This window comes from Sporolactobacillus kofuensis (assembly GCF_024125425.1).
GTDB classification, from domain to species: domain Bacteria; phylum Bacillota; class Bacilli; order Bacillales; family Sporolactobacillaceae; genus Sporolactobacillus; species Sporolactobacillus kofuensis.
This window is the reverse complement of the sequence record NZ_JAMXWN010000003.1, coordinates 1-230,686: the sequence shown is the minus strand read 5'-3', so window position 1 is coordinate 230,686 and position 230,686 is coordinate 1. Positions and strand designations below refer to the sequence as shown.

The window sequence follows — 230,686 nt, the reverse complement described above, 5'->3', positions numbered from 1 at the left end:
AGAATCGAGACGACAATACCTGCAACCGGATCACCATAATGGGTATAGGGAAGTTGAAAAATACTGCCCATCCAACTGATGCCGAGTCCAAGAGCTGCAGCAATAGAAGCATAAATATCCGCTAAATGATCGGCGGCAGTTGCGTGTAAGCTCTTGCTATGATACCGGTCTGCAGCTCTCTTCGTGTAACTATATAAAAGCCATTTCCATACTGCGGATATAAGAGCAGCACCAAAAGCCCAAACGCTAACTGAAGATGCAGGACCGAACAAAGCCTTGATTGCTTCATAAGTTAAGAACGAAGCGGCAAGAATAAGGATAATAGAAATAAAGGCTGTTGATATATCTTCTGCTTTGCCATGTCCGTAAGGGTGTTCACGATCGGCAGGATGATTGGACAACTTCATTGAGCCAATAGTCGCAATGGACGCAATGACATCACCACCATTGTGGACACCGTCAGCGACAAGCGCAGTACTATGGAAAATCATTCCGAAAATGATTTTTATTAATGTAAGAAGCAAGTTACTTACCAAACTGACCCATGCAGTAAATAGTGCTTTTGGTCCTTCATAAGTCATAATGATTCACACCCCTCAAATTGTTTGCCGGAGGCAAGAAACGGAAAAGGCAATCCGCAAGCGGATCGCCTTTTAAAAAAAAATGTATAATAATAAGCAAAGTTCTCATCACGGTACCAACTCTCGTTGATAGATTAGTCAATAATTTGGGAGGGTAAGTAGATACCCTTATATCGTTATTAATAAGCATAGGGGCAAAAATAAAAACGCTTTCTTTTTTCTTGAATAGAACATTTTCATTATATGAAGAGCGCTTGTAAATTGCAAGCCAAAGATCTCTCTTTCAATGAAAAGAACTTTTGTATTATAATAAAATTTATGAAGTTCTTAGAAAATGATTGCTTGACGATGCAAGAGATCTTGTCCAATAAGGTTGTCGAGCAACAGAAAAAATAGAAATGGATTATGATTTGGGGAACGTGGAACTTACGGCGATTCCCTACTTTTTGAGAGGTGTCAACATGACTGATCGGAACGCTCTGAAAAGAGGAGCGCTTGCACTACTAGTTCTCTATGTACTCATTGCACTCACATTCTTTGTACCCTATGTTTCACTCGTGTCGACCTGGTTTATTCCCCTGCCAATTATGTACGTAGTGGCGCGGGATGGTTGGAAGAATGCACTAGTGACTATGGGACTTGGACTGATCCTTCTCGTCATTATTGATCAGTCCTTCTATTTATTGTTCCCTTTATTTTTTATGATACTTGGTTTTGTACTCGGATTTATGATTCGTCTCAAAAAGTCTGCATTTGCGCTCTTGCTTGCCGGTAGTTTGACAAATAGTGCAGTATTGATTATTTATTTGGCAATATCGGTACTGGCTTACCATTTTAATCCTGTGTCGGCGGCTCAAGCAGCACTAAATGATTCACTGCAACAGACAATCGCTCAAATTCAACCGTTGGTGGAGCAAGATACAAGCGAGATCGTTAGTATCTATAAGAGTCAATTGGATATTCTTGTACGTTTGGCACCAACGTTATTGATTATGATTGGCGTGCTCTACGCATTAATTGTTGAACTGATTAGTTTACCAATCTTAAAGCGTCTTAAGGTGGAGACTCCGCGATGGGTACCCTTTAGGTTGTGGCAAGTACCAAAAAGCGTGATCTGGTTCTATCTAGTCGTTCTGTTTATCGGCCAGATAGGTATGGAGAATGGGACACCGTTAAATACGGCTGTAATTAATATTAGTTTTATTCTTCAAATGTTACTGGCAATTCAAGGCTTTAGCTTTATCTATTACTTTGCACATGAAAAGAAATTCCCGGTGATTGTACCGATTACGTTGACCGTACTGTTTTTGCTGCTGGGCGCTTTGCTACTGCAATTGGTATGGATATTGGGTATAATTGACCTGGGTTTCAATCTCCGGAAACGTATCAGTCAGAAGAAATCATAAGAAGCCGCGTAGACGTGCATGATAGAATCAGTTGCTCATCGGAAATCAACAATCGACATTTCAGAGAAACGAAACTGAAAACATCGTAGTGAATCAAATTGTTATTTTCTGTTGATGTTTGCTTGATCGGTATCTACTTTTTCAGAATAAAGGTAGACAAATGCGGCCACAGGAGCTGAATAATTTTGGCGAATCAATTTAAACATCGGTGGCGCAGCGATCTACTCAGTATGATCGGCCTGCTCTTTCTCCTTTTTCTTGTTTTTATCGCATTTTTAAACTGGATGCTGGCGATTGCCGGTCTTTTACTTCTTGCTCTGTCCGCATTATGGTTCTTGCTCAATGAACGGCAATTTGATAAAGAATTGATTCAATATGTGGCAGGCTTGTCTTATCGATTAAAAAAGGTTGGCAATGAAGTGCTGCTCAATATGCCGATTGGCATTTTACTCTATGATGAAGCAGAGCATGTCGAATGGGTAAACCCTTATCTTAATCAAATCGTTGATGGCGAATCGAAGACGATTATTGGAAGATCTTTGAATGAAATTTCCGAGGCAATAGAAAAATTGGTTGCTTCGGACAAAGAGTCAATGATTGTTGCATTAAATGATCGACAATATAGAGTACGGCTGAAACGTTCAGAACGCTTACTTTATTTTACCGATATTACCGATATATTAGAGATAAAAAAACAGTATTACAACGAGAAAACGGTGCTTGCGTTAATCTTTCTTGATAACTACGATGAAGTGACTCAAGGGATCGAAGACCAAGTGCGCAGCACGATCAACAATGAAACAACCACAATTATTAAGACATGGGCGACGCAACATGGCATCTATTTGCGACGTACAGCATCTGATCGTTTTCTTGCCATATTAAACGAACGGCTACTAAACGCGATTGAGGAAGAACATTTCTCGGTATTGGACAAAGTACGTGAAATCACGGTGCCCCATAGTCATATCCCGCTAACTTTAAGTATCGGCGTCGGCGCGGGGACGGCCGCATTGGAGGACTTGGGAAGCTATGCTCAGTCTGCGCTTGACCTCGGACTTGGACGAGGTGGTGATCAGGCAGTAATTAAACGTCCTGATGGTGATGTCCGATTCTATGGTGGAAAATCAAATCCTGTGGAGAAAAGGACACGAGTACGTGCGCGTGTGATTTCTCATGCCTTATCAGAGCTTATGCTCGAAAGTGATCAGGTGATGATTATGGGACATCGGGCACCTGACCTTGATTCAATCGGTTCCTGTATTGGCATATTGAAAATTGCACATGCCAATGGGCGAAGCGCCAAAATTATCTTGGATCAATCGAACAATGTCTCTGGGGTCGCCAAACTCATGGATGAACTAAAGAAACAAAAGAATCTATGGTCTAATTTTATTACTGCGGATCAAGCGGTTGATCAAGTCACAAAGAGGACGTTATTAGTTATTGTCGATACGCATCGACCATCGCTTGTTGTTGACCCGGCGTTGCTTGCCGGTGTTCCGCGTGTTGTAGTTATAGACCATCATCGAAGGGCAGAGGAATTCATTAAAGATCCGGTACTTGTTTATATGGAACCTTATGCCTCTTCAACATCCGAGCTGGTCACAGAGTTACTGGAATACCAACCTAATGAACGACCGCTCGATTTGATTGAAGCCACCGCAATGCTTGGCGGTATTGCAGTGGATACGAAGAATTTTACACTCAGAACCGGATTTCGTACCTTTGATGCGGCGTCCTATTTACGCGCGCATGGTGCAGATACAATCTTAGTCCAGAAATTCCTCTGTGATGATCTGGATCAGTTCAATCAACGTGCAGAATTAATTCGTCAGACAAAAATTTATAAGAACACGATCGGAATTGCAGTCGGTAGTAGCAAACAGAATTATGATCAAGTATTGCTTGCACAGACCGCGGATACGATGCTGATGCTTGAGGGTATCCGAACTTCATTTGTCATAGGGAAAAGGACCGATGGACTTATTGGGGTTAGCGCACGTTCACTTGGTGATATGAATGTGCAGGTGATCATGGAGAGTATCGGAGGCGGCGGCCATCTTAATAACGCAGCGACTCAGATGGCAGATGCAACTATTGAAGAAGCACTCGAGCGTGTTCACCATGCAATTGATGAATATCTTGAAGGAGGTTTAACATAATGAAAGTAATTTTCTTAAAAGATGTTAAAGGAAAGGGAAAATCCGGAGAAATCAAGGACGTCTCAGAAGGCTATGCACGTAACTATCTCCTTCCTAAAAAATTTGCGGTAGAAGCAAATAAAGGAAGTTTAAATCAGTTGGAAGCGCAAAAGAAGAAACAGCATGAAATTGAGGAAAACGAGCATAAAGAAGCGGAAGTACTCAAGGCAAAAATTGAAAAAATGACAATTGAGCTTAAAGCAAAATCCGGTGAGGGCGGTCGCCTGTTTGGGTCTATAACAAGCAAACAAATTGCTCAAGCACTCAAAAAAGCCAATGTCTCTATAGATAAACGCAAAATTGATTTACCTGAACCGATCCGAACACTTGGTTTCACAGATGTGCCGCTGAAGCTACATCCCCAGGTGACCGTCAATGTTAAGGTGCATGTGACTGAGGAATAAAGAAGCATTTTTCAACTTGCAAGTGACGAATGCATACGTAAGGAAGGGGGCGCCACATGAGCGACTTATTTGCTGATCGGATTCCTCCGCACAATATGGAGGCGGAGCAGGCCGTTCTAGGGGCCGTTTTTCTGGAACCTTCGACGGTCATTACTGCTTCGGAATTGCTGATCCCTGAAGATTTTTATCGCACCAGTCACCAATTAATATTTTCTGTTATGTTGGATTTATCAGAACGTAATGATCCCGTTGATGTTGTGACTGTGACCAATGCACTTCAGACGGCCAAACGTCTTGAAGAAATTGGTGGAGTCTCCTATTTGGCTGAGCTGGCGAATTCAGCACCAACGGCTGCAAATATTGAATACTACTGTACTATTGTTGCCGAAAAAGCGACACTTAGACGTCTTATCCGTACAGCAACACAAATTGTTTCTGACGGATACACCCGTGATGATGGCGTGGAAGGTATTCTTGACGATGCTGAACGTCAAATTCTCGAAGTTGCTGAACGTAAACGAAGCGGAGAATTCCAGTCAATCAAGGATATCCTAGTTGAAACCTATGACAATATTGAGCTGCTTCAAAGCCGTCACGATGATGTTACCGGAACACCGACAGGCTTTCTTGAACTTGACCGAATGCTCGCTGGTTTTCAGAAAAGTGATTTGGTCATTGTTGCCGCACGTCCGTCTGTTGGTAAAACTGCGTTCGCTCTAAATATTGCACAAAATGTAGCAATAAAAAACGATGCAAATGTTGCCATTTTCAGTCTTGAAATGGGTGCTAAGCAACTGGCGATGCGTATGTTATGCGCAGAAGGGAATATTAATGCACAGAAACTGCGGACAGGCAGCCTGGAAGATGAAGATTGGCAAAAATTGACGATGGCAATGGGGAGTCTCTCCCGTGCCGGGATCTATATTGACGATTCGCCAGGTATACGCGTGAACGACATTCGTTCAAAATGCCGACGGTTGAAGCAAGAAAAAGGCCTGGATATGGTCATGATCGATTATTTACAGTTGATTATGGGCTCAGGTGGTGGAACTAGGCAGGAGAACCGTCAGCAAGAGGTTTCGGAAATATCGAGAACGCTAAAAGCAATGGCTAGAGAATTGGATGTACCGGTAATCGCCCTATCACAGCTGTCTCGTGGTGTTGAATCAAGACAAGATAAGCGGCCGATGATGAGCGATATTCGTGAGTCAGGAAGTATTGAACAAGATGCCGATGTCGTTGCGTTTCTCTATCGTGACGACTATTACAATAAAGAGAGTGAAAAACAGAATATTATTGAAATCATTATTGCGAAGCAGCGTAATGGCCCAGTGGGTACTGTAGAACTGGCATTTGTTAAGGAATACAGCAAGTTCGTGAACATTGATCGGAAACACAGTGATGACGACGTACCAAGAGGAGCATGATCTGCTGCTAGGTTCTTGATTCCGAACGTTAATAAAAATTGGTTGTGGAATGTTCGTCTCTTCATTGACTTTTAAAACCATTACCTGTTAGACTAAACAGTGGCTTTAGTGAACTAAAATATTATTTGTAGAAGTAGGGGGCTAAATGAATGTCTTCTGTTGTTGTTGTTGGCGCACAGTGGGGCGATGAAGGAAAAGGAAAGATTACCGACTACCTTTCGGAAAACTCGGAAGTGGTCTCACGTTATCAAGGTGGAGACAATGCTGGTCATACGATCGTCTGGAACGGAAAAACATATAAATTACGCTTGATGCCTTCAGGTATTTTGTATAAAGAAAAAATCTGTGTCCTTGGCAACGGTATGGTTGTGAATCCGAAATCACTGTGCAGAGAGCTGGACTACATGAAGGAAAGCGGTGTGAGCACGAGCAATCTGCGTATAAGCAACCGTGCACACGTCATTCTCCCTTACCATCTGAAATTGGATATGCTCGAAGAAGAAAGTAAAGGAACGTCAAAAATTGGAACCACCCAAAAGGGTATTGGACCTGCTTATATGGATAAGGCGGCACGTATCGGTATTCGAATGGCCGATCTTTTGGAACCAAAAACCTTCCGGGAAAAATTGGAGAAGAACCTTAAGGAAAAGAACAGGCTTCTTGAGAGAATGTATGACAGTGAAGGTTTTCAGATTGATGATATTTACGATGAATATCTGGCTTATGGAGAACGCCTCAAACCGCTGGTCTGCGATACATCCGTTGTCTTGAATGACGCACTTGATTCTGGCAAACGTGTTCTCTTTGAAGGTGCGCAGGGGTGCATGCTTGATATTGATCAAGGAACCTACCCATTCGTTACATCATCCAATCCGGTAGCCGGTGGTGTAACCATCGGTGCGGGTGTCGGACCAACGAAAATAAACCATGTGGTTGGTTGTGCTAAAGCATATACAACACGTGTTGGTGATGGACCTTTCCCGACAGAATTAAATGACGCTATTGGCGATCAGATTCGTGAAGTCGGTCATGAATACGGCACCGTTACTGGACGTGCCCGTCGTGTCGGTTGGTTCGATAGTGTCGTTGTTCGTCACTCACGTCGTGTCAGTGGTCTGACGGACCTATCTTTGAACTGTGTCGACGTACTTACCGGACTTAAAACGGTAAAAATCTGTAAGGCTTATAAATATAACGGCAAGCTGGTCGAGGAATTCCCAGCAAGCTTGAATATCTTGGCTGAGTGCGAACCAGTTTATGAAGAAATGCCTGGTTGGACTGAGGATATCACACAGGCGAAATCCCTTTCTGATCTTCCGGCCAATGCACGTCATTACATGGAACGGATTGCACAACTAACCGGAGTCGCATTGTCGCTCTTTTCGGTAGGTCCTGATCGAACACAAACGATCGAAGTACGCAGTCCATTCGCTTAAGTTTATAATCGGTAAAAATCCAATTAAGGAAAACGTTGTGGTCACATAAATGATGCCGCAACGTTTTTTTGTGTGTAAAAATGCAGCAAAGATGCGTGATGCCTGCGGGATCGCTCCTGGTGATCGCGTGCTAAGACCCCGCAGACTTTTGCCTTCGAGGGGGATTCCGGTGTACCCGCGGTAAGCGAGCATGCGCAGCATAATTGATACACAAAGAAGCATTAAGCGGTTATTTACCCAGTTTTTCAAACCCATTAAATCATAAAAATGAAATATCAGTTGCGTTAATAGAATGATCATGGTAAAATGTTTCTTGTGCCGCAAAAAGGTACTTCGTTTTTAACTGCATAATATCGCGGGGTGGAGCAGTCTGGTAGCTCGTCGGGCTCATAACCCGAAGGTCGTAGGTTCAAATCCTGCCCCCGCAACCAATGGATCCGTGGTGTAGGGGTTAACATGCCTGCCTGTCACGCAGGAGATCGTCGGTTCAAATCCGATCGGATCCGCCATTATTATGGCTCGATAGCTCAGTCGGTAGAGCAGAGGACTGAAAATCCTCGTGTCGGTGGTTCGATTCCGCCTCGAGCCATGTTTTGTCAAATATAAGCGATGTACGCTCTTAATAGAATATGTTTTATTAGAGGACAAGACTTTCGGAACTTTCTGAAGGTCTTGTCCTTTTCGCTTGATTAGGACAGTCATCATGATTATGTTAAAATAAAAAGGTAAATGTGCGGGTACGAGCGAAATGATTAAGGGGATGCGAATGCTATAGAGAGCCCTTTTAGAAATTCATGGTCATCGCATCGATCGAGCCATCACGATTAACGCAATTCTTTATTAATTAGGAAGAACATTAAATAGGACCTGAATAAACGAAAATACATGAGAAATACATCACAAGATTTGAGAAGGGGGTTTACCCTATGGAAAATAAAATTCTTGTTGTCGATGATGAACAACCGATTGCGGATATCCTGCAATTTAATTTGGAAAAGGAAGGATATGAGGTTGTTTGCGCTTATGACGGTGAAGAGGCACTGGAAAAGGTAGAGCAGGAAAATCCGGATATGATTCTGCTCGATGTGATGCTACCGATCAAAGACGGCATGGAGGTATGCCGCGAGGTCAGGAAGACACATAATATGCCGATCATTATGTTGACAGCGAAAGATTCAGAAATAGATAAAGTGCTGGGTCTTGAAATGGGAGCAGATGATTATGTCACGAAGCCGTTCAGCAACCGTGAATTGATTGCCCGAGTTAAAGCGAACTTAAGGCGGCACAGGCAGGAAGGCACCGAAGAAGATAAGAAGCAGGAAAATAATATAGAAATTGGGGATCTGGTAATTCACCTCGACGCGTACGTGGTTACAAAGCGCGGAAAAATGGTTGAGCTTACGCACCGTGAATTTGAGCTGCTGCACTATCTTGCCGATCATATAGGACAAGTCATGACTCGTGAAAATTTACTTCAAACGGTTTGGGGTTATGACTACTTTGGCGATGTGCGGACAGTCGATGTTACAGTGCGCCGATTACGTGAGAAGATTGAAGATAATCCAAGTCGACCAGCATGGATTATTACGCGCCGAGGCGTCGGTTATTATTTGAAAGAACCAAATCAGGAGAATAGTGATGAATAAAGTCGGTTTTTTTAAATCGATTCAGTTTAAAATGGTTTTGATCTATACTCTGTTAATCTTGCTCGCCATGCAGTTGATTGGTGTCTATTTTTCTGATCGTGTTAAAACGATTACTTTGGATAGCTTTGAAAAGTCACTAGAAAGCCAGAGTCAGCTCATTTCCTGGAATGTAGGCGAGGCAATTCGCGAAGCCCGGGATACCAATGTCGATGATCCGAATCATGTGACCGATCAAATCCAAAATCAGCTTATGGAACTCGATAACAACATCAGAGAAGTAGAAGTTATTGATGAGAATACGGTGATTGTCGCCGCCGATGAGAAACACGAGGATGTTGTTGGGAAACGAACAACGAATCGGTTGATTATCCAAAACCTATCATCAAATGTGACGAATAAATATCGACGAACCGATCATAAAAGCGGTGAACGTGTGGATATTGTGACGACACCGATTAAAGTGGATAATCAGCATTATGGTATTCTCTACGTGGAAAAGAGCTTTGAAAGTGTCTACGCACAGTTGCAGCAGATTAATCAGATTTTGGCTTCTGCAACAATATTTGCCTTATTAGTGACTGCTGTACTTGGGTTCTTCCTGGCGCGAACAATTACTCGACCGCTTGTACAGATGCAACGGCAAGTTCTTGCTGTTTCCCAAGGTAATTTTACGCGAAAAGTACAGATGACTGAGCCGGATGAAATTGGACAACTGGCCACATCATTTAACAATATGACGATGAAGCTACGCGAGGCGAATGCCACGACTGAATCAGAGCGGCGTAAATTGAAATCGGTACTCACCTATATGACGGATGGCGTCATTGCAACGGATCGTAAGGGTAATGTTATTTTGATGAATAACCGGGCGGAACAATTGCTTGGGGTCTACCGCCATGATGTGACCGGCAATTCGATCCTCGACTTGTTGAAAATACGCAAAGAGCATAAGATTATGGACCTCTATGAGTTAACGGACTCGATCGTACTGGATTTTAGTACAGATGATGAAACAATCCTACTCAGAGCAAACTTTTCAGTTGTGAAAAAGGACAATGGAATTACAAATGGTCTCATTGCGGTCATTCATGACGTGACGGAACAGGAACAAGTAGACATGGAGCGTCGAGAATTCGTTGCCAATGTCTCTCATGAGTTGCGCACGCCGTTGACAACGATGAAAAGTTATCTGGAGGCACTTCAAGACGGTGCGGTGGAAGACGCTGCTCTGGCAACCAAATTTCTCGGGGTTACTCAGCGTGAAACCGAGCGTATGATTCGGTTAGTAAATGATTTATTGCAACTCTCACGACTTGATTCCAGAGATTATAAAATTCATTTAGAGCGAACGGAGTATGTCGAGTTCTGTCAAAGTATTATGGATCGTTTTGAGATGTCAAAGAAACAGAACATCGAATTTGTTCGTTATTTTCCAAGGGGATCGTTTTATGTCAATGTTGACCGTGATAAGCTGACACAAGTGATTGATAACATTCTCTCGAATGCAATCAAATACTCTCCAGAAGGCGGAACGATCACCTTTCGGATTACGCGCAGAGGACGCAACATCCGGACGATGATCAGTGACCAAGGAGTGGGTATTCCAAAGGAAAATCTGCCTAAGATTTTCAACCGTTTCTATAGAGTTGATCGTGCACGTTCACGAAAATTGGGTGGTACGGGACTCGGACTTGCAATTGCCAAAGAGATGATTGAAGCACAGGGCGGAGAAATTTGGGCGGAAAGTGACTGGAATAGAGGAACGACGATCCATTTTGTACTTCCGTTAGATAGAAGGGATAATTGAGATGCATCGCGAAGTGTTCAAATCCATATTGCTTGGCGCTCTTGTGCTTGCAAGTGTTACGATGACTTTTAACATATTATTCTATAAATCGGATTTCGAGAACTACAACCCGAATTCAACAAAGCGGGTTGCCATCGCTCAAGCGCGTAATATTCCCGAGGTCATTCGTCCAAATTTGATGCTGGAACATAATAGCAATGGTGAATTCGGACAAAACAGCACCAATCAGATTCAGAGAGTCTATACGCTGCTTCGCCAATCGATTTTTCGTGAATCAACCAATTATACGATTGGACAAGGCACGAATAACAACCCCCATTATACATTGGTCTTTCCGGCACCGCTCACGATTGATGCACTCAGTAAAGTATTTTCGTTTGATGATAACGACAAATCATTAACTAGAAGTAAGTTGCTCATTGATCGTGTTGAGGTATTCAGCTCACCTAATGGGCGAAATGTGAACGCAGTTTTTTATTCGCCTGATGAAAGAAGCAAGCTGTATACAACGGTGGACCATCTGAACATGAATAACTTGAAGGGGTTGTATGTAGACACCAATCTCCATCCTTATGATCGTCAAGCGTTAAATGGTAAGATTGTCTATTTGCCGGATAATAAGACCTATATGTACTCAGAGATCAGCTATTACCAACGCTTGTCACTCGAAGAATTCATACCGATACTCTTCACTGATCCGGATAATGTCTTTCCATCAAGAGGGAAGACAGAGTACACGGATAGTGAACGGCAGATGGAGCGAACCAATAATGTGATCCAATTTGTTAATCCGGGCATCACCAGCAGTTCAGGACAGAAGCAGGATCCGATTATTGGAAGCATTGAGTGGATGAACAATTTTAAAATATGGACAGACAATTATATTTACCAAGGTGTTTCTCTCAAGAATTCTCGAGGAGATGGCACGGCTACATTTCGGATGACCTTAGGTAATTATATGGTGTTCAATACAGAGACCTATCCTAATTGGTACTTGAGCTTGATCGAGTTGTCCTGGAAGAGCGGTGAGTTGAGCAACTATAGAGGAACCTTGCTTGATCTTAATCCTGTAGGTGGTCAAGGACGAATTGCACTCGACTCTGGTAAAGAAATACTTGATCAACTGAGCAGTAATACGAATGTACAAGTTAAGAAGATTGAAGATTTGACTATAGGCTATGAGCTGAAAAATCCAACATCTGATTCTGATCAGTCCATTTCAGCGACACCGGATTGGTTTTATAAGATAGGCGGTCGTTGGTACTCCGTGACGAGTGCGCTTATGAACGCTCGTGGCATCAATAGTGGGAAGGAGACTCCATCATGAATTGGAGCAGAACAAAGTCCATTTTTATCATTTGTTTCCTTCTTCTCGATGTTTTCCTAGTCTTTGAGATGTACATGAGGCAGCAGGACGAGAGTATTGAGGGCCTTCATGATGAAAAAAGACAATATAACTATAAAATTGACACAGTTATGCCCACATTGCCGAAAGATGTGACGTTTCTAAGAGGAACTCGAATTAATTTTACGCAAAAAAAAGAGGCGATCAGCGGTTTATCAACGGGTGACATTGTTTCTGGGAAACAGAAAATGACTGTTAACGAAAACGGACAACAGTTGACGGGTACTTTTGCAAAACCGTTAGCTCTTGGGGACATCAATAATGAGGATGTACAAAAAAATTTGCTTGCCAAGGTATACCAGGGACAAGATTATATTTATTGGCAATCCGCGGATGATAAAAGTTCGCTGAAGTTTGTGCAGTTGTATCAAAGCCGACCGGTCTTTATAAGTAGCCGCAACAAAACGCAGATGCTTGATTTCACCGTGCGCAACAAACAAGTCACTGGTTTTCATCAGAGCTATTTGAAGCTGAGCTCAAATAAACACAGCCACGTCGATCTGATTGAAGCCAGTCAAGCAATCAATTATCTAGCAGATCGAACCGATTTGGTGGGCTACAATTTGCTTCATATTAAAGCCATTCAGCTTTGCTACGTGAACACGGTAGGCGATGAGAGTGCCGAACCGTTGATTTTTGTACCTGCATGGCATATCGTGGTTCATACAGTGAGTGGAACAACGGACTATTTTATTAATGCAGTATCCGGGAATGTACAATCGATTAATTAAAAAAGAGATTGATCGTGATTTGTGAATCACCCTTGGGAGGGGTAGAAGTGGCTTTTAATTTTAGCGTACTGGCAAGCGGTAGTACGGGGAATTCTCTCTATATAGAGACTGAGCAGCAGCATCTATTAATTGATTGTGGATTAAGTGGCAAGAAAATGATTGAACTGCTCGGACAAATTGGTCGACGCCCAGAAGACATTGATGGGATCCTCGTCACCCACGAACATAGTGATCATATTAAGGGACTTGGTGTCTTCGCGCGGCGGTTCCATACACCTGTCTACGCAAACCCGAAAACTTGGCAAGCAATGGCCTCAGTGATTGGGGATATCCCTGTTGAACAGAAATTTGCGTTTTCTGCAAATACGTCAAAAACGTTTGGTAATTTAGACATAGAGTCTTTTTCTGTCTCTCACGACGCAGCTGATCCGATGTTTTATGTTGTGCGTCATCAGGAGAAGCAGTTAACGCTATTGACCGACCTTGGTTATGTCTCCGATCATATTAAAGGGTTAATTCGTGATTCGGATGCGTATATTATGGAGGCAAACCATGATACAGAAATGTTGATGATGGGACGCTACCCTTGGAGCGTCAAACGGCGTATTCTTGGGGATACCGGCCATATTTCGAATGAAGAGTCGGGACGCGCACTTACTGAGGTCTTTGGTGATCGCACGAAGAAGATCTATCTTGCACACCTAAGTAAAGACAACAATATGAAAGAATTGGCGAGAATGAGCGTGGGTCAGCGACTAGAGAGCATTGGATTAAAGTTAGGACGCGAAGTCGGTCTCTTCGATACGGATCCGGAACATTCAACCTCATTAACAGCTATTTAGGTTTATTCCCATTAGATTGTGGCTATTCTTTACATAGAAGAACGGTAATTTTGCGATGCTTATAGAAATAGTCACATAATTTTTATAATGGAAATATTAGGTGGTACATTAAGAGTACAGAATACAAGAGAGATCAGCACTTGAGAGCGGCACCTTTGTCAAAGAAAACCGAACTATTTGCGATGCTCAATTTGATGTGCCTTTTCATGTGCTGGAATGCTCTGTGAATGCATCAGAGGAGGAATAGGTATGGGGTATGACGACAACCAAATAGGGAATGATCCGGAATCAAAAGAAAAATCTCGCCAATCACATGAGACCCGCATCCGCGGGGGCTGGTTTTTTTCTGGTTTCGTTGGTGCCATTGTCGGCATGGTTTGCCTTCTGATCTTTGCTCCAATATTATCAGATCTAGGCGTATTTCCATATCAGGTTTCGACAGGCGCGCAAAATTCAAGTAATGTCAGCAACCCAACATTCAACCGTCAAATAAACGTCAACGTTACATCATCGGTAACCCAAGCTGTGGATAAGGTTTCTCCGGCGGTTGTTGCCGTAATTAACCTGCAGAAGGCGAACTTCTTCGACAATAAGTATACTGAATCAGGCATTGGTTCCGGAATTATTTATAAAAAAGACAATCAGTATGCCTATGTTGTAACCAACAATCACGTGGTTTCCGGGGCGGAGAAAGTGGAAGTCCGTTTGAATGATCAGTTAAAAACGAATGCCACAGTTCTTGGGAAGGATGCCCTGTATGATTTGGCGGTGCTCAGAATTCCAGCGAAGAATGTAAAGTCAGTTGCTGAATTTGGGAATTCTTCGGAATTGAAACGTGGCGAACCGGCAATTGCGATTGGCAATCCGCTTGGCTTTTCCGGTTCAGTAACCGAAGGGATTATTAGCTCTACGAATCGAACGATCCCGGTTGAAAGTAATAATGCATCGATTGAAGCTCAGGTACTGCAAACGGATGCGGCCATCAACCCTGGCAACAGTGGCGGTGCACTTGTGAATATAGCCGGGCAGGTCATTGGTATTAACTCATCGAAAATCGCTTCGACGGGCAGTGGTACCGATGAAGGGGTAGAAGGAATTGGCTTTGCGATACCAATTAATGTGGCCAAACCGGTAATTAGTAAATTGGAGAAGAACGGCAAGATTGAGCGCCCGATGCTTGGTGTAAGTATTGTTGACTTGTCAATGGTACCTAATGAAGAAGTAAATCAGCTGCAACTGCCATCGAGTATAAAAACAGGTCTGGTTGTCACCGATGTGCAAAATTCAAGTCCTGCAGCGAAAAGCGGGCTTGAGGCTGGCGATGTGATTACGAAAATTAACGGGCACGAAATCAAAAGCTATATTGAATTCTCCACATATATGTATACGCAGCTCCGTGCGGGTCAGACAGTTACGATTGACTTTTACCGAATGGGCAAGCTTCATCATTCGCATTTGAAACTTGGCAGCAAGACTTTTTCATAAATAAAGATTATTGAGGTGGATCGAAGGACAAATAAGTCTTTCGATCCGTTTTTTTTGGAAAGATAAGAAAGTAAAATGCTTATAACATAAAAAGGCGGCGAAGATGCGAGAAGCGAGCAATCGAAGTGCAAGTGATGCAAAATAAGGACCGAGTGTTAATTCGCCCGGTTTTCTTAGAAGAACAAGTAGAAAGGTGTATAAAAACGTTCATAATGTGGACAAGTTGTGCACATAGACGATAAGTTATCAACAAGTTATTCACATTTTAAGGTGAAATGTGAATAACTCTGAAAATTCACCTCATTTATCTATGATAAAATGAATGTGCCTAAGTTAGATTACTGAAAATAAAATGGGGAAAAATCTTGATTTGATGGGGAAAATGACTCTATGCAGAATCAAGTGTTCGTAAAAAGAAGCGGTATAAAAAAAATTTAGCAAAAGCGACAAAATTTGAGCCGTTTTGATAAAAATAGTTATCCACATTCGTCAATTTTCAACATTTTTCAATGTGCATATCTTGTGGCAAACGCGTGATTCCATACAGAATATAGCAATTGCCTGTGGATATGTGCATAACTTCTGTGTATAACTCCAAATAAGGTTGGGATAAGTTGTGAATATCAGCATTTTATCAGTGGGAAAACTGAAAGAAAAATATTTCAAACAAGGCATTGAAGAATATGCAAAAAGATTAGGGCCTTATGCTAAAGTGACGATGATCGAAGTTCCTGATGAGAAAGCCCCCGAGAACTTATCCGACGCAGAAATCGAACAAGTCAAGCAGGCAGAAGGTGATCGCCTATTGAAAAAGTTGCCCGAAACGGCTTATGCTATTGCACTGGCGATTCAGGGCAAACAAATGCCGTCGGAAACATTTGCAGCAAAGATTCAGGATCTTGCCACCTATGGGCACAGCGATCTCGCCTTTATCATTGGCGGATCGAACGGACTCAGCGATGAAGTCTTAAGACGGTCCGACTTCCAGCTCTCTTTCTCCAAATTCACCTTTCCTCATCAGCTTATGCGCCTCATCTTAATTGAGCAGATCTATCGCGCATTCAAGATCATGAGAGGTGAACCGTATCACAAGTAAATGAAGTTTTTTATCCCTGAAAAATGAGAAGCATTTTAGTCTACATTGGTGAAAGGAGAAGGAAGAATGCATAAGGGTAATCGTCTCATAATGTCTTTTAATAGTGACTCATTTGTGGCATCACCATTGAGAATTGCTACTGTTCTCTGGTCAATAGCTATATATATCGGATCTTTGATGCTCCAACATGTCTATGATCAGTCTATGATTGGCATTCTTGCTTTTACATTAATTCTTGTTGTTCCGTTAAATTGTTTTTTGTTTTGGTTTTCGTTTTTATTTACAAAAAAATGGGTTTGGTTGTACTTTATTCTTCATGGCGGACTCGTTTTCACTTCTGCACTTTTGATTCCGAATGGTTCTCCTGTTCTATTAATTGGTCTGATTCCTATAATAGTCGCTCAGAGTATGACGGTCTTTCACGAGAAAAGAAAAGCTTTGGTCATTTTTTGTATCTTTTATTCCCTCTATTGCATCGTTATTGGCGTAAACTATGGACCGCAAAGATTACCAATGTTTATTCTGATCTTCTTATTAATTTTAGTCATTGTTAGCTTCTATTCCATCATTTATAGCAGACAAGTTGATGCAAGGATGCGAATGGAATATTACGTGCGTGAATTAGAGGCGGCGCAGCTGAAAGTTGAAGAATTGACTTTAGCTAACGAACGACATCGTATCGCCCGGGATTTACATGATACATTAGCACAGGGTCTCGCGGGACTAATCATGCAGTTAGAGGCGGTCGATGCACATCTGCAGAAAGAAAATTATACGCGCGCCAAAGAAATTATTAAACAGTCAATGATTAGGGCAAGGGAAACGTTGAGTAATGCCAGATTGGCCATTGATAATTTACGAGCAGAGGTTATCGAAAAGGTTAGTTTCGAGCAGGCAACGCTAAAAAAGATAAAAGAATTTACGAATCTAACTTCGATCCAGACCGATTATAAAGTTGATCCTTTGCCGAAGTTGTCCTCTCTTAAGTTAGAACATATGTTATATATATTTAGTGAATGCTTGGCAAACGTGGCGAAACACGCGAAAGCGAAGAACGTAAAAATCGTGGTAAAAGTTCAAGACAGGAACGTAATCATGCGCATTGAAGACGATGGAATTGGGTTTAAGATGAGAGCGAGCGGCAACAATGAAGGAAAATATGGATTGTTGGGGTTAAGAGAAAGAACGCGATTGGTTGATGGTAAGATCGACGTGACGAGTGTACTCGGAAAGGGCACCAAAATTAAAATTTCTGTACCCATTTGATATGGAGTTGGTAATTTGAAATATAAGCTATTAATTGTTGATGACCATCTGGTTGTTCGCGAGGGTTTGAAGTTAATTTTAGAAACCAATGATCTATTTCAAGTCATAGGGGAATCCGAGAATGGTAAAGCGGCTCTATCTTTTTTAGAAAAACAAAAACCAGATGTCATTTTAATGGATCTTGTTATGCCAGTTATGGGTGGACTGGAGACCATGAAGGCCATAAAAGAAAAAGGCCTTTCGATCCCCATTGTTATATTGACCACCTATAACGAAGATGAGCTCATGCTGAAAGGGTTAGAATTAGGTGCTAAAGGCTACTTATTAAAAGATACTGGGCGTGAAGATCTTTTCAATTCTATTGTCTCTGCAGTCCATGGTGATACACTACTTAAGCCGGAAATTATGGCGAAATTATTGCAAGCAAAAGAAGGAGAATCAAACATTGAGTCTCAACCAGTTAATCTGACAAAAAAAGAATTGTTCATTTTAACGGCAGCAGCTAAGGGCGCTCAAAATCGGAAGATTGCCAGTGACCTGGGCATTGCAGAACGCACGGTTAAGGCCTATTTTACAAATATTTTTAACAAGCTTGGCGTGAGCACAAGAACAGAAGCAGTTGCAGTCGCTCTTGAACGGAATCTCATTCATCTCTAAGAAAAGACAGACTATGCCCTTTCGTACATTAGGAAGTTGCCCCAATGTACGATTTTTTTTTTACTTAGATCTTATAAAATAAAAACGAACAATTGTGTAGAAAGATGAACTTAGAGAGGAGATTATGATGGCAAAATATTTATATAGTCTAGGAAAATGGGCAGCAGATAATAAAAAGAAAGTGCTCTTGGGTGCATGTGGGGTATTAATCGCTCTTGTTGTTCTTGCTTTAAGTATGGGACCGTCCTTTAGTGATAAGATGACCATACCCGGTACGGAATCCCAAAAAGCATCGAAGCTTTTGACAAAGGCATTTCCTTCAACAAAAAATGCAAAAGCGCAAGTACAAGTACTATTTAAGGCACCAAAGGATAAGACACTGGAGTCTAAAAAAGAGCAAAAAATTATATCAGAAACAATAAATGCTATTAAAAAGGATAAGGCTGTATCTTCGGTTGCTGCTCCTGAAGTCCTTCAAAACTACAGTAAAAATAAAAGAATTGGTTATGCGCTTGTTACGTACAAATCTACAGCAACAAAAGTTAGCGAAGCATCCAAAGAGAAAATTTTAAAAGTCGTAAAAAAAGCAAGAAAAGCAGGTATGCAAACCGAATTAGCCGGTGATGTTTCATTTTCAAGTATTGAAGTTGGCGGAGTAACAGAAGGAATTGGTGTCTTGGTTGCTTTCTTGGTTCTCGCAGTAACCTTTACATCCTTTTTAGCAGCAGGTATGCCGATTCTTACCGCTTTAATCGGACTTGGTATTGGATTGATGGGCATTATCTTTGCCACCAATTACATGGATATCGCCTCCTACGCACTTTCGCTATCGGCGATGTTAGGATTAGCGGTCGCGATTGATTATGCTTTGTTCATTATCACCCGTTTTAGAAAAGAATTAGGCAATGGGTACTCCATTAAGGAATCTATAGGGATCGCCATTGGAACAGCGGGTAATGCGGTTGTCTTTGCAGGGATGACGGTAGTTGTTGCACTATTAGGCTTGTCCGTTGCCAAGATTCCCTTTTTAACCGTAATGGGTGTGTCGGCGGCATTCAGTGTGTTCATTGCTATATTGGTCGCCATCCTTGTTGTTCCTGCATTATTAGGACTAATTGGAGGAAAAATTGGTCCATCACGGCAAAATAAATTTTTGAAAAAAATAAGCCGGGGAAATAAAAAGGTGGGTTCAAATAGGTGGGGTAAGTTTGTCACGACGCGTCCACTCTTGGTCACCATTCTATTCGTCGCCATACTGATCAGTATTAGTATCCCTTTTTTCCACATGAATCTTGGGCTTCCTGATAATGGGATGAAGTCAAAAACAACAATGGATCGAAGAGCTTACGATTTGCAAACAGAAGCATATGGTGAAGGTGTTCATGCACCGCTCGTCATTTTAGCGCAAACAAACACTAAGACAAAGCATGCACAAGAAGCGATTAATCGTACAGTTAAAGCGATTAGTTCCTTGGCTAATGTCAAAAGTGTGACTCCGGCGATCCCAAGCTCATTACATGGTGTATACATGATTTCACTAACACCAAAAACAGGGCCAAACGATACGAAAACAAGCGATCTTGTTCATGCGATTAGGAAAAAATCACTGAGCCTACAAAAAAGTCAGCATGTGAAATTGTATGTAACGGGTGCAACTGCGGTTAATATTGATATTTCACAAAAATTAAGCGATGCATTACCAGGGTTTTGTCTCTTAATTGTAGGTTTTGCGTTTATCTTGCTCGTCGTTGTCTTTCGGTCGATTCTTATCCCTTTAAAAGCGGTACTTGGATTTATTCTCTCTCTCGCTGCAACATTAGGATTTTTGGTTTTTGCGATTCAGGATGGTCATCTGATCAACTTGTTCGGATTTCCGACGAGCACGCCGATCCTAAGCTTTTTACCCGTTATCGTGGTTGGTATACTGTTTGGACTAGCCATGGATTATGAAGTTTTTCTCGTCAGTCGAATGCGCGAAGAATTCATCCATTCGGGAGATGCAAAAAAATCGGTTCTGATCGGCATGAGAGAAAGTGGTAGTGTGGTCACGGCAGCTGGCCTCATCATGGTGGCAGTATTCGCAGGATTTATGATGACTCCGGAACCGATCATCAAGTCCATGGGTCTGTCTCTAACTGTAGGGGTTTTGTTTGATGCCTTCATCGTTCGCATGACCATTGTCCCTGCGGTTATCACGTTGATGGGAAAATCTGCTTGGTACTTGCCTAAATGGCTGGATAAAATTTTGCCCGATCTAGATATTGAGGGGAAATCAATTTTAGAAGAGGAACAAAAGAGAAAAATGATTAGTTAATCGGACGCTTCGTCATTTTCTGTGGGCTTCATACCTGCTTGCCGCTTAATAGCATTAAACCCAAATAAGGGTGCTGCTTTGGCGGCCCTAAAGGCGAACGGACGTCCCGTTTCCTTAAATACATTGAAAAACACATTTCTAAAGAAAAGGCAAAAGCTCTCTTGATGGGAACTTTTGCCTTATTCTTATTTATAAGATGTGACGAAAAGTAGGTGGACCTTAATCCGAAGCGTTTAACTGTGCATCTGCCCGGTCTCCATGAGCAATCTGACTTAACTGGCCATCAACGATGGTGAATACTTTATCACAATACTTTGTTAAACGGTGATCATGGGTCACCATAATCGCCGCCTTGTTTTTTTCTTTGACCTCTAGCGACAGAATAGACATGACTTCAAAGGCTCGATCTGAATCAAGAGAAGCTGTAGGTTCATCGGCTAACAGAAGGCTGGGCTTGGTGTAGAGTGCTTTAGCAATTGCTACTCTTTGCTTTTCTCCTCCTGAAAGATCAGCAGGATACTTCTTTACTAAATCGTCAATGCCCAACTGTTTGAGTAGTTTCTCTTTCTCATTTGGGTTCATCGTTCCCTTTTTAACTTTATCAAGCAGACGAAACTGATTCTCAACCGTTAAATAAGGGATGAGATTAGAAGCTTGTAGAATAAACCCAACTTCGCTGAGACGGATCCTTGATCTTTTTTTCTCGCTTAGTTTTGTTACATCCTGACCATTAATCAACACGGAACCTTCAGTTGGTCTTTGTAGTCCACCTGCGATTGTCAGAAACGTACTCTTCCCGGATCCTGAAGGCCCAATGACTGCAATCAATTCACCTTTTTCAGCGCTAAAATGGGTGGGTTTCAATGCGTTCACTTCAGTATGTCCGCTGCCGTAAATCTTTGAGGCATTCTGAATCTGTAAGATGCTCATCTTATTAGCCCCCTATCGCTTTAACAGGATCGATTTTCACAATCGTTTGAACAGAGAACAAACTACCAAGCGTTGCGACAAGGATAAAGATTATGCCGTAGACGAAGAGCGCTGGTATATTTAGTTGGATGGGGACAGCTGCGGGTAAGCATACGCCTGTGATTGTCGTCAATACCAATCCGATAAAAACACCGAATAGTGCGAGCAGGAATGTTTGCGCAATAACTGACCGGATGAGAAATCCTGAAGAAATGCCCTGAGCTTTCATCACGCCAAATATACTTACTTTCTGAATGGTGAGTACATAGAGAAAGATACCGATCGTCACGGAAACAATGACAAATAAAAAGTAAATCATGAAATCTAAGCTTATTTTTTGAGGCGTGTATCCGGGCATATTCTCAATAAACGTTTCGATCGGTGTCAGTTTAAGTTTAGGATCGACTTTTAAGTGAGCAAAGTGAGGATCGCGAAGGACAACACCGTTAATCAAGCCTTTTCCACTGGCATTTGCCTTACCGTATTTTATTTTTTGAACGGTTGATTGTGTTGTATAAAGTACGGGTGCTGCATTAAACTTAGCGTTTTTAGTAAAGCCAACAATAATCAGTTTCTGATCCGAGGATGAGATGTTTAAGTGATCCCCTATTTTTAATCCGTCTGCTTTCAATGAATCATCCGCAACCACTTCATTGTCTGTAGTAAAGGCGCGGCCTTCAGATATTTTGGGCATCAGAAATTGGTCCTTTTGAATGCCTGTAACGGCCACGCTTTCCTTAATTTTAGTACCACTTTTTCTTGCGACGAGAAGAATCTGAGCAATTTGAGCCTTATCTTTTGCTGAGATATTTTGGGCAGATTGGATGGTCATACTGGATTGTGGCAAATTAATGTTGGATTCATCGGATAAAACAATTGCATCTGCGCCCCATTGATCAACCGCTTCTCGGTTTAATTCAGCTAATCCGTTGGCTAGCCCGGATAAAAGAAAGACAAGATAAGACATTAAAGTTAGGACGCCAATAATGAGTAAAAAACGTAATTTGGCGCTTTTTAGTTCATTCCAGGCTAAAAACACACCAATCCCTCCTCGCTTGAAACACATTTGGATTCACTTATCAGGTGATAAGTGAAAGGAGTCAAAAAAAGTACTTTGACAATTCAAAATACATCTTTATTTTAGCAGGCCATGAAGTAAAAAATCAATCGTTGTGTTCAACTTGTTGGAGAGAGAGGGTTCCTGTGCACTTACTGAGTGTTTGGATGTAAGTGGAACAATAGATGAAAGGCAAAAGCGTGCAGCTGCATCAATGTCTAATTGTTCTCTGATTAGGCCATGCTTGGCCCACTCTGCAAATAATTCTTTAAAGGGCATTAAATAGGTTTGCTGCCAAAGTTCATAGAGGATGTATTGATTTTTTTGGTCGAATTCAGTAAAAATATCCTCAATCATCATCATTACATTTGTCGGATGTTTTTCAATTAAGATCAGCAACATTTTAGTTAATATCACTCGTGGTGATTCTCGAAGATTGTGGTCGTTTAGTCTTGAGAACTCTTGTTTAATATCAGCAGTAATCTGATGAATCACGGCTAAGTAAATACTTTCTTTGTCGTGAAAGTGATGGTATAACGCAGGTTGTGTTAAGCCACATTCTTTTGCAATTTTACGCGTGGACACAGCATTATAGCCCTTTTTCATAAATAGCCTGTTGGCGGTCTGAATGATTTTTTGCTGTGTGCGTTTATACTCTTCTGCCCGAGTCAACTTTTTCTCCATCCTTATTTGCTTCATTATGATCGTCATCCTAAACGTCGTTACGTCTCTTATCTATGATACAACGTCTACGCTTTTAAAGATATCCAGCAAACGGAAAAAAGTGAGAGCACAAAAGGATAAGAGAAGACTTGTCCGGATCTCGTAAACGTGGATCCGGTTTTTATTTGCCTAATTACCAATTACCAAGGTCAAAAGCGTTTAAACACTGGATCATGTGCTCATTGCCGGGTCGTTTCTTGTCCTGAATCATAGTCTGTAACAAAATGTTCAGAATTTGTTCATATCTCTGTAGTAATATTTAGAAACTGAATGATGTAAGAAAATTAACAAATCTGCAGTTTACTTAAAAAATAGAGTTTAGAGAGATAGAGAGGTGTGTTTACAAATGAACGGGAATCGTTCGGGGCTGATTTCTGAGCTATTATACCTATTCAAGATGAACAGAGCGTTTTTGAGTCACGCGCATTTACCTTATCATGTGGTGATTACGCATCATGAAGATCGTGAATCTCATGCGGGAAAATTACTTTTTACTGAGATGAATGCGTTTTTTTGTTTGTCCATAACGGAATCGGTGACTCTATTTATTTTTCCAAACGTGACGCAAAAAAATGTAAAGGATACCGATTGCTTCCGCTCAGATCAACCCGGTGTAAAAATTACTGTTTTTGATGACAGGACAGAGGATTTCGAAAAAAAGTTGATTAACTTGCTCAATGAGTATGAACCTGAAATTTTTTATGATGCAAATGGAGTCAGCAGTATGATAGCTGCCGGGTCATTTACAGAGCCCTTACATTTCTCAGTCATCGATGACGATCCGATTGCACGATCGTTCCTTAATGAATTTATTGAACGACAAGATTGGGACTGTCCTTCAGATGTTAAGACTTTTCGAGAAGGGCAATCGTTTTTTGAAAGTAAACGCCTTGAAGAACCTGGAAAGCACGTTGTACTTCTGGAGAATGTACTTCCCAGAATAACTGGCCTTGAAATTGTTAAGCAAATTAGGAAAAATTACGCTGATGATACAGTTTCGATCATGATGTTTTCGGGAAGAAAAAGAGAAGAAGATGCGCTCAGCGCGTTTAAATTCGGTGTCAATGACTTTATGGAGAAGCCGCTGAAACACCAAGAAATGGCGGTAAGAATTAAGAACATGACGAAAAGGATGAGAGAACTTGTTTCCTCTTTCAATTAAGATTGTTGTCTGGTCAGTGATCACTTTGTTTATTATACTGTCGGTTCTATTTATTATTCTTGTCGTGCATAAAATTTATGAAAACAACAGTCAGGCCAGTGTTGAACAATTAAAAAGGAAGATACAACCTCTGATCTTTCAGAATTTATTTTGGAACCAAGAGCATTCTCTGGAAATGTATTCTAAAAAAAGGCCATTTGGGGATTCAATCCTTGAATTAGTAAAAGAAATTAACAATCAATTCGATTTAAATTCGCTTAATTTCATTCAATCAAAGACGTTCGAAGAATACATTGTTCCAGTGATCAAAAAAAGATTAGGGGTACACAGCTGGAGTGAGCGAATGAATACCTTATATCTCCTTGAAAGTCTGGGACCTGCAGCGTCATGGATTAATCTATGGCAAGTCTATTACCGAAAGCACATTTCTCGTCAGGAACAATATATCATTTTAAGAATCAATGCACAGGCAAACGATCTGCGCGTCATTAGTCAATTAATGACAAAACCACCATATCATTCTGTTTATTTTTATAAACAAGTCATTTCAAAGATGGATGGGCGACTATTCAAACATCTCGTTGATCAATTCGATGAATGCACTCAAGAGTTGAGGATCTCTATACTATCTGTAATTGGGGAGAAACGTGAATTACACTATCTTCCCTTTGTTGAAAATCATTTGTCCGATCAAAGCATGGACATTCGTATTCACGCCCTTAAGACGATACGTGACTTTTCGTATATCAGTAAGAATGAGAAACTTCTTCCTTTTGCTAACTCGGATTACTGGATTGAACAGATGATTTTTTGCCAGATTGCAAAGGGGTTAAAAACACCTGAGTACCTTCCAGCACTTAAAAACCTTCTGACAAGCAGAAACTGGTGGGTGCGCCATTATTCGGGCGAGGCAATCGCTCACACACCGGGAGGGATGGACGTGTTAAGAAAAATAGCTTTTGGAAGCAAGGATAAATTTGCCCAAGATATGGCGGATCAATGGATTCAAAGGGCGGAACTCAACTTATGATGGATGTACTCAACCAATCGATATCAACGCTCTTCTATACGGTAGGGCTGCTGATTCTTATTTATATGTTAGGCGTTGTCTGTTTTTATTTCATTATATTCATTGTTTCAGCTTTCGAATTGAAAAAGCTTCAAGAACTGGATGAGGTCGACCCTTATGAAGAATTGATCAGGTCTTATGATACCAAGCCGATTTCGATTCTTGTCCCAGCACACAATGAAGCAATGGGCATAACGGAAAGTGTCAATTCCTTGCTGAGCCTTATCTATCCTGAATATGAAATTATTGTGATTAACGATGCGTCAACAGACGATACATTACGTGTAATGATTGACCAGTTTCAGATGGAAAAGGTTCCTATTGTAATCAGAAAAGTCCTGAACAGCGCACCAATTCGTGCCGTTTATAGGTCAAAGTCTTCCCCAAATGTGTTCATGATTGATAAAGATCATGGTGGAAAGGCGGATGCCTTGAACGCGGGGATTAATTTGTCCAAATACCCTTATTTCTGCACCATTGATGGTGATTCTATTCTTGAACGCAATGCGCTTTTAAAAGTGATGAAACCAATTATTGATTCAGACGAATCGGTCATCGCTGTGGGAGGATCAGTCCGTATTGCCAACGGTTGTTCAATTACTGCGGGTGAAGTCATGAAAATCAGTCTGGATCGAAACCCCATTGTTATTATGCAAGTGATTGAGTATCTGCGCGCTTTTCTGATCGGGAGAATAGGCTTAAGTAAATACAACATCCTGATGATTGTATCCGGAGCATTCGGTGTTTTTAATAAAAGCTGGGTAATTAAAGCGAAAGGGTACAACACAAAAACGGTCGGAGAAGACATGGAACTTGTTGTTCACCTTCACGAACTGATAAAGAAAGAAAAGCAAAAAAAGCAAGTGAAATATATACCCGATCCCGTATGCTGGACAGAAGCCCCTTCAAGCATGAGAATGCTATGGCGTCAGCGTGCGCGCTGGAACAGAGGGCTGTTCGAAGTGCTTTGGATGCATAAGAAAATGCTTTTTAATCCGAAATATAAGAGCGTCGGACTCATTTCATTACCCTACTTTTTCTTGATCGAATTACTTGGAACATTTGTTGAATTTATTGGTTATCTAATTCTGATTTTCGGAGCATTATTCTCGTTAATTTCAGTGAAAATGGCGTTACTTCTCTTTTGCTTCAGCTTGCTCTTGGGTTCTCTCTTATCCATGTGTGGCGTGCTTCTTGAAGAGTGGAGTTTAAAAAAATACCCTAAAGTTACGGATCTAGTGGCTTTATTCGTTCTTGCGCTTACAGAATCATTCTGGTATAGACCTCTGATCACGTTTTTCCGCTTTACAGGGATTTTGCAGATGTTCACTAAGAGTAACAAATGGAAGAGTATGGAACGAAAGGGTATTTCGTCAACAAGTACAGTAAATAGGTGAAAAATATGAAAAAATGGCTCTTAATTTCTACCTTGCTCTTGATTCCGCTCATCCCGGCGATCATCTGGTATTTCAAACCGGTCACGCCACTAAATGTCGTCATCTTGGACAAGACTGTGCCGACCGTTAATTATCGTGAACATCAATCTTTAACTTGGTTATTAAATTATTTAAAAATCGTCCCGACTACGAGTGCTAAGGACTATTCAGTAGTAGACTATGCGGGCTATCACCCCGAGAAGAAACGTGGCTCGAAAATCGTTCCACTCGAAAATGAGAAACAAAAGGCTGATCTGATCTATTTAGCCGATACCTATGGCGTATACCGTCACCAAGAAGAGCGCTACCAGAAGCCCATTTACGGGGGAACCACATCTAAAGAACTATCATGGATCGATCAGCAAATAAAAAAGAATCATGCCACAGTGATTGCTGAATATAACACATTACAAAGTCCAACCTCAGCAAAAACGCGTGCAGGTATGGAAGGATTATTTGGGATTCATTGGACTGGATGGATTGGCCGATATTTTCCTAATCTCCAGGCCAAAAATAATCCGGATCTGCCGTCATGGGTGCCCCGAGATTACAAAAATAAATACGGGAAAAAATGGACCTTTAAAGGGTCAGGATTTGTCCTCTCAAAAGAGAACGGGGATATTCTTGTCTTGCAGCAGAACAAACAAGTCAAAGGCCAAGGCATACAGGTCTCCTTTACTTCTGAGGGAAAAAATATTTTTCATTTGAAACAATCGCCTAATTACAATTATTGGTTTGATATTCTAAATACAAACGGTGCCGAAGAGTTGGCAACCTACCAATGGAAATTAACATCCAGCGGGAAAGAACTTTTGCAAAAAAATGAAATTCCACGTTCATTTCCTGCGATTACCATGCAAACATATAATCAAAGCAGAAACTATTATTTTGCCGGTGATTATGTTGATTCCGGCCAATCGCTGTTTCTTCATCAGTATGAAGGGATTCCGACAATGCGTCGCTGGTTTGCATCCGGGAGCAGAGGAGATACAGACGCTTTCTTCTGGAAAACATATGTTCCATTAATGACGACAATTTTGAAAGACAGACAAAAGGTCCACGTACAACAAACAAAGCTTAAGCAATCGAAGCTTAAGCAAGCAAAGCACATACAAACAAAGCCTTATTACGCAAAAGTTAATCAACGGTCTTTTTCTGTTCTTCAAAATGGAAAGTGGAAAAAGATTAAGATTAAGGGTGTCAATATAGGAATCAGCAAACCTGGAAAGTTTCCCGGGGAAACGGCCATAACACAAGATGAATATTACCGTTGGCTGACGGAAATCGGGAAAATGCATGCGAATACAATTCGCGTTTATACGCTGAACCCACCCGGATTTTATCGGGCACTTTATCAATACAATAAAAAACACTCAAAAAACCCAATCTATCTGTTTCAAGGTGTTTGGGTTAACGAGCCCGACATGATTAAGGCAAACGATGCCTATAACAGGGGTGTGTCGTCAGCATTCCGAAAGGCAATCAAACAGCAGATTGACGTGATTCACGGAAATGCACACGTGCCCTATGTACCCGGGAACGCCAGTGGTATCTATTCTGCTGATATTTCCAAATATGTCATCGGCTGGATTATCGGAATTGAGTGGGATCCCGATATGGTGATGCACACCAATGCATTGCATAAAAACGATCCACAATATAGAGGAAATTTTGTTTATACAAAAGGAGCAAATCCGTTTGAATCATGGCTAGCAGGGATGATGGATTCAACCATTAAATACGAGCAAACGCACTACCATGTGATGCGCCCAATCAGTTTTACGAACTGGGTAACTACCGACCTACTCAAACATCCTGGCGAACCTCTTCCAAAAGAAGACGAAGTGAGTGTGAATCCGGACCATATTTATCTTAATAAGAATATGCCGGCAGGCGAATTTGCATCCTATCACATCTATCCGTATTATCCGGATTCACTCAACCTTGAGAAAAAATATCTGAATTTCAAAAATAGTCGAGGTCAAAAGGACAATTATGCCGGCTATCTTAAGGAATTGGATAACGCCCAGCATTTACCTATCTTGGTGGCTGAGTTCGGGGTACCCAGTTCGAGAGGAAAAACACATAATAATCCATTTGGTATGAATCAGGGTCAATTATCAGAGGAACAACAAGGGAAGGTTGATGCCTCGCTTTTTCAGGATATAAAGGCTGAAAAGCTGCTCGGCGGATTAATTTTTTCCTGGCAAGATGAGTGGTTCAAACGCACCTGGAACACGATGGATTACGACGATCCTAACCGTCGTCCGTTTTGGTCAAATGCACAAACGAGTGAACAGCAATTCGGAATGCTAAGCTTTGACCGACTTAAAATAAAAGTTGATGGGCAGGATTCTGATTGGAAACATTCACCGTTCCTATACCGGCAGAAAGCTCAGAAAACATCAGGACCTCAACTTGTTAATATGCAAGCGGATCATGATGAGCGCTATCTCTATTTGAAATTTAAAGTAAACGGTCTTGAAAAGACTTCTGCCAAAAAGGGAGACAATCCGATCCTCATTTATTTTGATACGCGAAACAATGCCGGAAATCAAAAAATGGGTACTGTTGATTACCCGGGCGGTAGCGAATTTGTTCTCTATCTAGATAAAAAAAATAATTCCCGGATCCTGGTCGATAGTTACTACGACGTGACGTATTATCAATACAGCCGCTTGAATTTGATGAAGAAACAGCCGTACGGCGGGAAAGCTAATACAGGTATTTTTAATCCGGAAAAACTCGTTCTTAACAAAGTTGATTTGAAATCAGGAAAAAATGTGTTGGCCTATGAGACTGGAAAATTGACGTTTGGAAACGGAAATCCGGACAGTAAAAACTACAATTCCTTGTCCGATTACTATATAAATCGCTCTAATGGAATTATTGAGATTCGGATACCCTGGCTGATGCTTAATTTTAGAGATCCCAGTCAACTGGAAATCATGGGTGATATGTGGCAAACAGGATTGGCAAAGGGTGAAAAAATTAAGGGGATAAAGATTGGCGCTCTGCTTCTCAATAAGCCATTGAAGAATGGAAATCCTTTAAATTTACGTGCCTCATCAGTGATCAACAGTTTTCCAAAATTATCAAAGAATAAACTGAGCATAAAACAAACGCAAATGTATCGCTGGAAGCCATGGAATACGCCACAATACAGTGAACGTCTGAAGCAGACCTATTATATTATGAAAAAAGAGTTTGAAAAGCCCTAAGTAGTTACTTTTATGCTTGGCATGGTAAACCATACCTTCAGCATATAAGGATTATTGCAAAAAAAGTAACAGCACCCTGAACTGAACCCCCGAAGTTGGACAACGAAAGGCCAACTTTGGGGGTTCAAATCACAGAAAGGTGCTGTTTTGTTCTTTGAATGTCTTGATGTACACTTCGTGTGGCTGTTTTTGCCCTTTTGCTTGATTAATATTCTCCCTTAATGACAAAAAACGAGCCCCGAATGGTTCCAGCGAGTTTTGACTTCTGCCGAGCAAACTTAAACTTTTCTACTAACTCCTTCGGTACCTCCATCCCCTCTGAAAGCTTAAAACCAACAGCGCGCTTCTTAGGGTTATCGATCGTGTACATGACGTTAACCTCAAGCCCATCCTCATAAATGACGTAGGCAAATTTGATATTTTCTACTTGGAAACGTGACGTTTCTAAAGGCTTGGCCGCAAATTCAAGAGCACGTTCTTCTTTCAAAATCCGGTTCACATAATCAAGCGTTTCCTGGCTTTCACTGGCTGGCACAACCGTAAATTCATGCTTGTATTTGTTCATAAAATAACGGGCTTCATGAGCACGTAAACCGGCAAGCGTGTCTGCCACAGGCGAAGACTCTAAACCAACCGTAGACACATTTTTAAAATCAACGATATAGGACAATTCCATCCCTCATTTAACTTTTTATTTTTTTACATCAGAAATCCACAGTTCACCAAATACTCAATTGTTCCCCATGTGTTCTTCAGGCAGTGATGGGCATCATTTACTACTATTATTGCATAACCAAGCAGTAATCGTAGAATCAATGGGCAAAGGCCAAATAATTTATCAAATACGCCAACTAAATTTAGTGAACAGCATTTTTTGGAGTACGCATCGGCCATAAACTACCGATAAATGCACCAATAAGCGCTGGTAAAATCCAGCCAAGCCCAATACGGTAAAGGGGTAAATAATCCATGTAGAATGATCTAATGGATTCAAACAAAGTGAGAGACGCGCCGGGTAAACTGTTGACTAAACTGCTATACCCGTCCAACAAGCTCACGCAAAAAGTGAAGAACATTGTGGCTGCGTAAACACTTTGTTTATGTCGGAATAAAGGTGAACAAAGGGTCAATAAGATCAAAACAATGGCCAAAGGGTACAGTAACATTAATACGGGTACTGCATAGTGAATGATATTATTTAGACCGAAGTTGGCAATCACAAACGACGTGAGGCATAGTACCAAAACAAACAATTTATAGCTCACTTTTGGAAATGTACGATTAAAAAATTCGCTGCATGACGTAATCAGTCCGATGCTCGTTTTTAAACAGGCGAGAACGATAATAATTGCCAATAAAATGGAGCCGAATGATCCGAAATAATGTTTCGCCACTGCAGCAAAGATTAAACCCCCATTATCGTATGTTCCGATCGCCGATACACTCGATCCGCCCATATAGGTAATCAGTCCATAGATCAGCATCATCAGTACCATGGCGAAAACACCTGATTTCCAAGTGGCTTTCGCGATCTCCTTCGGATTAGTGATGCCTTGTCTCTTAATCGCCTGTATGACAACAATACCGAATGCAAGTGATGCAAGTGCATCCATCGTGTTATAACCTTCTTCAAAGCCCGTGATAAAAGCCAAGTGGCTGTAGTCACCCGTTGGTTTACCAAAGTGGCCCATCGGTTTGACGAGGGTAATAAAAATTAAGAGGAATAAAAACACTAAAAACGCAGGGGTTAAATATTTGCCGATATAGTCGATAATTTTTGCCGGATTTAACGATAAATAATAGACAACTGCAAAAAACTCAAAGCTAAAGAGCCCGAGATATATACGGATATGGTCTGGATTGATATACGGCTCAAAACCAACGACGAAAGGAACCGTTGCTGTCCGTGGTATTGCAAAAAGTGGTCCAATCGTTAAGTAAAGAGCCATGGCGAAGACGACGCCAAATAGAGGATGGACCCGACTGGCTAAATGACGCAATCCACTACTCCCGGATAAACCAAACGCTAAAATCCCCATAAATGGCAATCCGATTGCGGTGATGAGAAAGCCGAATAATGCCGGCCAAAAATTCGTGCCTGCGAGCTGTCCCATTTGGATCGGAAAAATTAAATTTCCTGCACCAAAGAACATTCCGAACAGCATCGTGCCAATGATGGCATAGGTAGAAAATGATCGTTTTTGTTGCATGCTTGTGCTCCTTCTTGATGCATTTCATCTATTTTAACATCCTTTTTGGCAGTCAGCTATATGCAACCAGAGAACAAACCATCCATTAGTGGCAAGTGGGTGATTAGACAGTTAGAGCCGCAAATGAACCTTATAAATCGTTTTAGACCTCATGTAGTTGCGAAAAATCCGCATCATAAGTAAGTGGGGTTCTTTTATTTCAGTGATTTATTGACATAAAGCCGAGATAAATTTATATTATAAAGGAACGATCGTTCCAATAAATGGTTGAACTTTGGAGTGAGGGCTTTGACAAGAACTCGTGACTTTGATCGGCAAAAGGTACTTGAGAAAGCCATGCTTGTGTTTTGGCGGAAAGGCGTCGATGGTGCCAGCATTGCCGATTTATTAAAAGAAATGAACATTAGTCGCTCAAGTATGTATGAGACGTTTGGTAATAAAGACAAGTTACTTCTTGAAGCGATTCAGTACTATATGGATGCCAGAAAGTCAGAACGCGAGGTGCTTAACGACTCCAGAGATGTTCGACTGAGTATCCTGCACTATTTTCAGAATCATATTGATCGTGTCTTCGATGAGCAGGCACCGGATGGCTGCTTAATCACGAGTACGACAGCTACTCTTGATCATCAGAGCACTTTTATTCAGGATGCGATAGAAACAAGCTTTAAGGATATTGAAAAGGCCTTAATGAACCTCTTGGAAAAGGGAAAAGCAAGTGGTCAAATCGATCCAACAATTGATTCGAAAAAATGGGCATTTCTTTTCCTTAATTTACACCACAGCATTAATATAACGTCCAAAATCAATCACAATAAAGAAGATTTTATTGAGATGATTCAACAGGTATTATCGCTATTGTAAGCCAATTTTTTTTGCACTTTATCGGAATGATCATTCCGATAATTAAATGAAAAGGAGTCTTAAACGATTATGATCTTTTTTATGTTGATTGCCGGTTTTTTATCTGGAATGACGATCCCCATTCAAACGTCGATTAATTCTCGGCTTGGCCAACAGGTGAAATCTCCATACATAGCATCTGCAATTTCGTTCTTGGTTGGTACGCTGGTCTTGCTCATCGTTTCTCTTCTAACAGGGTCATATGGTGTATCGGATCGTGAGCTTCTCACTTCTATTCCTTGGTGGATGCTCATTGGCGGCGGCTGCCTTGGCGTTTTTTATCTAACCTCTAACATTCTTTTGCTGCCGCGGCTTGGTTCAGCGTTAACGGTTGTCGTTACGTTGCTTGGTCAAATGATCATGGCGATCGCGATTGATCAGTTTGGGTGGTTTCACATACCCATTCATGAATTAAATGGTCCACGAATGATCGGTATTTTGCTTATGTTCGTTGGCGTCTACGTCATAAAAAAATATTAAGGAACAAGGGAGTTTTCCTCCATGAAAAACAAATCGTCCTATTTAATCATATATATGTTGCTTGGCCTGGTTGCAGGAATGCTGTCGCCGATTCAAACCTCGATTAATTCAGAGCTGAGAAGTGCTATCCAATCTCCATTGGTAGCCGCTCTTGTCTCTTTCTCAGTAGGAACATTAGCGCTAATACTTCTTGTGTTAATTCTTGAGCATCACCGATTAGTCAATACGAACCTCTTAGAAAAGGGAAAAATGATCATCTCAGGAAGTCCTTGGTGGCTCTGGATCGGAGGGATGCTTGGTGTTATTTTTGTTACCTCCAATATCTTTCTTTTACCAATCATCGGGGCGGCCTTAACCGTTGTTTTAGCATTATGTGGTCAGATGGTCATCGCACTCATTATTGATCATTTCGGCTGGTTTGGGGTACCCAAACATCCGATAAACAGACAACGTATTTTCGGTATCATACTGATGATTGCAGGCATATTTTTGATTCAGCATTTTTAATCTAAACTGTATTGTCTAAGGAAATGGCTTCCGGTGCTCCATGAGACAAAAGAGCAGTATCATCGTTGAAACAGCGGGAACAAAGCAGAACAATTGACAGGTGATACAATTGTAACTAGAATTGTTACAGCGACGGGGCTAGGATTGATGAAAAATGAGTATGCCTTTTCGTTTACTTCATCAAGCCTTTCTCTAACTGTCGTCCGTTCAAACCCTTGTATTCATGGTTTTCTCGTCCATATAAGTTCCGTGATCATCCGGAGAATAATGGGTATGCTGAGGAAAGTGGTTTCGAAAGGTTTAAGTTTTGGTGGAGCAAAGGTTGGCAAAACCAATGCACCCCAAAAATTTAACGAGTAAAGCGCTCGAATGAGTTCTTTGTCAATGAACCGAAATGGAGGATGAGGCTGATGAAATTATTAGTAACCGGAGCAACAGGAGATTTAGGTACTAAAATTGTTACATCATTATTGAATAGAGTACCGGCAAATCAACTGGTTGTCAGCGTTCGTAACGTTGAGAAAGCAAACAAATTTCAGGAGCGCGGCGTAGAAGTTCGCCAGGGGGATTTTGATCACCCGGAAACGTTGGATTCTGCATTTTCCGGTATTGATAGGCTGCTGATTATTTCTACGGATGGTGATAATGAGACAAGAACCAAGCAGCACAAAAATGCGGTAGCCGCTGCGGAGCGTGCTCAGGTGAAATTCATTGCCTATACAAGCATTGTCAACGCACAGAAAAGCAAGAACCTTTTCGCTTCGACGCATCAGGCAACAGAAGAGGCGATTTTAAAGACAGGTATTCCTTATTCTTTTCTCCGCAATAACTGGTATTTGGAAAACGAAATTTCCAATATTCAGGCTGTCTTGGCAGGAGGGCCTTGGGTAACCTCCGCTGGAACCGGTAAAGTGGGCTGGGCACTGAAACAAGATTATGCAGAAGCTGCAGCAGCAGTACTCTCCGGGCACGGACATGAAAAGACAGTTTATGAGCTTTCCGGAAAGTTAATGACACAGGACGAGCTTGCTTCGGTAGTTGGTGAGGTATTAGGAAAAGAAGTATCCGTGCAGCAGGTTGAGGACGACGTATATACCGATATAGTCAAAAAGGCCGGTGTACCTGATTTTCTTATTCCGATGCTTGTCGGCATCCAAAAAAGTATTCGCGAAAACACGCTGGAAGTCGAGAGCAAGGATTTTGAAAAACTGCTCGGTCATCCGGTGACCCCAATCAAAGAGGCAGTTGCTCAAATCGTAAAGCAAATTTCTAGTAAAAACTGATCTTTTGCTCTGTTGCTATTTTCGCATGGAGTGCTATAATGATAAACAAATTTTAAAAAGAAAGGATCTCAAAGATCATGAACCATTTGAAGCTCAGCAAGACTTATTATTATGCTTACGTTTACTTTAGATAAGTTCGTACCGGCTCACGGTATGAACGATTATTTCGTTTGTATCTGGAGTTGGGAAGCATAATGTACGTACCAGCCGGATGCACTACTATTAAGAATCTGGCTGGCAGCGAGCTCATCATGATTCTCTTGAGATTTTCGAAACCAGTCAGATTATCCAATCTGACTGGTTATTTTTTTTATATGAATGGGAGAGAAGACGATTGGAAAATCATAACTATTTCCGATTAAAAACGGTATTGTATTTAAATTACCTTGTTCACGGAATGGGGTTAATCATTCTGACACAAAACATGAACGCTTTGAGCCAAAGCTGGCATACACCGCTAGCCACAGTCTCTTATGTTATTTCTGGTGTCGGCATTGGGCGTTTGTTTGCCTACTATGTTTTAGGCAGTTTATCTGATAAATATGGACGGAAATTCTTTATTGCTACCGGGATGGTTATGTACACCATTTTCTTCATTGGTATGGCATTCACAACGGATTTTAGAATCGCGTATGGACTAGCCATTCTCGCCGGTATCGCAAATTCAGCATTAGATTCCGGAACCTACCCAACATTTCTTGAATTGAAAGGAGAAAATGGATCTGCCAATATTCTGATCAAAGCAGCGATGTCTCTTGGCGAATTTGTTCTGCCGATTCTGATTGGATTGAATGAAACGATCAAAGGTTGGTATGGCATCATTTTTATTCTGGTTGGAGTCATCCTTGTGGCTAATTTACTCATGCTTATTCGACTGCAATTTCCGCAGCAAACCCAGCTTCGAGCAAATGCAAATCAGCAAAGTGCACAACCCGTCAAAAGGTCCGGAGCTCGGGTAGGCTTATTCATGATCTTGTCTTTCTACGGCTACAGTTCTATGGCCTTAATGATTCTCTTCACACAATGGATTACCCTCTATGGTACCGAGGTCTTACACATGAGCAATATGGCGGCTCATTTTCTGCTGTCGCTCTACAGTATCGGTTCGATTACAGGTGTACTGCTCATTTTTGTTCTGCTGAGACGATCGATTAATCCAATGAAGCTCGTTGCCGTTATGAATGGTCTTTCATTCTTACTTATGCTGATGATTTGTTTTTCAGGAAATTCCTTCATTGTCAGCATTTGTTCCTTACTGTTTGGGGTGACTGCAGCGGGTGGTGTGATGCAGGTTGGCTTGAATGTTTTCGGAAGTCTCTTTCCTGAGAAGAAAGGAAAAATTACCGGCATTTTCTTCTCGTTTGGAAGCCTTGCTTCATTTACGATTCCCATTATTACAGGGATGTTGTCTCAAATCAGCCTGTCGCTTGTCCTGCGCGTCGATGTAGTGATCGCACTCCTGTCATTTATATTCTGTCTAATTGGGCAGCATCTTATGCTGTTGGTCGATCATCCGGCACCCTATGAGAAGGAACGCCGTCAAATTAATAGGATCGACTATTGGATCATTCGCCTGCTGAATAGACGATTTAGATTAACACAAGAGATCGGCATCAAGAAACTGGAACAGCAAAGGGATGTATATGATCCGGAACGCGAACAGGTAATCATGGACAGAATAGATCGGCAGGTCGCCGATACGGAGAACAGGCAATATTGTAAGGAAATCTATCAAACGATTATCAACCGATCGAAAAACAATCAAATTCATGTGCGGGAGAAAGGGCAGATCAAGTGATTGCTCGAACATAGCACATAGCCAGAGCTCGCTTGGATACGTTCCATTCTCTGATGAAAGTAACCATTTTAAAAAAGGAAGAAGTCCTGAGCAGATGAAAACAATAGTCATTGATGGGTTGGGACTGATTGGCGGTTCGCTTGCTTTAGCGATTAAAAGGCAATCGCCGGAATGGAAAATTTTCGCTGTGGATATCAACCAGGAATCTTTGGCTTTTGCAAAAAGCCGGGGTTTTATTGATGAAGGCTTTGAAACTTTGGATTCAATTGCTTCACAGGCAGATCTTATTCTGTTGGCAACCCCAGTTGATCGGATTCTTTCCCATATAAAATTGTTGTTGGGGATGAAGTTGAAGAATGGTGTCATCGTTACAGACGTTGGGAGTACGAAGCAACAGATTATGGAGCAGTCAAAGTCACTCGTTCATGAAGGCGTTACGTTTATCGGCGGGCATCCGATGTCCGGCTCGCATAAAAGTGGACTCCGCTCAGCACGACCAGATCTTTTTCAAAAGGCTAATTATTTTCTGGTTGCCCTGATGGTAGCCTGAAAAGTCGACGGGCAATTGCTGAATTGAAAACACTCTTGTCCGGATTACAGGTGTGCTGGCAGCAGATTACAGCTGAGGAGCATGACCAAGTGGTCGGCCAATTGAGCCATCTCCCACATATTATTGCCGCCGGTCTGGTCAATATGACAAAATGTGCAGCAGAGCAAAATCATTTTTCTCTCGATTATGCAGCAGGTGGTTTTAAAAGCACGACACGTATCGCTGCGTCGGATCCGCAACTATGGACGGCGATTTTGCAAAGCAACTCGTCTATACTCATTCAACAAATTGAACAGTTTTGTCGTTCTCTAGATAAAGTTAAAAGGGCACTTCAAAAGGACGACAGGGAAGGCATCAATCAATTTTTTGAACAAGCCAAAGCAGTACGGACAATTTTGGATCATGATTCTCAATAAACGAATCGAAAAACTTAAAGAAAAATTCAGGTGATAAGAATGGTAGAAGCAATTCTCACCGGATTCATGGGAAGTGGGAAGACAACGATTGGTAAATTACTGGCTAGGACGGCTCATTGCACACATCTAGATCTCGATGACCTGATTGTCAAGTACGCCAAAAAAACGATTAATCAACTCTTTGCTGAACAGGGTGAAAAATATTTTAGGGATTTGGAAACAGAGCTGCTGGTAAAGGTTCTTGAACAACCCGGAATTTTATCAACAGGAGGAGGGACGATCGGGAGCGTCCAAAATCGACAGTTGTTAGAGAAAAATACTGCGCCAGTCATCTATCTCAAAACTTCTTTAGACTCAGTCATTTGTCGGTTACATGGGGACAATACGCGTCCACTTTTCCAGTCCTATGCAGCGTTTTTTACGCTTTATCAGCGGAGAATGTACGCTTATGAACAATCAGCCGACTTCACGATCATCACGGACAACAAATCTCCAGCAAGGATAGCGGAAGAAATACAAAGCTTATTGACTTTTGAGCATGCGTAATCCGCAATATGACACGCACATCAATTAGCCATGGAGAATTTGTACGTAAAGGTAAATGAACACGACTTAAAGGGAGTTATCTTCGTATGACTACGTATAATAGTGATGTACGTCGTTATTAAAGGAGCTGCGCACTGCATTTTGTATGTTGTATGCAGAGCGCACGCAGAGTATGAACGAATCACAAGGATAGAACAAGATGAAAAGGAGAAACGATGACAAGGAGTAAAGAAACAGGATGGAACTTTGACAACAGCTACGCTCGTCTGCCAGCAACATTTTTTTCCAGAATTAATCCGACTCCTGTACGCGCACCTAAATTAATGATTCTTAACCATTCTTTGGCCGAATCCCTGGGCTTGTCTGTTGAAGCACTGCAAAGTGAAGAGGCCATCGCTGTATTTGCCGGAAACCATATTCCTGAAGGTGCTGCACCCCTTGCTCAAGCCTATGCAGGGCATCAGTTTGGACATTTTACCATGTTAGGGGACGGACGAGCTGTGCTGCTCGGTGAGCAAATAACGCCTCAAGGTGAACGGTATGACATTCAGCTTAAAGGGCCAGGCAGAACGCCATACTCTCGCGGCGGCGATGGTCGCGCAGCGCTCGGCCCGATGCTCCGCGAATACATGATTAGTGAAGCAATGCATGCACTTGGTATTCCAACTACCCGTAGTCTAGCGGTCGTGACCACCGGTGAGTCAATCATGCGTGAAACGGAACTTCCGGGTGCTGTTCTGACTCGTGTCGCTGCCAGCCATTTGCGCGTTGGTACGTTCGAATATGCGAAAGCATGGGGCACGAAAGATGAACTTCAGGCACTGGCTGATTATACAATCAGGCGTCATTATCCCCACATAGAAAATGAGGAGCATCAATATCTTTCGCTACTTCAGGAAGTCGTGAAGCGTCAGGCTGCGTTAATTGCTCAATGGCAGCTGGTTGGCTTTATTCACGGAGTCATGAACACCGACAATATGACTATTAGTGGAGAAACCATCGATTATGGTCCTTGCGCCTTCATGGATGCCTATGATCCGGGAACAGTATTTAGTTCAATTGACCGCCGTGGGCGCTATGCTTATGGGAATCAGCCGCGTATTGCCGGCTGGAATCTTGCACGATTTGGGGAAACGTTGTTGCCGCTTTTGCATGACCATCAGGAGCAAGCCATTGAACTTGCGCAGGAAGAAATATCAAATTTTGCGACGCTTTATCAATCCCATTGGCTGGCAGGGATGAGAGCGAAACTGGGGCTATTTAATGAAGAGGAACAGGATGAAGCGTTGATTGATCGACTGCTCAGTTTGATGAAGAAGTATCGTGCAGACTATACCAATACCTTCCGTGCGTTCACTTTAAATACACAGGCTGGCTCCAAGCTCTTTGGAACCCCTGAATTTGCAGAATGGCATAAGCTTTGGCAAGAACGATTAGCCAGGCAGCAGGAATCGAAAGAGGATGCGAATGCGTTGATGCGGAAGAACAATCCTGCACTTATACCAAGAAATTATCGTGTGGAAGAGGCACTGAAAGCTGCAGTAGAGCAGGGAGACGACAGTGTGATGAAGCGGTTGTTGGCTGTTCTTTCAAGTCCTTATGCTTATTCAGCCGAACAGAATGAATATGCGACACTTCCCGTGTCAACAAGGCCTTACCAGACTTTTTGCGGAACTTGAGATTGGCACGAAGAACGGCTCAATCTATTCGAAGCACATTAGGTCACGTGGTAGCGATTACCTTGTGCGATCTAGCTGCCGCATGAAAAGTTAAGTCAGACAAAATGTAAAAAACTCATGGTGTCTTCAAAAGCAGATGAAGGCCACCATGAGTTTATTTAGCTACGAGTCATCGAACGTACCTTATACGCATGATGAACACTTTTTCTGCACGTTCTTTTGTTTCGAATCACGATCTTTCTTCGATTTGTTTTCTTGCTTGTTCCCATGTGTACGTTCGTGCTTCTTTTGGCTCCTTCTGTGCTGTTCCTTTTTGTCTGCGCTCTTATTTCGTTTCGAATCATCGCTACATAGTAAACATACATCATCGCATTCATTACAAAACTGTTGATTACATTTAGGACTCTCGGTTTGGGATAGGGTCAGCACGCCATAGCCGAGTTCATTAACAATTTTTGTAGTATTATTTGGAAAGATTTTAAGTTGTAATGTCGGTGCTAAGGTCCCACCAAAATGAGCGAATTGAAATTCATCTGGAAGAAGCCCTACTTCTTCAATAGAAATCCCTTGAAGATTAAAATTATCAATAAAGCTTAACACCGTAAAGTCAGGAAGAACGAGCCATGAGTAGGCCTGGAAGGGTTCTTGAGGAGCGTTAGTCACGACAAGCCCTCCGCCATTTAACGGGGTATAATTCCCGCGTAGGCTTCCTGCAACAAACCCATACAAGCCATCTGGTCCTGGTCCGGGTACAAGCCCAGGTGCGAACGTGAATTGATGACTATCGGTAAAGAGATAGTAACGGCCCCCATTAACGATTAAATGTGGCCGTTCGGTTTGTTGGTTCGTACACGGTGCTTGAAGTAAGGCAGGAAGCAATTCCCACTCGGTAAAGTCTTCATTTCTTAGAAGGGCAATGCCAATGTTCCCTGTATAGAATCGAGCTTCAGGCGGGACACCTGGGCCACAATCAAATTCACCGGCGACGCCACCAATGTTTCCTTCAAATAATAGGTATTCGCAACCTGATGCCGGATCTTTAAAAAAGAATGGATCACGGAATGCATAAATGATGCCGCCGCTTAAGGATTGTTCAAGCGTTTGGTACAATACGCCATCAGGTTCAAGAATGACTTGATGTGGTGCCCAATCATCAAAGAGTACACCGTTCAAATCAGAAATTACACGTCCTCTCGCAAGTGCGATACGCTGTTCATAAGTGACCTGACTTTCACCGCGTCTTCCTGTTGCGGTATAGAAGAAATTAATTGTGTCATCTTCTACGAATGCCGAGCCCGCCCATTGCCGGGAACCCAGCGCGTCACCTTCAGGAAATACAGTGCCGCCTTGAATCCAATCATTACCATTCTTTGAATAGAAATAACCGATGCGAGCGACGTCATGTCTTTTCCCCGGCAAGACACTTTTCGGAGCAGTGAGCGCAAACAGGACGCGCCAGCCTCCCGGAAGAACAGCTGTTGATCCGTCCTTCTCAGTTAATGGCCACATATCCCAAATCCAAAGATCAGGCGAAATTCTTGGAAAAGGTTCGTTAATTTCTGTGGTGACATTATCCGGCGTGATTCGAATCCGTTCCGCCTGTGCTCTTGTCCAATTTGAGGGTACTGCGTCTTCATGTGCACGCAGGCAGCGCTCAAAGTCCCTTTCAGGATCATAGCCACAAAAATTTCTAATTTCTTCTTTGTTAAAGATCCGGAATGTCGTCGGCTGATTACCCGTGCCGACACTACTTGGAAAATTTAAATTCGCGGATCCGCCGGAAATGGGTGAGGAGGAGGTTGTTGACACCTGGGGACTCTGATGGATCGGAAAGGATTGTCTGTTTTTGCATCCGTCACAATTCTTTTGTCTGTTCGAATGACTCACCTTATTTTCTTTCAAGCAAAATCACCCTCATCTTTTTATTGAACTTTTTTTAAGTTCACTAGCATGTTATGTTCATAGAAAGAAGTGGCATGGTTATTCAATCTGATGAAAATGTTTCTTTTTCATAGAATGGGTGAGGTGAACACATGTGAACGGTCATGGTCACAAGATAAAGACTGCAAAAAGTATGAATTTTGCACGACGCGTGTATCAGGATATAAGGTCCCCCCGGCTTTTCCTTTATAACTGATAAATATGCCGTATATACTCAATTTCTTGCGCTAGGCCATCTTTGAGTGCAGTTTTTGGATGATAGCCTAATAGGCTCTGTGCTCTGGAAATATCCGCCCATGTATGCTTCGGTTCTCCTCTGAGTGATGATAAAGAGTTGATCCTCGCCTTTGTCCCCGTTAAGTGTTCGATCATTGAAAGAGCTTCATTCACAGTAGCGCGTTCTTTTCCGCCAATATTAATCGTTTTGCCGGTCAAGTTGTCTTTATGAATCATAGCGGCGAGCGCTTCAACACAATCATCAACGTAGGTAAAATCTCTGGATTGAGTGCCATCCCCAAATAGAGTGATGGGTTCACCTTTTAGAATTTGAACAATGAAGCGATGGAAGGCCATATCCGGACGCTGTCTAGGGCCATAGACCGTAAAAAAACGAACAGTAATGATTGGAATGCTGAAGCTTTTATGATAGACCGCACATAAATTTTCTCCGGTCAGCTTCGTGATTCCATATGGGGAAAGCGGCGTCAGATAGGCATCTTCAACGAGCTTTCCCGGTTTTTCACCATAAACGGATGATGTTGATGCATAGATCAATTTTTGAAGTGGTTTATTTTTTGCCGCTTCGAGGAGACGTTGAGTAACAAGAATATTGTTGGTGACATAGGGATCAAAATCCTTGCCCCAACTCGATCGAACGCCTGGAATTCCTGCTAAATGGTAAATCATATCAATATTTTGAAGCATTTTTTCAAGATCAGCGGCCATCAAATCCTCTTCTAATAATATAAAACGAGGATGTTTTGTGAGATGGTCGAGATTTGAGCGTTTTAATGTCTTTGGGGTCGGACCGATCAATGCATCGACGCCGACGACTGTATTTTCCCGATCGGTTAACAGTTTTTCGCATAAATGAGAGCCGATAAAACCGGCGGCACCAGTCACGAGTATGTTCATGACTTAGCCACTCCTAAATACCGCAGTCCGTGTTGTCGGATAACCGTTGGGTCCAGACAATTACGTGCATCCAAAATTAAATCGCCATTCATCCATTTTTTCAGATCTTGCCAATTCAGATTTAGAAATTCATCCCATTCGGTTGCAATCACGACGCAATCGGCATCCTCAACCGATTCTTGTACGGTTCGATCTTGTGTTACGGATTCTTTCTGTGGAACGGGTAGATGTGCTTGCGGATCATACGAATGGACGATGCAGCCGAGTGCGCTTAATTTTTGAATGAGTGCAACAGCTGGAGAATATCTTGTGTCGTCCGTGTTCGGTTTAAAAGCTATCCCTAATACGGTGATCTTCTTTCCAGACAAATCGGGTAATACAGTCAGCAATTTATCGAGATAGAGATCGACCTGTGTTTGATTTACCGATTGAACAGCTTGGAGAAGTGTGGGTTTCACATTTTTCTTTAAAGAGCTGTGTACGAGTGAACGCACATCCTTAGGAAAACACGAACCTCCATAACCAATCCCTGCGTTGAGAAAGTGCGGGCTGATTCTTGGATCCGTACTGATCCCTTTAACCACATCTTCAACATTCACATCATATTGATCACAGATTCTGGCTATTTCATTGATAAATGAAATTTTTGTCGCCAAAAAGGCGTTCGATGTATACTTGATCATTTCAGCTCCGGATAAGGTCGTCACAATGAATGGCGCATTAATTTTTTGATAGATTTCTTCCATAATGGCAAGCGATTGCTGATCATCCTTTTGCTTCCCTACAACAATCTTATCTGCATCGACCATGTCCTTAATGGCCGTACCTTCTCTTAGAAATTCAGGATTAGACACAATAGTAAATAATTTGGGATCTACACCCTTTTGGACCAGTGTTTGATGTATCCAATCATTGGTACCCGGAGGCACTGTGCTTTTTGTGATAATTGTTTTATACGTTGTTAGCGATTCGGCAATTAGATCAATGACAGATGAAACATAGGTTAAATCGGCTTGACCAGTTGGAGATGAAGGTGTTCCAACGGCAATCAATATAACCGGAGCGCTTTTGATTCGTTCATGAGTGGGCACATCAAAAGTTAATCGGGAACGATTTCTTCGGATGAGCTCTTCTAAACCCGGTTCAAAAATGGGGACTTCCCCGGATGTTAATGATTTTATCTTTTCACGATTCGTATCGAGACAAGAAACAGAATGACCTAGGTCGGCAAGTACAGCAGCAGATGTCAAGCCGACGTATCCTGCACCGATTACACAAATATCCATGTATATACCCCTCTCGCCAATTTGTTTACTGATTATTTTATTAATCATGGCATCAGAGTGTTTAATGCATTTGTCTAGAAATCGTTTTAAAATGTGGATCTATTCACCAATTTGTCCGTTTCGGATGAAGACGTAGTCAATGCTCATTCATAAAAAACTAGGAGATTAACCATTTTGTATGAATTGGTCATAAAGAAGTGTCCGCCTCTTTGTGTCGGAATAGAATATAGCATTCTGGCGAGGAAAGGGGGAAAACCAAATGATAAAGAAAGCGATAATACCTGCTGCGGGATTTGGTACAAGAAGTTTGCCGATCACCAAGGCAATTCCTAAAGAAATGTTCCCGATTAATAATAGACCTTCTATCCAGTACGTCGTAGAAGAAGCCGTCTCCGCTGGAATTGAGCAATTGCTGATCATCGTCTCACGTTCAAAAAACTTAATTGTCGACTATTTTGATCATTCCTTAGAGCTTGAGATGTTTCTACAAAAAGCAAATAAATCATCATTAATGGAAAAAGTAAAAATTCCGGACATCCAAATCTTTTATACTCGGCAGCCGTTTGCTAAGGGGCTAGGCGATGCGGTTCGATTGGGTAAGGACTTCGTGGGCGACGATCCATTTGCTGTATTGCTCCCTGATGATCTGATTATTGGCAAGGGCATCAAGGACTTAATTGACGTATATGATGAAACACATAGTCATGTCATCGGACTGACAGAGGTAGAAACAGAGCGGTTGCAGAACTATGGAGTGATTCAAGGGACGCTCGTGCGGGATGGCCTTTATGACCTCACTAATATTATTGAAAAACCAAAGCAAAATGCGCCCTCAAATCTTGCTGTGATTGGAAGGTATCTATTCACACCGGAAATTATGGCTGCACTTGATAAGGTTGCCCCAGATCGGAGCGGTGAAATTCAACTAACGGACGGTATTAAAAGAGTCATGGATAAGGACAAGTGTTATGGGAAAATCATTTCAGGACAAAGGTTTGATATTGGTTCAGAAGCAGATTACATTGCTATGCAAATGATGATTTTTAATCAAAAAAACAAGAGCTGAGTTGAGCATTCTTTAGAGATAGGAAAGTATAAGCTATCTTGGATAATAATGCCGGCGAAGATGCAAGACGCCTTTGGGATCGATTTCGTTGAGCCAAGTAAGGAGAGACCCCGTAGATGACTGGTTGTTCCAAGCGGCTCCCGGATCGCCCACGGCAAGTGAGCAACGAAGTACAGTTGATGAAAGATAAGGACCGCGCATTTGCCCCGTTCGCTAATGGTGAATGCATGTTCATTAGGGAAGCAACAAAACAGTCGGAACGCATCCGTCCGGCTGTTTTGTTTTATCAATTTGAACGATTTAACGACGCATAGAGTGCGTCAAGATCAGAGGCTACACGCGCAAAATTGTAAGTCTTTTTCACCTTTTTTCTGCCTATTCTCCCCATTTTTTCAGCGTGGTCCCGATTTTCGAGTAATTTGGTGATTGCCTTTGTGAATGCTGCTGGATCTTTATAGTCTTTGATAATCAATGCATCTTTGCCATGATGAAACAATTCTGGATTTCCGCCCCGATTTGTTGTGATGATGGGTAATCCGGCAGCCATCGCTTCATAATGCACTCTTGCAAGCGGCTCTTTCCACTGTGAAGGACAAACGAAAAGATCTGCGGCAGAGAAATACTTAGGAATTTCATTCACAGAAACATAAGAGGTAAAAATGATGCTACCGTTCATTTGATTCGCCAAAGTTTTCAGGTCTTCAATGTAAGCACTCGATGACTCATCTGCATACCATTTACTCCCGACGATAAGCAATTTGGCCTGTTGATGAGTGACGAGAAGCTCTTTCATCGCTTTTAGAAGCAGATGGCAACCTTTTGCTGACACAAGTCTACCTACGAAGAGAAGGAGAGGATCTTGAGGACCAATAGAATAGAGAGAACGTATCTGTTTCCGCCATTTTTTCCCTGTATCTGTCCAAATCGGAGCATAGTCATGGATGTCAACGCCCGTATAGAGGACATGTAGTTTCTCTGATACATCTGGGAACTTTTTCACTGTATCTTTAGCGATAAACCGGCTTACGGTCAGTATCCCATCGGATTCCTGCATCCCCCGTGCGGCATGCTCCTGGTCAACCTTTAGTGTTTCGAAGACGCGATTATGCAAGGAGAGCAGAATTTTTGCTCTTGGTGCTGCATCTCGAAGAAAAGGCACCCAGCCCGGCCTGTTATATACTTGAATCACGTCAAATTTTTTCTCACGAACTCTTTTGCAAACATGATAAAAAAATTGAGATTTATCGAAGCGTTCATAATGCACCTGATCAACTTTTTCTCGAGCATGCAGGTGCGGATCTGTGATTGAGAAAACGGTCACTTTATGATCTTTAGCGAGCAGTGGGGCTACCTTTGAGATGAGGAGTTGAATCGCTCCACCTCTGACAGGGGGACAGGGTCCCCGATCAGAGCAGATGAATGCGATTTTCATCTCGACTTTCCTCCTTTTTTTTTCTTACCGTACAACTTCTCGAGCTGCATAATCTTTTCATCATTCCATCCATAGAGTTTTAATGTATTTTCCTTAATTTCAGGATGATGCGTTTTAACACTCAGACTGCTTCGGTTTTCCCCGTGAAGCCAGTATTCCGACAACGGTTCTTCCAGACAATAACCACGGTAATAAGCAGCCAGACGTAGCCACATATCCCAGTCCTGAGAATACCAGTATTTCTCGTTAAAAAGTCCTGCTTTTTTAAAGCATTTTTTGCTAAGGAGCAATGTCGAGGTTCGGATGGTAAACCGTCTCGCAAATAAACAATATTGTAGTTGTTCTTGATGCTTACAAGAAAACGGCTTACGCAGTTTGGTGATCTCACCTTTTTCATTAACGTTGTAGTACCATGAATACAAAAATCGGCACTTGGGATGTTCTTTGATAAAATTCATTTGTTTTTCTAATTTGTTCGGAAGAAACCGATCATCCGAGTCACAGAATGCAATGTACTTTCCTTCTGCATGCTGGATGCCAGTATTTCTCGCAGCTGAAGGGCCTTTATTTTTTTGATAGATATAGCTAATCTTGTTGCCGAATACTTTCAATTTTTCTTTTGTATCGTCGGTTGACCCGTCATCGACAACGATAATCTCGTAATCTTTATACGTTTGCGCAAGAATGCTCTTAACTGCTTCTACGGTAAACTTTCCACGATTGTAGGTCGGGATGATGACACTTATTTTAGCCATTGGATTACTCCTTTCCCTCATTGTCCAACCCGTTAATCACCAAATCATATATATGTTCCAATTCATTAATTTGCGTTTCCGTATTAAATGAGCGTTTTATGGTTTTTCGACCCTTTTTCGCCATTTTGTGCCATTGATCAGGATTTCTGATAAGCTGCAGTAGAGCGTGAGCCATGGCATCCGTATCCCGTTCGGGAACGAGTAGACCTGACTGTTCGTTGCGAACAAGCTCTGGTATGCCCGCGTGTAATGTTGAAACAACGGGAAGTCCTGTAGCCAAGGCTTCTTTTAGTACATTAGGGATCCCTTCTTGATTTCCATCTTTGGCTGTTGTGCTGGCGAGGGCAAACACATGGGCTTGGTGCATTTCATGAATAACGTCTGGATGGGAAAGCGCACCAACAAAAGTAACGACTTTATCTAGATTTAATTGTTTGACCTGTTTCTGTAGTGTATGGCGCAATTTACCGTCGCCGACGATCCGTAAACGAACATTTTTATCTTGAGCATATACCTTACTAAAGGCGTTAATCAGGTCCTCCATTCCCTTTTTCTGCACAAGCCGACCAACGGAAAGAATCGTGACGACACCGTCTTCAGGAAATTCAGAGTTTCTGAATGCAAAACGATCAATATTTATGCCACTATGATGGACAAATAGTTTATTCTTGGGACATCCAAAGTCAACAAGGATCTTTTTCATGTTGTTCGAGGTGACTGTGAATGCATCGCCCTCTTTAAAAAGAATTTCTAAGTTACCCTTATATTTTTTCATTGACTTTACATTTGTTGGCAAATCGAAGCCGTGGAATGAAGTCAGCATAGGAATGCCGAGCGCTTGTTTCACACTCAGTAAGTCAGCTCCGGTCAGACCGAATCGTGCGTGAATGAAATCGACTTTTTCTTTGCGGAGTATCTCACAAAGCTCTTCTTTGCCTTTATATTTAAAAATCGGGTCAAATGGAAACTGCTCTAAATTTAATACTTTCTTACAACAAACAATCGGTGTGAACCTGTTTAAATTGACTAACTCCGAATAGATGAATGTTTCACTAATCGGCAAAAACCAATTTCGGATGACCGCTACTTTATACAACGTTGCATCACCTCTTTCATGTACTGCCTTATTTATCATTTCTCTTCTCATACTATGAAAATTTAGCGATTTGGCTCTTGGGAAATTGTTCATGAAATACTTAAAAAGTAATTGACACTTTCAATCATTGGTTTGCAATCAAGCCAATCCTTTAGTCCGATTTCAAAGATAAAATCCTTCTTAATTAGAAAGGGCTTTAAACTTCTCCAATCAATCTTTCCTTTACCTAAAGGCAGAGCATCATGATGAGTCCCTGCGCTGTCAACGACATGGACGTAATGTACGTATGTGTCAACAAGATTAACGAGATGGTGTAATTGCTTATTGCTGCCACCTAACGAAATAAAGGCATGACTGACATCAAAGCACATCGGCAAATGGAGCGGTTGAATAATTTCTGAAAAGAGATAAGGGTTCGCAAATGAAAACAGACCGGATGTCGTGTTCTCCCAAAGAAAACAGTCTCCGTATGTTTGAATCGTCTTTTCAATGCGTGCCCTCATTTTTAATGTTGCAGATCGTCCTTTGAGAAAGGAACTTTCTGACTTGGAATAGTGTGCATGTAAGACACAATACACATTTTCTTGCTTGCATAGATCCGATAAGCATGCGCAAGACCACTGGTAGTAGCTAGTCATTTCACGATCTGAACTTAAAATATCTAGTTTTTTATTCTTATACGTGCAAGGATGGTGCAAATAGATTTTTATGCCTAACTGCTTCAATTTAGCGATGGTTAGGTGCAGATTTTCCGGATTAACGAAGTCATTTTCATTAATTTGAAGTTCTAGAATTTCAGGGTGATACTTTATTCGGTCATTCACTTGATTTGGATCTACGGAACACTTGAGACGTACAAATTGCAATGGAATCACCCATATTCATGAGGTTGTCAATGGCTTGTCTGATCATTTTCATAGGACTGCCGGCCGTATTTTTTTTCTAAAAGGGCCAGATGTTCGTCATCCCATTGATAGAGTTTAAGGATAGACGCACGAATTTCCGGATGATAAATTCGAATGCCATGGCTGCTTCTATTCTCAGTGTGAAGCCGGTATTCCGATAATGGCTCTTCCAGACATGCCCCTGGGTAGTAGGCTGCAAAGCGAAGCCACATATCCCAGTCCTGGGAATACGAGAACTTTTGGTTGAATAAGCCGGCTTTGTTAAAACAGCTTTTTTTCACGAGGACAGTGGATGTCCTGATTGTGAACTTACGTGTAAATAAACAATATTGAAGGTGTTCACGGTTTTCGCAATTGGAAGGCTTTCTAATTTGAACGCTCTTATTCTGTTGATGGGTCTGGTAGTACCAAGTGTAGAGGAACGGAGTATTTGGGTGTTTTCGAATATAGTCCATCTGTTTAGCGAGTTTCTGAGGCAGAAAAAGATCATCAGAATCGCAAAAAGCAATGTATTTCCCCTTAGCATGCTGAATGCCAAGATTCCTGCTTGCTGAAGGACCTAGATTTGGCTGATACAAGTAACGGACCTTACCACCATACTGATGAACAATTTCTTTTGTATGATCGGTTGAACCGTCATCAACAATTATGAGCTCAAAGTTTTTATATTCCTGAGCGAGAACACGATCAATTGCCTCTGCAATAAACGCTTCTCGGTTGTAAGTTGGAATGATGATACTAATTTTCGGCGACGTTATCACCTCTTTCTGTAAATGCATGATCTAACTTGGCAATTAATTTTTAAAATAACTGTATTCACTAAGATTCTGATTCGTTACTCATATGTGTTCATGCCTCTATAAATTGCTGACTGGATCTGTTCATTTGGGGCAATTTTGCAGAAAGTGTAGGCCTTATTACAAACGAAACCATACGATAGGGATATATCTGGTTCTAAAGGAAGTGGGATGACTTTGATTCACTATATTACAGGACGGAACTTAGGCCATTTGAACAAGTGTGTGGCAAATCTGTCAAGGTTCTCAAAGATCAGTAATGAACCCGTTAAACTATTTTCTTTTAAAAATACACATGCATGGTTACGCGCGAATTTCCCGCAAGGAAACATTCATCGCTATATTAATCCACAAAAAAAGGCGGAAATCTTACTGAATGCCAACCTTGTGATGCATGATTGGCGGGACGAAGTCCGACAGCTAAAACAAGAAAGGACAGGTGAAGGTCCAATTATTGGTGGCATCTATCACAGTGATCTGTCCGTACATCGTGAGGATACGAATTGGACACGGAAATTTAAGCGGCAAGTTAGAGACATTGCACAAAGATCAACAGATATCTTCTTCCATATCAACCTCACACAACCTCAAGAAATCCCCCAGTTATCGACGCTTTATGTACCTATTCCAATCATTGCTCGAGATGTGACAATGGCGCCGGACCAAGTGAAGCAACTATTGGGCATCCCAAAAGAGGAACCGTTTCTTTTAGTACAGATGGGTGGCGGAGTGGGAAAATATCGTTACCTGTATATGGATGAATGGTATGAAAAAATTAACCAGCTAAAATCGCCTTATCGTATCGTCGTTGCAAGTCAGCTCAATGACGTCGATTTTACTTTTAACCGTTCGATCATTCAGGCGCCTCTTTTTAATAATGGACGCAATTTAATTAACGCTGCAGATTTGGTGATCAGTAAACCGGGGATGGGCATATTGATGGATTGTATTTCAACCGGAACGCCGTTGCTCGCATTGCCGGCGGATACGAAGGAGCGAGAGGTGAAAAATATGATGCTTCGTGAACTTGTTGGCGATGATCGCTGCTTAGCGAGAAATAGTTTAAAGCCTAAGGAATTAGCGGTACAAATTGAAGAATTGATGGCTCAAAAGGAATACATTAAGAAAGTTTTTAGGAAAATCCCCCAAGATGGCGCAGATGTGATTGCGAACAGCATGAAGTTACTTTCAGGGCGTAACCTTAAGGAATTGCCGGACACTTATCAAGAAATTTTAAAAACGACTCCGTTTAAAGTTGATTAAGGGGAGAGCGGATCTGGGAGGGTTTTTCAGATCCGTTTTTTGAACCAAAAGAAGGGTTAAAGTCTTTAACTTGAACGAGAGCGAAGATGCAAGAATCAGGGACTGGGTAGTTTCTTGTAAAGCGTTGACTGAATCTGTTCACATTTGGGGCCTATTTTACAGAAAACGTATGCCTTCTAACAAATGCAACCATACGATAGAATATAACTGATAGCTGAAGGAAGTGTACGATCGTGATCCATTATATTGTGGGACGTAATTTAGGCCACTTGAATCCATGTGTGGCTAATTTGACCAAATTCTCAAAGATTAGTGATGAACCCGTTAAACTATTTTCTTTTAGAAATACCCATGAATGGTTACGCGCAAATTTCCCGCAAGGCAACATTCATCGCTCAATTAATCTACAAAAAAAGGCGGATATTTTATTAAATGCTAATCTGGTGATGCATGATTGGCGAGATGAAGTTCAACAGCTAAAACAAGAGCGGACAGGCGAAGGTCCAGTTATTGGTGGTATCTATCACAGTGATCTGTCTGTGCATCGTGAGGATACGGATTGGACACGGAAATTTAAACGGCAAATTAGAGACATTTCCCAGAAATCAACAGATATCTTCTTCCATATCAACCTCACACAACCTCAAGAAATTCCCCAATTATCGACGCTTTATGTACCTATTCCGATCATTGCTCGAGACGTGACAATGGCGCCGGATCAAGTGAAACAACTATTGGGCATCCCAAAAGAGGAACCGTTTCTTTTAGTACAGATGGGCGGTGGAGTGGGAAAATATCGTTATCTGTATATGGATGAATGGTATGAAAAAATCAACCAGCTAAAAACGCCTTATCGTATCGTCGTTGCCAATCAGCTCAATGGTGTGGATTTTACTTTTAACAGCTCAATCATTCAAGCACCTCTTTTTGATAATGGACGCAATTTAATTAACGCTGCAGATTTGGTGATCAGTAAACCGGGGATGGGCATATTGATGGATTGTATTTCAACCGGAACGCCATTGCTCGCATTGCCGGCGGATACGAAGGAGCGAGAGGTGAAAAATATGATGCTTCGTGAACTCGTTGGGGATGATCTCTGCTTAGCAAGAAATAGTCTAAAGCCTAAGGAATTGGCGGCACAAATTGAAGCACTGATGGCACAGAAGGAACAGATTAAGAAAGTGTGTGGGAAAATCCCGCAAGATGGCGCAGATGTGATCGCGAAAAGCATGAAATTACTATCCGGGCACAATCTTAAGGAATTACCGGAAATTTATCAAGATATATTAAAAATGACTCCTTTTTCAATTGATTAAAAGCGAGTATAGTGATCGCGATTACGTCTATTGACTATTTTGTTTTGCTTTAAAGTTAAAATGTAATACAAACAGCAGTGGATCTTCGCTGCTGTTTGTGTTTACGTGTCAAGGTATGCCATTGAATGGGGAGCATTAGTCGATACATCCCCAATCAAGAAGATTCACACATCACTATTCGTCCATTTTTCTGCTGCCTTTAGCCGATCGAAAATCACCTCCGAAAAGGAAACAGGCTCTGCCTGTTCCTACAGGGAAAAAACCACCAAAAGCGCAGGACTACAGGAAACCGGGTTCTGAGCATGCATGTGTACGGAAATTTGAAGTTGTTGCCATCAATGCGGACATCAAATATAACGATTCCGGAGATCATGATCCGTTCGGCATTGTCTTTGCCTTAAAAAAAGATATTCCTAGGATACGAAGCGGAGAATTAAATCCTGAACCATTGATTCTTCGGGTCAATGTTGGTGAATGTATTGAGATAACCCTGACGAATGAATTAACCGGTGCAACAGATCATGAACAGGATAAGATTCATGGATACCCAGCTGTCCCAGTAGAAGTTCCATTCCCATCGTCAGATCGTATATCATTGCATCCGCAAATGCTTGCATATGATGTGCGAACTTCAGACGGAGCAACCGTTGGCTTTAATGATGACCAGACCATTGGACCAGGAGAAAGTATAACCTATCGTTGGTACGCCGATTACGAGGTTGGCTCAGTAGGGCTTTGGGATATGGCCGATATACGCAATCATCGACATCACGGCGCTTTTGGAATGTTAATTGTAGAACCACGGGGTTCAACCTATTTAGATCCAATGAACCGTGAGAAAGAGGCGGTGGGTAATCAAGTTATTCTTTCGAACCCATTGCTTTCTGAAACGCGTGAATTTGCACTCCTCATGCATGATGGGGTAAGGCTTATGGATAAGGATGGGCGACTGATTATTGACCCTGAACCGCTTTTCGTCAGGAGGGAAGAGCCAATCGCAGACTTCGAGGATCAGGGCTCCAGAGGGTTTAATTATCGTGCTGAACGATTCAGTCACCGATTAACCAATCTCGATGATCTATCGAAAGTATTCAGATCCACGGACCATGGTGACCCGGCAACCCCATTATTTATTGCCTATGCGGGGGACCCGGTACTCTTTCGCTTCACAGCACCGGCTGACCGGGCGAGAGGGCACGCTTTTACCATTCACGGTCATAAATGGCTCAGAAGCAGTAATGATGTCAATTCGTCCATTATCTCAGTAAAGGGACAAAATATGCCAGGAGCTAATGGTAGTTTCCCATTATTTTATGGTGCTGGCGGCTATCATCAAGATCCAGGAGATTATCTCTACCGTTCCGGAAACATTCGTTGGGACATTGAACTGGGCTTATGGGGAATCATGAGAGTTTTAGCGGAACGAATCCCTTATTTGGCGTCATTGGATGAAAGCAATTTCTATCCAAGAAAAAAGGTACAGGGGGATCATGGTGATGAAAGCGCATGAGGATCAAATGAGAAAGAAAAGTCATTGTAATGCATGTACGTGTGATGAGACACCGGATCATCAACTTTGTCTGGGCTCGCCCGATCATGCATGTCCAGAAAACATTCCTACGCCGCGCTATCGATCGCCAAATAGCCCTTTATCCCATTCGAAGCTTGATAAATTGCAGAAATGTATTGAGATTGGCAATGACTTGCTCCGTTCACTTGGAAACAGGAGAGATCCAAATCATCAACGGCAATTACAAATACACCTTCTCGATATGAGAACTACATGCATCCGGGTGAAGATTCACTGTAGAGAAAAACAGATAAAAGAAAAAGGAGTACTTGTAGCAGTCGGCAAGAACTTCATCACGTTGCATACAAAGAGAAAAAAAACAGTAATCCCATTTAGTAAAATTGATTCTTTGCAACATGAAAAATGTGCTAAAGCGTGCGCCAACCATCAGGAACTTATGCGTTCCAGTCGCCCATTCAAACGAGATCTTGTTCTCCATTTTGGTGAGATCGTTTCGAATACATCAGAACTTGGCAATCTCTTCTTTGGGATTCCATTGCATGTCATGCTGGTGTCATTGTTTGGAAATAAAGTGAGTATGCGCGTAGAGAATCGTTATGATGTGGTTTCCGGATATATATGCGGAGCAGACGAACAGTGTTTGCAAATTCGAGTGGGAAAAGAAATTGAACAGATTCCTTTGTCTAAAATATGTTGTATGACCATGAAAAGGGATTAACCAGTTAAAAGAAATGTGATGTGCAAATTGGAGGTGAAAAAGTGCCGCACACATATAGATGGTGTATTCCTTTGTTCTTTTTCATCATCTTCCTAACTTTTCCAATTATCGTATATGGACACTCTTCTGCCATTTCAATAGATCCTGGACCTAATCGTTATCTCGATAAATCTCCTACACAGGTCACGATTACCTTCCGGCATGAAATCGATGAACACCTCTTTACCTTGAATGTGTTTGATAGCAATCACAAAGACGTAACAAAGGGAGATCCGGTGATTAGTAATCATGGAACCAAACTGATGGTTAAGCTCCTAAAGTTGACGAATGGTGAATATACAGTCAAGTACAATGTCATTTCAGCAAATGACGGCCATCATCAGGAAGACACTTATTCCTTTTCGATTGGAAACAGCAGCCCAAAAAAGGAAGTCCAGCCGGTTGGACACAGTAGCAGTACGCATAAAATTGAGCCTGACGAAATTAAATTGAGCACCAACAATTTCGGAATCAATGTTTTCCGAGGGTTCTATTATTTGGGACTGCTTTGGACGATCGGCTGGGTATTTTGGGGCGTTGTCCTGCTAAGACAGCGAAAAACGCTACCGAAAGGGTTTGAACGCTGGGGCATTACCGCTCAAATGGTTCATTTAATGGGACTCACATGTATGATTCTTATGCAGTTCACTAATTTTACAGAGAGCGGATTAATGTTCAGGCCAGAGATCCCACTGACATCTCTATATGCTTTGACATGGATGGGGTCACTCAGTCTCTCTATAGTGGGATTTGTCCTACTCTTTAAATCAAAGTGGATCGATGCTTTGTGGATTCTTTTGATTGTGATGTTCAAAGCTTTAAATGGACACCCATCTGAATTTGATCTGGGCTTCGTATTCACTGTTGCTGATAGCATTCATTTAATCGGTGCATCCATTTGGTGTTCCGGATTAATCTATATCATGGTATTTTGGAGAAAACAACGTTTGCACGTTCATACTTTCCTCCCCATGTTCTCCGTCTTCGCTTTCGGTAGCTTTGTTGCCCTATTCTTAACGGGCACAATGTTAACGATTGGTTTGCTGTCTGAGCCTTACGCACTGTTTACGACAGTATGGGGTGCAACACTGTTGATCAAGCTTACATTAGTCATAGCAATCGTTTTAATCGGAGTATGGATCAGAAAGGTATTGAAATCAAAGAACGGTAACCAAATAAAACTGCTCCTTACACTAGATTCTATCCTCATGGTCACCATCATTGCCGTCGTATCCGTATTGACTTATTTAAGTCCGGTCCCATGACCTTTGTGTGATCGTTCTTCAGCTGTTGTAAAAAGGTCTTATCTAATTCGATAAGGCCTTTTCTATAGTTCATTGATTTGGTGTGACCAGAAGGAGATGCGTACTTGATGCATGCCCTTATCGGGATAACTTTCATCTTCTTTAATGGGACGGATTAATGGTCTTCGCCTATTTTAACAAGTATTCGTCCTCTGGCCTGGCCACGCAGCACAGTTGGCAAAGCAGCAGGCAGCTGATCCAGACTCATTTCGTTTTGAACAAAGGGTTCTAATGATTTTGGTTTCCATACCTGAGCAAGACGAGCCCAGACTTCCATGCGTGTGTTCATCGGACAAAAAACCGAATCAATACCGAGCAGATTGATCCCTCTTAGAATGAATGGGAAAACCGTCGCCGGCAGATCGCTACCAGCGGTCAGCCCGCAAACGGCAACCGATCCGCCATAGTGGATCTTGCTGAGCAGAGCTGCAAGCGGCTTTCCACCAACGGGATCAATTGCTGCTGCCCATTCCTGTTTTTGCAAGGGTTTCAGGGAACCATCATACACATCATCACGAACAATAACCGATTGTGCACCAAGAGCGTTGAGATAAGCATGCTCTGATGATTTTCCTGTACTTGCAGTCACCGAGTAGCCGCATCCCGACAAAATCGATACGGCGAAACTGCCAACGCCGCCCGTTGCGCCTGTAACCAGCACTTTTCCTTGATCGGGAGCCACATGATTTTCTTCAAGCCTCAGGACAGATAGAGCAGCTGTAAAACCGGCCGTTCCAATAACCATCGCCTCGCGCAGCGAAAGCTCCTTAGGAAGCGGGACGACCCAGTCAGCAGGTATACGCGCGTATTCACTATACCCACCAAAATGTGAAACGCCAAGTTGATAGCTTGTGGCGATGACCGGATCGCCCGCTTTAAAACGTGCGTCCTCCGAGGAAACAATAATTCCCGAGAGATCAATACCCGGGACAAATGGATAGGAGCGTACAATCCGGCCGTCCGGCATTGAAGCAAGGCTATCCTTGTAATTGATACCCGAATAAGCGACCCGAACGAGGACCTCGCCTTTTGGCAAATCATCCAGCATCAGTTCTTCGATGTTCCGAGAAATTTGGTTATCTTTTTTCCTAAGGACGAGTGCGCGAAATGGTTTCATGGGTACCGCCGCCTTTCAAAGGGCATAGTTTTCTATATTGAAAGCCTTTTCCTAACTATGATTATATCTTTTTTTGTACCGATGATGCGAAGTTCAGAGGATGTGTCATTGCTTCCAACAATGAAAGGTGGGGAAAATAGTTAGAAAGGTAAGGAATTTTTTACATAAACGCTTTAATGGATAAACGCGTTGCATTGTAAAATGCGATGTGTTAGAATAGCGACACTAACCCTTTTGGAAAACACAGAGAAAGAAAACAGGAGAGAGGATGTTTACAGTGGAAAATGAAAAAATGACGGTGAAAGCATTCATGAATCATGTGCTGGTTGGTCATGCGGTCGGTATTGTTGCAGGGCTGGTTCCTTCAGCTCTGCTTGGTGAATTAAGCAAGGCACTTATGGGGCAAATCCCGATTTTCGGAGTTATCAATCAGCTCGTATCCATTTACATGCTGGCGGTTCCACTCTTAATCGGTGCAGCGGTCGGTTACCAATTCAAAATGAAGCCGATTCCGATGGCTTGTGTGGCAGCTTCCGCTTGGATCGGCTCAGGTGCACTCGTCTTTACACCCAATGGCATAACGATTAACGGCATAGGCGATTTAGTCAATACGTTAGTGACGGTCAGTTTGACCAGTGCACTAGTGCTGCTCGTTGGGGGCAGGCTGAAGTCATTTGAACCGCTGATTATGCCGGTGCTTGTTTGTACCGTTGGCGGTGGTGTTGGTGTGGCGATGTTCCCATACGTTCACAAAGTAACGGTTGGTCTTGGACAAATGATCAACAGCTTTTCTATTCTTCAACCGATTCCAATGGGTATTTTGATTGCTGTATGCTTCTCGGTGATCATGATTTCTCCTGTTTCCACGGTAGCGATTGCCACGGCGATCGGCATGAGCGGTATTGCGTCAGGTGCTGGAAATCTGGGCTGTGTGGCGGCAGCGGTTGGCATGTTTGTCGGTGGCCTCCGTGTCAATAAAATCGGTCTTTCTCTATCCATTGTGCTTGGTACACCGAAAATTATGATTGCGGCTATGGTCCGTCAACCCAAGATATTGATTCCGATCATGCTGAATGCGGCATTGCTCGGGACGGTCGGTGCACTTTTTCAAATCAAGGGAACGCCAATTAGTGCCGGATTTGGATTCTCCGGAATGGTTGGTCCAATCAATGCGATTCATTTTATGGCCGGTGGGGTTACAGCAGTTAATCTATTGACGATCGTGCTTGTTTTCATTGGCATCCCATTTGCCGGTGGTTTCTTCTTCGAATGGATCTGCCGACGTGTGTTTCATCTCTACAACGCCGAAGATTACAGCACAGAGATGGCGGAATTCAAAAAAGAAAAAAAGGAACCACAGCCTAAACTTGTCTTGGAAAAAGCCTAACAGGTATGGACATAAAAAAGCCTCACGTTCTAATTGCGAGTCTTCGCAAATAGAGGTGAGGCTTTTTCTCTATTCAGATTCCTACACCATACGATGATGCAATACGGTGCCGTTTCAGCAGGCATACTTCTTGAGCGGATCTTCAGTAAAAGATAGCCTTAATTGGCCAGAATTTGTTCAATTTGATTTAGTGTTTCTGTGCTGAGGGTGATGTCGGCTGCTTTGGCGTTGTCGATAATCTGTTCCGGTTTGCTCGCACCGACAACGACACTGGCAACATTTTCTTGACGGAGTACCCAAGAAAGTGCCAGTTCCGGCATTGTGATCCCGAGTTCGGCTGCTATTTTCTTTAGCTCGGCGACTCTTTTTAGATTATCCGCAGTAAGAAAACGTTGAATACCGCCTTTTTGTTCAGCGGCCCTGCTGCCGGCAGGCACATCATCGATGGATGTATATTTACCGGTCAGCACACCTTGTGCAAGCGGGGACCAGCAGACTTGGCTGACACCGTGTGCTGCGCTTGCCGGAATCACTTCTTTTTCAATAGCACGGTGTAGCATGCTGTATTGGGACTGGTTGGCAACAAAATGGTTAAGCAATTTCTCATCAGCAATATGTGCCGCCTCCGTAATTTGGGCAGCAGTCCATTCACTGACACCGATATAGTTCACTTTGCCTTGATGAATCAGGTCATCGAAGGCACGGAGCGTTTCTTCAATCGGCGTTTCCGGATCAAAACGATGGCAATAATAGAGGTCGACATAATCAACATCAAGTCGTTTCAGGCTTGCTTCGGCTTGTTCCATAATATGTTTTCGTGACAGTCCACGGTCGTTCGGACCATCCCCCATTGGGAAAAAGACCTTTGTAGACAGCACAATGGATTCACGTGGGAAAGCTTTGATGGCTTTGCCAACGACTTTTTCTGCTTCGCCATGCATATACACATTTGCCGTATCAAAGAAATTAATGCCTTGATCATAGGCTTTGAGGATGGTATTTACTGCATTTTCATTGGCGACGTAGCCACCGTAAGTTAACCAACTTCCAAGACTAATACTACTGACTTTCAGTCCCGTATTGCCAAGATGACGATAATTCATTGTAAACCCCCTCGAATATATTGGTTGGCGTGTTCAGGAATAAACCGAGTCCTCAACCGATTAATTCTATGATAGTCTTCTCCGTTTGTAAGCGTCAAACAACATGCTGAGGGGTGAGATCATTTTTTTTCTAATTAAGGAGATAGGGTTCGTCATGATCAGTTAATAAATGTGGATTGTTTGATGTTACACTTCAACCCATTCTCTTCACTCTGATGTTTACTTACCTCTTTGGTGGGGCTATCTCTGGAGATGTGAAGAGCTATTTGTCGGTCATCATTCCTGGTATCCTTGTGCAGACTGTGATCACGACATCAATTGTCACCGGTGTCCAGTTGCGTGAAGACATGGATAAGGGCGTGTTCGATCGATTCAAGTCACTGCCGATCGCGCGCATGGCTCCACTTGCAGGGGCACTACTTGCAGGCACGATCCGGTATACCATTGCGACAGTACTCACCTTCACTATGGGCTTTATCATGGGTTATCGGCCTGAGGGGGGGGGATAGGCTATGTTGTAATTTCCGGACTTCTCGTGAATGTTTGCTCTTGGGCGATTAGCTGGATTTTCGCCTTCTTTGGTGTGATTGCACGCACAGCTTCAAGCGTACAAGGCATTTCGATGATTGTGCTGTTTCCGTTGACGTTTCTCTCTAATGCCTTTGTGCCGGAGAAAACATTACCCGACTGGCTCAGTGGTTTGTAAAGATCAACCCAATCTCTCATCTTGTCACAGCTGTTCGTGATTTGGCCAACAATGGGACCATTGGTTGGGACCCCGCGATTTCCCTTATCGGAGCTGCTGTTATTGTGGCAATCTTTGCACCACTAACGGTTCGTGCATACATGCGCCGGACATGAATCGGATTAAGGTTCACATTATATAGGCAATGGAAAGAAAACGTTTTTGGTACGCATATGTGAATAAAATTTACTTGTGGAGCCCTTATTTAGGGTTCTTTTCTTTAGTACCCACCCGTAAAACTACCGAATAGTTTTTTAGTTCCACAGTACAGTCCTTAGAAATAACCCTTAAGACGTAGCACATGCCCCGTCTTGCGCTCATTATCAAAATTCTTGCTATGTTTTATAGTAAGATTATCGAGTTACACAAGGAATTTGATTGCATTCAATCACCTTGTGCATGGCTTATGAACGTCACGAAAGGAACGAATGAAATGGGACTTATTTTCGGATTGATTGCAACGCTGTTTCTTATTGTCGTGTTTATTGCGGTTGGCGGGTTACTGATTACTTCCTTTGTATTTATCGTACTCGGCATTATCGGGCTGGTTTTGTTTCTCTTTTTCGGTTTTTTGTTGAAATGGTTCTTGATCATTTTGCTTATCATCGGTATCTATAAGTTAGTGAAGTGGCTAATCACAAGGTAATTCAAAGAGAAAATGAGCTGATGTTTTATTTATTAAAAGTCATTTGTAGTCATCAAATCTACAATTTTTTGTTGTACCGAGGTCAAGAGATGATTTGAACGATAAACGAGCTGAATCAAGAACTCAGGTTGCAGATCATCACTAAGTGCCAATGCGACTACCGGATCTTGTGGCAGTATGGCCATTTCCGTCAAGAAGCTAATCCCAACATTATTCGCCACCATGCCTTTGATGATTTGCAGATCGTTCGTTCGATAAATAATTGCGGGTTTCGTATGCGTTTGCCGGCTTAATTGCTGGAAAGCGATTGAATGAATAAAGCGCTCATTAAGCTGTATAAAAGGTTCACTCAGTAAATCCTTAAAGGCTACCGACCTTTTCTGAGAAAGTGGATGAGTGCGGCTGACAATAATTTTGAATTTTTTTCGAGATAGCATATGTCCGGATAATTGTTCGTTTTCAATACGCTGCACGGACCCCAGCAGTGCAAGATCAAGTTGTCCGGTAATCAATTTGTTAAGGAGCAGTTTGGATCCGTCTTCATGTGTCTCTAATCTGGAAAGCAGGTCATGTTTGACGAGTAAGGAGGAAAGAGACGGGAAATAATAACTACCAATAATCGGGGGAAGGCCCAGCCGGACTTTCTCTTTTTTTATTGCGGTAATTTCTAATTTGGCGGTTTCAATCTCTTGAAGGATTTGCTCGACGTGTTTTTCAAATTGTTTTCCACTGTCCGTGAAAATCAGATTCTTGTGAGACTGGTCTCGGATGACAAGTTGCGTGTCTAATTCCTTCTCTAGTCTCTGCACGGCTGCGGTAATTGTTGGCTGGCTAACGTGAAAGAACTTTGCTGTTTTGGTAAAACTAATTTCTTGAAAAAGACGTTGAAAATAGTGTAATTCTTTAATATTCACGGAACCAGCTCCTAACCGCCTGAACAAGCCTCATATTAATAAATTTTATGACTACAGCCTTATTTGACTATAAATTTTACGGATTGCTATAGTGCTCATGTAAAAGACAAGTGATCATTTAAGTTTAAGGAGGAACAAAAGTAATGGCATTAAGCGCACAAGAAATTTTGAATAATCCTTTTTTGAATAAGGGCACGGCATTTACTGAACAAGAGCGTCAGGTTTACCATTTGCAGGGTACCTTGCCTCCTAAGGTACAAACACTGGATGAACAGGTTGTGCAGGCCTATGGTCAATATTCAAGCAAGACCACTGATTTAGAAAAAAGAATCTTCTTAATGAATGTATTTAATACAAATCGTACCTTATTTTATCGATTGATGGAAGATCATGTAGTTGAATTTATGCCAATCGTCTACGATCCAACTGTTGCGGATTCTATTGAACAATATAATGAACTATTTATCAATCCGCAGAATGCTGCGTTCTTGTCGATTGACAAGCCTAATGATATAAAAGCAACATTGAAAAATGCTTCTGATGGCCGTGATATCCGATTAATTGTCGTTACTGACTCTGAAGGTATTCTTGGTATGGGTGATTGGGGCATCAATGGTGTAGATATCGCCATTGGTAAACTGATGGTCTACACAGCAGCTGCCGGCATTAATCCATCTATGGTGCTTCCTGTAGTTATTGATGCGGGCACAAATAATGAAAAGTTGCTTAATAATCCGCTTTATTTGGGCAACAAACATGAACGTGTGCGTGGTGAACGATACTATGATTTCATTGATCATTTTGTTCAAGCATCCACCAAATTATTCCCTGAAGTACTCCTACACTGGGAAGACTTCGGTCGTTCGAATGCAGCCACGATTTTGGAGAAATACCAGGATAAAATCACGACATTTAATGATGATATTCAAGGGACAGGCATTGTTGTTCTGGCAGGAATTTTGGGCGCAATGAAAATATCAAAGGAAAAGTTGACCGATCAGCACGTCTTGATTTTCGGCGCCGGAACGGCTGGTGTAGGCATTACAAATCAAATTCTTGATGAAATGAAACGACAGGGATTATCAGAACAAGAAGCGCGCAAACACTTCTTCCTCGTTGATAAGCAAGGGTTGCTTTTTAATGACACCGAAGACCTGACGCCCGGCCAGAAAGCGTTCGCCCGAGATCGTTCGGAATTCAAAAGCAGCAACGAATTAACCGATCTGGAAGCAGTTGTCAAAGCTGTTCATCCAACGATTATGATTGGGACATCAACACAACCAGGCGCTTTCAAGGAAACGATTATTAAAGAAATGGCGACACACACGGAGCGTCCGGTTATCTTCCCGCTATCTAACCCGACGAAATTAGCCGAAGCGAAAGCTGAAGATCTGATTGAATGGACCGACGGAAAAGCGTTGGTCGCAACTGGTATCCCTGCAGCACCTGTTGATTATAAGGGTGTAACCTATGAGATTGGCCAAGCGAATAATGCGCTAATGTATCCAGGCCTCGGTTTCGGCATTATTGCTTCAACAGCTACACAAGTGAATGGTGAAATGCTCTCTCAGGCAAGCCATGCTTTAGGCGGTATTGTGGATACGGAACAACCAGGTGCTGCAGTACTGCCTCCAGTTGCAAAATTAACTGAATTCTCTCAGACGATTGCAGAGGTTGTTGGACAAAGTGTTCTGGAACAGAGACTCAATCGTGAAGAGATCTCGGATATTAAGAAGGCTGTTTCAGAGATGAAATGGGAGGCAAGATATACAGAATTAAATTTGTAAAAGAAGGTGTAAGTTCATGGTCTTTTTTCAATCCATTCAAAGCGTGATCTCAATCATTTTAATGATCGCTTTAGGCTATTTATTGAAAAAATTCAAATGGTTTGATGACAATTTTGGAAAGAGCATCTCTTCATTAATTACAAAAGTTGCCCTTCCGGCTTCAATATTTGTATCCGTACTTAAATACTTAACAAGGGATCGCTTGCTGCAGCTCTCTGGGAGTTTAGTTTATCCGGTAGTTGCCGTGATAATCTCCTATCTCATCGCGTACGCTCTTGTAAAAGTCTTAAAAATTCGTCCGGGACGACGCGGGATCTTTATGAATGCTGTTGTGAACGCGAACACTATCTTTATTGGTTTGCCGCTGAACATTGCCTTATTCGGAGAGAAGAGTCTGCCTTATTTTCTGATTTACTACATCACGAACACCGTTTCAACATGGGCATTTGGCGTCTTTCTGATCTCCAATGACGATCCGACAAAGTCGAATACGAAGGACAAAGGGAAAAATAAAGTCAGCTGGAAAAAAATCTTGCCGCCCCCGTTACTCGGATTCATTATCGGACTCATTTTCCTGATTTTAAGTATCCCGGTTCCTACTTTTATCAGTTCAACATTAACGTATGTTGGCAGTATCGTTACACCGTTATCACTGATTTATATTGGCATTGTGCTGTACAATGCAGGACTTTCCAGTATTCGTTTTGACCGTGATACGATTGTTGCTTTGATCGGTCGCTTTGTGATTTCTCCTGCTGTGCTCATGAGCATACTTTGGATTGGTACTCGTATTTCCGGTGCACATTTGCCGACGATCCTAACGCAGACACAGATTGTTCAATCTGCAACACCGATGTTAGCTGTGCTACCCATATTGGCAAATGAAGCACATGGTGATGTGAAATATGCCACCAACGTGGTCACTGCAAGTACTGTTTTATTTGTGATTGTTGTACCGATTCTGATGCAACTGATTCAATTCATTTGATGTCTGTGATTGGAATATGGACAAACATTGTATTAGTGTTTTACCTGAGCATTTGACGTTGCCCCTTAAAAGTTATTTATAACATCAAAGGACCGAAACGCATGGATTCATGCGCTTTGGTCCTTTTTACATCGTGATCCATGATCCATACTGCGGATGCGGCTAAGCCAATAAGTCATGTGATGTTGCATAAATTATATTCCGGCCCCATTCCATCTTTCTTCAATTCTAAAAAATTTCCAGATGAGGTAAGAAGTTGTCCAGAGACCAAGGAAAATGATGATCAATCCATACCCGAGCCAATTAAAATTGATATGCTGGATCCAATGCCAGAATGCACCTTTGATGGCTAGTTCTGAAGTAACCACCTGAATGAGCTCAACACTGCCGATTAATAAGGCGGCCACAACGGAGATTGAGGTGATCGTCATATTATAGTAAATTTTTCGGACTGGTGTATCAAATGCCCATTTATAGGCGCCTGACATCATCATTGAGTCTGTTGTGTCCATAATATTCATTCCCGCTGCAAAGAGGAGGGGCAATGAAAGCATACCAAGAAAAGGTATAGCTGTCTTTGCGGAATCCGCAGACAGGGCAAGTAATGCAACCTCACTTGCCGTATCAAATCCTAGTCCGAACAGAAAACCCAGTGGATAGACTTGCCAGCTGCAATTGATAAACTTGAAAAGTGGTTTGAAAAAGTTTGATAAAAGGCCTCTCGAAAGCATAAGTTCTTCTAATCTTTGTGGATCAAATTCATTATGCTTTAGTTTTATGAAAAATTTTTGGAAGTCCATCAAGATCAGAAGATTAAAGAAAGCGATAATGATGAGGAAGCTTCCGGAAACAAGTGAACCAATGATGCCACCAACATGTTCGAACAAAGGCATGTGATTTTGGGCCCAGCGTACGAATAAGCCAAGAATAACCGCCATCAGAAACACAACCGTTGAGTGCCCCAGCGAGAAATAAAACCCTACACCACTAGCGTTCTTATTTTGTTGCGTTAATTTCCGAACCGTATTATCAATTGCTGCGATGTGATCTGCATCAAACGCATGACGTAGACCAAGTGTATAGGCAATCAATCCTATACCAAGGATCACCGGATAGCTTTTGGCGGCTAAGAAGAGCCAAGAAAAACCAAGGACGTGTAATACTAAGGTACCTAAGCTGTAGGGGAGCCAATGATGTTTCAAGAATAAACGCTTGACCATTGATTTTAGTGCTCCTTTCTTTTTTTATTTTTCTGGAAGCTCTATTAATGTTGCTTTCGGATCAAAGACAATGTGCGCGGGCCCACGGCAAGTAAGTCATCAAAGACAGTTGATGCGCTTACCCGAACTTTCTTTTAAGAGGGCACATTATAGCCTCTAGGTTTATGACAAGTCGTACTTTCATTTGAAAGTAAAAAACGACTTAAAGATTCAACAATCGAAAATTTGAGTCGCCTTTTAGTCATTTAGATAAACGGTTGCTTATTTTGAACCGCCCATGTCGTTATGATGCAAATTGTTCGATTTCTTTGGTGGATAATGCTTCATTCATGTGACCGCTGCGGAATCCGCCAAGATCGATGGAGACATATTTGAAACCGTAACTGATTAACGCTTTATTTACCCGATCATTGAAAGCCAAGAGTTCGCTCAAACGTTCTTCTGGAACTTCAATGCGGGCAACATCACCGTGGAAGCGGACACGAACTGTTGGAAAGCCAAGGTCACGAATGAACTTTTCAGATTTCATCACTTGTTCGATCGTGTCTACTGTCAAGGTTGTGCCATATGGGAAGCGTGATGAAACAGAGCATGAAGAAACTTTATTCCAGTTGTTCAAATTGATTTCTTTTGCCAACGCACGAACATCGGTTTTATAAAATCCGGCTTCTTGCAATAAACTGCGGGCACCAGCTTCTGTACGTGCACGTAAGCCCGGACGGTAGTCGTTGTTATCATCTAGGATCATACCGTCTAACACAGCATCAAAGTGCTGAGTGGAGGCGATGTTGTTCATTCGTGAATAGAACATTTTTTTCGCATAATACCAGCTGTCCGGTGTGTTGTGTTTAACATGTTCTTCTGCTAAGTAGTTGAGCTCGGTCGTGAGGACATTGGCATTGAGTGCTTTAGCTAGAGCTATAGCTTTACCAAATTCTTCATCCGTGAATAGTTCAGAATTCGCGACGACAGCTAAAACATTTTTTCTGCCTAAAGTGTCGAGAGCCATTTTCAGAACGAGGGTGCTATCAATACCACCGGAGAAGGCAACGACAACGCGATTCATTTTTTCTAGATGTGCGACTAATGCTTGTTTCTTTTCACTTAATGTTTTCATAGATTTGACCTTCCTGTTTTTATAAAATGATGTGAATTTAGCCGATGCCAAAAAAGCTATGCATGAACAGTGCTGCACAGGCTGCACCGACAAACGGTGCAATACCTGGAACTAAGATACCGTATTGCCAATCACTGTTCGCTTTATTTTTAATGGGTAAGAGTGCATGGGCAATTCTGGGTCCCATGTCACGTGCGAGATTCATGGCGAATCCGGTTGGACCGCCAAGCCCCATACCAATTGCCCAAACCAGCAGCCCAACGGCAATCGGCACAATACCCGGAACCTTAGCTTCAGAGATTGCCAAAATACCGGAAATAAAAATAAATGTAGCAAAAAATTCAACAAAGAAATTTCTTGGCAAGTTGCGAATCCCAGGTGCTGTGGAAAATATATTGCGGATTGCAACCGGTGAGACTTCATTTTCCGACGCTTTAAAATGATCCGCATACATGAGCCAGACGATTACAGATCCAATAATGCCTCCGAGTACTTCTGCAACAGAATAAGGAATAAATAAACTCCATGGAATATTGCCTAGAATGCATTGTGCGAGAACCATGGCGGGATTAATACATACATTGCCGAAGATGAACAATGAGATCGTGATACCAAAACCCCAGGTCGTGATGGCAAAAATATGTCCCGATCCACGATACTTGGTCTCTTTCAGCACCTCACAGCAATGGACCCCAACACCAAACACAATCATCAGGGCTGTTCCCATAAATTCTGCAAGTAATTGATGGAACAAGATGTCTTCCTCCTAATGGCGGATTGCTCCGCTTCTTAAGATTTTTTTAGTCAGATGGACGGGTCAGTTGACGAGTCACTTCTTGATAGACTTCTTCTAGTGCAACTTTTTGCTCATGAGCGATTTTTGCACAATCTTCGTACTCTGGCGTTTGCTTTACAATGTCCCCATAAGTAGCTACCTTGACATGGACAGGACCAAACGTTGTTGCGACGCTACGAAATTGACGTTGCATAATTGATCGCTGGAGTGTTTGGTAGCGTACGCCGATTGTACGTGTATACTTGAGCAGTAGTCGGACAAATTTCTCGCGTTCAGCAGGATTCACGAGTAATGACAGCTTGGTCGCGGGTCGATTCTTCTTCATGTGAATGGGCGTGAAGAAGACATCAAGTGCACCGGCATCAAGCAAGACATCCATGACAAAGCCAAGCGATTCACCTGTTTGATCGTCAAGATTTGCTTCGATAAGCAGCACCGTGTCACTTTTGCAGTTTACTAATTGATTACTGAGCTTTTTTTTTTCAAATAATACCGCACGTAATGCATTAAAGCTGCCGGTATCTCGTTTTCCAAAGCCATAACCGACTTTTAGAACCCTTTGATCTTCTGGCATTGTACCAAAATGGGTCACTAATGTTTTAACCAAGCCCATTCCTGTTGGTGTGATGAGTTCTGTATGGATATCCGTGCGCTGTTTGATTGGAATACTTGTACCAATGCGCATCTGCATCACGGCCGGCACCGGTACTGGCATCTGTCCGTGTGCTACGTTAATAAAACCGGAACCATCTGTTAATGGTGATGCCTGTACATCATCAACGCCTAAAAGTTCAAGCGCGATGAAGCAGCCAACAATATCGACAATGGAGTCTAGTGCACCAACTTCATGGAAATGCACATCTGTCACTGGCAGGTGGTGCACCTCTGCTTCTGCTGCAGCAATTTCCTTGAATACGGCCCCGGCTTGTTTTTTAACCTTTGCGGACACATCACTTGTGTGAATCAAAGATAAAATATCTTTCAAATGGCGGACGTCACCATGATGGTGATCAGCGGCATGGTGCAGTTTGTCGTTGTTCATCATCTCGCGGTGGTGTTCGATGAAGCCATGATCCTTTTCATGATTTAAGACAACATCGAAGCTTGTACCGAAAATGCTATTCTTGGTCAAATGCTCACATTGCAGTTCATAACCATTCACGTGCAATTTAGCCAGTTCGGCTTTAAAAGCATCAAAGTCAATACCAAGATCAAGCAAGGCACCGATAAACATATCACCACTGATGCCGGAAAATGCGTCTAAATAGAGTGTTTTCATCAGTATTCTCCTATGTTGACCGTGTGGCTTAACGATAGACCACACTTAATAAAAAATTAATTCTGGGATGATGCATGTTACAAATGATTAATCATGCTTGCCGAGTAGGCGGCACCGAATCCATTATCGACATTCACTACGGTTATGCCTGAAGCGCAACTATTCAGCATGGTCAACAATGCTGTGATTCCGTTAAAGTTGGTGCCATAGCCAATGCTTGTGGGTACAGCGATTAACGGTTTATCAATTAATCCACCAACAACACTAGCAAGGGCTCCTTCCATACCGGCAATTACAATCACGACTTTGGCACTGCGAATGATGTCAAGTTTTGCAAAGAGTCGATGGATTCCGGCAACTCCAACGTCATATACACGTTTTACCTGATTTCCATATGCTTCTGCGGTTACTGCAGCTTCTTCTGCTACGGGAATATCGGAAGTTCCTGCTGTCACAACAGCAATATAGCTATCTGTCTGTGGTACGGTTGCACGGTTTACAAGCACGCAACGTGCTTCTTTGTAGTAAATTGCGTCAGGTTCAGCTGTTTTGATAACCGCATATTTCTCAGACGAAATGCGTGTACAAAGAATATTCACTGTGTTTGACCGCATCGTTTCGATAATGCCGATGATTTGAGCAGCGGTTTTGCCCTCTCCGTAGATCACTTCCGGATAGCCATTGCGGCTATCTCGAGAAAGGTCAACTTTCGCAAAGCCAAGATCAGCGAATTGATTTGTCTTTAGCGCTTGCGTTGCTTCGTCGATAGACTTTTTCCCGTTTGCGACGTCACGGAGCAATGCATGTAATGCTTGTTGTTCCAATTTTCGTTACCACCTATCGTTGCAGCAATTATTGCACGATAACACCCAAGCCATCAGGAATAACCACAACTTTAGCATTGGCACCCTCACGTTTGTAGGCACTCGCCAAAGCTTGATCTAGTGATGTCGCAAGTTCCATGTGCATGTCTGTAATTAATTTCGGATCCACTAAATCAGAAACCAAAATGACGTGATGATGCACAAGGATACGTGCAAAAATTTGTGCTGTCCATTGATCTGGGATCGTCTTCAATCTTGGGGTGTTGATGGCCTGATCCAAGAAAGTCTTAGGGTCGTCAACATCGGCTAAGTTATGATAGAAACCTTCACCACCATGGCCGTCTCGGCAACCAGCAACCATTATGATTGTGCCACCTTCTTTATTTGTGGCTTCAGCAGCCGTCATCCCTTTAACCGCTTGATAAATATTTTGGTCTAAAGGATACCCGCCGTTGGTTGAAATGGCGATGTCGCTGTTGATTTTTTTGACACTTGAGAGGTCACGGACAAAGTCGCAACCAACTTTATGCGCGGCCTCCATATCACCGGCAAATGAACCAATTATCTTTTTATCTTCATCAAGCACAACATTGACAATGAATGCTAATTTAGCCGTACGTGCAGCGTAAACCATATCCTTATGAACAGGATTGTGCATTAAGTTCCCTGTCCGTGCTTTATTCGAATTAATGAATTCCCCGGAGTGATTGGCCATGATTGTCTTATATGAAGCAATCCCAGGTAATACAGATTTGCGTCCTCCTGAGAATCCGGCAAAGAAATGGGATTCTATGAAGCCTTCTGAAAGTAACAAATCTGCTTCTGCAGCAACTTTATTGATGATGCAGTCACCGCCTGAAGGCAATTGTCCAATTTTCACCATTGCATCGTCATCCGTTGAACGATGCATGACAATTTCTTCATTTGTGACAATTTCTTGTCCATATTTGTTAACAAGTTCTTCATGAGTTGATGGACGATGAAATCCGGTGGCGACCAAAATACGAATGCGTGCATTGGGCGAAGCGGAACGCAAGCGACGTAAAAGGATAGGCATGATAATATGTGAAGGTACCGGCCGCGTATGATCGGAACTAATAATCACGATATTTTTCTTGCCCTTAGCCAGGCTTTCCAGAGGTTCTGTACCAATTGGATTGTCCAATGAGCGTTCAACGGTTTCCCTTTCTGAATGCTCATTGTGGTATGTCGCAGCTTTAGATACGAGTTTGCCGGCAAAATTCTTGTCCGCAATGTTCGCTGTTACTGTGGTTTTGTCGTAAGGTAAGTCAATTGCTACCATTTTGATCGACAACCCCTTTTCTTTATTGTGAGATTTTTCTTACAAGGTCTGTTATAAGGCGAATTTTATCAGCTGTCTGCCATGTTTGGCATTCTCAAAATTAGTTAACAATTGTATACTTTAAATGATGCAGTTACAAAATGAGAATCGGTTAGAATGGATACGGGACTCTAACTTTTGTGTTGCATGGACGACTCATAGGAAAAATACGTACACGAAAGAATGAGGACAAATGGTATTAACAGACATTGAATATTTGATGAGTTACTTAGATGCACATCACGTCCCCGTTATCAATAAAAGTAGACATACATACTTGACCTATCATGGTCTTGAAGAACATTACACCTATGTATTAAAGAAAGGGATTATTAAGAACAGCATCATACTCCAAGATGGTCGTGAATTTAATCTGTCGTATATTGCAAAACCTGATGTAATCTCTTTGTTACGTGATGAGGTATCGAAATTTACTTCACAACCGTTTAATGTACGGGTGGAGTCGAAGGAAGCGAGCTTTTATAAAATTGACCGAGTCACTTTCTGGGACTATGTGAATGCGACACCTGAATTGCAAAACTACGTAAAGAATTATTACCGGAAGAAATTATCGGAGAACATTTTTCGATCACAGCGGATGGTCATGAACGGTAAAAAGGGGGCTGTCTGTGCATTTATTTACAGTTTGATTGATTTGTTTGGTAGGAAGGTTCATGAGGGCATATTGATTGATTTCACAGTCACTAATGACGATATTGCTGGCTTTTGTGGAATTAGCTCCCGAAGCAGCGTAAACCGCATGATTAGTGAGTTGAAGAATGACGGTGTACTCAAGATCGAGAATCGGAAATTTATCATTACCAATATCAGCTATCTTCTCGATAACATTGCAAACTAAGGCTCTACTAGGTACCTTTTCAAATATTCTTTTGCGCTATTTGGCCCTTTGTAATCTCAGGATTCGAAAAAATAATTAGGCATTTTCAATAACATATGAACGAACAAAGAAACGAGTTCCCAGAACATGAGGACTCGTTTCTTTGTTTTTCCAGTATCTTTTTTTCAAAAAATCGTTGCGTACATTACTATTATTTTTTAGTTATCTCCTTGTTGCTTCTTTTCGACAATCTTAAAGATTTCGTCACTTTCAAGAAGATCAAGAAATTGACTTAACCAATCGTAATAGTCCAAGACATAATGATATTTATCGATATCGGCCTGAATCACTTGTGCTTCCTCTTCGGTCAGATCCTCGTTCTCTTTCAACTTGTTCAGTTCTTTCAAGGATTGTTTGACCGCTTTGACATTGATTGCTGTGACCTTTCGCCATTGGTTTGAGAAGTAATCCGTGAAGATCTGATACCAATCTTTTTTCGCTTCGTACAGGTCGCGACGGACGCCTTTTCGCCAAACTCTTTCAACCATATTCAACTCGCTCAAAGTACGCACAGAAGTGCTCATACTTGTTTTGCTCATCTTGAGTTCTTCCTTCATATCATCCAACGTCATTGGCTGATCTTTGAAATATAAAGTGCCGTATAGACGACCGATCGAAGGCGTCACACCATATAAGAACATATTCTGAGATATTGCTTCGATGACGCGTTCTCTTGTATTTTCAATCATTTCTTTTTTCTCCAATGCGAATGTCACCAGCCTGATCATTTTAGTGTGAAGAACATGCCTATTGCAAGGCATTTCCAGGTTATTGGTTGTAAAAAGTACAAAATACAATCTACATTTTATACGTTGTTGGCGTATATGAAAAGTATTTCATTGAATGGAAAAAAGCGACGCGTAAAGGTGAATCAAGAGTATAAATCAACGATATAATTTAATTACAGTACGTAAAGTTTAAACTGTACGTACATTTATGATAGAATATAACTTGGGTCATGTCACGAGTTTTCTATACAGACCAACAAGTATAGAAATCCACACGAGCGGGCGTAAGTATTATTTGCAGAGGATCTTGCTTTGCATTCATATTATTTGCCGAACGGGAAAGCATTAAAGTAGATGCATCAGAGTGCAAGGTATGGAGAAAAAGAGACAGCGGACAAAAAGGATGAAAACAGATCATACTAGGTATTTATTTGTTTGCAAAAAAGTTGAGGTGTATCAATGAGTAAAATTGAAGTCAAACAAGCAACTAAAGTATTTGGAAAAAATCCGAAGTTGGGATTGTCTTATTTAAAGAAAGGGTTAACTAAAAGCGAGATTAAAAAGAAAACCGGGATGAATGTGGGCGTGAGTAACGCAAGCTTTCAGGTTGAAGAGGGTGAGATCTTTGTCATCATGGGGCTATCAGGAAGCGGGAAATCAACGCTCGTACGGCTGCTTAACCGGTTAATCGAACCGACTTCGGGAACAATAGCCATCGATGGACAAGACATTACATTGATGAACAAGAAAGAGCTTCGCGATACGAGAAGACGTGGGATCAGTATGGTCTTCCAACGTTTTGCGCTCTTTCCACATCGCAGCATACTTGAAAATGTAGCGTATGGGCTAGAGATTCAGCAGGTGGATAAAAAGGAACGTTTGGAAAAGGCTGCAAAAGCACTTGAAATCGTTGGACTGAAAGGGTACGAGGAGAGTATGCCTGATCAACTCTCCGGTGGAATGCAGCAAAGGGTTGGGCTAGCTCGGGCGCTTGCGAGCGATACCGATATTTTGTTGATGGATGAGGCTTTTAGTGCCCTTGATCCGCTGATTCGAAAAGATATGCAGGATGAACTGCTTGATTTGCAGAGTGAAATGCATAAGACCATTGTGTTTATTACTCACGATCTCGATGAAGCCTTGCGCATTGGTGATCGAATCGCCTTGATGAAGGACGGCCGAATTGTCCAGATTGGCTCTGCAGAAGATATATTGATGAATCCGGCTAATGAATACGTGGAAAACTTCGTTGAGGATGTTGACATGAGTAAGATTATCACTGCCGGACGTATAATGAGCCGGGCAGAAGCTATTCAAGTCGATCGCGGTCCACGAGTTGCACTGAAAATCATGAGTGATGACGGAATTTCCAGCATCTTTGCAGTCGACAAGACGAAAAAATTTATCGGTGTCATTCATGCTGAAGATGCAGCTAATGCTGCTAAAGAGGAGCAGTCGTCAAGAAGTATTGTGAAAAAAGTGGAGCCAGTGACGATGGATACTCGGCTGACCGATTTGTTTGAGCTGATTTCCAAATCCACGCTACCTCTACCGGTCATTGATGATATGGGCAGACTAAGGGGCCTCATTCGACGCCCGGCAGTGATCCAAGCTCTGGCAGGAAACCTTCCGTCGCAGAGATCGGAGGTGAAGTAATTTATGAACCAAACAATTTTACCGAAGATTCCACTTGGACATTGGGCAGATTTGTTCGTACAATTCATTACCGATCATTTTGGCATGTTCTTTGGCAGCTTAGCCAATGGAATTGAAGCCTTTGTCGGTGGGTTAGTGACCTTTTTCAACATCATCACGCCTATCCCGTTTATTCTCGTTTTTGTTTTCATCGCCTATTGGCGCAGAGGCTGGACCATTGCCTTATTCACACTGCTTGGACTTGGGCTGATCTACGACTTGGGCTACTGGCAACATACGATGCAAACCTTTGCACTTGTCGTGACGTCTGTACTCCTTTCGATTATTATTGGTCTGCCACTGGGAATCCTTGCAGGGGTCAATAATCCCTTTCGAAAGTTCATTACGCCTTTGTTGGATCTCATGCAAACCATGCCTTCGTTCGTGTATTTGATTCCAGCAATCTTCTTATTTGGTACAGGAATGCCTCCGGGTGTTGTTGCAACGATTATTTTTGCGATGCCGCCAACCATTCGGATGACAAGTCTAGGTATTCGTCAAGTGCCGGAAGATTTGATTGAAGCATCGGATGCATTTGGTTCGACACCTTGGCAGAAACTAATCAAGGTTCAGCTTCCAATTTCTATGCCAACCATCATGGCTGGTGTTAACCAAAGTATTATGCTGGCACTATCCATGGTTGTAGTTGCATCGCTTGTCGGTGCGCCAGGACTTGGGGCAGATGTCTATCTTGCGGTCACTTCGCTGCGTACCGATATCGGGTTTGAGGCAGGACTCGCAATCGTGATCATCGCCATCATGCTTGACCGATTGTCTCAAAATACACGCCGTCATAAATAATAAGGCTATTGAAGGAGGATATTTTTTGAAAAAGTTAAGTACACGCTTCGTTAGTTTATTACTTGTTTTTGTTTTCGCCCTTGCGGGTTGCCAGAATACCGGGAATCAGGGAACATCTTTTGGCGATCAGGTCGATCATCGAATTATGGGTATTGATCCGGGTTCAGGTGAAATGAAACTGACGCAAGATAAAGTTATGAAGGCATACGGCCTAAGTAATTGGACATTGCAGGCGGGCTCAGAAGCCACGATGACTGCATCTCTAGATAAAGCGATTAAGAACAAGAAGCCGATTGTGGTTACAGGTTGGACACCGCATTGGATGTTTCAGAAATATGATCTCAAATACTTGAAAGATCCTAAGGGTGCCTATGGCAAGGAAGAAGCAATTCATACGATCATTCACAAAGGTTTTGAAAAGAAAGATCCGAATGCCACAAAATTCCTGAATCAGTTTTACTGGACCACGAAAGATATGGGCAAAGTGATGCTCGATATTAAGAACGGTACAGAGCCGAAACAAGCAGCAAAGAAATGGATGGCAAGCAATAAGAGCAAAGTTGCTGAATGGACAAATGGTGTAAAAAAAGGCAATGGGAAAAAAATTAAATTAGGGTATGTATCCTGGTCATCGGAAATTGCCAGCACAAATGTGGTCGGTGCTGTGCTGACCAGCTTAGGCTATGATGTGACATTGGAACAACTCGGTGCCGGACAGATGTGGGCCGGTGTTGCCAAAGGTAGTGATGACGCAATCGTTTCGGCATGGTTACCGACAACGCATGCCGATTACCTCAAAGAATTTAAAAATCAAGTTATCGATTTGGGTCCAAATCTAAAAGGGACGAAATTGGGACTTGTTGTCCCATCGTACGTCAAGATTAATTCGATTTCTGATCTAAAATAAATAGCTTGCATCGCTTAATTGCGCTCTTTTTAACCCATGCAACATAGAAAGCAAAAACCTCACTTCTTTGGTTACGGTCGTCCGTAATCAACCGAAGTGAGGCTTTTTATTTTACACATGGGATAAATGTTGATGTTGATTTTTTTGTGAACCACTTTTCCTCAATGCTGAGAATGGTTGGCTGTTCGATCATTAATTGGTGTCACATTTAATGACTGATTCGCTTTATTTGAATTTGATGCACGGAATATCGCCTGGACCACTCTCTCAGATGAGTGGCCGTCTTCCCATTCACAGAAATGATCATAGAATGCTGGGTATGGATTTTCGCCACTATAAATTAAGGCGTTTTGTACGGCAGGGAGCAAATGATCCATATCTTTGACGATCGGTCCAGGCGCTTCATGCGCAATGTCAAAGTAGAAGCCACGAATTTCGTTTGCATAATCATCAAGGTCATAGGTATAAAAAATAATCGGTTTTTTTAAATTGGCATAGTCAAAGAAAACGGATGAGTAATCGGTAATCAAGCAGTCAGAAACTAAATAAAGCTCTCGTATATCTTCATAATTAGATACGTTGATCGCAAAATTTTCATAACCGCTCAGATCGATTTGCTCGGCAATAAGGTAGTGCATTCTCAGCAGCAGGACCGCATCTTTGCCGAATTTATTGCGCATGCGCTGCAAGTCTAGTTTTAAATCAAACGTATAATGGCCGATTTTCTTATATTCATTGTCTCGCCACGTTGGTGCATAGAGAATAACTTTTTTATCATGCGGAATCTTGAGCTTCGCTTTGATTTGATTGATTTCCTGGACATTGTTTTTCTGATAGAGAAGGTCATTCCTTGGATATCCGGAATTAATCATTTTTCCTTGAACTTCAAACGCTCGTTTAAAAATTTTTGATGAGTAAGTGTTAGGCGCAACGCAATAGTCCCATTTTCTTGCCTCTTCAGTAAACTGGCTATGATATTTCTCAAGTGTCATGCCAGGCATTGTAATATGTTCAATATCTGCACCTAGTGTTTTCAAGGGTGTACCATGCCAAGTCTGAACATAGACTGTATCCTTAGGCTTCGGAAGCCATAAAGGCCACCTGCTGTTGGTCACCCAATATTTTGCAGTTGCCCATTTCAAAAGACCCCTATAAGAATATTTGATGACATAGGGGACTTTTTCTTTCTTAAACACATCTTCATATCCTTTTTGTACATTCCAGATCAGTTGATATTCTGGACAGTGGTCCTTCATGTATTCATAGATTGCTCTAGGGTTGTCTGAGTATTGCTGCCCGAAAAAGCTTTCGAATAAAACGATTTTTTTTCGGGGAAGCTTGCCGATACGTCTGAAGAGGGCAGGATAAAGAAATTTAGTTTTTTTCTTCAAGAAATTCCTAATAAACGGTTCACCCGGCTGTAATTCAATTTTTGTTTCAAGTAGCTTCTCAGCAGCTTTTTTCGCAGATTCACCGCGACCGAACGTACAAAACTTGTTATAAAATTGTTCGTATTTTTGCTGATATTCGGCACTCGGCAGATTTTCAATATTATTGATGATCTCTTCAGTATTTAGAACAATTGGACCGGGAACCGTTTCCTCGTAATCTAGATACATTCCGCGCAAATCATTTCGATAATAGTCTAGATCGTATGCGAAAAACAGCATCGGTTTTCTTAGATGTGCATAGTCAAACATAACAGATGAATAATCAGTAATCATCATGTCCGATATGAGATAAAGGTCCTGAATCTCAGAATACGAAGAAACGTCATAGACAAATCCTTGGAATGCGTCAACGTTGATTCGACTTGAAACAAAATAATGAAGCCGGAGCAAGACAATGTAATCGGGCGATAGTCTTTTCTGCAATTGTTCGAAATCCAAATGTAGATCAAACTTATCTTTGTTCCTGAATGTTGGCGCGTAGAGAATGACCTTTTTATCTGCAGGTAAGTTTAATTTCTTTTTAATCTTGCGTATATACTGGATGTTATTATGCAGATACAGATCATCATTTCGTGGAAAGCCGGATTCCACCATTTGATGCTCAAACAAGAACGCTTTTTTTGCTACATCTGTCATGTAAGGACTTGGTGAAATGAGGTAGTCCCACCGTCCTGATCGTTTAAGTAGATCGTTCTGTTTGCGTCTTGTATTAAACGTGACTTTTTCATCGAGACCCATTGTTTTCATGAATGTTCCATGCAGGGTCTGCATTTCTATTTGGCCTTTGCGCTTGACATAAAAATTAGGGAAATTGGTATTTTCAACAAAATACTTTCCCCGAGAAAGATAGTAAAAATAACGCCAACTGTTTTTACGTACAGTGATGGCAGGCCCTGTAACAGGTGTGTACTCATTGTTCAGAATCCACACGTATTTATAGTTATTACCGTAGGCTTGTTTCATATAATCATAAATGGATTTTGGGTTATCATTAAATGACCTACCCCAGAGGCTCTCAAAGACGACAACATTTTTCTTAATCGGAAGAAGACGCATAAGGGGATAGAGATACCATTTGACGAATTTTCTTGTTCTTGATGATTGGTCGATAAATCCCCATGAAATCTTTGTGGAAAAGTTAAGCGCATCATGCATCCCTCGCTCTACGGAAAATGATAGGTTTTTAAGCGAGTAGCAGAGGAACAGTGATTTGTTAGACTCCTTAGAAATAATAACAGGAAGCTTAAGGGCATAATGCTTTGCTTGAGCATTTATGCCAGCAAATTCCACGAATAAGTTCCATTTACCCGTATGAAACATTTTGAAGTTCCCGTCTTTATCCAATAGATCGAACCGGAGTCTGTAACAATCGTCATTTGTATTTGGGAGATCAGCAGAAACTTGAACACCATTGTTTTGTGATTGAAAAATAAGACGTTTTTTATCTAAGTTTTTAAGCTCTAATCCTAGTTCTGATGGGAAACTTAACTCGATGTCCATCTTACTTCCGGAAATGGATAAATTCTTGGCGATCGGATGTTTATATTTTGAGGCAAACAAAGTAATTTTTCCCCCATTATTTTCTATCCACACATTCCGGTTATGAAGCGTAAATCGTTTACTGTGTTCTTCTAAATCAGCATCAGCTGAGCGAGGCAGAGTTTCACCGTGAAGATGGTAACCGACAATCCACCCGACTTGATTAAAATCCATTTTCCCAATGCTCTCGCTAGGAACGATTAATTCAAACTGGTTTTTCGTAGAATAGTTTATTTCTGGGATAAAACTGGACATTACATTTGTGTTTGTATTGAAATAACTTAAACAGAGATCAGCAATCTCTTTGTTTGTCTGTCCGACTATAATTAGTTGATTATCCCTTATGTCATAGTTTTTGATCAGAACCGTCGGCTTATACACTTCGATAGCCAGTAGAGATTTTCCGTTGTTTTTTATCTTCCATGCGGTTTCTTGGCGTATGATTTTGTAGTTTGATTCGGAGTTCTCTTTAAGCGAATAAGCGAGTCGAGTTGTTTTACGTATACCTTGAACGGTGACCGTTAAATAGATGGTCCAAGTACCCTGTTTTAAAACATTCAAAGCCTGATCAGGGTCAATCGTTAGTGAAAAAGATGACCAATTATAATTGTAGACTCTGAGTAATGGATTAATCCTATGTGTTTTAACTGTGCCCCATTTTCTCGTAATAGCCGGATTCTTAGACAATATCACGGGTAGCTCAAGCTTTTTGTCATTTTCACTATTAACCATCTTTGCTGTTATGTCGACTTGGGATTTTCTTTTCGAGTCAATGCCTTCAATGTATGCATGGCCGTTGATTTCTAAAGTGCCCTCATCATTCCATTGAATTTTATTAATTTGAGCAACAGCTTCAAGAGAATGATCAATACAGACAGGGCACATTTCAGCAGTTTCAGACACTTTGAATTTTTTGAACCAATGTCCGTTATCTCGATACGGCTTGACGTTAAGATTTTGTTTTCTGGTGAGCTTCATAAGACGGATTGCATCTTCCATGTTGTTTTGAAGCACGAATTGATAAGCAAGTGCTTGACGAGCAGGTACTTGTTGAAGCAATAATGGGTCTATTTTTGAAAGTTCATTTGATAACAGTTTCTGAAAATTGTTTATATAAACAGAATCTGCAAATTTTAAGTCTTTCAGGTAGATATAAAAATCAACCAATAAATATTTTAATTGATTGGCTGTTATCATTTCTTGAGATACATGGTGGTCCTTCATAAAGTTATTGAGCATGTGCAAGGCCTTTAAACGATCAGCAAAGTTGTCAATAGTGTTTCTTCTCTGCGTAATGGAGTTGTCGTCATCTTCTCTAATTCGCCAGTAGTAAATGGTTTGTTCAACAATGTCTACAGAATCAGCTAAAAAATGGGCAGGAATGGTTACGGGAATATCTTCATAGAGCATACCTTCAGGAAATGCAAGATGATGTTTCATCCAAAATGATCGTTTGAAAAGCTTATTCCAGGCTGTAGTATCGTAAAGTAATGTGGGGCTTTTCGTAATATGCGTTTTTTCAAGCGTGTCACAAATTGCCTTCTTATGCAGCCACGACTTCTCATTTTTCTTTGAATTGAAGCGATTGACTCCTCCGACGATAATATCTGAATGTGTATGTTCAGCCATGCCATACATCACTTCATAAGCATCGAGACTGACATAATCGTCACTGTCAACAAATGCGAGATAATCCCCTTCAGCATATTTGATACCCGTATTTCTTGCCGCACCAAGTCCTTTATTCTTCTCATGAATGACTTGAAAGTTGTTATACTTAGACGCATAGTCCTCCATGATTCGGCCTGTTTCAATATCAGGAGAGCCATCATCGACCATAATGACCTGTATTTGTTTAAAACTTTGATGGGCTAAAGAATCCAAGCATTGTCTGATATACTTGGCCACACGATAGCCGGGCACGATAACGCTAACTTTATATTCCATTCTACCTCTTCCTTGCCTATTAATTTTGAATGAGTATCTGAACTGTACAGCTATCCGAATCATTGAACGTAACTGAATATCTTCCATTCAATTTAATGTACATTGTGCATTCTAGCTTTGAAACGATACGAATCCATTTCATGCAACGCAAAGTGTTCCATCCTAAGAACCCATTAAGTGTACAAATTATTCCTTGAATTTATCATGAGTATTCAATGAGAATTCTCTGAAAAAATTGTGAGAAATCACTCATATTCAATCCAATGGTAAAGATCTATGCTTTTCATAAGTGGAGTGTTTTTTATAAAAAAACGACAAGTAGGAGGACCATGGGTTCTCTCTCCCTTGTCATCATTCACTCGTCTTTGCAAGATTTATTGATTTGTATAAGGAAGACCATTCAGGTAGGAAACGCACGATAATCCTTTAGAAAAAAGCAAAAACCTCACTTCTTTGGTTACGGTCGTCCGTAATCAATCGAAGTGAGGTTCTTTATTTTACGAATGGGCTTCACCGAGCATTCGTTCTGTAGGCCATACGCATTGAATGATTCTCATCCGTGTATGTTTTATTAAGGCGCTTCATTACTTTAATATATGGGAAAATCAGAATGATAAGAGCACCAAGCCATGCCAGAGGGTTTGCCATACTTGCACCGGCAAAGCCAAATTGCCGGATTAAAATCATTCCTGCAAATAAGCGCATGACTAATTCCATAAAACCGGCAAGTGTTGGTGCCAAACTGAAACCTAGTCCTTGCAGGGTGTAGCGAATGACAAAAAGTAAAGCCAGCAAGAAGTACATACTGCTGTTGTAATAAAAATAAGTTTGGGCCAATTGGGTCACAACAGGTTGCTGCTCACCTACAAATAGGTGGCATAATGGGATGCCGAAGATAATGATCAACGCACCCATGATAACACTGATTAAACCTGAGAAAACAACAGTTTGTTTGACCCCACTGCGAATACGGTCATAATGACCGGCACCGAAGTTCTGGGCGGAAAACGTTGCCATAGTCATGCCAAACGAGAGGGTCAATTGTGTGGCAAGGAAGTCAATCCGCCCTGCAGCCGTATAAGCAGCCACCGCATCGGACCCCAATGTATTCAACATGATTTGTACAATGACTGCACCAATGGATATGACCGAGGTTTGGAAACCCATCGGCAAACCAAGCTGGAGATGCTGTTTCAATTTCGTTATAGGAAAAGAGAAATGTTTTTTTGATAGCACGAGTATGGGTACGTAGCGCTTAATATAGATCAGGCATAATATACCCGAAAACCCTTGTGCGACCACGGATGCGAGTCCGGCACCCTCCACACCCATGTGAAAATTAATAATGAAAATAAAATCGAGAAGAATGTTGACCACACAAGCGAGCGCTAAAAAGAATAAGGGTGTACGGCTGTTGCCCAACGCGCGCAATGTATTATTGAAAAGATTATAAAGTATTGTGGCTAGGATTCCCCAGAAACACGCCACAATAAATTTTTGGGCATCATCAATGATATCCGCGGGTGTTTCCATCAGATTTAAAAGCGGACGTGCGAATGCCACTCCGAGTACGGTTAAGAATAGGGAAACAACAACACTGATGATGATGTTGATGGCAAAACTCTGTTTCACACCTTGCTCATCTCGTGCGCCAAAGCGTTGTGCGGTAACGATCGTTAGCCCAGCAGTCATCCCTTGTGCAAATCCAATAATTAAAGCAAATAAACTGTCGGTTGCCCCAACTGCAGCTAAGGCATGTACGCTAATGGTACGCCCAACGATGAGCGTGTCCGCAACGTTATACAGTTGTTGAAATAAATTGCCAATAAGCAAGGGAATCGTAAACAAGATAATTTGCTTGATCGGACTACCTTTCGTCAAATCGTACATCAAAAAACACCTCGAAAATCAATAATACACCACCACAAGCTCTAGATGCTATAAAATAATCTGTAGATTATTTTAGATTAATAGAGTGCACGAGATTTTTTTTTTGAGGAGAAAGCAAAATTGAGGAGAAAAAATTGATAGAACAACGACTGAAAGGATTTGAGCAAAAATAATAACGCGTTGTGATCGACGTACAGAACGGGGATAGGGCAGGACACGTGCACGCGAACCAAAAAAGTGGTTGAACGTCCGAAAGGATGTTCAACCACTTTTTCTTCAAAATACATATATATTTTTTCTGATCCTCGGATAGCGTTAAGTTAATAGCCTTAAGCAGTAGGATTCGGTACTGTTTTTACTTTATTTCTATTAAACAAAATAATCGCAGGGATAATGTAAACCAGCCAGACAATAAGCTGTACACTGCTTAGATGGTCGGTATAGCCAACGAGTGCATGTAGAATACCACCAACTGCGCTGTGACGGTTCAGTATATTTTCCCAATTATAGAGATACACACCCGGTTGAATAATTGCTAATTCGATCAATTCGTGAATCGCGTTGATGAGAAGGCCTGCTGCGACAACAATTAATATATTGCCCATGACCTGAAAGAATACTTTTAAGTTGATTTTCGTGGTCCCTTGATAGATGCCCCAACCAATCAACACGGCAATAATTAAGCCCACGAATGTTCCGGAACTGAGGGATAGTAAATCCCCTTTTCCTTCAACCGAAATTGCTAAAAGGAACATGACAAGCTCTAATCCCTCACGGATGATGGTCAGAAAAGCCAATAATACCAGTTGGAAACTGCCGCTATCGTTATTTAGCGCCGTATTAATCGACGCTTGAATGCCTTTATTCATTCCGCGGCTGTTCTTCTTCATCCAGAAAGTCATATAGGATAAAATGCCGACAGCAACAAAAAAGATAGCCGTTTCCAAATAAATTTGCCCATTCCATTCTTCACTGCCGGTAAATAGATATAAAATGATACCTAAAATTATTGATAGGCCTATGGCAACGCCAGCACCAATCCACACGGGTTTAAATGTATCTTTTCTATTTAATCCTCGCAAATAGGAAAAAATAATTCCCATAATAAGCGAAATTTCTAATCCTTCGCGCAAGGCAACTAACAACGCGGCTCCAAACATGGTATCGCTCCTTTTCATGAATCACATTGGTGACATTGATAATCATTATCATATAAGGAGGCTGTGTTTGTCAATACCGTTATCGGGAGTTGGATTCCTTATCGTTTATATATATCGAAATGCGAGTGGGATAATTACTCATTTGCTGATAAGTTATTCGTGTGAAAAAGTGAGAAAAACCGAACTCCAGTACTTAACACCAGACAATGATTCTAAAAGGTATCGTTTGGGCGGGAATGCTTCGCGTTGTTGGCCCGTAGATCACAATCAAATTTCGGTTTGCCGGATTATTAGTAAAGGCTTGCCCATTTGTAAGTACGATTTGTGTGGAGGGAGAAATGTTTAATTTTAATTGACCATCACTGCTTACCAACTGACGATTAAAAAAGTCAACTTTTACATTTTGAGTGGGACTTTCTTTGACCATGATGAGTGCCTGATATTGTGGCGGGTAGATCAGTGGGACTGGAGCATTGCCATCATAATATCCGGTTACGTTGTCCCCTACATTGATCATGACGTGATCGACAAAATAAGTTGTTGGTGCCACCACGAAATTTACGAGTTCTCCCTGGCTATTTTCTACGGATACTAGTTTTTTGCATCCTGAGCCTTCTCCATTTTGTCCGGTAAAAAAATCATTAATCATGGTAACCTGGCCACGAAAAGAGTAAAAATTGATCATATTCATCGATCCCCCGATCTCCTGTATACAAATCATTTCAGTGAATAATTTATGTGAAATGCCTAGATCAGGTGCATAGGAGCTTATCGGCTATATATGGGTTCATCCTGAAAAAAATAACCCTCAACGGTTAGATGAGATGCATCTGACCGTTGGGGGTTGTGTATTGTTACAAGGAATGACAGTATACCGTTAGTTTAGTGGCTGCCATGTCCAGTTCGTCACTTCTGGGAGATCCATGCCCTCTTCACGAATGAAGTGGTTGTGCTTAGCGATCATATCATCCATTTTTTGAATGAAGGCAGCACCTTTTTCAGCGTATTGCGGTTGTTGCATGATCGCTTCTTTCGCAAGATGGAAACGGTCAAGCTGATTCAGCACACGCATATCAAATGGGGTGGTAATATCACCGTTTTCGCGGTAACCATGCACAGTCAAGTTTGTATTATGGCGTCCGAAGAAAAGGTCCTCAATCAAGTCTTCATAACCATGGAATGCGAACAATACCGGCTTATTCTTTGTAAAGTAATGATCGAACTCAGCATCGGATAGACCGTGAGCACTTTTCTTTGGAGTTTTGAGTTTAAGCAAATCCACGACATTAACAAAACGAATCTTCATTTCTGGAAAGGCTTGGTGCAACAATTGGATTGCAGCCAGACTTTCCAGTGTCGGCTCTGTTCCTGCACTGGCAAGGACAATGTCTGTTTCTGTCCCTTGATCGGTACTTGCCCAATCGATGATGCGCAGACCGCTGTCCACCATGTCGGCTGCTTCGTCAATAGAAAACCATTGTTGACGTGGATGCTTGGACGCTACGACAAGGTTAATTTTGTCATGGCTCTTGAATATTTTGTTCGCGACGGCGAGCAGCGTATTCGCATCTGCTGGGAGATACTCACGAATAAATTCATGTTTTTTTTCTGCTAAATGTGAGAGAAGTCCGGGATCTTGATGAGAATAGCCATTATGATCCTGCTGAAAAACGGTTGATGAAGAAATCAAATTCAGTGATGGATATGAACTTCTCCAACTTAATTCGCTTGACTTCCGCAACCATTTAAAATGCTGGGTGAGCATGGAATCAACGACTCTGAGGAACGCTTCATAGCTGGCGAAAAACCCATGACGACCGGTCAATGTATAGCCTTCAAGCCAGCCTTCGGCCTGATGTTCAGACAGTTGGGTATCGAGCAAGCGTCCTTGGGGAGCGACAAATTCATCTCGTGGTTCATAAACGTCGCCTAACCATTGTCGATCAGTGACTTCGAAGAGCGCAGTTAATCTGTTCGAAGCCGTTTCATCAGGACCAAATACACGGAAATTGTCCGGATTCGAAACAATGATATCTCGGGCATACGTGCTAAAAACAGACATGTCTTGTGCGACTTGTTTTCCGTGTTCCTTAATCGCTAGGGCGTAATCCCTAAAATTGGGCAGACGTAACTCACGCGGGTTGATGCCACCGTTTGCGATTGGATTTGCCGCCATCCGTTGATCCCCTTTTGGGGTTATTTCCGAGATTTCAGCTTGCAGCACACCATTGGCGTCAAATAATTGTTCAGGTTGATAAGATTTTAACCAGTTCACCAATTGATCAGCATGCTCCATATGGTTCCGATCAACCGGAATGGGAATTTGGTGTGCGCGGAACGAATTTTCGATCGGCTTGTCGTCCCATGTTTTTGGGCCGGTCCAACCTTTAGGGCTTCGAAAGACAATCATTGGCCATCTTGGTTGGCTGACATCTTCGTTTTCTCGAGCATTTTTCTGGATGGACTTAATTTTTTCAACGACTGCATCCATTGCTTTTGCCATCAGTTCATGCACTTTTTTCGGCTCATGTCCTTCAACAAAGAATGGTTCCCAGCCCAAACTTTCGAAGTACTTAGCGATATCCTGATCTGAGGTTCGGGAGAAAATAGATGGATTGCTTATTTTAAAGCCATTCACGTATAGAATTGGCAGAACAGCACCATCATGAATCGGATTAATAAATCGTGCGGAATGCCAAGATGCGGCTAAAGGTCCGGTTTCTGCTTCTCCATCCCCGACAACTACGGCAGCAATCACGTCTGGATTATCAAGAATTGCACCGGTTGCATGGGAAATGGAGTAGCCGAGTTCTCCGCCCTCATGAATGGATCCAGGTGTTTCCGGTGCGGCATGGGAAGCCACTCCTCCAGGCCACGAGAATTGTTTGAACAGTCGTTTCATTCCTTCTTTATCCTGTGACACGCTTGGATAAATTTCACTGTAGCTGCCATCGAGATATGAATTAGAGACCATGACCTGACCACCATGACCAGGACCCTCGATGTAGAACATACTTAAATCATATTTGTTGATGATGCGATTTAAATGGGCGTAAATAAAATTTTGGCCAGCAATCGTTCCCCAATGCCCAATCGGATGCACCTTTACATCTTCAGGTTTAAGCGGGCGGTCAAGCAGTGGGTTATCTTTCAAATAAATTTGACCAACTGAAAGATAATTTGCAGCACGCCAGTATTTATCGAGAAGATCAAGGTAGGCTGGAGAAGAGTAATCTACTGTTTTTTCCGTTGATTCAATCATATGTGACAACTCCTTTCAGAATGTGACTATTTGGATCATGTTTTGTTTCACCATTTTTCATCATGATTAGTGTGATCAAAACTAGTGTAGAAAATAAATGCGCATTATTGCAAGAATCAGGGTGCTTTTTTTCAAAAAATATTTTTTTTTAGAAATAAAACAACAATTGTTGAAGAAAATAATCAAAGCCATTTTATGAACAGGTATTCAGATACTCAGTAGAAGTCTAGAGAATGAGTACAGTTTCTTTGGCATACCGCAAAAAATATTGGATAATGAAGGAAACGTTCTCATCTATATAAAAGTATACATGGAAATGTTGGTTATGGATGATCAAGTGGAGGGATTCAATTGAGCAGAACAGAAAAGGCGACCTTTGCCGGTGGGTGTTTTTGGTGCATGGTTCAGCCCTTTGATCAAGAGCCGGGGATTATTGAGGTGGTCTCGGGATATACCGGCGGTCATACGGAAAACCCATCCTATAGAGAGGTTTGCTATGGGGATACCGGCCATGCTGAAGCTGTACAAATCACGTTTGAACCTGATGTTTTCCCTTATCAGAAGCTATTGGAACTTTATTGGCAACAGATCGATCCAACAGACCGCAAGGGTCAATTTCATGATCGTGGTGATCAGTACAGGACCAGCATCTTCTATCATAATGAAGAACAGAAAGCATTGGCTGAAGCATCAAAGAAAGCACTTGAAGACAGCGGACGCTTTCGTAAACCGATTGTAACACCAATTGTTCCAGCCGCTCGATTTTATCCTGCGGAGGAAGTTCATCAGAATTACTATCGTAAGGATCCGAGAAATTATAGGATGTACCGTCAAAATTCCGGTCGTGAAGATTTCATTGCCAAACATTGGGGCATTAAAAAGAATAAAAAACAGCTGAAGGAGACTTTGACACCGCTTCAATACACAGTGACGCAAAAGAAAGGGACGGAGCCACCCTTCCAGAATGCTTATTGGGACAATAAAAGGCCAGGAATATATGTCGATCTTGTTTCCGGTGAGCCCCTATTTTCAACCACAGATCAATATGACGCGGGATGCGGATGGCCAAGTTTTACGCGACCGATTAGTACCCATCGCATTGTGACCGTTCCAGACAACTCGTTTCAAATGTTGCGCAATGAAGTGCGCAGCAAACTGGGTGACTCACATCTAGGACATGTGTTCCCTGAGCCGTCTGTTCCAACAAAACTGCGGTTTTGTATTAATTCTGCTGCCTTGCGGTTTATTCCAAAAGAAGATCTGGATTCCGAAGGCTATGGAGAATACAGTCAGCTTTTTGACAGTGAAACTTAAAGTAACAGATCAATTTTTCCTTCTGAGCGTGTCGATGACCGCTCTTTTTTTATTTAAAGAGCTTAAGGTCCATATCAGCGGTGTAACACTGAAAAAAGTTCTGATTCAAACACGAACGTGCGAGACGCTTACGGGAGTAGCGAGCCAAGTGAGCCCCCGCAGACAGCGGATTGACTGAGAAGGCTCACGGATCTCCAACGTCAAGCGAGCAACTGAAGTGTGTCATTAACGCACAAGTTCCGGATAAAGAGTGCTAGCCAAGGATCAGGCTTAGCCTTGTTTCTCTAAATACTTTTTAACTCACAGTAGCCAACATCTAGTTACGTAAAGTATTCGACAACTGCATTGGGAAAGTAATGATGAATGTACCCTACTAAGGTCTCTTGGAGTAAATGTTCGTCTTCTTTCTTATAGATATATTTACCAATCCCGTAGCGCCCCCATTTATAGCGACGCTCTTCTTTATTCATAATTAGCTTAGAGTTCGGGTAGTTTTTCTCAATGACGCGTTTTGCAGGCGCGGTAAATCGGTGTTGTATTAATTCAAAGGTAATGGGCACCCCTTTTGGCTCAGGCAGGTGGTCGTGCAGTATTTCAAAGAGCTGCCGATACCCTTCCTGCCAGCCATCATGAATATAGATCGGTGCGATGATGAAACCAAGCGGATAACCGGCATCCGATACTTTTTTGGCCGCTTCAATGCGTTCCAAAAGTCTGGAAGTACCCGGTTCAAAGTATTTGATCACATACTCATCATTCAGACTAAATCGAAAGCGTGTACGCCCATTATGCTTTGCGTCCAATAAGTGATCGACATGTGCAAATTTAGTGACAAAGCGGAGCTGACCAAGATCATTCTTGCCAAAGAATTCAATCGCTCTCTTAAGTGAATGCGTCAAGTGATCAATACCGACGATGTCGGAGGTGCAGGCGGCTTCAAAGCGTGTCGTTTCAGGTGCGCGCTCTTTCATATATTTATCTGCTTGCTCAAGGATTTCATCCACATTGACATACGTCCGAATGTAGGGTTTTGCGCCCATTGTGGTTTGCAGATAGCAATAATGGCAGTGCCCCATGCACCCGGTCGCCAGTGGCAACGCATACTCAGCTGAAGGTTTTGAATTAGCGAATTCGAGTGTCTTGCGAATCCCGACAACCAAGGTGGATTTGGCATTGCGATATTTCTGAAAATCATTTGCACCGGGAATATTGCGTACTTGATTGTGCGACGTTGTTTCACGAATCTCAATACCCATACCTTCAAATTTTTCTTTCAGTTTCTGGCCGAGTGGATAATCCAATGCACGGGGTTCTATATAGACAAGTTGGGGGGTAAAAGGTTTAACCATGAATTAGCACCTCTTTAGTCCTCATCATATATTTCCTGGTAGACGTGTTTTGCTTCTTCAATTGAAGAAAATACAGCATCGTCCTCGGCAAATTCATAGTACATATCATGTAAAAGTAGGGCCTTGTCCCCCTCTTTTTCCGGATGCGATACAACTTCCGCTTCTTGAATCAAGGTCGCAGTTGCGGTATGTGGATTTCGGCAAAGGACAAAGACGGAATCGCCTAGTCGCAAATCATCTTTTTTCATTTCTTAAACGCCTCCTCAGGGTGAATGTTCTTTGTTGATTATGTCCAGAAACCGAGAGATTTACAATTTATTGACTATAAATGATAATGAATCAATAAAACTTACGAATTCAATACGATTGAAATCATGCAAATCAAAGTGTCATTAACATACAAAGGAGTACATATCCGTGAATCCAACAAACACCGAACATCAAGAGCATAATCTCTCGGTATATAAACTTTCACCGTTCAAAAAGTTATCGGAACAACAATCTGAAATAAAGACGAGGATCGAGGCATTTTGTCGGAGGCATGTCAAAGAGAATACTCCGGCACTGTTTGTAATTCATGGCGATGCGGGAACAGGGAAAAGCGTTGTGCTCAGTTCGGTCTTTCATGATCTTCAGAACCAATCAAGAGCAGGGGAGGCATCCGATCCTCTTTTTAAGACAAGCAATTATCTGATTGTCAATCATCCGGAAATGATTAAGCTCTATAAAGAGATCGCGGAGGAGCTGCCGAATGTTAGGAAAAAAGACTTTGTACGGCCAACAACATTCATTAATCAAATGCACAAACAAGGGGAGCGTGCGGATGTGGTGTTCGTCGATGAGGCCCATCTTTTGCTGACAAAGAGTGATCGCTACAATCGGTTTAACCAAGACAACCAGCTTGAGGAAATTTTGAAATGCAGCCATGTTGTCGTCATGGTTTTTGATCAGAAACAGGTCTTGAAATTAAAAAGCTACTGGAATGAGGGCAATGTTCAGTCCTATCTGCAGCGCTTTCCCAATGAAATCGTCTACTTGACCGATCAGTTCAGAGTGCGCGCAAATGCTGATGTTATTGAATGGATCAATGCATTTGTCCATAAGAAAGTGTTACCTTTGCCAAGAAAGCAGCGTTTTGATTTTCGAATTTTTGAAGACGCGGGTGAACTCTATCAGACCATTAAGGAGCGCAATGCGGTATACCATCTCTCACGGTTGTTATCAACTTATGACTATCCTTATGCATTGGATGGCAATGATCATTATATTGATGAGCCCCATTTTCATATGCGGTGGGACCGATCAAGGCCCGAGGAAAAACAGGCATGGGCAGAACGACCGGATACAATCGGTGAAGTCGGCTCGGTTTATACCATTCAGGGTTTTGATCTAAATTATGTCGGTGTGATCCTGGGACCATCTGTGTCCTATGATGAGCAAACAGATGAGATTGTAATCCATACAGATAAATATGAAGATGGGGCCGCTTTTGTTAAGCGGGACGATCTACAAGACCTTGATGCAATCAAGGAACAGATCATCCTGAATTCAATCAATGTCCTGATGACCCGAGGCATCTATGGATTGTATCTTTACGCGAGTGATCCAAAGTTAAGGAGAAAGCTGATGTCTTGAACAGCCACCTTAAGAAATTAGGTATGTCGTTGAAGGTTGTTGTGTACAGAAAATAATAGCTAGACATTATTACCTCGTTTTGTCAGAATGCTTGTTCTGAAAAAAATAATTAGTGGGCTTGTTTTCTATGATGCAATAAATAAGCAACAGTTAGGACAAGAAACCACACCGGAGTCACAAAGAGAGCAATACGTGTATCATTCGCCAAACCCATGAGCACAAGAAGAAAAATGAAAAATCCGAGAATTATCCAGTTCATCAATGGAGCAAGCGGCGTTTTAAATGATGAAGCAGCAGCCAGATCCGGGCGTTTTTTTAGGTAAACAAGATGGCTAACCAAAATGATACCCCATACCCAGATAAAGCAGATTGAACTGATACTGGTCACTAAGGTGAATACAAAATCAGGAAGAAAATAATTCAGCACAACCCCAATGGAGAGTGCAAGGGTTGAACTGAGTAACGCAGCATTCGGCACAGATCCTTTACCTAGAACTGAAAAACTTTTCGGTGCATTGCCCTCACGCCCAAGAGAATAGAGCATGCGACTCGTTGAATAGAGTCCGCTGTTGCACGCCGATGCTGCTGACGTCAACACGACGAAATTAATGATCCCGGCCGCACCTGGTAGCCCGACGAGCGTAAATACCTCTACAAAAGGACTATGATTTGCATTGAGCTCCGTCCAAGGAATGATACACAAAATGACAAAGAGCGCGCCGATGTAAAATAAGAGCACACGAATAGGCAGACTGTTGATCGCTTTTGGAAGATTGATTTTCGGATCAGCAGTCTCAGACACGGTCAAGCCAACGAGTTCAATACCCACAAATGAAAAGACAGCCATTTGAAATCCGAGCAAAAAGCCAAAATTTCCTTGAGGAAATAATCCGCCAAATGCCCAAAGGTTTTGGATGGAAGCATGGCCACTACTCGTCTTAAATCCGACCACAATCATAATAAATCCCACAATAATTAATGCGATAATTGTAATGACTTTAATGATCGCAAACCAGAATTCGATTTCACCAAACATTTTCACAGTAAGCAGGTTTAATAGGGTGAGTATGATTAAACAAAGGAATGCGGGCAACCATTGAGGTACATTCACCCAGTATTGTACGTATTTTCCTACGGCTGTTGTATCTGCCATTGCCGTCATAATCCAGCAGAACCAATACGTCCATCCGGTGACAAAACCGGCCCATGGGCCAAGGTACTCTGTTGTGAAATCTGTAAAAGAGGAATAATTGTTTTTCGATAGCAACAATTCCCCGAGGGCGCGCATGACGAAAAATAAGGCGATGCCAATAATCAGATAAGCGAACAAAATGGATGGTCCAGAAAGTTGAATAGCCTTCCCCGATCCAAGAAACAATCCGGTGCCGATCGCACCACCGATTGCGATCAGTTGTATATGTCTATTTTTCAACCTTCGCTCTAATTGCTGAGTTTCCATTTTATTCCTCCTTCTTCTTCTGAATGCTAGTATTTGTAGATTTTAAAGATATATGTAATAAACGCTGTTGAAGTAAAACAGTTTATTCATAAAGTAAAATTATTTACAATGTAACAGTGTTATGTTATATTGTTCGCATCAAGAGGAAAATAGAGGATGATATCAGGTGGAAGAAGAATTAATTGCTAAGAAAGATCTCTTGGAAATGACAGGTATTTCCTATGGACAGTTATATCGTTGGAAAAGAAAGCAATTGATTCCTGAGGATTGGTTTATCCGAAAATCAACATTTACCGGGCAGGAGACCTTCTTTCCAAAGGAAAAAATGCTAAAACGTGTCCAAATGATCTCTGAGTTAAAAGATACGTTATCGCTTGATGAACTGGCCGAACGGGTGTCCCCGCAATCGGTCAATAAAATAGTCTTGAGCGAACAAGAACTCATCAGTCGAAACATTGTTTCACAGACAACATTAAGGGTTTACCGGGCGATTGATCCGAGCCTTAAAACGTTCCCATTCGATGATGTCTTGGCGTTGTTTCTACTTGAGCGTTTGCTTAAAAATGGGCAGATAACTATTGAGGAAGCAAAGGAATTGCTCAATACGCTGAAGACATACAGCCACAAAGTCTATGACAAGAGTAGCAGCCTCTACTTTGTGCGAAAGATGGGCGTACCCATGTTTCTACTCGTTGCACAGGAGGTTGCCGTCTATTTTGATGATGGGGTCAATGTCATTGAGAAAATTCAGCTTCCCTCGTGCATTGAGGCATTGAAAGCAACAATTGGAGAAAATAACCAAACTAATAGTTAATAAGCAAGGAGTGAGAGATATGAGGGATTCCGTACAAGAAAATCTGAAAATCATGGGGGAAACACACTCAAATGGTGGTTCATTTGATAAGGTACGCATCATGGGTGAATGTGCAATTTCCGGGTCGATAGAGGCACGATCATGCAAAGTCATGGGTGAATGCACGGTGTCCGGAGATTTGACCAGTGGTTATTTTCGAAATATGGGAGAAGTCACGATTGACGGTATGCTGACCGCTAAGGAAGCCAGACTGATCGGTGAAACCCATGTCAAAGGCGCGTGTACATTCAAACAGGCTTCAATCTATGGAGAACTGTCTGCTGCACGCGACCTTTCAGGTGAGGAAATAAAAGTACACGGTGTACTCAATGTTGGTGCCAACGTCTCGCTTGAAAGATTGATGATGAGAGGCGGCATCCTTGTAGATGGACTGCTAAACTGTGACCAAATTGATATTGTCCTTAAAATCAATGCACAAAATTATGTCAAAGAAATTGGCGCGGGAAGCGTAACAATCGGGAAGCAACATAAGATATTTGGACGCGCGCCTCTGCATCTGTTTCACGCGGAAAGCATTGAAGGTGATCGACTCTTTCTTGAATACACGCAGGCAAAAGTGGTGAGAGGAACGGATGTGGTTATCGGCACGGGCAGCAAGATTGAACGCGTTGAATATTCCGGAACATATAAGACGAGCGGACCAGTAGAAGTCGGCGAGGTCGTTCAATTGACCGCGCATGAATAATTGAGCGATGGAGGGGATTTATTTGATGGAACAAAAAAAGAATTTAACCATCTCAGGATCTGGCAGCGCGCCGGGCGGCAGTTATGAAGATGTTAAAATCAATGGCAGCGGGAAAATACATGGAGATATTATCTGCCACAGTATCGCTATTAATGGTTCGGGCCGTCTAAGTGGTGATGCTAAAGCAACCAATATTATGATTAGTGGCTCAGCTGTCCTTGAGAAGAATCTTATTTCAGAAGCGTTCACAGTCAATGGTGCTTGTAAGGTTGAAGGGAATGTCACCGGGGAACGTATTCACATTAGTGGGAGAGCGCGTATTCTCGGAGCAGTTCATGGAGAACAAATACGAATTTCAGGAATTTTAACCGTTGAGGGTGATCTGGAAGGAGAGGACCTTATCGCCGAGGGGCCGCTCACAGTTGGCGGATTATGCAGTGCTGATCGGATTGAGATCACTTTAGCAGGCATGATTTCCCGTATTAAGGAAATCGGATGCGGGACTTTGACAGTTCATCGCCGGTTTGCGCCAAACTTTTTCGGACAATTATTACCGAGCTTTGCCCGGAAAAAGCTGGTCGTTGATTCTATAGAAGGCGACGAAATTTTTCTTGAAGATACAGAGGCCAAAGTGGTAAGAGGGAATCGTGTGACGATCGGGGCAGGATGCACCATCGGTCAAGTCACCTATAAGACAGATTATCAAAAAGATGACAAAGCAGTTGTGCAATCTGTAATTAAGGGATGATGGAGGCTACAAATGAATGACATACAATCACGAGGTAAAAAGACTTTACGTTTTGTTGTTGCCGTTCTGATGATGGGCATGTTCAATTCAGCGATGGATCAGACGGTTGTTTCTGCAGCGATCGGACAAATTGTTCCCGAGACAGATACTATCGCCTGAAGCGCGTCAGCACATACCCGAACCGGTGCTTCACCGGATAACAGGGGCTTTGGCGTCCCCGCAGGCTTCATGGGTTCTTCCAAGGAGGCTCCCGGTTCGCCCGCGGTCGTTCCTGATGATCGCGAGCAACCGTAGCGCACACATTTTATAACCCGAAGGCTGTAAGATGTAACCGAGTTTCATTGACGTATGAATAATCAAAATCAGCTCGCTAAAGAAGAGGTTTCCTCATGGATATTAATAAACAAATCTACTCTATGCCTGAAATTGTAGGCAATGATGCACATATTTTGGTGCTCGGGTCTATGCCTGGTGGTGTGTCCCTAGCGCAGCAACAATATTATGCTAATCCCAGAAATCAATTTTGGATGATTGTTTATGCACTTATAGGGAAGACGTATGAAAATCCCTCTTATGCGGAAAAGATCGATGTTTTGAAAAAGCATCACATTGCATTGTGGGATTCAATCCATTACTGCGTGCGAAAAGGCAGTCTAGATTCGGCAATCAAAGACGAAGAACCTAATGATATTCTCAGCTTGCTGAGCGCTCATCCAGGAATTCAAGCGATTGCCTTTAACGGCAGCAAATCGTTTGCTGTTTTCAAGAAACATTTTAAATTGACCGTTCCACCTGATATTGCTCTCATAAAGATGCCTTCGACTAGTCCGACACCCTCACGCTACCCGAAAACGCTGGAGCAGAAGATTGAGGATTGGTCAAAGATTAAGAAGTATATAGGACACTATCAAAGCCTTTAACAATACATGATGGAACATGCCATTTGATTATTTACTTTATTGTTGAAAGACGATCTGCTCGTTCACGATTGTTTTCTGCACCTTGATATTACGCAAAGCCGCAGGGTCAATGTGAAAAGGGTCTAGATCAAGAACAGTGAAATCGGCAACTTTGCCAACACGAATGGTGCCGCGAGTGTCGGAATGGCCGCATGCAGCAGCGCTGCCTGAAGTATATAAGGCAATGGCTTCAAAGATACTTAGCGCCTCTTTAGGAAAATAGCGTTTGCCGTTTACATCCGTAGTACAGGTTCGGGTAACCGCGGCGTGAATCCCGAAAAATGGGTTCGGGACTTCAATGGGTGCGTCGCTGCCACCAGCAAGGGTAAACCCGTTGTCCCGAATCGTTTTCCAAGCAAAAGCCAAAGGAGGATAATGCTTTCCTAAGACATCGAGCGCCCATGGCATATCGCTGCTCATAAATTGTGGCTGAACATCAAAGATAAGCGGCATACCTTGTGCTGCTTCCAACATGTACGGACGGAGCCATGGGGTGTGGATCATCCGATCTTTCTGACCGGGGAGTGGCGGGTATTTTTTTAGAACGCGAATCACGTCATCGAATGCTTGATCACCAATAATATGGATCGCAACCGGAAGCCTTGCGGCGCGTGCTTGTTGCACCAAATTCTCGAATGCCGCGTCACTATGAAACTTAAGACCGTAATTGGAAGGTTCGCCCGAGTATGGCTGCGACATGTAGGCTGTGTGCGCACCCACCGTACCATCATAGAAAATTTTCATTGCGCCGAGCTCGACAAAGGGCTTGGTGGCTCTTATGCTCTTTGGTGCTGCCAAGTAGGCATCAAGTTCCTTGTGATGGACGAGCAAATGGGCGCGGAACGGAAGCGTATCTGTCAGGGCATCCTGGTACGCTTTGACCGTTCCAATGAGTCCGTTGAAATAATGGAGATCTTCGGAGTGGGCACCTACGATACCTTTTCGCCAAAGGTCGTGTATCGCAATCGTGATTAACCGTTTCAATTCGTCTTGGCTTTCAGTCGGAAAACGCTCAGTTGCGAGCATTGACGCTTCATCTTTTAGTATTCCGGTTGGCTCTCCTTCTTGATTAAGATCAATCCTCCCGCCACCTTCAAAGACCTGGTTGCGCTTCAATCCGATCTCGTTAATGAATGGTGTATTGACACTCACGCAATGATAATCAATCCGTCGGACGAGAATCGGATGCGTATCACTGATTTGATCCAGGTCCCATCGTGTCAGAAGTCCTTTGCTGTCGCTTAAATTGTTATCATCATAGCCTTCAACAAACAGCCATTCTCCATCCTGTAGTTTCATTGCACGTTCTGCGATGGCTCTGAGACAGGCTTGCTTTGTTGGGTATCCATACAAATTAAGACGATCCAGTGCTTGCCCATACCAAAGTAAATGAAGATGGCTGTCGACAAAGCCAGGGAAGACCACGCTGTTTTTCAGGTCAATGCTTTCAACTTGCTCTTTTTGGGCAATCCTTTGTGCCTGATCGCCTAGAGCAATGACCGTCCCATGGGCAGTAAGAACAGAATGAGTAGTTTGATTCGGTGCCTCCATTGTATAGAACGTTCCGTTTTCCCAAAGCTTCATTTTGAAAGCCTCACTTTTTTCTTTAAGGTGGATAATTCAGTGACAGGATGATCCATGAATATTGAAATCTTTAAAGTAAGTCTGAGAGCTTGAGTATTGGCTAACGTACCAACATTCCAGCTAATTCTCATACATTCTTATTTGTGTAAGATAAACATAAGGGAAAACAGGTGAAGATACAATCCGTGGAATCAAAAAGTCAGGCCTGTATGAGTTGAACGTTTAGGAGGCGCGGTGGAGTCAAGTGAGACCTCGCAGATTACACGCATGTATGAGGAGGATCACGGATCGCCCGCGGCAAGCGAGTACTGAAAGCCTCATGTCGAGAAAAGGATGATACATACGATTATCTGCTTGTCATAGAAATAGACGGCTAAGATAGGTATAATAACAGTACTGCCTGACTTGAGCGGTAACACGTCTGCTGCTCATACTAGAGGAATTTGAAAAGAGAGGGAATACGACAATGATTGCTGAAGAATTTAAGCAAATGCTCAGTCAGAAATCAGTGATTAGGGAACTTTCGGAATATGCGACAGAAAGAGCAAAACAAATTGGCTATGAGAATGTCTTTGATTACAGTCTTGGTAATCCATCGGTTCCTGTGCCGCAAGCCGTCACCGATAAATTAGTGGCGCTTGCCTCGAACAGAGATTCGATGGCCATACATGGTTACAGTCCGAGTTTAGGTATTACGTCCGTACGTGAAAAGGTGGCAGCATCACTTTCAAGACGATTCGGCTTAGACTATAAGAAAGAACATATTTTCATGACGTCCGGTGCCGCAGGAGCACTTGCCCATGCTTTGCGTGCGGTAACAGAAAAAGGTGACGAAGTCATTACTTTTGCGCCATTTTTCCCTGAATATACCCCTTATGTGCATGGAACAGGGGCGATTTTGAAAGTTGTTCCGCCGGATCTGGAGACACTTCAGATTAATTTCAAGGCTTTTGAAGAACTGTTTTCGCCAAAGGTTATGGCTGTCTTAATTAATACGCCAAATAATCCTTCCGGTGTTGTCTATTCGACCGAAACGATTGAGAAATTGGCTGCTTTCCTAACACGGAAGGAAAAAGAATATGGTCATGACATCTATCTGATTTCCGATGAACCTTATCGTGAAATTGTCTTTGAACATGTAGATGCGCCATACGTGGCCAAGTTTTATACGCATTCGATTACCTGCTATTCGTTCAGTAAATCACTATCACTGCCGGGTGAACGGATCGGCTATGTGGCTGTGAATCCAAATTGTCCGGACGCTGAGCTAATTATCAATATGTGCGGGCAGATTTCCCGAGGAATCGGGCACAATTGTCCGCCATCGCTGATTCAGCTTGCCGTTGCGGATGTGATCGATATGACCGCAGATCTGTCTGTGTATGAGACAAATATGAATATTCTCTATGATGGGTTAACGAAACTCGGTTTCTCGTGTGTGAAGCCAGGGGGAACATTTTACATTTTCCCGAAGGCGCTTGAAGAAGACGCCGTGGCGTTCTGCAAACATGCACTTAACTATGATTTGATCTTAGTTCCTGCCGATAGCTTTGGCTGTCCGGGCTATTTCCGTATGGCTTATTGCATTCCTACGGAGAAAGTGGAACGCTCACTTGCAGCATTTGAAAAGCTTGCGAAGGACTATCAATAATTTGGCCACTTGATAAGCTAAAGAGTAGTGACGTGATGGTTACGCCTATACTCTTTCTTTTTTTTAGGCAACATTCATGACCCGCTTGAATGAAAAAATATAATGTCTATTTACATACCAAACGCTAAGATTTTTCGTTAAAAAGTGCAATGAAGATGCGAGAGGCCTGCGGGATCAGGTGCCAGCGAGCCCCACAGACTTTTGCTTGTTCGAGGAGGCGCGCGGCAAGTGAGTGATCGAAGTGCAATGGATGTAAAAATAAGTGTTGGACCGTTTTTGTCCAGCCTTTCTATTGCTCACTTCCTTATGTTCGCATATGCAATTGCCGATAATCAAGTAGAGATGGAAAATACAAAAGATGCTAAAATTAAAGGGGACACCATGTCATTTGGAACTGGAGGCAGACAATGAAAAAAACGCTGATCACACTGTTCTTGGTCACTGCTCTTATTCTAAGTGGCTGTGGAAATCAAGAAGATAATGCATACGACCAAGCCATGAAAAAGGGACAAGCTGCACTCGTTTCGAAGGATTATGAACGTGCGGCTAAATATTTTAAAGTGGCACTTAGCCACAAGAAGAAGGATAAGAAGGCAACCGTTTTAGCGACACAAACAACTGATTTTCTGATTGCCAAGTCATTTATGAATCAACCGGATCAAGCGATTAAAGCATTAAATGCAGTCATTCTTCAAAAGAACGGTTCAGGGGCGTTGCGGAAGGCTGCGCGAGCGATGCGTGACAAGCTCATCGCGGCTAATCAAAAAAAACAGACACAAGAACCATCTGCCAGCACATCACAAGTCACGACAAGCGATGAATCTTCGAACAGCTCAAGCGATTCATCAGTAGGAAACACTGATGAATCCACATCGACTACATCTTCAACAAGCAGCAGTCAAACTGGGAAGTCTTCCACGAGTTCAAGTGCGTTGATTACCCAGCAAAAGGCAGAAGCGGCGGTCATCAAAGCGGCGGGATATACGCCAGATCAGGTGTATATAGACACCACTGATGAGGGTGCGTACTATTCAATGGAACTACGCGAGAACCATACTAATGATAGTGCCGCAGATCCGGACACGGCACCGTCGGCTGGATTCTTCCGCTATTACAAGAATTCAGGAAAAATTACAAAGCTTGACCTACTCAGCAACACATATAAATCAGTAAAATAAAACATTTTTCTTGTGAAAGAATATTATGGACTCATAAGCAGTTGCTTATGAGTCCATAATTATAATTATAAACAGTGTGTGTTGAGCGAGCGTTCAGTCGGAGCACATTTAGTTAAACTGCTTCGGATCACTGATGGCGATTAAAAGAGTAGTTCAACTCGGGAAATGAACATTTTTTTGTACACAATGTGCATTTCACAAGCTGGTTAATTTAATGTTTGAAAAATTATGGAATGGGTAATAAGTTTTATTGGGAGAAATTTTTTTCGGTTAAAGGAGGAAACCAAGTATTCACAAAAAGATCACTTTTTCAGTGCGTTAGCTAATTGTCGCTGGCTAACTCCGATGTTATAATTTTACATGAAAAAAGATTTCCTAATTGTTTGCTTCCATGCGAGTGCACGAAGCACTCAGATCCTTACCTGGAACATTATAGAAAAACTTTTTTCGATATTGTGAAAATAATCACGAAACGATCTTTTATGTATCAGGTTGCAGCCCTGGTGTTCAGAAACATCAGGAAGAATAAATTTCTTTAGGAGGATGTTTAATCATGGCTTTTAAAATTATTGCATACGGTGTAGAACCTTACGAAGAAAAAATGTATAGCGAACTTAATAAGTATGGTTACGAATTGACTTTGGTAAACGACCTGCTGACTGCTGACAACGGAGATCTTGCAAAGGATCACGATGGTGTTCTACTTTTTGTTAACTGCTTGGCAGACCGTGCCAACCTTGAAAAATTTAGTGAATTTGGCATCAAATATGTATTTACACGTACTGCTGGATTTAATCATATTGATCTGCAGGCTGCTTCCGACCTCGGAATTAAGGTTGCCCGCGTTCCTGCATATTCACCAAATGCGATTGCAGAACTCGCTGTATATCTTGGTACAGCACTGCTTCGTCACACGGTTTACACAACCGGCAGAACGGCTAAACTCGACTTCACTGTAACAGAAACAATGTTCAGCCATGAAGTTCATAAATGTACTGTAGGTATTGTCGGCACAGGCCACATCGGCTGTGTTGAAGCAGAATTGTATAAAGGTCTTGGCGCAAAACTACTCGGTTATGACATTTTCCAAAGTGATTTTGCTAAGAAATTAGTTGAATTCAAGGAATTGGATGAACTGCTTGCAGAATCTGATATTGTCAGCCTGCATTTGCCATATTTCCCGGGCAAGAACGAAAACTTTGTTGGTGAAGAATTCATCAGTAAGATGAAAGACGGTGCCATCCTGATTAACACAGCGCGTGGTGAAATCGTTGATGAAGCTGCTGTTGTTAAAGCAATCAAGAGTGGCAAGCTCGAAGGATTCGGTGCGGATGTATTGACGGATGAATCACGCTTCTTCGGCAAAGACTTCTCCGATGGTAGCGAATTCCCTGATGCAACAATCAAGGAATTGATTGAATTGTATCCAAAGGTATTAATTACACCTCACGTTGCTGCAATGACTGACGTAGCTGTTTCAAACATGATTGCTACAAGCTATGATAACTTCAATGCAGCAATTAAGGGTGAAAGCCTCGGACGCGCAGAAGTTGAACTTCCTGCACCAGCTGTAAAAGAATGATTGATTGAAAGCAAGCAGTCTCGCTCTTTTTGAGTGGGACTTTTTTTTGAGAAAAAAGTTTTGGCCTAAGTTGTTAGGGAAAATGGCATGACATCACGAGAATTTAGGCTCAAGCACGAACGTGCGAGGCTCCTGCGGGATCAGGTGCTAGCGAGACGCCGCAGACTGATGCCCTTTTCGAGGAGGCTCGCGGTGCGCCCGCAGCAAGGAGCAGTCGAAGCAAAATCGTTATAAGATCAAGGGCCGGGCAGTCTTTGCCCGGTCTATCTTATGCAGTCTTGAAATTCAGGGGAATTTAGCATTTGTTCAAACAAGATTAGATAAATGTGGCCAAAATATTAAATATACTGTGTTTAATGGAAATATTCGAAACATTCCATTGACATTACTAAATCAATCATGTAAACTGACATTACTTTTTAAAATTTGTCTTCCAAGAAGGTCTATACGTATGTTCCGTCCAAGAACCAATGAATTGATTGTCATTTTGATTAGTTAGGACTCAGGTACAGCAGTCGTTTAATCGATCGTGTACCTCGAGTCCTTTTCGTTCTGAACGGGACTCGAGTAAGCCCCATCCGGAACGAACCGGGTGGGGCTTTTTGCATCAAGAAGAGGCGATGATGTTGCGCTTTAAACATTAGAGAAGGCAGAGAAAAAAGATGTGCAGAAAAAGGAGACGAGTAAGATGAAGATTGTTGTTATTGGTGCAGGAGCAATGGGATTAAGATACGGTGTGCTTTTACAAGAAGCAGGAAATACTGTTCATTTCGTTGATACTTGGGAACCTAACGTGGAAGAAATCCAGAAAAATGGCGGCGTGACGGTCTGGCGAGACGGCAAAGATGAACGCTTTGTTGAAATAAGTATCAGTTACCCCGAAGAGTATCATGACGAACCAGAGCTGGCTATTGTTTTCGTGAAAGATATGCACACGGTTGAAACCATGGAGAGGTGTAAACATTTCATTGGTGAGAACACCTATGTCCTGACCAATCAAAATGGTTTTGGCGGTGCAGAATATATTGCACAATTTGTGCCACGTGATCGTATTATTGCTGGTACGGCAATGATCGGTACAGTGATGAAAGGGCCAGGTAAAGTCGACTTTATTGGAAAACGCGGTGCCGGTCATGTCCATATTGTAAAAGTAAAGGGCACTCCTGATGCATTTATTTATAGAGTTGCGGATGAAATGGAAAAAGCACTCATGCATCCGACGGTTCAAGAGGATTATATGGGAACGGTTTGGACAAAGCTTGTCTTCAATTCCGTTGTGAATACACTTTGTACATTAATGAACATAAAAATGGGCCAATTTGCTGCGTATAAGAATTCAAAAGAAATGTCACGTAAGCTTGTTGATGAAGCCTACGATGCCATTGATGCTGAAGGTTTTAAGATGGAAGTCACGCGCGATGAACTGGTTGATCAGGTCATGTTTGTTTCTGAAGTGGGCAACCCGCTCCATTACCCATCAATGCATCAGGACATGAGTACGAATCGTCCAACAGAAGTGGATTACATTAACGGCGCAATTGTACGTCTTGCTGAAAAACACGGCCTCAAAGCACCTTATCATTCGATGTTGGTTGATCTTGTACATCTTAAAGAAGAATCAAGAAAATATAATGATTAAAGAAGTGCCTCGGAAGCATTTTGATCTCATGAATTCGAATACTATAGATGATGAAACTTCGGACATCGGCATGATCCAGTCGTTTTCCGGAGTTTTTTTGCGGCTTTTAAAGGGTTGGGGTAAAATGGAAGATAGCTTTTTAAGAACGAATAAGATTAGTACAACATGTGGAGACCAATAGGGTCGCGCGTGTTTTTGAGGAGGACAATGATGACTGAAAAATTTAAACGTATTCATGTGATTGTGCTGGATTCGGTAGGTATTGGTGAAGCAACTGATGCTGCAAAGTATGGCGATGAAGGTTGTGATACATTAGGACATACCGCTGCAGCAATGAACGGTCTGAATGTGCCGAATCTGACTAAGCTAGGATTATCAAATATTCGTCCGGAACAACCGATTCTTGGTGTACCGGTGCAAGACAAACCGCTTGCTTATTTTACTAAAATGCATGAGATTTCTGCTGGTAAAGATAGCATGGACGGTCACTGGGAAATGATGGGCCTACCGGTCATGACTCCACTGCACACTTTTCCCAATGGGTTTCCAGATGAGTTGATTCAAAAAATTGAAACCTTTAGCGGCCGCAAGGTGGTTTGGAACAAGCCTGCAAGTGGGACGGAAATCATAAAGAAATTCGGTGAACATCAGATGAAGACGGGTGACCTGATTGTTTATACATCAGGGGACTCTGTGCTGCAGATTGCAGCACATGAAGAGATCATTCCTTTAGAGGAATTGTATAAGATTTGTGAGTACGCACGAGAAATCACCATTGATGAACCTTATCATCTTGGACGAATAATCGCCAGACCGTATGTTGGCACGGCTGCAGATAACTTTGAAAGAACAGCAAATCGTCGCGACTTGACGCTTGTTCCACCTGAAAAGACGGTTCTGGATCTGCTTGCTGAATCTGGACGCGATACTTTGGCAATTGGTAAAATTAATGATATCTTCAGTGGCCAGGGGATAAAGAAAGGTTGGCATACAGTGAGCAATGAAGATGGTATGGAACACTTTATCGCCGTACTAGATCAAGACTTTCATGGACTAAGTTTCACGAATCTGGTTGATTTCGATGCGAACTATGGACACCGACGCGAACCCGTGCTCTTCGGTAAGGCGCTTGAAGTATTTGACCGTCAACTTGGTCAGGCATTACCAAAGCTTACAGAAGATGATTTATTGATTATCACCGCGGATCATGGCAATGATCCTGGATTCAGAGGAACCGATCATACACGGGAGTTTGTTCCACTTCTTGTCTACTCTCCAGCATTCCACGCAGGTCAGGCACTTCCTGTTCGAGAGACATTTGCTGATCTCGGCGCGACGATTGCTGACAATTTTGGTACACAGTTGCCAAAAGTTGGTACAAGTTTCTTGAGTACACTGAAAATGAGGTGATTGATCTTGAGAATGGTAGATATAATCACAAAAAAGCGTGATGGTTTTTCACTTTCTCCGGAGGAAATTCGCTTCTTTATTCAGGGTTACGTCAGTGGAAAGATTCCTGATTATCAGGCAAGTGCGCTTGCGATGGCTATCTTTTTCAGAGATATGACGGATTCGGAAATTGCGGAACTTACACGTGCGATGGTCGCCTCAGGAGATACAGTCGATCTGTCCGCTATTGCCGGCATCAAGGTGGATAAACATTCAACCGGAGGTGTCGGTGACACCACGACACTCGTCCTTGCGCCATTAGTTGCAGCGGTGGGTGTTCCAGTTGCCAAAATGTCCGGCCGAGGGCTTGGATTTACCGGTGGAACGATTGATAAGCTTGAGTCCATTCCGGGTTTTTCTGTTGAAATGACCGGAGAACAGTTTATCACACACGTCAATGGCGATCATATTGCGGTGATTGGCCAGACGGGTGACTTGGTTCCGGCAGATAAGAAACTCTACGCACTTCGTGACGTTAGTGGCTCGATTGAATCCATCCCTTTAATCGCCAGTTCCATTATGAGCAAGAAGATTGCAGCAGGCGCTGATGCGATTGTGCTCGAAGTAACATGTGGCGAAGGTGCTTTTATGAAGAATGAGGAAGACGCAGTTCGTCTTGCAGATACGATGGTCAGAATCGGTAAAAATGTCGGAAGAAAGACGGCTGCCGTTATTACGGATATGTCGCAACCACTGGGTTATGCAATTGGAAATGCTCTTGAGATTAAAGAAGCCATTGATACCTTGAAAGGACATGGCCCAAGCGATCTTGAGGAACTCGTATTTGAACTGGGGAGCCGAATGGTTCAGTTTGCAGGAAAGGCTGAAAATCTGGACGATGCTAGAGGACTGCTTCATCAGGCTCTTGAGCAAGGCCATGCGCTTAATAAATTCAAACAATTCGTTGAAAACCAGGGTGGAGATGCGGGTGTTGTTGATCATCCTGAGCGATTACCGCAAGCGAAATACCAGTTCGAACTTCCAGCAACAGATTCCGGATTTGTTGCAGGCATGAACGCAGATCAAATTGGACTTGCTGCGATGCTGCTCGGTGCGGGAAGAGCAACAAAGGAAGATACGATCAACTATGCGACAGGGATTGTACTCAATAAGAAAATTGGGGATTCGGTGAAGAAGGGTGAGGCATTACTCACCATTCACTCGGATTCTAAGCAGATTGATCAGGTGATCGATAAATTGTATCAGAACATTACGATTTCCGAACAGGCACGCAAGCCCCAACTTATTCATCAAATTATTCATTAATTGATTTATAGAAGGAGACCATTGATCATGACAGATCTTGCAAAATATATTGATCACACAGCACTGAAACCGGAAACGACAGAATCTGAAATTATCAAACTTACTGATGAGGCCAAGAAATTTGGCTTTGCATCTGTATGTATCAACCCTTGCTGGGTAGCGCTAGCTGCAGAACAATTGAAAAATTCACAGGTAAAAGTATGCACCGTCATTGGTTTTCCTCTCGGTGCGTCTACTCCGGAGACAAAAGCATTTGAAACACGTGATGCGATTGCTAAGGGTGCCGATGAGGTGGATATGGTCATCAATATCGGTGCGATGAAAACCGGTCAAGAGGAAGTTGTTGAGGCAGATATTCATGCAGTCGTAGAAGCAGCGGATAAGCGTGCACTCGTAAAAGTTATTATCGAAGCATGTTTATTAACTGACGAGGAGAAAGTACGTGCTTGTCAGCTTGCGGTTCGTGCTGGAGCTGACTATGTAAAGACATCCACAGGATTCTCAACCGGTGGTGCGACGCCGGAAGATGTGGCACTGATGCGGAAAACAGTAGGTGCTGATGTAGGCGTTAAGGCAGCGGGAGGTATTCACTCCAAGGATGAAGCTGAGGCAATGATTGCCGCAGGGGCATCACGTATTGGCGCAAGCTCAGGAGTTAAAATTATGGCGGAAAGCTTTTAAGCAGTAAAGACATTCATAGGGCATTGTGCTTCAATGGGGCCGAAAGGAAAGAGAGATTAACACAGGGCTTAATCAAAGTCTTGCAACTGAAACCTCGTTCTGTGGGAATATGTGTAAAATGTTCTTCGGAGGAAGGCGTGATGCAAGGTGCCTGCGGGATTGTTCCTGATGATCGCGAGCCGAGTGAGCCTGCGGCAAGCGATCATTGATAGCCTCATTCCAAAAAAAAGCTTGTCACATACCTATGGAATAAAGGCTTGAAATCACTGCCTCAACTATGGTATAATTTTCTTCGTGCTAAAAAAGCAAATGATAAGCATTCGCTTTTCGCATGATGATTATAGGGCGTTGGGCAAGTGGTTAAGCCAATGGATTCTCATTCCATGATCGCGGGTTCAATTCCCGTACGCCCTCTATATACTTGTAATCAGTCATCCTCACCTAGTTCATTGGGTTTTGGATGACTTTTTATTTAATTCACTATTGAAAGCGTTTACAAATTAGGATAAAATAAAGGAGGTAAATGTGAACAAAATGTGACAGACCTCGACTATGAATGGGTGTCCAATCATAACAACGTATGCGGACGAGGAGGAGAAGGATCATGAAAAAGAAACGGATTGTCGTCTTGGGCGCCGGTTATGGTGGCTTGCGGGCAATAAAGAAACTTCAAAAGATGAAACCAAATGCGGAATTGATACTCATAGATAAAAACAATTATCACTGTGAAACGACTGCGCTACACGAAGTTGCTGCAGGAACAGCGGATGCTCATGAAATCTGCTATTCAATCAATCAAGTTATTGATCAGAAGAAAACATACTTTATACAGGATACAGTTGTTCGTGTAGAACGAAAATTGAAGCTTGTTCTGTTGCGGAAACACGCACCTGTTCCTTATGATTATTTGCTGATCGGGCTTGGTTTTGAACCGGAATTATTCGGCATTAAAGGTATGGATGAATATGGTTTATTCATTTCAGATATTCCATCTGTTAATAAAATTCGGAAACATATTCAAGATCAGTTTAGACAATGGACTGTTGATCATCTGAATAAACGGCTGATCATTGCAGTAGGAGGAGCAGGATTTACGAGCTTTGAGTTTCTAGGTGAACTTACAAACCGAATTCCTGAATTGATTAAACGCTATAATGTTGATCCTCAGCTCGTGCGTATCGTCTGTATCGAGCCCACACCTAATGCGCTACCGACATTTAACCGTCATCTTGCTGAGTATGGGGCACGCACGTTAAGCGCTCGTGGCGTAGAGTTTGTGATTGGTAGGGTCAGCGGCTTAGACGGTGAAAAGATCTACTACAAAGATGGCGAAGATCCAAAATCATTGCTGGCCGGAACTTTTATATGGACCGGCGGTGTTAGCGGGAGTTCAGTGGTTAACCGTTCAGGGTTTGAACAGCATCGCGGTCGCGTTGTTGTCCAGGAAGATTTGAGCGTTCCAGGCAATCCGGAAATATTGATTATTGGAGACTGTTCGGCAGTTATTGATCCGGAAACGGGACGCCCTTATCCGACTACTGCCCAGATTGCAATGCAGCAAGCCGATTGTGCAGCGTATAATCTGAATGCACGTTTAGAAGGAAAACGTACAAAGCCTTTTGTCTTTAAGTTTATGGGTACTGTTTGCTCACTAGGCAGAGATGATGCGGTCGGAGAGATCATGGGGAGAAATTTGAAGGGCCGCCCTGCATCGATTATGAAGAAAGTGATTGAAAATCGTTCGCTTGTAAAAATTGGCGGCGTAGAGACCATGATAAAAAAAGGGAGATTCAGTATAACAAAATAAATGAACACTAAAGGAGCCGGCAAATGATTCATTGCCGGCTCCTTCGTTAAATAACCCCCATTGTAGACCATTCTTATCTTTTTATTTATTTTGCGGCTATTGCATCTGGAATCTTTGCGAGTGCTTGATCCAGATCGTAAATAATGTCATCAACGGTTTCAACGCCGATAGAAACACGGATCAGTTCAGGCGTTACACCGGTAACTGCTTGTTCTTCCGGAGTCAACTCCGCATGCGTCGTGCTTGCCGGATGAATGATCAGTGATTTTGCGTCGGCCACATTAGCGAGCAGGGAGAACAATTTTACGTTGTTAATCAGTGTTTTTCCGGCTTCCTTTCCACCTTTAACACCGAATGTAAAGATTGAACCTGCGCCTTTCGGTAAGTATTTCTTAGCGAGTTCTCTGTACTTATTCCCTTCTAGCTCAGGATAGTTGACCCATGTTATTTTCGGATGATTATTCAGATATTCTGCAACCTTGCGCGCATTCTGAACATGGCGCTCTACGCGCAGTGAGAGCGATTCGAGTCCTTGCAGGAATAGAAATGCGTTCTGAGGGCTGATCGTTGCACCTGTGTTGCGCAACAACTGGACGCGCGCCTTTGCGGCAAATGCGGCAGGAGCAAGGTCTGCATAAACTAAGCCGCCATAGCTTTTGTCCGGAGTCGTAAAGTCTGGAAATTTGCCGCTTGCTGCCCAATCAAATTTACCACCGTCAATGATAATTCCGCCAATCGCTGTTCCGTGGCCGCCGATGAATTTCGTCGCTGAGTGAACAACGACATCGGCACCGAATTCAATTGGACGAACAAGGTAAGGGGTTCCAAAAGTATTGTCGACGATGAGAGGTATTTTGTTTTCATGTGCGATGTCGGCAACAGTTTCGATATCGAGGACGTTAATTTTGGGGTTACCAATTGTTTCTGCGTAAATGGCTTTGGTATTATCTTGGATCGCACTGCGGAAGTTTTCTGGATCATCCGGATCAACAAACGTTACGTCAATACCAAGTTTTTTCAAAGTGACCGCAAATAGTTCATAGGTTCCGCCGTACAAAGTAGAAGCGGAAACGATATGGTCACCGCTGTTTGCAACATTCAAAATTGCATAGGTGATTGCTGCGAGTCCTGAGGAGGTTGCAAGTGCAGCCGATCCGCCCTCGAGTTGTGCAACACGTTGTTCAAAGACATCTTCCGTAGGGTTCATAATGCGCGCGTACACATTACCGGGCTTCTTTAATTGGAAGAAGTCCGCTGCTTCGTCTGCATCTTTGAATACGAATGAAGTAGTCTGATAGATGGGTACCGCACGCGCGCCAGTGGTTGGATCAGGTACCTGCCCTGCATGGACTTGCAACGTTTCAAAACCATACTGTCTTTCTTCTGCCATGTTCATCTCTCCCTGTTTTCTTGAGTTTTCAATTAAATAAAATCTTAGAAAAGGGGTTCGAGCAGATAAAAAGGCTGATTCCCGCAGAGTGATAGGGAATCAGCCTTTGTCGCCGATACTTCTCTTATCTGCCAGAATTTAATCTGCTGGAATTAACACCATACACAATGTCCTGTGCTGGTTGTCGGGCTTCGTAGGGCCAGTCCCTCCGCCACTCTTGATAAGATTTATTTAATTGCATTTAGCTTAGTATGATTAAAAGTATTTGTCAATAGTAAATACAAAATATTTTCTGATTATTAATAAACAAATAAATAAGAAGGGCATCCGCATGGATGCCCTTCTTAGGATGAACCGGAAACGATTAATAGAGTCCGTCAACAGTTTCTTTTGTGCTGATGTAAATATTCTTTGTTTGCGTATAAGCATCGAGAATGCTCTTGTACGTTTCACGACCAATACCGGATTTCTTATAACCGCCAAATGGTGCACCAGCTGGCAGTTGGTTGTATGTGTTGACCCACATACGTCCGGTGCGAACACTACGTGCAACACGAAGTGCTGTGTTGATGTCACGTGTCCAAACCGCACCACCCAAGCCATAATCGGATTGATTTGCGAGTTTAATGGCTTCGTCTGCATCTTTGAATTTAATGACCGTAGCAACTGGTCCGAAGATTTCTTCTTGAGCAATACGCATATCATTGTTTGCATTGGCAAGAAGCGTTGGTGCCATGAAAACACCTTTATCTAGGTTATTATCAGTCAACTTACGTCCACCGGTGACGAGTTTTGCGCCTTCTTCTTGACCGATTTTAACGTAGTTAAGAATCTTTTCAAGTTGACGGTTGTTGAGCTGTGCGCCCATTTGAACACCGTCTTCCCATGGAAGACCAACATTAACTTTTTCGAATGCTTCTTTTAGTGCACCGACAAATTTGTCGTAGATGCCTTCTTGGACAAAAATACGAGAACCTGCGCAGCAAACTTGGCCTTGGTTGAACAAGATACCAAGTTGTGCACCTTCAATAGCACGTTCCCAAGGTGCATCGTCGAAGAAAATGTTAGCGGATTTTCCACCAAGTTCAAGAGTTGCTGGGATCAGACGTTTTGCAGCGGCCTCTGCCACTTCATAGCCGATCTCAGTTGATCCTGTAAAAGCCAGTTTAGCAAATCCAGGATGATGGAGCATATAGTCACCCGAGTCGGAACCGCGACCTGTGATCACGTTAACGACACCGGCCGGAAGGGCTTGATCAAGAATTTTTGCCAGTTCAAGCAAACTTAGTGATGTTGAAGATGACGGGTGAATGACTACGGTATTTCCTGCGGCGATTGCCGGAGCGATTTTCCACGCTGCCATCAGCAATGGGAAGTTCCAAGGAACAATTTGGCCGACAACGCCAATAGGTTCCTTTAGATTTATTGTCAATGTCGTCTCATCAAGGGCATTGGCAGTACCTTCTTCCGAACGAATAACCCCTGCAAAATAGCGGAAGTGATCCGAACTTGCAGGAACGTCAACTGTTTTTGTTTCACGAAGAGGTTTGCCGTTATCCAACGTTTCAACAAGTGCTAAACGATCTGCGTTAGCATCGATTAAGTCAGCGATTTTTAGAAGAATCGCACTCTTTTCCTGAATGCTTACATCTTTCCAGGTTTCGAATGCTTTTGTTGCCGCTTTCACAGCTGCGTCCACATCGGCATGGCTGGCATCGACAAATTCAGTCAATTTTTCACCGTTGCTAGGGTTGTAGCTTGCTATTTTCTTTCCTTCTGAACCTTCAACCCATTTGCCACCAATGTATAGTTTGTAATCTGTATCGACAGCTTGCGCAAAGACGTTGGCTTGAGTACTCATTGTACATCTTCCCTTCAAGAATTAGTGTAATTAATATCACAACTATATTGTAATACATACCTTCAAAAATGAAAATGAAAACGCTCTCTAAATTAAAAAATAATTATTACAGGACTCATGATCAACCAGATTTCTAATGGAAGGGCTGTTAAATACCCTATCCGATCTTACCTTAAGTCATCTTTAGTCATCATTGCCATCGCACCATAATCAGTAGAAGACATCATTCTAAACCAATGACTGCCTAATTTCAGGCTGTCATTAATTCTCCGCTTTATCTGCGCTATACCATTTCATGCCATTTTCAGTCGCGACGAGCACTTTTGTTGCGACATCCACAAATAATGAAGTATCAAGAACTCCGGAAATAGATCGTAATTGACTGTCAAGTTGTTTAATAGATTCTATTTGAGTTTGATCAAAAAAAACGTCCATTAATAAATGACCATTATCAGAAACTGTGAATCCGTCTTTCGCAGCACTTCGACGCATCTGTACTTTTCCACCGAGTTGTTCAGCCACTCTTGTTACATACGCTGTTGCCTCTTCAATAATTTCTAAGACTACAGGTTTTTCAAAGGTCAGCCTTGGAACAAATTTGGATTCATCAACAAGCAGCACATAATCATCTGCCATTGAAGCAATCAGTTTCTCTTTTGTATGGATGCCGCCTCCACTTTTGAGGGCGTTTAATTGTTCGTCCACTTGATCACATCCATCAAAAGCGAGATCAACGTGATCCACAAATTCTGTGTGTAGCACATTCAAACCATTACTTAAACAAAGCTGCTTTGTCTGTGCGGAAGGGGTGACGATGCTAATATCAAAATTTGGTTTTTCTTTGATGAATTGAATCAGATGGCTAATTGTACTGCCACCGCCCAAACCAATAATGGAATGATTTTGAATAATGTCTAGAGCCTTTTGGGCACACGCTCTTTTGATGTCTTCTGTATTCGTTGTGAACACCCCCATATTGCACAAATGTGATTTTACAATGCATTTGTGCCTCTTGTTGGCTTAAGTATACGCTTTCTTTTTTTTACTGTCAAATGATTTTCCGCTAATTTGACAGAATTATGAAATTATTATTCAATTCAATGATCTTTTTTTTTAAAAGGGGATAAACGAGGAAAGATGATATATATTAAAAAATATTTGTTTATTGAGTTAAATAATGCTAGAATAAATATCCGTTAAAACACATTTGATTAGTCGGAATATAAAAACGAGAGGCTAGTATCAGAGAGCTCAGTGGAATGAGCCACTCAAGTTTGAGGGATTAGAGAGAACGAATTATTGGATTAACGTAACAGGAGGAAAAGAAGTTGAAAAAGTATATTTTAGGTTTGTTTATTGCCCTATTGGCATTTTCATTGGCTGGATGTGGTGCTTCAGGTGGTACATCCAAATCGGAAACGCAATTGGACCAGGTAAAAAGTAAAGGCGTTCTTACCGTAGGTACTGAGGGCACATATGCTCCATACACTTATCATGATAGCAAAACAAATAAATTAGTGGGCTTCGATGTGGATGTTATTCGAGCAGTTGGAAAACGCATGGGTGTTAAAGTTCAATTTAAAGAATCGAATTGGGATTCCTTATTTGCCGGATTAAATGCTAAACGCTTTGACACAATCGCTAATGACGTCGGTGTCACCCCTGATCGTGAGAAAAAATATGATTTTTCAAGAGCATATTCTACTTCACAGTCTGTCATTGTCACAAGAAAAAGTAACACTAAAATTAAGGCATTGAGTGATCTCAACGGTGTAAAAGTAGCACAAGGTCTTTCAAGCAATTACGGTGAGATGACGAAAAAGGCTGGAGCAGTCATCGTTGGTCAGGACGATATGTCAAAAGCACTGAAAATGGTTAGTCAGGGACGTGTTGAGGCAACCGTTAATGACCAGGGTGCAGTACTTCAATATTTTAAGGAAACTAAAGATAAGAATCTGAAAATCGCAGCAATTGTTCCCTCTAATGCAGCGGACATTGCCTTTCCTGTTCTGAAGGGCAGTGGTCTTGACAAAGCCTTTACCAAGCAACTTCAAGCAATGAAAAAAGACGGAACGCTGAAGAAGATTTCTGAGAAATATTTTGGAAAGGATATTAGCAAATAAATGACACCTCTAGTATTCGGGCAAATCACGATTGACTGGCCGCTTGCGGTTCACTCATTCTGGCCAATTCTACAAGGGGGCCTTATCTATACGATTCCATTGACGATTATTTCCTTTGTATTCGGGCTTACGCTTGCAATGGTTTTGGCAATCATGAGGCTGTCGAAAGTTAAATTCATACAAACGATCGCTCGCATTTATATTTCAATAATTAGAGGCACACCACTACTTGTTCAATTGGCAATTATCTTTTACGGATTACCGGATCTCACTATTGAGGTCAGTCCATTCGTAGGTGCGGTCATTGCCTTATCGATGAACGTGGGCGGCTATGCAGCGGAGACGATTCGTGCGTCCATTTTGTCGGTTCCAAAAGGACAATGGGAAGCCGGGTATACAATCGGAATGAACGATGCACAAGTCATGAGGCGGATTATCTTACCACAGGCTGCGCGCGTGTCAATACCGCCGTTATCCAATGAATTTATCAGCCTTGTCAAAGATACATCGCTTGCTTCAACGATTACAGTTACAGAACTGTTTAGACGAGCTCAAGAAATCACGGCAACGAGTTATGATTTTCTTTTACTCTACTCTGAGGCGGCACTGATTTATTGGATCTTCTGCTTCGTCCTTTCAATCATTCAGGGACGAATTGAGTCCCGACTTGATCGCTATGTGACCACGCACTGAGAAAAAGAGGAGGGGCAGAAGAATGCTGCTTGAAGCAAAGGGCATACAGAAATCATATGGTGAAAACCAGATTTTAAAGGGGATTGATCTGACCCTTGAAGAGGGAAAGGTACTTGTCATTATCGGACCATCGGGATCTGGCAAAACGACATTGCTGCGCAGTCTCAATCTTCTCGAAATTCCTGAACAGGGAACTCTGGAACTTGATGGGGATCGTATTGATTACAGTCGCAGGCTAACAAAACGTGAAATTCAAAATATGCGAAGAAAATCAGCGATGGTTTTCCAAAGCCATAATCTATTTCCGCATAAAACAGTGCTTGAGAATGTGGTTGAGGGGCCGATTATTGTACAAAAGATTAATCGGGAACAGGCCGTTAAAGAGGCGCAACAAATTCTTAATGATGTTGGACTTAGTGATTATCAGGATCATTATCCATTTCAGTTATCTGGCGGACAGCAGCAGCGAGTGGGCATCGCACGCGCAGTTGCGCTAAAGCCTAAACTGCTTTTATTTGATGAGCCAACGTCGGCTCTTGATCCGGAATTGGTCTCAGACGTTTTAAAAGTGATGAAGGATCTGGCAGCAAAGGGGTGGACGATGGTGGTGGTTACCCACGAGCTTAAATTCGCTGCCGATGTTGCAGACAAAGTGTTATTTGTTGATCAGGGCACAGTACTTGAAGAGGGAACTCCAGAAGAGGTATTTCAGCACCCGCAACACGAACGAACGAGGCAGTTTTTGAGTAAAGTTTTGAAGCAGATATAATAGTTAATAGGATTATAGAAAACCTGGGTGAAGAACCCAGGTTTTTCTTATGGTCATTTGTTGACACTAAAAGTACAAGTAAATATTTTTGTTACAGATAGTTTGTTAAAAGTCATACGATGAATGAATTATAGTTCATAGGTAATAAATGAGCCAAAGTGTTGTTTACATCATAATGGATCCTTTTTCTCTGCCAACACAGTATTTTGAAAATAAACGGATTAACAGAAAATAATGTATTTATAAATAATTGAAAAGGTTGTAAAATCACCGGTAAATTATTTTTAAAAAGGGGCGTCATTATGGTTAAAAAGAAAAATGTGGCTTTTAATGTGGCCATGGGTGCAGCTTTTCTGATGGCTATGTCGGCAGTAGGGCCGGGATTTCTGACTCAGACAGCAGCGTTCACCGGGCAGCTTGGTGCAGATTTTGGCTTTGCAATCTTAATTTGCATTTTAGTTGATGTCGGTGTTCAGCTGAACATCTGGCGAATTATTTGTGTGTCGGGTAAAAAGGCACAAACACTTGCTAATGAGTTAGTGCCTGGCCTCGGATATCTGCTCACAGCATTAATTGTTATGGGCGGACTGACGTTTAACATCGGCAATATTGGTGGCGTCGGGCTAGGATTTAATGTGCTCTTTGGCATTTCTCCGGAAAATGGTGCATTGATCGGCGGTGCGATTGCACTTGTCATTTTTCTCGTACGCAATGCGCTTCTGGTTATGGACCGCACTGTTCAGCTTCTTGCAGTCGTCAAAGTGCTCTTGATTATCTTTATCGTGGCGATCAGTTCACCACCCGTCGGACAAGCGGCCCTTCATACGTTTGTGCCTTCCCACATCGACTTTTATTCAATCGTAACCATTGTCGGTGGTACGGTGGGCGGTTATATCTCCTTTTCCGGCGGCCATCGGTTGCTTGAAGGCGGGCTGAGAGGAAAGGAAAGCATCCGATATATAAATGGCGGGGCCCTAACGGGTATTGGGGTAGCGTCAATCATTCGTATTCTTCTCTTTCTTGCCGCGTTGGCAGTTATTGCCGAAGGGTATAAGCTCAATCCATTAAACCCGGCAGCGAGCATTTTTCAGTCGGCAGCTGGAGATTTTGGCTATAAATTTTTCGGATTGATCCTGCTTGCAGCCGGAATGACGTCGACTTTGGGTTCAACCTTTACATCCGTGTCCTTTTTAGACTATTCTAAATTTGATGGTGGGGATAACTTCTATCATAAATTACGTCCGTATCTCATTGCTTTCTTTATTGTTTTCTCTACGGCAATCTTCTACTTTATTGGCAGTCCGGCTAAGGTTCTTGTTATAGTTGGCGCAATCAATGGCTTGATTTTACCAATTGCGCTGGCGATCCTGCTGGTTGCTGTGACAAAGAAGAACATTATGGGCTACATGTATAAACATCCATTATGGTTGACCATTTTTGGCTGGGTTATTGTCGTGTTTATGGCTTATGCAGGCGTACAATCCGTCATTAAGGGTTTTTCATCGATCTTCTGAAAAGTGTTTGTGAAAAAGGAATGATTAATAATGACTCAAATTGATTTGAATTGTGATCTAGGCGAGAGTTTTGGTCATTATGTGATTGGACATGATGAACAGGTATTACCGCTGATTACCTCAGCAAACGTTGCCTGCGGTTTCCATGCCGGTGACTTTTCAGTTATGCATCAGACGGTAGACCGGGCAAAGAAAAATGGTGTGGCGATCGGTGCACATCCAGGTCTGCCGGATTTGAAAGGATTCGGCCGGAGAGAAATGAAGGTATCACCTACTGAGGTTTATGATATGGTGGTCTACCAAATTGGAGCATTACAAGCGATGACCGTAGCACAAGGAACACGTATGAATCATGTTAAGCCTCATGGTGCTTTGTACCATATGGCTTCAGATCAACAAAAAATTGCTGAAGCCGTCGTTCAGGCTGTTGTGGATGTGAATCCTGATTTGCTACTTTTTGGTATGGACGGCACTTTCTTGACTAAAGTGGGTGAGAAAGCGGGCCTTCATGTGATTTATGAGGCTTATGCTGATCGAACGTATCAAACGGATGGGTCGTTGACACCGCGATCAATGCCGGATGCATTAATCGCAGATTCTGGTCAGGCTTTGGCTCAGGTCCTTGAGATGATTCAATACGGAACGGTCACAACGACGACCAGAGAAAAGGCGAACGTTCGTGCCGAAACGATCTGTGTTCATGGTGATGGGACGGCAGCACTGGCTTTTGCTGAAACGATCAGACGTGAGCTACAAGATCGTGGGATAACAATAAAGGCATGGCTTTAAGTAATGGAGATGATGAGCAAATGATGGATCGCTTAAGTCTTGCACGCAAAAGGCCATATGTTCATTACCGATCAAAAAGATACTGTATTTAGTATCCTATAACTGTAGTTGAGACATAAAATTCATTTAAACTTGCCACTGGGCAAGTTTCTTTATTAAGGGGCAACAGCGATATGAAGATCGAACCTTTTGGCGATCAGGCCGTTCGGGTCATTTTTGGCGACAAGATCGCTCCTTCTGTTCAGTTTCAAATCAACCAGTTTCTTATCCAATTTGACCGTTCTCCTTTTCATGGATTTATTGAGTATGTTCCTGCATATACAAATGTTGTCTTCTACTATAATCCGTTTGACGTTATTCAGGGTGGAAGGAAGGATTGCTCTGCCCAGCGACAGGTCATGGATTATTTGGAGGCTCTGTTCAAGCGTGTAGATCGCAACTCAGGAAATGAAGGAAAAAGGCGGGTGATCCATATTCCGGTATGCTATGGCGGTATATTTGGACCGGATCTCCATGAAGTAGCAGCCCTCCATCATTTAACACGCGATGAAGTCATTGCCAAGCACTCATCACCCGATTATTTAGTGTATATGCTTGGTTTTGCACCGGGTTTTCCATTCTTAGGCGGACTTCCTGAAGAACTGGCAACGCCGCGACGGGCAACCCCACGTCTGAAGATTGCTGCGGGATCTGTTGGTATTGCCGGGAAGCAAACCGGCGCCTATCCTCTGGAATCTCCAGGTGGTTGGCAAATTATTGGCAGAACGCCAATCCCATTGTTCACACCAAAGGTGAATCCGCCTACTTTACTTACTGCCGGAGATCTGGTTAAATTCGATCCGATTACAGAAGCGGAGTATGTGCGATTGAAGGAGGAACACTCATGACACTAACATTGCTTCAAAAAGGTTTTGCTTCGTCTGTTCAGGATCTGGGACGGTTTGGGTTTCAGAGATATGGAATTATTGTTGGCGGTGTTATGGATCCTCCTTCAGCAAAGCTGGCCAACTGGTTGGTTGGAAATCTGGAGTCTGCAGCATTAATTGAGTATTCGTTTATAGGACCATCTGTACTTTTTACTGAAGATACACTGTTTGCGCTCACAGGTGCCGATAGTCATCCAAACCTTGACGGACGTGAGATTGGAACAGGAAGACCGTGCCTTGCAAGAAAAGGAGAGATCCTGACTGTTGGCGGACTTGTCTCGGGAAGCAGAGGTTATCTTGCTGTCGCAGGGGGCATTGATACACCTGAATGGTTTGGCAGTCGCTCCACCTATGAACGGGCGGGACAAGGTGGTTTTAAAGGAAGATTGCTACAGGATCAAGATCAATTACCGATTGGCAAACCATCAGAATTGGCAACGAGAATTCTGAAAGAGATGTCACATTCGGGGGCAACGACGACCCAATGGTTCTTTTCCTTTCGCAGGACATATCGGGGAACGAAAACGATCCGCATCATTCCCGATATGCTTTGGAATCGTTTTTCCGAAGACAGTCGGCATGCATTCCTGAGCACTGATTATCAAATTACTGCATCATCTGACCGTATGGGTTACCGATTGGAAGGTAAGAAACTTGAATTGGATCAACCGCTTGAACTCTACTCAGAAGCAGTGACCAACGGATCCATTCAGGTTCCCCGTAGCGGACAACCGATTATTCTTCTGACGGATCATCAGTCAACCGGCGGTTATCCGCGTATTGCACAGGTTGCTTCGGTGGACTTGCCGGTGCTCGCTCAGTTGGCACCGAACAGTAAACTGCATTTTCTTCAAATATCTGTTGAAGAAGCCGAAACACTGCTTGTAAACCATTGGAAAGACTTGGATTGGCTGCGAAGAAAAGTGCAAGCACAATTGGTTTCTATCCTACATTAAATCTCATGGTGGATTTTAAATTTACGGCTAATTAGCACTAATCTTATTCGTGTAAGAATCTATTTCCATGCAAACTACTCGGTACTTCCGGGAACAGGCCGCTTGTCCTAATCTGACATATAGTCTTGTTTTACTAATAGGTAGGTGTAAAAGTTTCTCGGAGGGATAATGCACTGAATGATATAACGGTTTGAGAATGGCTTGGTGCGAGATGCTCACGGCAAGCGAGCACCGAAAGCCCCAACCGAGAAAAGGTTAACACATACTTCTAATAGGTTCCCTTTGCTAAGCTATTTTATTAGACCTATAATGAGTGTTGATGAACTTGTACATTAAGGAGGAGAATGAATTGGCAAAAGAAATCTCGGCATCAATGATTGATACTTTTTCCGACAACATTCGAAGCGTCGCAGAAAATAAAGTGGTTAAAGATGCAGTCATGAAAAACGGTATTAAAGCAGCGACTTTAAATAGCGATGCCCATGTGTCTATGAATCCCGTATTCTCTGAAGAAATTGAGACCGGTAAAGTAACAGATCAAAAGCAAAGCGGCAGATGCTGGATGTTTGCTGCACTGAATACATTTCGTCATAAATTAAATGATGCTTTCAATCTCAAAGACTTTGAACTCTCACAAACTTACACATTGTTCTGGGATAAGTTTGAGAAATCAAATTACTTCCTTGAAAGTATCTTGGATACGGCAAAAGAACCTCTTGATGGACGTCTTGTCTCATGGTTGATGGATACACCACAACAGGATGGTGGCCAGTGGGATATGCTCGTCGCAATTATCGAAAAGTATGGCGTTGTGCCGAAACAAGTCATGCCGGAGACTTTCCAAAGTAGTCGCACTCTTGAGTTGAACCGTGTACTTGACAGCAAATTACGTGAAGATGCTGGTATTCTGCGTAGCTTGAGTGCAGACGGAAAATCAAGAGGAGAGCTTGAAGAAGTAAAAACAAAAATGCTCGGTGCGATCTATCGTATTCTTGCTTTTTCACTGGGTGAACCACCGAAGACTTTTGATTTCGAGTATCGCGATGAGGACAATGGCTTTCATCGAGAAATTGGCATTACACCGCAAGACTTCTTTAAGAAATATGTCGGTCTTGACTTGAACGACTATGTTGCGGTGATCAATGCGCCAACAAAAGACAAACCTTTTAATAAAACGTATACGGTCCAATATCTTGGTACGGTCGTTGGCGGACATCCGATCAAATATCTGAATGTTGATATGGAAACGCTGAAGAATCTGGCAATCAGCCAAATTAAGGATCAAGAATCCGTGTGGTTTGGTTGCGACGTTGTTAAATACTCAGATAATACGCTTGGAATCATGGATACCGCATTGTTTGATTATGATACAGCGTTTGGAACTGAATTCAAAATGACAAAGGCAGAACGCTTGGACTACAAACACAGCTGCCTTTCCCATGCGATGGTACTCACCGGCGTGAACCTTGTTGATGGCAAACCGAACCGTTGGAAAGTAGAAAACAGTTGGGGCGAAAAATGGGGGACAAAAGGTTATTTTGTAATGAGTGACGCATGGATGAATGAGTATACTTATCAAGTTGTAATCAACAAGAAATACCTTTCTGATGAACTGAAGGCCGCTTTCGAACAAGAACCGATCGAATTAAAGCCTTGGGATCCGATGGGTGCACTTGCTGTCATGCAGTAACATTTGAACGTATAGGCTGCTCTGAACAATTCAGAGCAGCTTTTTATTATGTATTTTTTTAATGTAATCTGCAATGCGCGAAAACGAATGCAAAATATTTGAGAAAATTTGGGAATAAAGCCGCTCGCCTATTGTTCGAATACTTGTGGAAGAGTTATACTAAATGAAATGATATATTTTTAGATTTATCTTTTGTTTTACATAATTATTTCTTGTTTGAGTGTTTTTCCCCAAACTTTTACCTCGTGCACATCAGGCAGTTATCCCCGAAAGGAGTCATTAGAAAGTGAATGCTCATTATCGTATTAAGTACACGCATTTTTCATTCGTTCTTGTGGTTATTTTGTTACTAAGTCTATTTTCTGATTATCCCGTACAAGCAAAGAAATCTTATACATATTACGTACATAAGACTTCCAAATTGTATACGAATTCTAGCAGTTCTAAGCAGTTCATGCGCTATGTTCCAATCAATGCCACATTAAAGACAACAAGTAAACGAACGAGTAAAATGTTCAGAGTGACTTACGGTGGAATGACCGGTTACGTTTATCGCTCAAATTTATGGACCCGAAGAACGACGATTGGCCGTTACATCCATAAAACATCCTATCTCTACTCCAGCCGTAACAGCTCGAAACAACGCGTTTGGAAGATTGCTATAAATAAGAAGATTACAACAGACAGTAATCTTAACTATAAAATGTATCATGTGAATTACAACGGCAAAAGAGGCTATGTATACAAGAGCAATCTGTCCTCCTACAAAACAACAGTTGTGAAATATGTGAAGAAAGCGTCCAGACAATACAAAAACTACAGCCGTACAAGACGTTATTCGGGAACGATTCCAGTTGGCACAAGACTAGAGACGCAAAGTCCCCAATCGAATAAGCTCTATTGGGTTAATTACAATGGTAGAAAGAGTTATGTCTATGCGGTTAATCTATCAAATAGTTCAAATGATGTGACAATCAGTGAAAATCAATTGCCAATTAACACATACGGGTTGATTGGTGATGCAGGTACACATGCACTTTGGAATATGCCGAGCGGAACAGAGGGATCACATACGTTTGCAAGACTCTCTGATTACAACGATGGTCGTCCATTAAGTATTCTTAAAGAAGCAAAGGTTGGTACTTCAGAGTGGTATCAAATTAAATTTAACAGTTCAACGACTGCATGGGTTGTTAAAAGCGCAATACAAACCACATTTAGAGAACTGCCAGCACTTTCAAAAGTGCAGGACATTACAAATAACAACGCGCAAATTTATAGCCAGCCAGTTGAAAATGATAAATTTGCTATAAAAGATGATAACAACCAAAATGTTACATTAAAAGTGTTTCAAGTTGCACTGAGTGTTGATCAGGTCGCAGTCATAGATGGTCAACACTGGGTGCATATAAAGAAGTATACTGCAGGTACGTCTGTAGGATGGGTCAAAGCAGATGGCAACTTAAACTATAGTTCAGTATCAAGCACGGCAGACTTTAATTATTTAAATAGTGTTAAAGTCGCTAGCAGTTCTTATCCTATTTTCAATGATAATAATGAGTTTATTACGTACAGTAGCGACTATTTAAATAACAATTATTCCGTTAACGCTGAAAAAGTCATTAACGGCGATATGATGTATCGACTGAATGGAATCGGGTGGATTAGTGGTAGAGCATTAATTGTATCTGGAAACCAGACAAGATCATATAATGTTTTCACTCAAACTAAAGATGGTACAATTTATTTGAATCAAAACACTAATAATAGCAACTATCCAGCTGGTAATTCCGGTTTAACACTTTTAAATGATGCTTATAAAAATAAGATGCTTGAAGTTATTGATCAAAAGCAGACCTCTGACGGAACTGTTTGGGATTTCTTGAAGTATAATGATTGGTTTGATCAACAAGGTAAGGATGTATATATTGGCTGGGTACGTGACGATAGTTTGGAAGCATTGGCTGATGCCACGAACAGTTTTAGTCAGAAGCCGGTATTAACGATTCCTTATTCAGTAAGCCAGCAAGGCCTTGCTTATTACAGCGATGGTCAATACTTTATCGGGTTCGATGAAGGTGGCGGTCTGGGGAGCGTTAAATTATATGATAAAAATGCCTCGAAGCTTGCGGACAGCGGTCTTCAAAATTTTGGTCATACATGCGCGTTAAGTTATGATCCGAGCAGTCACAAACTTTTTGAAGTAAATAGTGCGGGTACCACACCAATATTGAACACTTTAAGTTATGATTCGAGCAGCAAGACAATCAAAGTAACCAACAGTATTTCACTTCCTGACAGTGTTAAGTATGTTGCGATGATGGCTGTAAAAGATAAAAACACACTGATCCTCATGACTGAAAAATATGCGAACAAAGAAACGTTTTATGTCGTTCATTTGGATGATAATGGGAATGTCTCCGGAGATATTAAGATTGCGCAAATGGGCGATATGGGTGTTGTTCAAGGGATGCAGTATTTTGATGGAAACTTGTACTTTATGGCCAATGACTACCTGACCGTTTTGGATGAGCAGAGCGTGGAAGATACTGCCAATGGTCCAAACGGACACTCGATAATCATAAACCAGCGCTACCATTATTCCATTCCAAAACAAGATCCGAGTGAAAGTGAAGGATTGACCGTTATCCCTGAAGAAAGTAATGATAAGCTCGTCACTTTGTCTGTCGGATTCCATAACCATGAAATTTATACACTTCAGGTACCAGTCAGTAAATAATGATTATGTTGCTAAATGCCGAACATCAAAGGATGTTCGGCATTTTTTTACAGAATAATGATGATTTGTTGGGTGATTGAGCATTGAATATGATTTATAACAAACCTTAAATACACTATGGTTCGGATTAATTTTTGATTAAACAGTGAAACTTTTTCTTAAAACAAATGTAAATTAATAGAAGCTGCAGATTTTGTTTTGCATCTCCATCTCAAAACCACTAAAATAAAAATATAATCTGTTCCTATTACTAGATAAATAATTTGGACAGGAGAAGAAGGAGAAGCGAAAGCAGAAACTATGAATGTACTGATCGGATTTTTGCAAAAACAATCAGTTAGACGTGTCCTGATCTTTGCCTTGCTGATTTTCATCCTCTTTTTAATGAGAAGTATTATTGATTTATTATTACTAACTTTTATTTTCTCATTTCTGATTGACCGACTGGAAACATTCCTACACCGCAAGTTAAAAGTTCCGCGGCGGCTGGTGGTCATCGTCCTTTACTGCTTAATCGCTTTGGGTATTTACGCAGCACTGACGATCTACTTACCGATCATTGCGGATCAGACGGTTCAGCTCTTTGATTCTATAATGAAAACGATCAAAGAATTCCGTGGTTCGGTGGTGGTCAATGCTATTTTGGATCAGCTCCAGAAGTATAATGTTGAATCTTATCTGAAATCCAGTGTAAAATTTCTGATTGATTCATTTTCTTCTTTTGGCTCATTTACTATTGACCTGTTTCTGGCTTTGCTCCTTAGCCTGTTCTTCTCATTGGAAAAAGATCGGTTGGTTCAATTTTCGAATGGATTTAAGCATAGTAAAATAGGGTTCCTGTATGATGAAGTAGCGTTTTTCGGATCGCGATTTGTTCAGACATTTGGAAAAGTGATCGAGGCACAATTTGTCATTGCCTTAGTAAACACAGTGATAACAGGAATTATATTGGGTATCCTTCACTTTCCACAGTTATTCAGTCTGATCATGATGGTATTCGTGCTCAGCTTGATTCCAGTAGCCGGTGTTGTGATTTCTTTGATTCCGCTCTGCACAATCGGCTATACAATTGGCGGTATTCAGGATGTGATCTACATGGTCCTGACCATTCTCGCTGTCCATGCTGTGGAAGCCTATGTGCTAAATCCAAAATTGATGTCGGCCAAAACGGAATTACCGGTTTTCTACACCTTTGTTGTCCTGATCTTTTCAGAACACTTTTTCGGAATATGGGGATTGATTGTCGGACTACCGATTTTTGTCTTCCTTATCGATGTGCTTGGTGTAGAATATAAACGACCGTCAAAAAAACCGGTGTTTAATCGATCAAAAAAATAAATATACTATATGAGACAGGGCTAGCCCTGTCTTTTCTTGTGCAAAAAGATTGAGCCTTTAAAAGGCTGAACAAAGCTATGCTTTCCAATGAAAAGTTGGGTAAGCTTTGAGGATTGCTTGCAGGATTGACGTTGATTCAGTATGATGAAACCATCATGCGTTTTGAAAGAGGTATATGAAATGAGTAAAACGTCCATTTATGGATTAACATTAGATCAATTAGCTAACTGGTTAGTTTCACAAGGAGAGAAGAAATTCAGAGCTGCGCAAATTTGGGATTGGCTTTACATCAAACGTGTTGATGACTTCGAGAAAATGACGAATCTCTCTAAGAAGACCATTCAATTGCTTGAGAACTTTTTTGTCATGGGGACACTGAATAAACAGATTGAGCAAAAAGCAAAGGACGGGACAACAAAATTTTTGTTTCGTCTGGAAGATGGCAATCTGATTGAAACAGTACTTATGCCTCATGAATACGGCCTTTCTGTCTGTGTGACTTCGCAAGTCGGCTGTAACATTGGCTGCAGTTTCTGTGCAAGCGGATTGCTGAAAAAGAATCGTGATTTAACCAGTGGCGAAATGGTTGAACAGTTGGTTGAGATTCAGCAAAGTCTTGATGCAAAAGGTAAAGATGAGCGCGTCGGACATATCGTGGTTATGGGTATTGGCGAGCCCTTTGATAACTTTGAACATGTCGTTAATTTCCTGAGAATCATTAATGATGGAAAAGGTCTTGCCATCGGCGCAAGACATATTACGGTTTCGACAAGTGGTATTGTGCCAAAAATCTATGACTTTGCAGACATCGACTGGCAGGTTAATCTTGCCATTTCGCTGCACGCACCAAACAATGAATTACGCAGTCGAATTATGAAGATTAATCGCGCTTACCCGATTGAGAAATTGATGGAAGCCGTTGATTACTATCTGAAGAAGACAAATAGACGTATCACTTTTGAATACATTTTATTAAAAGATATTAATGATCACAAAGAAGAGGCTTTGCAATTGGCCAAATTGCTTGAAAATAAACGACATCTTGCGTATGTTAACTTGATTCCTTATAATCCGGTTGAGGAACATTCGGAATATCAACGTAGCGAAAAAGATGCTGTTGTTGCCTTTTATGAAACACTGAAGAAACGAGGCATCAACGCAGTAGTACGTAAGGAATTTGGTACCGATATTGATGCTGCCTGTGGGCAACTTCGGAGCAAGCAAATCAAGAAGGAACGCGTGCGGCGCGTCTAATTTTTGACTGAACTGAAAGACAGCGAAACCGAGAAAAGAGCGTTGACCTCCTTTTTCGGTTTTTTTGATACTGATAAGAAAGTATAAATCTTTTTAAGTAAAAATGTAGCGAAGATGTGAGACGTCTGCGGAGCGTTCCTGCTGATCGCGAGCCAAGTGAGACCCCGCAGACAACGGGTTGATCGAGGAAGCTCACGGAGCGCCAGCGGCAAGCGAGTAATCGACGCGTAATGAATACAACATAAGGACCGGGCGCTTTTTGCCCGGTTATTCTTATACGGATAAGAGAAAAGCGAAACTGAGCGATGAAAAGAAAATATGGGCGATTCAATTAATACTGAGCAAACACTAATTGAAAACCGAAACCAATGAGGATGCAGCCTGTCACGCTTAGAAGTACCCGTTGGACGTTAGGTCGTTGAATCCATCGACTAAAGTGTCCGATGAGCAGTACATAGGAACAAAATAGTAGAAAATTTACAAGGATATGCGTGATGCCTAATATAAAAAAGGGTGCAATAGAATGGTTGTCCGAACGAACAAATTGAGGAAGGAAGGTCAAAAAGAAAAGAACTACTTTTGGATTCGTAAGATTGGTAAAGACCGCTTGGAAATAACCGGTTTTACGCGAAATGGAATGTTTTGAGGAAGAGAAGTTTTCCATTTTTGATGAACCGGTTTGGTCCTTAAGGCTGAACAAGGTCATAATACCAAGATAAGCAAGATAAAACGCACCGATGTACTTAACTATTGTGAACAGAAAATCAGACTGTACAAGTAAGGCGGAGAGTCCGAGGGCAGCAGAACAGGTGTGGACCATGAGCGCTGTTGATACGCCTGTAATCGTACTTAAACCCACTGACCGGCCGTAGAGTAATGTATTCCGGGTTGTGAGGGCCATATCCGGCCCGGGAAGTAATACTAAAAAACAGGAAACAATGATGAAGAGAAAGAAATGTTCCACACAGAACACCTCCATAGATTATTGACCAACACCCCGCTTTGTAAGGCGCTGTTTCCTTAATGCTTTCTTTTTAATCGTACTGACCATCTGAATCTGTGCAATCATGAGTGTCAGCACAACAACAAAGGTAAAGACATACATTGAAAAGAACCATACATTTCGAGAGTCCGTACCACCCAAGATGCCATGGGTGAGTGCGAAGAGATACAGAATGTATGCGATGAGGTGAAAGCTGTGCCACAATTTAACCGGCATTTCCTTTTTCAAGTCGGTCGTTGCCAGTACAAAAAGAAGACCATATAAAGTGATTGTACCCAGTCCATAGAGAAAAGGTTCTCTTGGAGCTGTAAATGGGACGAGCAGCTGTATCCATGAAAAAGGAACGAAAGGATCAATGATAAGAAGTAAGGGATGCAACATCGCGATAAAGACACCGGATGTATTCATGTAAAAGTGAAGGGTCAAAATTGCGTCACGGGATGCTTTTCTCCCCCTCCAGATCGGCATTCCAGATAGGATGCCAAGACAAATACCAAAGAAAAGGAGTACATAAGCAGCAATTCCTAAGGCGCGAACGCTCAGCCAAGTAGGAACGGTTGACGGTAAAATGTTCGTTTGTCGCGCATACTCAATAAAGAGGCTGATCACAACGATGAGTGCTGGTCCGATGATCCATTTTAACAAGATATGCTTTTGTGCCATTCTGCATGTCTCCTCTTTTAAATAGGCATTGTAATCTTCTCTGAAAAATTGCGCAGTATATGTGAGCTTCGTAATTGGGATGAATACATCACTTGTCCATTATTCTTAATGATGAGGTATAAAAGATCGGGACGTCTCTTGTAAAGCCAGTCAGGTCCATCTTGAGTCCCCATAATGAGGAGACATTTTGCATAAATCTCGCAAGGAAGCAGTGCATCACCGATTACAGTAGCTTGCACAATATCAGAATCAGACGGGAGACTGGTCCGTGGGTCTAAGATGTGATGCCACGTGCTTTTACCATCATGCCATCTGCGCTTAACCTTGCTACTTGTAGCAACTCCCCATTGCCCAGGGTCAAATACTAATTGCCCAATCGTTTGATCCTCTGAGTGAGGATGGGACACATTGATGACCCACTGCGTAGGATCGCTCGGTGCGCGCCAGCACATGAGGTCCCCTCCGGCATTGATCAAACCCGCGGAACGATTAGAAGCAATCAATCTCAATGCAGCTTTCTGAACAGCCCATCCCTTGGCAATGCCTCCAAAATCTAAGGCGCTACCTGTAGGTAAGTGTACTTCTCTTCGATCAAGATCAAATGAAAACGAGCCTATTGGGACTTGACACTTCTGCTTTATCCCGAAAATCATTGCATTCTCCCGATCGAGTTGATCGAAGGAACGATCATATCCAAACGCGTTCATTAAGCGGCCGAGAAAGGGATTGAAAATACCCTCTGTTGCAGAATAATAACGCAAGGCTTCAAATAAGAGTTCTGCAAATGATCGAGACAAAGGTGTAACGGATCCTGCTTTCCGGTTGATTTGGCTCAATTCACTTTTAGGTAAGAACCTGGAAAATTGGTTTTCTACCACGGACATCCATTCGAAAACATTACCTGCGTCGGGCGCGGTTAGACGAGATGTGGAAACCAATGTGTTCATTTGATGACGATGAAATTTAGGCATGGGTTATGAACCTTGCGTGCGTGTTGCAGGATCTTGTTTTACAGCGGCAATGCTTTTTCCAGAATCAAAACCAGCATGCACATTCTCGAGCAATACACCATGAGATCTGGCGTCAGCAGGTTTGTAGACTACTTGTGCAGTGCTTTTCGCATTCTTTTTTCCGATTGTTAATTTCCCAGTAAAGATCACACGGTTTTGCCAATAGATATTGCCCTCTGCCTTGTATATATACGTGCCTGGTTTCACAGCTTTTCCGGAGGCATCGGTACAATCCCAATAAATGACATGATTGCCGGTACCTTGTTCGGGAAGTTTAACTCGCTCAACTTCAGCCTTTGATGCCTTTGACCAATTAGATATTTTGCGCCATTCGGGGAGTGCATCCGGGCGTATTTTGTAGCCGCCACCGGCAGTAAAACTGGATGCTCGTAAAGTTTTCACATAATGCCCCTGATCATCTTCAATCCAGAATGCGATTTGGTTGCTGGCCAGTTGATCAAGATGAAATAATTTGTAGTTAATGGCGACAAGTCCAAGTGTCTTTACATCAGGGATATTTGTGGTATTCGTTTTTGATGATGGTGTAGTTAGCGGTGAAGCATCAGATGCAGATGATGAATACGAAGAGGAAAAAGGATTGTCGGCATCCGTAAAATTGGATATACCAGAAAGGATAATGACACCAGCGCCTAGCGTTCCAACGACAGGGGCCAGAATTTTTTTCATGATCTTCGCTCCCTTTTAATTGCATTTAGTCCGTATGCTCGTATTGTGGAAGTTTCTTTCATTATTGTACAGCAAATCTGAAAATTTTTATATTGATGAGAATGAGCTACATGTGAATAAAACAAAGCGGTGGAAAGTAGATAACACTTTCCACCGCTTCAAATAGACAATTAAGATTCATAATTAATATTATTCAAGGATACCTCGTGCGTAACTCCGGCAGGTTGAAGACTTTCACTCGGAATATTGAGAATGAAATTCACGATATTCTCAGGTATCTGCGGATCAACAAAGGCCTGTTGTGATTTCTTGATTTCTTTCAACATTGCTACATTGTTGTCCAGCAATTCATTAATTGTTGGCACAAGATCGTTCATCGAATCACAAGTAATCGCCAAGTGGTATTTTTCTGCAAACCTAGGATTCTCTGCTTCCTGACCGGGCAGTGCTCCTGTGATGACAATCGGAGTATTGCACGAGACAGCTTCCATCATCACATTCGGACTGCTACGTACGAATGCAATATCAGAACTGGCAATCAGATCCTGGATGTTTTTTGTAAATCCGTAGATCTTGACTTTGTCACCATATTTCTTCACCAGCGTTTTTTTTAGGTGTGCTTGTAATTTTTCATTTCTTCCGGCAACAATGGTAATATTGAAACCAAAAGTTTCAATCAATGTTTTTGCCATTTTGCCCATATGCCCAACGCCTTCGCCGCCGCTCATGATCAGACAGTTCAGGGGCTTGTTCGGTGAATAGTGCTCCGCATCTTTAGCGGTGGATTGCTGATGGTAGAAACGCTCACGAACAGGAAAACCGAGCACTTTAATTTTGTTTGCTGGAACCCCAAATTCAATACATTTATCCTTTGCCTCTTCAGTAGGGCTGATAATGTAGTCGGCCCGGCTGTCCGCCCATAGCGGTGTGATGCTGATGAGGTCAGCGATCAGGGTAACAAAAGGTATATGGATGTCGCTTTTTTCGAGAATGTTAAGGATAGAACCATTAAAATTCGGATGAACGGTCAGAATGAGATCAGGCTTAACTTCGTCGAGTAGAGCAAGAAATTTTGTTCGAATTTTCATCTCGATCAAGTGATTTACAAATGGCACCTTTACGGATGTGATATCCCAGATTATTTTCCAGAGATGTTCCGAGTTTCTTGTGATGGGTCCGTACATTTTTCCAACTTTCAACAACGAACTGCCACCTAGTGAGAAACCATCAACCACATTAATTTTTACATCCGGAACAATGTCGAACTTTTCACTAAGCGATTCCGTAATGCTTTTGTGGCCATGACCGGTGTAATTTGAAGAAATGATGAGTATATTTTTAATCATCGAAGATATCCTTTCTCTAACAATTGGACTGGCTCGCTAGATAAGCAGTCTCTTCTGTCTACCATACATTGTATGCTAAACTGGGACAAGAAACAATTTTTTTAAAAAAGTTATTGCATTATCGTATCAAAAAGTGATGTAGTGCGCAACAAAAACCTAAGGAGAATACGTTTGTATGTCATTGCAGAAATTTAAGACTGTGTATGCCATAGCTGTCTATGTTAGCTTGGCGGCGTTTGACAATATTGTTATCGGACTGTTTCCGCCACTGTTTTCGAATATCGCACATGATTTAAACGTGGCAATTTCATCAATGGGCGTTATTTCAGCGGTCAATATTTTGGCAACTGCTTTTTCATCACTGTTCTGGGGTTATCTGTCAGGAAAATATCATCGAAAGCGTTTGGTGATTATTGGGACCTTAGTCTGGGTTGTCGGCGTTTATCTGACATCGCTTAGTAACTCCTATATCCATCTAATGCTCTGTCAGATTATCACGGGCGTCGGTCTTGGGTGTGTCGCTTCTATTGGGTTCAGTGCATTAACGGACTACGTGCCCTACCATTCAAGAGGTATGATCCTAAGCCTATGGGGCATGTCTCAGGGATTTGGCGGGATCGCCGGTGCATTGATCGCATCAATCATTTCGACGATGTCCAACTGGCGGATTCCTTTTGAGTTATTGGCGATTATCGGGTTGCTGCTCATTGTCTTCTATTTTTTTGTGGAAGAACCGCGTTTCGGCAGTGCCGAGCCCGAGCTTAAAGTATTGATGGATCGTGGCATGAACTATACGTATCGAATTAGTCTCAGCCAAATTTTAAAAATGATTGGAAAACGAAGCAATTTACTGCTCTTCTTGCAAGGATTCTTGATGAATATTGCCACTGGAAGTCTCATCTGGCTGCCTACATTGTACATATCAAAAATTGAGGAGCTTGGTTATGGAACAAAGATTGCCATGATTGTTGCTGCGTTTTTATTCGGCATCTTCCAAGTCGGCGGAACGTTGTCCTCCTTCTTCGGTTACTTAGGGGATGTCCTTCAACGAAGGAGCTATAAAGCACGGGCATTGCTCACAGCTGTATTTGTATTTCTGACTATGCCCCTTTATATCTTATTATTTATTTTTCCAATCGATCAATTATCACTTCCGAACACAACAAATTCGGTAACTTTATTTGTGAGTCTACTTGGTGACTTGTTTACAAATCCTTGGATTTTGTCATTGTTTGTCATTTCGTTGTTTGCCTCTGCAGCACAATCTGCAAATACGCCGAACTGGCTAGCCTTGATTACGGATGTAAATCTGCCAGAACATCGTGGTGCAGTATTCAGTATCGCCAATCTCGCAAATAGTTTGGGCAGGACTGTGGGCAACCTGGGCATTGGTGCTGTTCTGGCTATTGTTTCCATTTATTTACATAGCCCTATGGACTATATAGTGACCATGAGCATCTTGCAGATCCCGCTTATTCCATCCGCTCTCTGTTATTTCTTGATGGCGAAATACAATGTTCGTGATATTCATTCGGTAAAGAAAACGTTGGATAAACGGGGTAAAATTGTGTGAAGGACATAAAGCCGAGAATTGAAAAAACATAATATGTCTGGAGTGAGTACTCGAGGTAAGTGTGGTGCATGCCTAATCCGGGCGAGGGTTCACATACTTTTGGAGAATGAAAAATGCCGACCTTATCCTGATCAGGATAGGTCGGCATTTTCGTGTATCAATATTTATGCTTGTTCTTCGAAGAGTCGAGCAATCTCGACAATGGTTTCTGTTGCTTTGATCATTGTATTTACGGAGACGTATTCGAATTTCCCGTGGAAATTTTCTCCGCCGGCAAAAATATTTGGTGTCGGCAAGCCCATAAATGAGATTTGTGCACCATCAGTACCGCCTCGGATTGGAAGAACTTGTGGTTCAATGTTTAGGTTTTTCATCGCCTGATAGGCGACATCCACCACTTCTTTATGTTCTTCAACTTTTTCCTTCATGTTGTAGTATTGATCTTTCAGTTCAAGAATGATGCTGCCCGGGCCATATTTCTCCTGCAGCTTCTTGACCGTTTCCTGAACAAAGGCTTTCTTGGATGCAAACTTTTCTTTGTCAAAATCACGGATGATATAGACGAGTTTGGTTTGTTCAACATCGCCATTGAAGGTAAGCAAATGGTAGAACCCTTCATAGCCATCGGTTAATTCAGGTGCTTCTTCAGCAGGTAATTGGTTTTGAAAATCAACGGCCATTTTGATCGAGCTGAGCATTTTACCTTTTGCCGATCCTGGATGAACATTGCTGCCTTTAAAAATGAGCTTTGCTTCAGCAGCATTAAAGTTTTCATATTCAAGACCGCCGAGTGCGCCGCCATCCATCGTATAAGCAAGCGATGCGCCGAAAGCTTGAACGTCGAATTTATGTGGTCCACGGCCAATCTCTTCATCGGGTGTCAATGCGACGCGCACTTTACCATGCTTAATTTCCGGATGCTGGATGAGATAATCCATAGCCGTCATGATCTCCGTCACACCGGCTTTATCATCAGCACCAAGGAGTGTTGTTCCATCAGTTGTGATCAGCATTTGTCCCTTATATTTATTAAGGTCTGGGAAGGTTTTCGGGCTGAGTACAACATTCAGTTCTTTATTCAGTACGATGTCACCGCCGTCGTAATTCTCAACGATTTGCGGATTTACACCGTCTCCGGTAAAGTCTGTGGCGGTATCCACGTGCGCCATAAAGCCAACAACAGGCACTTCTTTGTCCGTGTTCGCCGGAAGAGTGGCCATCACATAGCCATTTTCATCGATCGTGACGTCCTGCATGCCGATTTCTTTTAGTTCATCAACGAGCTGGTGCAGCAGTGTCAGCTGTCCAGGGGTTGACGGACAGCTTGAGCTGTCATCGTCGGATTGGGTATTTACTTTAACATATGAAGTGAAGCGTTTAATCAAGTCGTCTTTCAACAGAGTTTGCCTCCTTTTGTCATATGTATTATCTTACCACTTCAACGCTTTCAAATCATGCTTGCTCTCCTTTGATCAAGTCTGCTATTTTTAAGAGACAGAAGCTATTGTTTCGCAAAAGAAAGGGTGCAGGTAATGGAACGAATGAATGTCTATTTTAATCACGATGCGGGTATTGATGATCTTGTGTCTTTATTTCTGCTGCTGCAGATGGAGCAGGTGGAGGTGACGGGTGTTTCGGTCATTCCCGCTGATGGGTATTTAACGCCGGGCATTGAGGCGAGTCGGAAAATAATCGACCGGTTTGGAAGGAAACCCGTAGAGGTCGCGCGATCGAATTCGCGCGGGCACAATCCTTTTCCGAAAGAATGGCGTATGCACCCGTTTTTCGTTGATGCGCTTCCTCTATTAAATGAATCGGGAAAAGTAGAAGCGCCTTTGAGTACGCTGCCTGCGCATGAGCATTTGGCGCAAACGGTTAAGGGGAGTGTTGGAAAAACAACACTCCTTTGCACCGGACCGTTGACCGATGTGGCGCGTGCACTCGACTTTGCTCCCAATATTGAGGAGAAAATCGAGCGGTTGATTTGGATGGGCGGCACATTGAATCCAGTAGGAAATGTGCAGGAGCCGGAACATGATGGTACAGCGGAATGGAACGCATTCTGGGATCCTGAGGCGGTTGCGCGTGTTTGGCGCAGCAGCATTCCTGTGCAAATGGTCGCACTCGAGAGTACCAATCAGGTGCCGTTAACCGTACCAATCCGCAATCAGTGGGCGTCACTTCGGAAATATACAGGACTTGATTTTCTTGGTCAATGCTATGCAGCGGTGCCGCCGCTCGTTCATTTTGAAACCAATTCAACGTACTACCTGTGGGATGTTTTGACGACAATGGCTACGGGCAATCCCGAACTGGTTCGTACGAAGAAGGTGCACACAAGCGTACATACGGAAGAGCCAAGCCAAGGACGGATCGAGGAGACTGAAGACGGGCGTGAGGTAGAGATTGTTTATGATGTGAAAGCCGATAAATTCTTTCAATCAATCGTAGACCTCGCGAAGCAAGCACGGCAATGAGGTGTCATGTATGTAACAGGGGCATTATAAGCGGAAGTGGGTAACATTTAATTCTGGAGTCAATAAATCGGTGCAGGTGTCCGTCTGTGTGAAATCTCGGAAAAAAATACGGATGCTCAAGCAAGAGGTGCCGAAAGATCGCTATATTTTTAATTTCAAGTAGTTTTGGATGGTCTTAGGGTTATTACCAAAGGTGCGGGTAACACCAAATGTAGCTCCTATTTATAATCTTAATGAACGGGTTGGTGAAAATAATAAAGATATTAATTCAAGTATAATTGCCAATCCTCTCAAAATTCTCGAAAATATATGGGGACAAGTAGCAAATAATCCACCAACATGGGGATCTGATCCTGCTGCGATGAATGCCATAAATGCAGCTATTTTGGCACTTTTAGTTATTGCCGCATGGGCATTATTACTTGCGTAGTTAAATAAATCTAACGAATTGATCAAGAGATTCTCTTGATCTTTTTTATATATCTTGTATTCTGTTAATAAAACGATTAGGAACAGAGATGAAATCAATGAAGAAAATTCTTTTATTAATTTTTAGCTTAACATTTATTTGTATATTTCTTCAAACTATTTTTGGTAGGTATTATCATATCCTTCCTCATTTTCTTCAGGCAGTACCAATACTTCTATTTCTCCTCTTGTTTAGAATTTTCTTAGGAAGGCCTGCTTCACGTCAACTTCTAAAAAATTACACTTTTATGACCATTCTATTTTGTTCACTAGGAGCCGGAATTTTAGGGATCGTTACTGCTTTTTTGACGAGCTTCGTTTTCTCTTCCTTAGTATTCTAACAACACAAATAACGTAAACAATAATGAAAACGACTAGTGTTAAGAAGAATAGGAGTTGCCAAATGAGTCGCGGGTTAATAATATTCAGAATAAAAAATACAAAGATAATGTAAATGAGTATTTTTACCGTCTTTGTCAGTTTATCTTGTTTTTTTGTTTTCTGATTAAATTCAACCATAAATATTCTCTCCATTTCTTCATTTTATAATCGTATATTGGTAATAAGATAGTCTAAAAAGCGCTAAATTCCTGATTAGTTTACGATTGAATGTCAACTGATGAATATAGATAGGGGTGACCATTATTTTATGCTCAAAACGGCTTTTTTACTTTTTGGCAACTGTTTAATCATGATGTCATGGCAAATTAGTTTTATCAAGCATTATGACTCTGTTCCCCATTTGCTACAACCAATTCCTATTGCACTATGCCTTATTTTCATGCGCACCATTTTAAGAAAAAATGTGGTTCGTGAACTCAAGAAACAGCATTCAAGCAAAACGGTATTTATAGTCATAATGAGTTCCGTAGCCATGGGGTTTTCAGTTCCTTCACTAATTACTTATTTCAGGTTTTATTAGCTCGGCGAATGATATAAATAATGAAAACAATAGGGTATATTAAAGCAATGATGAAAAATAGTAGTAATATAGTCAAATTACGTGTCATGAGATAAACAGCCAGACATGCTATAAGACTATAAAAGAGTATATCAACCAAAACTTTAAGCATACTCTTTTGTTCTGTTTTGCGTTGAATTGATTTTTTCAAAAGATTTCGCATACTATACATTTCTCCTCATACTACATAATAAATCTATCAAATATGTAAACTTTTTTCGTTTTACTGCAAGTTCTTGTTGACTAACAATTTCTACATTGTTGATTACTTTTCCTGTCCATGTTATTAATCTTAGTCATAAAGTAGCCTCATTTAATGACCGATTGGTTCTTAACCAAATGTGTTGGTTGAATCAGGGCAACAGTCTGATCATATGCCCTATGCAACAGAAATTGTCCACTAACACCCGCAACGCATGCATCTAAATTATGTTCATTCGTTTTGCTTTAAGATGTTCCTGATCTTTATATAATCTAATCGCCTCAAGTACAAGTTTTTTTGAATTGCCCGGAACGCAGCATTCTTTCTTGCCTATTCATTCGACAAAGTGTTCACCCTCCTTCTGTATCAATAGTATTCCTTTATTCAGCAAAGTCCTACTAGAACGACAAATTACACATGTAAAAGTATGTAAACTGCTTTTAAGCTTTTAGATTGATTGGATTGTTATTTGTCACAAACATGAAATTCACTCAACACGTTAAAGTGTGGATCGACAATAATTGAAACAATATTTGTTTGATCACATAAATAATTGAAAGGTTAGGTGAATTTTATGGACTGTTATTGTTTGTATTATGGTAATCCTGGTGATGATTTTGAGATCGAAGTCATCGGAGGTGGACAAATGCGACTTCGCTATGGACAAGTTCTTTATAAAAAAGGCTGGGAACCAGCCGGTGTACGATTTAGCGCACGAGATCTCCACAATGACGTTTCGAATGATGCTTATCCAGATTTTTATCTGTTTGAAGATGGTACATTCGAATATATGGGACTGTCTCCGGATCATTTCCAGAAATTCGCAACAAAAGATGGGGTGCCAGGTTATCAAGTAATTTGCCTATTGTATGATTTTAATAAGCATAAGTGGGGGCCATCGTACGCCTACATGGATGGTTCAAAATACGGTTTGTCAGAAGGGGTGGATATCTACAATCAAGATAACCAAAAATTTAATTACATCCCATCTGACTGCAAAGTGCTTATTCCAAATGGAAATTATGGAAAGACACCTTCATTTGATGATCATGGAAAAATTTATGTTTCTGGCTGGCAAAAACCAGATGGATCTTATGTATTGCAGTCTGGTTATATAGATCATGATCCGACACAATATCCGTCAGAACAGGGTATCAATCTTTGGTAAGAAAAACCATGACGAGAAAGTTGAAAGAATCCACTTTGGGAAATTTCCAAATGAAGGAAAAAAGCGTGGCTTGCGTAGCAGCAGTTAGCTAGAAAAAATGCTAGGAAATGAACGGACAAGAAAATTAGTGTTGCAGAAGATTTTCCGTTGATTTGATCTTACAGTTTGGACAACGGAGATGAGTGAGCTTGAACAGTAGATCAAAGAAGATCCACTGATTCAATCCACCACGGAGCGTGTAATGGATAAGGATTAGATGTACCGCTTTGATGACTGGCGACGGCTCAAGGGTACCACTCAGGAACCAGGAATCAACCTGCAAGAAAAAGTCGATCGACTTTTAGTGGAATTTTTCAGTTGGTATTTTAGAATATTGAGTTCATCAAATGTTGCTTTTATTTTTTTGGGAAATTGATTGTTTTGATCGTATATAAAAGAATTTAAAGGAAAAAGTCAAAATATGTTGGAATATTGGGACAAGTAGCAAATATTCCGCCAACATGGGGTTCGGATCCTGCAGCGATAAATATTATATATACAATTATTATGGTAATTATTGGTATTTCCGTTTGAGCAGTTGTAGCTTAAATATTACTAGACGAAAGAACAAAAAGATCAAGAGAAATTTCTTGATCTTTTTGTTCTTTCTTGTATTCTGTCAATAAAAAACGATTAAGAACAGAGATGAAAATGCTTGGAAAGCACGCCAATGTTTTTTCTTATATTAACCTTCCTTTCTCAGCGCCGTTTTCCAAACAATTATGTTCGCGATTAGCAACCCTACAATGTAGATCAAGAGCCCATATTCAGGAAACAGCCAATGGATCAAGGCATGTGTAGCCGCAAACAGGCCTGCGATCAGAAACAGAAAGAGAATCATATAATTTCCGGTAGTCGGCGCTGAATCAAAAGGCTCGGAAAAGGGGAGCGTGTCGTCCATGCAAAAGTGATAGCTGACCACACAAAAAATGGGAGCTGTAAGCAAAACGGCAATCAAATCCGGCAGAATACGCCACTGAAAAAGGAACAGAAAAAGCACTGATAAAATCAGAAATACAGGCAAAAAAAGCTCTGTAAGACAGGCCTTTAGCGCTCCGGAGAAGATGGCGGTTCGGTTTTTAATCGGCGTGGTGCCGTAGATCCAGGCACCTTTATAAGCGCTGGAGTATTTAAGCATGAACAGGGCAGTGGGAATGAGAAGCAGGCTAAAATAGACATAATAGTAACCTGATCCTTTGCTCACTTGACTCCATGTTGACCCGTTCAAGTTATTCAATAAAAAGATAAAAGGGAATACAAATGACATGCCCAATGATGGGTAGACCTTAAGCTTAAACATTCGGTCCTGTTTCATCATCAGTGATGCGAATCGGAAAAAGACCCGTTCTTCTTGACTACGGCAAAGCAAGTTACCAAACAATTGATTCATTCTGCCAAGCCGATGCCTACTTGCTCCTTCCTGCGCGGACAACTTGGCAATCGCAGTTTCAAAGGTTGCACTGAACTTTTGATAAATGAAGAACAGCACGATCGGCGTAACCAGTCCTAGAAGTGCAAAAATTGAGAGCGTTGCAGTGTGCCGACCACCAAGCATCCATTCAAACATTGCGCCGAACCAGAGCGGCGGAACAAAGAGTTGCCACCAGGAAAAGCTTATCGTGATGTTGGTCATCGTGACATCAAACGCACGGATCACCAGCTGATAGCCGATCACTACCATAAAGGAGAGAAAGATTTGCACATAATTAATGACATCCTTAAGGCGCTCACCATCAAAGAATTTAAGAACAATTAAGTAGATGAATGTGGTGCATGAGATGGAGATTAGGTCAATCAGGACAAGATTCAGCAGGAACAGCAATAAAAACAGCGGTCCGCTGCGCAGTAGCCCGGCGATTGCGGACGGCAGAGCGAGCGCACCGGTAAGAAGTATGAGGTAAATACAGACATGAACGGTTTTAGCTGCATGTAGCGTTTTAGCATCAATCGGTTTTGTTCGTAAAATCGATTGATCGCGGGTGTCCAGCAACACCGAAGAAAAATCGGCGATCATCGCAGTTATCACCATAAAGAGGATGATGCTGAAAGTAATACTCATTTTAAAGAGATAATGGGATCCAATGAAAGTTATTGGGACAATAAATAGCCCGGTTAGTGCATAAACCCAAAGTGATTTGAGAAACAGATTTCCTTCTTTATACTTCTTTCTCGTTCGTTGATTCAGTAAAACCGGTGTTCGTCGAGTATCCATTAGTAATTTTACGGCTAAAATTTTCCGCATCATCGTGTAATCGACACCAAGCCGTTCAAAAAGCCAACGCAGACGATCGAGCAATTTGAGAAAACGGATCTTTTCCATTCGTCACACCTCTTTGACAATGGAAACAAAGTCTTCAGCAATTTGTGCATGTTGATGAAAGCCGGTCAGCTGATTGAAAATCTCCTCCAATGTTCCTTCTTTATTTTGAGCTTTCAACTCTTCGAAACTTCCGTCCGCAGCAATTTGTCCGTCATAAAGGAGTACAATGCGATGGCTGATTTTCTCAACAATGTCCATGATATGAGAAGAATAAAAGATTGTTTTTCCTTGCTCAGCAAGCTGGGCAAGAATTTCCTTAAATACAAACACGCTGTTCGCATCTAGTCCGCTCAGTGGTTCATCAAAGAAGAGCAAATCCGGATTATGGAGCAAGCTGGAGATGATCAGCACTTTTTGGCGCATACCTTTGGAGAATGAGGACAGGCGCACGTCAAAAGCGTCAGCGAGCCCAAATTGATCCATAAGAAGCCGCCCTTTGCGTTCTGCTCTTTTCTCATCTATACCGTAGCAGCCGCCGGAAAACACAAGATACTCCCGAGCGGTCAGCATGTCGTAAACTTCCGCTGTCTCCGGAACATAGCCGATTCGCCCTTTGTAAGCAACACCGCTTTTACGAATATCCTCACCAAAAAGAGAAACTTTACCGCCATAGCCTTTCTGGAGTCCAAGCATAATACGGACGGTCGTACTTTTTCCAGCACCATTGGGCCCAATATAACCGATAATCTGCCCACGCAGGACTTCGAGGTTGATCCCTTTTAGAACGTCATGCCCTCCATAGCTCATCGTCAGGTCTTCCATAGATAAAATCACCGAATGCTCTCTGTCGATTGTCCTCATCTCCCGTCCAAAGTATCTACTACTAGATTATCACGTACAGGTCGCTATTTCCTCAAAAGACACAGTATTGCAAAAAATGCATGAATGATGACAAAGTCCAAGCATGACAGACTCTATTCTTTTATTAATTTCCCATTCGTATCATCGATTGTGTGTCACGGCTGATGCCCAATGCATATATCAATAGCAGAGCCCAATTCATTGGAGCAAATATGGCGAACAGTCATTGTGATGTTTCTGTTCTTCAATCAGCTTGATCCTGGACTTGGTTCGATAAGTCGGCGGAAAAGGAAACGAATGATTGATACATTTTTATTGCGTAAACCACAAAAAGGATGTGGTCATCGGTGAGCGAGCTCAAGATCGTGAACTGCAGCAAGTATTACAAAAAGAACGGTGAACCGATGTGCGCCTTGGAAGAGGCCGACATGCATGTGGAAAACGGCCGTTTTGTCAGCATCATTGGACCGAGCGGCTGCGGAAAGTCAACGCTCTTTAATATCGTGGCCGGACTCATCAGGCCGTCGAGCGGTGAAGTGCTTCTTGATGGGGAGGACATTACCTGTGAGAGCGGGCATGTCGGGTACATGTTGCAGAAAGATCTGCTGTTACCCTGGCGGTCAATCCTCGACAATGTCATTATCGGTCTGGAAATTCGCGGCGTCCCAAAAAAGAAAGCACGCGAACAAGCACTGCCCATGCTAAAAAATTATGGACTAGGTGGTTTCGAATACGATCACCCCGATGCATTGTCCGGCGGGATGCGACAGCGCGCCGGTTTGATCCGCACACTATTGTACGACAAAGATGTCATTCTACTTGATGAACCGTTCGGCGCACTTGATGCCCAAACACGCATGCAGATGCAAAATTGGTTGCTTCAGATCTGGAATGATTTCAAGAAAACAATTCTGTTTGTTACCCATGACATTGATGAAGCTATTTATTTATCGGATGAAATTTATGTCTTTACGCAGCGCCCCGGAAAAATCAAAGCAAAAATCGAGGTGGAACTGCCGCGCCCGCGCAGTGAAAAGACGCTAATGGACGACCAATTTCTGACGTTGAAAAGAGAATTACTTTTGATGCTCGGAGAGGAACGTGCATCATCTGAATAAGCCGGTACGATTATAGAACGGGCAAAAGGCGGAACGGAGGTGAACGTTATGCCGGAGAAGCTGAAAAACAAAGAAATGATCATTGAAGATCCGAGTGTTGCGCAAACAAAATTGCGACGCCGGGCCTTTGTCGGCCAGATCCTAGTCGGTGTGATTATCGTTTTCTTTTGGGAGTTCTTGACGCGGATCGGCTGGCTGGATAGCTATTATTGGAGCAGTCCGAGTACAATTGTCCGAATCGGATGGACAGCGATCACCCAGGGGACGTTGTTGCAAGATCTCGCCTATACCTCAGGATCCACTATTCTTGGTTTTATTTTAGGAACTGCGGGCGGCTATGTACTTGGCTTATCTTTTTGGTGGTCGGCACTTTATTCAAGAATTTTTGAGCCATATATGATTGCATTTAACGCCATCCCAAAACTCGCACTGGCACCGGTGCTCGTTATTATGTTCGGCATCGGTTTTGATTCGAAAGTGATCCTTGCTTTTCTTATGACGATCATTGTTGCTGCCATTGCAGCACATAGCGGCGTGCAGAATGTCGATCCCGATCTAGAAAAAATGCTGATTTCGCTTGGAGCGAAACGGCGCCATGTGTTCATGAAGGTGGTCATTCCCACCACGATTCCTTGGATTGTCAGCATTCTAAAAATCAATATTTCTCTGGCGCTCGCGGGTACGATCGTTGGTGAGTTTATTAGTTCAAGACAGGGGATCGGCCGTATGATCCTCTATGCCGGTCAGGTTTTGAACATTGATCTTGTTTGGGTCGGCGTAATGGTACTATCCATTCTGTCCGTCGTGATGTATTTAGGAACGGCTTGGCTGGAACATGTATTGATGAAAGGGAGAACCTCAAAATCATAATCGGAGGGAATAGTGATGATGAAAAAGATGAAATGGGCATTGAGCCTATTGCTGATGGCAGCACTTGTATTGACCGGTTGCGCATCGCAGCAAACGAAACAAAAAATGAAGAATATAGTGATTGCCGAACCTGTTCATTTGATTGCTTATCTTCCATTATATGTTGCCATTGATAAAGGCTATTTTAAAAAAGAAGGACTTAATGTCAAAACGATCACGGCAACCGGCGGTGCACATGTAACCTCTGTTGTCAGTGGTGACGCGTGGGGTGTTATTGGCGGACCGGATTCGAACCAAATTGCTAATAATAAGAGCAAGGATCCAATCACTTCGGTTGTTAATGTGGTAAATCGCGCAAATGTGTATCTCATGGCCAACAAAAAGCAAAAATTAATCGGAAACAGCAACAAGGATCTTGCCGAATTTATGAAGGGGAAGACGATTGCCGCCGGACGCTATGGCGGGAGTCCAAACTTGCTGACACGTTATTTATTGATGAAAGTCGGGCTGGATCCGAACAAAGATGTAAAATTAGATGAACCCGCAGATGCAGCAGCTGTTGTTTCACTCGTTTCGCAAGGAAAAGCAGACATGGCTAATGGCGCAGAGCCACAAATCAATGAGGGGATTAAGAAAAGTGCTTGGGGCGAACCCTTCTATGGCTTTCCAAGCCTCGGTGACTATGCCTACTCCGTAGTCAGTGTGAAAGCATCAACGATTAAAAATGAACCGAAAACCGTGCAAAAATTTGTGAACGCGATGCTTAAAGGATTGAAGGTTGTCAATGAGGATAAAGCCGAAGCATTCAAAGTATTGCAGAAAGAGTTCCCATCAACACCTAAAGCGAGTCTGAAAGCAGCGATGGATCGTGCATATAAAGATAATCTCTGGAGTAAGGACGGTTATATTACAAAAGCATCGGTTGCGAAACCGATGGACGTTTTGGAAAAGACCGGCATTTATACCAAAGGCTATAAATACAGTAAACTGGTTGATATGGAGTTTGTGAAAAAGGCACAAGCGCAAAATAAATAAACGGCAGGATAAACGACAACGTACGGATCATCCGCACGTTGTTTTTATGATATGTTCAGATCGTATATAATTTTGGACTATAATTGGGTGAAGGCGCGAGACGCCCGCGGAAAGCGAGTAATGAAGTGTTATTAAAGTACAAAGTTTGGTGAATTAACCGTATAAAGAGTGATAGCCAAGGACCGGGCTTAGCCTGGTTTCTCTAATTATGGAAATGCTCAAATCAAGCATTAACGTTGCTCGGATTTTTTACGCCCATGCATAGAGATACTGAACAAATACAGTTAACAGAAGCAGATAGCGCACAGTGAATGGAAAATTCCAATTGGAGAGGGTAAAGGGCTGCTCTTGAATCAAACTGGACATCATGCCGAGAGTTGCATTATATGGACCCATCAAAAAAGCAGGAATCGCTCCCCCCAACATTGCGATGGTGACTGCAATAGGTGCTTGTTGCAGGACTTGATCATGTAACGCCTCGGAAATCAGTGCAAGTCCAATTGCAGGATGGAGACCAATAAAAGCGAGTGCAAAAGGGATCAGAGGCAAGAGAATAAGAAATAGTTGCAATCCGGTGTGTTGAATTAGCGTGCTCACCCAATGACTAACGATGTCGTCTGTTTTTGATTGATGTAATGCGGTGATGAAATAGCCGGCCGTTAAGAAGATGAAAAATTGGTTTTGCATCTTGGGGAGATCGGTCTTAAAATGCATCCGAACACCGGAATAGAAATACTTGGTCTTGTGGATCATGAGACACCATAGATAAGTGAATGGCAGAACAGCTAAAGTGACCAGGAAGAGAAATGAATAGGAAGAAAAATGATCGAGCAGTGTAATCAAGCCATTCAGGATGAGTATGGCACATACTATGTGCAAGAGTTTCGCAGGTGCGCGCTTTTTCGAAGCGGTCGATCGTGCAACAGCATGGTCGATCACTCTTGTGTTTTGCTCTGTGTCTCGTTGACGGAAAATGATGCGAACGCTTAAATAGTCCAAAAGCAAGCCCGCGATACTTAAAAAAAGCAGGTGAGGAAGTATTGTTAAATAGGGGGTTCCGGTCATATAGAGTACGGTTCCGACAATCGGTGTGATGGGACTCCAGAGTAAAGGCATCGCGTAACCATGTGTGATCGCACAGCTAAGATACTTGTTTTGATTTGAAAAAGGAAAATGGCGGACTGATGAGGCAATGGATTGATAGGTCAACGGAAGCGCTGCTAAGTTCATAAACGAGCTGAACATAAAGGAAACACCGGATGCAAGCACATAGAACTGTTTGGGCTTATTCACCTTTTTATTGATCAGTTGTTCCATCTCATCCGAATAATGACCGAAACGAATCGGAAGGGACAATACAGGGATCAATGCGAAGAGCGCGATCATTTGGATCATCTCGCCGAAACATGTCACATAGTGAAAAGTACTGGCATGGCTGACCACAAGCATCAAACTTCCTGCAACAAGAAAAAGGCTACCGAAAACCAGAGCCAAGCCGCGTACGTTTCTCAAACCGACCAATACTGCAAGCATACAGAGCAAGGAAACAGAAGCTTTCAGATAAACTATATAGGGAAATAACGTTGCAAGTATGTAACTCAAAATGGCGAGTAAATAAATTGCGCGGCTCAATCGATTGCCTCCAATTCACAGCATGTGGGCGGTTGTTACGTGTAGAGAATGAACGAATCACTGCCCTAAATATGAGTGAGGCAGCATGAATAACTTGCGCAATATGCAAAAAAATACTACCGTGATTAGTAGATGGCAAGATCGAAATAAGAAATTATGGGGACGAGATGGGAATCTGAAGCTCCATAGAAAGTGGGTGGAGATAATGAAAATAAGGAAAGGGAATGCTGCTTTTATCACGGCAGTTGCGGCAGGAACGATCTTAAATCCATTAAATTCATCAATGATTGCCCTGGCACTTCATAGTATCCAAAAGGACTACCAACTCTCTTTTGCAACGGTGTCTTGGCTCATTTCCGGATTCTATTTAATCAGTGCGATTGGTCAACCAATTACTGGGAAAATGGGTGACCTTATCGGTAGGAAAAAATTGTTTCTGACGGGGCTAATTATTGCAGCGGCTGCATCTCTTAGTGCACCCATAGCCCCTACTTTTTCACTATTATTACTGATGCGATTGTTACAGGCGGCCGGAAGTAGCTCAGTCTATCCATCAGGTGTAGCGCTTGTTCATGATCATGTGCCCCATGCGAAACAAGCAACGTCACTTGCCGTATTGGCAATATGCGCATCCGTGATGACTGCATTCGGTCCAACGGTTGGCGGTTTTTTAATTGTTTGGGGCGGCTGGCAAAGTATCTTTTATGTCAATATTCCGTTCATCCTGTTTAGCTTCACTCTGGGCTGGATTATGATTCCAAAAGATGTGAAGAAGAAACCATTACACTTTAAAACATTGTTGGCAAAACTTGATTTATTAGGCATTGCACTGTTTTCAACAGGAATGATTAGTTTATTATGGTTCTTGCTCACATTGGAAGAATCCGTCAATTATATTATCCTTTCTGTTGCTGTTCTCAGTTTTATCCTGTTATGCGTATACGAATGGCATGCAAATCAGCCTTTTATTGATGTCCGCCTGTTAAAGAGCAACCACAAGTTGTCAATTGTCTATTTGCTGTTTATTTTGCTGAACATTGCTAATTACTGCCTTTTCTACGGAATGCCCAGTTATTTTCAAAGTGGCATGCATCTGAGTGTTCGACTAAGCGGAGCGATGATGCTGTTCATGTCTATGGCAAGCGTTATCGTTTCGCTCCTTAGCGGACGGTGGATTGAGCGTCAAGGAACATCGATGCCGATTAAGATCGGTGCATTGCTGACTGCCCTCGGATCGATTGGACTTCTGTGGGTATCAATGCAAACGTCTTGGTTAATTGGTGCTGTGCTTATGATTCTTGGTGCGGGTTATGGGATTGGCAATGTAGCGCTCCAATCAACGATGTTGGATGCATCTCCGAAAGATGCTGTAGGCACTTCATCAGGACTGTTTCAGACATGCCGCTATATTGGTTCGATCGGTTCAACTGCTGTGCTCGGCCTAATTTTTGGAAAAACGGTCACGCAACATCATCTTCTCGAGTTATCTTGGGTACTGGTTTTCGTGAGCATTCTTGCTCTTTTGATCAGCCTTTTCTTTTTCAAGAACATGCGTTTACATAAGAAGATCACCGAATAATTTAAAGAACTTAATAAAATCTACATAAATGGACAAATATACCAATAATGCCCTTGTTTTGCATAGAGATAGAAGGGACTGATCGTATTTGGGTTGGAGATTGTTGTTTGCTATCGTTACAGCTGTATGCGCATCTGCAAAGAGAAGAAATGTGATTCTTTGGTTTTTTGCGGGTTTCTTGTTTGAATGGGTTGCCTTAATTATACTTTTCTTTTTGCCAAAGGCGAATAGCAGTCGTCGGCCATTTAACAGGGGATGGGGCGGCGATGCGCATGTACATTGGGACAAAAAAGTGTCTCGATCCTGTCCGTATTGTGGTGGCTCTGTTGCTTTTGATGATATCCCGGGCAATTGGACCTGTCCAAATTGCGGACAAACGTTTACATACGGCACCGATGGTCACGTGTCTCGCATGCAAGATGATCGCCTCATGCCGCAAATTGAATGGATCGTGAAGCTTTTTGCCAAATTGGCGAAAAGAGATGGGGTTGTTTCTGAGAACGAAGTGCGTCTGGTTGACCAGCTGGTTCGCCAGGCGTTTCAACCCACAAAAGCACAATTGCAACAAATCATGAACCTTTTTAATGAAGCACGGTATTCAACTGAATCGGTTGAATCCATTGCACAGAATCTATATGCTTCGGTACGAGGTCGTCGGGACATTCTTGTTGATACACTGTCTGCCCTTTTGGCAATTGCTGCAGCCGATGGTGCAATTCGTCCGGAAGAAGAGCAAATGATTCGGACAGCTGCTGCAATTTTTGGCTTAGAAAATGACTATGAGGCAATAAAAGCACAATTTTTTGGAAGGTCTTCCAATACTACTTCACAATCAATGGATCTTGATGCGTGTTATCATCTGCTTGGTGGGCAACCTGAGGATACTGACCAAGTCATTAAAAAGAAGTATAGACAGCTGATTAGAGATAATCATCCCGATCGATTAATGAGTCAGGGGGCATCCGAAGCAGCAATCAAGGAAGCCAACTCTAAGGTTGCTGAGATTAAGCACGCCTACGAGCAAATTATGAATGCACGCGTGCATTGAAAAAATAGAGAGAAGGTAGAGATTAATGGACTTGGAACAAGTATGTGAGAAACTGCTCCTGAACTGTTTGGGATTGAAATCCGGCGAACAACTCTTAATTGTTACTGACGATTTAGAGCGTAATCTGGCGGAACCATTGTACTCGGCGGGACAAGCACTCGGTGCGGAAGCGATGTTGATGGTCATGAAAGCAAGAAAAAGATCAGGCGAAGAGCCTCCGGTGTCCATCGCAAAGGCGCTCGCAGCTGTGGACGTGGCGGTTTGCATTACTCAATTCTCAATGACGCATACAAAGGCAAAGAAGCAGGCCGCAGCAGCTGGAACGCGTATTGCGACCATGCCGGGAATCACGGAAGATATGTTTCGACAAGGTGCGATTACAGCTGATTATACAAAGGTTCGTACACTGACAACACGTGTGACTGAGCTGCTTGATCAAGGGAGCGAGGTAAGAATCGAAAAAGAGGGACATCCGTTTACCTTCTCAATCAACGGCAGACAAGGTGTGCCAAGTCCGGGTGTCTACCTTAATCCTGGCGAATCAGGAAATCTCCCTTCTGGTGAAGCGTTTATAGCACCGGTAGAAGGTACCGCTTCAGGAGAAATTTTCGTGGACGCATCAGTAGTAGGGGTAGGAAAATTGAGCAATCCACTGCTACTGACTGTGGAAAACGGCCAATTGATTCAGGCAGACGGTGAGGGAGACGCCGAGCTTTTGGAAATTCTCGGAGAAGGTAAAGGACGTAATGTCGCGGAATTTGGGATTGGTACGAATTTATGGGCGCGTATTACGGGAAACGTGCTTGAAGATGAAAAAGTGTATGGAACAACGCATGTCGCTTTTGGCAGCAATTTGACATTTGGTGGGACAGTCGATGCTGGTGTTCATATTGATTGTGTATTTACAGAACCGGATTTCTGGATTGACGGAACGAAAGTGATGGACAAAGGGCAATTAATTGTGTGATTTTGAACAGAATAACGGTAGTGGTTTTTGATGTTTGCCAGTAAAAAGAATTCAGTATGCCTTGCCCAAATTACATCGTTTTTGGCCTCTGTCATTTAAATGCAGGTGCTCAAAATTCAGTAAGTTGTACTAATAATGGCACTGAAATGTCGGAGGGTTAAACCATGCGCCATCAACCGTTACCTATAGAATTTTATCTTCAGCCGACACAACTTTTAGCGAAACAGCTGCTTGGTTGTCTTCTCGTCAAAGAGACGGATGAAGGGATTGCCTCAGGCTATATCGTTGAGACGGAAGCTTACATGGGTGCCGAAGACCGTGCGGCGCACAGTTTCGGAAACCGTCGGACAAAAAGAACAGAAATCATGTTTTCCACAGCTGGACATGTATACACCTTTACAATGCATACCCATACTCTTGTAAATGTAGTCAGTGGTCCAATAAATACACCTGAAGCCATTTTAATCCGTGCACTTGAGCCATGTGATGGCATCGACTTGATTGCCGCTCGTCGGGGCAAGAAAAAACCGGTGGAATGGACGAATGGTCCTGGGAAATTAACGGCAGCACTAGAGATCACGCAAAGTGACTATGGGCGCTGTTTTTTTGAACCACCACTTTATATTGCCCAGGGCTTTCACCCGAAAGATATTGCAAGTGGACCGCGGATCGGAATTGAAAATACAGGCGAGGCACGTTTTTATCCTTGGAGACATTGGGTTGCAGATAATCCTTATGTCTCGAAATCAAGGTAGTTTGTTTGTTAGATAATTTGACGCACATGAGACAAAAATCACTGATAATATCGGGAAAATCAGTGCTTAAGTATTTTTACAGAAAATTTTAAAATAAAATGCAAAACAGGTATTTACAACTTGATCGAATTCTGATAGTATCAGTGTCAACCACAAAAAGTCAGAAAACGGGAAGTGAGCATCATGGCACAAGTCATTAACAACATACGAGTCAAGGGCTTGATTCGAATTATTTTGCGATTGCGCACATGAAGGACTGAAACAACAACCATTGAATTAAATGGAATTGTTTGAGTCTAGCTTATCATCGTCAAAAATAGGCGCTCAAGCAATCGCAAAGGAGCGCCTATCCGAAAACGATAACGGATAGGTTTTTTTATTCAAATTTTTCTTGTTAATACGTAGTGTTCATGAGGTGTTTTAAACATCGTATTCTTCTTTAATGGTACTTTTTGTGGCAGAATATTTTGATTATTAAATTATTAGAGAAAAATTATTAAGGAGCGAAAAAAGGATGAATGCAGAGAGGAAACAGAAAATGAAGGATTATTTCATGGATCGAATGTATAAGGCTTCGGCGGGGATTGCTAATGCGATCTTGGTAACATTAGGTGTTGGGCTACTGTTTGAAACATTGGGCAAGTTTACTGGCTATTGGCCATTCATGGCTATTGGCGGAGCTGCTAAAGTATTGCTTGCGCCGGCAATTGGTGCGGGGATTGCTTATCAACTTCGTGCGAATACGTTAACCATGTTCAGTGCCATGGCCTGTTCGGCAGTTGGTGCTAATGCGATTCAGATTGTCCATGAAGCGCCGGTTCAACAATTTCAGATTGTTACAGGTCAACCAGTCAGTGGTGTCATTGCAGCTTTGATCGCGATTTACATTGGCAAAAAGGTTAGCGGGAAAACAAAGTTTGATATGATGGCGATCCCATTTTTATCGGTACTTGTTGGTGGTGTTTGCGGTTACGGGCTGGCACAAGTTGTCACACCGGCTCTGAATTGGGTCAGCGCACAAATCACACATTCTGTTCAAGGATCTCCGTTAATTTCGTCAATGGTGATTGCATTGGTGTGGAGTATCTTCCTTATGTCTCCGGCATCTTCGGCAGCTTTGGCAATTGCTCTTCAACTTGACCCGGTATCCAGTGCTGCTGCATTGATTGGCTGCACCGTGCAATTTGTTGGTTTTACGATCATGTCATTTAAAGAAAATGACTTTGGCGGTTTCTTTGCTCAAGCGTTTGTCACACCTAAAGTGCAATTCCCTAATCTCGTGAAAAATCCGAAGCTCGTCGTTCCACCATTCGTTGCAGCGATTGTGAGTGCCCCAATCGCAACCATGCTTCTTCATTTTCAGGTTCCGTACGAACTCGGCGGACTCGGCCTTAGTTCATTCATCGCTCCTTTGAACATATTGGCCATTCAAGGATTTAAAGGTCTGCTGACATTTATTGTTGCAGGTGTACTTATTCCTGGTGTAATCACGATCGTACTCTATCGTGTTATCAAACTTTTTGGATGGGTTAAAGCAGGCGACCTGCACATGGAAGTGCAGTAATAACACAGAATTCTTCATTATTATAAAGAGAATAGAAAATCTGACCGCATCGATCTAAGGATATCGCTGCGGTTTTTTTTTATGAGTAAAGAATTCGCCAACCAGTTTGTATGTTTAAATTGTTTCTCGGGGGGATAGGTTTAAGAAGGCGTGGTGCGAGACGCCTGTGGGAGTGCAGGCCAATGGCAAAGAAGATGCCACAGGCAAAAGTATGTCTGAGGAGGTTCCTGGACTGCTCACGGAAAGCAAGCAACCGAAGTGTCATTCAAGCACAAAGATTGGAGGGATAGCCAAGGGTCAGGCTTAGCTTCGTTTTTCTAATTTATCAAACGACATTCTGAGAAAAGCTTAACATATATACCCGTTTAGTCAGGGGTCTGCAACTTTTGAAGACCTATGTTAAAATGAACCAAGAAATGAAAAGGGAGTATGATCGTATGGCGAAATCGAAAGCGAAAACTAATGCAATGCGCCTTCTGGATTCTGAGAATATCCCCTATAAAGTCCAGACCTATGAAATTAGTGATGGACTTATTGATGGTCTATCTGTGGCAAAAAAGGTCGGGGAAGATCCCAAAAATGTTTTTAAAACACTTGTGACACAGGGACATAGCGGTGAATTTTTTGTGTTTGTCGTGCCGGTAGCCGAAGAATTGAATCTGAAAAAGGCTGCGGCAACGGTTGGTGAGAAAAAAGTAGAGATGATTCATGTGAAGGATATTCAGAAACATACAGGTTACATACGGGGTGGCTGTTCACCAATTGGAATGAAGAAACAGTATCAAACGGTGATTGATGCCTCTGCACAAGCCATCGACCACATTATTGTCAGTGGTGGGAAAAAAGGCTTGCAGATCATTTTAGAAGTAAATGATTTAGTAAAGGCCGCAGATGCTGAACTCGCGGACATCACACGGTAAATTTAATAAATCCAACTCGTTGGAATCAAAAATGTATAGGGAGCTGTAAGAAAGGCGAAAACCAGCGCCACTCTTGCGGCTTGTTTTTTTGAAAGGGGGCCACTCAAATAGAGGCGATCAAGCCAATAGATAATGAATCCGGAAAGAACAACGGCGAGAATGAAGAATAGGATGCTTGTCGGCGAAGCATAGATAGAAAAATAATTCACGAGATTTGTTTTCATTTTCAAACTGATGGCACCGGTAAAGGTCAGGAATAACGAACCGGCAACATCAGCGACAAGACCGATTAGCCAAAGCGAAATGAACATGTTTAATCCCTGACGCCAAGCGACAGGGATACTGAAAAATTTGATGGCTAATATGAAGACGAGCATATCAATCAGCAGATTAGCTAATGATGCAAAACCAAGAAGTGGCGGAAAGGAATAAAACATAAAGACAGGGAATATCACATGATGCACGAAAAGCGGTGCGTTAACCATTTTCTTTTCCTTCTTCCGGCGTAATAGAAACTGAACGACAAAAAATCATATTAATGAGTGATACTAGATGGAGAACGCAATTTTTTAATAAGAAACGATCATATAAGTAAACGCGTGAACATTAATTAATGATTTTATTATTGGAATAAATACCTTTAATTTCTTCGGGTGATTTTCCACGCACGAGCATACAGAAATTTTCATACCCGATCTCTAGGTGGGCATTCATCAATTGTTCAAGAGCACGCAAACCTTGAGGATGCTTGTGAATTTTTTCAATTTCATTTTTGTAGAGATCAATGATCGATCTCTGAACGAAGTGAGGGGCATAATGCGATGCAAATGCATCTTTTCCAAGCATTAGACCGCATAAGTATTCATATTTAAATTGCAGTTGCCTTGTAAAATTTACAAGATGCAACAGACGGTAGAAAGTATTCGGATAACTTTCTTTGAAATTCTCAATGGCAGTCTGTGCTTTTCTAAGATCCTGAATACTGCTTATTGTTTTCATGAAATGGACCCCTCCTCGTTAAATGGATCTTCAGAAAAAGATCCTAATTCAATTATATGTCTTCGCCGTAAATACTGAAACATTGTTTGTCCGGATTTGAACAGCGATTTCAAGAAAGCGTTTGCTTTTTATGCGTTCTCTATATTTAAAGCGTTTAGGCTCAAGTCTTGGAAAACGATGGGTCAAACGCCTTTCCGTTATTGATCAATACTCTTTAAGAGTAACGCTTTTTCTTTCACCTGTAAAATGATTCTTTACCATAAAACAATCTCACGCCCTGCCTTGCATCGGACTACGCGAATAGTATCTCTAATTTATTGGTACCTAAACGGATGTATGAGATACATTCTGCGCAGGGATAGAATATAATTAAAGGAACATGTTACGATGATATCTAGGACTGTGCGGATATTGAAGTTTTAGCTGGTGCATGTTATAGTTATAAATCAACAAAGAACAAATTATTACATGAAAGCCAAACTTTAAAATAACATAAATATATACATTTGTCAATGGTTTATGAGGCGTAAATAAATAATTATTTACGCTTATACAGAAATTGATGATGTCAGAGCGTTAGCGTTGGTGACTAGACATGTTTTATGCTGATTAATAAATAAGAGGTGTTCGGTATATGGTTCGGAGCGAACGACGACAAGAACAAGAACGCGTCAATGAAGTGGTTGAAGTTATTGGAGGAAAAATTGAAACAATAACTGGAAAAAAGAGCAACGTGAAGAAAGGAATTGTTGATTTACGCAAGAATTTTTGGGAAGACGTAACGGTCAATCTCGATGAAAACGATGATGTCTATGAGACGCAGGCAAGTATAAAACAGCAAGCGGAATTATTGTCTGAGCGCGAACGCAGACATGGTCTAATGAACAAACAACTAAAAACATTATTTAGACTCCAGGATGCGCCTTACTTTGGCCGAATTGACTTTTGTGAAGAGGATGAAACGAAATCAGAGCCTCTTTATATTGGTATCGGATCACTTATGGATGAAAAGAATGAGGATTTTCTGATCTATGACTGGAGAGCGCCAGTCGCAAGCATGTATTATGATTATGCTCCGGGTCCTTCCAAATACGCTTCTTTAGATGGTGAAGTACGTGGAAATATGACATTGAAACGTCAGTTTATTATCCGAGAAGGCAAAATTAAAGGCATGTTCGATACCGGCCTTACTATTGGCGATACTCTGTTACAAGCGGTACTTGGTGGAAGAGCATCATCACATATGAAAAGTATTGTAGCCACCATACAAAAAGAACAAAATCAAATTATCCGAAATGAATCGGATCGGTACTTAATCGTGCAAGGAGCAGCGGGAAGTGGAAAAACATCAGCAGCATTGCAACGCGTTGCCTTTCTCCTCTATCGTTATCGAAAAACGTTGAGATCCGATAACATGATGCTCTTTTCTCCAAATCCACTATTTTCTAGTTTTATTTCTTCTGTTTTACCTGAATTAGGTGAAGAAAATGTTGTACAAACCACCTTCAAAGATTTCATTGAAGAGCGTATAGGCAGAGATTTGCAATTGGAAAACCCTTTTGATCAGACAGAAACGTGTTTGACCATGCCGGAAGGAGAACAATTGAAGACGAGGATTGCAGGCATACGATTTAAGGCCTCACTCAAATATAGAGAAATGATCGATCATTGGCTTGAACACTTAAAGGTGCAGGGCATGAGCTTTCGCGATGTGACTTTCCAGGATCGAATAATTGTTTCCGGAGCAGACATTGGTAGCTATTTTTATGCGCTTCCTAATGAACAGACATTATTGAATCGATTAGAACAAGTACGTGATTGGTTGCTCCGCCGTATCGCAGCATTTTCAAAGAAGGAACGAAAAGCGGACTGGGTACTCGAAGAGGCAGAACTTCTCGACAAATCGGATTATGCCAGCATCTTTGAATCATTGCAGCAGAAGAAGCAGTTTAGTGAAGAAACATTTGATGATTATGATCGGGAAGAGCAGCTCCTGCGTAAGATTGTCATGAATCGACGTATTAAGCCACTGCGCAGAAGAGTGAAGCAGCTTGAGTTTGTTAATTGTCAGAAGGTATATAGTGAAATTTTTTATCAAGAATATGCAGACGAGTCGGTACCGGATCGTTGGACAGATATTTGCCGAGCAACACGCATGAGGTTTGAGGAGGGGGATTGCCCTTGGGAAGACGCCGTTCCTTATCTATATATGAAGGAAAAAATTCAGGGAAGAAAGGGAAATCAGGAAATTCGTCATTTGATTATTGACGAAGCCCAAGATTATTCACCGGCTCAACTGGCCTACCTCCAGGCTGCTTTTCCAAGATGCAGGATGACCATTCTTGGGGATATTAATCAGGCCATCTATGCACAGAGTTTGGGCTCGGATACAATGTTGTCTGAACATCTTTATGAAAAGGATGAAGTGAAGAAGTTAACTTTGATGCGCAGTTATCGCTCAACGAAAGAAATTATGAATTTTTCACGTGTTATTGTTCCGGGCGGCGATAATATCCAGCCATTTGAACGCAGTGGTAAGCTTCCGGAATGGATTGATACTACAGAAGCCGGAAAGCCAAAAGTTATTTTTGATAAAATTCAGAACTTCAAAGCAAACGGCTATGAAACGTTCGCTTTGATTGGTAAGACAATGAAGGAATGTAAAGAAGCTTATCGGCTACTTAAAAATAAAATGGAAGTCAAGTTAATCACACAGGCGACGTATCAATTTGACAAAGGATTTATCATCATTCCTACTTATCTTGCAAAAGGCATTGAATTTGATGCAGCCATTATTTACGATGCTTCGCGAGATAATTATAGTCGTGAGCATGAACGTACTATCTTTTACACGGCCTGCACTCGGGCGATGCATGAACTGGTGTTGCTTTCGAGTGGCGAAGCGAGTCCTTTTCTTAACGATGTGCCAGTGGAACATTATCTACACACTCAAGAAACCGACTGAGGCACAAGGGGTTTGTAACGATCGGAGCGTTGAGTGGTTGTTCCATTTAGGTACGATGGACGAGCTTTATGCATGTGACTGGTTGACGCTTAGTGCGGCCACGGCCATCGGGCAATCGAGGTTTAATCAATGCGAAATACGGACTGGGCGATTTTTGCCCAGTTTTTCAGTTGTATGAAAAATATGGAAAGAAGATAGTAACATGGAAAAATAAGCTGATGCCATCACGGATGGCCAGCTGTACATAGATGATCTTTCATTGGGGAGGAAATAACAGAGATGAAGAAATACCAGGCGGTGATTTTTCTTGTACTCGCTAACTTATTCTGGGCGGGAAATTATGTGTTTGGAAAGTATGTCGTCAGTGATATGACACCGGTACAGATGACTTTTGTACGGTGGCTTTTAGCCATAATAATTTTATATCCATTGGCTCAAATGATTGAAAAACCAACATGGCTAACGATATGGAAACGCTGGAAGATTCTTCTTGTTCTTTCGATGCTCGGAATCGTTGGTTATAACATTCTTTTATATGAAGCACTACGCTATACTACTTCGCTGAATGCAGCATTGGTTAATTCCATTAATCCGGCCGTCATCGCTATTTTCGCTGTTTGGTTTCTGAAAGAAAAACTTTCGGTCATGAATAGTCTCGGCCTTATTCTTTCATTAATCGGCGTATTGCTTGTACTGACACAGGGTGCGTTGCTTCAGGTGTTCAGCATCCACTATAATCATGGGGATTTACTGATGCTGGTTGCGATCACGGTATGGACCTTTTATACATTGATCGGGAAAAAGCTGAGTGATATTCCACCGATTGCGGGTACAGCCGTATCCGCCACAATCGGGTTGATTCTGCTCCTGCCGTTCTTTCTCACGTCTGGATTCTCAGTTCATCTTAGTAGAAACGCAACATTAGGCATTGTCTATATTGCTTTATTCCCTTCCGTGTGTTCGTTTATATTCTGGAACAGTGCGATTCGGGTAATCGGTGCGAGTAAGGCGGGCATCTACCTTAATTTACTGACTGTTTTTACTGCATTAATTAGTTTGTTACTGGGTAACCCGATCACATTACCGCAATTAGCAGGAGGCGTGCTGGTCATCATTGGAGTGTACTTGACTAATAAAAAGGCGAAGACTAAAGAGACCCTTTCTGCTAATTAAGCGGGAAGGGTTTTTATCCCATTATAAACGCTTTTCATCGCTGCACTGGTTCTGTTCTGTATTGTTCATTCATCTGTTTGCATCTGAGATTCATCTACAGAAAGTCTGTAGGATACGGTGGTGCCGAGTCTAACGGTACTTTGGATCATCAGCTCAGTTCCATAATAGTGTTTCAGCCGTTCATTGATGTTCTTCAGACCGACACCGCCGCTTCGTTCTTTTAACAGAAGCTGCTTTATCTGTTTTTCATCCATACCAACCCCATTGTCCGATACAGTTACCAAGTAGCTGGCGCCTAACAGGGGTTTTACGGAAAGCGTCAAACGACCGCCTGCCTTCTTCTTGGCGATCCCGTGCCGAATTGCATTCTCGACCAGCGGCTGAATCATGAGTGGAGGAATTGGAAAATTAAGCGAGTCATCCACGTCAATCACTGCATCAATCCGATCCTGAAAACGCATTTTCTCAATCGTCAAATAAGATCGGACAAGGGACAATTCCTTTCTTAATGTGCTCATGGCCGATGTGTTTTGAAAGTCAAAGCTGCCACGCAGATAGGCAGCAAATGCAGCAGTCATTTCGCGTGATTTCTCAACGTCCTCATAACTGAGCGCGATAATTGAATTTAACACGTTGTAAAGAAAATGTGGACGGATTTGCGACTGAAGAAAAGCCACTTCCATATTGGTCGCCTGACCAGCTGCCTGTTTCATCAAGATTAGTCCGCGAATACGTGCGGAGAATTCTGAAAAATTGTAGGGCTTTTGCAAAATATCATTTGCGCCGGATCGAAGCGCATAATGCTTGTCGCCATTGATAATCGCAGCCGTCAGCATCAAGACAGGCAAGTCGACCAAACTGTATTGTTCACGAATTTCCCGGCAGACATCAAATCCGGACAGGCCTGGCATCATCAAATCGAGAATTACAAGATCCAGCTTTTCATGCTTTACAATGTTCAGTGCTTCTGAGCCGTTTTTGACCGCCACGACATTGTAAGGAATGCCTTCAAGCATGTCGATCAGAATCTTTAGATTCTCAATATCGTCGTCAACGACCAAGATTTTTGGTGCTTGAACAGTAGGGGAAAGGTACGGAGTTACAAGATTGTCGACGGTAGTCGACACGTCCGATTGGTTTTCGAAATCCGCACTTGGGACGCGGACGGAAGCACCGGGAGCTACGCCTTGATCTGGGTTAAAAAGCGGCATTGTAAAATGAAAAGTAGAGCCAACCCCGACTTCTGAGTCTAACCAAATACGTCCCTTCTGAATTTCAACGAGCTGTTTGACAATATTAAGTCCCAGGCCGGCACCTTCACTCTGATTCAATCTCTCTCTCCGTTCAAAGGCATTGAAAATCGACGCCAACTCGGAATTGGGAATGCCTGAACCCGTATCAGCAACTCGTATTTCGACTTCATGTTCAAGCAGATCGGCGCTTAATGTAATCTGCCCGCTTTGCGTGTACTTGACGGCATTGTCGACAAGATTATTCAGAATTTGCCTGAATCGATTCTCATCAGCGTGAATCAAAGGTAAGTCCGTTGGAATTGTATTGGATAGGGACAGCCCCTTCTTTTCTGCAGTCAGCTTATAAAAAGCAAGCTCTGTAGTTACCGTAGTCGCCACATCTAAAGGAATCAAGTTTATTCGTAAATTTCCTTGTTTGATTTTTTCTAAGTCAAGAATATCATTGACGAGCGCGGAAAGACGATAGCTGATGCGTGTGATCATTTGAAGTTTGTCCGCCTCGTCGCTGATCGTTCGGTTACGGCTGCCTGCAAGCAAAGTCTGTGCGGTATTAATAATTCCATTCAGCGGGGTCCGGAATTCATGAGAGGTCTTTGCGATGAACTCATCTTTTAACTGATCATTTCGAATCAATTCTGCGGCTAAGGATTCACTGCGTTTAAACGCAATAGAGAAGCGCTTGGACATCACCAAAGAGAGCATAAGTAGAAAAATAAGTGAAGAGACGGAGTAGATGGAACTCAGTACTTTGGAACTGTATATGTTGATCGTAGCAATAATGACGAACACGCTCATCGCAAAAGCACCGATCGTTAGATAGATACTTCCTTCTACTTTGTTAATGATTGCAAGGACGAAGATATAGGATGCATAAAAGATCGTACCAATGGCCAGAACAGTATGAAGCAGCAATTCAATAGGCGTTAAGCGATCAAAAGGAAGAAAATCGAGAGAAACGGTTACGAGCGCCCAGACAATACTTACTTTCGTCACGAGTTTGGACACGAGTTTCGGATAGGCATAGTAAAGATAAAGGAAAACGGAAAGACTGATCGCGATTGTGCTGAACGATTCAATAATGGTGAGGCCACCTAGAGAAAGATTTGGGAAGAAAAGATAAATCACGCGGCCCTGGCTGATCCATGAAATGACGACGGCAAAAAGTAAGCAGAAGCTCGAAAAGAAAAGTAAGTGAATATCCTTTCGACGTTGGAAATAATAGCCAAAAAAGTAAAGACTCATAAAGAAAAAGGAAATGATCATCAGCATGTCGTTGAACAAGATGATGTCATGGCTATAAGTAATCTTACTTTGTATACCCATAAAAATAGGTTTAGCGATGCCGAAACCAGCAGATCCATCCGCTCGGGAGGTCTGGACAATGAGTTCATTGAGGCCTTTTTTTATCGGAAAGTAAGTGACATAAGGGCGGAGGGAAGGATATTCGCTGTTTCTCAATGCAGGTTTGCCACTTTGCCCGATTAATCTGCCATTCATATAGAGCCGATTGGTGCTGTAAATGGCGGTTGTGCGAATCCCCATCATTTTTCCGCCCTGCTTAGAGCGGATCAACAGACGATAGGTCCCCGAAGCTAAATGCCTTTTGGGATCCTCTTTGAGTGACTGATTTGGAACGACTGTTAATTGGGCATTCTTCCCGTTGCCATTCTCAATACTTTTTGGTGTCAGCAGTTGATTCGGATAAAATGTCCACATACCGTTTAAAACGGCATTGCCGCCTTTTTCAAAATTCCAGTGCGTAAGATCGAGGATCCCATTTTTCGCAGTCGGTAAGTTGTCCTCGTAATCGTGATTCCATGAAATAAAGATGCAAGAAAGACCTATATAACATAATAGGACGATAAAAAAGGAAAATAGGCGCTGCACTGCGAGGTCACTCCCAAAGTCATTCGAATACCTGTAATTCTATCAGTTTCAAAGTGGAAATTGAATACAAGAAGAGCCTTTTGTATGATCTTGTCAACGGGACTCATGGTATAATTAGGGTAATGAACTGAAATTTTAGGATATTTGCTGAAAGGGGGGCGGAGTTGTGCGTGCATTTGTGGTGGATGATGAAGTGCTTGCCTGCAAACAGTTGAAGAAGATGCTTCAAGAAATCGATCAATTTCAGGAGATTCACACATTTACTGATTCTGAAGTAGCACTTAATGAAGCGAAAGCCCTTAAACCCGACGTCGTTTTCCTTGATATAGAGATGCCGGCACTCAGCGGGATCGAGTTGGCAGAAGCGCTTCAAGCCGATGATTCACCGATCCAAATCGTATTTACAACGGCCTATGATGAATTCGCCATTAAAGCATTTGAGCTTAATGCAATCGATTATTTGCTAAAGCCAATTCTAAAACAGCGTCTTGAAAAGGCGGTTGTACGGCTGATGAAAAATATCAATGCTGAACGAGCAGATAGGGAGCAGTCAGAAAACCAGTTTGGTATCGAGTGCTTTGACAATCTTAAATTTTATCAGATTGAAAATGGTGAGAAATCATACATACCTGTCAAATGGCGCACATCACGGGCACGTGAACTCTATGCTTATCTCCTTAAAGAACACGGACGTTTTGTCAACAAGGAACGCCTGATCGACCTCCTATGGCCAGGTACAGACGATGAAAAGGGGACCACACAGCTCTATACTACGATCTATCAGATTCGTAAGTTGATGGAAAAATTGCCTCTGAAGCAACGCATTATCAAAAATGATATCGGTTACTCTCTTAATATCTCAGAAGTTACTATTGATGTCGAACAATGGAAAAGAGATTTAGACAGTCTTCCGCCTCTTGATCAGTTCGGCTATCAAAAACATATCCAGTTGTTTCAAGCCTATAAAGATCATTACTTTAATGAATACGGCTTTCTCTGGGCAGAGCCGGAACGGGTCCGACTGTCGCAGCTCTGGCTGGAACATGCGTATTCACTTGCAGAATTTCTGAGCCGAAATAATATGAAGACGGAAGCATTAAACGTTTGTCAGCAAGTCGTACGCATTGAGCCTGAGGATGAACGCAATATGAAGATGATGATCAAGCTTTATAATGAAATGGGCAACGTCGACGGAGCCATCCGTGTCTACCAACACTATAAAAAAGTAAAAGATGCAATGAATTGATCTTCTACCGAAGAAGATTTCAATAATATAAAGTTAGAGGAATGCCGTGAATCCAAACAGGGGGACTCTTGGCTTTTTTTGTATGTGAATTTTTTTTACGAAATGCATCTGTTTGACAATTTCTGCTATTCGTTCAGAAGTTGTCAATGCCTGGTTTGTTGCGGTACGGTTGTTTGCAGCCGGTGTCATTGGCTTTTCCAAAAGAAAAAGAATAAGAAATCATGAGATTGGTGATCTAAGATAACATTCAGTACCCGATCATGGTAAGATTTGATCAGGTGCTATTTATTGGCTAAAGGCGGGATAGATGTTGTGGCGAAAGATTTTGATCGTTGTACTGATTACAGCAGGGCTACTTATGATTGCCTCTCCATTCTTAAAGGAGCGCTTGATCGGTTTCCTGAGCACGAACAATAATTCAAATAGGTTAACAGCTGCTCAACTCGATAAGAATAATCAACGCGATGCATCCTATGATTTTAGAGCTATTCAACCTCCATCTTTCTATGAGACTGTGAAGTCAAGTATGGGTGATTATTCCAGATCAATCATTGGGCAAATCCAAATCAAACGCTTGGGAATTAAATTACCCATCCTAAAAGGGACCACGACGTCTCATTTGCTTGTTGGGGCAACAACGATGCGTCCGGATCAGGAGATGGGCAAAGGGAATTATCCGCTCGCAGGGCATCATATGCGCCGAGAAAGTTTACTCTTCGGACCGTTAATGCATGCGAAACTTGGCGACAAAGTCGTTATTACGAATTTAAAAAAAGATTATATTTATAAAGTCATCGAAAAAAAAGTTGTACGTGAGACTGAGGGTAATGTCATTGATCAAACAAAGGATCGCCGGATCACGCTCATAACTTGTGACAAACCAACACGAACACCAAAACGTTTGATTGTCATTGGGAAATTATTGGGCGTCACAAATCATTAGGCAGAGCGGTTCATCATCGTCGGCTGTTTGAACATAAGAATTTCTTCTCTTTGTAGAGAATAAAAGCATTAATAAGATAGGATGGTATTCTTGAGTATTCTTGACGTGGAAGATTTATATAAAACGTATGGCACACAAACATTATTTAATCATCTATCATTTTCGATATCCGAAGGTGAACGGATCGGTTTGATCGGGGTTAACGGTACAGGAAAATCAACACTATTGAATGTTTTAGCTGGTAAAGATTCGGCAGAAAGCGGATCACTTCGCCATGCAAATGCGTTCAAACTCGCTTATCTGCCGCAAACGCCGACATTTGACCAGGGTGAAACGGCTCTGGATTATATCTATGCAGGTACTTCACCAGTTATGGTTGCGCTGCGTAATTATGAACAGGCACTTGCCAATTTGGAAAAAAATCCATCGGATCAGCGTTTACAGGCAAAATTGATGGACCGTCAACAACAAATGGATGCTGCAAATGCATGGGAAGCTGAGGCAGCTGCAAAAAGTATTTTAACTCGGCTAGGGGTTCATGATTTTCAAACCCCTGCTAATACATTTTCCGGTGGGCAAAAGAAAAGAATTGCTTTGGCGCGTGCGTTGATACAACCAGCGGATTTACTCATTCTTGATGAACCGACAAACCACTTGGATAATGATGTGATTGACTGGTTGGAAGAAGCACTGAACCAGTATCCCGGTGCGCTACTCATGGTGACGCATGATCGCTACTTCTTGAACCGGGTCACACGTAAGATCTTTGAATTAGACCATGGGGAGCTCTATGTTTATGATGGAAATTATGAATTGTTCCTTGAAAAGAAAGCTGAACGAGAGGAACAAGCAGCGGCTGGGGAAATGAAGCACCAAAATCAACTGCGCCGTGAACTCGCTTGGCTTAGGCGTGGTGCTAAAGCGCGCTCCACAAAGCAAAAGGCTAGAGTGGAACGCGTGCACGAGTTACAGGAACACAAAGGTCCCGAAATAAAAAAATCGGTAGACCTTGCAATGGGTACTACACGATTGGGGAAGAAAGTGATTGAAGCCAAGCAATTGTCAAAAGCATTTGGGACCTCCCATCTCATTAATCACTTTGATTTACTGATCACGCCGGGTGAGCGGCTTGGTATTATTGGGGGCAACGGTTGTGGGAAATCGACGCTGCTTAATCTGCTGGCGAAACGGATACAACCGGATTCTGGTACTGTAGAAATCGGTGAGACGGTAAAAATTGGCTACTATACTCAGGAACATTTGGAAATGAATGAAGAATTGACTGTTATTGATTATATTAAGGAAGCCGCTCAAGTATTGAGAACTTCGGACGGCCAGCAAATCACTGCAGAACAGATGTTGGAACGTTTTCTTTTTTCCCGCCCAAGGCAGCGCACGTTTATTCATAAACTCTCCGGCGGTGAACATAAAAGGTTATACTTGCTTCGCATTTTAATGGAAGAGCCTAATGTACTTTTCTTAGACGAGCCAACGAATGATCTGGATACAGAGACCTTGTCAATTCTTGAAGACTATTTGCTTCAGTTCCCTGGAACAATTTTAACTGTGTCGCACGATCGTTATTTCCTTGACCGGATTGCAGAGCGTTTGATCGCATTTGAAGGGGACGGGGTTATTCGCCGATTTGAGGGAAACTACAGCGCGTACATGGATGAACGGAAAAAAGAGCAGGCATCGGCTGCAAAACTAAGGGCAGAGAAAAAAGATCTCGTTCAAAAGAAGCCGGCTGCCAAAAAGAAAAAACTCACATATAAAGAGCAGCAAGAATGGAACGGGATTGAAGACCGAATCGCATCGCTCGAAGAACAAGTGGAGCAGTTAAAGAAAGATATTGGTCAGTCAGGAAGCGATGCCGGCAAGGTTCAGGAATTGTATAAAAAGCAGCAAGAAACCGAAGCAGAACTGGATCAGGCAATGGAACGATGGACCGAGTTATCGCTTAAAGTAGAAGAAATCGAGAATCAATAAGTGTAGTCAAAGAGCAAAAATCCATACAGATTTTTGCTCTTATTTATTGACCATTCTTTTTAAACCGCCTTAACCGCCAGACATAACTGTGGAAATCACCTTTTTCATCGGGTACATTTAGGCCGGCGTTCATTAATTCATCGCCTCCAAATACATTTCCGGTGGCAAGTTCCTCATAGAAACCTTGAGGATCCAATCCTTGAAATCGAAATGTCTTGAGCGCTGGAGAGGGGCTGGCAAGCACGGTAAAGTAATAGCCGATTGCTTCAACTCTGTCAGGGGAAACAAAGCACCATGCTGCGTCTTCATGTTCAAAGGGGCTTGTGATTCGGTAAAACGCACCAAATTGAATAAGCGGACGAATTTTTTTATAAAACGCGACCTGTTGCTTCACAACTGCTTTTTCTTCATCCGTTAACCGGGTGAGGTCAAGTTCAAATCCGAAGTTGGCCGACATTGCGACATCACCGCGCATTTTTAGCGTGGTCACTCGTCCAATTTGATGATTGGGCACTGCAGAAACATGGGCACCAATGGAAATTGGTGGAAATATGATACTGGTGCCATACTGGATTTTCAATCTGCTGACGGCATCCGTATTGTCGCTGGCCCATGTCTGAGGCATGTAGTAGAGCATACCAGGATCAAATCGCCCGCCTCCGCTTGAACAACTTTCAAACAGCACATCCGGAAATCGATGCGTCAGTGTGTCGAGCAATTGGTACAATCCGAGCATATACCGATGAGCGGTTTCTCGTTGTCTGTCAGGGGGTAGTAGTGCAGAACCGATTTCCGTCATATGACGATTCATGTCCCATTTCACATAGTTAAGATTTGCTTTTTCAATGATATCGGTCAAAGTTTGATTGAGATAATTGCGCACATCGGCTCGAGACAGATCGAGCACAAGCTGGAAACGGCTGAGACTGCGCGGACGATCGGGAACATGAAGACACCAATCCGGATGCGATCGATATAAGTCACTGTCCGGAGATACCATTTCCGGTTCAAACCATAGTCCAAATTGCAGACCTATCTCATGAATCTGATCAGACAGCCATGTAAGTCCATGCGGTAACTTACGACGGTCAACAAACCAATCTCCGAGTGAACGCTTAGCGTTGTCACGGGTTCCAAACCATCCATCATCAAGCACGAATAGCTCGATACCCGCTTGCTGCGCTTCTTTTGCAATGGCGAGCAACTTTTTCTCATTTAATTTGAAGTAAGTGGCTTCCCAATTATTAATTAAAATGGGTCGTAAACGATCGCGATAGCTTCCTCGTGCGAGCCGTGACCGGTAGAGCTGGTGGTAGACTTGTGACAGACCGCTGAGCCCGTTAGCGGAATAGGAAAGAATAGCTTCCGGTGTTTGAAAACATTCCCCTGGAACAAGTTTCCATGAGAAGTCAAAAGGATTTAACCCAATTGACGCGCGCACCGTTCGATAGTGATCGACTTCAATTTTGGCGGCAAAGTTACCGCTGTACACGAGGCTGAATCCGTATACGTCACCGGAGTACTCATCCGCATTTGTTCGCATCAGTGCGAAAAAAGGATCGTGTTGCGGACTGCTGGCGCCGCGCGCACTTTCAATCACTTGTGAGCCAGGCGCTAATTTCTGACGATGAATGTTTCGTTCGTTGTTGTGTGCACCATACAAGGTTAGGCTGTCAAAGGCATCGTCTCGAAAATCAACGCTGCTGCTCGCAATGTGCAAGAGCCGAAGTGGCTGTTCTCCACGATTTTCAAGACGGACTGAACGAGCGATTGCATCAAAATCGCGGAAAACACAATACGTAAGTATAGCGGAAAGTCCGGAAACAGGATCGTGAAGAAAAAGATCCAATGATTGTGCTTCTTGATCTTGTTCAACATATGTAGCAGGTAGACCAGAAAGCTTGCGTTTTCCTGTATAGATTCGATGACCGACATAGCGAAGGTCTGTAACGGTAGAACCGTTGGTAAGTTGAGCCTGATAAGCGGGATGGCGATAATCACCATTTCCGTACGCAGGATATTCTAGAGGAAGGTTACTCAAAGAAAATCCGCGATTTTTAGGATCTGTATAGGGTGCAAATGAACTTGGTGCGTAAATGAGTGGTCGACTCCCTCTGTACTCATTAATCCTTTTTCCCCAGTAGAGGTGGAGAAGATAGCCGTGATCCAAAGAAAAAATATAGCTCGAACGCTTTGTCTGCAGATGAAAACGATGCGTCTTCGCATCATAGTTGATCAAAAGGATCCCCCCACGAATTAATTGATTGGTAATGATTGAATGATCTACGATTATCTTTCGTATTTTTTAAAAGAAAGGAATCTTTTTTGCTTAAAATGCAGCAAGATGAGAGACGACTGCAGGATCGTTCCTGATGATCGCGAGCCACGTGCGCCCCCACAGACTTTTCGGACTGTTCGAGGAGGCTCACAGTTCGTCCGCGACAAGCGAGCAATCAAAGCATAACCAATAAAAAGATTGGGATTGGGCGGTTTTTGCCCATCTTTGCTTGTTTCAACCTAAAAGAAGTGTAGTCAATACAGTAATTTATGATTGAGACGGTCAATAAATCACCGCTTGATCTTTATAGTATCAACTGTTTGCCTAAATAGAGGACGAACAGTATAGTTAATATATGGATAGATATTTTTTCTCGGAGAGGTGAGCAGAGGATGGGTTTGTTTAAAAAGTTGTTCAACAAAAACGAAGCAAATACAAATCAGCATGAGCCAAGCAAAGAAGATATTGCCGCAGCGGGTGAATTTTATATGCCGCTACAGGGCAAAGTTGTACCGATCACAGAAGTTCCGGATCCTGTCTTTTCACAAAAAATGATGGGGGATGGATTTGCTATCATTCCAGAAAACGATATCGTTCGCTCACCTGTTAATGGTGAAGTAACCAATATATTTCCAACCAAACATGCAATTTCTCTTAAATCCGATGATGGTAGAGAACTATTGATCCATGTTGGTCTAGAGACGGTGTCACTCAAAGGTGAAGGCTTTACTGCCTTGGCCAAAGACGGTGCCAAAGTAAAAAAAGGCGACCAGTTGCTGAAAGTTGATTTTGACCAAATTGCGGATAAAGTCCCCTCAACGATTACAGCTGTCGTATTCACAAATTTAAAAGATGCTGAAAAAGTGGTTGTTCAAGACAACAAAGTAACCATTCAATCATAAGTGACACAGGCAAAAAGTCTGCACCCTTCTGGGGTGCAGACTTTTTTGTAAAGATAGGAACTATTCATGATCCGCTTGAATGGTGAGGACGTTCAAAAGTATAAGTCCGTTTGCGTAAAAATGCAGCGAAGATTCGCGACGCCCGAAGCAAGCGAATGACGAAGCGCATTAAAATAAGGGCTGCGCAATTTTGCCCGGTTTTTCTCAATTAATCGAATAAGCATGTGAATCAGCGTAATACGGTGTCTGTGCAGCTTAGATTCAGTGGGCACAAATGACTATTTTGAACATGTAGCCTAATCAACTACTGGTCTAGATGCTCGAATGACCAGAATATTGATCACGATAAAGACAACAGAGAACAGAATCAGAATTAGTCCATCAAACCACCAGCCCTCGAAACGTGTACCGCGAATCATAATGTTTCGCAGCGCTTCAGTTGAATAGTGTATAGGCATGAGGTTGCCAAGTGCTCGAACCCATCCAGGTAACGTATCAATAGGAAATAATCCTGAAAGGAAAACTTGGGGCACAATGACAAGTGGAATGAATTGGAACATCTGAAGCTCGTTTGAAGCAAAAGTTGAAAGCAGGATACTGAGTGACAATGCACTAAACGATAGGATGAATACGATAATCAGAACATCCAACAGGTGGCCAATGGTATAGATGTTCAGGACATAGACAATGTAGCAAGTCAGAATGAATGATTGGACGATGACAAAAAGTCCAAAACCAATCATGTAGCCCCAAATGATTTGATAGTTTTTAATTGGTGAAGCCATTAGGCGGTCTAATGTTCCGGTTGTTCGTTCACGGAGGAAAGATACACCTCCGATCATGAAAATGAAAAGGAAGACAAAAATACCAACCATCGCAGGGCCGAAGGAATCGAAGGTATTCAAATCATCGTTACCATGCAAATACGTCACATCCAGCTTTACTTTCTCCGGTGCTGCTGTTGCTGTTGGCTTTTCTCCTTTTGGCGCATTCTGCATAATCGAGGTGAGCGCGGACGGTGCGTACCGTTGCATTACTTCGGTCATTTGTCTTAATGTTTGTTGCTGTTCCTGAATGGATTTTTGCTGTGCGTGAATGATGTCGGTGAATGAGGCTTTCATTTTTTTGACGTTGATTTGCTGAACGATCTGCATTGATTTATTAATTTTACTCATTGCAAGACCGTTTCGTGATGGATCGCTGCCTTCCAGATGGACTTTGACTGGTGTTTCTAAATCTATATAAGCATCGATTTTCTTATCCGCAAGCGCTTGTCTCGCTTGAAGTGGACTCATCCGTGCATAATCGCTGGACTTAAAAGCAGGCAGCAAGTCGGATGATTTGTAGTGAATGATTGCCAGATTTGGTTCCGCTGCCTTAGCTCCGAAAATAAACCAGACAAGGGTGAGGATCAGAAGTGGTGCAATAATGAGCAGGGCGAGTGTGCGCTTATCACGAACAATTTGACGGATAATGCGTTTTGCCATTGCAACTAGATTTCTCATTTCTTATCGCCTGCTTTCTCAATAGCAATGAATATTTCTTCAACAGAGGGTACGCCATAGTGATCCATCAACTCTTTAGGAGCACCTTGAGCGATCAATTTACCTTCACTTAGTAGTCCGACGCGATCACATTGTGCCACCTCATCCATAACATGTGTTGTAACAATGATGGTCGCACCTTTTCCTTTCAAATAATGAAAAAGCGTCCAAATGTTGCGCCGAATCATCGGATCCAAACCAACTGTTGGTTCGTCAAGCAGGTAGAGGCGAGGCCTGTGTACAAGAGCTGCGGCTAATGACAGCCGTCTTTTCATGCCCCCTGAAAACTGAGCAACACTTTTCTTAAGATCTTTTTCAAGATTAACGGTTTTTGCAACTTCAAGAATGCGCTGTTTTTTCGCTTTTCCGCTCATCCCTTGAATGGAGGCGAAAAAATCAAGATTTTGATAGGCACTTAATTCATTGTATAGAGCGTCAGATTGAGCCATATAGCCAAGCGATCGGAAAGCATTCAAGGTTGGCTTCTGCTCGAACAGTTCTACAGCTCCCTTGTCTGCTTTTTCAAGACCGAGCAGAATGCGGACAAGCGTTGTTTTTCCGGCGCCCGATGGACCAATCAGACCGTAAATTTCTCCTTCATGTAGCGTAAGAGATACATCATTCAGCACAATCTGATTCTTATAGTGCTTATGAAGATGTTCCCCCTTAACTGGGTAACTCATTATCGTCACATCCTTTGTGTTACCTAATTGAACACTGTGTTCATTAATTATGATAGAATGGCTTTGAGAAATGTTCAATAGCCAATAAAGATAAAAATGACCATTAATGAACACAGATAAATAATATGTCACATATTTCCTTTGTAACTATGCAAAAAAAATTGAGAAGTGCTTAGAACACTTAAGCAAAAATCAATGTGCACTAAGATTAGTTCTTATGACTAAGGAGGGAGAACGGTGAACAGCCGATCAACAGATCTTCGCGTGGTGAAGACACGTTCTGCGATACAATCACATTTTCTTGATTTGCTTCTCTCAAAGAGCTTTAACGAAATTACAGTGAAAGATATTGCAAAAGCTGCAAAAATTGGTCGAGGAACATTCTATCTCCATTATGTTGATAAATATGATTTGCTGGAAAAAGTGATTGATGAAGGCTTGGAAGCAACCATCGATAAATTTCATCCCAGTGACTATCTTTCAGGAGAGAATGTGATGTCGGAACGCATTACTCAATTTATTCTGAAATTGTTTACACATTTCCGGGAAAACGAGCGTTTTTTTCGAGCAATGCTATTTAATGAAGGGATTCCAATGTTCCGGAATAGAATGCAGCAACGTTTTTTGAACAAATTTCATCGAGAAATGGAGTTGCTGGGACTTCCGGACAAAGGAACGGACCCAACTACTATGGAAATATTACCGATATTTGTCTCAACAGGGATGATCGGCCTTGTTGCTTGGTGGTTTGAGAATCACATGCGCATTCCTGAAAAGGATATGGCACGAAAAGTGTTTCTCATTATGACGCAGGGCCCTTTGAAAACATTTGGTTTTAGAATTGAAGCACTTAAATAAAAAAACGTCCACGTAATAACGGGACGTTTTTACTCTTTATGCTTTAGTTTAAGCGAACAGTTGCTTCACCAACAACGGTGCTTCCCCATATTAATGTGAGGCGATCATCGCTCGTTACTTTGCCAACCCCCGCAGGCGTTCCTGTAAACAGAAGATCACCTTCCCCAAGTCCGTAGTGCTGCCCGCAATAGTCTAACAGCGATTGCGGGTTGAAGATCATGTCGCTGATGTTGCCACGCTGAACTTCTCGGCCGTTGATATGAAGTGTAAAATCAGTTTTTGAGCATGCTTTAAGTCCAGGAAATTCCATAAACGGAGTGAGCAACGCCGAATTTAGGAACCCTTTGGCAGCAAGCCACGGGTAACCTTTTTGCTTAAGTATCGTTTGCGTATCTCGCAATGTAAAATCAACGCCAAGTGCCATCGCGTCAATCAAGTCATCTGCTTTGGCGCCAGGAGAATAGGCGCGCCCGATGTGGACGACCCATTCGGCTTCGAAATGAATAGCACCTTGATTTCCAGGTAAAGTCACACTTTGTCCTGTTGCTTCGACAATTGAATGTGTAGGTTTTGAGAAAAAAAGCGGAGAAGTAGGTACTGCATTATTTAATTCCTTTGCATGCATTGCATAATTCCTGCCTACACAAAAAATATTTTGAATTGACTTTTTCATCTTCTTGCTCCTTTGAATCAGATCTACATCGTATCCGTTTGGGTGACAAGGGGATCTGCTTGATCAACAGCGGCAGCTGACAAGATCACTCACAGTCATTTTAATCGGCCAGCAACCAATTCCTTTTTATAAGCACTATGGTCAGTTGGTCCGGTGTATGCGTTCAGACTAAAGGAGGCTCGAATCCCAGCAGTAACGAATTTTTTCGCAACTTTAACTGCTTCGAGTACGGACATGCCCTTTGCTAATCCAGCAGTAACCGCTGCTGCATAAGTACAACCCGCTCCATGAATATTAGGTGTATCAATACGCTCATCAGCAATGATATGAAAATCTTTTCCATCATAAAGGACATCGACTGCCTGATCAGTGTTCGGCAATCTGCTCCCACCTTTAATTAACGCATTTTTCGCGCCAAGTGCAACAATCTTTTCCGCTGCCTCTTTCATTTGATCAACGGTTGTAATCCGAGGCATACCCGTTAACCTGGAAGCTTCATAAAGGTTTGGCGTAGTGACTAATGCTTTAGGAATGAGAAACTTCAGCATAGCGGCTGTGTTTTCAGGTTGCAGTTCAGGTTGAATTTCTTCTTCAGCACCCTTGCAAACCATTACCGGATCAATGACTGTTCGTTCCAAATGATTTTTATCGATGACGTCTGAGGCAATCCGAATGATTTCCGGAGACCCAAGCATGCCGGTCTTCATCGCGTCAACACCAATACCAACGACAATAGTATCTAATTGTTGCTTGAGTAAGGTTGTGTCCAAAGTTGTGACGCTGTGGGACCAATGTTTATGGGGATCCATCGTCACAATACATGTGAGCGCAGTCATGCCATATACACCGAGCTCTTGAAAAGTTTTTAAATCGGCTTGCATACCTGCACCGCCGCTTGTATCTGATCCTGCAATAGTCATGGCTTTGAAATGTCCACTCATAAACAATCCTCCTATAGATATCACGTTGCTTTATCCTTAATTATAATCAGTAAAAATTTAAAAAACTATGTTTATTGCTCGAACGGGAGGTTGGGACCAATTTCATAAAAATTTTTAAAAAATAAACAGTTTGCCGTTAAATAGATGTATAAACAAACCGATAAAGAAGTTGTAGATTATTGCCGCTCGCTATGAACGAGCGGGTCTGGATTTGGAAGGCAGGTGTTTTCTTCAGTGTCAGTGAACAGCGGATGGCTGATTATCGTCGCGGCGATTCTGGCTATTCTCCTTTGTGTAGTTTCTTTGTTAATGTTCTTTCATATCCAAAGATTGCGTGTTAAAGAAGAAAGTGAAAAAAACATTAGAAAAATTACAGATGGCCTACATATTGGTGCGTTCATCATACAAGGAGACACCTTCATTTATGTCAACGACAGGTTTTGCGAATTGACGGGCTATTCTGCTGAGACATTACAGCAACTGAAATGGCAGGATGTTGTTTCCCTACAGAATTCAGAGGAGACAGCAACCTTAATCAGACAGTTACGAGAAGGCCAGAGGACAGAATTTGAAGAGCAGCTTGTTGTGATTAGGGGAGATGGGTCACGCATTTCCTTGGTCGTAAAATGCCAGAGGATTAAGGGTCAGCACAGTCATTATGTAGGCACAGCCGATGTTGAGGAACATGCCCACGTGAAGGATGAAACGGATACAGAGAACCTCATTGATCCTGTAACAGAACTTCCTGGGAGCATTGCGTTACGTCGCCGACTCGATCATGAAACAATTGAGAATCCAGCGCTTTCACTTGCATTGGTGTTTGTTGATATTGACAGCATGAATCGAGTGAACGACACTATAGGTAGAGAAGCGGGCGATAAGTTGCTTCAAGAAGCAGCAAAGCGCCTGAAAGAATGTGAAGGGGAGCGTGTTTATCACTTTAGTGATGATGAATTCGCCATTTTATTTAAGAATCGAACACGATCAGACGTGAAGATGCATATTAAGCGTATCATGAACACGTTCACAGCACCCATCAAGTTGCATGATATACCTTGGTATGAATCCATAACGATGGGTGTGAGTTTCTTCCCTGAGGATGCCGATACAGGGAGCAAGTTGATAGAAAGTGCAGTCGCCGCGATCCACTACGCAAAAAAGAATAGCCGCGGGAAATATGAATTTTATAATCCGGGTATTTTGAACGGTTTAAGAAAGCGTCTGGAACTTGAGATGGATTTGCGTCACGCGGTAAAACGTAATGAGTTCACGATCCATTATCAACCACAAATTGATTTAAAGGTTGGTAAAGTTATTGGATCTGAGGCATTGGTGCGCTGGATACACCCAGTGCGCGGTGTCATTTCACCCGGAGTTTTTATCCCTATGGCCGAGGAATTAGGTCTCATCGAAGAAATAGGGGAGTGGGTACTTCGGACGGCATGTAAGCAAACAAAGCTCTGGATGGATCAAGGCTATTCCTTTAATGTATCTGTCAACTTATCTCCGCGACAGCTTTTTCAGGAAAATTTGGTTACTCTTGTTCAATCTGCGCTTTATGACTCTGGACTTCCGGCAAAAAGCCTTCAGCTTGAAATTACGGAAACGGCTGGAGCTGACTTGTTTGTCATGTCACAGAAACTGCAGGCATTGGAAAAATTGGGTGTAAGTATTAGCATTGATGACTTCGGAACTGGCTACAACTCATTAAATTACTTGAAACAATTACCATTGAGTCAGCTAAAGATTGATCAATCTTTTATACGAGGTAACCGCCATGATCAACATGATGTGGCGCTTGTAAGAATGATTGTGGCCCTTGCAAATGAATTAGATTTGCAAGTCGTAGCCGAGGGTGTTGAGACTGCTGAACATGTTCAATTTTTAAAACAAACCAATTGTGCGCTTGCCCAAGGCTACCTGTTTGCCCGTCCTTTGACTGCAGAGCGTCTGATTGATCAGCTCGGGCTCATAAACTCGCAAATTAGTGAGACAGTCATTTAATAAGTGAGCAGTGCTTGCACATGGGCGACAAATACTTGAGAGATAACGACTTTAGTACACTACACCTGTTATTACAGCTTGGTAGAGTCAAGTTCAACTAATATAGATTACAACTCAAACATTTAGCAGGATTTTAGGAGGCGGTTTTTTATGAAAAAAATCATTGTTCCTGCTGCGATTGTAGGAGGACTAATATTCTCAGCAACGGGCCAACAGGCCTTAGCAGCATCTGGACAGGATGTCGTTAATAAGGCATTAAGTTATCAGGGCAAACCCTATGTTTATGGGGCACCCTCCTTTTCGGAATCCATGTTTGATTGTTCATCATTTACTCAACTGATGTATAGCAAGGTTATGAATATTTCTTTACCAAGGACTTCGTCCGCTCAAGCGACCATAGGCACACGCGTATCTAAGGACCAAGTGCAGCCAGGAGATTTGCTGTTCTTTGATACCTCCGGTGATGGCAAAATCGACCACGTGGGTATTTACATCGGTAATGGACAAATGATTAGTTCGGAAGAAACGGTTGGCGTACATATTACCAATGTATTTAGCGGTGGAGGATCTCAGTCGTACTGGGAACCGAAATTTATTAATGCTCAACGAGTTATTGCCTCGGGGGACAGTGTTTCTGCTCCAACACAAAACAGTCTGGTGACGCAGTCCTCCCAATCGTCATCGGGAGGTGGTGCCTCATCCAATTCATATACCGTCAAAAGTGGAGACAGCCTTTGGGCGATCGCGCATAACAATGGAATTTCGCTTTCAAAGTTAAAATCACTTAACGGGCTGAAATCCAATCTGATTTACCCGGGACAAGTTCTGAAACTTTCCGGAACAGTACATGCAACACCATCTTCCTCAACGACGACGAAGACCACATCCGATCAAGCCGCAGGGACTTCTACAAAAAGTTCTTCAAGTGCTTCGTCATCATACACGGTAAAAAGTGGAGACAATTTATGGGCAATTGCCAATAAGAATGGGATGTCACTAAGTGCCTTGAAGTCGATGAATGGACTGCATTCTGATCTTATCTATCCAGGTCAGACATTGAAACTATCTGTGTCAACGGGCTCATCAAAGGATGTAACAGTCACCCAGACTTCCTATGCAAAAACAGCCCATTCCTCTTCTACAGCAAAAAAAAGCTATAAAGTGGCGAGTGGTGACAGTCTCTGGCAAATTGCCACACTTCATGGCACCACAGTTAATAAATTAATGAGAACGAACAATTTGTCTTCAACGCTCATTTATCCGGGACAACATTTGCAGATACCAGAATCTTATTTGTGAGAATAGGAAACCTACACAGGTTCAGAATCCGAAACACATTGCATAAGCATAAGTGTTTCGGATTCTTTTTATTGAAGAGAGAACAGCGATAAGTTGATGTGGACTAAGTTACGGGTTGAAGATAAAAACTGAATGAAATATTGAGAATCGTAAACAAGGTTATTAAGTGGAGTGAAAAATGAATGAATTAATCGAATGATGATTAGACTTTCTATGAGATGGTGTAATCGTTGTGTGAATAAACGATGAATATTATGTTAATAAATGGTTACGAATACAACGTTAATTTAAATGTACAACGGTCTGTAACAAATATATTTATATCGCTATTAAATTAAAGTTATAATTAAAAGTTTATGCTATAATGTGAGTGCTTGCTTTGTTAAGTAGCGGAACAGAGAAATAGAGGGGAGGAAGAGCAGCTTGAAGAATTTAATTACTATGATAAAACCAGCAATTCTATTGTTAGCATTACCCTTGATCACGGGATGTTCAGATAAGATTGCCGTATTAAATCCTCAAGGTCCTGTAGCAAGATCGCAATATCATTTGATTATTTGGTCACTAATTATGATGAGCCTTGTTCTTGCTATTGTGCTCATATTATTTGTTTATGTGCTTGCACGGTATGGCCGTAAAAACAGTAAAGGCTTCGATCCTAATGACACGGGTAACAGGAAGCTTGAAATTGTTTGGATGATCATTCCGGTTATTATCTGTGTGCTGTTGGCTGTGCCTACGGTTCAAACACTGTATGCACTGAATCACCCACCGAAAGCTACTGCCACACCTGCAAAATTGGCTGGCAAAACGCTAACGATTGATGTAACGTCCGTTCAATGGAAATGGCTTTTCCGCTATCCGGATCAAAAAATCGAAACGGTTAATTATGCAGTCATTCCTGCCGGAACACCGGTGAAGTTTCGCCTGCATGCCTATGATGCAATGAATGCATTTTGGGTTCCCGAACTTGGTGGACAACAATACACAATGACAGATATGCCAATGAAATTGTGGCTTCAGGCTGATAAGCCTGGTAACTATGATGGCAGAAGCTCAAACTATTCTGGTCGTGGCTTTGCACATATGACTTTTACGATTATGGCAAGAAATGCGACAGACTTTGATAATTGGGTGAATGATGTTAAACAAAACAAACCGGCTTTGTCGCTTAATGGCTATAAGAAGCTATTACAGCCTGATACGGTTAAACCTCAAGCGTTTTCGTCTTATCCTAAGCTTGCAGAAAAGGATTTGAATAAGGCACAAATGCAGGCGCTTGAAGCTGGAAAGTCAACAAAGAATGATTCCATGCAAGGCATGAAAATGGACAAGAACATGGACATGGATCATAACGGGAAAGGGGGACATCACGATGATTGAGTCCATCAAGTCGTTTCTTGGTTATTTCTTCGTTACCGGGGATCCGATGATCTATGGAGCTGATGCATCCATTGCTTTGGCTTCAATCGGTATTGTCGTTGTACTTACCTATTTCAAAAAATGGAAATGGCTGTGGGAAGAATGGCTGACTACAGTCGATCATAAGCGAATTGGAATTATGTATATTATTGCGGCGCTCTTGATGCTGTTCCGAGGCGGAGTCGATGCATTGATGATGCGTACACAGCTGACATTGCCAAATTTGCATTTTCTAAATTCGGAACATTATAACCAAGTATTTACAACGCACGGCACAATTATGATTATCTTTGTTGCTATGCCATTTATTTTTGGATTGATGAATATTGCGGTGCCATTGCAAATCGGTGCACGTGATGTTGCTTTTCCATTTTTGAATGCATTGAGCTTCTGGCTGTTTTTTGCTGGAGCAATGCTTTTTAACCTATCATTTGTCATCGGTGGTTCTCCAGATGCAGGATGGTCAGGCTATGCACCATTTGCAGGTGCAGAATTGAATCCTGGTGTCGGACAGAATTATTATGTGCTTGGCGTTCAAATATCTGGTATCGGATCGCTGGCAACAGGGATTAATTTCTTGGTCACCATTATTAAGATGCGTGCGCCGGGAATGACCTTATTCAAGATGCCGATGTTTACGTGGTCGATTCTCATTACTTCGGTTATTGTTGTCTTTGCGTTTCCGGCATTCACTGTTGCGCTCGCATTGATGACGATCGATCGATTGTTTGGTGCACATTTCTTCACGATTGCTGCAGGCGGTTCGCCAATGCTTTGGGCCAATTTGTTCTGGTTTTGGGGGCATCCTGAAGTGTATATCGTGCTTTTGCCGGTCTTCGGTATTTTCTCCGAGGTCATTGCAACCTTTGCACACAAGACACTCTTTGGTTATGCCGTGATGGTCTGGTCAATGGTTGCCATTTCGGTATTGAGCTTTATTACATGGTTGCACCACTTCTTTACAATGGGAAATACGGCTCCGGTCAACGCATTCTTCTCCGTTTCAACAATGCTGATTGCGATACCGACTGGTGTCAAAATATTTAACTGGTTATTTACGCTGAATAAAGGGCGAATCGAATTTACCACACCAATGCTTTGGGCGTTGGCGTTTATACCTAACTTTACAATTGGTGGGATTACCGGTGTCATGCTTGCTATGGCTCCGGCAGATTATCAGTACCATAACAGTTATTTCCTTGTCGCACACTTCCACAGCACATTAATTGCAGGAACAGTGTTCGGTATTTTCTGCGGTCTTCATTATTGGTGGCCGAAGATGTTTGGCTACTTACTTGATGAAAGAAAAGGAAAATGGTCGTTCTGGATCTTCATGATTTCCTTCAATATTTGCTTTATGCCGATGTATTTCCTTGGATTGATGGGAATGACACGTCGTATGTACACCTATCCTGCTGGATTGGGTTGGACACCGATTAACATCGTCATTACGATCGGTGCTTTTGGCATGGGGCTTGGTTTTATCATTATGGCTTGGAATATTATCTGGAGCGCCATCCATGGGAAACGAGATACAACAGGCGATCCATGGGGTGGCCGTACGCTTGAATGGACGACTTCGTCACCAGCTCCTGAGTATAATTTCGCGCACATTCCTGAAATTTCAACGCGTGATCCACTGGCTGCTATGAAAGAAGGAAAAACGGGTGATTTGAGAAAGTCATCAAAACCTTATGAACCCATTCATATGCCGAATAACTCTGGAATTCCTGTGATTATGTCAGGGTTCATGTTCATTGCTGGGTTTGGTTTTGTCTTTGAATGGTATTGGATGGGCATCCCAGGATTAATTGGTGTGGTTGCCTGCATGATCGCACGTTCCTTTGTTTACAACGACCACCACTATATTCCAGTCGATGAGATTGAGAAGACTGAGGCTGCCACGGGGAGGTTATCCTAATGATGGATTCATTGCTTAGCCAAAAAAACAAAAGCACTTTGCCTTTGGAGTATTCAACTGAAGAAGGCGATTTGCGCATTGTCGGTTTCTGGATATTCCTTGCGGCTGAATTAGTGCTGTTCGGTACTTTATTCGGTACTTATCTTGTCTTGCAAAGTCACACAGCAGGCGGACCAAATGCGCATGATTTGTTTGAAATCGGACCGGTTATGGCAGAAACGATTGTTCTGTTAGTAAGTAGCTTTACTTGTGGACTAAGTACAATGGAACTTCGTCGCCATAACAACAAGGGCTTGATTGGTTGGCTGATTATTACCATCTTGCTCGGCCTTGTTTTCGTAGGACTTGAAGCGAATGAGTTCTATACGTATGCCGCACATGAAGGGGCAACACTTTCAACGAGTGCATTTCTCTCAGGATTCTTTATCCTTCTTGGAACGCATGGTTGCCACGTTTCATTAGGTATTGTCTGGATTATTGGTATTCTGCTCCAATTGAGAAAAAGGGGAATTACACCGGTAACAGCAAGAAAAGCATTCATGGTTGGTCTTTATTGGCACTTTCTAGATGTTGTCTGGATTTTCATCTTCACAGCCGTTTATTTGACAGGGTGGGTGATTTAAATGAGTGAAAATCAGAATCAGGTCATGAAACAAGAACATGCCGGCTTTCCTTGGAAACAGGTCATTGGTTTAGTCCTTTCTCTTGCGCTGACATTTCTAGCACTTTGGATTGCGGTTGGTTTATCATTGCCAGTACACGTGACTTTAACGATCATAGTTGGCTTGGCAATTTTCCAAGCGTTTATCCAGCTGTTTATGTTCATGCATGTGACGGAGGGCACTGAGCCGGTCCATCAAGTTATTGGTATTCTCTTCGGTATCTATGTTGCTTTTGCCGTCGTTGCTGGTACAATATGGATTTTGGCATACACAATATAAGAAAGATTTTTAAAGGTGGGGCATTAATGCTCCACCTTTTTTGAAAGAAAAGAAACGATATAACACTTTGCTTAAAAAATGTAGCAAAGATGCATTATGCCTGCGGGAGGAGTGAGCCAAGTGAGACCCCGCAGATTACGCGCGTGTATGAGGATGCTCACGGATCACCTGCGGCAAGCGCGCTATCGAAGCATCATCAATGCGAAATAAGGACTGGGACTGGGCGTTTTTGCCCAGTTTTTCTTACGTAAATGGGAATAGTCATAGTCGACAGAATTTTGTATACGTGAAGACTTAGTGAGTCAAAATATAGGCTTAGGCAGATTTTTTAGTGTTGAAGAAAATTGGCAAATGAAGTTCATAAATCAGTCAAAAAACTTCAAAATATGGCGCTTTATGAATTAATTTGATTGATATTGATTGATATTCACTTTATAATAAGTTACTTGAAGGGGAATTCGACTGGCTCTCCTGACTGCAGGCGTAAATGCAAGCGAGTTCAATGAGTAAGGAATCATTATTCTTTCCTTGTATGGAACATTGTCAAGCCGCAGACAATATAAGAGAACTGTTCGCTCTTGGCAATGAATCCGCTCTCTATTTTTGTCGGGCACTTTGGAATCCTATTGATATAATAAAAAAGAAAATATTAAATTAGGAGTTGATCATTCGTGATTTATACATGCACGTTGAATCCGGCGATTGATTACTTTGTACAAGTTGATCATTTTAAAGCCGGCGAATTGAATCATGTCAAAGCTGATCGCAAGATGGCAGGTGGGAAGGGGATCAATGTCTCCAGAGTATTAAAACACTTGGGCCAGGATTCTAAATGCCTAGGCTTCATCGGAGGATTTACTGGGGAGTTCATTAAGGGTAAATTGGCAGAAGAAAGCATTGAAGCAGATTTTGTCCCTGTTGATGGGGACACGCGAATTAATGTTAAGCTGAAAAGTGATACGGAAACTGAAATTAATGGGGTAGCTCCGCAAATTACCGATGATCAGCTGAATGCCCTTTTTGCAAAACTTAATCAAATGACTGCTGAGGACATTCTCGTACTTTCAGGAAGTGTTCCGGGAACATTACCTGTAACCATCTACAAAGAAATGATGGAACATGTTCGTACGAGTGGTGCTAAAGTCGTCGTTGATACAAGTGGAAAGGCATTCCGTGAAATTGTTGATGCGAAGCCATTTTTGGTTAAGCCAAATCACCATGAACTCGGTGAATATTTCGGTGTGACGATTGAAACCTTTGATGAAGTAAAGACTTATGGGAAGAAACTCGTGGAAAAAGGTATCGACCATGTCATTGTTTCAATGGGTGGCAAAGGAGCAATCTACATAGACAAGGATGAATACCTATATGCACCTCCAGCAAAAGGTGAGTTGAAAAACTCAGTGGGTGCTGGCGATTCATTAGTTGCTGGATTCGTTTCCGAGTATGTAGTAAGTGGTGATTTCCGAAAAGCATTCCAAAAAGGAGCAGCATCGGGAAGTGCAACTGCTTTTTCTGTTGATTTGTGCACGAAAGAAAAAGTTGAAGAATTGTTACCTCAGATAGAGATTAGCAATATCTAAAACATAGACATATTGCGGAAATAACGATGGGCAAAGAAATGAAAAAACGTTAGGAATCCGCCACCTAAAAATCAACTGGGTAACCCTTTATTAAGAGAGGATGGGAATCATAATGAAAGTGACGGACCTGTTAACGGCAGCGACCGTTAATTTGGATTTGAAAAGCAACACAAAAAAAGATGTATTAGATGAGTTAGCAGCAACACTAGATAAAGCTGGTAAACTGAATGATCTTGCCGGCTACCGAGCTGCAATTGATAAGCGTGAAGGGCAAAGTACAACCGGGATCGGTGATGGGGTTGCAATCCCGCACTCAAAGACATCCGCTGTAAAAGAAGCCGCTATTGCTTTCGGACGTTCAAAAGAGGGCGTTGACTTCCAGTCTCTAGACGGACAACCGGCACATCTCTTTTTTATGATTGCAGCAGAAGATGGGGCAAATGCGACACACCTTGAAGCATTACCAACACTTTCAACATTCTTGATTAACCCTGATTTTCGTGAGAAGTTAATGAGCGCAGAAACTGCTGACGAAATCGTGGCTTTGTTTGACGAACAGGAAGAAACAAGCAAGAATGTGGCCGCTGAAGAAGAGAAGCAAGCTGCTGAAAATGAAGATGGCTATCAGATCCTAGCAGTGACAGGCTGCCCAACTGGGATTGCGCACACCTATATGGCAGCCGATGCATTGAAGCAAAAGGCAAAAGAAATGGGTGTATCCATCAAGGTACAGACAAACGGATCGACAGGAATAAAGAACAAGTTGCAACCGAATGAGATTGCCAAGGCAAAAGGTGTTATTGTTGCTGCAAGTATTAACATCGATGTGGAACCATTTAAAGGAAAGCCGCTTGTGCAGGCACCTGTAACAGATGGTATTCGTAAACCTGAAGAACTGATTAATCAAGTACTCGATGGTAAGGCACCGGTTTACCAAGGCGATGGCGGTGCATCCAAGGCAACTGAGGAAGCATCAGAATCAAGCGGTAAGAAATTAAATATCTATAAGAACTTGATGAATGGTGTTACGTACATGCTGCCATTTGTTGTTGGTGGCGGGATACTCATTGCCATATCTTTTATGATCGCCTCACTGATGCATATTGACCTTAGACCGATCACTGATGTCAGCGAAGTGCACAACTTCGCCAGCTTACTTAGCTATATCGGAAGCGCAAATGCAATGTACCTAATGATCCCGATTCTCGCTGGATTTATCGCGATGAGTATTGCTGATCGTCCAGGTCTTGCACCAGGTATGGTTGGTGGATTGATGGCATTGACAAGTAATGCGGGCTTCCTTGGTGGTTTGATTGCCGGCTTTCTTGCAGGTTATACTGTCGAATTCCTTAAATGGGCATTTCGAAAATGGCCGCAATCTCTGGACGGACTGAAGCCAGTTCTGATTTTCCCATTGTTCGGTATTTTTATTACGGGCGGATTAATGTTTTTAATTAACCAGCCGATCAGTATCTTTGTAGAGGCAATGACCCATTGGCTTAACAGTATGGGCACCGGAAATCTTGTGCTGCTTGGCTTGATACTCGGCGGTATGATGGGGATTGATCTTGGTGGGCCGTTTAATAAAATAGCATTTACATTTGGTATTGCGATGATTAGCGCCGGCAATTTTTATCCACAAGCTGCTGTTATGGCAGGTGGTATGGTGCCTCCGCTTGGTATGGCTTTAGCGACAACGCTATTTGCACATAAATTTAATCGTGCGCAACGCGATGCCGGAAAAGTTGCCTATGTACTTGGTGCGGCCTTCATTTCTGAAGGTGCGATTCCTTTTGGTGCAGCCGATCCATTACGTGTTTGTGTCTCAACGACGATTGGTTCTGCACTTGCAGGTGGGCTTTCCCTATTGTTTGGTATTGGCCTTCGTCCACCGCATGGCGGTATCTTTGTTATCCCACTCGTGAGCAACGGAAGCCCGTTTCTTTACGCGCTGGCGATCGCAATCGGAACAGTTGTAACGGCAATTCTCTACGGTATCTGGAAGAAGCCGCTTGAGGAACAAAAGAACGTCTAATTTAGTGACAAGTTTGTCTGAATAACAACATTTAGTGACAAATGGACTGAAATGGTTGTAGTCGCTTTCAATTTAAAATGGCTCTTGATATAATAATAACTGTTACGTTTTACTGATGAGGACACAGCTGGTAAATTGAATCGATGTGATTGATCACATCGGTTTGAATTCTTGTGAGTTGCTGAAAAAGTGAAAGTTATGGAGCGTTTCTAGGAATCGCTCAACTTTTTATATCTGAAGGGTTAGGTGAACGATTATTATGTCTGAAAAGATTACAGGTATTGCTGCTTCTGCAGGTATTGCTATTGCAAAGACTTTTATTTTGAAAAACCCGGATCTTTCATTTGAAAGAAGTACGGTTAGCGACAAAGAAGCAGAAAAGAAGAAACTGAATGATGCACTTGAAATTTCGAAAAAGGAATTAACAAGCATCAAAGAAACCGCCGAACGGGAACTTGGAAAAGACAAGGCTGAAGTATTTGCCGCACATCTGATGTTCCTGAGCGATCCGGAATTTGTCGGACAGATATCATCAAAGATTGACGATGAAAGCCTAAGTGCAGAATCCGCACTTGATGATGTGTCCAGTTTCTTTATCCAAATGTTTGAGAGCATGAAAGATAATGAATACATGAGGGAACGGGCAGCAGACGTCCGTGATGTGTCCAAGCGTCTTCTTGCGCATATCCTAGGTGTTTCATTTACATCTCCAGCAAGCATTACTGAGGAAACAGTTATTATTGCCGAAGATCTAACGCCTTCAGATACGGCTCAGTTAAACCGTAAGTATGTCAAAGGCTTTGCAACGGATATCGGAGGTCGTACATCTCACTCTGCGATCATGTCCCGTTCTATGGAGATTCCTGCTGTTGTTGGTACAAAGACAGTTATGGAGCAGGCAAAAGAAGGACAACTTGCAATCATTGATGGCTTAAGTGGTGAAGTGATTCTTGATCCAACTGAAGAAGAAGTAAACGAATATAAAGCAAAACAAGCTGCTTATAAAGAACAACAAGAAGAATGGAAAAAGCTTGTTCATGAAACAACGAAGACCAAAGATGATGCGCACGTGATTCTTGGTGCCAACATTGGAAATCCTGGCGACGTTACCGGTGTGGTAAATAACGGTGGTGAAGCAGTTGGCCTTTACCGTACAGAATTCTTGTACATGGGTCGTGACAAGCTACCAACGGAAGATGAACAATTCGATGCTTATAAAGAAGTACTTGTGAAGATGGAGAATAAGCCGGTTGTTATTCGTACTTTGGATATCGGTGGCGATAAGAAACTCTCCTATCTGCCTCTTCCAGAAGAAATGAACCCATTCCTTGGTTTCCGTGCAATTCGTCTCTGCTTGGAGCGTCAGGATATTTTCCGCACACAGTTGCGCGCACTGCTCAGAGCAAGTGCATACGGAAAATTGCGGATCATGTTCCCAATGATCGCAACGATCGATGAATTCCGTCAGGCGAAAGCAATTCTTCTTGAAGAACAAGAAAAGTTGGTTGCTGCTGGAACGAAGGTTTCCGATGATCTACAGGTTGGTATGATGATGGAAATTCCAGCTGCTGCAGTACTGGCTGATCGTTTTGCTAAAGAAGCGGACTTCTTCAGTATCGGAACTAATGACCTGATTCAGTATACGATGGCTGCTGATCGCATGAATCAACATGTTTCGTATCTGTATCAACCATGTAACCCGTCCATTCTTCGCTTGGTCAGCAACATTATTGATGCTGCGCATAAAGAAGGCCATTGGGCAGGTATGTGCGGTGAAATGGCCGGTGACGCCACAGCAATTCCACTGCTTCTCGCACTTGGCCTAGACGAATTCAGCATGAGTGCAACATCTATTCTGCCAGCAAGAAGCCAATTGCTGAAATTGTCCAAGGAAGATTTGGCAAAACACAAAGAAGCATTCCTCAACCTCGATACGGCTGAAGAAGTGCTGGACTACGTGAAAACGAAAATGATCTGACAAGCTATTAAGAAACCGGACAGGTGCTTCTCATGAGGTACCTGTCCGGTTTTTTATTTACAGATAAGCGGGCATGCTGCTTAATACGTGCTTATTGGTTATTCGACAGTGGCAAGCGGGCAATCGAAGCATAAATAGGCAGCAAAATAAGGACTGGGCGGTTTTTGCCCAGTCCTTATTATTGTTGGCGATCGTGCATGCGAGTTAACTAAAATTTTACGTCCTAACTATTAAAATGAATGATAAAATTTTTAAAAAAAGTGATCGATATATTTTTGAAAACGATCGATAAAATTTTGAAAGTGATCGATATATTTTTCAAACTGACTGATAAATTGCTCAATCTGATTGATAAACGCTGTAAATACTGAGAACCTTTCAATCCTGATCTAGTTACGGCTTCAACACGTCTTCAAACACTTTTTTTACTTTCGGAGTCACATAGTGGCTTCCACCATGTTTTTGCGTGTTCTCGACAACCATCGTGACCATTAACTTCGGATCATTGGTATTGTAAGCGACAAACCATCCGTTTTCACGACCTGATTTTCCTTGCTTCTCTTTAAATTCTGGTGTGCCTGTTTTTCCGGCCAATGTAAGTCCGGCTATTTTCGCATCATGTGCGGTTCCCGCAGGATTATTGATGACTTGGATCAGATCTTTATTGATTAACTGCGCCGTTGCTTTTGACATGACGTTCTTTTTCCAGAAAGTAGGTGGATCATTCGTCTTAATTAGTCTCGGCTTAATCATACTGCCGTCATTAACAAACGCCGAATAGATTAACGACAAGTGTAGCGGATTAACAGTGACTTGCCCCTGACCATATCCAGAATTGGCCAACAGCGTCTGGGTATTCAATTGGCCATCATTTGAGATTGTCGATTTGTGCATAGGGTATTGAATAGGTAATGATTCACCAAACCCAAATTTTTTTGCATCACTGGCAAAGGTTGCTCCACCGATCTTAAGCGCAGCCTGGGCAAAATAAATATTGTCTGATTTAAACAGTGCGGTTTCCAGATTCACTTTCGGATCATGGTTAAGACGGGTCACAGAGTAATTGCCCCAAGATTTATTTGCTTGCCATTTTGTCCCGTTGATCGCTACCGTTTGATTGGGATTTATGGATTTGTGCGTTAATGCAATCGCTGCAGTCAAAGCTTTAAATGTAGAACCTGGAGCAGTTGCCGCGGTAAAACGATTCATCAATGGTTGTTTTGGATTGTCACTTAATTTTTGATAAGCACTGGAGGACATACCGAGAACAAAGTCATTTGGGTTGAAAGATGGAGCGCTGACAAGCCCAAGTATGTCACCGTTTCTTGGATCGATAGCAACCCCGGTCCCAGCGTCTTTCTTAAGTTGACGATACAGTGCATCTTGAACATTTCGATCAATGGTAAGCTGGATCGTTTGCCCATTAATCGGTTGTTTCTTGGCGATCGTCCCAACTTCGGCACCTGTGGAGTCTAGCAGTACAATTGAGGCACCATCCTGTTGGCGGAGCTGTTTTTCAAACAGCAATTCAAGCCCTGTTTTACCAATAACAGAGTTGGCGTTATAGCCGTCATTCGGATGCTTTTTGAGCAGTTCGGCGGTCATTTTCCCAACATACCCAATGAGATGTGCACTGGCATTCTTATCCGGATATACTCTGCTGTTGACATCGGTTTTTACAACGCCAGGGAGTTGCGTTACTTTTTTAATCATAGCCGTTTTTGTGGCGTCAATGGTTGTAATGGGAACAAGGCTATCGACTTTGACCCAGGAAGCGGCCAGTGCGGTGTCAATTTGCTCTTTGCTCGTGCCTAACAAGTGTGTGAGTTTATCAATGGTTTTTGCTTTTTCATTGTCCGTGCCCATTTTTCCTGGAATGAGATCGATGCGCGCGGCTGTTCCATTGATTGCCAATGGTTTATTGTTTCGATCGACAATCTCACCTCGCGTGCTTGGCAGCGTGTCAACGCGAATCTTAGAGGTCGTGGTCATTCCTGGCAGAATCAGATTGGGTTTCCAATTCACGTACCAATTCTCTTTGTCCTTTCTTTTCTCTTTTTTCAGTGTAATGTTCTGGGAAAACTTTACGGGTCCTGCTACGGTTGCCAGCTCTGCTTTCATATGAACAGTGCCGCTGTTCTTCTTTCCATCGGATAGGGATGCAGTAATGCGTTTAGCCTCAATGCCCTCATAAATACGTTGATAGCGGGCAATAAAATCAGCTTTGCTCACATTTTTTTGGGCACTTTTAGAGAGAAGACTATACATTTTTGAAAAGTTCTGTTTTTGCCATGCATGTACGTAGTCTTCCATACGCTCTTTGGCTGTTGGTTGGTGGTTCCCACACGCGGTTAATACAATTATTGCAGCAAGGAAAAGTGTAGAGAGAAGAGAGAGCTTTCGTAATTTCATATTATTTATACACCTCCATAATATCCGGGACATGCTCGATCATCACAAAATATATTCCAATACTCCAGGTTCCATGCAGAAGTCACAAATAATTACTTAGTCTTCATTATAAAGGATTTAGCATAGATCTGCCGAACCATGAGTGATTAAGCGAGTTAATTTTTTTAACGAGACCTTAGTTTGATAATATTTGTAAACCATGATGCCCAAAGTCTATTGAGCATGATAGTATTGAAGGGGAACGAGAGGTGAACGTGGTGACGATGAAATTGGTTATTTTAGAGACGAGTGATGTGCATGGCAGCATCTTTCCGATTAGTTATGCGGATAACGCGCCTAAGGATGTTGGCATGGGGAAAATTTCATCGCTTGTGCAGAAACAGCGGGCTGAAAATCCTTATACACTACTCATTGACAATGGCGATATGATTCAGGGAACACCATTACTTTACTATTATTCGCGATTTGATACTAGACGTCCCAACCCAATGGCTGTGATCGCGAATCAACTGAATTATGACTGTGCCGTATTTGGCAATCATGAATTCAATTTTGGTCGTGCGGTTTTGGATCATGCAGTCGCTTCCTCAAATTTCCCCTGGTTATCTGCGAATATTATCAACCAATCAACCGGAAAACCCTATTTTGGTCAGCCATACATTGTTAAAACTTTTCCACAAGGGCTACGTGTTGCTGTTCTTGGCCTGACAACTAAATATGTGCCTAATTGGGAAAAAGCTGAGCATCTTAAAGGTATGCGCTTTGAGGATCCCGTGGAAACAGCAAATCATTGGGTTCCGTTGTTAAAAGATCAAGAACATGCAGATGTAGTTATTCTATCTTATCATGGGGGATTCGGCCGTGACCTTCAAACCGGACGACCGATTGAGGAACTTAAAGGGGAAAATCAAGCCTATCAAATTTGTCGAGATGTGCCGGGTATTGATGTACTTTTAACCGGACACCAGCATCGACAAATCTCTGGACAGACCGTTAACGGCGTCATTGTTCTCCAACCAGGCTGCAATGGGACCTACTTGGGCAAGGTGACTCTGGAACTTGAGCACCAGCAGCGATGGACGATCACGAAGAAAACATCGGAACTTATTCCGGTAAGAGGGGTTGAAGCTGACCAAAAAGCTTTACAACGCGTAGAAGATTATGAGAAGGATGCGCAAGATTGGCTTGATCGACCACTCGGCAAGATCGAGGGTGATATGAGTATCCAAGATCCGATGGAGGTGCGCACTCAAGATCACCCGCTAATTGAATTCATCAATCGCCTTCAAATGAAAGGTTCGGGCGCGGATATATCTTCGACCGCTCTATTTAACAACGAATCACCTGGGTTGCCCGAGAACGTCACGATGCGTGATATTGTCGCCAATTATATTTATCCGAACACACTACGCGTCTTGAGGATCACCGGAAAGGACATGAAAGAGGCGCTTGAACGTTCAGCCTCCTATTTTACAAGATATACCGGTGGCCCGATTAAAGTCAGTACGGACTTTACGAATCCAAAGCCGCAGCATTATAACTATGACATGTGGGAGGGAATTGAGTACATTATTGATATTTCACGTCCGGTGGGTAATCGTCTAGTAAAATTGGATTATCATGGGACCCCGGTTCTGCCGGACCATCCGTACGACGTAGTCATGAACAATTACAGGTCTGTCGGAGGTGGTGATTACACCATGTTTCGCAATAAGCCGGTAATTAAGGATATACCTATTGATGTGACCGAACTTATCGCGAACGAAATCCTTGAAAAGAAAGTCATTAAGGCCGAGGTCAATCACAACTGGAAATTGATTTACTAAGAGTGATTGATCCAAGAGCCTAATAGAAACAGACAAGGATGTGCATCGCTTAATGAAGCATATACTACATAATGATTGGGAAGAGCTTCTTCAACCGGAATTTGAAAAAGATTACTATCAGAAGCTGCGTCAATTTCTCAAAGAAGAGTATTCAACGAAGACGATTTATCCGGTTATGTATGATCTCTTTAATGCGTTAAACTACACGCCTTACAAAAAGGTAAAGGTGGTGATCCTTGGCCAGGATCCATACCATGAACCAGGTCAGGCACATGGTCTCAGTTTTTCAGTCATGCCCGGTGTACGGCAGCCACCATCGCTACAAAATATTTTTAAAGAATTGAAAGATGACTTAGGTTGTGAGATTCCGAACCACGGATGCCTCATTGAATGGGCCAGGCAAGGGGTGCTTTTGCTGAACACCGTACTTTCCGTTCGACGAGGTGCAGCAAATTCGCATAAAGGGATGGGCTGGGAACAGTTTACAGACGCCATAATTCAAGATCTAAATGAGCGAGAGCAGCCGATCGTATTTATGCTGTGGGGGCGCCATGCGCAGGCAAAAGAAGCGTTAATTACCAACAAACAGCACTTCATTATAAAGTCTTCGCACCCGAGCCCTTTCTCGGCACGCTATGGATTCTTCGGAAGTCACCCTTTCTCAAGGGCAAACGCATATTTGAAGCAGGCTGGCGAAGAGCCGATTAATTGGCAAGTTTCTTTGGAAGAGCCAAACCTTTAATAGTAAAAGACATCCCGCAGATTATGCGGGATGTTCTTTGTCCGAAAAAAGAGTTAGTTTCTAAACCAATGAAAAAGCTTATGCGCGTCTCGTTCATCAAGTTGACGCATTGTATACGTTTCTGCCGAAGAGGCACGAACAGTGGCACTGCATGAAGCGAGATTCAATCTGCGCTGGGTACGCGAATTTTTCTTTGCAAAGGACTGGATATTGTTCTTGCGCGTAATCGTTGTCGTTTTTGCAAACAAGCGATTGACGAAGATCAGCCGGTCTTCATTTAATGCATAGCCTTCAGAGCGCAGCCTGATCCAGCAATAAACGAGAATAAGGGGCAATGCGAGAAACGTATATTTTCCCCAGGGAAGCCACCATGCAAGAATAGAAGATAAACTAAACCAGAAGGCAATGGGGATGATCATTCGGTACAATGCCCCTCGAATAGGAAGTTGGTTGATCGTTATTGGTCCTGAAAATTTTGGCATCACGTTTTCGAGAAAAATAGGCAGATCTGTTTTCCGAATGAGCGGAAAGATAAGTACAGATCCACCATCGCCTTTTTCGGAATCGATACTACCGCTACACTCGGCATAGAGGGTACACCAGCCAAAGAGTTGCTGAAGCCATTGCTCTTTGATACGGATTGCCTGAACACGATCGATTTTATATGTTTCATCACGAGTCTCCAGTATCCCGCGATGGATGCGCCATTCATCGTGATAAATGGATAATTTGAATCCTCCCCATTTGAATAGTGTAGTAATGAGTGAGAATAGCCAAAGGAGCAGAATAGCAAAACCAATAATTATAATAATGCCAACCAGAGAAACATGCTCGATGTAGCTTAGAGAGCGTCCACGTATTCGATCCGGAATGAGATCATCTGCCTGTGACCAGAGTCCGAAAACTGCGGCCAGCATGACGCCGATCTTGGAGTATAAAAGAGAGGCGGCCACCAAACGTTTACCGGATAGTGTGTAGACATGTAGTGGCGATTCATCGATGTTTGGCGAAACAGACACTATTTCTTCAGAATGAACCTGTTCTGCTTGTTCAGTCTTTCCACGGCTGATTTGCGCCTTTATTTTCTCTGCTTCTGTACGCTTCAACGCAGAAAGGATCATGTCTCCTTTGACGGCAGGATCTGCAGTATCAAATTTTAACTGAACGATACCAAGCGGGCGCATCAAAAGGTTTGTTTTAATTTGGACAGACTGTATCCGTTGGATGCGGATATAACGGTCATTACGTACCAGAACGCCGGATCGAATATGAAATTGGTCATCGACAAATTCATAGGTAAACCGGAGCCACTTAAAAAAGTTAAAGATTAAAATAATTAGCGGGATAATGATGATATACCCGAAAATGGTGTCTAAGTGACGGACACCCCAGATAAAACCAAACATTAGGGGAACAAGGATGCTCCATAGGGTTGAGAGCGCCTCATTGAAAATGGCGAAAAAATGAAGGTGTTTGCCTTTAGAGTTCATTTGCCGGGTTCTCCTTAATCAGTTCCGAAATTTGGTCACGAAGAGCAAGCGCTTCTGCTTCCTCCAAAGCCGGAATTGCATGAACACCTGCTGCAGTCGTTACAGAAACAGCCGTCAAATGATGTTTGCGCAGCAATGGTCCTTGTTCCGTTTCCACATTCTGTACGCGTGTAAATGGAATCACTGTCTGGGTGATGATGATGATGCCGTCCTGAATCAGCAAATCCTCTTTGCGGATCGCATAGTAGAACGTTCGATAGCTTATTTTCGGGAAGACAAAGACATACAGAATCAGTTGCAAGACATTCAATGCTGCAAGAGAACCGGCAATATAAAAGAGGAAATAAGGCCAGTTAAAAAAGATAACGGCTGCGGTAAATGCTCCGATTATTGGCCAGATGACGAAGTGGGTCATCAGTGCGCGTTGACGCCATATAGTGACAATTTTAGGATTAAGACGTTTTTTCTCCAAATAACCCTCTCCTTTCTTTGGGTATGATCTCAAAATTCACATTCACAAAGCTGACTTTGAACATCCTTTAATGCTACTGCTCTAGAGGCATTATAACATGAGTTTTTTTCAGCATTGAAGGGGGAATAGGAAGTATATAGGTAGTGATGACGCTGATGTTCATGGAGATGTTGCTTATTGATAGTACTCGGCAGATCATCAAACACAGTGAAGGGAGCGAATTTTCATGAATACTTGTCCACATGACAACGGCTATAGACAAGCAAGGGCAACTGAAAAAGTGGATGAGCGGGAACGCTCTGTGCAAAGACTTCAATGTCCGGTTTGTCGTGCAGATCTGGTAGTTACCGTACATCACAACTGTTTGGACATCAATCAGATTAACCCCCATCAATGATAAACACCGGGCGACTGCCCGGCGTTTATCATTGATTATTCATTTGTTTATAGTATGCAAAGAGCTTTCTTCGCAAAAGTTTATGTGATGCATTTTCAGGCAATTGATCGATGACATAAATACGTTTTGGCACTTTATAGTGCGCAAGATGTCCACGGCAATAGTCGATCAGTGCATGTTCTGAGAACTGCTCGGCATGTCGTAAACTGACGAAGGCGATCGGTACGTGTCCCCATTGGGTATCCGGAATCCCGATCACACCAGCTCTCTGAACACCCTCAAAGCCGTTTAGTATCGATTCTACTTCTGCCGGATAAATATTTTCACCGCCGGAAATGATCAGATCTTTTCTGCGGTCTAGGACGAATAGGAAACCATCATCATCGAGATAGCCGATATCCCCGGTCAAAAACCATTGATCCTCAAATGCTTGCTTTGTCGCATCAGCATTATTTAGATAATGACTAAAGACTGTTGGTCCTTTCACTTGAATCTCACCGGGTTCATCCACTGCAGCGGAATGGCCGTCGCTAATGATTCGGATTTGCATCGGAAAAAGTGGTTTTCCAGCTGATCCTGCTTTTTCAAGCATTGATTCCGGTGGCAAAGTCACCGACTGTGATGCGGTCTCACTCATGCCGTAGGTTTGGTAGATCGGCATGTGCAGACCGAGGCAACGCTGAAGCAGATGCTGTGGAACAGGACCACCGCCGAGCAAGATGCAGCGTAGCGTTGAAGGATATGTTTTCCCCTCACCAAGTGCATCCATCATCCGCTGTAACATCGGTGCAACAACCGATATATGGGAAATTCCCCCTTTAGTAATCTGGTGATTGACTGTTTCTGGTGAGAATTTCTCGCAGAGATAGACCGGCATCCCATAAATGACACTTTTCATCAGGATGGACAAACCGCTAACATGAAAAAGCGGTACACAGCAAAGCCATGTATCCTTTTGGGTTAGCCCGAGATTGAGTAATGATGCATTTGCATTCCACCAATGGTTTCCATAGGTCAGCACGACACCTTTCGGGCGCCCGGTTGTTCCTGATGTGAAAATGACCGTACAAGGCTCGTTTAGCTGGACTTCAGTGCTGAAATCGATGAGCGGCGTTTTCGCTGTGAATAATGCTGAGATGTGTAAAACGGTACAGCTTGTTTTTTCACCGACTTTAATTGCCTTTTCTTCATTAGACTCATCTGTAATCAGCATTTGAGAGCCACTATCTTGTATTTGCTGGGTCAGCTCATCTACAGATAATCTTGTATTGAGCGGGACCATGACAGCACCGGCCATCATTAATGCATGCGTCAGGATTGCGCATCTGATTGTGTTCCCTTGCAATGAGGCAATATATGCCCCGGAAACCACGCCTGCAGAACGAAGCGCTGAAGCTGTTTTTTGTACATGCACGTACAGTTGCTGAAAACTCAGTTTCTCATGTTCCGTCTCAAAAGCAAGTCGATGTGGCGTTAATTGTGCACGTTGATACAGCCATTGCGGCATAGATGGCATGAACGAATCGTTATCTGTGGTCACGGGAATTTCGGAAACTTACTGAAATCAGGATCGCGTTTTTCTTTGAAAGCGTCACGTCCCTCTTTCGCTTCATCGGTTGTATAGTAAAGCAGTGTTGCGTCTCCGCCAAATTGCTGTAGACCTGCGAGGCCATCCGTATCCGCGTTAAACGATGCTTTGAGAAATCTAAGCGCAGTGGCACTTTTTGTGAGCATTTCTTTCGCCCATTTTACGGTTTCTGCTTCCAATTGATCGAGAGGAACCACGGTGTTAACAAGTCCCATATCAAGGGCTTGTTGTGCGTTGTACTGACGGCACAAGTACCAAATTTCACGTGCCTTCTTGTGTCCGACAATGCGTGCTAAGTAGCCTGCACCATAGCCTGCATCGAAACTGCCGACCTTTGGTCCGGTTTGTCCGAATACTGCGTTATCTGCGGCGATCGTCAAGTCACAAACAACCTGAAGAACGTTTCCTCCGCCAATAGCGTAGCCGGCAACCATTGCGATGACCGGTTTCGGAATGATTCGAATAAGATGTTGCAGATCAAGCACGTTCAGACGTGGAATGTTGTCCTTTCCAACATAGCCGCCGTTTCCGCGTACTTTCTGATCTCCACCGGAGCAGAACGCTTTCGTTCCGGCGCCTGTAAGAATAATAACGCCGATTGAGGCATCATCACGAGCAATCGCAAACGCGTCAATCATTTCAACGACTGTATTTGGTGTGAATGCGTTGCGCACTTGTGGTCGATTAATGGTTATTTTGGCAATACCTTCATAAGTTTCAAAGAAAATATCTTCATAGTCTTTGACTTTTTGCCACGTAATTGAGGACATTAGTTCACCCAGCCTTCTCAAAAATTGGTCGATAGGTCACAATTCTGTCAAATGTGACACACATATTGTAGCACAACTCATCCAGCATTTCCGATTATGATTCTTACTTGAAACCTCTTCTTACTTTTTAAAACCAAATGGATTGTGAGAACGGTCATATATGTTTAAAATGTTTTTCGGAGGGATGGTTTAGAAAGGCGTGGTGCGAGACGCCTGTGGGAGTAGCGAACCAAGTGAGACCCCGCAGACAACGGCTTGATCGAGGAGGCTCACGGATCACCCGCGGCAAGCGCGCACCGAAAGCCTCAATTCTCTATAGATGTTAATAAACATCCTTTATTTTTTATCAGGTTGTTATTCCGAGAAAAGCTTGACGCATACGAAAGTCGCACGGAAATTGACAATCCCCTTTCATTTGCGCGACAATGCGAATGGCTACGTTAAGTATGCATCATGAACATTCGATAACAGAGGGAGCAAACAATGAACAACTATAAATTAACACTTCAATATGACGGGGGCCGTTATAAAGGCTGGCAGCGTCTTGGTGATGACAAGAATACAATTCAAGGAAAAATAGAGCATGTGCTATCGGTGCTGGTTGGTGAACCCGTGGAGATTATCGGCTGCAGTCGAACAGACGCCGGTGTACATGCGCTTGGGCAAATCGCAACGTTTAAAAGTCCCAAAGAATTTTCCAATTTAGAAATCAAGACCTACTTGAATCATCAACTGCCAAAGGATATTAGCGTGATTGATGTCGCACGTGTTCCTGAACGTTTTCATGCGCGCTATCATGCGAAAGAAAAGACCTATTTGTATAAAATATGGAACGGTCCTTACCCCTATCCTTTTATGAGAAAATACAGCATGTATGTTGAAGAAAAATTGGATATTGATCGCATGGAACAGGCCAGCCGTGATTTCATTGGCGAACATGATTTCACTGTGTTCGCTAACGCCAAGTCCAAGAAGAAATCTTCAATACGCACCATCTCGGAAATAACCATCGATAAACGTGATGGTTTCATTGAAATCCGCTTACGGGGAAATGGCTTTCTCTATAACATGGCACGGAAAATGGTTGGCACGCTTATAGAGATCGGTTTTGGTAACATTGATACCGATCGTATCCCGGAAATTCTTGAATCTAAAGAACGAAAACAAACAGGCCTTATGGCAGAAGCACAGGGCCTGTATTTAGAAAAAATATATTATTGAGAACACGATTAAAAGTTCAAAGCGGAGAAAATTAGACACTGCTTGAGCGATATTTATGTTTTTACTACCGGGGCAATGATTTTATTGGACTTGATATCAATTATCCCTTCTGGTGTAAGTCGAACAAAAGGCAAATGCAGTTCAGTCATAAAATACAGGCAGAAGAACGGATCGTCAAAGGCGAATCCGCTCTTTTTCATGTGTGCAATGAAGTGTTCTGCCTCCGCGTTCAGTGTGTCCATCGGTTTATTGCTCATCACACCAAGCATCTCTAAGGGGATTGAAAAAGGTTGATCATCGAATTGCGCGGTAATCCCCTGATTGCCGTCCATGATTTTCTGATAGGCGTCTGCCATTGCCTGCCTGTCCTGCCCAATGAGTAGCACGTCTCCCGAGGCACAGTAAGTACTTCCGAGTGCGCGAAGCGAACGTGCAAAGTTTTTGATCCGTGTGCAAAGATAGGCACCGCTTTTTCGGTTAATATAGACGAAGAAACATTCATCTGCTAAGAGATCACGGTTTGGATCAAAGGTATAGGGTCGCGTTATGACACTATTCTCGAGTTTAATACCGATGGAGACCGTCGGCTGAAGCGGACAAGTCTTTGGCAGATGTGCGAGATCAGCACGACTAAAGAAATGCTTCAATGAAAAGTCGGATGTCCTTCCCAAGTTCTTTTCATCGCGGACAATCCATTTTCCCTCAAAAAGGACGCTCGTCGGTTCCGGCTCCTCAAGACTCTCGATAATATTAATATCCGCCATTCTGCCCGGTGATAGGCTACCCACCGTGCCGTCTATGTGATAGTAGACAGCGGGATTCAAGGTAGCCATCCGATAAGCATCGAACACAGATATGCCGCTTTTCATTACCTCCGTGATCATCGCTGCGTGTGTTGCCTGCTTCAGAAAGGGAAGCGAGGCACCATCGTTCGTCACCATCAGTTTGGATAAATCAATGCCCGGATGATGTGCAAGCTCTTTCATAATGGTCGGAAGGTCGGGACGAATGGACGAATAACGGATCGCTGTGTAATAGCCCAAATTTAGTCTTTGGATAACATCCTGTGCGGTCATTGATTCGTGGTCGGCGCTGATGCCGCTGGTCGCAAACAAATTCAGGGTGTTGACAGACGAGCCGGGCAGATGACCTTCCATGCGTTTGCCCGATTGCCTAACGGCGAAAAGTTTCTCATATAATTCGGGCGAACCAAATTTAAGCGGTAGCCAGTGGCTGAGTTCCCCGCCTTGTACGACATACGGTTGATCTAGCCAGTGTTCCAGAGCGTTCGTTGAGGGACGATGTTCTTCGAAATAGGCCCACCACAACCAAGAGTGCCTCCTGGTTTGGTCCAATCCTTTAACGAATGCATGCATTTGCTCCTCATCTAAATGGGCGGAGGCAAAGCTATTGTCATTAATCGAAATCATCGTTCCATGCTCTGTCAGATAGCTTCCTAAGGACAGTGGATTATAAAGAAGAAACGGATGTGCATGGGGTTCGATGTAGGCAGGAACCATGACTTGGTGATCCTTTAGTTGGATTATCTCTGTTTTATCCGTGATCAGTGGCTCATCAGGACCGATATAGGCGATCCGATCACCGCTTAACCAAACATTTTCTTTTTGAACGATTCCAGAATAGACATGAAGAACGTTAACATTTGGAAAAAATAGCGTAGCCGGACTTTTTTTACGAACGGTGTTGATCAGTCGGCAATGCGTTTCATAAGTGAGTGGTTGCATAAATTCACATCTCAATCATAAGTGTTGTATTTATTATACAGACACTTACATCAGTTTTCATAGTAAACGCAGATAGCGTTCACTAATTAGCAGTGGTCATTCCCGTTCGGGGGCATGCTTATCATGATTCTATGATCTAGTAAAGAAGAACCATCACAATATGAAAAAAGACTTACGAGAATAATCTCCGTAAGTCTTTATAAAATGAAAAGAAAGTATAAATCGTTTTGCATAAAAATGCAGCGAAGATGCGAGACGCATGCTTGGATCGTTTCAGATGATCGCGTGCCAGTGGAGACCCCTTTTGTATGTTCGAGAAGGCTCACGGTGTGTTCACGGCAAGCGAGCAGTCGAAGCATAATTGATGCAGGATCAAGGGCTGGGCGATTTTTGCCCAGCTTTTCGCAGCAAACTATTATTTGAATGAATTATCTCGCGCTGCAAATGCTGGACGTGAACGGTGCCAAAATTTAACTTTCATCAACATTTGTAAGGATTTTCCACCACGAATTTGGCTAATGACGAGCAGAAAAATTAAGTAGGCAACGGCTATGCTGACAATGTACCAAAGGGTGAGTGTGATGCCGGCACGGTCAATGGCTAATCCGGTAAGTGCTGGGAAAATCGCAGAACCCAGACCGGACAGACCGGAAATGATTGGTGTAACTAGGTGTGCACTATTCGGGATCGAATAATTTGCGTAGACAAGTGTAATCGAATAGATGCCGGACATCATCAATCCAAGAGTTCCAACAAAGATATAACCCATCAATGCATTTTTCAATACGATGAACAGGACGAGTGAAATAATGGTTCCAATTATATTGATCAACAGATAAGCGTTGTATGTGAGCTTGCGAATAATGACTGCTGTTGCCGCACGTCCGATGACCATTGCACCCCAGAAAATACCAATACTGATTGACGCGTAATAAGCAGCTTGGTGTAAATAGTGAATAAAAATCGATGACATGAAGTTGTTCAAGCTCCCTTCAAGTCCGCCATAGAGGAATACAATCATGGCGAACAGACCCAGAACAATCCACTTCATGTTCGCAGTTAACGGGCGTTGTGCATCACTTGATCCGGATGCATCCAATGGTTCACCTTGGTCCACAACTTTTTTGGAATAGGAAATGCGCGTCCAGACAAGAGCGAGTACAACTGCGAGAACAGCAGTGATTACAAACAAATATCGCCAGATGTTATGAGCGATGAAGAAGCTCGCAAGCAGGGGCATTGTGAATGCACCAAGACCGAAAGCAACTTCCAAATAGCTCATCGCAACAGCTTGACGGCCAATAAATACCTCAATAAACATGGTGGCGACAACAATCCCAATCGCCGCCGATCCGGCACTGTTTAGAAAATAAAGGGCCATAAATAATGGGAAAGGCGGAAGTAAAAGAATGCTAAACTGCGCAAAAGCAATGAGTAATGCGGCAGTCGTGAGCAAGGGCTTCGGATGAAAACGGCGATTCAGCCATGAAGTCAGCAACACACCTGTAAGAAATCCCATGGCACCGACAAAAATAAGCCTTCCGCCAATTGTATATGAAACATGATAATAAGTTAAGAGTTCAGGTAACACAGATCCTATTGAGATCGCAGTAAGTCCGGTCAAAAAATAAAGGGCACAAGAGGCAAAAGTAAATTGGCGCATGGTGCAAGCGCTCCTTTCATGAGAAAAATAATAAAGAAGCGTCGTCAATTGCTCCCGCGCCCCTTCAAGTCAACTCAGAACATTGTAGCAGGAACATACCAACAAGAGAAGAGATTTGAACACTTTTTTATTAAAAAAATAAGAAACATTCATAATCCACTTGAAGGACGAGGGAAAACCGCTTGTTCAAGGAGGCTCGCGGTGCGCCTGTGGCAAGCGAGCAATCGAAGCATTATCGATACACAGATAAGGATTGGACGCTAATTATACAGTTTTTCTCTATGAAGTGATCTAGGAGGTGATAATTGAACCAAAGGAAGAAAAAATTGAACCGAACCAGTCTAAAATCAACCTAAGAGCTAGAGCCGAACTTAAGGAACACGACGCACAAGTGATGTCTTATTTTTCGGAGCCTTCAATCCTATAGTAGGGCTCATGCAGTTAGACTTTGTAGAATAACATGGGAAACCATCTTTATTTTTAAAAACTATACGCACAATCAGTTTTCATTTGCTCGACGAAACCTGAAATCAGCGTGAAAAAAGAGGGCAGATTATATGACCCATACTAAGAATCCACACAATGAAGCGAATACATAAGTGGTGTAGCGCATTACGTACTGGGTTGTTATAATCAAAGTATGACTATTAATCTTAGGGGGACTTGAATCATGGGGCAGTCGATAACGTTCCATAAAGCTGATCAGTTAAAGAAGAAGCCTGATGCTGGTCAACTCGGTTTTGGAAAATATTTCACGGATTATATGTTCGAAATGGATTATACACTGGAAAAAGGTTGGCATGATCCAAAAATTGTTCCATACGGTCCTATTTCTCTGGACCCTGCAGCGACGATCTTTCATTATGGACAAGAAGTCTTTGAAGGGTTGAAAGCGTATCGTGCAGAAGATGGACGAATCTTACTCTTCCGTCCAAACAAGAATATGGAACGCATGAATCAATCATGTGCACGCTTGAATATACCGAAAATTGATGAAAAATTTGTAGTCAAGGCAATTAAAAAATTAGTTGCTGTAGAGCAGGATTGGATTCCTAATCAACCTGGGCAGTCTCTGTATATTCGTCCGTTTATTATTGGCACAGATGCTGCACTTGGCGTGCATCCATCATCCATGTATAAGCTTCTGATCATTCTGTCCCCCGTTGGGTCTTATTTTGGAAATTCGATGAGCCCTGTGAAGATCTATGTTGAGGATGAATATGTTCGTGCGGTCAAGGGAGGCGTTGGGTTTGCCAAAACCTCAGGAAACTATGCAGCGAGCCTTAAAGCACAAACAAAATCTGAGGAACTCGGCTTCGACCAAGTTCTTTGGCTTGACGGTGTGGAACATAAATATATAGAAGAAGTCGGCAGCATGAACATCTTCTTTAAAATTGATGATGAAGTGTGGACTCCGGCTTTGAACGGCAGCATTCTGCCCGGCGTAACACGTAATTCTGTTATTGCTCTGCTTAAACATTGGGGCATTACGGTGAAAGAAAAGAGAATCTCTGTTAAGAAACTTTTCAAGAAAGCAGAAAAACAACAGCTGAAAGAAGTATTCGGTACGGGTACGGCTGCTGTAATCTCTCCTGTAGGCTTTCTCAAGTGGGAAGATCATGTGATTAAAGTAGCCAATGGGGAAACCGGTAAACTTTCCAAGAAACTTTATGACACGTTAACTGGAATTCAGACTGGCAAGCAGAAGGATGAGTTAGGCTGGACTGAGGAAGTTAAAGTGGAAAAAGAAAAGGTTACTGAATAAGCAGATACCGAGAAAAGCCTCCGTGCAACGCACGTAGGCTTTTTCTTAAGCTAAGAGTAAAAGTTTACTGTAAAGATGTGAGACGCCTGCGGGGCCGTTCCAGATGATTGCGAGTCAAGTGAGGACCCCCAGACTTTTGCCTGTACGAGGAAGCTCACGGATCACCCGCGGCAAGCGACCAATCAAAGCACAATGGATTGCGAAATAAGGACTAGGCGGTTTTAGCTGTAGGGAGAGTGAAGGAACATATGGCATCAATGGAAGAACGAACAAACAGACGTGTCCGCGCTATTCAGATTAGCGGTATTCGCCAGTTTTTCAATAAATTAAAAGATTATCCTGGCGCAGTATCCCTTACCATTGGGCAGCCAGATTTTGCAACACCAGATCATGTCAAACAAGCTGGAAAAACAGCGATTGATCAGAATAAAACGACCTATACGGCAAATGCCGGACTTCTTGAATTGAGACAGGCAATCGCCGGATATGTTGCTGAGAAATACAACCTTCACTACCAACCAGAATCAGAAATCATTACAACGGTTGGCGCAAGTGAAGCCATTGATCTAACATTTCGCACGTTACTTGAGGATGGAGATGAGGTCATACTTCCGGGTCCTGCCTACCCAGGATATGAGGCTCCGATAAAGTTAGCTGGAGGCATCCCGGTCTATATTGATACCCGCGAAACAGACTTCAAAATGACTGCAAAACAAATTGCAGATCACTTGAACGAAAAAACAAAGGCAATTGTGCTCCCCTATCCATCCAATCCAACAGGATGCGTGCTCTCTGAGGGAGAAGTCGCAGCAATTGCGGAGGTACTCAAGAATAAATCCGTTTTTGTTGTTTCAGATGAAATTTATAGTGAGCTCACCTATGGACAGAAACATGTGTCAATTGCGTTATTTCCAGGTATGAAAGAGAAAACAGTAGTGATTAATGGATTATCTAAGTCGCACGCCATGACTGGTTGGCGAATGGGATACGTTTTGGCAGATCAACCCATTGCCGACCAACTGATTAAGGTACACCAATACGGTATCTCTTGTATTACAAGCATTACTCAGTATGCGGCGATTGAGGCATTGACTACGGGCAAGCATGATGCGGAGCCGATGCGTCGCGCTTATAAAGAGCGGTTGGATTATGTGATTGAGCGCCTTGAAGCAATGGGGATTGACGTTATACGTCCATCCGGTGCTTTCTATGTCTTTCCGTCCATCGCAAAATTTGGGATGTCCTCTGAGACATTTGCCTTGAAACTGCTTGATGAAGAACGTCTTGCGGCCGTACCCGGCAGTGCCTTTTCCTCTTACGGAGAAGGGTATTTGCGCCTTTCTTATGCCTATTCAATGGATGTATTGAAAGAAGGATTGGATCGACTGGAACGTTTTGTTTCTCGTTTGTAATCTGTCACTTTGAATAATGAAGGGAGTCGGGGAAAAAGATTTTTCCTCGGCTCCCTTTTTTACCCTTAGTCAATTGATAACGAATGCCCTTTTTTAGGGGTCTTCGGGCCATGGATCTTTAATAACCCATTCATATAGGATGCTTGTGTACGGGAACGGTCAATCATGTACGGCAATGTGATCAGTCTCTCCGCATGGTCGAAGCGACGTTCATGGGAGTAAGCGCCCGTCTCTTTGTGCTGAGATTCCATTTCTACATCGTTTTCTACAATGATTTTCACATGATCATCGAGCAATTCAATATGAATATTTTCTCGCTTCGCACCCGGAAGCTCCGCCTCGACTACCCATTCGTTTTTTGTGTCATAGAGTCTAACCGGGAATCCGCCGCCTAAAGAATGGTTGCTGAAAAATTGATCAATCGATTTAAAAATATCGCCAAATGGATTACTTTGGAAAAATGCGTCGATATCATCCATCAAATTTCTTTTTATTGGCTGCTGTGGTTTCCGAGGATCTTTGTTGTCCATCTTGATTCCTCCTCATTGAGCTTATCTATGATCAGCATATGATTCAGTAGTTTATTTGTTTCATTGAAAGGAAAGAAAGGAAACAGTGAGTGCGGAGGAGCAGCAAATGTAAGGGAAGGTTGCTCATTTGTCTGTCTTGGTTATGTTAAGATGAAACTAACGCGTTACGAAAAGATCGGATAGAGGTAAAGGTGATTTCATTTATGATCGACACAGCCCATCAAGCACTAAAAAAATATTTTGGCTATGATCAATTTAGAAAAGGTCAGGATCAGATTATTTCCAGACTTCTTGAACACAAAGATACGGTTGGGATCATGCCGACAGGCGGAGGCAAATCACTTTGCTACCAAATTCCAGCCCTTCTTTTTCCCGGTGTAACCTTAGTCATTTCACCTCTGATCTCGCTAATGAAAGATCAGGTTGATGCACTAGCAAATGCAGGCATCGCCGCTACTTATATAAATAGTTCTCTTACGTTTGAAGAAGGTAAAGAACGGTTGGCTTCTGCATCAAAAGGTGCTTATAAACTCGTGTATATAGCGCCGGAGCGTCTGGAGGTTCCAGACTTTATCCGTACATTGGAACGGATGAACGTATCACTGGTAGCGATTGACGAGGCCCATTGTATCTCGCAATGGGGGCATGATTTTCGGCCAAGCTATCGGGCAATTCCATCTCTTCTGGCTCGCTTTACGGACAAGCCTGCGGTAGCTGCCCTGACAGCTACCGCAACACCAAAAGTAACCATGGATATCTGCCAATTGTTAGACATAGACATGCAAGGGGTGGTGGTGACTGGCTTTGCACGTGATAATTTACATTTCCAAGTGATCCGTGATCAGGACGAGGATACCTTTTTACTTGATTATTTAAAGAAAAATCAAGACCAACCGGGCATTGTCTATGCTGCAACACGCAAAGAAGTGGATCGATTGTATGATCGACTCTCAAGGAAGGGTCTCGCTGTTGGCCGGTATCATGCAGGACTTTCGGAACAGGAGCGAGCATCTAGCCAGGAAGCCTTTCTCTATGATGACCTCACAGTACTTGTTGCGACCAATGCCTTTGGGATGGGCATAAACAAATCCAATGTTCGTTTTGTGGTCCATTACAATATGCCGCGAACGATTGAAGCCTATTACCAGGAGGCGGGACGAGCGGGACGCGATGGTGATCGGAGCGACTGTATTCTCCTATTCTCTCCGCAAGATATACGATTGCAGAAATTTTTCATTGATCAGTCAGAGATGGATGACGGATTAAAGCAAGCAGAATACCACAAGCTTGATCAAATGATTGGCTACTGTCATACAGAAATGTGCCTGCAATCTTATATTCTTCGTTATTTTGGTGAAAACGCCCCTGAAGGATGCGGACACTGCGGGAATTGTTTAGATACAAGGGATAAGATGGATGTAACCATTGATGCGCAAAAAGTGCTCTCTTGCGTGAAACGGATGCGCGAACGTTATGGGAAAACGATGGTTACAAAAGTGCTTGCCGGTGCAGCGGATCAGAAAATCTTATCGTTCCACCTGAATCGTTTACCCACTTATGGCATCATGAAGGCGCAAACGCAAAAGAACATTAACGCGTTCATTGATTTCTTAACTGCCGAGCAGTACTTAGAGCAACAAGGAGGAGCCTATCCGACGCTCGCACTGAGCGCCCGCTCAGTAGCGGTACTCAAAGGTGAAGAAAAAGTCTTTAAAAAGGGACGTATTCAAGCGGAAAGACTTTCAGTTGATGATGCTCTATTTGAAGTGCTGAAGAAGGTGCGTAAGGACTTTGCGCAAAAGGAATTTGTCCCGCCTTATATCATTTTTTCGGATCAGTCATTGCGAGAAATGAGTGCGCGTTTACCTGCTACCGATCGTGACTTTTTAATGATTAAAGGGGTGGGCCAGCAGAAATTGGAAAAATACGGACGGTCCTTCATGGAGGCGATTGCGGCACATGAAGAGGTGCATGCCAAACAGACGGATCAGGTGTAACCTCATCCATTTCTGCTTGAACGCTTATTGAATACTATTTTTTCCAGGTTGAAATGATGACGATGAACAGGTACAATAAGTCCTGTTGTTTAAAAATCTCCTCGCAAGATTTAGAGGGGGTAGAGGCGCGGCAGTTAAGAGAAGCGTATCTGAGGCTAAGGGAAGTCGGACGATACGTGTAAGGAACTGTTGCCGAAGTGTGGTCGGTGCCCTTGCCGAACATGCTGGGTCCGTTTCCGAAAGGAGCGGGACTGTCACATGCATCATGCATGTGGAGTGCTATCGGGGAAGACGTGCGTGGAGTGAGTGGATCAATCGACCTGAACAATCAAGGAGATCTTATGAACTTTACTATAATAAAGTACACCCGCTAAGAGCATTCTTGCGCTTTTGCGGGTGTTTTTACTTTTCCATTCGTGTTCGTCACATGTTTCCCCCGAAATACAGAGAGGGAGAGAAAGAAAGTGAAGCAAGTAAAGACAAATCAATTAAAGAGAGGATTGAAGTCGCGTCATTTGACCATGATTGCGCTTGGTGGCGCAATCGGTACAGGACTTTTCCTCGCAAGTGGTAATGCAATCTACACAGCAGGTCCGGGAGGTGCTCTTCTCGCTTATGGGCTAACCGGAATCATGGTCTATTTTTTGATGACCAGTTTGGGAGAACTAGCCACCTACATGCCGACAAGTGGCTCCTTCAGTACTTATGCTACACGTTTTGTGGATCCTTCTTTTGGTTTTGCACTGGGCTGGAACTATTGGTACAACTGGGCAATCACCATTGCGAGTGAATTGTCTGCAGCGACATTGATTATGAAATTCTGGTTTCCGCATAGTTCATCCATTCTTTGGAGCGGGTTATTTCTACTCATCATCTTTTTACTTAATGCGCTTACCGTTAAGGGGTATGGAGAATCTGAATATTGGTTTGCATTTATCAAAGTGGCAACCGTCATTATCTTTAGTATTCTCGGCTTGTTGATGATCTTTCGTGTTATGGGCGGCGGTGTTCCTGGCTTTCATAATTTCGCTATTGGCGACGCACCGTTCCACGGCGGCTTTCTGGCAGCCTTTGGTGTTTTTCTAGCCGCAGGCTACTCATTCCAAGGAACAGAATTGCTTGGCGTGAGTGCAGGTGAGAGTGAACACCCGGAGAAAAACGTGCCGAAAGCGATGAATACGATTTTTTGGCGAATCTTGCTCTTTTATATTCTCGCAATCTTTATCATCGCAATGATTATCCCCTATACGAATCAAAACTTGTCGGCAACGGATAAGGTTATGGTGAGCCCGTTCACACTGGTCTTCCAGCGGGCAGGTCTTGCTGTTGCAGCCTCAGTAATGAATGCTGTAATCTTGACGGCAGTACTTTCGGCAGGTAATTCAGGACTGTACGCATCAACGCGTATGCTTTATGCACTGGCTAAGAAGGGTAAAGCACCGAAATTTCTTGGCTATGTGACACGTCATGGGATTCCGATCTGGTCACTCATTGTTACGGCAGCCTTTGGGCTTTTGGCATTCTTTGCCTCTGGATTTGGGGACGGTGTTGTCTATAACTGGTTGCTCAGTGCCTCAGGTATGTGCGGCTTCATTGCATGGCTAGGTATTGCAATCAGTCATTATCGGTTCCGCCGTGCTTATGTTGCCCAAGGTGGGAAACTTAGTGATCTGCCTTATCGTGCGAAATGGTTCCCGTTTGGACCTTTGTTTGCCTTTGCAGTATGCATGATTGTGGTTATCGGCCAGAGTTTTGGTGCTTTTTCCGATGGACGAATAGACTGGGGCAGCATTATTGCCGCATATATCGGTATTCCTATTTTTCTTGCGGTATGGCTCATAGCAAAATGGAAGATGAAGGCAAAACTGATTCCACTTGAAAAATGTGATCTTTCACGTGAACTAACGGAAGATTAATTCATTTTTTTGAGGATCGATGGTTTTGATTGACTTAAGATGGGGAAATGCTCGATTCGTGTTAAAATATAGAAAAATGGTTAAGCTGCACGAATAGCGGCCAAACGTATTTTAATAGGAAAAGAGGAATGCACATGCATGCATTATTGCAGATTCACGGCCTCGTGTGGGGTCTTGTCGTTATTCTCTTTATTTTCAGCTTCATGTTTTCTCAACAAAAAGCGTGGAGTATGGGATTAAGACTCACTTATCTTGTGATGATCATCACTGGGGTATGGATGCTCTTTTTGATTCATTTTCCACTCATGCTGGTGATCAAAGGCGTGCTTTCAATCGGTTTAATCGGTTTGATGGAAATGGCGCTTGGCAAACGTAAGAAGCACGAACGGACAGGAATTTTTCTTGTTCTGATTGCTGTATTTCTGATCCTGATTCTCCTTATTGGTTATCACGTTATTTAATTGCCAGCGATTCAATGCACATAAAAAAGAACTTTTCCCACATCTGGGAAAAGTTCTTTTTTACTAGAATTAATTTTGTACGGGTGTTTCTTTGAGAAGACCAGAATTTTTGATACGTTCTGCTGCTTCTTTCAATCGTTCCTCGGGTTCTAGCAAACTGACACGGACAAATTGATCGCCATATGTGCCAAATCCGACACCGGGTGAGACGGCGACATGTGCCCGTTCAAGAAGAGCATCGGTAAAGGTTTCTGAGGTATAGCCTTCCGGAACTTTGAACCAACAAAAGAATGACCCTTTTGGTGCTTGGACGTCCCAGCCAATCGCTTGCATACTCGAAACAAGTACATTACGCCGTTGTTCATAGAGCGCACACAAGTCTTTTACGGATTGCTGCGAGCCGAGCAGAGCTTCTGCGGCCGCATCCTGAATCGCACTCGGAACATCGGAATGATCAATATCATGGAAGCGGCTGAGCGCTTGAATGATTGATGCATTACCCACTGCAAATCCGATTCGGAAACCTGCCATATTGTATGTCTTTGAAAAGGTGTAGAGCTCAATTCCTTGTTCCTTCGCACCTGGAGTTTGCAGAAAACTAAGTGGACGTTTGCCATCAAAACCAAACGCTCCATAGGCAAAGTCATGCACAACCGGAATATGTTGTTCCTGTGAGAATGCAACAGTATCTGCAAAGAATTTCTCCGTTGCGATTGCCCCGGTTGGATTATTCGGATAGTTAAGCATGAGCAGACGCGCCTTCTGCAAAGCTGATTTAGGTATTTTTGTATAATTAGGTAAAAATCCGTCTTCAGCACGGACGGGAATGCCATAGACATCTGCATCTGCTAATGAAGGACAAACAAAATACATCGGATAGCCCGGATCAGTAGTGAGCATGACATCCCCCGGATTCAGCAACGCCTGCGGAAGTGCAGCAATTGCGACGGTTGCTCCGTCAAACACAGTGACCTCCGTCTCAGGGTCGAGCGTAACACCATATTCATTTAAGTAGAACTGGCAAATGGCTGCTTTAAGAGACCGTTTGCCACCGGCCGGAGGATAGCCTTGATTTTCATGAAGTTGCGCAGCTTTATTCAACGCTTGAATGATTGTGTTGGGTGTGGGTTGGTCCGGGCTGCCGGTATGAAGTTGAAGGACATCGATGCCTTGCTTGACCACGGCATTGATCCGATGATCCATAGTCGTAAAGTAATTGTCGGGAAGCGCTTGTACTAGCCGGGATGGAATGAATTCAGCCATAAATAACCCTCATTTCTTTCTGTTCTTTCTATACGTTATGAGTTGCTTCATTGTATTGTTCATTGACAGATCAGTTATCGTAGGTACGGTCCGCCTGACAATAGAGTAAAAAGTCTAGAATCTAGTAATGTATTTTATCATAACGTGTTTCCGACTTTTAATCTATGCCCTTTTGGAACGGTTTTACATGCGCTGAATAAATATAGAGAGGAATGCCTATGTATCGGCAATATGAGCATACCTCAAAAGTAGTAGGCGGGAAGGGTGGAACCATGTTTGTCTATACTGTAAAGTCAGGGGACTCGTTATTTGGGATTAGCCAGAAATTTGATGTTCCTGTGAATACATTAAGAGCGGTAAACGGACTGACCGCAACAAATGTTGTAACCGGACAGTCCATATTGGTAACGACCGATGTCTATACTGTGCAACCAGGTGATAGTCTATGGATCATTTCGCGCATGGCTTATGTGCCACTGGAAGCTTTACGTCGGGCAAATCCGGGTATTAATCCTGAAAACCTCAGCCCGGGGCAGAAGATTAATTTACCAACAATCGAACGACATGTGGCCACACATTTTAGTTATTCACAATTGCGTACGCCGGCAGTGGATCAGGCGCTGATCTCCGACCAAGCACCGTATCTCACCTATATTGGATTGTTTGAAATTCATTTTAATTGGAATGGCGACCTCAGTACGCTCAATGATAATGCAGCTGTACTTGCAGCTTGGCGCGGAAGAGTGACACCGGTCATCACCGTGACGAACTTAACTGAGTCAGGATTCAATTCGGCACTTGTGCAACGGGTGGTGAACACACCGGATGTACAGCAAAGACTTATTGATAATATGATCAACTATGCAACGTCTAATGGCTATGGGGGAATTAATATTGATTTCGAAGGTGTACGGCCTGCAGATCGCAATGCCTTCGTTTTGTTTCTTCAGGCATTAAAGGAACGCACACAGGCAGCCGGGCTGAATCTCAGCATTGCTGTACCGGCCAAAACGAATGATACGGTTCCATGGGTGCGCGGTTATGATTATGCGGCGATCGGTGCTATTGTTGATCAATTTTTTATCATGGCCTATGACTGGCATCATGCAGGGAGTGAGCCGGGGGCGACTGCGCCTATTCAGAATGTACGGGATACTGTGAATTATGCTGCAGGTTTGATGGATCGAAATAAAATAATCATGGGGACTCCTTTTTATGGCTATGATTGGGTGATTCCGTATTCTAGTGATACGCCGGGGCGTGCGATTACCAATCAAGCAGCGATTAACTTGGCTATGAGTGAACAAGTACCGATTAATTATTCTGTGGCGGATCAAGCGGCTTATTTCTATTACACGGATGACAGTGGCCGCAATCATGTGGTCTGGTTCGAGGATACACGCAGTCTGTTCGCCAAATCGCAGATTGTCTATAACGCTCGCATAGGCGGTATCGGTACATGGCAGTTGAACTTCGCTATGCCGCAATATCCATGGGTATTTACGCATTTCTTCCAAATAAGAAAGGTATAATCGACTTGCATATCAAGTGAAAACGTACGCTATTCATGCTATCGTAGAGCGAGAACGATAATGACATGAAAGCGAGTGGGATGATATGGCAGTGAGAACCATTGGATTCATTGGAACCGGGGTCATGGGCAAAGGAATGATTCGCAATCTCATGAAGGCCGGCTTCACGCTTCAAGTATATAATCGGACGAAAAGCAAGGCAGATGACCTGATTTCAGAAGGTGCGATCTGGAAGGCGAGCCCATCGGAAGCTGCCGAAGGTGCAGACGCCGTCATTACAATGGTTGGCTACCCTAAGGATGTGTCTGCTGTTTATTTTGATGATGGGATCCTGGATCACGCAAAGACCGGGGCCTATCTCATTGATATGACCACTTCCTCACCACAATTGGCAGTGAAAATTTACAAGGCCGCGAAGGAGAAAGGTCTGCATGCATTAGATGCTCCGGTCTCCGGAGGCGATATCGGCGCGCAAAACGGAACTTTGTCGATTATGATCGGCGGCGATCAAGCGGATGCTGAGGTGTTGGCCCCGGTTTTTCAAGCGATGGGGAAAAAGATTGTCTATCAAGGTCAAGCAGGAGCAGGTCAACATACCAAAATGGCCAATCAAATCGCTATTGCGTCAAACATGATTGGTGTCGCTGAAGCACTTAGCTATGCAAAACATGCCGGGCTGGATACCGACAAAGTGATGGAGAGTATTGAAACGGGAGCTGCCGGAAGTTGGTCGCTGACTAATCTCGGACGACGCATGCTCAAAGGTGATTTTGAACCAGGATTCTATATCAAACATTTAATCAAGGATGAGCGAATTGCTCTAGAATCTGCTGAAGCAATGGGACTAGATACACCAGGACTGGCTTTGTCCAAGAAAATCTACGATGAGCTTGCCGAACAAGGCGAAGAAAACAGCGGGACACAGGCGATCTACAAAAAATATTGGAAAGAATAATTTTAGAACATAGAGAAACGATTACAACGCCAAACGTTGTGACCGTTTTTTTTTAGATAAGCACATTCATGACCGGCATTAGTGGCACGGGACACCGCTCGGATGAAAATATAAAATGCTCTATTTGCGTACAGGCTTATTCGTAAAAATGCTTCAAGGACGCGAGACGCCCGACACCCGAGATAAGCGAGTAACGGACGTATCATTGAAGCACAAGTTTGGTGATTAAAGCCGCATAAGTTGTGATAGCCAAGGACCGTGCTTCGCTCATTTTTTCTCATGCGTGATGCAATGCATGTTAAAATAAAAGAAATACTGAACGAACTTGAGGGGACTGAGTTGATGAAAGGATTTATCGTTATAGGCGCCATTCTAGCATTCTTATCGGTTGCGTTCGGCGCATTTGGTGCGCATGTTTTGAAAGCGCGACTTACTGAGCAAGATCTAGACGTATTTCAAACTGGGGTCCATTATCAGATGTTTCATGCCATAGGTTTGATCATCATTGGTCTCTTGACAATGACTGTCTTCAGCGGTCAGAGTACGTTGCTTTCATGGTCCGGTTGGCTGATGTTTGCAGGTGTTCTTCTTTTTTCCGGAAGCTTGTATGCACTTACGCTTAGTGGTGTCCGGTTGTTAGGGGCGATTACACCGATTGGTGGCGTGGCCTTCCTCGTGAGTTGGGTACTTGTCGTGATCGCTGCACTGCGTTCATGAACAGCAACAGTTAACCTGTATGTAATAAAACGGAGCATTCCTTTTCGGGGATGCTCTGTTTTGCATGAGTATGGTTATTCTCTTCCTGATTGTGGTGGCCCATAAGGGTATTGATAGGTGATCGGTCCGGTGAATGTAATGTAATTCACGAAAACCATCGGAATCAAATAGCGTACGCGCGTCTCTTCGTCTTCAATAATGACGTGGTCGCGTCCGGCAGCTTCAACTGTTCCTGTAAATGCTTTGGCATTCCATTCAGTATTGCCCTCAAAGGTGCAGTAGACAGTCGCTGTTTTTCCAAGATTGAGTCGTAAAATGTTTTCAATGTACGATTGTTCAACCAGTGGTAACGGCAATACTTGTGGAACGGTCGGCTGAGCAACCGGCGGAGTAGCCTGTGGTGTTGGAATCGTATAGGAAGGATAAGGGTAAGGCAATGGCTGCGCCATCGGTGGTGCACCGGCTGGCGGCATCGCTTGTGCTTGAAATGGGAATGTACCGCTGCCGGTCTGTGGAGGTGTTTGTCTCGCAGCCTCCCAATTCGCTTGATTTGGATCGGAATTGAAGGCTGCGCCGTACGGCCAGCTGTCTGGTGGAAATTGAATGCCCATGGTTAAATTCACTCCTTAATAATAAATGGATTGCATGTTCACTAATAGACATCGGGACATACAGATTGAGACGGTGAAAAGAAGCAGTGTGCTTTAAAACGCCCAGTGTTCCATTGGTTATACCATTGAGCAGGACATGCTCCTGATGGTTGAAAAAACCAAAGGGCGTTTGATGCCGGATGAAAACGTTCACCCCTCAGTGCACGCTCGGCAAGACGTTTATCTTGTGAACGCGCGGCCTGGTAAAAGTACCCTTTTTGTGTCGCTTCAAATCCACCGGGACTTTGGAACACCATTTGCGGAATGGTTCTAATCCCTTCGAAGTCAAGACAGTTACCAAGGACACGGTTGACTCCGACATTGCCAACCATCAGCATGCCGAGTTGCCCGTCTCCTTCGGCTTCTGCACGCATCAGCCTTGCCAGAAGGGAGACATCGCTTGAGTTATGTTGAACCACGGCCATGGCTGTTCATACCTCCTTTGCAGGGCGTAAAAAGAAAATAAAGTGTAATAGGTATGGTCTTTCCTATTTTAAGTACACTTAAAGCCTATGCCGGACAGTACAAATGATGACAGATTGAGCACGGAATCTGTTCGTTTAGAAAGATGGAAAGAAGTAGTCGTTTAATAAGGAACTGCGAAGTTTGAGACAATGAGAATTTTTCCCGATACGTGTGATTTGTTTCGATATTTTCTCATCAAAGTACACAAAAAAGACACCGTTTCCGGTGCCTCTCATCTTCTGATTTTATCGATTCCATTAAAAGGACAGTTTTTGCCCAAAGCTTTCTTGGTTCAGCTGCGAGCCGACGAAGAACGGACCAAATTCTCCAAACCGGGCGCTGGCTTCATCAAAACGCATTTCATACACGATCTTTTTAAATTGGAGAGGATCGTCAGAGAAAAGGGTGACGCCCCATTCCCAATCGTCAAAACCGACCGAACCGGTGATGATCTGATGAATTTTTCCCGCGTATTTACGCCCGATTTGACCGTGACTCTTCATCATTTCGCGCCGCTCTTCCATCGGGAGCATATACCAGTTATCACCATGTTCCCGTCGCTTGTCCATTGGGTAGAAGCAAAAGTAATCGGTCTTTGGCAAGATTGGTTTTAAACGTGCTTGAACACGCGGGTTCGCATAAGGATCGCCGCCGCTCTTTCCAAGATAATTACTTAATTCGACAACGGAAACAAAAGAATAAGCAGGATCTGTTACTTCAGCAAGCTTCGATTTATTAAATTCTGTCTCCAGATCATGGAGCTCGTCCATGGTTGGGCGCAGTGAAATCATCACAAAATCAGCTTTCTGTCCAAGAACGGAATATAATGCAAAACTTCCGCCGTGTGCCTCTTCATTGATTTCTGATTGAGTGATCCATTGATTAAATTCCATTAAAGCGGACTGACGTTCCCATTCAGATTTTGTTTTCCACTCCGACCAGTTAATGGTTCGGAAATCATGAAGGCAATACCATCCGTCAAGTGTCTGTGCTGCTTCAGACATCGTTAAACACCTCTTTTGTTCTTGCTCCTCTTAATATAGCATACATGAAGCTTAGGGGCAGAAGTACAAGAAAATAACTTTCCAAATGTAGGATCGGCAAATTTGGTTTATACTAAAATAAGGAAAATAATTAAAGGAATAGAGCAAAAGGAATTTGGGCTCAATTGTGCTTGAGTTCATCCTTTAATATAAATGAAGTGAAGAGGGGCGGCGTAATTAATGGCAGACTTATTTGAACGAGTGAAGCGTGAAGTGAAGAAGGGCAAGCCATCCATCATCTTCCCTGAGAGTGACGACGTGCGTGTCTTGGAAGCTGTCAAGCAGCTTGCACAAGAAGACATTATCGTGCCGATTCTGGTGGGCAAGGCAGAACAAACCTCGAAGGACATTCAAGAGCTCGCTGCTGAACATAAGATCCTTTTCATGCACCCAGAAACAGATGAGGACATGTCTTCGATGGTTAAAGCACTTGTCGCAAGGAGAAATGGTAAAACAAATGCGGAGCAGGCAGCTGAGTGGCTGAAGGATCCTTGTTACTACGGGACAATGCTTGTCTATATGGGCAGGGCGGATGGACTGGTTAGTGGGGCTGCACACTCTACAGCTGAGACCGTGCGTCCGGCTTTGCAAATTATTAAGGCTCAACCGGGGAAGAAACGTATTTCGGGATCTTTCATTTTAGTCAAAGGTGAAAAAGAATTTGTCTTCGCTGATTGTGGCATCAACATCTCTCCAGACAGCCAAACATTGGCGGAAATTGCTGTTGAATCAGCAGAAACCGCAACGATGTTCGGGATTAATCCGAAAATCGCGATGCTTAGCTTCTCTACAAAAGGCTCCGCAAAAGATCCTTCTATTGATAAAGTCACGGAAGCCGTAAAAATTGTGAAAGAGCAAGCACCGGACTTGATGGTTGATGGAGAATTACAGTTTGATGCTGCTTATGTTCCGGAAGTGGCAGCGAAAAAAGCGCCGGATTCGCCAATTGCCGGGAAAGCCAATGTCTTTGTATTCCCAAACATTGATGCAGGAAACATTGGTTATAAGATGGTTCAGCGTCTTGGTGGTTATACGGCAATTGGTCCAATTTTGCAAGGCTTGAATAAGCCGGTTAATGACTTGTCACGAGGCTGCTCGGCGGATGACGTCTACAAGCTAGCACTCATTACTGCAAAGCAAGCGTTAAATGCAGCGCAAACGCAAAATGCATAAACACGTTTGCGAAGGCATGTAAGATGCGGACAACCAGATAATCTAATAGTTAGCGCAGAAAAAACGACTCAAACCCGTCAGAAAAAGGACTTGAGCCGTTTTTTTTGTTGTCTCTAGATCGATGTTTTGTTTTTTGCACGTAAAAAACGCCGCTAAATAGCGACGTTTCTTATTTCCTTACAAAACCTTCTTCGTCCAGATATTCCACGGCTTCTTTGTAGGTACGGAAAGTACCATCGAGCAGATCACCGGCATAAACATTCCATAACTCGTTATCATAGATGACTTCAAGCTCTTGCCTGCCACTCGGCGTTACCCAAATCTCATGATCATTTCCATCAGCCGTTTCTTTTTCATAGACGCCTTCAGGCGAGTGGGCAAAAATAGCTTTCTTCAGCAATGTGCGTAGCTCATCCTCTGAGAAATCACGGATGTTCACCAAACCTTTTGCATCTGCTTCATAACCTTCAATGTCCTTAGCAAAGACGTAGCCATTTCCATTGGGATGTAAATGATAGACAATATTCTTTTTCTCCGAGGCACTTCCCGGATACTGAAAATTGACGCGTCCAAGTGATACGTCCTTTTTTTCTAATTCGGGAAATGATTCAATAATCGCCAATTTTTGACTGTAATCCAGTAGCAAAGAATTCACCACTCCAATTTCATTTTCTCCATTTGATCGGTTCATTATAGCATACCCTGCATCTGAAAGGTAATGGCACCCAACGCGTTTTGTTCACAGCTAGTTCCCTCTGTTCAATTGACAAAATGAATTCATTAGTGTACTATCTAACTAATACAGTGATATATATAAATGGGGGCTAAAAACATGACGATTTGGTTTGCTTTATTTAAAAAGGAGCTGCGCCTTGGCTGGATGGCCTTTTTAATCTTTTTCATTCTCCAAGTCTTGCTTATGGGACTTGGCATTTTTCTAAATCTGCGATTCGGCTCAGATGCAGTTGTTGCTCCAGCGGTTATCGGGGTTATGCTTACGCTTTGTCTGATCCTCTATGTTCCGGTGTATCTGCTTTTTAACGTCATCCAAGAGCGGAAAACCTTTCATATTTGGATGCAGAATCCACTGCCGGCATGGGCGATGCTGCTAGCAAAAATGTCGGGAGCGGTCGCATATTTGATTCTTTCCGGAGTTGTCATCGGTGGCTACACGTGGTTCGGTTTGACAAGAATCAGTGGTTTTCCAGGCGCATTATCACTCTCTCATTTGTCACTTCTGTGCGCGCTAATTTTGCTTTGGTTGAGCATCGGCGGCGGTGTTGGCTTCCTATTTCTATGGACGGTTTATCGGACGATGCGTTCACGGATCGGCAGATGGTCCTGGCTGGTACTGATTGTCGGTATCGGCATTTACAGCTACGTGGACACCAAACTGACTCAGTCCGGCCTTATCAATGTGCTGACCCATTGGGGGCGTGTTCCGGAACGCTTTCTTTATGACTTTCTTGTTTCATCAGGATCAACGATTACGTCTCATGCCTTCAAGACTACTTTAGAATCCGGCTCAGACCCTTTTTACATCGGAAGCATCGTCTTTGATCTAATCATTACAGTGATTTTCTTTTTGATTACCGCTTGGTTGTCTGACAATGAACTGGAGGTATCCTAAGTGAACAGGACTATAAAGAGCGACATCAAGGAGGCTAGCGAGCATGGCACAACCCTTCAATCCGTCCGTGCCCATCTATCAACAGTTGTGCGAACGCATTAAAAATAAAATTATCCGCGGCGAACTCGGAATGGGCGAACGCTTGCCGTCCGTTCGAGATTTGGCAATTGAGTCAGAGGTGAATCCAAACACCGTGCAGCGTGCCTACAAGGAACTGGAAGATACGCAAATTGTAGAAAAAAAGAGGGGCCAGGGAACCTTTGTTACTGAAAACCCGGCCATTCTTCAAAAGATGCGCGAGGAGCAAAAGATCAGCCATATCAATCGATTTGTGACTGAGATGCGCGAGATGGGCTACTCGGAAAAAGAAATGCTTCATGGTTTGCAAGATTACTTGGAGAAAAAGGAGGACAACAAATGATTCAGCTCGAAGAAGTGACGAAACGCTATCTGACCAAAAAAGCACTCCAGGATGTAAGTCTTCAGATTGAACCCGGTCACATTATCGGTCTGATCGGATCGAACGGCAGCGGCAAATCCACAACATTGAAGTTGATTTCTGGATTGCTTCGCCCAACAAAAGGGACTGTACTCGTTGATGGAGAAATCGCAAGCCGGAGAATTTCCAAGAAAGTTGCCTATCTGTCTGAATTAGACAGCTATTATTCTTTCTTCACAGTAAAGCAGACGGTTGATTTCTATGAACAGACCTTTGCTGACTTTAATCGCAAGAAGGCGGAAGAGATGCTCGATTTTATGAAACTCGACCGCACGCAAAAAGTGAAACATCTTTCCAAAGGGAATCGCGGTCGTCTTAAGATTGTTGTGACGCTTTCCAGAGAGGTACCGTTTATTTTAATGGATGAGCCGCTTTCCGGACTGGATCCGATGGTGCGGAGCTCGATCATAAAAGGGTTGATTTCATTTATTGACTTAGAAAAGCAAACAGTGATTTTGACGACACATGAATTGCAAGAAATTGAACCGCTGCTCGATACCGTGATCCTGATCAAGAATGGAGTGATTCTCGATCAGCGCAGTGTTGAAGACATTCGTACGAATGAAAATCTAAGTTTGGTAGATTGGATGGTGGAGAAGTATGGCGAATAATGCCGAGGCAGCTGCGCAACCTGCTGTGCGATTGGAACATGTCAGCAAAAAGATCGGCCGTAAAACGATTATTGATGACTTAAGTTTCGATATCTACGGTGGCGAGGTATTTGGGTTTCTTGGACCGAATGGGGCTGGAAAGACGACAACAATCCGGATGATCGTCGGACTGATGCGGATGACGCAGGGCAACATCTATATCCAAGGACACAGCATTAAAGGCGACTTCAAGCAGGCGATTCGCCAGGTCGGTGCGATTGTGGAAAACCCGGAAATGTATAAATTTCTGACCGGATATCAGAATTTGATTCATTACGCACGTATGATTCCTGGCATCAGCAAAGAACGGATCTTGGAAGTGATCAAACTTGTAGAACTGCAGGGCCGGATCCATGAGAAGGTGAAGCATTATTCATTAGGTATGCGCCAGCGGCTTGGTGTTGCCCAGGCTCTTCTGCACCATCCTTCGGTACTTATTCTCGACGAACCGACCAATGGACTCGATCCTCAAGGGATTCATGATTTGCGTAACTACCTGCACAACCTTTCCCGTGAAGAGCATGTAGCAATCATTGTCTCCAGTCACTTGCTCTCAGAAATGCAGCTGATGTGCGATCGCATCGGAATTATTCAAAAAGGAAAATTAATCGGTGTAGAAACGGTCAACGATTTTATTGAAAAGGGGAGCTCAAAAGTACGTATCCAAGTCGATGACGGACGATTGGCGGCTCAAACAGTTAAGGATAAGCTCGCTATTGATGCTGTGTTCATCGACGATACGACGCTTGAGGTACCTGTTGAACATGAAAAAATCCCGGTCGTTGTGGATACATTGGTCGTCTCTAAAATTAAGATTTACAGCGTCATTGCTGTTGCAAAATCATTAGAGGACAGATTTTTGGAAGTGACTGGGGGGAAGAGCGTTGAGTAACTTCGTTGGCTTACTGCAAAATGAAAACATGAAAATCTATCGAAGAAGTTCTGCAAAAGTGATGATGATTATTCTATTAGGTCTCATTTTGGCTGCCGGATTAATCATTAGATTTGGATCAGATCAACCCAAAAGTGATCCGCACTGGAAACAGACACTGATTCAAGATAATAAGGTGAACCAAAAACAACTTGCTCAAATGAAAGGGAATAAGCAAGTAGCGAATTATCTTAAGAAAACTATTGCAATCAATAAATATCGTATTGAACATAATCTTAAGCCTTCACCAGGAGAGACCATTTGGAACTTCATGGAAGACGCAGCCGGCAACTTGATCCTTGTAATCAGTGTCTTCACCATCATCGTTGTATCCACATCAATCGCCAGTGAATTTGACACAGGAACAATTAAGTTACTGCTTATTCGGCCGATTTATCGGACGGAGATCCTTCTCTCAAAATATATTTCTGCGCTACTCTTTACGGTTGTCTGTCTGATTACTCTTTTTATCGCCTCTTGGTTGCTTGGTGGTCTATTGTTTGGATTTGGTGGAGTAAATGAAGCACATCTCGTCTACGATCACGGTACTGTCTATCAATCAAGCTGGACATTAGCGATCTGGAAAGGGTATTTGCTTAATTGTGTTTCACTCTTTATGACGGTCACTTTTGCGGGATTAATCGCATCTGTCTTCCGTAATGGAGGGCTTGCCATTGGCTTATCTATTTTTACAATGATGGCTTCATCGATTGTCATCACGCTTCTCGGGCGCTACGACTGGGTGAAATATGTACTGTTTGCGAATACGGATTTGACTCAATACACGACAGGTACACCGATAAGAGATGAAATGACACTTGGCTTTTCACTTGCAGTTCTTGCTGTCTACTACATCCTTTTCATCTTCATTGGCTGGGCATTTTACACGAGGCGGGACATAAAGGCGTGAACACATAGCGAACATTGGCCAAGCAGACACCTCGGTTTCTTCGAAAGATAAGAAAGCATAAACTTTTTTGCTCAAAATGAAAGTCTAAGGCGTTTGATCAAGAATACAGCGAAGATGCGAGACGCCTACGGGAGTAGCGTGCCAGCGAGACCCCGCAGACTTTTGCGTGTACGAGGAGGCTCGCGGTGCACCCGCGGCAAGCGAGCAATCGAAGCACAATTGATACAAAAATAGATTTCACAGTTTTTGCCCAGTGTTTGCTCAAAATGAAAGTCTAAGGCGTTTGATCAAGAATACAGCGAAAATTGCGAGACGCCTGCGGGAGTAGTGTGCCAGCGAGACCCCGCAGATCTTAGCCTGTACAAGGATGTTCATCAGTTTGCCCGCGGCGAGCAAGAAACCCGCACTTGATGCCAAATAGGGCTGGGCAGCTCTTGCCCTATTTTTCTAATGCCTTATGTAATTTTTTCCGAATTATGGATTTGTTACACAGTTTCCGCATGTGTTAATGAAAAGTTCATAATGGATTTGTGAGAGGAAAAGGTACCAAAAGCAAGAGGCATTGCGCATTCAAGGAGGAGAAAGAATTATGAAGAACATTTTTTCTTTCAAAGTGTATGCTGCCGCATTTCGAGTGAAACAGATGATTCGATTTTACAAATACTGTGAAAAATTAGGCCAGGACGTATACATTTACGGAAAGAATCAAGTGAATCACATTAACAAGTTGTCGGATTGGCTATCGGTACTCATTGATAATTTGTCGCATGGTGGCGAATGTTTAGTAGTCATTGAGGGGAGCCAAGTCGGCCGGTTGAGAAAAAACTTTTCAATGGTATAAGGACAGTCAACAAAAAAAGAAAGAAAAAGATAAAAGCAGGTATGACTTCAATTCGGGAAGCATACCTGCTTTTAACTATGAATGACCACTTTTGTTTGATAAGGAATGTGCTCATAAACCCATTTTGCATCGGGCACAGTAAGATGGATGCAACCATGTGAATCTTTCTGGCCTAATTTCTTCGCATCCGCAGTCAGAATCTGTTGGTTTTGATCCATGGGCACGCTGTGAAAGAGAAATTCACCGTGGTTTTTCCAGGATACCCAGTATTTTGCACCTTCCTTGTATTTCGGGGCGTAGAACCATTTGCCCCGCTCTGCCTGAATATAGTAGGTACCGGTTGGTGTCGTGGTGTCTGGGTTTGTATCCTTGCCGGTTGAGGCAATCATCGTATACAAAATTCTTCGGCCATCTTTAATATAGACCTTTTGTGCTTTAATCGATACATCAATCCAGATCGGTTCATTTTTTTTGATAATTGGATAAGCGCCGCCTGAAGGTTTGTTCCAGTTCACAGGGGCTACTTTTTTCTCTTCATTCGCCTTAGATCTTGTTGGTAATTCCACAGTCTTGTGGTTCTTCACTTGTTGTTCGGAATGATCGGTGGTTTTCTGGGCGGATTGTGAACAGGCGGTTGTCGTCAGTGTCAATAAAAATACGAGCGCGATCAGGTACCCTTTAGTCCACAAGTTCATAAATAAACGGGTTGCCTCCTTAATAAAATAATTATTTATCGGTTATAAATTTCGCTACTTATTCCTGAATCTGGGACAATCAGAGGGATTGAGTACCGAGCGCACCCTCATTCCGACGAATCATCCGCTCATAATAAGCACCAAATTGTTGCGTTTCTTCATGAGAAAGCGATGGAGCAGAAATGATTGGACCTAAAGAATGCAAGGTTTGTAGAGCTGCATTCACCATTGCTTGCATATCTAGTGATTGTCCGCAGATTTCCTCCAAAGAAGCCATCACCGCTGGATCAATATTCGGATATACAAAACGTGTGTGTTCGTTTTGTAATCCACGTTGATAAAATTCACGGATCAATTGGGCGCGTGAAGAGCCACTTCCTGAAATGCAAAGATATAGTTGCACAGCCACGCCATTCTTCACTCGACGCTGGGAAATCCCTGCAAATTTGCGACCGTTACTACTGAGATCATAACGGCCAGGACAATAAGAGTGTTCAATTTCTCCAATTTCAAATGTAATACCAAATGAAGTCAACATTTTTTTAATGAACGCGACCATTGCTTGAAAGGCTTCATCGATCGATAGTGGTCGTGTTTTTTCAGAAAAGATAAGTGAAAGATTTAGTACACCACTATCCAACACAACAGCGAGGCCACCGGAGTTGCGCACGATCGCTTTAAATCCGGCATCGCGTAGTGCAGTGAGCCCATCTTTAAAGTGGGGCAGCCGCGTGTCTTGAATGCCAAGCATAACCGTTTGATGATGTACCCATAGCCTGGCTGTGGATGGTGAATCACCAGCACCAACAGATTGGCAAATCGCATCGTCTATCGCAAAAGATTGTCTGCCGTCAAATCCGCTCCCCAATGTTGATTGGTCAATAACACGCCAGACTGGCTGATCGAGCAAAGACAAATTGAACCGCCTCCATTTATTTCTTTTGTAGTTAATTATACCAAGGGTTGCGCAAATCAACAGAAATCAGATACACGAAGCATTCGATCAGGTGATTACTAAGACAATTATGTGAAAGGAGAGCCTATTATTTGAAGCGCATTCATTATGTGACTATACTGGCAATAAAGCGGATGCACGCCATCCCGAGTAGGTGAACAGGAAGAGGTGTCATGGGAAGATGATTAGATCAATTAAAGACACGATTCGGTTGAATAATGGTGTAGAGATGCCCCGCCATGGGTTTGGCTTTTTTTTGATTACTGATGAAGATAAAGGACGGGAGGCAATCAGTCAAGCAGTACGTTCAGGTTATCGTTCGTTTGATACAGCGGAGTTTTACAAGAATGAGGCATCGCTTGGTTGTCTGCTCAAAGAAACCGAAGTCCCAAGGCGGGAACTCTTCATCACAACAAAAATTGATAATGCCCTTCAAGGTTATGACAGCACACTGCGTGCCATTGAACGCTCATTGAAGGATCTCCAGATTGAACAAATCGATTTAGTACTTGTGCATTGGCCGAGCAAGAAACATTTCTTTGATACTTGGAAAGCTTTTGAAAAATTGTATGATGAACAATTAGTACGGGCGATCGGTGTCAGTAATTTCGATGTGCACCATTTGGAGAAACTAGCGACAAAAGCAAATATAATGCCCGCGGTTGACCAATTGGAAATACACCCCTATTTTACCCAGACACGCTTGCGTAACTATTTACAAGCGCAAGGAATTGCTTCTGAGGCGTGGAGCCCACTTGGTCGAGGCGCAGTTCTTGGAGATCCAGTGATTGCCCAAATTGCCGAGAGTTATGGCAAATCACCGGCGCAAGTGATTATTCGCTGGCATTTGCAGAGCGGAACGATTGTGATTCCAAAATCACAGACCCCGTCGAGGATTATCCAAAATGCGAATGTCTATGACTTCACGCTCACTGATGAGGAAGTCAAAGCGATTGATGCACTTGATCGGAAGGATGGCCGCAATGGCCCGGTTCCAGATGAAGTTTTTGAAGAAATATAAGAGAGCAGATGAGCATCCGTTGGCGATGCTCATCTTTTTACACAGAAGAGGTATAGAAATTCAGAGGTCTTTCGTGTACATGCATTTCTGCTTGTCTGCACCAAATTTTCATTAGGTGAATGAAGGGAGCCAATCTATTTTGTATAGGAAATAGCTCTGCCTGCTTGTCATTACCTATATCCACCTTTATAATCAAGAGGTTGCGCTTGGCAGAGTTCGAAACCCTCCTCTGCCCTACCAAAAAAACTACGGGAGTGATCTCTAATGGATTCATTACAATCGAAAGTCGAAGTACCTTTCAAACTCATTTTTCTGGCAATGGTGTTTATTACTTGTCTTATTGCCGCAAATCTTGTTGCCTCTAAGCTTTTCACGATCGACGGCTTTTCAATGACGTCGGGCATTATTATCTATCCACTTACTTTTCTCATTCTTGATAGTATTACCGAATGCTGGGGTAAACCGGTAGCTCAACGGATCATTTGGATCGGCTTGCTCGCAAATCTTCTTTTTGTTTTGCTGTTGCAGCTTGCGATTCATTTGCCGGCAGCGCCCTTTTGGAAAGGGCAGGAGGCATTTGCTACGATACTAGGGGCGATGCCCCGCGTCGTACTTGCTTCACTTTGCGGGTATACCGTTTCACAAACCCTTGATATTGCTATTTTCGTCGGTTTAAAGAAACGTACGAAAGGTAAGATGCTTTGGCTGCGCAGTTTACTAAGCACAGCCATTAGCCAACTTGCAGATTCAACAGTGTTTATGTTTGTGGGTTTTGCAGGAATTTTGCCGATAACTGCAATTCTGACCACGATTAGCACAGAATACCTACTTAAATTTTCTTATGCGATCATTGGCGTTCCGGTCATTTATTTAATTGTAGGCTGGATCCGCGGTCGTAGAGCAGGTCAAGCGAAACAAACGCTTGCAGACCAAGAATAAGAGGATGATGATCAATGACTGATCGAAAGAATGACGGTTTAACGCTACTTGGAAATAAAGGCACGCACTATATATTTGATTATGATCCGAAACTACTTGAAACCTTCCAGAATGTTCATCCGGATCGCGATTACTTTGTTAAATTTAATTTTCCGGAATTTACAAGCCTGTGTCCAATTACGCATCAACCCGACTTCGCAACTTTGCATATCAGCTATGTCCCAGGAGAACGCATGGTTGAGAGCAAATCGCTCAAGCTTTATTTGTTTAGCTTTCGCAATCATGGGGATTTTCATGAAGATTGTATCAATAAAATCGCAGATGATTTGATTAAACTGATGGATCCGAAATACTTGGAAGTTTGGGGGAAATTTCTTCCTCGTGGCGGAATCAGTATTGATCCGTATGTGAACTATGGAAAGAAGGGTACACCATGGGAGGCAGTCGCCTTTGAACGGCTGAGCAAACATGACCTGTACCCAGAGCACATCGATAATCGCTAACGACGATAGAAAAGTTTTCATTCGCTACATGCGGTATATGCAAAGGGTTGATTAACTAATGAAAAAAGCAGTTGTTGTATTAAGCGGCGGATTGGACAGTACTACATGTATGAGCGTGGCTCAAAATGAAGGCTATACGCTCTATCCAATAACGTTCCGTTATGGACAGCGTCATCAGCGTGAAGTAGAACAAGCAAAAAAAATTGCAGATTTCTATAGTGTTCATGAACATCGTATCGTTGACTTGGACTTCTTCAGACAATTAGGGGGGAGTGCTTTGACGGATGCCTCTATTGAAGTTCCTGATCAAGGTGAAGATCAGGGTATCCCTGTTACCTATGTGCCTGCTCGAAATATGATTTTTCTCTCACTTGCCACTGCCTATGCGGAAGTCATTGATGCGGAAGCTATTTTTACCGGGGTTTCGTCCGTCGATTACAGTGGCTACCCGGATTGTCGCCCTGAATTTATTCAGAGTATGAATCAAACGATTAACTTAGCGACAAAGACGGGTGTAAGTACTCATCATTTGAAAATAAAAACGCCATTAATGCAGCTGACTAAGGGAGAGACCGTCCGTCTTGGCAACACATTAGGTGCTCCATACCAGCTTACCACCTCCTGCTATAATGGTGATACAGAAGCATGTGGGACTTGTGACAGCTGCCGGCTGAGAATCAAAGGATTCAAAGATGCGGGAGCAGTTGATCCGATTCCGTACAAGATTACGATTGATTGGAACAAATAACCAAAAGTAATGATGAAGAGCAGAAGTCAACTTCTGCTCTTTTTGTTTCGCACTAAATTCGCGGTTTAATTAAAGATAAGAAAGATACCCTTTTTACGGAGAATGCAGCGAAGATGTGAGACGCCTTTGTGAGAGTTTCTACTGATCGCATGTTGGCGAGACCCCGCATATTTTTGGTTGTTCGAGGAGGCCTCCGGATCACCGGTGGAAAGCGAGCAATCGAAGCACAACGCATACAAAATAAGGACTGGTCAGTTTTGCCGAGTCTTTCTTATGGTGTGAAAACGAAATGTACATTAAAAAATCTCTTTCTGCAGGATCATGCATGTGTCACCTGTCACTTAAATTAACGAGCAAATGGACTAAAATGAAAGAACCATGTGACAAATGTATGTTGCATGTCATCATATGGCCTTATTTATCTGAATGTTTTCTCGTTTCACTACTCGATAATTGATGCTGGTTCATCTTTGTGTAATTATGGAATCACTAATCCTTTTTAGTTTGGTATCAAATAGGGAGATAGAGAGGAGTCCCATACGTATGATTCGGCAACTTACTGAGAAAGACAGAAATCAGATCTTAGCATTCGCTGGGGATCGACCGGCAGAGAATTTATTCATTATTGGTGATATTGAAGCCTTTGGGATCGAAGATGATGCACTAACATTATGGGGAGATTTCGACAGTCAAGGCGATTTGCTCAGCATTTTGCTCCGATATATGGGTAACTTTATCCCCTATGCACAAGATCCTGATGCGCTGGATGGGCAATCTTGGGCAAAAGTGATTCAGGAAAGTGGACAACTCGGGCGTCTTTCAGGGTTACAAAGCCTTGTGGAGAAAATAGTGCCGCATATTCAACTACCAATTGTGAAAAAGCAAACATGCCAATACGCGAAAAGGGATCTTCAACTACCCATCGACAATCAAGAAAAGCTTACGGATGTAAAAATGTTATTTCCTGAAGAAGCGGAAAAAGTGATTCAATTACGAAATTCTAGGTTTACCAGTTATGCTGAATCACCTGAAACGCTTCAGAAAAATATGAATAAAGGTATTTCAAGAACCTACTATATTGAGAGGAATAATGAGCTTGTCAGCAGTGTATCGACAGCAGCTGAGACGCGTAGAGCGGCGATGATTGTAGGTGTCTGTACAAAGAAAGACTATGAACATCAAGGATACGCGACCAGCTGCTTGATCAAGACAATTCGAGCGCTTCGGGCAGAACATAAGCAACCCTGCCTATTTTATGATAATCCGAAAGCAGGCCGTATTTATGAAAGATTAGGGTTCTTACCCATCGAAACATGGATGATGGTCACCTATTAAAAATGGCAATAGAGCCATGCGCACGCATTTTTTCGAAGGCTCTTTATCTTTGGGCAGAGATCAATACCGGGTCTAGCGGAATGAAGGTGTCTCATAAGTCTATGGACTGTGAGACACCTTTTTAATGAGGTAAGAACGTATAAAACTTTCCGCTTAAAATGCAGCGAAGATGCGAGAAGCGGGATCAGCGTGCTGGTGAGACCCCGCAGATTCGGTTAGACGAGCAACCATTGGTAGTATAAGTTGGCCCAGCCTTTTGGGAAAGCTTCTTGAATGAATAACGCTGATGCATTTGGCAGGATTACGATTAATTGTTTTGGAAAATAATATAATAGTGAAAATAAATTTCTGAA

Annotated in this window: 191 protein-coding genes, 4 tRNA genes, 3 pseudogenes and 2 riboswitches (1 of these 200 cut by a window edge); of the genes and pseudogenes, 129 read left to right on the top strand and 69 right to left on the bottom strand. The window is 42.6% G+C overall.

Translation table 11 applies throughout. From position 1 onward, the window contains the following. On the bottom strand, positions 1-581 hold the 5' portion of the coding sequence (locus tag NIE32_RS03885) for a cation diffusion facilitator family transporter (RefSeq protein WP_253053202.1). It extends 355 nt beyond the left edge of the window; the window shows 581 of its 936 coding nt (coding positions 1-581); it begins with the start codon at positions 579-581; its stop codon lies beyond the left edge, outside the window. Between the two features lie 461 nt (positions 582-1,042). On the opposite strand from NIE32_RS03885, the gene NIE32_RS03880 reads away from it, so the two are divergent. From NIE32_RS03880 to NIE32_RS03795, 18 genes are all read left to right on the top strand, one after another. Beyond that, positions 1,043-1,987: a YybS family protein gene (locus NIE32_RS03880; RefSeq protein ID WP_253053200.1), complete on the top strand. Its 945-nt coding sequence runs from the start codon at positions 1,043-1,045 to the stop codon at positions 1,985-1,987. Positions 1,988-2,172: 185 nt separating this feature from the next. Further along, positions 2,173-4,152 carry a DHH family phosphoesterase gene (locus tag NIE32_RS03875; protein ID WP_253053198.1) on the top strand — a complete coding sequence of 660 codons (1,980 nt, stop codon included), beginning with the start codon at positions 2,173-2,175 and terminating at the stop codon, positions 4,150-4,152. Beyond that, on the top strand, positions 4,152-4,595 hold the full coding sequence (gene rplI, locus NIE32_RS03870; RefSeq protein ID WP_253053196.1) for a 50S ribosomal protein L9: 444 nt from the start codon (positions 4,152-4,154) through the stop codon (positions 4,593-4,595). Before NIE32_RS03875 ends, rplI begins: the two co-directional genes overlap by 1 nt. A gap of 56 nt (positions 4,596-4,651) precedes the next feature. Then, complete coding sequence (gene dnaB, locus NIE32_RS03865; RefSeq protein WP_253053194.1) at positions 4,652-6,022, top strand: replicative DNA helicase; 1,371 nt, start codon at positions 4,652-4,654, stop codon at positions 6,020-6,022. 149 nt (positions 6,023-6,171) lie between these two features. Further along, a complete protein-coding gene (locus NIE32_RS03860) occupies positions 6,172-7,458 on the top strand; it encodes an adenylosuccinate synthase (RefSeq protein ID WP_253053192.1) in 1,287 nt (428 codons plus the stop codon). A 354-nt stretch (positions 7,459-7,812) separates the two neighbouring features. Then, positions 7,813-7,889: transfer RNA gene (locus tag NIE32_RS03855), tRNA-Met, on the top strand. 2 nt (positions 7,890-7,891) lie between these two features. Beyond that, positions 7,892-7,967 (top strand) — tRNA-Asp (locus NIE32_RS03850). A gap of 7 nt (positions 7,968-7,974) precedes the next feature. After that, positions 7,975-8,047, top strand: a tRNA-Phe gene (locus NIE32_RS03845). Positions 8,048-8,384: 337 nt separating this feature from the next. Further along, a complete protein-coding gene (gene yycF, locus NIE32_RS03840) occupies positions 8,385-9,104 on the top strand; it encodes a response regulator YycF (protein WP_253053190.1) in 720 nt (239 codons plus the stop codon). Then, positions 9,097-10,911 carry a cell wall metabolism sensor histidine kinase WalK gene (gene walK, locus NIE32_RS03835; protein WP_253053188.1) on the top strand — a complete coding sequence of 605 codons (1,815 nt, stop codon included), beginning with the start codon at positions 9,097-9,099 and terminating at the stop codon, positions 10,909-10,911. The genes yycF and walK overlap by 8 nt, the downstream gene beginning before the upstream one ends. 1 nt (position 10,912) lies before the next feature. After that, entirely contained in the window at positions 10,913-12,238 is a 1,326-nt protein-coding gene (locus NIE32_RS03830) for a YycH family regulatory protein (RefSeq protein ID WP_253053186.1), read from the top strand. Then, complete coding sequence (locus NIE32_RS03825; protein WP_253053184.1) at positions 12,235-13,047, top strand: two-component system regulatory protein YycI; 813 nt, start codon at positions 12,235-12,237, stop codon at positions 13,045-13,047. Before NIE32_RS03830 ends, NIE32_RS03825 begins: the two co-directional genes overlap by 4 nt. 47 nt (positions 13,048-13,094) lie before the next feature. Further along, complete coding sequence (locus tag NIE32_RS03820; RefSeq protein ID WP_253053182.1) at positions 13,095-13,889, top strand: MBL fold metallo-hydrolase; 795 nt, start codon at positions 13,095-13,097, stop codon at positions 13,887-13,889. Between the two features lie 249 nt (positions 13,890-14,138). Then, complete coding sequence (locus tag NIE32_RS03815; RefSeq protein ID WP_253053180.1) at positions 14,139-15,374, top strand: S1C family serine protease; 1,236 nt, start codon at positions 14,139-14,141, stop codon at positions 15,372-15,374. A 616-nt stretch (positions 15,375-15,990) separates the two neighbouring features. Next, positions 15,991-16,470 carry a 23S rRNA (pseudouridine(1915)-N(3))-methyltransferase RlmH gene (gene rlmH / locus NIE32_RS03810; protein WP_253053178.1) on the top strand — a complete coding sequence of 160 codons (480 nt, stop codon included), beginning with the start codon at positions 15,991-15,993 and terminating at the stop codon, positions 16,468-16,470. Positions 16,471-16,536: 66 nt separating this feature from the next. After that, complete coding sequence (locus tag NIE32_RS03805) at positions 16,537-17,736, top strand: sensor histidine kinase (RefSeq protein WP_253053176.1); 1,200 nt, start codon at positions 16,537-16,539, stop codon at positions 17,734-17,736. A gap of 15 nt (positions 17,737-17,751) precedes the next feature. Continuing rightward, complete coding sequence (locus NIE32_RS03800; protein ID WP_253053174.1) at positions 17,752-18,393, top strand: response regulator; 642 nt, start codon at positions 17,752-17,754, stop codon at positions 18,391-18,393. Between the two features lie 127 nt (positions 18,394-18,520). Next, complete coding sequence (locus tag NIE32_RS03795) at positions 18,521-20,707, top strand: MMPL family transporter (RefSeq protein ID WP_253053294.1); 2,187 nt, start codon at positions 18,521-18,523, stop codon at positions 20,705-20,707. A 219-nt stretch (positions 20,708-20,926) separates the two neighbouring features. On the opposite strand, the gene NIE32_RS03790 is transcribed toward NIE32_RS03795, so the two are convergent. From NIE32_RS03790 to NIE32_RS03780, 3 genes are all read right to left on the bottom strand, one after another. Further along, entirely contained in the window at positions 20,927-21,637 is a 711-nt protein-coding gene (locus NIE32_RS03790; protein ID WP_253053172.1) for an ABC transporter ATP-binding protein, read from the bottom strand. A 4-nt stretch (positions 21,638-21,641) separates the two neighbouring features. Next, positions 21,642-22,715, bottom strand: coding sequence for an ABC transporter permease (locus NIE32_RS03785; protein WP_253053170.1), 1,074 nt, complete (start codon positions 22,713-22,715; stop codon positions 21,642-21,644). A gap of 96 nt (positions 22,716-22,811) precedes the next feature. Further along, on the bottom strand, positions 22,812-23,432 hold the full coding sequence (locus NIE32_RS03780) for a TetR/AcrR family transcriptional regulator (protein ID WP_253053168.1): 621 nt from the start codon (positions 23,430-23,432) through the stop codon (positions 22,812-22,814). 370 nt (positions 23,433-23,802) lie between these two features. On the opposite strand from NIE32_RS03780, the gene NIE32_RS03775 reads away from it, so the two are divergent. From NIE32_RS03775 to NIE32_RS03760, 4 genes are read left to right on the top strand one after another with little or no spacing between them, the layout of a single operon-like run. Beyond that, complete coding sequence (locus NIE32_RS03775) at positions 23,803-24,618, top strand: response regulator (protein WP_253053166.1); 816 nt, start codon at positions 23,803-23,805, stop codon at positions 24,616-24,618. Next, on the top strand, positions 24,599-25,648 hold the full coding sequence (locus tag NIE32_RS03770) for a HEAT repeat domain-containing protein (protein WP_253053164.1): 1,050 nt from the start codon (positions 24,599-24,601) through the stop codon (positions 25,646-25,648). Before NIE32_RS03775 ends, NIE32_RS03770 begins: the two co-directional genes overlap by 20 nt. Further along, entirely contained in the window at positions 25,645-27,084 is a 1,440-nt protein-coding gene (locus tag NIE32_RS03765; RefSeq protein ID WP_381451578.1) for a glycosyltransferase family 2 protein, read from the top strand. The genes NIE32_RS03770 and NIE32_RS03765 overlap by 4 nt, the downstream gene beginning before the upstream one ends. A gap of 5 nt (positions 27,085-27,089) precedes the next feature. Then, on the top strand, positions 27,090-30,344 hold the full coding sequence (locus NIE32_RS03760; protein ID WP_253053162.1) for a hypothetical protein: 3,255 nt from the start codon (positions 27,090-27,092) through the stop codon (positions 30,342-30,344). Between the two features lie 205 nt (positions 30,345-30,549). Here the strand turns inward: NIE32_RS03760 and NIE32_RS03755 are convergent, their stop codons facing one another. Next, entirely contained in the window at positions 30,550-31,014 is a 465-nt protein-coding gene (locus NIE32_RS03755; protein WP_494337182.1) for a DUF8821 family protein, read from the bottom strand. A 187-nt stretch (positions 31,015-31,201) separates the two neighbouring features. Then, positions 31,202-32,554 (bottom strand): branched-chain amino acid transport system II carrier protein, encoded by a 1,353-nt coding sequence (brnQ, locus tag NIE32_RS03750; protein WP_253053158.1) that lies wholly within the window; start codon positions 32,552-32,554, stop codon positions 31,202-31,204. 288 nt (positions 32,555-32,842) lie between these two features. Here brnQ and NIE32_RS03745 point away from each other — a divergent pair, with 288 nt between their 5' ends. From NIE32_RS03745 to NIE32_RS03705, 9 genes are all read left to right on the top strand, one after another. Continuing rightward, positions 32,843-33,418, top strand: a complete 576-nt coding sequence (locus NIE32_RS03745) for a TetR/AcrR family transcriptional regulator (RefSeq protein ID WP_253053156.1) — start codon at positions 32,843-32,845, stop codon at positions 33,416-33,418. A gap of 69 nt (positions 33,419-33,487) precedes the next feature. Continuing rightward, complete coding sequence (locus tag NIE32_RS03740; protein ID WP_253053154.1) at positions 33,488-33,937, top strand: DMT family transporter; 450 nt, start codon at positions 33,488-33,490, stop codon at positions 33,935-33,937. Between the two features lie 21 nt (positions 33,938-33,958). Beyond that, the gene (locus NIE32_RS03735) at positions 33,959-34,444 is read left to right on the top strand and encodes a DMT family transporter (protein ID WP_253053152.1); all 486 of its coding nucleotides are present in this window, start codon (positions 33,959-33,961) and stop codon (positions 34,442-34,444) included. Between the two features lie 410 nt (positions 34,445-34,854). Beyond that, entirely contained in the window at positions 34,855-35,727 is an 873-nt protein-coding gene (locus tag NIE32_RS03730) for an SDR family oxidoreductase (RefSeq protein WP_253053150.1), read from the top strand. A gap of 334 nt (positions 35,728-36,061) precedes the next feature. After that, entirely contained in the window at positions 36,062-37,525 is a 1,464-nt protein-coding gene (locus NIE32_RS03725; RefSeq protein WP_253053148.1) for an MFS transporter, read from the top strand. A gap of 94 nt (positions 37,526-37,619) precedes the next feature. Next, the gene (locus NIE32_RS03720) at positions 37,620-38,075 is read left to right on the top strand and encodes a prephenate dehydrogenase (protein ID WP_253053146.1); all 456 of its coding nucleotides are present in this window, start codon (positions 37,620-37,622) and stop codon (positions 38,073-38,075) included. A 23-nt stretch (positions 38,076-38,098) separates the two neighbouring features. Next, positions 38,099-38,491, top strand: a complete 393-nt coding sequence (locus NIE32_RS03715; protein WP_253053144.1) for a prephenate dehydrogenase dimerization domain-containing protein — start codon at positions 38,099-38,101, stop codon at positions 38,489-38,491. Positions 38,492-38,530: 39 nt separating this feature from the next. Continuing rightward, positions 38,531-39,037: a shikimate kinase gene (locus NIE32_RS03710; RefSeq protein WP_253053142.1), complete on the top strand. Its 507-nt coding sequence runs from the start codon at positions 38,531-38,533 to the stop codon at positions 39,035-39,037. A gap of 215 nt (positions 39,038-39,252) precedes the next feature. Further along, positions 39,253-40,716 (top strand): protein adenylyltransferase SelO, encoded by a 1,464-nt coding sequence (locus NIE32_RS03705; RefSeq protein ID WP_253053140.1) that lies wholly within the window; start codon positions 39,253-39,255, stop codon positions 40,714-40,716. Between the two features lie 183 nt (positions 40,717-40,899). Here the strand turns inward: NIE32_RS03705 and NIE32_RS03700 are convergent, their stop codons facing one another. The 3 genes from NIE32_RS03700 to NIE32_RS03690 all read right to left on the bottom strand — a co-directional run bounded on the left by NIE32_RS03700 (position 40,900) and on the right by NIE32_RS03690 (position 45,077). Beyond that, the gene (locus tag NIE32_RS03700) at positions 40,900-42,618 is read right to left on the bottom strand and encodes a glycoside hydrolase family 68 protein (protein WP_253053138.1); all 1,719 of its coding nucleotides are present in this window, start codon (positions 42,616-42,618) and stop codon (positions 40,900-40,902) included. A gap of 225 nt (positions 42,619-42,843) precedes the next feature. Continuing rightward, positions 42,844-43,791: an NAD-dependent epimerase/dehydratase family protein gene (locus tag NIE32_RS03695; protein ID WP_253053136.1), complete on the bottom strand. Its 948-nt coding sequence runs from the start codon at positions 43,789-43,791 to the stop codon at positions 42,844-42,846. After that, positions 43,788-45,077 carry a UDP-glucose dehydrogenase family protein gene (locus tag NIE32_RS03690; RefSeq protein WP_253053134.1) on the bottom strand — a complete coding sequence of 430 codons (1,290 nt, stop codon included), beginning with the start codon at positions 45,075-45,077 and terminating at the stop codon, positions 43,788-43,790. Before NIE32_RS03690 ends, NIE32_RS03695 begins: the two co-directional genes overlap by 4 nt. A 259-nt stretch (positions 45,078-45,336) precedes the next feature. Here NIE32_RS03690 and NIE32_RS03685 point away from each other — a divergent pair, with 259 nt between their 5' ends. Next, complete coding sequence (locus NIE32_RS03685; protein WP_253053132.1) at positions 45,337-46,143, top strand: UTP--glucose-1-phosphate uridylyltransferase; 807 nt, start codon at positions 45,337-45,339, stop codon at positions 46,141-46,143. 116 nt (positions 46,144-46,259) lie between these two features. After that, positions 46,260-46,457 (top strand): hypothetical protein, encoded by a 198-nt coding sequence (locus NIE32_RS03680; protein ID WP_253053130.1) that lies wholly within the window; start codon positions 46,260-46,262, stop codon positions 46,455-46,457. On the opposite strand, the gene NIE32_RS03675 is transcribed toward NIE32_RS03680, so the two are convergent. Genes NIE32_RS03675 through NIE32_RS03655 form a run of 5 tightly spaced genes read right to left on the bottom strand, consistent with a single transcriptional unit; the run spans position 46,430 to position 51,110 of the window. After that, positions 46,430-47,575: a glycosyltransferase family 4 protein gene (locus NIE32_RS03675; protein WP_253053128.1), complete on the bottom strand. Its 1,146-nt coding sequence runs from the start codon at positions 47,573-47,575 to the stop codon at positions 46,430-46,432. The genes NIE32_RS03680 and NIE32_RS03675 overlap by 28 nt on opposite strands. Beyond that, positions 47,572-48,330 (bottom strand): glycosyltransferase family 2 protein, encoded by a 759-nt coding sequence (locus tag NIE32_RS03670; protein WP_253053126.1) that lies wholly within the window; start codon positions 48,328-48,330, stop codon positions 47,572-47,574. Before NIE32_RS03670 ends, NIE32_RS03675 begins: the two co-directional genes overlap by 4 nt. A 4-nt stretch (positions 48,331-48,334) precedes the next feature. Continuing rightward, positions 48,335-49,465, bottom strand: a complete 1,131-nt coding sequence (locus NIE32_RS03665) for a glycosyltransferase (RefSeq protein WP_253053124.1) — start codon at positions 49,463-49,465, stop codon at positions 48,335-48,337. A 50-nt stretch (positions 49,466-49,515) separates the two neighbouring features. Next, positions 49,516-50,292 carry a sugar phosphate isomerase/epimerase gene (locus NIE32_RS03660; protein WP_253053122.1) on the bottom strand — a complete coding sequence of 259 codons (777 nt, stop codon included), beginning with the start codon at positions 50,290-50,292 and terminating at the stop codon, positions 49,516-49,518. Between the two features lie 26 nt (positions 50,293-50,318). Continuing rightward, on the bottom strand, positions 50,319-51,110 hold the full coding sequence (locus tag NIE32_RS03655; protein ID WP_253053120.1) for a glycosyltransferase family 2 protein: 792 nt from the start codon (positions 51,108-51,110) through the stop codon (positions 50,319-50,321). A gap of 195 nt (positions 51,111-51,305) precedes the next feature. Between NIE32_RS03655 and NIE32_RS03650 the strand changes: the two genes are divergently transcribed. The 5 genes from NIE32_RS03650 (at position 51,306) to NIE32_RS03630 (ending at position 57,263) form a co-directional block, all read left to right on the top strand. Next, positions 51,306-52,391 carry a glycosyltransferase gene (locus NIE32_RS03650; protein ID WP_253053118.1) on the top strand — a complete coding sequence of 362 codons (1,086 nt, stop codon included), beginning with the start codon at positions 51,306-51,308 and terminating at the stop codon, positions 52,389-52,391. 233 nt (positions 52,392-52,624) lie between these two features. Then, on the top strand, positions 52,625-53,710 hold the full coding sequence (locus NIE32_RS14330; RefSeq protein ID WP_253053116.1) for a glycosyltransferase: 1,086 nt from the start codon (positions 52,625-52,627) through the stop codon (positions 53,708-53,710). Between the two features lie 448 nt (positions 53,711-54,158). Continuing rightward, positions 54,159-55,220 carry a cupredoxin domain-containing protein gene (locus NIE32_RS03640; protein WP_253053114.1) on the top strand — a complete coding sequence of 354 codons (1,062 nt, stop codon included), beginning with the start codon at positions 54,159-54,161 and terminating at the stop codon, positions 55,218-55,220. Beyond that, entirely contained in the window at positions 55,207-55,959 is a 753-nt protein-coding gene (locus NIE32_RS03635) for a hypothetical protein (RefSeq protein ID WP_253053112.1), read from the top strand. Before NIE32_RS03640 ends, NIE32_RS03635 begins: the two co-directional genes overlap by 14 nt. A gap of 41 nt (positions 55,960-56,000) precedes the next feature. Next, on the top strand, positions 56,001-57,263 hold the full coding sequence (locus tag NIE32_RS03630) for a copper resistance CopC/CopD family protein (protein WP_253053110.1): 1,263 nt from the start codon (positions 56,001-56,003) through the stop codon (positions 57,261-57,263). A 154-nt stretch (positions 57,264-57,417) separates the two neighbouring features. Here NIE32_RS03630 and NIE32_RS03625 read toward each other — a convergent pair whose 3' ends face one another. Continuing rightward, positions 57,418-58,419, bottom strand: coding sequence for an NADPH:quinone oxidoreductase family protein (locus NIE32_RS03625; RefSeq protein ID WP_253053108.1), 1,002 nt, complete (start codon positions 58,417-58,419; stop codon positions 57,418-57,420). A 277-nt stretch (positions 58,420-58,696) separates the two neighbouring features. Between NIE32_RS03625 and NIE32_RS03620 the strand changes: the two genes are divergently transcribed. After that, positions 58,697-59,806 (top strand): PTS sugar transporter subunit IIC, encoded by a 1,110-nt coding sequence (locus tag NIE32_RS03620; RefSeq protein ID WP_253053106.1) that lies wholly within the window; start codon positions 58,697-58,699, stop codon positions 59,804-59,806. Between the two features lie 158 nt (positions 59,807-59,964). On the opposite strand, the gene NIE32_RS03615 is transcribed toward NIE32_RS03620, so the two are convergent. Beyond that, on the bottom strand, positions 59,965-60,909 hold the full coding sequence (locus NIE32_RS03615; RefSeq protein ID WP_253053104.1) for an aldo/keto reductase family protein: 945 nt from the start codon (positions 60,907-60,909) through the stop codon (positions 59,965-59,967). A gap of 176 nt (positions 60,910-61,085) precedes the next feature. Here NIE32_RS03615 and NIE32_RS03610 point away from each other — a divergent pair. Further along, positions 61,086-61,770 (top strand): annotated as a pseudogene (locus tag NIE32_RS03610) (ABC transporter permease); the annotation flags it as partial. Between the two features lie 290 nt (positions 61,771-62,060). Continuing rightward, positions 62,061-62,300, top strand: coding sequence for a hypothetical protein (locus NIE32_RS03605; RefSeq protein ID WP_253053102.1), 240 nt, complete (start codon positions 62,061-62,063; stop codon positions 62,298-62,300). Between the two features lie 32 nt (positions 62,301-62,332). Here the strand turns inward: NIE32_RS03605 and NIE32_RS03600 are convergent, their stop codons facing one another. Then, positions 62,333-63,214 (bottom strand): LysR substrate-binding domain-containing protein, encoded by an 882-nt coding sequence (locus tag NIE32_RS03600; protein WP_253053100.1) that lies wholly within the window; start codon positions 63,212-63,214, stop codon positions 62,333-62,335. Between the two features lie 143 nt (positions 63,215-63,357). On the opposite strand from NIE32_RS03600, the gene NIE32_RS03595 reads away from it, so the two are divergent. Together NIE32_RS03595 and NIE32_RS03590 are read left to right on the top strand one after the other, a co-directional pair. After that, positions 63,358-65,001 (top strand): malolactic enzyme, encoded by a 1,644-nt coding sequence (locus NIE32_RS03595; protein WP_253053098.1) that lies wholly within the window; start codon positions 63,358-63,360, stop codon positions 64,999-65,001. A gap of 16 nt (positions 65,002-65,017) precedes the next feature. Beyond that, the gene (locus NIE32_RS03590; protein ID WP_253053096.1) at positions 65,018-65,989 is read left to right on the top strand and encodes an AEC family transporter; all 972 of its coding nucleotides are present in this window, start codon (positions 65,018-65,020) and stop codon (positions 65,987-65,989) included. A gap of 194 nt (positions 65,990-66,183) precedes the next feature. On the opposite strand, the gene NIE32_RS03585 is transcribed toward NIE32_RS03590, so the two are convergent. The 6 genes from NIE32_RS03585 to larA form a co-directional block, all read right to left on the bottom strand. Further along, entirely contained in the window at positions 66,184-67,209 is a 1,026-nt protein-coding gene (locus NIE32_RS03585; RefSeq protein WP_253053094.1) for a HoxN/HupN/NixA family nickel/cobalt transporter, read from the bottom strand. Positions 67,210-67,492: 283 nt separating this feature from the next. Further along, on the bottom strand, positions 67,493-68,326 hold the full coding sequence (gene larE, locus NIE32_RS03580; RefSeq protein WP_253053092.1) for an ATP-dependent sacrificial sulfur transferase LarE: 834 nt from the start codon (positions 68,324-68,326) through the stop codon (positions 67,493-67,495). Between the two features lie 37 nt (positions 68,327-68,363). After that, a complete protein-coding gene (gene larD / locus NIE32_RS03575; protein ID WP_253053090.1) occupies positions 68,364-69,080 on the bottom strand; it encodes a D/L-lactic acid transporter LarD in 717 nt (238 codons plus the stop codon). Between the two features lie 46 nt (positions 69,081-69,126). Further along, positions 69,127-70,401, bottom strand: coding sequence for a nickel pincer cofactor biosynthesis protein LarC (larC, locus tag NIE32_RS03570; protein WP_253053088.1), 1,275 nt, complete (start codon positions 70,399-70,401; stop codon positions 69,127-69,129). A gap of 77 nt (positions 70,402-70,478) precedes the next feature. Beyond that, positions 70,479-71,225, bottom strand: a complete 747-nt coding sequence (larB, locus tag NIE32_RS03565) for a nickel pincer cofactor biosynthesis protein LarB (protein ID WP_253053086.1) — start codon at positions 71,223-71,225, stop codon at positions 70,479-70,481. Between the two features lie 28 nt (positions 71,226-71,253). Next, the gene (larA, locus tag NIE32_RS03560; RefSeq protein WP_253053083.1) at positions 71,254-72,528 is read right to left on the bottom strand and encodes a nickel-dependent lactate racemase; all 1,275 of its coding nucleotides are present in this window, start codon (positions 72,526-72,528) and stop codon (positions 71,254-71,256) included. Positions 72,529-72,760: 232 nt separating this feature from the next. Here larA and NIE32_RS03555 point away from each other — a divergent pair, with 232 nt between their 5' ends. Further along, positions 72,761-73,426, top strand: coding sequence for a Crp/Fnr family transcriptional regulator (locus NIE32_RS03555; protein ID WP_253053081.1), 666 nt, complete (start codon positions 72,761-72,763; stop codon positions 73,424-73,426). 197 nt (positions 73,427-73,623) lie between these two features. Here the strand turns inward: NIE32_RS03555 and NIE32_RS03550 are convergent, their stop codons facing one another. Continuing rightward, positions 73,624-74,154 carry a GbsR/MarR family transcriptional regulator gene (locus NIE32_RS03550; protein WP_253053079.1) on the bottom strand — a complete coding sequence of 177 codons (531 nt, stop codon included), beginning with the start codon at positions 74,152-74,154 and terminating at the stop codon, positions 73,624-73,626. 498 nt (positions 74,155-74,652) lie between these two features. Here NIE32_RS03550 and NIE32_RS03545 point away from each other — a divergent pair, with 498 nt between their 5' ends. From NIE32_RS03545 to NIE32_RS03535, 3 genes are read left to right on the top strand one after another with little or no spacing between them, the layout of a single operon-like run. Then, the gene (locus tag NIE32_RS03545; RefSeq protein WP_253053077.1) at positions 74,653-75,849 is read left to right on the top strand and encodes a quaternary amine ABC transporter ATP-binding protein; all 1,197 of its coding nucleotides are present in this window, start codon (positions 74,653-74,655) and stop codon (positions 75,847-75,849) included. A 3-nt stretch (positions 75,850-75,852) separates the two neighbouring features. Beyond that, a complete protein-coding gene (locus tag NIE32_RS03540) occupies positions 75,853-76,689 on the top strand; it encodes an ABC transporter permease (RefSeq protein WP_253053075.1) in 837 nt (278 codons plus the stop codon). A gap of 25 nt (positions 76,690-76,714) precedes the next feature. Beyond that, positions 76,715-77,596 carry a glycine betaine ABC transporter substrate-binding protein gene (locus tag NIE32_RS03535; protein WP_253053073.1) on the top strand — a complete coding sequence of 294 codons (882 nt, stop codon included), beginning with the start codon at positions 76,715-76,717 and terminating at the stop codon, positions 77,594-77,596. 245 nt (positions 77,597-77,841) lie between these two features. Here NIE32_RS03535 and NIE32_RS14410 read toward each other — a convergent pair. The 6 genes and pseudogenes from NIE32_RS14410 to NIE32_RS03510 all read right to left on the bottom strand — a co-directional run. Further along, a pseudogene (locus NIE32_RS14410) lies at positions 77,842-78,987 on the bottom strand (CDP-glycerol glycerophosphotransferase family protein); the annotation flags it as partial. A 66-nt stretch (positions 78,988-79,053) separates the two neighbouring features. Beyond that, positions 79,054-82,533: pseudogene (locus NIE32_RS03530) on the bottom strand (bifunctional glycosyltransferase/CDP-glycerol:glycerophosphate glycerophosphotransferase); the annotation flags it as partial. A gap of 510 nt (positions 82,534-83,043) precedes the next feature. Then, positions 83,044-84,423 (bottom strand): MATE family efflux transporter, encoded by a 1,380-nt coding sequence (locus NIE32_RS03525; protein WP_253053069.1) that lies wholly within the window; start codon positions 84,421-84,423, stop codon positions 83,044-83,046. Between the two features lie 329 nt (positions 84,424-84,752). Next, positions 84,753-85,583 (bottom strand): FTR1 family iron permease, encoded by an 831-nt coding sequence (locus NIE32_RS03520; RefSeq protein ID WP_253053067.1) that lies wholly within the window; start codon positions 85,581-85,583, stop codon positions 84,753-84,755. 193 nt (positions 85,584-85,776) lie between these two features. Further along, positions 85,777-86,268, bottom strand: coding sequence for a hypothetical protein (locus NIE32_RS03515; RefSeq protein WP_253053290.1), 492 nt, complete (start codon positions 86,266-86,268; stop codon positions 85,777-85,779). A 192-nt stretch (positions 86,269-86,460) separates the two neighbouring features. After that, on the bottom strand, positions 86,461-88,845 hold the full coding sequence (locus tag NIE32_RS03510; RefSeq protein WP_253053065.1) for a phosphoketolase family protein: 2,385 nt from the start codon (positions 88,843-88,845) through the stop codon (positions 86,461-86,463). 351 nt (positions 88,846-89,196) lie between these two features. Here NIE32_RS03510 and msrA point away from each other — a divergent pair, with 351 nt between their 5' ends. After that, positions 89,197-90,159: a peptide-methionine (S)-S-oxide reductase MsrA gene (msrA, locus tag NIE32_RS03505; protein ID WP_290443426.1), complete on the top strand. Its 963-nt coding sequence runs from the start codon at positions 89,197-89,199 to the stop codon at positions 90,157-90,159. Between the two features lie 320 nt (positions 90,160-90,479). Here the strand turns inward: msrA and splB are convergent, their stop codons facing one another. Then, positions 90,480-91,508, bottom strand: a complete 1,029-nt coding sequence (gene splB / locus NIE32_RS03500) for a spore photoproduct lyase (RefSeq protein ID WP_253053062.1) — start codon at positions 91,506-91,508, stop codon at positions 90,480-90,482. 14 nt (positions 91,509-91,522) lie between these two features. Then, the gene (locus NIE32_RS03495) at positions 91,523-91,756 is read right to left on the bottom strand and encodes a transcriptional regulator SplA domain-containing protein (RefSeq protein ID WP_253053060.1); all 234 of its coding nucleotides are present in this window, start codon (positions 91,754-91,756) and stop codon (positions 91,523-91,525) included. A gap of 169 nt (positions 91,757-91,925) precedes the next feature. Between NIE32_RS03495 and NIE32_RS03490 the strand changes: the two genes are divergently transcribed. Further along, entirely contained in the window at positions 91,926-93,143 is a 1,218-nt protein-coding gene (locus NIE32_RS03490; protein ID WP_253053058.1) for a DUF2075 domain-containing protein, read from the top strand. 109 nt (positions 93,144-93,252) lie between these two features. Here the strand turns inward: NIE32_RS03490 and NIE32_RS03485 are convergent, their stop codons facing one another. After that, positions 93,253-94,602 carry an amino acid permease gene (locus NIE32_RS03485; RefSeq protein WP_253053056.1) on the bottom strand — a complete coding sequence of 450 codons (1,350 nt, stop codon included), beginning with the start codon at positions 94,600-94,602 and terminating at the stop codon, positions 93,253-93,255. Between the two features lie 166 nt (positions 94,603-94,768). Between NIE32_RS03485 and NIE32_RS03480 the strand changes: the two genes are divergently transcribed. The 5 genes from NIE32_RS03480 (at position 94,769) to NIE32_RS03460 (ending at position 97,829) form a co-directional block, all read left to right on the top strand. After that, positions 94,769-95,416 (top strand): YhbD family protein, encoded by a 648-nt coding sequence (locus NIE32_RS03480; RefSeq protein WP_253053054.1) that lies wholly within the window; start codon positions 94,769-94,771, stop codon positions 95,414-95,416. 19 nt (positions 95,417-95,435) lie between these two features. Beyond that, on the top strand, positions 95,436-96,161 hold the full coding sequence (locus NIE32_RS03475) for a hypothetical protein (protein ID WP_253053052.1): 726 nt from the start codon (positions 95,436-95,438) through the stop codon (positions 96,159-96,161). A gap of 25 nt (positions 96,162-96,186) precedes the next feature. Next, positions 96,187-96,909 carry a bactofilin family protein gene (locus NIE32_RS03470; protein ID WP_253053050.1) on the top strand — a complete coding sequence of 241 codons (723 nt, stop codon included), beginning with the start codon at positions 96,187-96,189 and terminating at the stop codon, positions 96,907-96,909. A gap of 12 nt (positions 96,910-96,921) precedes the next feature. After that, positions 96,922-97,068, top strand: a complete 147-nt coding sequence (locus NIE32_RS03465) for a hypothetical protein (RefSeq protein ID WP_253053048.1) — start codon at positions 96,922-96,924, stop codon at positions 97,066-97,068. A 230-nt stretch (positions 97,069-97,298) separates the two neighbouring features. Continuing rightward, entirely contained in the window at positions 97,299-97,829 is a 531-nt protein-coding gene (locus NIE32_RS03460) for a DNA-deoxyinosine glycosylase (RefSeq protein ID WP_253053046.1), read from the top strand. Between the two features lie 36 nt (positions 97,830-97,865). On the opposite strand, the gene NIE32_RS03455 is transcribed toward NIE32_RS03460, so the two are convergent. Further along, positions 97,866-99,452: an amidohydrolase gene (locus tag NIE32_RS03455; protein WP_253053044.1), complete on the bottom strand. Its 1,587-nt coding sequence runs from the start codon at positions 99,450-99,452 to the stop codon at positions 97,866-97,868. Positions 99,453-99,918: 466 nt separating this feature from the next. Here NIE32_RS03455 and NIE32_RS03450 point away from each other — a divergent pair, with 466 nt between their 5' ends. The 10 genes from NIE32_RS03450 to NIE32_RS03405 all read left to right on the top strand — a co-directional run bounded on the left by NIE32_RS03450 (position 99,919) and on the right by NIE32_RS03405 (position 110,705). Continuing rightward, on the top strand, positions 99,919-101,103 hold the full coding sequence (locus NIE32_RS03450) for a pyridoxal phosphate-dependent aminotransferase (protein WP_253053042.1): 1,185 nt from the start codon (positions 99,919-99,921) through the stop codon (positions 101,101-101,103). A gap of 228 nt (positions 101,104-101,331) precedes the next feature. After that, the gene (locus NIE32_RS03445) at positions 101,332-101,514 is read left to right on the top strand and encodes a hypothetical protein (RefSeq protein WP_253053040.1); all 183 of its coding nucleotides are present in this window, start codon (positions 101,332-101,334) and stop codon (positions 101,512-101,514) included. Beyond that, complete coding sequence (locus tag NIE32_RS03440) at positions 101,511-102,281, top strand: outer membrane protein assembly factor BamD (RefSeq protein WP_253053038.1); 771 nt, start codon at positions 101,511-101,513, stop codon at positions 102,279-102,281. The genes NIE32_RS03445 and NIE32_RS03440 overlap by 4 nt, the downstream gene beginning before the upstream one ends. 553 nt (positions 102,282-102,834) lie before the next feature. Further along, positions 102,835-103,863, top strand: a complete 1,029-nt coding sequence (locus NIE32_RS03435; protein ID WP_253053036.1) for an NAD(P)-dependent oxidoreductase — start codon at positions 102,835-102,837, stop codon at positions 103,861-103,863. Between the two features lie 688 nt (positions 103,864-104,551). Beyond that, complete coding sequence (locus NIE32_RS03430; RefSeq protein WP_253053034.1) at positions 104,552-105,502, top strand: ketopantoate reductase family protein; 951 nt, start codon at positions 104,552-104,554, stop codon at positions 105,500-105,502. A gap of 210 nt (positions 105,503-105,712) precedes the next feature. Further along, positions 105,713-106,912, top strand: a complete 1,200-nt coding sequence (locus NIE32_RS03425; RefSeq protein ID WP_253053286.1) for a phosphopentomutase — start codon at positions 105,713-105,715, stop codon at positions 106,910-106,912. A 6-nt stretch (positions 106,913-106,918) separates the two neighbouring features. After that, the gene (locus NIE32_RS03420; RefSeq protein ID WP_253053032.1) at positions 106,919-108,217 is read left to right on the top strand and encodes a pyrimidine-nucleoside phosphorylase; all 1,299 of its coding nucleotides are present in this window, start codon (positions 106,919-106,921) and stop codon (positions 108,215-108,217) included. A gap of 27 nt (positions 108,218-108,244) precedes the next feature. Beyond that, a complete protein-coding gene (gene deoC, locus NIE32_RS03415) occupies positions 108,245-108,898 on the top strand; it encodes a deoxyribose-phosphate aldolase (protein WP_253053031.1) in 654 nt (217 codons plus the stop codon). Positions 108,899-109,240: 342 nt separating this feature from the next. After that, positions 109,241-109,312 (top strand) — tRNA-Glu (locus NIE32_RS03410). A 190-nt stretch (positions 109,313-109,502) separates the two neighbouring features. Next, positions 109,503-110,705: an NAD(P)/FAD-dependent oxidoreductase gene (locus tag NIE32_RS03405; RefSeq protein WP_253053030.1), complete on the top strand. Its 1,203-nt coding sequence runs from the start codon at positions 109,503-109,505 to the stop codon at positions 110,703-110,705. A gap of 85 nt (positions 110,706-110,790) precedes the next feature. Here NIE32_RS03405 and NIE32_RS03400 read toward each other — a convergent pair whose 3' ends face one another. The 3 genes from NIE32_RS03400 to rpiA all read right to left on the bottom strand — a co-directional run bounded on the left by NIE32_RS03400 (position 110,791) and on the right by rpiA (position 114,925). Further along, positions 110,791-112,095: an O-acetylhomoserine aminocarboxypropyltransferase/cysteine synthase family protein gene (locus tag NIE32_RS03400; protein WP_253053028.1), complete on the bottom strand. Its 1,305-nt coding sequence runs from the start codon at positions 112,093-112,095 to the stop codon at positions 110,791-110,793. Positions 112,096-112,216: 121 nt separating this feature from the next. Then, positions 112,217-112,322: riboswitch (SAM riboswitch) on the bottom strand. Between the two features lie 137 nt (positions 112,323-112,459). Next, positions 112,460-113,956: an aldehyde dehydrogenase family protein gene (locus NIE32_RS03395; protein ID WP_253053026.1), complete on the bottom strand. Its 1,497-nt coding sequence runs from the start codon at positions 113,954-113,956 to the stop codon at positions 112,460-112,462. A 261-nt stretch (positions 113,957-114,217) separates the two neighbouring features. Next, complete coding sequence (rpiA, locus tag NIE32_RS03390) at positions 114,218-114,925, bottom strand: ribose 5-phosphate isomerase A (RefSeq protein WP_253053024.1); 708 nt, start codon at positions 114,923-114,925, stop codon at positions 114,218-114,220. Positions 114,926-115,284: 359 nt separating this feature from the next. Here rpiA and NIE32_RS03385 point away from each other — a divergent pair, with 359 nt between their 5' ends. From NIE32_RS03385 to rlmN, 11 genes are all read left to right on the top strand, one after another. Then, on the top strand, positions 115,285-116,079 hold the full coding sequence (locus NIE32_RS03385; protein WP_253053022.1) for a transporter substrate-binding domain-containing protein: 795 nt from the start codon (positions 115,285-115,287) through the stop codon (positions 116,077-116,079). Further along, positions 116,080-116,772: an amino acid ABC transporter permease gene (locus tag NIE32_RS03380; protein ID WP_253053020.1), complete on the top strand. Its 693-nt coding sequence runs from the start codon at positions 116,080-116,082 to the stop codon at positions 116,770-116,772. A 25-nt stretch (positions 116,773-116,797) separates the two neighbouring features. Continuing rightward, positions 116,798-117,541, top strand: a complete 744-nt coding sequence (locus tag NIE32_RS03375; RefSeq protein WP_253053284.1) for an amino acid ABC transporter ATP-binding protein — start codon at positions 116,798-116,800, stop codon at positions 117,539-117,541. A gap of 302 nt (positions 117,542-117,843) precedes the next feature. Next, complete coding sequence (locus tag NIE32_RS03370) at positions 117,844-119,055, top strand: NRAMP family divalent metal transporter (RefSeq protein WP_253053018.1); 1,212 nt, start codon at positions 117,844-117,846, stop codon at positions 119,053-119,055. A 30-nt stretch (positions 119,056-119,085) separates the two neighbouring features. Beyond that, entirely contained in the window at positions 119,086-119,844 is a 759-nt protein-coding gene (locus NIE32_RS03365; protein ID WP_253053016.1) for a LamB/YcsF family protein, read from the top strand. Between the two features lie 173 nt (positions 119,845-120,017). After that, complete coding sequence (gene pxpB / locus NIE32_RS03360) at positions 120,018-120,731, top strand: 5-oxoprolinase subunit PxpB (protein WP_253053014.1); 714 nt, start codon at positions 120,018-120,020, stop codon at positions 120,729-120,731. Further along, complete coding sequence (locus NIE32_RS03355) at positions 120,728-121,726, top strand: 5-oxoprolinase subunit C family protein (protein ID WP_253053012.1); 999 nt, start codon at positions 120,728-120,730, stop codon at positions 121,724-121,726. The genes pxpB and NIE32_RS03355 overlap by 4 nt, the downstream gene beginning before the upstream one ends. Positions 121,727-122,075: 349 nt before the next feature. Continuing rightward, positions 122,076-123,416, top strand: a complete 1,341-nt coding sequence (locus NIE32_RS03350; RefSeq protein WP_290443421.1) for a C1 family peptidase — start codon at positions 122,076-122,078, stop codon at positions 123,414-123,416. 286 nt (positions 123,417-123,702) lie between these two features. After that, positions 123,703-126,156: a GW dipeptide domain-containing protein gene (locus NIE32_RS03345; protein ID WP_253053010.1), complete on the top strand. Its 2,454-nt coding sequence runs from the start codon at positions 123,703-123,705 to the stop codon at positions 126,154-126,156. Positions 126,157-126,456: 300 nt separating this feature from the next. Beyond that, the gene (locus tag NIE32_RS03340) at positions 126,457-127,494 is read left to right on the top strand and encodes an AI-2E family transporter (RefSeq protein ID WP_253053008.1); all 1,038 of its coding nucleotides are present in this window, start codon (positions 126,457-126,459) and stop codon (positions 127,492-127,494) included. A gap of 180 nt (positions 127,495-127,674) precedes the next feature. Beyond that, a complete protein-coding gene (gene rlmN / locus NIE32_RS03335; protein WP_253053006.1) occupies positions 127,675-128,748 on the top strand; it encodes a dual-specificity RNA methyltransferase RlmN in 1,074 nt (357 codons plus the stop codon). Positions 128,749-129,079: 331 nt separating this feature from the next. On the opposite strand, the gene NIE32_RS03330 is transcribed toward rlmN, so the two are convergent. From NIE32_RS03330 to NIE32_RS03310, 5 genes are all read right to left on the bottom strand, one after another. Further along, the gene (locus NIE32_RS03330) at positions 129,080-129,712 is read right to left on the bottom strand and encodes a LysE family translocator (protein ID WP_253053004.1); all 633 of its coding nucleotides are present in this window, start codon (positions 129,710-129,712) and stop codon (positions 129,080-129,082) included. 18 nt (positions 129,713-129,730) lie between these two features. Further along, the gene (locus tag NIE32_RS03325) at positions 129,731-130,414 is read right to left on the bottom strand and encodes a hypothetical protein (RefSeq protein WP_253053002.1); all 684 of its coding nucleotides are present in this window, start codon (positions 130,412-130,414) and stop codon (positions 129,731-129,733) included. A gap of 17 nt (positions 130,415-130,431) precedes the next feature. Next, a complete protein-coding gene (locus NIE32_RS03320) occupies positions 130,432-131,385 on the bottom strand; it encodes an FAD:protein FMN transferase (RefSeq protein WP_253053000.1) in 954 nt (317 codons plus the stop codon). A gap of 3 nt (positions 131,386-131,388) precedes the next feature. Further along, positions 131,389-132,111, bottom strand: a complete 723-nt coding sequence (locus tag NIE32_RS03315) for a DUF2271 domain-containing protein (protein ID WP_253052998.1) — start codon at positions 132,109-132,111, stop codon at positions 131,389-131,391. Positions 132,112-132,281: 170 nt separating this feature from the next. Then, a complete protein-coding gene (locus NIE32_RS03310) occupies positions 132,282-133,457 on the bottom strand; it encodes an MGDG synthase family glycosyltransferase (RefSeq protein WP_253052996.1) in 1,176 nt (391 codons plus the stop codon). 175 nt (positions 133,458-133,632) lie between these two features. Here NIE32_RS03310 and NIE32_RS03305 point away from each other — a divergent pair, with 175 nt between their 5' ends. Then, a complete protein-coding gene (locus tag NIE32_RS03305; protein ID WP_253052994.1) occupies positions 133,633-135,030 on the top strand; it encodes an MFS transporter in 1,398 nt (465 codons plus the stop codon). Between the two features lie 164 nt (positions 135,031-135,194). On the opposite strand, the gene pepT is transcribed toward NIE32_RS03305, so the two are convergent. Next, a complete protein-coding gene (gene pepT, locus NIE32_RS03300) occupies positions 135,195-136,427 on the bottom strand; it encodes a peptidase T (RefSeq protein ID WP_253052992.1) in 1,233 nt (410 codons plus the stop codon). A gap of 126 nt (positions 136,428-136,553) precedes the next feature. Here pepT and NIE32_RS03295 point away from each other — a divergent pair, with 126 nt between their 5' ends. From NIE32_RS03295 to NIE32_RS03285, 3 genes are all read left to right on the top strand, one after another. Continuing rightward, the gene (locus tag NIE32_RS03295) at positions 136,554-137,507 is read left to right on the top strand and encodes a nucleoside hydrolase (protein ID WP_253052990.1); all 954 of its coding nucleotides are present in this window, start codon (positions 136,554-136,556) and stop codon (positions 137,505-137,507) included. 169 nt (positions 137,508-137,676) lie between these two features. Further along, on the top strand, positions 137,677-137,937 hold the full coding sequence (locus NIE32_RS03290; RefSeq protein ID WP_253052988.1) for a hypothetical protein: 261 nt from the start codon (positions 137,677-137,679) through the stop codon (positions 137,935-137,937). Between the two features lie 1,847 nt (positions 137,938-139,784). Next, entirely contained in the window at positions 139,785-140,306 is a 522-nt protein-coding gene (locus tag NIE32_RS03285) for a hypothetical protein (RefSeq protein WP_253052986.1), read from the top strand. A 724-nt stretch (positions 140,307-141,030) separates the two neighbouring features. Here NIE32_RS03285 and NIE32_RS03280 read toward each other — a convergent pair. Together NIE32_RS03280 and NIE32_RS03275 are read right to left on the bottom strand one after the other, a co-directional pair. Continuing rightward, a complete protein-coding gene (locus NIE32_RS03280; RefSeq protein ID WP_253052984.1) occupies positions 141,031-142,665 on the bottom strand; it encodes a hypothetical protein in 1,635 nt (544 codons plus the stop codon). A 3-nt stretch (positions 142,666-142,668) separates the two neighbouring features. Then, positions 142,669-143,427: an ABC transporter ATP-binding protein gene (locus NIE32_RS03275; protein ID WP_253052982.1), complete on the bottom strand. Its 759-nt coding sequence runs from the start codon at positions 143,425-143,427 to the stop codon at positions 142,669-142,671. Positions 143,428-143,813: 386 nt separating this feature from the next. On the opposite strand from NIE32_RS03275, the gene NIE32_RS03270 reads away from it, so the two are divergent. The 3 genes from NIE32_RS03270 to NIE32_RS03260 are packed head-to-tail and all read left to right on the top strand — an operon-like array spanning position 143,814 to position 146,489. Beyond that, positions 143,814-144,584, top strand: coding sequence for an ABC transporter ATP-binding protein (locus tag NIE32_RS03270; protein WP_253052981.1), 771 nt, complete (start codon positions 143,814-143,816; stop codon positions 144,582-144,584). Between the two features lie 48 nt (positions 144,585-144,632). Beyond that, complete coding sequence (locus tag NIE32_RS03265; RefSeq protein ID WP_381451662.1) at positions 144,633-145,454, top strand: ABC transporter permease; 822 nt, start codon at positions 144,633-144,635, stop codon at positions 145,452-145,454. 18 nt (positions 145,455-145,472) lie between these two features. Beyond that, positions 145,473-146,489, top strand: coding sequence for an ABC transporter substrate-binding protein (locus NIE32_RS03260; RefSeq protein WP_253053278.1), 1,017 nt, complete (start codon positions 145,473-145,475; stop codon positions 146,487-146,489). A gap of 249 nt (positions 146,490-146,738) precedes the next feature. Here NIE32_RS03260 and NIE32_RS03255 read toward each other — a convergent pair whose 3' ends face one another. Further along, positions 146,739-148,121 (bottom strand): hypothetical protein, encoded by a 1,383-nt coding sequence (locus NIE32_RS03255; protein WP_253052979.1) that lies wholly within the window; start codon positions 148,119-148,121, stop codon positions 146,739-146,741. Positions 148,122-148,326: 205 nt separating this feature from the next. On the opposite strand from NIE32_RS03255, the gene NIE32_RS03250 reads away from it, so the two are divergent. The 6 genes from NIE32_RS03250 to ybaK all read left to right on the top strand — a co-directional run bounded on the left by NIE32_RS03250 (position 148,327) and on the right by ybaK (position 154,954). Beyond that, the gene (locus NIE32_RS03250) at positions 148,327-149,700 is read left to right on the top strand and encodes an MFS transporter (protein WP_253052977.1); all 1,374 of its coding nucleotides are present in this window, start codon (positions 148,327-148,329) and stop codon (positions 149,698-149,700) included. 88 nt (positions 149,701-149,788) lie between these two features. Further along, positions 149,789-150,748 (top strand): TerB family tellurite resistance protein, encoded by a 960-nt coding sequence (locus NIE32_RS03245; RefSeq protein ID WP_253052975.1) that lies wholly within the window; start codon positions 149,789-149,791, stop codon positions 150,746-150,748. 25 nt (positions 150,749-150,773) lie between these two features. After that, positions 150,774-151,715: an aminopeptidase gene (locus NIE32_RS03240; protein WP_253052973.1), complete on the top strand. Its 942-nt coding sequence runs from the start codon at positions 150,774-150,776 to the stop codon at positions 151,713-151,715. 164 nt (positions 151,716-151,879) lie between these two features. Next, positions 151,880-152,470 carry a DNA-3-methyladenine glycosylase gene (locus tag NIE32_RS03235; protein ID WP_253052971.1) on the top strand — a complete coding sequence of 197 codons (591 nt, stop codon included), beginning with the start codon at positions 151,880-151,882 and terminating at the stop codon, positions 152,468-152,470. A 514-nt stretch (positions 152,471-152,984) separates the two neighbouring features. Then, positions 152,985-154,034, top strand: a complete 1,050-nt coding sequence (locus NIE32_RS03230; RefSeq protein ID WP_253052969.1) for a PTS sugar transporter subunit IIC — start codon at positions 152,985-152,987, stop codon at positions 154,032-154,034. Between the two features lie 437 nt (positions 154,035-154,471). Further along, positions 154,472-154,954 carry a Cys-tRNA(Pro) deacylase gene (ybaK, locus tag NIE32_RS03225; RefSeq protein WP_253052967.1) on the top strand — a complete coding sequence of 161 codons (483 nt, stop codon included), beginning with the start codon at positions 154,472-154,474 and terminating at the stop codon, positions 154,952-154,954. 2 nt (positions 154,955-154,956) lie between these two features. Here ybaK and NIE32_RS03220 read toward each other — a convergent pair whose 3' ends face one another. Together NIE32_RS03220 and NIE32_RS03215 are read right to left on the bottom strand one after the other, a co-directional pair. Next, positions 154,957-155,439 carry a hypothetical protein gene (locus NIE32_RS03220; protein ID WP_253052965.1) on the bottom strand — a complete coding sequence of 161 codons (483 nt, stop codon included), beginning with the start codon at positions 155,437-155,439 and terminating at the stop codon, positions 154,957-154,959. Between the two features lie 121 nt (positions 155,440-155,560). Beyond that, on the bottom strand, positions 155,561-155,953 hold the full coding sequence (locus NIE32_RS03215; protein ID WP_253052963.1) for a hypothetical protein: 393 nt from the start codon (positions 155,951-155,953) through the stop codon (positions 155,561-155,563). A gap of 634 nt (positions 155,954-156,587) precedes the next feature. On the opposite strand from NIE32_RS03215, the gene helD reads away from it, so the two are divergent. After that, positions 156,588-158,918, top strand: coding sequence for an RNA polymerase recycling motor HelD (gene helD, locus NIE32_RS03210; protein WP_253052961.1), 2,331 nt, complete (start codon positions 156,588-156,590; stop codon positions 158,916-158,918). A gap of 279 nt (positions 158,919-159,197) precedes the next feature. Further along, positions 159,198-160,091: a DMT family transporter gene (locus tag NIE32_RS03205; RefSeq protein ID WP_253052959.1), complete on the top strand. Its 894-nt coding sequence runs from the start codon at positions 159,198-159,200 to the stop codon at positions 160,089-160,091. Positions 160,092-160,156: 65 nt separating this feature from the next. Here NIE32_RS03205 and NIE32_RS03200 read toward each other — a convergent pair whose 3' ends face one another. After that, a complete protein-coding gene (locus tag NIE32_RS03200) occupies positions 160,157-163,231 on the bottom strand; it encodes an ATP-binding protein (protein WP_253052957.1) in 3,075 nt (1,024 codons plus the stop codon). A gap of 166 nt (positions 163,232-163,397) precedes the next feature. Here NIE32_RS03200 and NIE32_RS03195 point away from each other — a divergent pair, with 166 nt between their 5' ends. From NIE32_RS03195 to NIE32_RS03185, 4 genes are all read left to right on the top strand, one after another. Beyond that, positions 163,398-164,477 carry a response regulator gene (locus NIE32_RS03195; RefSeq protein ID WP_253052955.1) on the top strand — a complete coding sequence of 360 codons (1,080 nt, stop codon included), beginning with the start codon at positions 163,398-163,400 and terminating at the stop codon, positions 164,475-164,477. Between the two features lie 112 nt (positions 164,478-164,589). Then, on the top strand, positions 164,590-164,721 hold the full coding sequence (locus tag NIE32_RS14180; protein ID WP_290443417.1) for a hypothetical protein: 132 nt from the start codon (positions 164,590-164,592) through the stop codon (positions 164,719-164,721). A gap of 66 nt (positions 164,722-164,787) precedes the next feature. After that, on the top strand, positions 164,788-165,420 hold the full coding sequence (locus NIE32_RS03190) for a class A sortase (protein ID WP_253053276.1): 633 nt from the start codon (positions 164,788-164,790) through the stop codon (positions 165,418-165,420). Positions 165,421-165,510: 90 nt separating this feature from the next. Next, positions 165,511-167,409 carry an ABC-F family ATP-binding cassette domain-containing protein gene (locus NIE32_RS03185; protein ID WP_253052953.1) on the top strand — a complete coding sequence of 633 codons (1,899 nt, stop codon included), beginning with the start codon at positions 165,511-165,513 and terminating at the stop codon, positions 167,407-167,409. A 43-nt stretch (positions 167,410-167,452) separates the two neighbouring features. Here NIE32_RS03185 and NIE32_RS03180 read toward each other — a convergent pair whose 3' ends face one another. Continuing rightward, on the bottom strand, positions 167,453-169,648 hold the full coding sequence (locus tag NIE32_RS03180; RefSeq protein WP_253052951.1) for an alpha-galactosidase: 2,196 nt from the start codon (positions 169,646-169,648) through the stop codon (positions 167,453-167,455). A 431-nt stretch (positions 169,649-170,079) separates the two neighbouring features. Between NIE32_RS03180 and NIE32_RS03175 the strand changes: the two genes are divergently transcribed. Next, positions 170,080-170,589, top strand: a complete 510-nt coding sequence (locus tag NIE32_RS03175) for a PTS sugar transporter subunit IIA (protein WP_253052949.1) — start codon at positions 170,080-170,082, stop codon at positions 170,587-170,589. A gap of 296 nt (positions 170,590-170,885) precedes the next feature. Here NIE32_RS03175 and NIE32_RS03170 read toward each other — a convergent pair whose 3' ends face one another. Together NIE32_RS03170 and NIE32_RS03165 are read right to left on the bottom strand one after the other, a co-directional pair. Next, positions 170,886-172,094, bottom strand: coding sequence for an ABC transporter permease (locus NIE32_RS03170; RefSeq protein WP_253052947.1), 1,209 nt, complete (start codon positions 172,092-172,094; stop codon positions 170,886-170,888). After that, positions 172,091-172,816, bottom strand: a complete 726-nt coding sequence (locus NIE32_RS03165) for an ABC transporter ATP-binding protein (RefSeq protein ID WP_253052945.1) — start codon at positions 172,814-172,816, stop codon at positions 172,091-172,093. The genes NIE32_RS03170 and NIE32_RS03165 overlap by 4 nt, the downstream gene beginning before the upstream one ends. A gap of 237 nt (positions 172,817-173,053) precedes the next feature. Between NIE32_RS03165 and NIE32_RS03160 the strand changes: the two genes are divergently transcribed. Beyond that, positions 173,054-173,674 (top strand): TetR/AcrR family transcriptional regulator C-terminal domain-containing protein, encoded by a 621-nt coding sequence (locus tag NIE32_RS03160; protein WP_253052943.1) that lies wholly within the window; start codon positions 173,054-173,056, stop codon positions 173,672-173,674. 43 nt (positions 173,675-173,717) lie between these two features. On the opposite strand, the gene NIE32_RS03155 is transcribed toward NIE32_RS03160, so the two are convergent. Then, a complete protein-coding gene (locus NIE32_RS03155; RefSeq protein ID WP_253052941.1) occupies positions 173,718-174,347 on the bottom strand; it encodes a fumarylacetoacetate hydrolase family protein in 630 nt (209 codons plus the stop codon). Positions 174,348-174,442: 95 nt separating this feature from the next. After that, positions 174,443-175,288 carry a pyridoxine/pyridoxal/pyridoxamine kinase gene (pdxK, locus tag NIE32_RS03150; protein WP_253052939.1) on the bottom strand — a complete coding sequence of 282 codons (846 nt, stop codon included), beginning with the start codon at positions 175,286-175,288 and terminating at the stop codon, positions 174,443-174,445. A gap of 234 nt (positions 175,289-175,522) precedes the next feature. Between pdxK and NIE32_RS03145 the strand changes: the two genes are divergently transcribed. From NIE32_RS03145 to ptsP, 9 genes are all read left to right on the top strand, one after another. Further along, positions 175,523-177,292, top strand: a complete 1,770-nt coding sequence (locus NIE32_RS03145) for a putative bifunctional diguanylate cyclase/phosphodiesterase (RefSeq protein WP_253052937.1) — start codon at positions 175,523-175,525, stop codon at positions 177,290-177,292. A 150-nt stretch (positions 177,293-177,442) separates the two neighbouring features. Then, positions 177,443-178,591, top strand: coding sequence for a LysM peptidoglycan-binding domain-containing protein (locus NIE32_RS03140; RefSeq protein WP_253052935.1), 1,149 nt, complete (start codon positions 177,443-177,445; stop codon positions 178,589-178,591). A 423-nt stretch (positions 178,592-179,014) separates the two neighbouring features. Continuing rightward, positions 179,015-179,974, top strand: a complete 960-nt coding sequence (qoxA, locus tag NIE32_RS03135) for a cytochrome aa3 quinol oxidase subunit II (RefSeq protein ID WP_253052933.1) — start codon at positions 179,015-179,017, stop codon at positions 179,972-179,974. Continuing rightward, a complete protein-coding gene (gene qoxB / locus NIE32_RS03130) occupies positions 179,967-181,934 on the top strand; it encodes a cytochrome aa3 quinol oxidase subunit I (RefSeq protein WP_253052931.1) in 1,968 nt (655 codons plus the stop codon). The genes qoxA and qoxB overlap by 8 nt, the downstream gene beginning before the upstream one ends. Next, the gene (gene qoxC, locus NIE32_RS03125; RefSeq protein ID WP_253052929.1) at positions 181,934-182,557 is read left to right on the top strand and encodes a cytochrome aa3 quinol oxidase subunit III; all 624 of its coding nucleotides are present in this window, start codon (positions 181,934-181,936) and stop codon (positions 182,555-182,557) included. The genes qoxB and qoxC overlap by 1 nt, the downstream gene beginning before the upstream one ends. Next, a complete protein-coding gene (gene qoxD, locus NIE32_RS03120; protein WP_253052927.1) occupies positions 182,558-182,875 on the top strand; it encodes a cytochrome aa3 quinol oxidase subunit IV in 318 nt (105 codons plus the stop codon). It abuts the gene before it with no gap. A 671-nt stretch (positions 182,876-183,546) separates the two neighbouring features. Continuing rightward, positions 183,547-184,458 carry a 1-phosphofructokinase gene (gene pfkB, locus NIE32_RS03115; RefSeq protein ID WP_253052925.1) on the top strand — a complete coding sequence of 304 codons (912 nt, stop codon included), beginning with the start codon at positions 183,547-183,549 and terminating at the stop codon, positions 184,456-184,458. A 112-nt stretch (positions 184,459-184,570) separates the two neighbouring features. Then, the gene (locus NIE32_RS03110) at positions 184,571-186,493 is read left to right on the top strand and encodes a PTS fructose transporter subunit IIABC (RefSeq protein ID WP_253052923.1); all 1,923 of its coding nucleotides are present in this window, start codon (positions 184,571-184,573) and stop codon (positions 186,491-186,493) included. A gap of 259 nt (positions 186,494-186,752) precedes the next feature. Beyond that, positions 186,753-188,471 (top strand): phosphoenolpyruvate--protein phosphotransferase, encoded by a 1,719-nt coding sequence (gene ptsP, locus NIE32_RS03105; protein ID WP_253052921.1) that lies wholly within the window; start codon positions 186,753-186,755, stop codon positions 188,469-188,471. Positions 188,472-188,864: 393 nt separating this feature from the next. On the opposite strand, the gene NIE32_RS03100 is transcribed toward ptsP, so the two are convergent. Continuing rightward, entirely contained in the window at positions 188,865-190,883 is a 2,019-nt protein-coding gene (locus tag NIE32_RS03100; protein ID WP_253052919.1) for a penicillin-binding transpeptidase domain-containing protein, read from the bottom strand. A 263-nt stretch (positions 190,884-191,146) separates the two neighbouring features. Here NIE32_RS03100 and NIE32_RS03095 point away from each other — a divergent pair, with 263 nt between their 5' ends. Next, positions 191,147-192,709: a bifunctional metallophosphatase/5'-nucleotidase gene (locus NIE32_RS03095; RefSeq protein WP_253053274.1), complete on the top strand. Its 1,563-nt coding sequence runs from the start codon at positions 191,147-191,149 to the stop codon at positions 192,707-192,709. Positions 192,710-192,761: 52 nt separating this feature from the next. Then, positions 192,762-193,451 carry a uracil-DNA glycosylase gene (locus NIE32_RS03090; protein WP_253052917.1) on the top strand — a complete coding sequence of 230 codons (690 nt, stop codon included), beginning with the start codon at positions 192,762-192,764 and terminating at the stop codon, positions 193,449-193,451. A 53-nt stretch (positions 193,452-193,504) separates the two neighbouring features. Here NIE32_RS03090 and NIE32_RS03085 read toward each other — a convergent pair whose 3' ends face one another. Together NIE32_RS03085 and NIE32_RS03080 are read right to left on the bottom strand one after the other, a co-directional pair. Next, complete coding sequence (locus NIE32_RS03085; RefSeq protein ID WP_253052915.1) at positions 193,505-194,941, bottom strand: PH domain-containing protein; 1,437 nt, start codon at positions 194,939-194,941, stop codon at positions 193,505-193,507. Then, positions 194,931-195,413: a PH domain-containing protein gene (locus tag NIE32_RS03080; RefSeq protein ID WP_253052914.1), complete on the bottom strand. Its 483-nt coding sequence runs from the start codon at positions 195,411-195,413 to the stop codon at positions 194,931-194,933. Before NIE32_RS03080 ends, NIE32_RS03085 begins: the two co-directional genes overlap by 11 nt. Positions 195,414-195,639: 226 nt before the next feature. Here NIE32_RS03080 and NIE32_RS03075 point away from each other — a divergent pair, with 226 nt between their 5' ends. Beyond that, on the top strand, positions 195,640-195,810 hold the full coding sequence (locus NIE32_RS03075) for a hypothetical protein (RefSeq protein WP_253052912.1): 171 nt from the start codon (positions 195,640-195,642) through the stop codon (positions 195,808-195,810). A 28-nt stretch (positions 195,811-195,838) separates the two neighbouring features. Here the strand turns inward: NIE32_RS03075 and NIE32_RS03070 are convergent, their stop codons facing one another. After that, positions 195,839-197,326, bottom strand: coding sequence for an o-succinylbenzoate--CoA ligase (locus NIE32_RS03070; RefSeq protein WP_253052910.1), 1,488 nt, complete (start codon positions 197,324-197,326; stop codon positions 195,839-195,841). 20 nt (positions 197,327-197,346) lie between these two features. After that, complete coding sequence (gene menB, locus NIE32_RS03065; RefSeq protein ID WP_253052908.1) at positions 197,347-198,168, bottom strand: 1,4-dihydroxy-2-naphthoyl-CoA synthase; 822 nt, start codon at positions 198,166-198,168, stop codon at positions 197,347-197,349. A gap of 483 nt (positions 198,169-198,651) precedes the next feature. Between menB and truA the strand changes: the two genes are divergently transcribed. Further along, on the top strand, positions 198,652-199,389 hold the full coding sequence (gene truA / locus NIE32_RS03060; protein ID WP_253052906.1) for a tRNA pseudouridine(38-40) synthase TruA: 738 nt from the start codon (positions 198,652-198,654) through the stop codon (positions 199,387-199,389). A gap of 53 nt (positions 199,390-199,442) precedes the next feature. On the opposite strand, the gene NIE32_RS03055 is transcribed toward truA, so the two are convergent. Both NIE32_RS03055 and NIE32_RS03050 read right to left on the bottom strand, forming a co-directional pair. Continuing rightward, positions 199,443-201,134: an adenine deaminase C-terminal domain-containing protein gene (locus NIE32_RS03055; protein WP_253052904.1), complete on the bottom strand. Its 1,692-nt coding sequence runs from the start codon at positions 201,132-201,134 to the stop codon at positions 199,443-199,445. Between the two features lie 415 nt (positions 201,135-201,549). Then, a complete protein-coding gene (locus NIE32_RS03050; protein WP_253052902.1) occupies positions 201,550-202,797 on the bottom strand; it encodes an MFS transporter in 1,248 nt (415 codons plus the stop codon). A gap of 670 nt (positions 202,798-203,467) precedes the next feature. Here NIE32_RS03050 and NIE32_RS03045 point away from each other — a divergent pair. Together NIE32_RS03045 and NIE32_RS03040 are read left to right on the top strand one after the other, a co-directional pair. Beyond that, the gene (locus NIE32_RS03045) at positions 203,468-204,562 is read left to right on the top strand and encodes a branched-chain amino acid aminotransferase (RefSeq protein ID WP_253052900.1); all 1,095 of its coding nucleotides are present in this window, start codon (positions 203,468-203,470) and stop codon (positions 204,560-204,562) included. Positions 204,563-204,819: 257 nt separating this feature from the next. Continuing rightward, complete coding sequence (locus NIE32_RS03040) at positions 204,820-205,974, top strand: aminotransferase A (RefSeq protein WP_253053272.1); 1,155 nt, start codon at positions 204,820-204,822, stop codon at positions 205,972-205,974. A gap of 65 nt (positions 205,975-206,039) precedes the next feature. On the opposite strand, the gene NIE32_RS03035 is transcribed toward NIE32_RS03040, so the two are convergent. Beyond that, entirely contained in the window at positions 206,040-206,504 is a 465-nt protein-coding gene (locus NIE32_RS03035; protein ID WP_253052898.1) for an Hsp20/alpha crystallin family protein, read from the bottom strand. 203 nt (positions 206,505-206,707) lie between these two features. On the opposite strand from NIE32_RS03035, the gene recQ reads away from it, so the two are divergent. The 3 genes from recQ (at position 206,708) to NIE32_RS03020 (ending at position 210,878) form a co-directional block, all read left to right on the top strand. Then, positions 206,708-208,501 (top strand): DNA helicase RecQ, encoded by a 1,794-nt coding sequence (gene recQ, locus NIE32_RS03030; protein WP_253052896.1) that lies wholly within the window; start codon positions 206,708-206,710, stop codon positions 208,499-208,501. A 112-nt stretch (positions 208,502-208,613) separates the two neighbouring features. Then, positions 208,614-208,791, top strand: a riboswitch (Lysine riboswitch). Between the two features lie 231 nt (positions 208,792-209,022). After that, on the top strand, positions 209,023-210,417 hold the full coding sequence (locus NIE32_RS03025; protein ID WP_253053270.1) for an amino acid permease: 1,395 nt from the start codon (positions 209,023-209,025) through the stop codon (positions 210,415-210,417). Positions 210,418-210,551: 134 nt separating this feature from the next. Beyond that, positions 210,552-210,878, top strand: coding sequence for a DUF1516 family protein (locus NIE32_RS03020; RefSeq protein ID WP_253052894.1), 327 nt, complete (start codon positions 210,552-210,554; stop codon positions 210,876-210,878). Positions 210,879-210,947: 69 nt separating this feature from the next. Here NIE32_RS03020 and NIE32_RS03015 read toward each other — a convergent pair whose 3' ends face one another. After that, entirely contained in the window at positions 210,948-212,141 is a 1,194-nt protein-coding gene (locus NIE32_RS03015; RefSeq protein WP_253052892.1) for an aminotransferase class I/II-fold pyridoxal phosphate-dependent enzyme, read from the bottom strand. Between the two features lie 272 nt (positions 212,142-212,413). Here NIE32_RS03015 and NIE32_RS03010 point away from each other — a divergent pair, with 272 nt between their 5' ends. The 3 genes from NIE32_RS03010 (at position 212,414) to NIE32_RS03000 (ending at position 215,345) form a co-directional block, all read left to right on the top strand. After that, positions 212,414-213,673, top strand: coding sequence for a glycosyl hydrolase family 18 protein (locus NIE32_RS03010; RefSeq protein ID WP_381451728.1), 1,260 nt, complete (start codon positions 212,414-212,416; stop codon positions 213,671-213,673). Positions 213,674-213,758: 85 nt separating this feature from the next. Further along, positions 213,759-214,628: an NAD(P)-dependent oxidoreductase gene (locus NIE32_RS03005; RefSeq protein ID WP_253052888.1), complete on the top strand. Its 870-nt coding sequence runs from the start codon at positions 213,759-213,761 to the stop codon at positions 214,626-214,628. Positions 214,629-214,970: 342 nt separating this feature from the next. Further along, positions 214,971-215,345, top strand: a complete 375-nt coding sequence (locus NIE32_RS03000; RefSeq protein WP_253052886.1) for a DUF423 domain-containing protein — start codon at positions 214,971-214,973, stop codon at positions 215,343-215,345. A gap of 74 nt (positions 215,346-215,419) precedes the next feature. Here NIE32_RS03000 and gerQ read toward each other — a convergent pair whose 3' ends face one another. The 3 genes from gerQ to hemQ form a co-directional block, all read right to left on the bottom strand. Continuing rightward, entirely contained in the window at positions 215,420-215,956 is a 537-nt protein-coding gene (gene gerQ, locus NIE32_RS02995; RefSeq protein ID WP_253052884.1) for a spore coat protein GerQ, read from the bottom strand. 41 nt (positions 215,957-215,997) lie between these two features. Continuing rightward, positions 215,998-216,420 (bottom strand): cell wall hydrolase, encoded by a 423-nt coding sequence (locus NIE32_RS02990; RefSeq protein ID WP_253052882.1) that lies wholly within the window; start codon positions 216,418-216,420, stop codon positions 215,998-216,000. Between the two features lie 297 nt (positions 216,421-216,717). Continuing rightward, a complete protein-coding gene (gene hemQ / locus NIE32_RS02985; protein WP_253052880.1) occupies positions 216,718-217,464 on the bottom strand; it encodes a hydrogen peroxide-dependent heme synthase in 747 nt (248 codons plus the stop codon). A 219-nt stretch (positions 217,465-217,683) separates the two neighbouring features. On the opposite strand from hemQ, the gene pta reads away from it, so the two are divergent. Further along, positions 217,684-218,676, top strand: a complete 993-nt coding sequence (gene pta, locus NIE32_RS02980) for a phosphate acetyltransferase (protein ID WP_253052878.1) — start codon at positions 217,684-217,686, stop codon at positions 218,674-218,676. 169 nt (positions 218,677-218,845) lie between these two features. Here the strand turns inward: pta and NIE32_RS02975 are convergent, their stop codons facing one another. After that, positions 218,846-219,367, bottom strand: coding sequence for a hypothetical protein (locus tag NIE32_RS02975; protein ID WP_253052876.1), 522 nt, complete (start codon positions 219,365-219,367; stop codon positions 218,846-218,848). A gap of 141 nt (positions 219,368-219,508) precedes the next feature. Between NIE32_RS02975 and NIE32_RS02970 the strand changes: the two genes are divergently transcribed. The 6 genes from NIE32_RS02970 to NIE32_RS02945 all read left to right on the top strand — a co-directional run bounded on the left by NIE32_RS02970 (position 219,509) and on the right by NIE32_RS02945 (position 224,137). After that, positions 219,509-220,306: a hypothetical protein gene (locus NIE32_RS02970; protein ID WP_253052874.1), complete on the top strand. Its 798-nt coding sequence runs from the start codon at positions 219,509-219,511 to the stop codon at positions 220,304-220,306. Between the two features lie 43 nt (positions 220,307-220,349). Beyond that, entirely contained in the window at positions 220,350-220,727 is a 378-nt protein-coding gene (locus NIE32_RS02965; protein WP_253052872.1) for a GntR family transcriptional regulator, read from the top strand. Beyond that, complete coding sequence (locus tag NIE32_RS02960) at positions 220,724-221,416, top strand: ABC transporter ATP-binding protein (protein WP_253052870.1); 693 nt, start codon at positions 220,724-220,726, stop codon at positions 221,414-221,416. Before NIE32_RS02965 ends, NIE32_RS02960 begins: the two co-directional genes overlap by 4 nt. Further along, entirely contained in the window at positions 221,406-222,347 is a 942-nt protein-coding gene (locus NIE32_RS02955; protein ID WP_253052868.1) for an ABC transporter ATP-binding protein, read from the top strand. The genes NIE32_RS02960 and NIE32_RS02955 overlap by 11 nt, the downstream gene beginning before the upstream one ends. Further along, positions 222,340-223,296, top strand: coding sequence for an ABC transporter permease (locus NIE32_RS02950; protein WP_253052866.1), 957 nt, complete (start codon positions 222,340-222,342; stop codon positions 223,294-223,296). The genes NIE32_RS02955 and NIE32_RS02950 overlap by 8 nt, the downstream gene beginning before the upstream one ends. 589 nt (positions 223,297-223,885) lie before the next feature. Next, the gene (locus NIE32_RS02945; RefSeq protein ID WP_253052864.1) at positions 223,886-224,137 is read left to right on the top strand and encodes a hypothetical protein; all 252 of its coding nucleotides are present in this window, start codon (positions 223,886-223,888) and stop codon (positions 224,135-224,137) included. 71 nt (positions 224,138-224,208) lie between these two features. On the opposite strand, the gene NIE32_RS02940 is transcribed toward NIE32_RS02945, so the two are convergent. Then, the gene (locus NIE32_RS02940) at positions 224,209-224,832 is read right to left on the bottom strand and encodes a L,D-transpeptidase (protein ID WP_253052862.1); all 624 of its coding nucleotides are present in this window, start codon (positions 224,830-224,832) and stop codon (positions 224,209-224,211) included. Between the two features lie 79 nt (positions 224,833-224,911). Further along, positions 224,912-225,748, bottom strand: a complete 837-nt coding sequence (locus tag NIE32_RS02935) for a lipoate--protein ligase family protein (protein WP_253052860.1) — start codon at positions 225,746-225,748, stop codon at positions 224,912-224,914. Positions 225,749-225,968: 220 nt separating this feature from the next. Here NIE32_RS02935 and NIE32_RS02930 point away from each other — a divergent pair, with 220 nt between their 5' ends. From NIE32_RS02930 to NIE32_RS02910, 5 genes are all read left to right on the top strand, one after another. Further along, positions 225,969-226,808: an aldo/keto reductase gene (locus NIE32_RS02930; RefSeq protein WP_253052858.1), complete on the top strand. Its 840-nt coding sequence runs from the start codon at positions 225,969-225,971 to the stop codon at positions 226,806-226,808. 264 nt (positions 226,809-227,072) lie between these two features. Then, complete coding sequence (locus NIE32_RS02925; RefSeq protein ID WP_253052856.1) at positions 227,073-227,747, top strand: queuosine precursor transporter; 675 nt, start codon at positions 227,073-227,075, stop codon at positions 227,745-227,747. A gap of 14 nt (positions 227,748-227,761) precedes the next feature. Further along, positions 227,762-228,250, top strand: a complete 489-nt coding sequence (queF, locus tag NIE32_RS02920) for a preQ(1) synthase (RefSeq protein ID WP_253052854.1) — start codon at positions 227,762-227,764, stop codon at positions 228,248-228,250. A gap of 58 nt (positions 228,251-228,308) precedes the next feature. Then, positions 228,309-228,998: a 7-cyano-7-deazaguanine synthase QueC gene (gene queC / locus NIE32_RS02915; protein WP_253052852.1), complete on the top strand. Its 690-nt coding sequence runs from the start codon at positions 228,309-228,311 to the stop codon at positions 228,996-228,998. A gap of 543 nt (positions 228,999-229,541) precedes the next feature. Beyond that, a complete protein-coding gene (locus tag NIE32_RS02910; RefSeq protein WP_253052850.1) occupies positions 229,542-230,333 on the top strand; it encodes a GNAT family N-acetyltransferase in 792 nt (263 codons plus the stop codon). Positions 230,334-230,686: the final 353 nt, after the last annotated feature.

Bases quoted from the DNA above. Each gene is read 5' to 3' on its own strand.
- NIE32_RS03880 (WP_253053200.1), top strand. From the start codon at position 1,043: ATGACTGATCGGAACGCTCTGAAAAGAGGAGCGCTTGCACTACTAGTT.
- rplI (WP_253053196.1), top strand. From the start codon at position 4,152: ATGAAAGTAATTTTCTTAAAAGATGTTAAAGGAAAGGGAAAATCCGGA.
- dnaB (WP_253053194.1), top strand. From the start codon at position 4,652: ATGAGCGACTTATTTGCTGATCGGATTCCTCCGCACAATATGGAGGCG.
- NIE32_RS03860 (WP_253053192.1), top strand. From the start codon at position 6,172: ATGTCTTCTGTTGTTGTTGTTGGCGCACAGTGGGGCGATGAAGGAAAA.
- yycF (WP_253053190.1), top strand. From the start codon at position 8,385: ATGGAAAATAAAATTCTTGTTGTCGATGATGAACAACCGATTGCGGAT.
- walK (WP_253053188.1), top strand. From the start codon at position 9,097: ATGAATAAAGTCGGTTTTTTTAAATCGATTCAGTTTAAAATGGTTTTG.
- NIE32_RS03830 (WP_253053186.1), top strand. From the start codon at position 10,913: ATGCATCGCGAAGTGTTCAAATCCATATTGCTTGGCGCTCTTGTGCTT.
- NIE32_RS03825 (WP_253053184.1), top strand. From the start codon at position 12,235: ATGAATTGGAGCAGAACAAAGTCCATTTTTATCATTTGTTTCCTTCTT.
- NIE32_RS03815 (WP_253053180.1), top strand. From the start codon at position 14,139: ATGGGGTATGACGACAACCAAATAGGGAATGATCCGGAATCAAAAGAA.
- NIE32_RS03805 (WP_253053176.1), top strand. From the start codon at position 16,537: ATGCATAAGGGTAATCGTCTCATAATGTCTTTTAATAGTGACTCATTT.
- NIE32_RS03795 (WP_253053294.1), top strand. From the start codon at position 18,521: ATGGCAAAATATTTATATAGTCTAGGAAAATGGGCAGCAGATAATAAA.
- NIE32_RS03790 (WP_253053172.1), bottom strand. From the start codon at position 21,637: ATGAGCATCTTACAGATTCAGAATGCCTCAAAGATTTACGGCAGCGGA.
- NIE32_RS03780 (WP_253053168.1), bottom strand. From the start codon at position 23,432: ATGAAGCAAATAAGGATGGAGAAAAAGTTGACTCGGGCAGAAGAGTAT.
- NIE32_RS03775 (WP_253053166.1), top strand. From the start codon at position 23,803: ATGAACGGGAATCGTTCGGGGCTGATTTCTGAGCTATTATACCTATTC.
- NIE32_RS03765 (WP_381451578.1), top strand. From the start codon at position 25,645: ATGATGGATGTACTCAACCAATCGATATCAACGCTCTTCTATACGGTA.
- NIE32_RS03760 (WP_253053162.1), top strand. From the start codon at position 27,090: ATGAAAAAATGGCTCTTAATTTCTACCTTGCTCTTGATTCCGCTCATC.
- brnQ (WP_253053158.1), bottom strand. From the start codon at position 32,554: ATGCAACAAAAACGATCATTTTCTACCTATGCCATCATTGGCACGATG.
- NIE32_RS03740 (WP_253053154.1), top strand. From the start codon at position 33,488: ATGATCTTTTTTATGTTGATTGCCGGTTTTTTATCTGGAATGACGATC.
- NIE32_RS03735 (WP_253053152.1), top strand. From the start codon at position 33,959: ATGAAAAACAAATCGTCCTATTTAATCATATATATGTTGCTTGGCCTG.
- NIE32_RS03730 (WP_253053150.1), top strand. From the start codon at position 34,855: ATGAAATTATTAGTAACCGGAGCAACAGGAGATTTAGGTACTAAAATT.
- NIE32_RS03720 (WP_253053146.1), top strand. From the start codon at position 37,620: ATGAAAACAATAGTCATTGATGGGTTGGGACTGATTGGCGGTTCGCTT.
- NIE32_RS03710 (WP_253053142.1), top strand. From the start codon at position 38,531: ATGGTAGAAGCAATTCTCACCGGATTCATGGGAAGTGGGAAGACAACG.
- NIE32_RS03705 (WP_253053140.1), top strand. From the start codon at position 39,253: ATGACAAGGAGTAAAGAAACAGGATGGAACTTTGACAACAGCTACGCT.
- NIE32_RS03695 (WP_253053136.1), bottom strand. From the start codon at position 43,791: ATGAACATACTCGTGACTGGTGCCGCCGGTTTTATCGGCTCTCATTTA.
- NIE32_RS03690 (WP_253053134.1), bottom strand. From the start codon at position 45,077: ATGGATATTTGTGTAATCGGTGCAGGATACGTCGGCTTGACATCTGCT.
- NIE32_RS03685 (WP_253053132.1), top strand. From the start codon at position 45,337: ATGATAAAGAAAGCGATAATACCTGCTGCGGGATTTGGTACAAGAAGT.
- NIE32_RS03680 (WP_253053130.1), top strand. From the start codon at position 46,260: ATGACTGGTTGTTCCAAGCGGCTCCCGGATCGCCCACGGCAAGTGAGC.
- NIE32_RS03675 (WP_253053128.1), bottom strand. From the start codon at position 47,575: ATGAAAATCGCATTCATCTGCTCTGATCGGGGACCCTGTCCCCCTGTC.
- NIE32_RS03670 (WP_253053126.1), bottom strand. From the start codon at position 48,330: ATGGCTAAAATAAGTGTCATCATCCCGACCTACAATCGTGGAAAGTTT.
- NIE32_RS03665 (WP_253053124.1), bottom strand. From the start codon at position 49,465: ATGATAAATAAGGCAGTACATGAAAGAGGTGATGCAACGTTGTATAAA.
- NIE32_RS03655 (WP_253053120.1), bottom strand. From the start codon at position 51,110: ATGCATTTACAGAAAGAGGTGATAACGTCGCCGAAAATTAGTATCATC.
- NIE32_RS03635 (WP_253053112.1), top strand. From the start codon at position 55,207: ATGAAAGCGCATGAGGATCAAATGAGAAAGAAAAGTCATTGTAATGCA.
- NIE32_RS03625 (WP_253053108.1), bottom strand. From the start codon at position 58,419: ATGAAACCATTTCGCGCACTCGTCCTTAGGAAAAAAGATAACCAAATT.
- NIE32_RS03615 (WP_253053104.1), bottom strand. From the start codon at position 60,909: ATGAATTATCGTCATCTTGGCAATACGGGACTGAAAGTCAGTAGTATT.
- NIE32_RS03605 (WP_253053102.1), top strand. From the start codon at position 62,061: ATGAACGTCACGAAAGGAACGAATGAAATGGGACTTATTTTCGGATTG.
- NIE32_RS03595 (WP_253053098.1), top strand. From the start codon at position 63,358: ATGGCATTAAGCGCACAAGAAATTTTGAATAATCCTTTTTTGAATAAG.
- NIE32_RS03590 (WP_253053096.1), top strand. From the start codon at position 65,018: ATGGTCTTTTTTCAATCCATTCAAAGCGTGATCTCAATCATTTTAATG.
- NIE32_RS03585 (WP_253053094.1), bottom strand. From the start codon at position 67,209: ATGGTCAAGCGTTTATTCTTGAAACATCATTGGCTCCCCTACAGCTTA.
- larE (WP_253053092.1), bottom strand. From the start codon at position 68,326: ATGAAAACATTAAGTGAAAAGAAACAAGCATTAGTCGCACATCTAGAA.
- larC (WP_253053088.1), bottom strand. From the start codon at position 70,401: ATGAAAACACTCTATTTAGACGCATTTTCCGGCATCAGTGGTGATATG.
- larA (WP_253053083.1), bottom strand. From the start codon at position 72,528: ATGGTAGCAATTGACTTACCTTACGACAAAACCACAGTAACAGCGAAC.
- NIE32_RS03555 (WP_253053081.1), top strand. From the start codon at position 72,761: ATGGTATTAACAGACATTGAATATTTGATGAGTTACTTAGATGCACAT.
- NIE32_RS03550 (WP_253053079.1), bottom strand. From the start codon at position 74,154: ATGATTGAAAATACAAGAGAACGCGTCATCGAAGCAATATCTCAGAAT.
- NIE32_RS03545 (WP_253053077.1), top strand. From the start codon at position 74,653: ATGAGTAAAATTGAAGTCAAACAAGCAACTAAAGTATTTGGAAAAAAT.
- NIE32_RS03540 (WP_253053075.1), top strand. From the start codon at position 75,853: ATGAACCAAACAATTTTACCGAAGATTCCACTTGGACATTGGGCAGAT.
- NIE32_RS03525 (WP_253053069.1), bottom strand. From the start codon at position 84,423: ATGTACGATTTGACGAAAGGTAGTCCGATCAAGCAAATTATCTTGTTT.
- NIE32_RS03520 (WP_253053067.1), bottom strand. From the start codon at position 85,583: ATGTTTGGAGCCGCGTTGTTAGTTGCCTTGCGCGAAGGATTAGAAATT.
- NIE32_RS03515 (WP_253053290.1), bottom strand. From the start codon at position 86,268: ATGATCAATTTTTACTCTTTTCGTGGCCAGGTTACCATGATTAATGAT.
- NIE32_RS03510 (WP_253053065.1), bottom strand. From the start codon at position 88,845: ATGATTGAATCAACGGAAAAAACAGTAGATTACTCTTCTCCAGCCTAC.
- splB (WP_253053062.1), bottom strand. From the start codon at position 91,508: ATGGTTAAACCTTTTACCCCCCAACTTGTCTATATAGAACCCCGTGCA.
- NIE32_RS03495 (WP_253053060.1), bottom strand. From the start codon at position 91,756: ATGAAAAAAGATGATTTGCGACTAGGCGATTCCGTCTTTGTCCTTTGC.
- NIE32_RS03485 (WP_253053056.1), bottom strand. From the start codon at position 94,602: ATGGAAACTCAGCAATTAGAGCGAAGGTTGAAAAATAGACATATACAA.
- NIE32_RS03475 (WP_253053052.1), top strand. From the start codon at position 95,436: ATGAGGGATTCCGTACAAGAAAATCTGAAAATCATGGGGGAAACACAC.
- NIE32_RS03470 (WP_253053050.1), top strand. From the start codon at position 96,187: ATGGAACAAAAAAAGAATTTAACCATCTCAGGATCTGGCAGCGCGCCG.
- NIE32_RS03465 (WP_253053048.1), top strand. From the start codon at position 96,922: ATGAATGACATACAATCACGAGGTAAAAAGACTTTACGTTTTGTTGTT.
- NIE32_RS03460 (WP_253053046.1), top strand. From the start codon at position 97,299: ATGGATATTAATAAACAAATCTACTCTATGCCTGAAATTGTAGGCAAT.
- NIE32_RS03455 (WP_253053044.1), bottom strand. From the start codon at position 99,452: ATGAAGCTTTGGGAAAACGGAACGTTCTATACAATGGAGGCACCGAAT.
- NIE32_RS03450 (WP_253053042.1), top strand. From the start codon at position 99,919: ATGATTGCTGAAGAATTTAAGCAAATGCTCAGTCAGAAATCAGTGATT.
- NIE32_RS03440 (WP_253053038.1), top strand. From the start codon at position 101,511: ATGAAAAAAACGCTGATCACACTGTTCTTGGTCACTGCTCTTATTCTA.
- NIE32_RS03435 (WP_253053036.1), top strand. From the start codon at position 102,835: ATGGCTTTTAAAATTATTGCATACGGTGTAGAACCTTACGAAGAAAAA.
- NIE32_RS03430 (WP_253053034.1), top strand. From the start codon at position 104,552: ATGAAGATTGTTGTTATTGGTGCAGGAGCAATGGGATTAAGATACGGT.
- NIE32_RS03425 (WP_253053286.1), top strand. From the start codon at position 105,713: ATGACTGAAAAATTTAAACGTATTCATGTGATTGTGCTGGATTCGGTA.
- deoC (WP_253053031.1), top strand. From the start codon at position 108,245: ATGACAGATCTTGCAAAATATATTGATCACACAGCACTGAAACCGGAA.
- NIE32_RS03405 (WP_253053030.1), top strand. From the start codon at position 109,503: ATGAAAAAGAAACGGATTGTCGTCTTGGGCGCCGGTTATGGTGGCTTG.
- NIE32_RS03400 (WP_253053028.1), bottom strand. From the start codon at position 112,095: ATGGCAGAAGAAAGACAGTATGGTTTTGAAACGTTGCAAGTCCATGCA.
- NIE32_RS03395 (WP_253053026.1), bottom strand. From the start codon at position 113,956: ATGAGTACTCAAGCCAACGTCTTTGCGCAAGCTGTCGATACAGATTAC.
- NIE32_RS03380 (WP_253053020.1), top strand. From the start codon at position 116,080: ATGACACCTCTAGTATTCGGGCAAATCACGATTGACTGGCCGCTTGCG.
- NIE32_RS03370 (WP_253053018.1), top strand. From the start codon at position 117,844: ATGGTTAAAAAGAAAAATGTGGCTTTTAATGTGGCCATGGGTGCAGCT.
- NIE32_RS03365 (WP_253053016.1), top strand. From the start codon at position 119,086: ATGACTCAAATTGATTTGAATTGTGATCTAGGCGAGAGTTTTGGTCAT.
- pxpB (WP_253053014.1), top strand. From the start codon at position 120,018: ATGAAGATCGAACCTTTTGGCGATCAGGCCGTTCGGGTCATTTTTGGC.
- NIE32_RS03355 (WP_253053012.1), top strand. From the start codon at position 120,728: ATGACACTAACATTGCTTCAAAAAGGTTTTGCTTCGTCTGTTCAGGAT.
- NIE32_RS03340 (WP_253053008.1), top strand. From the start codon at position 126,457: ATGAATGTACTGATCGGATTTTTGCAAAAACAATCAGTTAGACGTGTC.
- rlmN (WP_253053006.1), top strand. From the start codon at position 127,675: ATGAGTAAAACGTCCATTTATGGATTAACATTAGATCAATTAGCTAAC.
- NIE32_RS03325 (WP_253053002.1), bottom strand. From the start codon at position 130,414: ATGGCACAAAAGCATATCTTGTTAAAATGGATCATCGGACCAGCACTC.
- NIE32_RS03320 (WP_253053000.1), bottom strand. From the start codon at position 131,385: ATGCCTAAATTTCATCGTCATCAAATGAACACATTGGTTTCCACATCT.
- NIE32_RS03315 (WP_253052998.1), bottom strand. From the start codon at position 132,111: ATGAAAAAAATTCTGGCCCCTGTCGTTGGAACGCTAGGCGCTGGTGTC.
- NIE32_RS03310 (WP_253052996.1), bottom strand. From the start codon at position 133,457: ATGATTAAAAATATACTCATCATTTCTTCAAATTACACCGGTCATGGC.
- NIE32_RS03305 (WP_253052994.1), top strand. From the start codon at position 133,633: ATGTCATTGCAGAAATTTAAGACTGTGTATGCCATAGCTGTCTATGTT.
- NIE32_RS03290 (WP_253052988.1), top strand. From the start codon at position 137,677: ATGGTCTTAGGGTTATTACCAAAGGTGCGGGTAACACCAAATGTAGCT.
- NIE32_RS03285 (WP_253052986.1), top strand. From the start codon at position 139,785: ATGCGACTTCGCTATGGACAAGTTCTTTATAAAAAAGGCTGGGAACCA.
- NIE32_RS03280 (WP_253052984.1), bottom strand. From the start codon at position 142,665: ATGGAAAAGATCCGTTTTCTCAAATTGCTCGATCGTCTGCGTTGGCTT.
- NIE32_RS03275 (WP_253052982.1), bottom strand. From the start codon at position 143,427: ATGGAAGACCTGACGATGAGCTATGGAGGGCATGACGTTCTAAAAGGG.
- NIE32_RS03265 (WP_381451662.1), top strand. From the start codon at position 144,633: ATGCCGGAGAAGCTGAAAAACAAAGAAATGATCATTGAAGATCCGAGT.
- NIE32_RS03260 (WP_253053278.1), top strand. From the start codon at position 145,473: ATGAAAAAGATGAAATGGGCATTGAGCCTATTGCTGATGGCAGCACTT.
- NIE32_RS03250 (WP_253052977.1), top strand. From the start codon at position 148,327: ATGAAAATAAGGAAAGGGAATGCTGCTTTTATCACGGCAGTTGCGGCA.
- NIE32_RS03240 (WP_253052973.1), top strand. From the start codon at position 150,774: ATGGACTTGGAACAAGTATGTGAGAAACTGCTCCTGAACTGTTTGGGA.
- NIE32_RS03235 (WP_253052971.1), top strand. From the start codon at position 151,880: ATGCGCCATCAACCGTTACCTATAGAATTTTATCTTCAGCCGACACAA.
- NIE32_RS03230 (WP_253052969.1), top strand. From the start codon at position 152,985: ATGAATGCAGAGAGGAAACAGAAAATGAAGGATTATTTCATGGATCGA.
- ybaK (WP_253052967.1), top strand. From the start codon at position 154,472: ATGGCGAAATCGAAAGCGAAAACTAATGCAATGCGCCTTCTGGATTCT.
- NIE32_RS03220 (WP_253052965.1), bottom strand. From the start codon at position 155,439: ATGGTTAACGCACCGCTTTTCGTGCATCATGTGATATTCCCTGTCTTT.
- NIE32_RS03215 (WP_253052963.1), bottom strand. From the start codon at position 155,953: ATGAAAACAATAAGCAGTATTCAGGATCTTAGAAAAGCACAGACTGCC.
- helD (WP_253052961.1), top strand. From the start codon at position 156,588: ATGGTTCGGAGCGAACGACGACAAGAACAAGAACGCGTCAATGAAGTG.
- NIE32_RS03205 (WP_253052959.1), top strand. From the start codon at position 159,198: ATGAAGAAATACCAGGCGGTGATTTTTCTTGTACTCGCTAACTTATTC.
- NIE32_RS03175 (WP_253052949.1), top strand. From the start codon at position 170,080: ATGGGTTTGTTTAAAAAGTTGTTCAACAAAAACGAAGCAAATACAAAT.
- NIE32_RS03170 (WP_253052947.1), bottom strand. From the start codon at position 172,094: ATGAGAAATCTAGTTGCAATGGCAAAACGCATTATCCGTCAAATTGTT.
- NIE32_RS03165 (WP_253052945.1), bottom strand. From the start codon at position 172,816: ATGAGTTACCCAGTTAAGGGGGAACATCTTCATAAGCACTATAAGAAT.
- NIE32_RS03155 (WP_253052941.1), bottom strand. From the start codon at position 174,347: ATGAAAAAGTCAATTCAAAATATTTTTTGTGTAGGCAGGAATTATGCA.
- pdxK (WP_253052939.1), bottom strand. From the start codon at position 175,288: ATGAGTGGACATTTCAAAGCCATGACTATTGCAGGATCAGATACAAGC.
- NIE32_RS03140 (WP_253052935.1), top strand. From the start codon at position 177,443: ATGAAAAAAATCATTGTTCCTGCTGCGATTGTAGGAGGACTAATATTC.
- qoxB (WP_253052931.1), top strand. From the start codon at position 179,967: ATGATTGAGTCCATCAAGTCGTTTCTTGGTTATTTCTTCGTTACCGGG.
- qoxC (WP_253052929.1), top strand. From the start codon at position 181,934: ATGATGGATTCATTGCTTAGCCAAAAAAACAAAAGCACTTTGCCTTTG.
- qoxD (WP_253052927.1), top strand. From the start codon at position 182,558: ATGAGTGAAAATCAGAATCAGGTCATGAAACAAGAACATGCCGGCTTT.
- NIE32_RS03110 (WP_253052923.1), top strand. From the start codon at position 184,571: ATGAAAGTGACGGACCTGTTAACGGCAGCGACCGTTAATTTGGATTTG.
- ptsP (WP_253052921.1), top strand. From the start codon at position 186,753: ATGTCTGAAAAGATTACAGGTATTGCTGCTTCTGCAGGTATTGCTATT.
- NIE32_RS03100 (WP_253052919.1), bottom strand. From the start codon at position 190,883: ATGAAATTACGAAAGCTCTCTCTTCTCTCTACACTTTTCCTTGCTGCA.
- NIE32_RS03095 (WP_253053274.1), top strand. From the start codon at position 191,147: ATGAAATTGGTTATTTTAGAGACGAGTGATGTGCATGGCAGCATCTTT.
- NIE32_RS03090 (WP_253052917.1), top strand. From the start codon at position 192,762: ATGAAGCATATACTACATAATGATTGGGAAGAGCTTCTTCAACCGGAA.
- NIE32_RS03085 (WP_253052915.1), bottom strand. From the start codon at position 194,941: ATGAACTCTAAAGGCAAACACCTTCATTTTTTCGCCATTTTCAATGAG.
- NIE32_RS03075 (WP_253052912.1), top strand. From the start codon at position 195,640: ATGAATACTTGTCCACATGACAACGGCTATAGACAAGCAAGGGCAACT.
- NIE32_RS03070 (WP_253052910.1), bottom strand. From the start codon at position 197,326: ATGCCATCTATGCCGCAATGGCTGTATCAACGTGCACAATTAACGCCA.
- menB (WP_253052908.1), bottom strand. From the start codon at position 198,168: ATGTCCTCAATTACGTGGCAAAAAGTCAAAGACTATGAAGATATTTTC.
- truA (WP_253052906.1), top strand. From the start codon at position 198,652: ATGAACAACTATAAATTAACACTTCAATATGACGGGGGCCGTTATAAA.
- NIE32_RS03055 (WP_253052904.1), bottom strand. From the start codon at position 201,134: ATGCAACCACTCACTTATGAAACGCATTGCCGACTGATCAACACCGTT.
- NIE32_RS03050 (WP_253052902.1), bottom strand. From the start codon at position 202,797: ATGCGCCAATTTACTTTTGCCTCTTGTGCCCTTTATTTTTTGACCGGA.
- NIE32_RS03045 (WP_253052900.1), top strand. From the start codon at position 203,468: ATGGGGCAGTCGATAACGTTCCATAAAGCTGATCAGTTAAAGAAGAAG.
- NIE32_RS03040 (WP_253053272.1), top strand. From the start codon at position 204,820: ATGGAAGAACGAACAAACAGACGTGTCCGCGCTATTCAGATTAGCGGT.
- NIE32_RS03035 (WP_253052898.1), bottom strand. From the start codon at position 206,504: ATGGACAACAAAGATCCTCGGAAACCACAGCAGCCAATAAAAAGAAAT.
- recQ (WP_253052896.1), top strand. From the start codon at position 206,708: ATGATCGACACAGCCCATCAAGCACTAAAAAAATATTTTGGCTATGAT.
- NIE32_RS03025 (WP_253053270.1), top strand. From the start codon at position 209,023: ATGATTGCGCTTGGTGGCGCAATCGGTACAGGACTTTTCCTCGCAAGT.
- NIE32_RS03020 (WP_253052894.1), top strand. From the start codon at position 210,552: ATGCATGCATTATTGCAGATTCACGGCCTCGTGTGGGGTCTTGTCGTT.
- NIE32_RS03015 (WP_253052892.1), bottom strand. From the start codon at position 212,141: ATGGCTGAATTCATTCCATCCCGGCTAGTACAAGCGCTTCCCGACAAT.
- NIE32_RS03010 (WP_381451728.1), top strand. From the start codon at position 212,414: ATGTTTGTCTATACTGTAAAGTCAGGGGACTCGTTATTTGGGATTAGC.
- NIE32_RS03005 (WP_253052888.1), top strand. From the start codon at position 213,759: ATGGCAGTGAGAACCATTGGATTCATTGGAACCGGGGTCATGGGCAAA.
- NIE32_RS03000 (WP_253052886.1), top strand. From the start codon at position 214,971: ATGAAAGGATTTATCGTTATAGGCGCCATTCTAGCATTCTTATCGGTT.
- gerQ (WP_253052884.1), bottom strand. From the start codon at position 215,956: ATGGGCATTCAATTTCCACCAGACAGCTGGCCGTACGGCGCAGCCTTC.
- NIE32_RS02990 (WP_253052882.1), bottom strand. From the start codon at position 216,420: ATGGCCGTGGTTCAACATAACTCAAGCGATGTCTCCCTTCTGGCAAGG.
- hemQ (WP_253052880.1), bottom strand. From the start codon at position 217,464: ATGTCTGAAGCAGCACAGACACTTGACGGATGGTATTGCCTTCATGAT.
- pta (WP_253052878.1), top strand. From the start codon at position 217,684: ATGGCAGACTTATTTGAACGAGTGAAGCGTGAAGTGAAGAAGGGCAAG.
- NIE32_RS02975 (WP_253052876.1), bottom strand. From the start codon at position 219,367: ATGAACCGATCAAATGGAGAAAATGAAATTGGAGTGGTGAATTCTTTG.
- NIE32_RS02970 (WP_253052874.1), top strand. From the start codon at position 219,509: ATGACGATTTGGTTTGCTTTATTTAAAAAGGAGCTGCGCCTTGGCTGG.
- NIE32_RS02965 (WP_253052872.1), top strand. From the start codon at position 220,350: ATGGCACAACCCTTCAATCCGTCCGTGCCCATCTATCAACAGTTGTGC.
- NIE32_RS02960 (WP_253052870.1), top strand. From the start codon at position 220,724: ATGATTCAGCTCGAAGAAGTGACGAAACGCTATCTGACCAAAAAAGCA.
- NIE32_RS02955 (WP_253052868.1), top strand. From the start codon at position 221,406: ATGGCGAATAATGCCGAGGCAGCTGCGCAACCTGCTGTGCGATTGGAA.
- NIE32_RS02945 (WP_253052864.1), top strand. From the start codon at position 223,886: ATGAAGAACATTTTTTCTTTCAAAGTGTATGCTGCCGCATTTCGAGTG.
- NIE32_RS02940 (WP_253052862.1), bottom strand. From the start codon at position 224,832: ATGAACTTGTGGACTAAAGGGTACCTGATCGCGCTCGTATTTTTATTG.
- NIE32_RS02930 (WP_253052858.1), top strand. From the start codon at position 225,969: ATGATTAGATCAATTAAAGACACGATTCGGTTGAATAATGGTGTAGAG.
- NIE32_RS02925 (WP_253052856.1), top strand. From the start codon at position 227,073: ATGGATTCATTACAATCGAAAGTCGAAGTACCTTTCAAACTCATTTTT.
- queF (WP_253052854.1), top strand. From the start codon at position 227,762: ATGACTGATCGAAAGAATGACGGTTTAACGCTACTTGGAAATAAAGGC.
- queC (WP_253052852.1), top strand. From the start codon at position 228,309: ATGAAAAAAGCAGTTGTTGTATTAAGCGGCGGATTGGACAGTACTACA.
- NIE32_RS02910 (WP_253052850.1), top strand. From the start codon at position 229,542: ATGATTCGGCAACTTACTGAGAAAGACAGAAATCAGATCTTAGCATTC.